General features: G+C 71.6%; 202 protein-coding genes, 2 pseudogenes and 1 riboswitch (2 of these 205 cut by a window edge). Of the genes and pseudogenes, 110 read left to right on the top strand and 94 right to left on the bottom strand.

The window, feature by feature from the left end:
- Both ACSDR0_RS08110 and ACSDR0_RS08105 read left to right on the top strand, forming a co-directional pair.
- Positions 1-599 carry the 3' portion of a hypothetical protein gene (locus ACSDR0_RS08110; RefSeq protein WP_435288118.1) on the top strand. 331 nt of this gene lie to the left of the window's left edge, so the window shows 599 of its 930 coding nt (coding positions 332-930); its start codon lies beyond the left edge, outside the window; it ends in the stop codon at positions 597-599.
- A gap of 246 nt (positions 600-845) precedes the next feature.
- A complete protein-coding gene (locus ACSDR0_RS08105) occupies positions 846-3518 on the top strand; it encodes an Hsp70 family protein (protein WP_435288117.1) in 2673 nt (890 codons plus the stop codon).
- Between the two features lie 63 nt (positions 3519-3581).
- On the opposite strand, the gene ACSDR0_RS08100 is transcribed toward ACSDR0_RS08105, so the two are convergent.
- The gene (locus ACSDR0_RS08100) at positions 3582-5510 is read right to left on the bottom strand and encodes a dynamin family protein (RefSeq protein ID WP_435288116.1); all 1929 of its coding nucleotides are present in this window, start codon (positions 5508-5510) and stop codon (positions 3582-3584) included.
- Between the two features lie 51 nt (positions 5511-5561).
- Positions 5562-7451, bottom strand: coding sequence for a dynamin family protein (locus ACSDR0_RS08095; protein ID WP_435288115.1), 1890 nt, complete (start codon positions 7449-7451; stop codon positions 5562-5564).
- A gap of 440 nt (positions 7452-7891) precedes the next feature.
- Between ACSDR0_RS08095 and ACSDR0_RS08090 the strand changes: the two genes are divergently transcribed.
- Positions 7892-8533 carry an RNA polymerase sigma factor gene (locus ACSDR0_RS08090; protein WP_435288114.1) on the top strand — a complete coding sequence of 214 codons (642 nt, stop codon included), beginning with the start codon at positions 7892-7894 and terminating at the stop codon, positions 8531-8533.
- 182 nt (positions 8534-8715) lie between these two features.
- Here ACSDR0_RS08090 and grpE read toward each other — a convergent pair whose 3' ends face one another.
- The 4 genes from grpE to ACSDR0_RS08070 form a co-directional block, all read right to left on the bottom strand.
- Positions 8716-9582 (bottom strand): nucleotide exchange factor GrpE, encoded by an 867-nt coding sequence (gene grpE, locus ACSDR0_RS08085; protein ID WP_435288113.1) that lies wholly within the window; start codon positions 9580-9582, stop codon positions 8716-8718.
- A gap of 87 nt (positions 9583-9669) precedes the next feature.
- Positions 9670-9924: a hypothetical protein gene (locus ACSDR0_RS08080; protein ID WP_435288112.1), complete on the bottom strand. Its 255-nt coding sequence runs from the start codon at positions 9922-9924 to the stop codon at positions 9670-9672.
- Between the two features lie 170 nt (positions 9925-10094).
- The gene (locus ACSDR0_RS08075; protein ID WP_435288111.1) at positions 10095-11855 is read right to left on the bottom strand and encodes a glycoside hydrolase family 15 protein; all 1761 of its coding nucleotides are present in this window, start codon (positions 11853-11855) and stop codon (positions 10095-10097) included.
- 9 nt (positions 11856-11864) lie between these two features.
- Positions 11865-12509: a YczE/YyaS/YitT family protein gene (locus tag ACSDR0_RS08070; protein ID WP_435288110.1), complete on the bottom strand. Its 645-nt coding sequence runs from the start codon at positions 12507-12509 to the stop codon at positions 11865-11867.
- 75 nt (positions 12510-12584) lie between these two features.
- On the opposite strand from ACSDR0_RS08070, the gene ACSDR0_RS08065 reads away from it, so the two are divergent.
- Positions 12585-14021, top strand: a complete 1437-nt coding sequence (locus tag ACSDR0_RS08065) for a PLP-dependent aminotransferase family protein (RefSeq protein ID WP_435288109.1) — start codon at positions 12585-12587, stop codon at positions 14019-14021.
- A 25-nt stretch (positions 14022-14046) separates the two neighbouring features.
- Here the strand turns inward: ACSDR0_RS08065 and ACSDR0_RS08060 are convergent, their stop codons facing one another.
- Positions 14047-14658 (bottom strand): trimeric intracellular cation channel family protein, encoded by a 612-nt coding sequence (locus ACSDR0_RS08060; RefSeq protein ID WP_435288108.1) that lies wholly within the window; start codon positions 14656-14658, stop codon positions 14047-14049.
- Positions 14659-14727: 69 nt separating this feature from the next.
- Positions 14728-16227: a peptide MFS transporter gene (locus ACSDR0_RS08055; protein ID WP_435288107.1), complete on the bottom strand. Its 1500-nt coding sequence runs from the start codon at positions 16225-16227 to the stop codon at positions 14728-14730.
- A gap of 179 nt (positions 16228-16406) precedes the next feature.
- Between ACSDR0_RS08055 and ACSDR0_RS08050 the strand changes: the two genes are divergently transcribed.
- The 8 genes and pseudogenes from ACSDR0_RS08050 (at position 16407) to ACSDR0_RS08015 (ending at position 26871) form a co-directional block, all read left to right on the top strand.
- The gene (locus ACSDR0_RS08050; protein ID WP_435288106.1) at positions 16407-18242 is read left to right on the top strand and encodes an AMP-dependent synthetase/ligase; all 1836 of its coding nucleotides are present in this window, start codon (positions 16407-16409) and stop codon (positions 18240-18242) included.
- A 943-nt stretch (positions 18243-19185) separates the two neighbouring features.
- Positions 19186-20178: an ABC transporter permease gene (locus ACSDR0_RS08045; RefSeq protein ID WP_435288105.1), complete on the top strand. Its 993-nt coding sequence runs from the start codon at positions 19186-19188 to the stop codon at positions 20176-20178.
- Positions 20175-21041, top strand: a complete 867-nt coding sequence (locus ACSDR0_RS08040; RefSeq protein ID WP_435288104.1) for a carbohydrate ABC transporter permease — start codon at positions 20175-20177, stop codon at positions 21039-21041. Before ACSDR0_RS08045 ends, ACSDR0_RS08040 begins: the two co-directional genes overlap by 4 nt.
- Positions 21042-21104: 63 nt before the next feature.
- A complete protein-coding gene (locus ACSDR0_RS08035) occupies positions 21105-22742 on the top strand; it encodes an ABC transporter substrate-binding protein (protein ID WP_435288103.1) in 1638 nt (545 codons plus the stop codon).
- 260 nt (positions 22743-23002) lie between these two features.
- A complete protein-coding gene (locus tag ACSDR0_RS08030) occupies positions 23003-23689 on the top strand; it encodes a hypothetical protein (protein WP_435288102.1) in 687 nt (228 codons plus the stop codon).
- Between the two features lie 242 nt (positions 23690-23931).
- Positions 23932-24908, top strand: a pseudogene (locus ACSDR0_RS08025) (beta-galactosidase); the annotation flags it as partial.
- A complete protein-coding gene (locus ACSDR0_RS08020; RefSeq protein ID WP_435288141.1) occupies positions 24906-25841 on the top strand; it encodes a beta-galactosidase in 936 nt (311 codons plus the stop codon). The pseudogene ACSDR0_RS08025 and the gene ACSDR0_RS08020, both read left to right, overlap by 3 nt.
- A 184-nt stretch (positions 25842-26025) precedes the next feature.
- Entirely contained in the window at positions 26026-26871 is an 846-nt protein-coding gene (locus ACSDR0_RS08015; RefSeq protein WP_435288101.1) for a hypothetical protein, read from the top strand.
- Between the two features lie 21 nt (positions 26872-26892).
- Here the strand turns inward: ACSDR0_RS08015 and ACSDR0_RS08010 are convergent, their stop codons facing one another.
- From ACSDR0_RS08010 to ACSDR0_RS08000, 3 genes are read right to left on the bottom strand one after another with little or no spacing between them, the layout of a single operon-like run.
- The gene (locus ACSDR0_RS08010) at positions 26893-27906 is read right to left on the bottom strand and encodes an NAD(P)/FAD-dependent oxidoreductase (RefSeq protein WP_435288100.1); all 1014 of its coding nucleotides are present in this window, start codon (positions 27904-27906) and stop codon (positions 26893-26895) included.
- Positions 27903-28493 carry an isoprenylcysteine carboxyl methyltransferase family protein gene (locus ACSDR0_RS08005; protein ID WP_435288099.1) on the bottom strand — a complete coding sequence of 197 codons (591 nt, stop codon included), beginning with the start codon at positions 28491-28493 and terminating at the stop codon, positions 27903-27905. The genes ACSDR0_RS08010 and ACSDR0_RS08005 overlap by 4 nt, the downstream gene beginning before the upstream one ends.
- Positions 28494-28500: 7 nt before the next feature.
- Complete coding sequence (locus ACSDR0_RS08000) at positions 28501-29835, bottom strand: 3-oxoacyl-[acyl-carrier-protein] synthase III C-terminal domain-containing protein (RefSeq protein ID WP_435288098.1); 1335 nt, start codon at positions 29833-29835, stop codon at positions 28501-28503.
- A gap of 152 nt (positions 29836-29987) precedes the next feature.
- Here ACSDR0_RS08000 and ACSDR0_RS07995 point away from each other — a divergent pair, with 152 nt between their 5' ends.
- Positions 29988-30857 (top strand): UbiA family prenyltransferase, encoded by an 870-nt coding sequence (locus ACSDR0_RS07995; protein WP_435288097.1) that lies wholly within the window; start codon positions 29988-29990, stop codon positions 30855-30857.
- A gap of 182 nt (positions 30858-31039) precedes the next feature.
- Here the strand turns inward: ACSDR0_RS07995 and ACSDR0_RS07990 are convergent, their stop codons facing one another.
- Positions 31040-32221, bottom strand: coding sequence for an FAD-dependent oxidoreductase (locus ACSDR0_RS07990; protein WP_435288096.1), 1182 nt, complete (start codon positions 32219-32221; stop codon positions 31040-31042).
- 53 nt (positions 32222-32274) lie between these two features.
- Between ACSDR0_RS07990 and ACSDR0_RS07985 the strand changes: the two genes are divergently transcribed.
- The 3 genes from ACSDR0_RS07985 (at position 32275) to ACSDR0_RS07975 (ending at position 34960) form a co-directional block, all read left to right on the top strand.
- A complete protein-coding gene (locus tag ACSDR0_RS07985) occupies positions 32275-32844 on the top strand; it encodes a helix-turn-helix transcriptional regulator (protein ID WP_435288095.1) in 570 nt (189 codons plus the stop codon).
- Between the two features lie 399 nt (positions 32845-33243).
- Entirely contained in the window at positions 33244-33846 is a 603-nt protein-coding gene (locus ACSDR0_RS07980) for a hypothetical protein (protein ID WP_435288094.1), read from the top strand.
- A 274-nt stretch (positions 33847-34120) separates the two neighbouring features.
- The gene (locus tag ACSDR0_RS07975) at positions 34121-34960 is read left to right on the top strand and encodes a hypothetical protein (RefSeq protein ID WP_435288093.1); all 840 of its coding nucleotides are present in this window, start codon (positions 34121-34123) and stop codon (positions 34958-34960) included.
- Positions 34961-35821: 861 nt separating this feature from the next.
- Here ACSDR0_RS07975 and ACSDR0_RS07970 read toward each other — a convergent pair.
- A complete protein-coding gene (locus tag ACSDR0_RS07970) occupies positions 35822-36565 on the bottom strand; it encodes a TetR/AcrR family transcriptional regulator (protein ID WP_435288092.1) in 744 nt (247 codons plus the stop codon).
- A 65-nt stretch (positions 36566-36630) separates the two neighbouring features.
- Between ACSDR0_RS07970 and ACSDR0_RS07965 the strand changes: the two genes are divergently transcribed.
- Complete coding sequence (locus ACSDR0_RS07965; RefSeq protein ID WP_435288091.1) at positions 36631-37833, top strand: FAD-dependent oxidoreductase; 1203 nt, start codon at positions 36631-36633, stop codon at positions 37831-37833.
- Positions 37834-38001: 168 nt separating this feature from the next.
- Here ACSDR0_RS07965 and ACSDR0_RS07960 read toward each other — a convergent pair whose 3' ends face one another.
- Complete coding sequence (locus ACSDR0_RS07960; protein WP_435288090.1) at positions 38002-39192, bottom strand: RtcB family protein; 1191 nt, start codon at positions 39190-39192, stop codon at positions 38002-38004.
- 333 nt (positions 39193-39525) lie between these two features.
- Between ACSDR0_RS07960 and moaA the strand changes: the two genes are divergently transcribed.
- Genes moaA through ACSDR0_RS07945 form a run of 3 tightly spaced genes read left to right on the top strand, consistent with a single transcriptional unit; the run spans position 39526 to position 41514 of the window.
- Positions 39526-40515 carry a GTP 3',8-cyclase MoaA gene (gene moaA, locus ACSDR0_RS07955; protein ID WP_435288089.1) on the top strand — a complete coding sequence of 330 codons (990 nt, stop codon included), beginning with the start codon at positions 39526-39528 and terminating at the stop codon, positions 40513-40515.
- Between the two features lie 22 nt (positions 40516-40537).
- On the top strand, positions 40538-41260 hold the full coding sequence (mobA, locus tag ACSDR0_RS07950) for a molybdenum cofactor guanylyltransferase (RefSeq protein ID WP_435288088.1): 723 nt from the start codon (positions 40538-40540) through the stop codon (positions 41258-41260).
- A 2-nt stretch (positions 41261-41262) separates the two neighbouring features.
- A complete protein-coding gene (locus ACSDR0_RS07945; protein WP_435288140.1) occupies positions 41263-41514 on the top strand; it encodes a DUF6457 domain-containing protein in 252 nt (83 codons plus the stop codon).
- A gap of 195 nt (positions 41515-41709) precedes the next feature.
- On the opposite strand, the gene ACSDR0_RS07940 is transcribed toward ACSDR0_RS07945, so the two are convergent.
- Positions 41710-42021, bottom strand: a complete 312-nt coding sequence (locus ACSDR0_RS07940) for a DUF3099 domain-containing protein (RefSeq protein ID WP_435288087.1) — start codon at positions 42019-42021, stop codon at positions 41710-41712.
- Positions 42022-42096: 75 nt separating this feature from the next.
- Between ACSDR0_RS07940 and ACSDR0_RS07935 the strand changes: the two genes are divergently transcribed.
- Together ACSDR0_RS07935 and ACSDR0_RS07930 are read left to right on the top strand one after the other, a co-directional pair.
- A complete protein-coding gene (locus tag ACSDR0_RS07935) occupies positions 42097-42309 on the top strand; it encodes a dodecin (protein WP_362685977.1) in 213 nt (70 codons plus the stop codon).
- Positions 42310-42347: 38 nt separating this feature from the next.
- Positions 42348-43448 (top strand): carcinine hydrolase/isopenicillin-N N-acyltransferase family protein, encoded by a 1101-nt coding sequence (locus ACSDR0_RS07930; RefSeq protein ID WP_435288086.1) that lies wholly within the window; start codon positions 42348-42350, stop codon positions 43446-43448.
- 39 nt (positions 43449-43487) lie between these two features.
- On the opposite strand, the gene ACSDR0_RS07925 is transcribed toward ACSDR0_RS07930, so the two are convergent.
- Both ACSDR0_RS07925 and ACSDR0_RS07920 read right to left on the bottom strand, forming a co-directional pair.
- The gene (locus ACSDR0_RS07925) at positions 43488-44855 is read right to left on the bottom strand and encodes a metallopeptidase TldD-related protein (protein WP_435288085.1); all 1368 of its coding nucleotides are present in this window, start codon (positions 44853-44855) and stop codon (positions 43488-43490) included.
- Between the two features lie 62 nt (positions 44856-44917).
- Complete coding sequence (locus ACSDR0_RS07920) at positions 44918-46417, bottom strand: TldD/PmbA family protein (RefSeq protein ID WP_435288084.1); 1500 nt, start codon at positions 46415-46417, stop codon at positions 44918-44920.
- Positions 46418-46493: 76 nt separating this feature from the next.
- Here ACSDR0_RS07920 and ACSDR0_RS07915 point away from each other — a divergent pair, with 76 nt between their 5' ends.
- Positions 46494-47198 carry a beta-ketoacyl-ACP reductase gene (locus ACSDR0_RS07915; RefSeq protein WP_435288083.1) on the top strand — a complete coding sequence of 235 codons (705 nt, stop codon included), beginning with the start codon at positions 46494-46496 and terminating at the stop codon, positions 47196-47198.
- Between the two features lies 1 nt (position 47199).
- Positions 47200-47964, top strand: a complete 765-nt coding sequence (gene fabI, locus ACSDR0_RS07910) for an enoyl-ACP reductase FabI (protein ID WP_329079237.1) — start codon at positions 47200-47202, stop codon at positions 47962-47964.
- Positions 47965-48212: 248 nt separating this feature from the next.
- Here the strand turns inward: fabI and ACSDR0_RS07905 are convergent, their stop codons facing one another.
- Positions 48213-49190: a hypothetical protein gene (locus tag ACSDR0_RS07905; protein WP_435288082.1), complete on the bottom strand. Its 978-nt coding sequence runs from the start codon at positions 49188-49190 to the stop codon at positions 48213-48215.
- Positions 49191-49454: 264 nt separating this feature from the next.
- Positions 49455-50399, bottom strand: a complete 945-nt coding sequence (locus ACSDR0_RS07900; protein ID WP_362685995.1) for an aldo/keto reductase — start codon at positions 50397-50399, stop codon at positions 49455-49457.
- Between the two features lie 65 nt (positions 50400-50464).
- Here ACSDR0_RS07900 and ACSDR0_RS07895 point away from each other — a divergent pair, with 65 nt between their 5' ends.
- The 5 genes from ACSDR0_RS07895 (at position 50465) to mshC (ending at position 54712) form a co-directional block, all read left to right on the top strand.
- Positions 50465-51163 carry a histidine phosphatase family protein gene (locus tag ACSDR0_RS07895; protein WP_435288081.1) on the top strand — a complete coding sequence of 233 codons (699 nt, stop codon included), beginning with the start codon at positions 50465-50467 and terminating at the stop codon, positions 51161-51163.
- 9 nt (positions 51164-51172) lie between these two features.
- The gene (locus ACSDR0_RS07890) at positions 51173-51748 is read left to right on the top strand and encodes a DUF3090 domain-containing protein (protein ID WP_435288080.1); all 576 of its coding nucleotides are present in this window, start codon (positions 51173-51175) and stop codon (positions 51746-51748) included.
- Positions 51745-52506: an SCO1664 family protein gene (locus ACSDR0_RS07885; RefSeq protein ID WP_435288079.1), complete on the top strand. Its 762-nt coding sequence runs from the start codon at positions 51745-51747 to the stop codon at positions 52504-52506. Before ACSDR0_RS07890 ends, ACSDR0_RS07885 begins: the two co-directional genes overlap by 4 nt.
- A 162-nt stretch (positions 52507-52668) precedes the next feature.
- A complete protein-coding gene (locus ACSDR0_RS07880) occupies positions 52669-53397 on the top strand; it encodes an NRDE family protein (RefSeq protein WP_435288078.1) in 729 nt (242 codons plus the stop codon).
- Positions 53398-53488: 91 nt separating this feature from the next.
- A complete protein-coding gene (gene mshC, locus ACSDR0_RS07875; RefSeq protein WP_435288077.1) occupies positions 53489-54712 on the top strand; it encodes a cysteine--1-D-myo-inosityl 2-amino-2-deoxy-alpha-D-glucopyranoside ligase in 1224 nt (407 codons plus the stop codon).
- A 335-nt stretch (positions 54713-55047) separates the two neighbouring features.
- On the opposite strand, the gene ACSDR0_RS07870 is transcribed toward mshC, so the two are convergent.
- Complete coding sequence (locus tag ACSDR0_RS07870) at positions 55048-55251, bottom strand: cold-shock protein (protein ID WP_344903117.1); 204 nt, start codon at positions 55249-55251, stop codon at positions 55048-55050.
- A gap of 215 nt (positions 55252-55466) precedes the next feature.
- Positions 55467-55943: a peptide deformylase gene (gene def / locus ACSDR0_RS07865; RefSeq protein WP_435288076.1), complete on the bottom strand. Its 477-nt coding sequence runs from the start codon at positions 55941-55943 to the stop codon at positions 55467-55469.
- 236 nt (positions 55944-56179) lie between these two features.
- Here def and ACSDR0_RS07860 point away from each other — a divergent pair, with 236 nt between their 5' ends.
- The 5 genes from ACSDR0_RS07860 to ACSDR0_RS07840 all read left to right on the top strand — a co-directional run bounded on the left by ACSDR0_RS07860 (position 56180) and on the right by ACSDR0_RS07840 (position 63276).
- Positions 56180-57502, top strand: coding sequence for an MFS transporter (locus tag ACSDR0_RS07860; RefSeq protein WP_435288075.1), 1323 nt, complete (start codon positions 56180-56182; stop codon positions 57500-57502).
- A gap of 753 nt (positions 57503-58255) precedes the next feature.
- A complete protein-coding gene (gene nirB, locus ACSDR0_RS07855) occupies positions 58256-60703 on the top strand; it encodes a nitrite reductase large subunit NirB (protein ID WP_435288074.1) in 2448 nt (815 codons plus the stop codon).
- Between the two features lie 86 nt (positions 60704-60789).
- Positions 60790-61143 carry a nitrite reductase small subunit NirD gene (gene nirD, locus ACSDR0_RS07850; RefSeq protein WP_435288073.1) on the top strand — a complete coding sequence of 118 codons (354 nt, stop codon included), beginning with the start codon at positions 60790-60792 and terminating at the stop codon, positions 61141-61143.
- A 70-nt stretch (positions 61144-61213) separates the two neighbouring features.
- Positions 61214-62383, top strand: coding sequence for a uroporphyrinogen-III synthase (locus ACSDR0_RS07845; RefSeq protein WP_435288072.1), 1170 nt, complete (start codon positions 61214-61216; stop codon positions 62381-62383).
- On the top strand, positions 62380-63276 hold the full coding sequence (locus tag ACSDR0_RS07840; protein ID WP_435288071.1) for a sirohydrochlorin chelatase: 897 nt from the start codon (positions 62380-62382) through the stop codon (positions 63274-63276). The genes ACSDR0_RS07845 and ACSDR0_RS07840 overlap by 4 nt, the downstream gene beginning before the upstream one ends.
- Here ACSDR0_RS07840 and ACSDR0_RS07835 read toward each other — a convergent pair.
- Together ACSDR0_RS07835 and ACSDR0_RS07830 are read right to left on the bottom strand one after the other, a co-directional pair.
- Positions 63180-63794: a hypothetical protein gene (locus tag ACSDR0_RS07835; RefSeq protein ID WP_435288070.1), complete on the bottom strand. Its 615-nt coding sequence runs from the start codon at positions 63792-63794 to the stop codon at positions 63180-63182. The genes ACSDR0_RS07840 and ACSDR0_RS07835 overlap by 97 nt on opposite strands.
- A 243-nt stretch (positions 63795-64037) precedes the next feature.
- Positions 64038-64892 carry a PAC2 family protein gene (locus ACSDR0_RS07830; protein ID WP_329079264.1) on the bottom strand — a complete coding sequence of 285 codons (855 nt, stop codon included), beginning with the start codon at positions 64890-64892 and terminating at the stop codon, positions 64038-64040.
- A gap of 323 nt (positions 64893-65215) precedes the next feature.
- On the opposite strand from ACSDR0_RS07830, the gene metH reads away from it, so the two are divergent.
- From metH to ACSDR0_RS07790, 8 genes are all read left to right on the top strand, one after another.
- Positions 65216-68680, top strand: a complete 3465-nt coding sequence (gene metH / locus ACSDR0_RS07825) for a methionine synthase (RefSeq protein ID WP_435288069.1) — start codon at positions 65216-65218, stop codon at positions 68678-68680.
- Between the two features lie 34 nt (positions 68681-68714).
- On the top strand, positions 68715-69389 hold the full coding sequence (locus tag ACSDR0_RS07820; protein ID WP_435288068.1) for an HAD family hydrolase: 675 nt from the start codon (positions 68715-68717) through the stop codon (positions 69387-69389).
- Between the two features lie 282 nt (positions 69390-69671).
- The gene (locus ACSDR0_RS07815) at positions 69672-70217 is read left to right on the top strand and encodes a cellulose synthase (RefSeq protein ID WP_435288067.1); all 546 of its coding nucleotides are present in this window, start codon (positions 69672-69674) and stop codon (positions 70215-70217) included.
- Positions 70218-70482: 265 nt separating this feature from the next.
- A complete protein-coding gene (locus tag ACSDR0_RS07810) occupies positions 70483-71493 on the top strand; it encodes an ABC transporter permease (RefSeq protein ID WP_435288066.1) in 1011 nt (336 codons plus the stop codon).
- A 58-nt stretch (positions 71494-71551) separates the two neighbouring features.
- Positions 71552-73330 (top strand): ABC transporter substrate-binding protein, encoded by a 1779-nt coding sequence (locus ACSDR0_RS07805; RefSeq protein WP_435288065.1) that lies wholly within the window; start codon positions 71552-71554, stop codon positions 73328-73330.
- A gap of 81 nt (positions 73331-73411) precedes the next feature.
- A complete protein-coding gene (locus ACSDR0_RS07800) occupies positions 73412-74425 on the top strand; it encodes an ABC transporter permease (RefSeq protein WP_435288064.1) in 1014 nt (337 codons plus the stop codon).
- Positions 74422-75465 carry an ABC transporter ATP-binding protein gene (locus tag ACSDR0_RS07795; RefSeq protein WP_435288063.1) on the top strand — a complete coding sequence of 348 codons (1044 nt, stop codon included), beginning with the start codon at positions 74422-74424 and terminating at the stop codon, positions 75463-75465. Before ACSDR0_RS07800 ends, ACSDR0_RS07795 begins: the two co-directional genes overlap by 4 nt.
- Before the next feature lie 49 nt (positions 75466-75514).
- Positions 75515-76579 carry an ABC transporter ATP-binding protein gene (locus ACSDR0_RS07790; RefSeq protein ID WP_435288062.1) on the top strand — a complete coding sequence of 355 codons (1065 nt, stop codon included), beginning with the start codon at positions 75515-75517 and terminating at the stop codon, positions 76577-76579.
- A 46-nt stretch (positions 76580-76625) separates the two neighbouring features.
- Here the strand turns inward: ACSDR0_RS07790 and ACSDR0_RS07785 are convergent, their stop codons facing one another.
- The 3 genes from ACSDR0_RS07785 to ACSDR0_RS07775 all read right to left on the bottom strand — a co-directional run bounded on the left by ACSDR0_RS07785 (position 76626) and on the right by ACSDR0_RS07775 (position 79875).
- The gene (locus ACSDR0_RS07785; RefSeq protein ID WP_435288061.1) at positions 76626-77309 is read right to left on the bottom strand and encodes a response regulator; all 684 of its coding nucleotides are present in this window, start codon (positions 77307-77309) and stop codon (positions 76626-76628) included.
- Positions 77309-78619 (bottom strand): sensor histidine kinase, encoded by a 1311-nt coding sequence (locus ACSDR0_RS07780; RefSeq protein WP_435288060.1) that lies wholly within the window; start codon positions 78617-78619, stop codon positions 77309-77311. Before ACSDR0_RS07780 ends, ACSDR0_RS07785 begins: the two co-directional genes overlap by 1 nt.
- A gap of 377 nt (positions 78620-78996) precedes the next feature.
- Positions 78997-79875, bottom strand: coding sequence for a RecB family exonuclease (locus ACSDR0_RS07775; RefSeq protein ID WP_435288059.1), 879 nt, complete (start codon positions 79873-79875; stop codon positions 78997-78999).
- A gap of 167 nt (positions 79876-80042) precedes the next feature.
- Between ACSDR0_RS07775 and ACSDR0_RS07770 the strand changes: the two genes are divergently transcribed.
- From ACSDR0_RS07770 to ACSDR0_RS07755, 4 genes are all read left to right on the top strand, one after another.
- A complete protein-coding gene (locus tag ACSDR0_RS07770; RefSeq protein WP_435288139.1) occupies positions 80043-81131 on the top strand; it encodes a site-2 protease family protein in 1089 nt (362 codons plus the stop codon).
- 159 nt (positions 81132-81290) lie between these two features.
- Entirely contained in the window at positions 81291-82826 is a 1536-nt protein-coding gene (locus ACSDR0_RS07765) for a hypothetical protein (protein ID WP_435288058.1), read from the top strand.
- Positions 82827-82839: 13 nt separating this feature from the next.
- Positions 82840-83277, top strand: coding sequence for a hypothetical protein (locus tag ACSDR0_RS07760; RefSeq protein ID WP_435288057.1), 438 nt, complete (start codon positions 82840-82842; stop codon positions 83275-83277).
- Positions 83274-84740 carry an FHA domain-containing protein gene (locus ACSDR0_RS07755; RefSeq protein WP_435288056.1) on the top strand — a complete coding sequence of 489 codons (1467 nt, stop codon included), beginning with the start codon at positions 83274-83276 and terminating at the stop codon, positions 84738-84740. Before ACSDR0_RS07760 ends, ACSDR0_RS07755 begins: the two co-directional genes overlap by 4 nt.
- Positions 84741-84833: 93 nt before the next feature.
- On the opposite strand, the gene ACSDR0_RS07750 is transcribed toward ACSDR0_RS07755, so the two are convergent.
- Positions 84834-86861, bottom strand: coding sequence for a cation:proton antiporter (locus tag ACSDR0_RS07750; RefSeq protein ID WP_435288055.1), 2028 nt, complete (start codon positions 86859-86861; stop codon positions 84834-84836).
- A gap of 120 nt (positions 86862-86981) precedes the next feature.
- Between ACSDR0_RS07750 and ACSDR0_RS07745 the strand changes: the two genes are divergently transcribed.
- Positions 86982-87770 (top strand): serine/threonine-protein kinase, encoded by a 789-nt coding sequence (locus tag ACSDR0_RS07745; RefSeq protein ID WP_435288054.1) that lies wholly within the window; start codon positions 86982-86984, stop codon positions 87768-87770.
- Between the two features lie 181 nt (positions 87771-87951).
- On the opposite strand, the gene ACSDR0_RS07740 is transcribed toward ACSDR0_RS07745, so the two are convergent.
- The gene (locus ACSDR0_RS07740) at positions 87952-88566 is read right to left on the bottom strand and encodes a TetR/AcrR family transcriptional regulator (protein ID WP_435288053.1); all 615 of its coding nucleotides are present in this window, start codon (positions 88564-88566) and stop codon (positions 87952-87954) included.
- An 81-nt stretch (positions 88567-88647) separates the two neighbouring features.
- On the opposite strand from ACSDR0_RS07740, the gene ACSDR0_RS07735 reads away from it, so the two are divergent.
- Both ACSDR0_RS07735 and ACSDR0_RS07730 read left to right on the top strand, forming a co-directional pair.
- On the top strand, positions 88648-89562 hold the full coding sequence (locus tag ACSDR0_RS07735; RefSeq protein WP_435288052.1) for a carbohydrate kinase family protein: 915 nt from the start codon (positions 88648-88650) through the stop codon (positions 89560-89562).
- A gap of 103 nt (positions 89563-89665) precedes the next feature.
- Entirely contained in the window at positions 89666-90889 is a 1224-nt protein-coding gene (locus ACSDR0_RS07730) for an aminotransferase class III-fold pyridoxal phosphate-dependent enzyme (protein ID WP_435288051.1), read from the top strand.
- A 40-nt stretch (positions 90890-90929) separates the two neighbouring features.
- Here the strand turns inward: ACSDR0_RS07730 and ACSDR0_RS07725 are convergent, their stop codons facing one another.
- On the bottom strand, positions 90930-92048 hold the full coding sequence (locus ACSDR0_RS07725) for a GNAT family N-acetyltransferase (RefSeq protein ID WP_435288050.1): 1119 nt from the start codon (positions 92046-92048) through the stop codon (positions 90930-90932).
- Between the two features lie 244 nt (positions 92049-92292).
- Between ACSDR0_RS07725 and ACSDR0_RS07720 the strand changes: the two genes are divergently transcribed.
- The 10 genes from ACSDR0_RS07720 to ACSDR0_RS07675 all read left to right on the top strand — a co-directional run bounded on the left by ACSDR0_RS07720 (position 92293) and on the right by ACSDR0_RS07675 (position 104290).
- Positions 92293-93171: a tRNA (adenine-N1)-methyltransferase gene (locus ACSDR0_RS07720; protein ID WP_435288049.1), complete on the top strand. Its 879-nt coding sequence runs from the start codon at positions 92293-92295 to the stop codon at positions 93169-93171.
- A 205-nt stretch (positions 93172-93376) separates the two neighbouring features.
- Positions 93377-95140, top strand: a complete 1764-nt coding sequence (gene arc / locus ACSDR0_RS07715) for a proteasome ATPase (RefSeq protein ID WP_435288048.1) — start codon at positions 93377-93379, stop codon at positions 95138-95140.
- Between the two features lie 246 nt (positions 95141-95386).
- Positions 95387-96547: an acyltransferase family protein gene (locus ACSDR0_RS07710; RefSeq protein ID WP_435288047.1), complete on the top strand. Its 1161-nt coding sequence runs from the start codon at positions 95387-95389 to the stop codon at positions 96545-96547.
- Positions 96548-96634: 87 nt separating this feature from the next.
- The gene (gene dop, locus ACSDR0_RS07705; protein WP_435288046.1) at positions 96635-98152 is read left to right on the top strand and encodes a depupylase/deamidase Dop; all 1518 of its coding nucleotides are present in this window, start codon (positions 96635-96637) and stop codon (positions 98150-98152) included.
- Positions 98153-98289: 137 nt separating this feature from the next.
- Positions 98290-98423, top strand: a riboswitch (adenosylcobalamin (AdoCbl) riboswitch).
- Positions 98424-98440: 17 nt separating this feature from the next.
- Complete coding sequence (locus tag ACSDR0_RS07700) at positions 98441-98635, top strand: CbtB domain-containing protein (protein ID WP_362686101.1); 195 nt, start codon at positions 98441-98443, stop codon at positions 98633-98635.
- Between the two features lie 7 nt (positions 98636-98642).
- Positions 98643-99386, top strand: coding sequence for a CbtA family protein (locus ACSDR0_RS07695; protein ID WP_435288045.1), 744 nt, complete (start codon positions 98643-98645; stop codon positions 99384-99386).
- On the top strand, positions 99383-99946 hold the full coding sequence (locus tag ACSDR0_RS07690; protein WP_435288044.1) for a histidine phosphatase family protein: 564 nt from the start codon (positions 99383-99385) through the stop codon (positions 99944-99946). Before ACSDR0_RS07695 ends, ACSDR0_RS07690 begins: the two co-directional genes overlap by 4 nt.
- Positions 99947-100064: 118 nt before the next feature.
- Positions 100065-102266 (top strand): VWA domain-containing protein, encoded by a 2202-nt coding sequence (locus ACSDR0_RS07685; RefSeq protein WP_435288138.1) that lies wholly within the window; start codon positions 100065-100067, stop codon positions 102264-102266.
- Between the two features lie 105 nt (positions 102267-102371).
- The gene (gene cobO / locus ACSDR0_RS07680; protein ID WP_435288043.1) at positions 102372-102974 is read left to right on the top strand and encodes a cob(I)yrinic acid a,c-diamide adenosyltransferase; all 603 of its coding nucleotides are present in this window, start codon (positions 102372-102374) and stop codon (positions 102972-102974) included.
- The gene (locus ACSDR0_RS07675; protein WP_435288042.1) at positions 102968-104290 is read left to right on the top strand and encodes a cobyrinate a,c-diamide synthase; all 1323 of its coding nucleotides are present in this window, start codon (positions 102968-102970) and stop codon (positions 104288-104290) included. The genes cobO and ACSDR0_RS07675 overlap by 7 nt, the downstream gene beginning before the upstream one ends.
- A 324-nt stretch (positions 104291-104614) precedes the next feature.
- On the opposite strand, the gene ACSDR0_RS07670 is transcribed toward ACSDR0_RS07675, so the two are convergent.
- The 3 genes from ACSDR0_RS07670 to ACSDR0_RS07660 form a co-directional block, all read right to left on the bottom strand.
- Positions 104615-105454: a serine/threonine-protein kinase gene (locus tag ACSDR0_RS07670; RefSeq protein WP_435288041.1), complete on the bottom strand. Its 840-nt coding sequence runs from the start codon at positions 105452-105454 to the stop codon at positions 104615-104617.
- Between the two features lie 261 nt (positions 105455-105715).
- Complete coding sequence (locus ACSDR0_RS07665; protein ID WP_435288040.1) at positions 105716-106510, bottom strand: serine/threonine-protein kinase; 795 nt, start codon at positions 106508-106510, stop codon at positions 105716-105718.
- 199 nt (positions 106511-106709) lie between these two features.
- On the bottom strand, positions 106710-107114 hold the full coding sequence (locus ACSDR0_RS07660; RefSeq protein WP_435288039.1) for a hypothetical protein: 405 nt from the start codon (positions 107112-107114) through the stop codon (positions 106710-106712).
- 230 nt (positions 107115-107344) lie between these two features.
- Here ACSDR0_RS07660 and ACSDR0_RS07655 point away from each other — a divergent pair, with 230 nt between their 5' ends.
- The 6 genes from ACSDR0_RS07655 (at position 107345) to ACSDR0_RS07630 (ending at position 113591) form a co-directional block, all read left to right on the top strand.
- Positions 107345-107554 carry a ubiquitin-like protein Pup gene (locus ACSDR0_RS07655; RefSeq protein ID WP_435288038.1) on the top strand — a complete coding sequence of 70 codons (210 nt, stop codon included), beginning with the start codon at positions 107345-107347 and terminating at the stop codon, positions 107552-107554.
- An 875-nt stretch (positions 107555-108429) separates the two neighbouring features.
- Complete coding sequence (prcB, locus tag ACSDR0_RS07650; RefSeq protein WP_435288137.1) at positions 108430-109248, top strand: proteasome subunit beta; 819 nt, start codon at positions 108430-108432, stop codon at positions 109246-109248.
- A 25-nt stretch (positions 109249-109273) separates the two neighbouring features.
- The gene (gene prcA / locus ACSDR0_RS07645; protein WP_435288037.1) at positions 109274-110077 is read left to right on the top strand and encodes a proteasome subunit alpha; all 804 of its coding nucleotides are present in this window, start codon (positions 109274-109276) and stop codon (positions 110075-110077) included.
- Positions 110078-110326: 249 nt separating this feature from the next.
- Positions 110327-111022 carry a hypothetical protein gene (locus tag ACSDR0_RS07640; RefSeq protein WP_435288036.1) on the top strand — a complete coding sequence of 232 codons (696 nt, stop codon included), beginning with the start codon at positions 110327-110329 and terminating at the stop codon, positions 111020-111022.
- A 161-nt stretch (positions 111023-111183) separates the two neighbouring features.
- Complete coding sequence (gene pafA, locus ACSDR0_RS07635) at positions 111184-112542, top strand: Pup--protein ligase (protein ID WP_030904553.1); 1359 nt, start codon at positions 111184-111186, stop codon at positions 112540-112542.
- 95 nt (positions 112543-112637) lie between these two features.
- Positions 112638-113591, top strand: a complete 954-nt coding sequence (locus tag ACSDR0_RS07630; RefSeq protein WP_435288035.1) for an FKBP-type peptidyl-prolyl cis-trans isomerase — start codon at positions 112638-112640, stop codon at positions 113589-113591.
- Positions 113592-113859: 268 nt separating this feature from the next.
- On the opposite strand, the gene ACSDR0_RS07625 is transcribed toward ACSDR0_RS07630, so the two are convergent.
- Positions 113860-114975: a DUF3866 family protein gene (locus tag ACSDR0_RS07625; RefSeq protein ID WP_435288034.1), complete on the bottom strand. Its 1116-nt coding sequence runs from the start codon at positions 114973-114975 to the stop codon at positions 113860-113862.
- A gap of 39 nt (positions 114976-115014) precedes the next feature.
- Between ACSDR0_RS07625 and ACSDR0_RS07620 the strand changes: the two genes are divergently transcribed.
- Genes ACSDR0_RS07620 through ACSDR0_RS07595 form a run of 6 tightly spaced genes read left to right on the top strand, consistent with a single transcriptional unit; the run spans position 115015 to position 119446 of the window.
- The gene (locus tag ACSDR0_RS07620; RefSeq protein ID WP_435288033.1) at positions 115015-115971 is read left to right on the top strand and encodes a helix-turn-helix transcriptional regulator; all 957 of its coding nucleotides are present in this window, start codon (positions 115015-115017) and stop codon (positions 115969-115971) included.
- Complete coding sequence (locus tag ACSDR0_RS07615) at positions 115968-116924, top strand: helix-turn-helix transcriptional regulator (protein WP_435288032.1); 957 nt, start codon at positions 115968-115970, stop codon at positions 116922-116924. The genes ACSDR0_RS07620 and ACSDR0_RS07615 overlap by 4 nt, the downstream gene beginning before the upstream one ends.
- Before the next feature lie 24 nt (positions 116925-116948).
- The gene (locus ACSDR0_RS07610) at positions 116949-117203 is read left to right on the top strand and encodes a hypothetical protein (RefSeq protein ID WP_435288031.1); all 255 of its coding nucleotides are present in this window, start codon (positions 116949-116951) and stop codon (positions 117201-117203) included.
- On the top strand, positions 117203-117538 hold the full coding sequence (gene tatA / locus ACSDR0_RS07605) for a Sec-independent protein translocase subunit TatA (protein ID WP_435288030.1): 336 nt from the start codon (positions 117203-117205) through the stop codon (positions 117536-117538). The genes ACSDR0_RS07610 and tatA overlap by 1 nt, the downstream gene beginning before the upstream one ends.
- A 58-nt stretch (positions 117539-117596) precedes the next feature.
- On the top strand, positions 117597-118553 hold the full coding sequence (tatC, locus tag ACSDR0_RS07600; protein ID WP_435288029.1) for a twin-arginine translocase subunit TatC: 957 nt from the start codon (positions 117597-117599) through the stop codon (positions 118551-118553).
- Between the two features lie 17 nt (positions 118554-118570).
- Positions 118571-119446: a diacylglycerol/lipid kinase family protein gene (locus tag ACSDR0_RS07595; protein ID WP_435288028.1), complete on the top strand. Its 876-nt coding sequence runs from the start codon at positions 118571-118573 to the stop codon at positions 119444-119446.
- A gap of 96 nt (positions 119447-119542) precedes the next feature.
- Here ACSDR0_RS07595 and ACSDR0_RS07590 read toward each other — a convergent pair whose 3' ends face one another.
- Positions 119543-120130 (bottom strand): TetR/AcrR family transcriptional regulator, encoded by a 588-nt coding sequence (locus ACSDR0_RS07590; protein ID WP_435288136.1) that lies wholly within the window; start codon positions 120128-120130, stop codon positions 119543-119545.
- Between the two features lie 186 nt (positions 120131-120316).
- On the opposite strand from ACSDR0_RS07590, the gene ACSDR0_RS07585 reads away from it, so the two are divergent.
- Both ACSDR0_RS07585 and ACSDR0_RS07580 read left to right on the top strand, forming a co-directional pair.
- Positions 120317-120889, top strand: a complete 573-nt coding sequence (locus ACSDR0_RS07585; RefSeq protein ID WP_435288027.1) for a dihydrofolate reductase family protein — start codon at positions 120317-120319, stop codon at positions 120887-120889.
- A gap of 134 nt (positions 120890-121023) precedes the next feature.
- A complete protein-coding gene (locus ACSDR0_RS07580; protein ID WP_435288026.1) occupies positions 121024-123753 on the top strand; it encodes a DEAD/DEAH box helicase in 2730 nt (909 codons plus the stop codon).
- A 107-nt stretch (positions 123754-123860) separates the two neighbouring features.
- On the opposite strand, the gene ACSDR0_RS07575 is transcribed toward ACSDR0_RS07580, so the two are convergent.
- The 3 genes from ACSDR0_RS07575 to ACSDR0_RS07565 all read right to left on the bottom strand — a co-directional run bounded on the left by ACSDR0_RS07575 (position 123861) and on the right by ACSDR0_RS07565 (position 127569).
- Positions 123861-125288 (bottom strand): RNB domain-containing ribonuclease, encoded by a 1428-nt coding sequence (locus ACSDR0_RS07575; RefSeq protein ID WP_435288025.1) that lies wholly within the window; start codon positions 125286-125288, stop codon positions 123861-123863.
- 143 nt (positions 125289-125431) lie between these two features.
- Complete coding sequence (locus ACSDR0_RS07570) at positions 125432-126334, bottom strand: 5'-3' exonuclease (protein WP_435288024.1); 903 nt, start codon at positions 126332-126334, stop codon at positions 125432-125434.
- Between the two features lie 17 nt (positions 126335-126351).
- On the bottom strand, positions 126352-127569 hold the full coding sequence (locus tag ACSDR0_RS07565; RefSeq protein ID WP_435288023.1) for a PP2C family protein-serine/threonine phosphatase: 1218 nt from the start codon (positions 127567-127569) through the stop codon (positions 126352-126354).
- Between the two features lie 225 nt (positions 127570-127794).
- On the opposite strand from ACSDR0_RS07565, the gene ACSDR0_RS07560 reads away from it, so the two are divergent.
- Positions 127795-128910 carry a M24 family metallopeptidase gene (locus ACSDR0_RS07560; RefSeq protein WP_435288022.1) on the top strand — a complete coding sequence of 372 codons (1116 nt, stop codon included), beginning with the start codon at positions 127795-127797 and terminating at the stop codon, positions 128908-128910.
- A 358-nt stretch (positions 128911-129268) separates the two neighbouring features.
- A complete protein-coding gene (locus tag ACSDR0_RS07555) occupies positions 129269-130441 on the top strand; it encodes an acyl-CoA dehydrogenase family protein (RefSeq protein ID WP_435288021.1) in 1173 nt (390 codons plus the stop codon).
- A 148-nt stretch (positions 130442-130589) separates the two neighbouring features.
- On the opposite strand, the gene ACSDR0_RS07550 is transcribed toward ACSDR0_RS07555, so the two are convergent.
- From ACSDR0_RS07550 to ACSDR0_RS07510, 9 genes are all read right to left on the bottom strand, one after another.
- Entirely contained in the window at positions 130590-131999 is a 1410-nt protein-coding gene (locus ACSDR0_RS07550; protein ID WP_435288020.1) for a dihydrolipoyl dehydrogenase family protein, read from the bottom strand.
- Between the two features lie 176 nt (positions 132000-132175).
- Positions 132176-132946, bottom strand: coding sequence for a DUF427 domain-containing protein (locus ACSDR0_RS07545; RefSeq protein WP_435288019.1), 771 nt, complete (start codon positions 132944-132946; stop codon positions 132176-132178).
- 3 nt (positions 132947-132949) lie between these two features.
- On the bottom strand, positions 132950-133981 hold the full coding sequence (locus tag ACSDR0_RS07540; RefSeq protein ID WP_435288018.1) for a 2-oxoglutarate and iron-dependent oxygenase domain-containing protein: 1032 nt from the start codon (positions 133979-133981) through the stop codon (positions 132950-132952).
- Positions 133978-134862 carry an alpha/beta fold hydrolase gene (locus ACSDR0_RS07535; protein WP_435288017.1) on the bottom strand — a complete coding sequence of 295 codons (885 nt, stop codon included), beginning with the start codon at positions 134860-134862 and terminating at the stop codon, positions 133978-133980. The genes ACSDR0_RS07540 and ACSDR0_RS07535 overlap by 4 nt, the downstream gene beginning before the upstream one ends.
- Before the next feature lie 43 nt (positions 134863-134905).
- Positions 134906-137308: a dipeptide ABC transporter ATP-binding protein gene (locus ACSDR0_RS07530; protein WP_435288016.1), complete on the bottom strand. Its 2403-nt coding sequence runs from the start codon at positions 137306-137308 to the stop codon at positions 134906-134908.
- Positions 137305-138150, bottom strand: coding sequence for an ABC transporter permease (locus tag ACSDR0_RS07525; protein ID WP_435288015.1), 846 nt, complete (start codon positions 138148-138150; stop codon positions 137305-137307). Before ACSDR0_RS07525 ends, ACSDR0_RS07530 begins: the two co-directional genes overlap by 4 nt.
- A gap of 70 nt (positions 138151-138220) precedes the next feature.
- Positions 138221-139177 carry an ABC transporter permease gene (locus ACSDR0_RS07520; protein WP_435288014.1) on the bottom strand — a complete coding sequence of 319 codons (957 nt, stop codon included), beginning with the start codon at positions 139175-139177 and terminating at the stop codon, positions 138221-138223.
- A 6-nt stretch (positions 139178-139183) separates the two neighbouring features.
- A complete protein-coding gene (locus ACSDR0_RS07515; RefSeq protein WP_435288013.1) occupies positions 139184-140860 on the bottom strand; it encodes an ABC transporter substrate-binding protein in 1677 nt (558 codons plus the stop codon).
- A 378-nt stretch (positions 140861-141238) separates the two neighbouring features.
- Complete coding sequence (locus tag ACSDR0_RS07510; protein ID WP_435288012.1) at positions 141239-142192, bottom strand: pirin family protein; 954 nt, start codon at positions 142190-142192, stop codon at positions 141239-141241.
- A 168-nt stretch (positions 142193-142360) separates the two neighbouring features.
- Here ACSDR0_RS07510 and ACSDR0_RS07505 point away from each other — a divergent pair, with 168 nt between their 5' ends.
- The 3 genes from ACSDR0_RS07505 to ACSDR0_RS07495 all read left to right on the top strand — a co-directional run bounded on the left by ACSDR0_RS07505 (position 142361) and on the right by ACSDR0_RS07495 (position 145549).
- On the top strand, positions 142361-143971 hold the full coding sequence (locus tag ACSDR0_RS07505) for a sensor histidine kinase (protein ID WP_435288011.1): 1611 nt from the start codon (positions 142361-142363) through the stop codon (positions 143969-143971).
- Between the two features lie 47 nt (positions 143972-144018).
- Positions 144019-144495, top strand: a complete 477-nt coding sequence (locus ACSDR0_RS07500; protein ID WP_435288010.1) for an Lrp/AsnC family transcriptional regulator — start codon at positions 144019-144021, stop codon at positions 144493-144495.
- Positions 144496-144613: 118 nt separating this feature from the next.
- Positions 144614-145549: a nucleoside hydrolase gene (locus ACSDR0_RS07495; protein WP_435288009.1), complete on the top strand. Its 936-nt coding sequence runs from the start codon at positions 144614-144616 to the stop codon at positions 145547-145549.
- Positions 145550-145573: 24 nt separating this feature from the next.
- On the opposite strand, the gene ACSDR0_RS07490 is transcribed toward ACSDR0_RS07495, so the two are convergent.
- Positions 145574-146632: an SDR family oxidoreductase gene (locus ACSDR0_RS07490; RefSeq protein ID WP_435288008.1), complete on the bottom strand. Its 1059-nt coding sequence runs from the start codon at positions 146630-146632 to the stop codon at positions 145574-145576.
- A 211-nt stretch (positions 146633-146843) separates the two neighbouring features.
- Between ACSDR0_RS07490 and ACSDR0_RS07485 the strand changes: the two genes are divergently transcribed.
- Entirely contained in the window at positions 146844-147758 is a 915-nt protein-coding gene (locus ACSDR0_RS07485; RefSeq protein WP_435288007.1) for a LysR family transcriptional regulator, read from the top strand.
- A gap of 124 nt (positions 147759-147882) precedes the next feature.
- Here ACSDR0_RS07485 and ACSDR0_RS07480 read toward each other — a convergent pair whose 3' ends face one another.
- The 6 genes from ACSDR0_RS07480 to ACSDR0_RS07455 all read right to left on the bottom strand — a co-directional run bounded on the left by ACSDR0_RS07480 (position 147883) and on the right by ACSDR0_RS07455 (position 154641).
- Positions 147883-148854 (bottom strand): N-acetylglucosamine kinase, encoded by a 972-nt coding sequence (locus ACSDR0_RS07480; protein WP_435288006.1) that lies wholly within the window; start codon positions 148852-148854, stop codon positions 147883-147885.
- Positions 148851-150110 carry a 6-phospho-beta-glucosidase gene (locus tag ACSDR0_RS07475; protein WP_435288005.1) on the bottom strand — a complete coding sequence of 420 codons (1260 nt, stop codon included), beginning with the start codon at positions 150108-150110 and terminating at the stop codon, positions 148851-148853. The genes ACSDR0_RS07480 and ACSDR0_RS07475 overlap by 4 nt, the downstream gene beginning before the upstream one ends.
- On the bottom strand, positions 150107-151018 hold the full coding sequence (locus ACSDR0_RS07470) for a carbohydrate ABC transporter permease (protein ID WP_435288004.1): 912 nt from the start codon (positions 151016-151018) through the stop codon (positions 150107-150109). Before ACSDR0_RS07470 ends, ACSDR0_RS07475 begins: the two co-directional genes overlap by 4 nt.
- Complete coding sequence (locus ACSDR0_RS07465) at positions 151015-151956, bottom strand: carbohydrate ABC transporter permease (protein WP_435288003.1); 942 nt, start codon at positions 151954-151956, stop codon at positions 151015-151017. Before ACSDR0_RS07465 ends, ACSDR0_RS07470 begins: the two co-directional genes overlap by 4 nt.
- Positions 151957-151962: 6 nt before the next feature.
- Positions 151963-153306 carry an ABC transporter substrate-binding protein gene (locus tag ACSDR0_RS07460; protein ID WP_435288002.1) on the bottom strand — a complete coding sequence of 448 codons (1344 nt, stop codon included), beginning with the start codon at positions 153304-153306 and terminating at the stop codon, positions 151963-151965.
- A gap of 138 nt (positions 153307-153444) precedes the next feature.
- Positions 153445-154641: an ROK family transcriptional regulator gene (locus tag ACSDR0_RS07455; protein ID WP_435288001.1), complete on the bottom strand. Its 1197-nt coding sequence runs from the start codon at positions 154639-154641 to the stop codon at positions 153445-153447.
- Between the two features lie 172 nt (positions 154642-154813).
- On the opposite strand from ACSDR0_RS07455, the gene ACSDR0_RS07450 reads away from it, so the two are divergent.
- The 4 genes from ACSDR0_RS07450 (at position 154814) to ACSDR0_RS07435 (ending at position 161134) form a co-directional block, all read left to right on the top strand.
- Complete coding sequence (locus tag ACSDR0_RS07450; RefSeq protein WP_435288135.1) at positions 154814-157162, top strand: HelD family protein; 2349 nt, start codon at positions 154814-154816, stop codon at positions 157160-157162.
- A 595-nt stretch (positions 157163-157757) separates the two neighbouring features.
- Positions 157758-159587, top strand: coding sequence for an apolipoprotein N-acyltransferase (gene lnt, locus ACSDR0_RS07445; RefSeq protein ID WP_435288000.1), 1830 nt, complete (start codon positions 157758-157760; stop codon positions 159585-159587).
- On the top strand, positions 159587-160339 hold the full coding sequence (locus tag ACSDR0_RS07440; protein ID WP_435287999.1) for a polyprenol monophosphomannose synthase: 753 nt from the start codon (positions 159587-159589) through the stop codon (positions 160337-160339). Before lnt ends, ACSDR0_RS07440 begins: the two co-directional genes overlap by 1 nt.
- A 219-nt stretch (positions 160340-160558) precedes the next feature.
- Positions 160559-161134: an FxsA family protein gene (locus tag ACSDR0_RS07435; RefSeq protein ID WP_435287998.1), complete on the top strand. Its 576-nt coding sequence runs from the start codon at positions 160559-160561 to the stop codon at positions 161132-161134.
- Here ACSDR0_RS07435 and ACSDR0_RS07430 read toward each other — a convergent pair.
- Complete coding sequence (locus ACSDR0_RS07430; protein ID WP_435287997.1) at positions 161121-161564, bottom strand: SRPBCC family protein; 444 nt, start codon at positions 161562-161564, stop codon at positions 161121-161123. The two genes, ACSDR0_RS07435 and ACSDR0_RS07430, sit on opposite strands and share 14 nt — an antisense overlap.
- Positions 161565-161780: 216 nt before the next feature.
- Between ACSDR0_RS07430 and ACSDR0_RS07425 the strand changes: the two genes are divergently transcribed.
- Positions 161781-162272: a GNAT family N-acetyltransferase gene (locus tag ACSDR0_RS07425; RefSeq protein ID WP_435287996.1), complete on the top strand. Its 492-nt coding sequence runs from the start codon at positions 161781-161783 to the stop codon at positions 162270-162272.
- A gap of 104 nt (positions 162273-162376) precedes the next feature.
- On the opposite strand, the gene ACSDR0_RS07420 is transcribed toward ACSDR0_RS07425, so the two are convergent.
- Both ACSDR0_RS07420 and ACSDR0_RS07415 read right to left on the bottom strand, forming a co-directional pair.
- Positions 162377-162943, bottom strand: a complete 567-nt coding sequence (locus ACSDR0_RS07420; RefSeq protein ID WP_435287995.1) for a snapalysin family zinc-dependent metalloprotease — start codon at positions 162941-162943, stop codon at positions 162377-162379.
- A gap of 64 nt (positions 162944-163007) precedes the next feature.
- Positions 163008-164129 (bottom strand): S1 family peptidase, encoded by a 1122-nt coding sequence (locus tag ACSDR0_RS07415; protein WP_435287994.1) that lies wholly within the window; start codon positions 164127-164129, stop codon positions 163008-163010.
- 523 nt (positions 164130-164652) lie between these two features.
- Here ACSDR0_RS07415 and ACSDR0_RS07410 point away from each other — a divergent pair.
- On the top strand, positions 164653-164838 hold the full coding sequence (locus ACSDR0_RS07410; RefSeq protein WP_435287993.1) for a hypothetical protein: 186 nt from the start codon (positions 164653-164655) through the stop codon (positions 164836-164838).
- A 161-nt stretch (positions 164839-164999) separates the two neighbouring features.
- On the opposite strand, the gene ACSDR0_RS07405 is transcribed toward ACSDR0_RS07410, so the two are convergent.
- Positions 165000-166292 (bottom strand): phosphotransferase family protein, encoded by a 1293-nt coding sequence (locus ACSDR0_RS07405; protein WP_435287992.1) that lies wholly within the window; start codon positions 166290-166292, stop codon positions 165000-165002.
- Between the two features lie 92 nt (positions 166293-166384).
- On the bottom strand, positions 166385-167257 hold the full coding sequence (locus ACSDR0_RS07400; RefSeq protein ID WP_435287991.1) for an MHYT domain-containing protein: 873 nt from the start codon (positions 167255-167257) through the stop codon (positions 166385-166387).
- 251 nt (positions 167258-167508) lie between these two features.
- On the opposite strand from ACSDR0_RS07400, the gene ACSDR0_RS07395 reads away from it, so the two are divergent.
- Complete coding sequence (locus tag ACSDR0_RS07395) at positions 167509-167766, top strand: hypothetical protein (protein ID WP_435287990.1); 258 nt, start codon at positions 167509-167511, stop codon at positions 167764-167766.
- A gap of 230 nt (positions 167767-167996) precedes the next feature.
- Positions 167997-169199 carry a PP2C family protein-serine/threonine phosphatase gene (locus ACSDR0_RS07390; protein ID WP_435287989.1) on the top strand — a complete coding sequence of 401 codons (1203 nt, stop codon included), beginning with the start codon at positions 167997-167999 and terminating at the stop codon, positions 169197-169199.
- Between the two features lie 57 nt (positions 169200-169256).
- Here ACSDR0_RS07390 and ACSDR0_RS07385 read toward each other — a convergent pair whose 3' ends face one another.
- From ACSDR0_RS07385 to ACSDR0_RS07370, 4 genes and pseudogenes are all read right to left on the bottom strand, one after another.
- Positions 169257-170084, bottom strand: a complete 828-nt coding sequence (locus ACSDR0_RS07385; RefSeq protein ID WP_435287988.1) for an isocitrate lyase/PEP mutase family protein — start codon at positions 170082-170084, stop codon at positions 169257-169259.
- Positions 170085-170323: 239 nt separating this feature from the next.
- The gene (locus ACSDR0_RS07380; RefSeq protein ID WP_089205581.1) at positions 170324-170668 is read right to left on the bottom strand and encodes an RNA polymerase-binding protein RbpA; all 345 of its coding nucleotides are present in this window, start codon (positions 170666-170668) and stop codon (positions 170324-170326) included.
- A 148-nt stretch (positions 170669-170816) separates the two neighbouring features.
- Positions 170817-172193 (bottom strand): annotated as a pseudogene (locus ACSDR0_RS07375) (MFS transporter); the annotation flags it as partial.
- A gap of 206 nt (positions 172194-172399) precedes the next feature.
- The gene (locus ACSDR0_RS07370; RefSeq protein WP_435287987.1) at positions 172400-173197 is read right to left on the bottom strand and encodes a glycerophosphodiester phosphodiesterase; all 798 of its coding nucleotides are present in this window, start codon (positions 173195-173197) and stop codon (positions 172400-172402) included.
- A 367-nt stretch (positions 173198-173564) separates the two neighbouring features.
- Here ACSDR0_RS07370 and qcrB point away from each other — a divergent pair, with 367 nt between their 5' ends.
- Positions 173565-175256, top strand: coding sequence for a cytochrome bc1 complex cytochrome b subunit (gene qcrB / locus ACSDR0_RS07365; protein ID WP_435287986.1), 1692 nt, complete (start codon positions 173565-173567; stop codon positions 175254-175256).
- A gap of 58 nt (positions 175257-175314) precedes the next feature.
- Here the strand turns inward: qcrB and ACSDR0_RS07360 are convergent, their stop codons facing one another.
- From ACSDR0_RS07360 to ACSDR0_RS07340, 5 genes are all read right to left on the bottom strand, one after another.
- Positions 175315-175872 carry a TrmH family RNA methyltransferase gene (locus tag ACSDR0_RS07360; RefSeq protein ID WP_435287985.1) on the bottom strand — a complete coding sequence of 186 codons (558 nt, stop codon included), beginning with the start codon at positions 175870-175872 and terminating at the stop codon, positions 175315-175317.
- 132 nt (positions 175873-176004) lie between these two features.
- Positions 176005-176619: a class I SAM-dependent methyltransferase gene (locus tag ACSDR0_RS07355; protein WP_435287984.1), complete on the bottom strand. Its 615-nt coding sequence runs from the start codon at positions 176617-176619 to the stop codon at positions 176005-176007.
- A 219-nt stretch (positions 176620-176838) separates the two neighbouring features.
- Positions 176839-177786: a VWA domain-containing protein gene (locus ACSDR0_RS07350; protein WP_435287983.1), complete on the bottom strand. Its 948-nt coding sequence runs from the start codon at positions 177784-177786 to the stop codon at positions 176839-176841.
- Complete coding sequence (locus ACSDR0_RS07345) at positions 177783-178763, bottom strand: DUF58 domain-containing protein (RefSeq protein ID WP_435287982.1); 981 nt, start codon at positions 178761-178763, stop codon at positions 177783-177785. Before ACSDR0_RS07345 ends, ACSDR0_RS07350 begins: the two co-directional genes overlap by 4 nt.
- A complete protein-coding gene (locus ACSDR0_RS07340) occupies positions 178760-179764 on the bottom strand; it encodes an AAA family ATPase (protein WP_435287981.1) in 1005 nt (334 codons plus the stop codon). Before ACSDR0_RS07340 ends, ACSDR0_RS07345 begins: the two co-directional genes overlap by 4 nt.
- Before the next feature lie 353 nt (positions 179765-180117).
- On the opposite strand from ACSDR0_RS07340, the gene ACSDR0_RS07335 reads away from it, so the two are divergent.
- The 5 genes from ACSDR0_RS07335 (at position 180118) to ACSDR0_RS07315 (ending at position 185045) form a co-directional block, all read left to right on the top strand.
- A complete protein-coding gene (locus ACSDR0_RS07335) occupies positions 180118-180882 on the top strand; it encodes a hypothetical protein (protein WP_435287980.1) in 765 nt (254 codons plus the stop codon).
- Between the two features lie 130 nt (positions 180883-181012).
- The gene (locus ACSDR0_RS07330) at positions 181013-181972 is read left to right on the top strand and encodes a DUF2268 domain-containing protein (protein ID WP_435287979.1); all 960 of its coding nucleotides are present in this window, start codon (positions 181013-181015) and stop codon (positions 181970-181972) included.
- Positions 181973-182118: 146 nt separating this feature from the next.
- Positions 182119-182511, top strand: a complete 393-nt coding sequence (locus ACSDR0_RS07325; protein WP_435287978.1) for a ChaB family protein — start codon at positions 182119-182121, stop codon at positions 182509-182511.
- Positions 182512-182837: 326 nt separating this feature from the next.
- The gene (locus ACSDR0_RS07320) at positions 182838-184496 is read left to right on the top strand and encodes a catalase (RefSeq protein WP_435287977.1); all 1659 of its coding nucleotides are present in this window, start codon (positions 182838-182840) and stop codon (positions 184494-184496) included.
- Between the two features lie 276 nt (positions 184497-184772).
- Complete coding sequence (locus ACSDR0_RS07315) at positions 184773-185045, top strand: WhiB family transcriptional regulator (protein ID WP_435287976.1); 273 nt, start codon at positions 184773-184775, stop codon at positions 185043-185045.
- 12 nt (positions 185046-185057) lie between these two features.
- Here the strand turns inward: ACSDR0_RS07315 and ACSDR0_RS07310 are convergent, their stop codons facing one another.
- Together ACSDR0_RS07310 and ACSDR0_RS07305 are read right to left on the bottom strand one after the other, a co-directional pair.
- The gene (locus ACSDR0_RS07310; RefSeq protein WP_435287975.1) at positions 185058-186053 is read right to left on the bottom strand and encodes a DUF72 domain-containing protein; all 996 of its coding nucleotides are present in this window, start codon (positions 186051-186053) and stop codon (positions 185058-185060) included.
- Between the two features lie 84 nt (positions 186054-186137).
- Positions 186138-187187 carry an NAD-dependent epimerase/dehydratase family protein gene (locus ACSDR0_RS07305; protein ID WP_435287974.1) on the bottom strand — a complete coding sequence of 350 codons (1050 nt, stop codon included), beginning with the start codon at positions 187185-187187 and terminating at the stop codon, positions 186138-186140.
- A 226-nt stretch (positions 187188-187413) separates the two neighbouring features.
- Between ACSDR0_RS07305 and ACSDR0_RS07300 the strand changes: the two genes are divergently transcribed.
- Entirely contained in the window at positions 187414-187833 is a 420-nt protein-coding gene (locus ACSDR0_RS07300; protein WP_435287973.1) for an SgcJ/EcaC family oxidoreductase, read from the top strand.
- Positions 187834-187938: 105 nt separating this feature from the next.
- Here ACSDR0_RS07300 and ACSDR0_RS07295 read toward each other — a convergent pair whose 3' ends face one another.
- From ACSDR0_RS07295 to ACSDR0_RS07225, 15 genes are all read right to left on the bottom strand, one after another.
- Positions 187939-188754 carry a DUF3152 domain-containing protein gene (locus ACSDR0_RS07295; RefSeq protein WP_435287972.1) on the bottom strand — a complete coding sequence of 272 codons (816 nt, stop codon included), beginning with the start codon at positions 188752-188754 and terminating at the stop codon, positions 187939-187941.
- Between the two features lie 233 nt (positions 188755-188987).
- Entirely contained in the window at positions 188988-189965 is a 978-nt protein-coding gene (bdeA, locus tag ACSDR0_RS07290) for a bis(hydroxyethyl) terephthalate hydrolase (RefSeq protein WP_435287971.1), read from the bottom strand.
- Positions 189966-190173: 208 nt separating this feature from the next.
- Positions 190174-192975 (bottom strand): AAA family ATPase, encoded by a 2802-nt coding sequence (locus tag ACSDR0_RS07285; RefSeq protein WP_435287970.1) that lies wholly within the window; start codon positions 192973-192975, stop codon positions 190174-190176.
- Positions 192976-193308: 333 nt separating this feature from the next.
- Entirely contained in the window at positions 193309-194988 is a 1680-nt protein-coding gene (gene ptsP, locus ACSDR0_RS07280; RefSeq protein WP_435287969.1) for a phosphoenolpyruvate--protein phosphotransferase, read from the bottom strand.
- Positions 194981-195265: an HPr family phosphocarrier protein gene (locus ACSDR0_RS07275; protein ID WP_435287968.1), complete on the bottom strand. Its 285-nt coding sequence runs from the start codon at positions 195263-195265 to the stop codon at positions 194981-194983. The genes ptsP and ACSDR0_RS07275 overlap by 8 nt, the downstream gene beginning before the upstream one ends.
- Positions 195266-195553: 288 nt before the next feature.
- A complete protein-coding gene (locus ACSDR0_RS07270; protein ID WP_435287967.1) occupies positions 195554-196585 on the bottom strand; it encodes a zinc-dependent dehydrogenase in 1032 nt (343 codons plus the stop codon).
- A complete protein-coding gene (locus tag ACSDR0_RS07265) occupies positions 196585-197040 on the bottom strand; it encodes a PTS sugar transporter subunit IIA (RefSeq protein WP_435287966.1) in 456 nt (151 codons plus the stop codon). The genes ACSDR0_RS07270 and ACSDR0_RS07265 overlap by 1 nt, the downstream gene beginning before the upstream one ends.
- Positions 197033-197341: a PTS lactose transporter subunit IIB gene (locus ACSDR0_RS07260; RefSeq protein ID WP_435287965.1), complete on the bottom strand. Its 309-nt coding sequence runs from the start codon at positions 197339-197341 to the stop codon at positions 197033-197035. Before ACSDR0_RS07260 ends, ACSDR0_RS07265 begins: the two co-directional genes overlap by 8 nt.
- A 3-nt stretch (positions 197342-197344) precedes the next feature.
- The gene (gene mtlA / locus ACSDR0_RS07255) at positions 197345-198460 is read right to left on the bottom strand and encodes a mannitol-specific PTS transporter subunit IIC (protein WP_435287964.1); all 1116 of its coding nucleotides are present in this window, start codon (positions 198458-198460) and stop codon (positions 197345-197347) included.
- Between the two features lie 65 nt (positions 198461-198525).
- Positions 198526-199467, bottom strand: coding sequence for a 1-phosphofructokinase (gene pfkB / locus ACSDR0_RS07250; RefSeq protein WP_435287963.1), 942 nt, complete (start codon positions 199465-199467; stop codon positions 198526-198528).
- A 118-nt stretch (positions 199468-199585) separates the two neighbouring features.
- On the bottom strand, positions 199586-200347 hold the full coding sequence (locus ACSDR0_RS07245; protein ID WP_435287962.1) for a DeoR/GlpR family DNA-binding transcription regulator: 762 nt from the start codon (positions 200345-200347) through the stop codon (positions 199586-199588).
- Between the two features lie 405 nt (positions 200348-200752).
- Positions 200753-201295 (bottom strand): RNA 2'-phosphotransferase, encoded by a 543-nt coding sequence (locus ACSDR0_RS07240; protein ID WP_435287961.1) that lies wholly within the window; start codon positions 201293-201295, stop codon positions 200753-200755.
- A gap of 128 nt (positions 201296-201423) precedes the next feature.
- Positions 201424-201867: a type II toxin-antitoxin system PemK/MazF family toxin gene (locus ACSDR0_RS07235; protein ID WP_435287960.1), complete on the bottom strand. Its 444-nt coding sequence runs from the start codon at positions 201865-201867 to the stop codon at positions 201424-201426.
- 157 nt (positions 201868-202024) lie between these two features.
- A complete protein-coding gene (locus ACSDR0_RS07230; protein ID WP_329079480.1) occupies positions 202025-202228 on the bottom strand; it encodes a DUF5302 domain-containing protein in 204 nt (67 codons plus the stop codon).
- Between the two features lie 186 nt (positions 202229-202414).
- Positions 202415-202597, bottom strand: coding sequence for a hypothetical protein (locus tag ACSDR0_RS07225; RefSeq protein WP_435287959.1), 183 nt, complete (start codon positions 202595-202597; stop codon positions 202415-202417).
- A gap of 79 nt (positions 202598-202676) precedes the next feature.
- Between ACSDR0_RS07225 and ACSDR0_RS07220 the strand changes: the two genes are divergently transcribed.
- Both ACSDR0_RS07220 and ACSDR0_RS07215 read left to right on the top strand, forming a co-directional pair.
- Complete coding sequence (locus ACSDR0_RS07220) at positions 202677-203123, top strand: MarR family winged helix-turn-helix transcriptional regulator (protein WP_435287958.1); 447 nt, start codon at positions 202677-202679, stop codon at positions 203121-203123.
- 37 nt (positions 203124-203160) lie between these two features.
- Positions 203161-203388 carry an HGxxPAAW family protein gene (locus tag ACSDR0_RS07215; protein ID WP_435287957.1) on the top strand — a complete coding sequence of 76 codons (228 nt, stop codon included), beginning with the start codon at positions 203161-203163 and terminating at the stop codon, positions 203386-203388.
- Here the strand turns inward: ACSDR0_RS07215 and ACSDR0_RS07210 are convergent, their stop codons facing one another.
- From ACSDR0_RS07210 to ACSDR0_RS07200, 3 genes are all read right to left on the bottom strand, one after another.
- Positions 203389-203733: an anti-sigma factor antagonist gene (locus tag ACSDR0_RS07210; RefSeq protein WP_435287956.1), complete on the bottom strand. Its 345-nt coding sequence runs from the start codon at positions 203731-203733 to the stop codon at positions 203389-203391.
- 80 nt (positions 203734-203813) lie between these two features.
- Positions 203814-204485 (bottom strand): response regulator, encoded by a 672-nt coding sequence (locus ACSDR0_RS07205; RefSeq protein WP_435287955.1) that lies wholly within the window; start codon positions 204483-204485, stop codon positions 203814-203816.
- The gene (locus ACSDR0_RS07200; RefSeq protein WP_435287954.1) at positions 204482-206236 is read right to left on the bottom strand and encodes an ATP-binding protein; all 1755 of its coding nucleotides are present in this window, start codon (positions 206234-206236) and stop codon (positions 204482-204484) included. The genes ACSDR0_RS07205 and ACSDR0_RS07200 overlap by 4 nt, the downstream gene beginning before the upstream one ends.
- Before the next feature lie 88 nt (positions 206237-206324).
- Here ACSDR0_RS07200 and ACSDR0_RS07195 point away from each other — a divergent pair, with 88 nt between their 5' ends.
- Positions 206325-207680, top strand: coding sequence for a cation:dicarboxylate symporter family transporter (locus tag ACSDR0_RS07195; RefSeq protein ID WP_435287953.1), 1356 nt, complete (start codon positions 206325-206327; stop codon positions 207678-207680).
- 328 nt (positions 207681-208008) lie between these two features.
- Positions 208009-208851: an amidohydrolase family protein gene (locus tag ACSDR0_RS07190; protein WP_435287952.1), complete on the top strand. Its 843-nt coding sequence runs from the start codon at positions 208009-208011 to the stop codon at positions 208849-208851.
- A 188-nt stretch (positions 208852-209039) separates the two neighbouring features.
- Here the strand turns inward: ACSDR0_RS07190 and ACSDR0_RS07185 are convergent, their stop codons facing one another.
- Together ACSDR0_RS07185 and ACSDR0_RS07180 are read right to left on the bottom strand one after the other, a co-directional pair.
- Positions 209040-209591 carry a hypothetical protein gene (locus ACSDR0_RS07185; protein WP_435287951.1) on the bottom strand — a complete coding sequence of 184 codons (552 nt, stop codon included), beginning with the start codon at positions 209589-209591 and terminating at the stop codon, positions 209040-209042.
- A gap of 2 nt (positions 209592-209593) precedes the next feature.
- Positions 209594-209821 (bottom strand): hypothetical protein, encoded by a 228-nt coding sequence (locus tag ACSDR0_RS07180; protein WP_435287950.1) that lies wholly within the window; start codon positions 209819-209821, stop codon positions 209594-209596.
- A 99-nt stretch (positions 209822-209920) separates the two neighbouring features.
- On the opposite strand from ACSDR0_RS07180, the gene ACSDR0_RS07175 reads away from it, so the two are divergent.
- Complete coding sequence (locus ACSDR0_RS07175; RefSeq protein WP_435287949.1) at positions 209921-210283, top strand: DUF2203 domain-containing protein; 363 nt, start codon at positions 209921-209923, stop codon at positions 210281-210283.
- A 21-nt stretch (positions 210284-210304) separates the two neighbouring features.
- On the opposite strand, the gene ACSDR0_RS07170 is transcribed toward ACSDR0_RS07175, so the two are convergent.
- The gene (locus ACSDR0_RS07170) at positions 210305-210715 is read right to left on the bottom strand and encodes an organic hydroperoxide resistance protein (protein WP_435287948.1); all 411 of its coding nucleotides are present in this window, start codon (positions 210713-210715) and stop codon (positions 210305-210307) included.
- Positions 210716-210795: 80 nt separating this feature from the next.
- Here ACSDR0_RS07170 and ACSDR0_RS07165 point away from each other — a divergent pair, with 80 nt between their 5' ends.
- Both ACSDR0_RS07165 and ACSDR0_RS07160 read left to right on the top strand, forming a co-directional pair.
- Positions 210796-211227: a MarR family winged helix-turn-helix transcriptional regulator gene (locus ACSDR0_RS07165; protein WP_435287947.1), complete on the top strand. Its 432-nt coding sequence runs from the start codon at positions 210796-210798 to the stop codon at positions 211225-211227.
- Complete coding sequence (locus ACSDR0_RS07160; protein WP_435287946.1) at positions 211224-211586, top strand: MmcQ/YjbR family DNA-binding protein; 363 nt, start codon at positions 211224-211226, stop codon at positions 211584-211586. The genes ACSDR0_RS07165 and ACSDR0_RS07160 overlap by 4 nt, the downstream gene beginning before the upstream one ends.
- Here ACSDR0_RS07160 and ACSDR0_RS07155 read toward each other — a convergent pair.
- Positions 211570-212499 carry a hypothetical protein gene (locus tag ACSDR0_RS07155; protein ID WP_435287945.1) on the bottom strand — a complete coding sequence of 310 codons (930 nt, stop codon included), beginning with the start codon at positions 212497-212499 and terminating at the stop codon, positions 211570-211572. The genes ACSDR0_RS07160 and ACSDR0_RS07155 overlap by 17 nt on opposite strands.
- A 354-nt stretch (positions 212500-212853) precedes the next feature.
- On the opposite strand from ACSDR0_RS07155, the gene ACSDR0_RS07150 reads away from it, so the two are divergent.
- From ACSDR0_RS07150 to ACSDR0_RS07130, 5 genes are all read left to right on the top strand, one after another.
- Positions 212854-214062 (top strand): LLM class flavin-dependent oxidoreductase, encoded by a 1209-nt coding sequence (locus ACSDR0_RS07150; protein WP_435287944.1) that lies wholly within the window; start codon positions 212854-212856, stop codon positions 214060-214062.
- On the top strand, positions 214059-215384 hold the full coding sequence (locus ACSDR0_RS07145; RefSeq protein ID WP_435287943.1) for an NtaA/DmoA family FMN-dependent monooxygenase: 1326 nt from the start codon (positions 214059-214061) through the stop codon (positions 215382-215384). Before ACSDR0_RS07150 ends, ACSDR0_RS07145 begins: the two co-directional genes overlap by 4 nt.
- The gene (locus ACSDR0_RS07140) at positions 215381-216541 is read left to right on the top strand and encodes an LLM class flavin-dependent oxidoreductase (protein ID WP_435287942.1); all 1161 of its coding nucleotides are present in this window, start codon (positions 215381-215383) and stop codon (positions 216539-216541) included. The genes ACSDR0_RS07145 and ACSDR0_RS07140 overlap by 4 nt, the downstream gene beginning before the upstream one ends.
- Positions 216538-217668 carry an MsnO8 family LLM class oxidoreductase gene (locus ACSDR0_RS07135; protein ID WP_435287941.1) on the top strand — a complete coding sequence of 377 codons (1131 nt, stop codon included), beginning with the start codon at positions 216538-216540 and terminating at the stop codon, positions 217666-217668. The genes ACSDR0_RS07140 and ACSDR0_RS07135 overlap by 4 nt, the downstream gene beginning before the upstream one ends.
- Before the next feature lie 320 nt (positions 217669-217988).
- Positions 217989-218336, top strand: a complete 348-nt coding sequence (locus ACSDR0_RS07130; protein ID WP_435287940.1) for a hypothetical protein — start codon at positions 217989-217991, stop codon at positions 218334-218336.
- 113 nt (positions 218337-218449) lie between these two features.
- Here ACSDR0_RS07130 and ACSDR0_RS07125 read toward each other — a convergent pair whose 3' ends face one another.
- Both ACSDR0_RS07125 and ACSDR0_RS07120 read right to left on the bottom strand, forming a co-directional pair.
- Entirely contained in the window at positions 218450-219529 is a 1080-nt protein-coding gene (locus tag ACSDR0_RS07125; RefSeq protein WP_435287939.1) for a cation:proton antiporter, read from the bottom strand.
- Positions 219530-219613: 84 nt separating this feature from the next.
- A complete protein-coding gene (locus ACSDR0_RS07120) occupies positions 219614-220096 on the bottom strand; it encodes a cation:proton antiporter regulatory subunit (RefSeq protein ID WP_435287938.1) in 483 nt (160 codons plus the stop codon).
- Positions 220097-220290: 194 nt separating this feature from the next.
- On the opposite strand from ACSDR0_RS07120, the gene ACSDR0_RS07115 reads away from it, so the two are divergent.
- Together ACSDR0_RS07115 and ACSDR0_RS07110 are read left to right on the top strand one after the other, a co-directional pair.
- Positions 220291-221400, top strand: coding sequence for an LLM class flavin-dependent oxidoreductase (locus ACSDR0_RS07115; RefSeq protein ID WP_435287937.1), 1110 nt, complete (start codon positions 220291-220293; stop codon positions 221398-221400).
- A 159-nt stretch (positions 221401-221559) separates the two neighbouring features.
- The gene (locus tag ACSDR0_RS07110) at positions 221560-222966 is read left to right on the top strand and encodes a saccharopine dehydrogenase family protein (RefSeq protein ID WP_435287936.1); all 1407 of its coding nucleotides are present in this window, start codon (positions 221560-221562) and stop codon (positions 222964-222966) included.
- A 79-nt stretch (positions 222967-223045) separates the two neighbouring features.
- Here ACSDR0_RS07110 and ACSDR0_RS07105 read toward each other — a convergent pair whose 3' ends face one another.
- Positions 223046-224041 carry a TetR/AcrR family transcriptional regulator gene (locus tag ACSDR0_RS07105; RefSeq protein ID WP_435287935.1) on the bottom strand — a complete coding sequence of 332 codons (996 nt, stop codon included), beginning with the start codon at positions 224039-224041 and terminating at the stop codon, positions 223046-223048.
- Positions 224042-224123: 82 nt separating this feature from the next.
- Between ACSDR0_RS07105 and ACSDR0_RS07100 the strand changes: the two genes are divergently transcribed.
- Together ACSDR0_RS07100 and ACSDR0_RS07095 are read left to right on the top strand one after the other, a co-directional pair.
- Positions 224124-225839 (top strand): right-handed parallel beta-helix repeat-containing protein, encoded by a 1716-nt coding sequence (locus tag ACSDR0_RS07100; protein WP_435287934.1) that lies wholly within the window; start codon positions 224124-224126, stop codon positions 225837-225839.
- 140 nt (positions 225840-225979) lie between these two features.
- On the top strand, positions 225980-226544 hold the 5' portion of the coding sequence (locus ACSDR0_RS07095; RefSeq protein ID WP_435287933.1) for a lysoplasmalogenase. It continues 140 nt past the right edge of the window; the window shows 565 of its 705 coding nt (coding positions 1-565); the start codon lies at positions 225980-225982; its stop codon lies beyond the right edge, outside the window.

Genomic DNA, 226544 nt, shown 5'->3' with positions numbered 1-226544 from the left:
AGCTCGACGACGACCTCGACGCGGCCCGCGTGGTCGGGCGCCACCTCACCGCCGACCTGGTCGAGGTGCTCACCATCGGAGACGGCGCCGCCGGGCGCCAGGTCCGTCCCGAGGAGGTCGGCTGCTGGCCGATCACCGCGGCCCAGGCGCTCGACCTGGCCCTGGACAACGCCCGCAGGGACGAGCGGCTCTCGGTCACGGAGGGAGACCTCGGAGGCGTGGCGGTCCGCAGGCTGACCGGCCGCACCGAGGGCGCCGCCGCCCACCTGCGCAGGCTGAGCGACTACCTGCCGGTCCCCTCCGACGGTGTCCTCGTCGCCCTGCCCGACCCGGCGACACTGATCGTCCACCCGGTCGAGAGCATCAGCGTGGTCCGCGCGATCGAGCGGCTGCGGCTGTTCGCCCAGCGGGAGTTCGACATGCGCGCCGGGGCCCTCAGCCCGCAGGTCTACTGGTGGCACGGCGGCCGCCTCTCCCTGATCAGGGCCGACCTGGTCAGCCAGGACGGGCAGACCCGCCTGGTGGTCGCGCCCCCGCCCGACTTCGCCCGCGTCATCGCCGCCCTGGCCGTCCGCCCCGACGGCGCCACCGGCGGCTGACCCGCCACCCCTCGGGGACGCCCGCCCGCGCGCACGGGGCCGGTTCCCGGGCGCCTCGCCGCCGTACGGCGGAATCGTGAGCGGTGGAGACGGCACCGGCGCGGGCACGAGATGATGAGGAAACTCCCGCGCCCATCCCGGCGATCGCCGGCGTTCAGTGACCCGGACCGGTCCCGGTGCTCCGGCCCGCGCCCCGGCGGTGGTCGCCGGATGCGGGATGATGGGTCCTGATCTTTAGGAGTGGACATGGCGCAGTGGTGCCTCGGTGTCGATCTGGGGACGAGCTTCTCCGCCGGGGTGATGGCGGCGGACGGGCGCTTCGACGTCCTGGAGGTCGAGGGAGAGCGGCGCATCCCCTCCGCCGTCATGCTGGACGAGCGGGGAACGCTCGTCGCGGGCAGGATCGCCCAGCGGGGCATCGCGATCAGCCCCGAGCGCGTCGAGCGCAACCCCAAGCGCTACGTCGGCCGGGGCCGGATGCTGCTCGGCGGTGTCCCGGTGGACGTGGCCGACGCCCTGGCGGCGCTGCTGGAGCTGTTCGTCAGCGAGGGGCGGCGGCGGTTCGACGGCGCCGAGCCCGACTGCATCGCGCTGACCCACCCGGTGGCCTGGGGCGCCGACCGCAAGGCGGTGCTGCTGGCGGCGGCGAAGAAGGTCGTCAGCGGCGTGCGCATCGCGCTCATCGACGAGCCCGTGGCCTCGGCCCGCTACTTCGCGTCCGCGGGGCGGGCGACCGGCGGATCGCGGCTAGCCGTCTACGACCTCGGCGGCGGCACGTTCGACGCGGCCGTGCTCACCGTGGACGGCGGTGACTTCGCGGTCGTCGGCGAGCCGGGAGGCAGCGACGAGATCGGCGGCGAGGGGTTCGACGAGCAGGTCTTCGCGTTCCTGGGCGCCCAGATCGAGCGGCTCGACGCCGACTGGTGGCAGCAGGTGACCACCAACCCCGAGCGCCGCTACGTCAGCTACGCCGCCGACCTGCTCAAGATGGCCAGGGAGGCCAAGGAGACGCTGTCGAAGTTCGACACCTCCTCCCACTACGTGGTGGGCATCAACGAGGACGTGCACATCACCAGGGCCGACCTGGAGGACCTCATCGGCGAGGAGATCGTCAGGACGGTCGACATCCTCGACGAGACGATCCGCGGCGCGGGGGTCGGGTCGGACGAGCTGGCCGCGGTGTTCATGACCGGCGGGCCCAGCAGGATGCCGCTGGTCCAGAAGGCCGTACGCGAGCGCTTCGGCGAGCGGGTCAGGACCTACGACGACCCGAAGATCGTGGTCGCGTACGGCGCCGCGCAGCTGGCCTGGAAGCTCAAGGTCGAGCACCGCGAGCCCGGCCGGGGACCCGCTCCCGCCACCGGCGGCCACCCGGTGCCCACCGGCGCCCCCGGCACCGGGCAGGTCTCCGGTACGGAACAGCGGGCCTTCACCGGCCCGGCGACGGACTCCCCGGCGGGCGGCCCCGCCGGGGGCCACCGGCCGCCCGGCGCGCCGGGCGCGGGCCCGGTCGCCGGTCCGGTCGCGGGCTCGCGGGCCTTCACCGGCCCGGCGGGCGGCGCCACCGGAGACCATCGGGTGCTCACCGGTCCCGGGGACGGCGCCACCGGCGGCCACCGGGCCCCGGCCGGCCCGGTCGTGGGCGACGGGGGCCACGCGGGCGCCGGAGGAGCGGCGGGCGGGCCCACGGTCCAGGGGATCGAGAAGGTCATGGACGCCGTGCTGGAGGCGCGGGCCGAGGCGGGCCGGGTCTTCGTCCACCAGGCCTTCGACAACGGGCATCTCCTGCGCAGGCTCGACGGGGTCGGGGGCCGCCACGACCGGGAGTTCCGCTTCGGCAGGCTCGTGGAGTGGGCCGCGTCCGGAGAGGGCGTCGTGGCCGTGGAGCAGGTGGGGCCCGCGCAGGTGCTGGTCCGCACCCTCACCTCCGACCTGGCCATCCGCGCCACCCACCCGATGCAGATGTGGGGCAACCCGACCGTGATCGCCCACGGCCGTACGGCGTGGGTCTTCTTCCACTCCCGGCAGGCCGTCCCGGTCGACACCGCGATGGGCCTGCCCTGGGGGGAGACCGGCCAACTGGCCATGGTCGAGCTGGACCTGGGCGGGACCTTCGCCTTCCAGGCCCCCCAGCCGCGCGAGCTGGGCCCGTACGCCCAGTGGTTCCTCAACGAGGACAACAGGCTGCGCCGGCTGCTCGACCAGGAGGCGCCCAGCGGCACCGAGCCGTCGTCCTCGGTGGGCGCGCCGGGCTGCACCGTGGTGCTCGGGCAGTTCAGCAGCAACAAGCCGATGTTCCAGAACCGGCACCAGGACTTCCGGCCGTGGCAGGTGTTGTGCCTGGTCGACCCCGGCGGCGTCGTGCGCCCGACGGTGCGCGAGCCGGGGCGGAGCTGGCTGCACCAGGTGGTCCTGCACCAGGGCCGGTGGTTCACCTCAGGTTCGGCGGGGCTGGAGGCCGACACCGCCGACGGCAGGACAAGGCTGGTCATGCCGCGTCCCCGGGGCGGCGCGCTGCGCTGGTTCCCCGCGGGCAACCAGATCTACGCGGTCGGCACCGACCAGGTGAGCCCCGCCAGGGGCTGGTCGGTCGGAATCTTCGACCAGCGTTCCCAGACGCTGGAGTTCCTGATGGGCAAGCAGTCGGCGACCCTGGCGGGCCACCTCACCTCGCGGCACCGCTGGGAGCGCCCCAGGTTCGTCGCCGACGGCGACTCGATGTGGATGACGATGCAGGACGCGGGCCGCAGCAGGCTGCTGCACGTCACCCCCGGCGGGGCGCGGGAGGTGCACCGCACACCGGGGATGTTCGAGCCGGTCGCCCGGGTCGCCACGGGCCTGCTCTGCCTGCACCGCCCCGCCGACGCTCTCGGCACCGCCCGCGACCAGCCCGCCACCCTGGTGCACCTGCCCCTCTGATCGTTCACGCGCCCCCGCCCGGGGGCGCGTCTCGCGACCCGTCGTGGCGAGGGAGGTATCCGGTCAGGTCGTCGTGGCGGGCACCGGCCGTTCGGCGCCCAGGGCGGCCACCGCGGTGGCCAGCTCCCCGCGGAGCTCCTGGCCGCGCGTGGTGAGGGTGGCGATCGCGGCGATGCGGTCCTCGCCCGACTTACGAGCCTTGAGGCGGTCGGCGGCCGAGCGGGCGGAGGCGGACTTCAGCTCGGCCCGCCTGGTCTCCAGCTCCCTGCGGCGCCGTGCCAGGCTCTCGTCGGCGGTCTGCTCGACGCCCACCCGCCAGGTCGCCACCATCCGTTCCAGGTCGAGCGTCATCTCCCTGGCGACCACCGAGAACTGGTCGCGCAGCGCCCCCCTGATCGCCGCCTGGCTGCGCTGCACCTTCTCCATCGAGCGCCGTCCCATGAAGATGGCCGCCCCGATGGCCGGGGCGACCAGGATGAAGCCCACCGGGCCGAGCAGGGCCGTGGCGAAGCCGCCCAGGGACAGCCCGATCGAGGCCGAGGGCAGCACGTCCCGGATCAGGTCCACGCTGCCGGGGTCGTCCGCCGCTATGTCGCCCTTGACCTGGACCTGCGTCAGGTTGGGCATCGCGCGCCCGTCGGTGGCCAGGTCCACCGGGTCGAGGCCGAGGTCGCGGGCGAAGGCGTCCAGCGTGGTCCTGGCCAGCTTCTCCACGTCGTACACGATCTGCGACCACGCCGCCTCCAGGGAGCGCTGCACGCTCTCCGGCAGCTCCGCCATGTACTGGTCGATCTGGGCCTGCTTCTTCAGCGTGGCGATCGTGTTCTCGTACGGCTGGCGGATCTCGGACACCCGCGCCGCCACGATGCCCGCCACCTCGCGGCCCAGGAAGGTGTTGGCCACCGCGCCCGCCCTGCGGCGTCCCGCCAGCTCGGTGAGCTCCGCCAGACCGGCGTCCACCTCGGCGAGCCGGGCGGTGACGTCGCCCTCGTCGTCGGAGCCCACGGCGACGTCGTCCTTGGCGCCGGTCGCCAGCGAGCCCAGCACCGACAGCGCGGCGGCGACCACGGTGGCGCCCCGCGCGGAGTCCCTGCCCTCGGCGAAGCCGCGCAGGTGCCGCTCCAGCACGTCCATGCCGCTGCGCGCCCGCAGCGTGTCGGCGCGCTCGGTGCGTCCCTCGCGCCGCTTGACCGCGGCGGCCTCGGCGAGCTTGGCGCTCACCGGGATCCACGGCGCCTCCAGGAGCGGGGCCAGCGTCGCCGCCCGGCCGGGACTCGCCGCGATCGCCTCGGTGACGAAGGTCCTCAGGCGGGCCTTGTTCTCCTCCTGGAGGGCGCGCCAGTTGGCCGAGTCCTCCACCTTCGTCAGGACGAACGCGATCGCCTGGACCCGCTCGGCGGCCTCCGCGAGGAACTCCAGCTCGTGCCTGAGCACCGGCTGGTCCTGCGCGCTGAGCGTGAACAGCAGCGCGTCGGCCCGTTGCAGCATGGCCACCGTCACCTGCCGGTGGCCCACCGTCAGGCTGTCCACGCCGGGGGTGTCGAGCAGTCGCAGGCCGTCGAGCAGGGGGTTGTCGAGGGTGATGTCCACGCTGACGACGTCGCGGCGCTTGCCCGCGTCGCCGCGCATCGAGGCGTAGTCGGGGATCGACTCGACGGTGATCGGCGTCTGCACGGGTCCCGCGTCGGTGCTGCGGTGCACGACGGCGGCCAGCCGGGGGCCGCGCCGCAGCGACAGGAAGCAGTTGGTGGCGACGTCGGCGTCGACGGGGAGCAGGTCGGGGTGGGCCACCAGCGTGTTGAGCAGCCGGCTCTTGCCGCGCTTCTGCGCCCCGGCGACCACGATGTCGGTGCACTCGTCCTTCCAGCGGCCCGCGCACGCGGCCAGCACCTCGGCGAGGTCCTTCCTGCCGCACTGCCCGGCCAGCGCGTGGACCTCGTTGGCGTAGCGCAGCAGCCTGGTCACGGGGCCGGTCGGGTCGGGGGTCGTCATGAGCTTTTTCTCCTGTCGGGGATGGTTCGGGGGGTGGGGGCCGGTGCCGTCTCAGGAACCGTCGCCGTAGTGCGACCAGATGGTCTCGTACGCCTCGCACAGGGTCTCGGCCGCCCGCCGCTGCCGCAGGGAGAGCGGCCGGTGGGTGAGGGTGCGGAACCGGGCGCCCAGGGCGGCGGCGTAGCCCGCGACCTCGGCGCGCGGCGCCCCGGGCGGCGCTCCGAGCTGGGTGGCCAGCTCGGCCCCCGCGAGCAGGAGCTCCAGCGCTCGCCGGTCGTCGGCGGGGACCATGGGGGAGGCCCGCAGCGCCTCGATCGCGGCGGGGTCCACGCGGACCCGGGGGAGCGGTTCGCCGCCCCCCGAGCCCGCGGAGGGCGCCCGCCCGTCCCGTGCGCTCCCGTCCGATCCCGCCTCGTCCGGTGCCGCCTTCTCCAGCGCCACCTCGTCCAGTGCCGCCGAGACGAGGTCCTCCAGGACGGTCAGCACGTCCCTGGCCCGGTGCCCGCCGCTCCTGCCCTCGCTCATCATCGCGAGGGTGCGCCAGCGCATCGACGCCGCCGTGGCCGCGGCGGCGATCTTCGCGGGTGGGGTCCCCGCGGGCAGGCCGAGCTGCTCGGCGGGCTCGTCGTGGCGGGCCAGGCGCAGGAGCTCCGCGGTCATCTCCTCGTTCAGCACGAGCGTGCCGCGCCCGAGCGCCTCGGCGGCGGTGAAGATCCGCAGACCGCCCAGGGAGGTGGCGATCGGCCGGTTCTCGTCGAGCTGGGCGGCCAGCGCGTCCAGGGTGGCGCGGTCGGCCCCCATCGCGGGCGTGCGGGCGATCGCGCGGAGCCGGGTCAGCGCGTCGAGCGCCTTGAGCTGGTCGGCGCGGCGGGCGAAGTGGGCGATGCCCGCGGCCACCGAGCCGGTCGCGGCCCGCCCCGCGGAGGAGTAGCCCGAGCGCTCCAGCAGGTGGGCGGCGAGTGCCTCGGGGTCGGCGGTCCCGGTCGCGCGCACCGCGTCCACCGCGCTGGTGATGCCGTAGCGGTGCAGCCGCTCCACCAGCCGGTGCCGCACCTCGGCCGGTACGGGCAGCTCGGGCGCCGAACGGAAGTCGTCCAGGTCCAGGAGGTAGTCCTCCAGGTCGTCCTCGTCGAGCCCGGCCAGCGCCGCGAGGGCCGCCGCCTCCTCGGTGCCCAGCGGGCGGGCCCGCGCGGTCTCGGCCAGCAGGCCGATCACCGGGACCACGTCGAAGACGGAGGTGCGCAGGTCCGCGTACCCCTTGGCGGCCAGCCGCCTGGCGGTCGGCCACGGGTCGCCCTCGTCGCCGCGCCGGTCGACCTGGCCGAGCACGGCGAGGGTGTTGACGCAGCTCATGCCACAGGCGTCGGTCAGCCCGCGGAACTCGGCGAGGGTGGTGTCGTCGAACTTCTGGACGTAGCGCAGCACGTAGATCATCGCCTGCGCGCGGTCGTCCTCGTCGCCCGAGCCGAACAGCATGCTCCTGGCCGCCCGCTCGTTGGCGACCGTCACCGTGTTCATGCCGGGGGTGTCGACGATGGTGATCGTGCGCAACGACGGCAGGTCCAGCGTGACCCGCAGGCGCCGGATCCTGGCCACGTCGACGCCGAACTCCGAGGGGAGGCGGTGTCCCGGCAGCAGCCGGGAGTGGGCCACCCCGCCGTCGGTGAGCTCGACCGTGATGTGGCCGTCGTCCTCGCCGTACTCGTACTGGGTGACCACGAAGGTGCACTCGCCCGCGTCCACCGGGGCGACGGGCAGCCCGAGCAGCGCGTTCACCAGTGTCGACTTGCCGCTGCTCACCGCGCCCGCCACCGCGACCCGCAGCGGCGCGTCGAGGCCGGCGCGCACCTGCCTCACCCGCTCGCGCAGCTCCGCGCCGGAGAGCCTGGCCGAGGTGGTGTCGCACAGGCGGCGCAGCAGGTCCGCGGGCCCGGCGTTCACGCGTCACCGTCCCGGCCGCCCGATGTGTTCCCGCGGGCGGGTACGCGGGCCGGGCCGTCCGGCGGAGGCGTCTGAGCGAGCATGTCCGGGATCTCCTCCTCGGTGGATACGGGAACTCGGGGGGTGGGAGGGCTGGGCGTGCGAGAGGGCGGTGCGTCGTGCGGCGGGAGGTGAGGACGCCCGGGAAGGAATGGGCATGATCAGGAAGGTTTGTCTGGTTTATCTATATTTTTCGTATTTAGCCTGAAGCTGGGATTGTTACGGTCCAATATCATGACGTGGTGCTTCATGACGGATATTTATGATGCGTGGTGTCATTGGCTGATTTTCCGCCCGGGGAGGATGGACGGCCGATGACGACCGGGTCGCCGAGCACCACCGTCGCGGAAGAGGATCCCTCCGTCGTGGGGACGCGAGCGGACGGGGGAGGTCCGCCGCCCGTGAAGGCGCGAGCGGACGGGGAGGACCCGCCGCTCGCGGAGACGCGGGCGGGCGGAGGGAACCCGCTGTTCGCGGAGACGCGGGAAGGCGAGGACGACCTGCTGCTCGCCGAGGCGCGGGCGGGCGGGGATGACCTGCTGCTCGCCGGGGCTCGGGCGGGCGACGAGACCGCTTTCCGCGCGCTCTGGGCCACCGTGCACCGCCAGGCGTTCGGCGTCTGCCACCGGCTGACGGGGAACAGGGCCGACGCGCTCGACGCCCTCCAGGAGACGCAGATCGCGGCCTGGCGCGGCCTGGCCGCCTTCGAAGGAAGGGCGTCCTTTCGCGCCTGGGTCCTCGTCATCGCGCGCAACGCCGCGCACACCGTGGTGCGGCGCCGTTCCCCCGGCGGGATGCTTTTCGCCGAGGTGGACGAGCACTCGGCCGTCGTCGAGTCCTTCGAGGACTCCGTCGCCGGCCTGGCCGACCTGCGCCGCGCGCTGGCCGCGCTGCCGTCCTCCCAGCGGGAGGCGCTGCTGCTGTGGGCGGGCGGCCTCACCTACGAGCAGGTGGCGGTCTCGCTCGGGGTGCCGCTCAACACGGTGAGGGTGTGGATCCACCGGGGCAGGGGGCGGCTGAGGGCCGGGCTCGCCGAGGGCTGACCGCCTCGCCGTCCTGCCTCCCGCGTGCGACGGGGACGTCGCGCCGGGCGATCTCGGAGCGGGGGACGTCGCACCGGGCGGTCCCGGAGCGGGGGGCAGCGCGCCGGGCGACCCCGGGGCCGGGTGCCGCGTCCGTCCGTGCCCGCCTCGCGCCGTGCCCGCCGCGGCGGGGGCCGGGCGTCTCATCGCCCCGCCTCGGGGTCCGGCGGTTCGTGACGGTAGACGACGACCTGCGGCACGCGGATCACGCGCTCGCCGTCAGCGTACCCCCGCCTGACGGTCTCGGCCACGATGTCGTGCAGTTCCGGGCGTCCGGCCGTCTCGGTGCCGGCCGCCTCGTGCAGGCGCGGGTCGAAGCGCTGCCCGTCCGCGACGATCTCCCTGACCCCCGCGCGGTTCAGCGCCTCCAGCAGCGTCCCGGCCAGCCGGGGGTGCCGCTCGGCGAGCTGGTCACGGTAGCCGACGCAGGCCGTCACCAGGGCCTCGCGCCCCGGACGGCCCCCGGCGAGGAGCCGTTCCACCTGCTGGGTGAGCGCGGCGCTGATCCCGCTTCCCGCGACCTCGGCCAGCGCCCCGGCCAGCGGGTCCGCCGTCGAATCCGCCGCCGGATCCGCCGGGGCGGACGGCTGAACGGGCGGCCGGGCGGACGGCGGAACGACGAGGTCCGCGCTGGGCCGCCCCGGCGCGGGTGGTCCCGCCTCGCCCGTGGGGAACGGCGGCGTCCCGGACGGTACGGGGGCCGCCCGCCAGGTGCCGGGAAGGGGCGCTCGCGGGGTGGGGCGGCGGTTGCGGTGCCACAGGTACAGGCCCGCGGCCACCAGGGCCAGGATGCCCGCCGCCGCCGCGAGCACCAGGGGCGGCGGGAGGAATCCGAACGGCGTCCCCGTGACGGATCCCGCCTCCCCGGGACGCAGGGAGCGCACGCCGCCGTCCCGCAGCGGTGCCGTCGGCGCGCCGACCGCATCTCCTCCGATCCCCGCCACCGCGCCGCAGCCGGTCAGTGCCGGCCAGGCCAGGAGCAGGGGAAGGAACGCGCGTCGGTCCCTCATCGCAAGCCTTCCTCGTCGGCCGCCCGTGTGACCCGGATCCGGGTGCCCCCCTGGTGAGATCACACGGGCTCGTGCCGGTTTTTCTGGTCAGACGGTCGGGAAGGGGCCCGCGGTCTCGGTGTAGTCGGAGACCCCGTCGCCGTTCAGGTCGACTCGCGTCTCGTCGATGTAGCCGTCGCCGTCGTGGTCGAGGTAGACGACGTCGGTGACGCCGTCGCCGTCGGTGTCGTAGCGCTCCTCGTCGGCGAGACCGTCACCGTCGACGTCGATCAGCTGGGCGTCGGTGCTTCCGTCGCCGTCGTAGTCGACCAGGTCGGTGCTGCTCACATCGAAATCGCTCATTGGTCCGTTCCTTTCCGGTGGTGTTACATCGGATGAGAGTCACGATCGCACCGGATTGTTGCAGCCGAATCCCAGATTTCTTAGGGAATTTCCGAGAAGTCGGCCGCTTCCAATGACTTATCCGGACCAAAGGGGATAAAACGGGCTCGATGTGCCCGGGTGTCGTCGTCTCAGCCGAGCGCGCGGGCCGCGTGGATCAGCGGAACGTGGCTGAACGCCTGCGGGAAGTTGCCGACCATCCGCCCGTAGCGGGGGTCGTACTCCTCGGCGAGCAGGCCGACGTCGTTGCGGAGCGACAGCAGGCGCTCGAACAGCTCGACGGCCTCGTCCTTGCGGCCGATCATCGTCAGGGCCTCGGCCAGCCAGAAGCTGCACGCCAGGAACGCCCCCTCGCCGCCGGGCAGGCCGTCCACGTCGTTGTCGTGGGAGACCGGGTAGCGCAGCACGAAGCCGTCGACCATCAGCTCGCGCTGGATCGCCTCCACCGTCCCGACCACGCGGGGGTCCTCCGGCGGCAGGAAGCCGACGATCGGGATCAGCAGCAGGGCCGCGTCCAGCTCCTGCGAGCCGTACGACTGGGTGAAGGTGCCGCGCACCGGGTCGAAGCCCTTGTCGCAGATCTCGGCGTGGATGCGGTCGCGCAGTTCCCTCCAGCGCGCCAGGGGTGCGGGCTTGCCGAAGGCCTCCACCTGCTTGACGGCCCTGTCGACGGCGACCCAGCACATGACCTTGGAGTGGACGAAGTGCCGGCGCGGGCCGCGGACCTCCCACAGGCCCTCGTCCGCCTCGTCCCAGTGCTCCTCGACGTAGGAGATCAGCTCGAACTGCAGGGTCCACGCCCGCTGGTCCGCCTCCAGGCCCGAGACGCGGGACAGGTGCAGGGAGTTCATGACCTCGCCGTAGACGTCCAGCTGGAGCTGGTCGACCGCGCCGTTGCCGATCCTGACCGGCCGGGAGCCCTCGTAGCCGGGCAGCCAGTCGAGCTCCAGCTCCGTCAGCCTGCGCTCCCCGGCGACGCCGTACATGATCTGCAGGTCCTGGGCGCGGCCCGCGATGGCCCGCAGCAGCCAGGACCGCCACGCGCCCGCCTCCTCCAGGTACCCGGCGCCGAGCAGGGCGTCCAGGGTCATGGTGGCGTCGCGCAGCCAGCAGTAGCGGTAGTCCCAGTTGCGGACGCCGCCGATGTCCTCGGGCAGCGAGGTGGTCGGGGCGGCGACGATGCCGCCGGTGGGGGCGTACGTGAGCGCCTTGAGCGTGATGAGCGAGCGGACCACGGCCTCGCGCCACGGACCCTGGTAGGTGCACTGCTCGACCCATTCGGCCCACAGCGAATCGGTCTCGGCCAGCTGCTCGTACGGGTCGATCTCGACGGGTTTGGGCTCGTGCGAGGGGTGCCAGGTGAAGACGAACGCCAGGCTGTCGCCCTCGGACACCTCGAACTTCGCCCGGTGGGCGTAGTCACCGCCCTCCAGTGCGACGGGGGAGTGCAGCCACACGGAGTCGGGCCCGCCGACGGCCTGCAGGAGGCCGTCGCTGCGGCGCACCCAGGGCACGATGCGGCCGTAGTCGAAGCGGATGCGGATCTCGGTGGCCATCTCCACCGTCCCGGACACCCCCTCCACGATCCTCACCAGGTCGGGATTGGTGTGCCGGGTGGGCATGAAGTCGGTCACCCTGACCGTGCCGGTCGGGGTGTCCCACTCGCTCTCCAGGATGAGGGTCTCGCCCCGGTAGCGGCGCCGGGTGGCGTGTGGACGCTCGGCGTGCGCGGGGCCGATCCACCACTGGCCGTTCTTCTTGTCGCCGAGCAGCGCTCCGAAGCAGGAGGGCGAGTCGAAACGCGGCAGGCAGAGCCAGTCGATGGAGCCGTTCCGGCCGACCAGGGCCGCCGACTGCATGTCGCCGATGAGAGCGTAGTCCTCGATCCACATGCCTTGAAGCTAACGCCTTCGCGCGATCCACGGCGGTCTCCCGAGGAACTGGGCGCCCGGCCGCGTTCTGGGCATGAAGAACTGGCTCAGCGGACCGATGGCGAGGGCGAAGACCAGCGTTCCCACCCCCACGGTCCCGCCGAGCAGCCAGCCCGCGGCCAGCACGGTGACCTCGATGACGGTGCGCGCCGAGCGGATGGACAGGCCGAGGCGGTTCAGCCCGGTCATCAGGCCGTCGCGCGGCCCGGGGCCGAGCCCGGCGCCGATGTACAGGCCGGTCGCCGCGCCGGTGACCACGACGCCGAGCAGCAGGTACGCCCAGCGCGCGGCGAGCGCGTCCGGGGCAGGGAGCAGCCACATGGCCCCGTCGGCGAACAGGCCCAGGAAGACGACGTTGCTGAGGGTGCCCACCCCCGGTCTCTGCCGCAGCGGGATCCACAGCAGCATGACCAGGGCGCCCACGATGATGATCCAGGTGCCGATCGACAGTCCCATGTGGATGGAGAGCCCCTGGTGGAACACGTCCCAGGGGCTGCCGCCCAGCCGCGACTCGATCTGCAGGCCGACGCCGACGCCGTAGAGGGCCAGGCCCGCGTACAGACGGGTGAGCCGGTTGGGAAGGGAGACGAGGGTGGGCAGGGAGAGTTCGCTCATAATGGCCCTAATCGTCCAGGCCATAGTGTCGGACCAAAAGGGCCAATTCGGAGAAGTGGCCTTATAGTGGTCGGCATGGACCGGTATCTCAGCGGCCCCCAGCTCGCCCGCCTCCTGGCGATCGACCCCGCCGCCAGGCCGTACTACCGGGTCCTGGCCCAGACCGTGCGGTCACTGGTCCTCGACGGGCGGCTGCCCGTCCGGGTGCGCATGCCCGCCGAGCGGCACCTCGCCGAGGCCCTGGGCGTCAGCCGCACCACCGTGACCTCGGCCTACGACCTGCTCCGCGAGCAGGGATACCTGGAGAGCAGGCAGGGCGCGGGAAGCTGGACCGCGCTGCCCGACGCGAGCTCGCTGGGCGCCGACAACCCATGGCTCGCCGGCGAGGACGACGGGCTGCTGCCGCTGCACAGCGCCGCCCCGAGCGCGATCTCGGCGCTGCCCGAGGCGATCGCCGCCGCCACCGGCCAGTACCCCCGCTACGCGCTCGGCATGGGCTACGACCCGGTCGGGATCGCCCCGCTGCGCCGGGCGATCGCGGCCCGCTACACCGCGCGCGGGGTGGCCACCCGTCCCGAGCAGATCCTCGTCACCACCGGAGCCCAGCAGGCCATCCACCTGGTGACCACCATGCTGCTCTCCCGGGGCGACCCGATGCTGGTGGAGTCGCCCACCTACCCGCACGTCCTCGGCGTGGCCAGGATCCGCGGCGCCAGGATCGTCCCGGTCGGCGTCCCCGACGAGGGCTGGCGTGACCTGGACCTGCTGACCTGCGCGATGCGCCAGTCGGCCGCCCGTCTCGCGTACGTCATCCCCGACTTCCAGAACCCGACCGGGCACCTGATGGACGACACGGCGCGGGCGGTCCTGGCCGCCGCGGCGAGGCGGTACGGCACCACCCTGGTGGCCGACGAGAGCTGGTGCGAGCTGGCGATCGACGAGGGGGCCCGGGCCACGCCGCTGGCCGCGTTCGACACCGACGGCAGGGTGATCACCATCGGCTCGGCGTCCAAGCTGTGGTGGGGCGGGCTGCGCATCGGCTGGATCCGCACCACCGCCGCGACGGTCCGCCGCCTGGCCATGCTCCGCGCCTCCGTGGACATCGCCAGCCCGCTCTTCGAGCAACTGGTGGTGGCCGAGCTTTTCGAGGACATCGAGCGGGCCAGGGCCGAGCGGGCCCGCCTCCTCGGTGCCTCCAGGGACGTCCTGGCGGCCGAGCTGGCGGCGCGCATGCCCGACTGGAGCTTCCTGACGCCCAAGGGGGGCGGCTCGCTCTGGGTGCGGCTGTCCGGTCCCTCGGCCGTCGCGCTGGTCGACGCGGCGGCCTGCCAGGGGGTCCGCCTGGCCCCCGGGCAGTGGTTCGGCGTGGACGGCACCCTGGAGGGGCGGCTCCGCCTCCCCTTCACCCAGCCGCCCCAGGTCCTCGTCGAGGCCGTGCGGCGCATCGCCGAGGCCAGGCTCAGGGGCGCGTACGGCATCCGCCCCGCCGAGCCCCTGACCCCGACCCTGTGAACCGGTCGGGTGAGCCGGGCGCGGTTCAGTCCGAGGCGAGGCCCCTGGCCAGCGGGGCCCGCAGTTTCAGCCGCATGGCCGCGATCCGCAGCCCGAAGGCGAGGAGCGCGGCGGCCAGCGTGGCCGGCCAGCCGTGCAGGGCGAGGGTGTAGAGCAGCGCCATCAGCGCCGAGCCGAGCATGGCGGGCACCGCGTACAGCTGGCGGTCGTACAGCAGGGTGGGGATCTGCCCGGCGAGGACGTCGCGCAGGATGCCGCCGCCGACCGCGGTGGTGACCCCGAGCAGGGTCGCGTGCAGCGGGGTGAGGCCGAAGTACATCGCCTTCTCGGTGCCGACCGCGCAGAACAGGCCGAGACCCGCGGCGTCGAACACGTTCACCGCGGGCATCACCCGCTCGACCTGCGGATGCCAGAAGAACACGATCGCCGTGGCCACTATCGGCACGACCACGTAGCCGACGCTGGAGAAGGCCGCGGGCTGCACGTTCAGGATCAGGTCGCGCGCGATCCCGCCGCCCAGCGCGGTCATCTCGGCCAGCACGGCCATGCCCACCACGTCGAGCCGCCTGCGTACACCGACGAGGGCGCCCGAGAGGGCGAAGACGAAGATCCCGACGAGATCGAGCACGTTATTCACGGATAAATCATCCCATGACCGGACATATGAGTTTTCCGTTGGGTCAGCGCGGCCGGGCCGGAGCGGCGGCTAGGACGCCGGGGCGGCGTCCGGCGCCCGGTGCTCGCGCATCATCGCATGCAGCCTGCCGGAGAACGCGAGCAGCACCAGCGACGCCACGACGGAGATCGAGGCGAGGGTGAGGAAGTACGCGGGCTCCGACATGTGGTTCTTCAGCCGCCCCGTCTGCCCGCCCACCGCGTCGCCCACGGAGAAGGAGAGGAACCACAACCCGAGCATCTGGCTCTTGAACGCCTCGGGGGCCAGCTTGGTGGTGACCGACAGCCCCACCGGGCTCAGTGCCAGCTCCCCGAAGACCTGGACGAGATAGACCAGCACCAGCCACCACACCGAGATCTTCCCGGCCCTGGCCATCTCGGCGGCGAGCGCCATGAGCATGAAGCTCAGGCCGTTGACGAACAGTCCCACGGAGAACTTGTGGGGAGCGGTCACCCGGTTGCCCAGCCGGACCCAGAGCGCCGCGAAGACCGGCACGAAGATCATGATGAACAGCGGGTTGAACGCCTGCGTGGTCGCCGGGGTGATCGGCAGGCCGAACAGCGACAGGTCCGTTTTGTGCTGGGCGAAGAACAGCAGCACGGTCGGCGCCAGGTCGTAGATCATCCAGAAGATGGCGGCGGCGATGAACAGCCAGACGTAGGCCTTCATCCGGGAGTGCTCGTCGTCGGTCAGGTTGTGGCTGCCCAGCAGGATGTAGCCGAAGTAGAGCACCGGCACGGCCACGATGAGCAGCGTCATCACCAGGGCGAAGGTGTCGAGGCTGAAGGTGCCCGAGGCCACCCACGCGGCCAGGGCGCCGCCCGCCACGACGACGGCCACGACGAGGGCGAGGGTGAAGTGCCGGCGCTCGCGCGGGGTCAGCCGGTGGCCCGGCCTCTCGCCCACGCCCGTCAGGAGGCGCCCGCCCAGCACGTACTGGGTCAGGCCCAGGGCCATGCCGACCGCCGCCGCGCCGAAGCCCAGGTGCCAGCGGTCGTCCTGGGCGAGCCAGCCGACGACGACGGGGGCGATGAAGGCGCCGATGTTGATGCCGAGGTAGAAGATCGAGAAGCCCGCGTCCCTGCGCGCGTCGTCGTCCTGCGGGTAGAGCTTGCCGACCATCGTGGAGATGTTGGGCTTCAGCAGCCCGGTCCCGACGATGATGAGGAGCAGCCCGAGCGCGACGAAGACACCGGTCCTGACGGGGATGGCCATGCTGATGTGACCGCACATGATGACGACGCCGCCCCACAGCACCGCCCTGCGGGCACCGAGTATCCGGTCGGCGATCCAGCCGCCGGGCAGGGCGACGAGATAGATGAGGGCGCCGTAGATGCCGATGATCGCCTGGGCGGTCTGCTCGGTCAGCCCGAGGCCGCCCGTGGCGGGGGAGGCGGCCATGAAGGTGGCGAGGATGGCCCGCAGGCCGTACCAGCTGAAGCGCTCCCACATCTCGGTGGCGAACAGCGTGGCGAGGCCGCGTGGGTGCCCGAAGAAGGTCCTCTCGCGAGCTTGTCTCCCCGATGGCATGCGTCCCCCCGAACGTCATTGCGTGATCAGACGCTAACTCTACGTACGTCGCCCGCCCCGAGGGGAAGGCGGTTGTGCAATGTGGCGTTTCTTCTCCCTTTCAGGGGCTTGTCCAAGGGGAACGGCGTGTGGTGCGATGCATGCCACTCGTGCAAGTGAACACTTTCTGGAGGCGCGTCATGGCCGGTGTCCTTGAGGAGCGGGCGGCTATCGAGAGGGAGATCGCGGGCCGCACGGTCTGCGGTCAGCTGAAGGAGGCGGCCGAGAGCAACCCCGACGCGCCGGCGTACTCCGACCCGGTCGAGGGGGGCTGGTCCACCCTGACGTACTCCCAGGCCAGGCAGCGGGTCCTGGAGATCGCCGCGGGTTTCGCCGCCCTCGGGCTGGAGCCCGGCGAGGCGGTCGCGCTCATGATGGTCAACCGCAGCGAGCACGTGCTGGCGGACCTGGGCGCGGTACACGCCGGAGGGGTGTCCTGCTCGGTCTACTCGACGTTCGCCCCCGACCAGGTGGCCTTCGTGGCCGGTGACGTCGCGGCGAGGATCGCGGTGCTCGGCGGGCCGGCCGACCTGGCCAGGTGGGAACCGGTCCTGGACGAACTCCCCGAGCTCCGCAAGGTCATCGTGCTGGAGGGTGCCCCGGTCGGCGACCGGTTCGTCTCCTGGGACGACTTCCTGACCCTCGGCCGCGAGACGCTCGCCGCCGACCCCGCCGCCGTCGACGCCCGCTGGCAGGCGGTGACCGCCGACGACGTCCTCACCGTCCTGTACACCTCCGGCACCACCGGCAACCCCAAGGGCGTGCCGCTGACCCACTCCAACGTGTTCTTCGAGGTCGTGGCCACCAACCGGATGGCCGAGCTGCCCAGCAACGGCACCCAGATCTCCTACCTCACCTACGCGCACATCGCCGAGCGGGTGCTCAGCCTCTACCTGCCGCTCTTCAAGTTCTCCCACACCCACTTCTGCACCGACCTCGCCCAGCTCGGCGCCACCCTCGGCCAGGTCAAGCCGGTGCTGTTCTTCGGCGTGCCGCGCGTGTGGGAGAAGATGATGGCCCGCCTGCAGGCGCTGCTGGCCACCCAGCCGGAGGAGCAGCAGGAGGGCGTGCGCGCGGCCATGGCCGCCGGGCTCGCCTACGTCGAGGCCAACCAGTTCGGGCGCAGCCCCTCGCCCGAGGTGCTGGCCGCCTACGAGCAGGCCGACGCCGCCCTGCTGTCGATCATCCGGTCGATGATCGGCTTCGACAACGCGGGCTGGCTCGCCACCGCCGCCGCGCCCATGCCGCTGGAGGTCCAGCGCTTCTTCGCCGGCCTCGGCCTGCGGGTCCTCGACGTGTACGGCATGACCGAGACGACCGGCGCGTTCACCGCCAACGCCCCCGACCGCTACAAGCTCGGCACGGTCGGCCAGGCGGGTCCCGGCGTCGAGGTCAGGATCGCCGAGGACGGCGAGATCATCACCCGCAGCCCGGCCAACACCCGCGGCTACCTCGGGCGGCCGGAGGCCACCGCCGAGCTGCTCGACGAGGACGGCTGGCTGCACACCGGTGACGTGGGCTCCATCGACGAGGACGGCTTCGTCAGCATTGTCGACCGCAAGAAGGAGATCATCATCACCTCCGGGGGCGAGAACATCTCCCCGGCCAACATCGAGAACTACCTCAAGGAGCACCCGCTCATCGGACAGGCGCTCGCCTACGGCGACGGCAGGCCGTACCCGGTGGCGATCCTCACCCTCGACGGCGAGGTGGCCCCCGGCTGGGCGCAGGCCAACGGCGTCTCGTTCACCACGCTGGCCGACCTCGCCGAGCACCCCGACGTCCTCAAGACCGTCGAGGGCGCGATCGCCGTCGCCAACGAGAAGCTGGCCCGCGTCCAGCAGATCAAGCGCTGGCGCCTGCTGCCGGTGGAGTGGACGGCCGAGACCGCTGAGCTCACCCCGAGCCTGAAGCTCAAGCGCCGCGTCATCCACGCCAGGTACGCGGAGATCATCGCCGGCATGTACGAGGGCTGATCACGCGGCTCGTGGGCCGTTCACGAGCCGCGGGTCGACCGTCCGCGGGCCGCCCGGCGTCCGCGGGCCGTTCACGAGCCGCGGGTCGACCGTCCGCGGGTCGCACAGCGTCCGTGGGTCGCTCACGAGCCGCGCGTCGACGGGCGGCGGGCCGCACAGCGTCCGCGGGCCGTTCACGAGCCGCGCCTCGACGGGCGGCGGGCCGTCCGGCGCCCGCGGGCCGTCCACGAAGCGCCCGGCGCCCGCCATCGCCGGGCGCCGGGCCGCCCTTTCCCGGTGGGTGTTTCCCGGGAGAGCGTCGGCGAAAGGGTCCCCGATGACGCCGGCGCGGCCGGTCTCGACTGTCTGATCGTCGGGGAGGGCGCCGCGCACCCCGCCCCCGCGTCGCGCGGCATGAAACGTTCATCGGCGACAGGGCTTCTGGAAGCGTTGATCGTTCGGACGACGCGCGGGTGCCGACGCGGGATTCGGCGGGCCGGGACAGGTCCGCCGCGGCCAGCGGATCTCCCCGCCCGCCCCGCCGGGCCGCGACGAGCGGGCCGCCGGACCGGCGCGGGCGAGGGACGCCGTCCCGGCACCGCGACGCCGAGGTCCTTCACCGCCAGGAGACAGGATATCGGCCATTCACCGGTTCCGAAATATTTCGGAAGCCGAAGGTGCGGCTGTTTCCCGCAAATCTGAGCCACGAGTAAGGGTGAGAAAGACCTTTCTCGCCACATGGGTGTTGACAGCTCTCTTGACTCACCTTTATCAACTGCTTATATTTCCGCAATATTAACAATTCAGATTGAAAGTTTCAGCCTCACGGCTCCGATGCTTTCTGGCCGACAGCGTCAGACGGCGCCGTCGCCGGCCGAAAGGATGGCATGAGCGAACAGGCGGTTCACCGGCGGCGCCCGCGGCCGCCGGCGCGCGTTCACCGGCCGGCACCGGAGACGCGGGGATGAGCACGACCAGGACGATCGACGCGCCATCCGGCACCCGAGACGTCCATGGGGCGCGACCCGGTCCCGCCCGCGGGAAGCGCCCTTCCGGCCGCACCTGGCGCCAGGCGCTGCGCCGCGACTGGCAGCTGTACTCGCTGGCGATCCTCCCGCTGCTGTTCTTCGCGATGTTCCGGTACCTGCCGATGATCGGCAACGTGATCGCCTTCCGGAGGTTCGAGCCCGGTGGCAGCGTGCTGGGCGAGGAGTGGGTGGGCCTGCGCTACGTGCGGATGTTCCTGAACGACCCGACGTTCTGGCAGGTGTTCACCAACACGCTGGTCCTCGGCGCGCTGACCCTGCTGTTCTGCTTCCCCATGCCGATCGTGCTCGCCCTGCTGATCAACGAGGTCCGGCACCGGCGCCTCAAGCGGTTCGTCCAGTCGGTGTCCTACCTGCCGCACTTCCTCTCGATCGTGGTCGTGGCCGGTCTCGTCATAGAGCTGCTCTCGGCCGACGGGCCGGTGAACCAGATCCTGCGGGTGGCGGGCGGCGCCCCCGTCTCGTTCCTGCAGGAGCCGGGGTGGTTCCGTACGATCTACGTCTCCTCGGAGATGTGGCAGACCGTCGGGTGGGGGACGATCCTCTATCTCGCCGCGCTCACCACCATCGACGACCAGCTGTACGAGGCGGCCAGGATCGACGGCGCGGGCCGGTGGCGGCAGACCTGGCACGTGACCCTCCCCGGCATCCGGCCGACCGCGGTCACCCTGCTGATCCTGAACATCGGCGCGTTCATGGCGGTCGGGTTCGAGAAGGTCCTCCTGCTCTACAACCCGCTGACGTACCCGACCGCGGACGTGATCTCCACGTACCTGTACCGGATGGGCGTGGTCTCCAACAACTTCAGCTACGCCACGGCGATCGGCCTGTTCGAGGCCCTGATCGGGCTGACCCTGGTCCTGTCGGCGAACCTGATCTCCCGCCGCACCGTGGGGACGAGCCTGTGGTGACCAGGACCAGGGGCTACCGCGTGTTCCAGGCGGTCAACGCCGTCGTCCTCACCGGCGTCGTGATCGTGACCCTGTACCCCTTCGTCAACGTCGTCGCCCGCTCGCTGAGCGACGAGAACGCCATCCGGTCGGGCCAGGTCAGCCTCATCCCGCGAGGGTTCACCCTCACGACGTACGAATATGTGATCTCCGACCCGACGTTCTGGACGAACTACCGCAACACGGTGGTGTACACGGTCGTCGCCACGTTGATCGCGATGTTCGTGACCACCTGCTACGCCTACGTCCTGTCCAAGAGGGATCTCAAGGGCCGCACGTTCCTGATCGGGGTCGCCGTCTTCACCATGTTCTTCTCCGGCGGCATCATCCCCAACTACGTCCTGATCACCAGCCTCGGGCTGAAGGACGGCATCTGGGCCATCGTCCTGCCGAACGCCGTCAGCGTCTTCAACCTCCTGATCATGAAGGCGTTCTTCGAGGGACTGCCGGTCGAGCTGGAGGAGGCCGCCGCGATCGACGGCATGAGCACCTACGGCATCCTGCTCCGGATCGTGCTGCCGCTGTCGAAGGCGGTGATCGCCACGATGGTGCTCTTCTACGCTGTCGCGTTCTGGAACTCGTGGTTCGCCGCGTTCCTCTACATGAGCCAGTCCGATCTCTTCCCGGTGACCGTCTTCCTGCGCAACCTGATCGCCGGCGCCACCGGCGCGTCGTCCGTCGGCGCCGACGCGATGAACCTGACGGTGGCCGCCAACATCAAGGCGGTGACGATGGTGCTCACCATCCTCCCCATCCTGGGGATCTACCCCTTCGTCCAGCGGTACTTCGTCACCGGTGTCACGCTCGGCGCGGTCAAGGGATAGTCCCGCCGGCCCGGCCGCCCCCCACCCGCCACGTTTCCGAGGAAGAGGACTTCCATGTACCAGATGAACCGGCGTCAGGCGCTGGTCGCGATGGGCACCTTCGCCGTACTCGCCGGCTGCGGCAGCGACGACTCCAAGAAGCCGGCCGACAACCTCTCGGCGAACCGGAAGGGCGCGATGCCCGGCTACGGCACCGGCGGCCAGTTCAAGGCCGCCGTGCCGGTCTCGTTCACCGTCCTCTACAACAACCACCCCTTCTACCCGATCAAGAACGACTGGCTGTTCTGGTCAGAGCTCACCAAGCGGACCAACGTGACGCTCCAGCCGAGCGTGGTGCCGCTCAGCGACTACGAGAACAAGCGCAGCCTGGTGATCGGCGCCGGTGACGCCCCGTTCATCATCCCGAAGACGTATCCCGCCCAGGAGACCCCTTTCGTCGCCTCCGGCGCCATCCTCCCGGTCAGCGACTATCTCGACCTGATGCCGAACTTCAAGGAGAAGGTCGCCAAGTGGAACCTCCAGGCCGACCTGGACACGCTCCGGCAGTCGGACGGCCGTTTCTACCTGCTCCCCGGGCTTCACCAGGACCACTGGGTGGACTACTCCCTGGCGGTCCGAGTGGACATCCTCGAGGAGCTCGGGCTCGAGATCCCGGGGACCTGGGAGGAACTGCGCACCGTACTGAAGGCGATGAAGGCGGAGTATCCCGACTCCTACCCCTTCTCCGACCGCTGGGGGACCCTCACGCCCGGCGCCAACCTGCTGAACATCATCGGTATCTCCTACGGCGCCCCCGGCGGCTGGGGCTACGGGGAAGGGGTGATGTGGGACCCCAACGTCCAGAAGTTCGCCTTCACCGGCGCGATGGAGCAGTACAAGCAGATGCTGGAGTATCTCCACACACTGGTGGAGGAGAAGCTGCTCGACCCGGAGAGCTTCACCCAGACCGACGACCTGGCGATCCAGAAACTGGTGTCCGGCAAGTCCTTCGTGATCGGTTCGAACGCGCAGACGCTGGTCAACGAGTACCGGCCGCCGCTGGAGAAGGCGAATCCGAAGGCCAGGCTCGTCAAGATCCCCCTGCCCGTCGGCCCGCTCGGACCCGTCAAGTACGGCGCGGGCAACACCCGCCTGGAGAACGGCGTCATGATCTCCAAGAAGGCCCGCGACAGCGAGAACTTCGTCGCCATGATGCAGTTCGTCGACTGGCTCTGGTACTCCGACGCGGGCCAGGCGTTCGCCAAGTGGGGCGTCGAGGGGGTCACCCACACCAAGGACGCGTCCGGGAAGTACAAGCCGGCCTCCGACGTCGACTTCGTCGGGCTCAACCCCAAGGCGCCGAAGCACCTGCAGAAGGACTTCGGCTTCTCCAACGGCGTCTTCGCCTACGGCGGGGCCACCGAACTCCTCCAGTCGACCTTCTCCGAGGAGGAGGTGGCCTTCCAGAAGGAGATGAACGCGAGGAAGCCCCTGCCGGTGCCGCCTCCGCACCCGCTCACCGACGAGGAGCGCGAGCAGGTGACGCTGTGGCAGACACCGCTGAAGGACCACGTCACCCAGAACACGCTCAAGTTCATCCTCGGCAAGCGCGGCTTCGGCGAGTGGGACGCCTACGTCAAGGAACTCGAGGCGAACAACATGCTCTCCTACGTCAACATGGTGAACGGCGCCTACGAGCGTTTCAAGCAGCAGCACGGATGACCCCCGCGCTCCGGTGGCGCTCCGGCCTTTCGGCGGCCCGGCCGTCATGGGGTGACCTCCCCGAGGTCACCCCCGCGGACGACGGGACCCGTCACGGTGGGATGACCGGCGGGTGCCCGGCCCTTCCGTCCGACGGTGCGATCGGCGCGATCGGCGCGGAGTCCTCCTGAAGACCGACACGATCGGTGCGGAGTCCCCTTGAAGGAGTCCCCCTGAAGGAGTCCCCTTGAAGACCGACACGATCGACGTGGAGTTCCCTGATGACCGACACGACGGCCGGGCACCGGTTCGGCGAAGGCCCCCTCGCACGTGCCTGCGCGCTCGTCTACACCCTGCTGGTGGTCGAGTCGCTGTTCCTGCTCACCACCGTGCCCGGTCTGGCCGGTCTCGTGCTGCTCGGCCGTGACGCGGCCAACGTCCCGCTGGCCGCGTGCTGCCTGATCCCGGTCGGCCCGGCGCTCTCGGCCGCGCTGTACGCGCTGCACCACCGCCGCCTGGATCTCACCGACCTTCGTCCCGGGGCGGCGTTCTGGCGCGGCTACCGGGTCAACCTCCGCGGGGTCGTGAAGCTCTGGATCCCGTGGCTGCTGTGGCTGACCGTCATCGGGTCGAACCTGGCGAACCTCACCGGCGCCGGCGTCCCGGGATGGTGGGCCGTGCTGTCGGTCCTGATCGCCGTGGCGGCGACCCTCTGGGTCGCCAACGCAGTGGTGATCACCTCCCTTTTCACGTTCCGCGCACGGGACGTCGCCCGCCTGGCCGTGTACTTCCTCACCCGTTCCCCCCGGGCCTCACTGGGCAACACCTGCCTTCTGGTCCTGGCGGCAGGTCTCACGCTGATCGCCTCCGAGGCGCTGCCGGTGCTGCTGGCCTCGGTACTCGCGTCGGCGCTCCTGCTGAACAGCCGCCCGATGATCGCCGAGGTGAGGGAGAGATTCACGGCCTGAGACCCGCGGACGCCCGTCGCCGAGGACCACCTGCTCGGATCGGCCACTTCGACGGCCCCGCACGCCGGCCGAAGGAGCCTCGTGACCAGGCTCGGGCCGGCCGGCGCGGCGGCATCAACACGGGAGCGCTCACATGAGGAACACTCGGATGGACGGCTTCAGGAAGCGCCTTGGCGGCCTGGCGTTCGGCGGACAACCCGGAGCAGTGGGATCCCGGCGTCTGGCGGGAGGACGTGCGGCTCATGCGGCGGGCCGGCGTCAATCTCGTCACGCTCGGCGTCTTCGCCTGGGCCTCGCTCGAACCGGAGCCGGGAAAGTACGAGTTCGGCTGGATGGACGAGGTCATGGGCCTCCTCCACGACGGCGGGATCGGTGTCAACCTGGCCACCCCCACGGCGGCGCCGCCCGTGTGGCTCGGGCAAAGGCACCCCGAGGTCTTCCCGATCATGGCGGACGGCGAGGCGTTCGGCTTCGGGAACCGCCTGCACTACGACCCCTCCTCCCCGATCTACCGCAGGTACGCGGCCGGCATCACCGCCAGGCTCGCCGAGCGTTACTCCTTCCACCCGGCGCTGGCGATGTGGCACATCGGCAACGAGTACGGGCCCACGGCGTACAACGAGGCGAGCTCGGCCGGCTTCCGGCGGTGGCTGGAGCGCAGGTACGGCGACCTCGACACCCTCAACGAGGCGTGGACGACCCGGTTCTGGGGGCAGGTCTACACCGGCTGGGACCAGATCGAGGTGCCGAACGTGCCGCGTACCTGGATGAACCCCGGCCGCATCCTGGACTTCAAACGCTTCACCTCCGACGCCCTCCTGGAGTGCTACGTCGCCGAACGGGACATCGTCCGCTCCTTCCGCGACGACCTTCCGGTGATGACCAACTTCATGCGCTTCTACCGCCACGCCGACTACTGGAGGTGGGCCCCCGAGGAGGACGCCGCGGCCCTGGACATCTACCCCGACCCGGCCCAGCCCGACTCGCACGTGTCGGCGGCCTTCCAGTTCGACCTGTTCCGCTCGCTCAAGGGCGGGCAGCCGTGGCTGCTCATGGAACAGGCGGCCGGCGCGGTCAGCCAGTGGAGGCTCAACGTCGTCAGGAGCCGGGGCGGATGCGGCTCGGCTCGCTCCAGGCGGTGGCCCGCGGCGCCGACTCGGTCATGTTCTTCCAGTGGCGCGCCTCCCGCGGCGGGCAGGAACGCTTCCACTCCGCGATGCTGCCGCACTCGGGATCCGGCTCGCGGACCTTCCGCGAGGTCGCCGACCTCGGCCGCGAGACCGGGCTGCTGTCGCCCGTCGCGGGCACGACCGCGCGCGCCGAGATCGCCGTCCTGTTCGACTGGAACGGCTGGTGGGGACTGGAGGAGGTCGCCGGGCTGCCCCGCAACGACTTCAGCTACACCGACACCGTCATGCGCCACTACAGGCCGCTGTGGGAGCACCACCACGCCGTCGACGTCGTGTCCCCGCACGGCGACCTCGCGCCCTACAAGGTGCTGATCGTCCCCAACGCCTACCTCATCGACGACCGGGGGGTGGAGGCCGTCACCGAGTTCGCCCGCTCCGGCGGGACCGTCGTCGTCTCCTTCTTCTCCGGCGTGGTGGACGAGTGCAACCGCGTCCGTCCTGACGGCTACCCCGGCGCCTTCCGCCACCTCATCGGCGCCAGGATCGACGAGTACTGGCCGGCGCGCCCGGAGGAGCGGTTCACCGTCCGGTTCGCCGGCGGCCACACCGCGACCGCGGACTGGTGGCGCGAGGACATCCACCTGGAGACCGGCACCGCCCTGGCGACCTACGCCGACGGCCTGCTCGAGGGACGCGCCGCGATCGTCGTCAACGACTACGGCTCCGGCCGGGTCGTCTACTTCTCCACCCTCCTGGAAGAGGCCGCCTTCGGCGCCGTGCTGCTCGGCCAGGTCGAGGAGGCGGGGGTGCGGAGCCGCTTCGGCGACGTCCCCGCCCACGTCGAGTGCTCGGTGCGCGAGGACACGGGGCACGAGTACTTCTTCTTGCTCAACCACGACGCCGAGCGCACCGCCGCCGTCCGCCTCCCGGGCGGGGGACGGGACCTGCTCACCGGTACGCCGGTCGGCGAAGAGGTCACCCTCCCCCCTCTCGGCGCGGCCGTCGTCCAGCGGGAGCTGTAGCGGCCGGGCGCCCGAGCGGCCGGGCGGCGACGGCGCTCCCCGCGGGCATGCCGCTCTCGCGGCCGGGATGCGGCCGGGATGCGGCCGGGCCCCGGGGCCTTCCCCGGCAGACGGCCCTCGCTTTGCCCAACGGGGCGTGTGTCCTCTACCTCCTTGTTACCGGCGGCCTCCTAGCGTCCTGATCATGACGATGAGAGTCCTTCTCGCATCCCTGGCGGCCGGGGCAGTGACCCTGCCGGTACCGGTCGGAGCCCCGGCCGCGGCCGTCGAGGACCTGACGATCCGCTCGGTGACCCTGCGCCCCGCGAACCCCGTGGTCGGGCCCGCCGACTCCGTACGCATGGTGATAGAGGTGGTGGCGCGGGGCGTCGCCGGCCCCGGGGGGGTGAGGATCAAGGTCGAGCCCGGCGCGCCCCCCGCCTCGGCGAACACGTCCTTCCCCGTCACCTCGTCCAGACCCGGGGAGCCCGCCCGGCCGGGGCCGGGGCGGGGACCCGCCCTCGCGCCCGGTCCCGTGCCCGCCCCGATCGTGTCCGCCCGCCTCGCTCCCGGCACGGCCGAAAGGATCGTGTCCCGCCCGGGGGAGGGGTGGGAGACCTGGAGGTTCGCCCCGGAGAAGAGCCTGAGCCGCTGGTACCCGGCGGGCCCCTGGACGGTCTCCGTGACCGCCAAGGGCGCGAACGGCGCCGAGGCCACCGGGCACACGCGCTTCCTGCTGAAGCGCCTGACCAGGTTCGGCGGGGTCGAGGCGGTCAGGGAGGGTTCGGGCGTGCGGGTGACGGGCGTGCTGAACAGGGTCGACCCGCAGGGAGACCTCGACTACGCGCCCTTCCCCGGCCAGCCCGTCGAGATCCTGCACCGGCCGGGGGAGAAGGCCGACTGGACGAAGGTGGCCGGCGCCACGACCGACTCCCAGGGGCGTTTCGCCCGGACCGTGGGCGATCGCACGGGCGGTGAGTGGCGGATCCGCTTCCAGGGCACGAACCACTACGCCCCCAGGCTGGGCATCGTCCACCAGGTCTCGCGCTAGGCGTGTCCGCGGGCCTCCGGGTCAGGCCAGGGCGTGCACCGCCGCGCCGAACAGGGAGGGCAACCGCCGGGCGGCCGGGACGATCAGCCGCCCCGCAGCCCGGTAGCGGCGGGTGCCCACCAGCGCCCCGGTGAGCAGCCGGTGCCGCCGGGACAGCCGCAGCCAGGCGGCCTCGTACGACCCGGGGGTGCCGGCTCTCAGGCAGTCCACCAGCAACCGCGCGGACGTCAGCGCGAGCGACACCCCCTCCCCGGTGAGCGCGTCGACGTAGCCGGCCGCGTCACCGACCAGCAGCACCCGCCCGGCCACCCGGGCGCGCACCCGCTGGCGCAGCGGCCCCGCCCCGCGCACCGGGGTCGCCGCCGGTCCCTCCAGCCGTTCCAGGAGCGCGGGAAAGTCCGCGAGGTGCTCCGGGTAGCCGCGCCGCCGCGAGCTCAGCACGGCGACGCCCACCAGATTCTCGCCCACCGGCGTCACGTACGCCTCGCCGTCCGCCGCCCAGTGGACCTCGACGAAGTCCGTCCACGGCGCGACCGGGTAGTGCCGCCGCAGCCCGTACCTGCGCGGCCCGCGCCCCGGCAGTTCCAGCCCGAGCAGGGCGCGCAGCGGGGAGTGCAGGCCGTCCGCGGCCACCAGCCAGCGGGCACGCAGACCCGCGGCCTCGACCCCGCCGCCGTCCTGCCGCACGCCGTCCACCTTGCCGGGCACGACCTCCACGCCCAGCTCCCGCGCCCGCCGGGCCAGCGCGGCGTGCAGCGCGGTCCGGCGCACGCCCAGGCCCGAACCGTCGCGGAACGCCGCCTCCACCGCGTACCGGCGGTCCAGGTAGCGGATGCCGCGCAGCGGCCTGCCCTCGACCCGCACCCCCAGCGACCCCAGGGCCGCGGTCCCGCTGGGCATCAGCCCCTCGCCGCACGCCTTGTCGACCGGCACGGCCCTGGGCTCCACGACGACCGCCTCCATCCCGGCCATGGCGGCGTGGATGGCGGTGGCCAGCCCCGCCGGCCCCCCGCCCGCGATCAGGACGTCGATCACGCCGTCGCCCCGCCGGTGGCCGGTGAGCCCCCCGGCGGCGCGGCCCCCGCCTTCGCGGTGGAGAGCGAGGCCAGGGCGTCCTCCTCGCAGCGGATCCGCACCACCATCAGCGCGGCGTTGAGCACGGTGAACACCAGCGCGGTGACCCACGCGGTGTGCACCAGCGGCAGCGCCGCCCCCTCGACGGCCACCGCGACGTAGTTGGGGTGGCGCAGCCACCGCAGCCGGTAGGGGCCGCGCTCCACCAGCGGCAGGCCGGGCACGACGATGACCTGGGTGTTCCACTGCGGGCCCAGCGCGATGATGCACCACCAGCGCAGACCCTGCGCGGCGACCACCAGCGCGAGCATCGGCCAGCCGAGCGCGGGCACGAAGGGCCGGTCGGCGAGGGCCACCTCGAACAGGCACCCGGCGAGCAGGCCGGTGTGCAGGGCGACCATCCACGGGTAGTGTCCCTGCCCGGACATCACCCCGCCGCGCGCCGTGCTCCAGCGCGCGTTGCGGCGGGCGACGACCAGCTCGGCGACACGCTCCAGGCCGACGAGCAGCACGAGCAGCAGATACCAGGACGACAGATGCCAGGACATCGGGCTCCTACCAGCGCAGCAGTACGAGTTCGGAGCAGAAGCCGGGCCCCATCGCGAGGAGGAGCCCCGGCGTGCCCGGCGGTGGTGGCCGCAGGGCGAGCGTATCCCGCAGGACGTGCAGGACGGAGGAGGAGGACAGATTGCCGATCGCGGCGAGCGAGCGCCAGGTGAGGTCCAGCGCGCCCTCGGGAAGCCGCAGCGTCTCCGCCACCGCCTCCAGGACCTTCGGGCCACCCGGGTGGCAGACCCACGCCGTCACGTCCTCGACCCTCAGGCCGTGGTCGCCGAGGAAACCGTGCACGTCGTCCGCCAGGTAGGTGCGCACCACCTCGGGGACGCTCGCGTCGAGCACCACGCGGAAGCCGGAGTCGCCGACGTCCCAGCCCATCACGTGCTCGGATCCGGGGTACAGGTGGCTGCGCGAGGCCACCACCGTCGGCCCCGCCATCGCGGCCGGCGGCTCCGGGACGGTGTGCGCTCCCACCGGTTCGGGAAGCGACCGGCGCGTCACGGACGTCCCGGCCGCGGGGGAGGGCCACGCGGATCCGAAGGACGCCGGGGACCCCGGGGACACCGAGAGCACGGAGGGTCCGGGCAGGGGGAGCCGGTGGTGCGTCGCGGGCGCGCCGTTCGCCGGAGAGGACCCGGCGGGGCCCGAGGGTCGCGTCGTCACGGACGCGCCGTTCGCCCCGGCGGCACGGGAGGCCGCCGAGGGGCCGGTACGTCGTGGCCGCCACTCGTCGCCGCAGGCCACCACGGCCGTCGCCCCGTCGCCGAACAGGGCGCTCGCGACCATGTTGGCGACGGAGGCGTCGCCGCGCTGCAGGGTGAGGGAGCACAGCTCGACCGAGAGCAACACCGCCAGATGGTCCGGCCAGCCGCGCAGGTAGTCGTGGAGGCGGGCGATCCCGGCCGCTCCCGCGACGCAGCCCAGGCCGAAGACCGGTATCCGCTTGACGTCCGGGCGCAGCCCGAGCCGTCCGGCCAGCCTGGCGTCCACCGAGGGCGCCGCGACGCCGGTCACCGAGGTGAAGAGAATCATGTCCACGTCCTCGGGGACGACGCCCGCGTCCTCCAGCGCCCCGCCCACCGCCTCGACGCCCAGCTCCACGGCCGCCTCCACGAAGGCGTCGTTGGCCGCGCCGAAGCCGTCCAGCTTGGCGTACCGTTCGAGCGGCAGCGTCAGGTGCCGCGACTCCACCCGTGCGGAGGAGTGCAGCCTGTCGAGCAACCGGCGGCTGGCACCCTCGGGAAGGCACGCTCGCGCGAACGCGTCGGTGATCTCTGCCTGGGAGTGGTGGTTCGGCGGGAGCGCGCCGCGGACGGCGACGATTCGCGTCATCTAGTAACCCCCGGCTCGCGAACAGCGGACATCTCCCTTTTGCCCAACTGGTCGGTGCGGCATGCGTCGCGGAGTTCTCCGTGCCTGCTTTCCAAGGCGTTCCGGTCCGCGAGGGGCCAGCGCTCCGTGAGGTTCCCGCCTACGATCGACACGTGACGACGAGCCGGCCATCGCGCCCGGGGTCGGGGACGTCGCCCCGGGCCGTGCGGGGGTTGCTGCTGGCCTGTCACCCGGGACCGACCGCGGCGGTCACCGTCCTGGTGACCGCGCTGGCCGTCGCGAGCGGGCGCGACGCGGCCGGGTGCGTCCTGGTGGCCGCGGCCGTGCTGACGGGGCAGCTCTCGATCGGCTGGTGCAACGACGCGGTGGACGCCGCGCGGGACGTCACCGCGGGACGCACCGGCAAGCCCGTCGCCTCCGGCGCGGTGAGCGTCCGTACGGCGTGGGCCGCCGCGATCGCGGCCCTGGCGCTCTGCGTGCCGCTCTCGCTGGCCTCGGGTCCCGCCGCCGGTGCCGTCCACCTGGCCGGCGTCGCCGCGGCGTGGGCCTACGACCTCGGGCTCAAGGCGACCGCGCTGTCCTGGCTGCCGTACGCGGTGGGGTTCGGCTCGCTGCCGGGGTTCGTGACCCTGGGCCTGCCGGGACACCCGTGGCCCGCCTGGTGGGCGGTGACGGCCTCGGCGCTGCTCGGTTGCGGGGCGCACCTGGCCAACGTGCTTCCCGACATCCCCGCGGACCTCGCGGGCGGGGTGCGGGGCTGGCCGCAGCGGCTCGGCACCGCCCGCGTCCGCGTCCTGATACCAGTGCCCCTGCTGGCCGCGACGGCCCTGCTCGTCTTCGGCCCCCCGGAGCCGCCGGGCGCGGGAAGCTGGGCCGCCCTGGCGGCGGCGGGGGCCTTCACCGCCGGAGGGCTGGCACTGGGCCGGGGCTCCTCGCGCGTCCCCTTCGCCGCGGCGATCGCCGTCGCCGCGGTCGACGTCGTCCTGCTCCTCGCGCGAGGCACCGCCATCACCGCCCCCTGACGGGCCCGCACTCTGACCGGCTCGTCCTCTGAGCGGCCCATATGCCGACGGGCCCGCACTCTTACAGGCCCGCACCCGGCCGGAGTGCCCGGGGTGGGGACCACCCCCCCACCCCCGTCCCCACCCCGCCCCGGCCCCGACCGGCCTCCGGCCGGCTCCAGGCCGGTGCGACCGCCCGCGTTTCAGCGAGATGCCGCGGACACCGGTTCGTCCCAGGAAATCCGGTAGTCGTGTATCCAGGCCAGCGCGTTCCTCCTGTCCATCTGCCGCATGATCGCGGGCAGCATGAGGTCGCGGAGGAGGGCGCCGACGGCCCCGGGGGCCTTGCCGCTTCCGTTGCGCCTGCCGTGCGCCACGATCCGCTCCACCCGGTCTCGCCGCAGCCTCTCGAAGGCGGCGAACGCGTCGAGGGTGCCGGGCAGGTCGCGCAGGCACCTGGCCAGCACCACCGCGTCCTCGATCGCCATCGACGCCCCCTGGCCCGATGAGGGCGAGGCCGCGTGCGCGGCGTCGCCCAGGATCACCATGCGCTCGTTGAACCACTTCGGCACGCTCGGGAGGTCATAGGTGTTCCACCCGGCCGGAATGTCGCCGGTCGCGCCGATGATGTCGAGCATCGGCCCGGTGTCGCCCCTGAACAGCTCCATCAGCGTGGCGCGCCACTGCTCCGGGGTGACCGCCGCGAGCTCCTCCGGGGTCGGCTCCCTGGGGCTCGGCGGGTTGGCGAACCACCACACCTGCCCGTCCGGATGGACCAGATAGCCGAAGAAGGCCCGCTTCCCGAAGATGAAGTGGTTCGTTCCCGGCTCACCCGGCACTTCGACACCGTCCGCGAAACCGCCCGTGTTCAGCAGCCCGACGTGCCGGGCGCGAGGCGCGCCAGGGTCGATGACGGTGCGCGTACGCGAGCGGAGCCCGTCGGCGCCGACCAGCAGATCCCCCTCCGCCGTGCTGCCGTCGGCGAAGACCGCCCGTACCCCGTCCGCGGTGATCGTGGCGTCGGTGAGGCGCTTGCCGTAGTGGATCCGCACGCCGCGCCGTACGGCCTCGTCGCGCAGCGCCAGGTAGAGGTCGGCGCGCTTCAGTGTCCGGCTGGGCTGCCGGGTGGAGGCGAGCGGCCTGCCCCGGCCGTTGAGCATGAGCATCCGCGAGGAGTCCATGCCCAGGTCGCGGACGAGATGGTGCAGGTCGAGGAGGCGCAGGGCCTCGATCCCGTTGACCGCGAGCGTGAGGAAGACGCCCACCCCTTCCGAGCCGTGGTCGTACGCCTCGAAAACCTCGCAGTCCGTGCCTGCGCGCCGCAGGGCCATGGCCGTCACCGGGCCCGCGATGCCCCCGCCGATGATCAACGCTTTTTTAGTCATAACATGACTATACATAGAATAACTATTTTGGGGCGAGGCCTACGATGTTCGCCATGTCTACGAGGCGATCTCCCCTGGCCATGGCGTTGCTCTCCCTGGTCGGTGAGGCGCCGATGCACGCGTACCAGATGCAGCGGCTGATCAAGGAGCGGCACAAGGACGACGTGGTCAACGTCGCGCAGCGCAACAGCGTGTACCAGACCATCGATCGGCTGCTCCGTGACGGGCTCATCGCGGTCCGCGAGACCTCACGCGAGGAGAACCGCCCGGAAAGGACCGTCTACGAGCTCACCGGCGCGGGCCGCGAGACCCTGCGGCAGTGGATGCGGACGATGCTTTCCGCGCGGGCCCGCGAGTTCCCGGAGTTCCCCGCCGCGCTCGCCTTCATGCTCGTACTGCCGCCCGACGAGGTCCGTGCCGCTCTTGAGGAGCGACTGGTCTCCCTGGAGGCGCGGCTGGCGGAGCTGGACACCGACCTGACCGAGAGCGGGAGATTCCTGCCCCGCGTCTTCCTGGTGGAGTCCGAGTACCAGCGGGCCGTGCTCAAGGCCGAGCTCGACCATGTCCGCGGCCTCGCCGGCGACCTGCGCGCGGGCCTGCTCGACTGGGACTACCGCCTTTGACGCCCGCCGGCCACCATAGTCTCGCCGGCGCCGGCGGCCTCGATCGGGATCGGCGGGATTTCGTCGGTCTCGCGGGACACGGTCGGCGGACGGAGAAACCGAAGATCGTTTCCGCCGGGGAGTGGCAGCGGGCGCGCGACGAGCTACTCGTACACCCTGGCGAACTCCTTCGTCAGGGTGTACGAGCTGCCGGCGATGGTGAAGCGGGACCTGAACATGCTCAATTCGATCAGCTTCGAGGTCGCCGAGCCGCCTGCGCGGCTGGACTGATCTATCCGGTTCGGCGGTCGTCCAACAAGATTTCGCTCATCGCGCCGGCTTGACCTGGGACGATTTGATCACGGCTGGCGTTCCCAAACTTCCCTCTACATGGAGTTGGAAGGATGACATCATTAATATGTGAGTCGTTCCGATCGCCGTCCCACCTTCAATCCGGACTTCATCTCCTATTCGGATACGCCTGATGATGTGCAGGTTAGGCACCTGCGCCAAGAGGTCTCTCGTGTTGCGAGTGAAGCGAACTGGTATTCCGGTAGGGCGCTCAGGCGGACGCGGATCTGGAACGCCACCTACATCATGTTGGGACTTCCTGCTGCCGTGCTGGCAGGTATATCCGGTGCGACGGGCCTTGCATCCGTAGAAGGCCGTATTCCTGCGGCGTTCCTTGCGTTGGTCGCCGCAGGTCTTGTCGCGGCAGCAGGCTTCCTGCAGAGCGAGTCCAGGGCTGTCGCCAATGATCGCTGCAAGAGCGCATGGCGAGTACTGGAGGATCATGCTCGCCTGGTAGCAGCTCGACAGGGCTACGGGGACCGAACAGAACTCCATGCCGCGCTCGAAAGGCTGTACGAGCAGCGGAAAGCCATAATCAGGGGTGATTTTGACGAAGTGATCGGAATATCTTCGCAGGCTACCCAATACACCATAGTTGGTCAGCCGAGATCGATTGGCGTTGAGCGCAGCAGCATCATCGTCGGCAGCGATGGGGATCAGCCCGAACGGTAGAAATGGGGGGTCCAGTAGGAACGGAACGGTAAGCCCGGCTTGGTGTGAGGTGCCTAGTACGGCAGCCGCCATTCGTCAGCTGAGCTGGGTTTATGCCGTGGTCAGGCGGGCGCGGCAGTGGAACCAGCGGGCGCGTGCTTGGTGTCGTCGCCAGGCTGATCAGTGGGCGGTGCCCGCCTCAGACTGATCTCCAGTACAAATCCCCGTAGATATGGGAGGACCCGGTGGTGCCGGCGGCCTATCTCGGGTGAGCGAAAGCTGGTATGCAGGGCCAATGGTGTTACCGAGATCGAGGGGTCTGGCCGCCGGACTGCTCGGCCTGTCGGTCGCCGTCGGCCTGATCCTCTTTGTGCTGCAGGTCATCTCGTTCCCGTGGGACACCCGGGTCACCGTCAACTACATCATCCGCAGCGAGGGATGGTTCTTACTCCTGGTGTTCGGCCCGGCGGTGGCCATGCCGTTGCTCGTTCGGCGGGGTTCACCTCCGGGACGGATCCTGGCGATCGCAATGGCTCCGCCGTACCTGTTGGGGCTCTGGCAGATCGTGGATCCGCACGGATACGGCTGGAGCGGCCACGAAGCCGAGTGGATGGGCGTCGTCCGGCCCGTGCTGGCACTGGTCGCCTTCTGCCTGTACGTCGCGGGGTTGTGCATCCTCCCGAAGGACGGACGCGACGGCTATGCCATCTGGGCGGGGCCGCTGCTGGTCGGGCTGGGGTGGCTGGCCATCGAGCACGGGATGCTGATCGGTGTGGGGAGGGACGAATCGGATCCGTTGTGGGCAGGTGTCCAGATAACGGCGGCCAACATGGAGACTGTCGCGGACACGCTGTACGCGTATTCCGTCGCCCTCGCGGTGATCACGTTTGGTCTGGCGCTTGTGCGCGGTCAACCTGCCCCGACAATCGCGCTGGCCCTACCGTACCTCCTGGTGCTTATCTTCACCTCGGTGAACACGCCTTTCGACCTGGGGCAATACGGCGCTACCCTGGTCGGGCCAGAAGAGCCGCCCTGGTACGCCCCCGTTTACTGGGCCTCGTGCGCGATGATGTTCATCGCGCTGTTGATTCCTCAACCAAATAGGTCTGTCGTTCGCCTGGAGGAGAAGAGGTGATGCGGCATGACCATATGGAAGCCATCTCCACTACCACAGCCGCATTTGCTGCGCGAGCTGGGATGATACGCATCTGATCGATGCGATCTTGTGACGGAATTCCAGCACAACAAGAGTAGCCGCTCATTTGAGGCGGTCTTGCGGCACACCGTGCTGGTCACGGCGGCCCTGGCGATCTGCGCCGTTGCCGCCGCAGCCGCCCGGCGTCGGACCGACACCCAGGCGCCACGGGCGATCACCTCCGATCAGCCACCACCTGCCGACCCCGGGATGATTCCCCTGACCGTCGCCGAGATCAAACGCCTGTTCAACGCCGCCACCACGACTACCCGGTCGCTCCCGCCCGCCGCCCACTGGTCGACCTGGCGACGCCGACACCAAGCCCGAGCTCGCTGGCTCCATCAACGAGCCCGGTTGGCCACCGCATATTCCCAGCTCAACCAATGAATGGCGGCTGCCGTACCAGCGGATTCCGGATAGTCAGCTACATAAGCTGACAGAAGTCTTGTTCGATGTGGCGCTCGCGGCGATGTGGGGCCGGTTGCCGTGGCGATTCGCCGCGTTTTGCCGATGGGTGTGCGCGGTGGGCCTGCTGCGAGTGGCTGGGGCCGGCTATCAGTTCCGTCACCGGGAACCACAGGAATGGCTGATCACTAACCGGTGAATCCTTTCCCCGACGAGTTCGGCCGTCACTGACGCATCCTGAAAGACCTGCAGGTCAAAGACGACTCCCTCGGCACGGTCGAGTTGACCGTCAGCATCGACTCGACCATCACCCGCGCTCACCAGCCGCTACCTCGCAGGCGTCACCCTGGCATCCGTCATGCTCTGGCTCCGCCACTCTGAATTGTCAGACAGGCCTTAGGGGGCCGATGTGCGGGTGTGGATCAGGGCGTCGACGCCGTCCAGGATTCGGGCCAGGCCGAACGTGTAATCCAGCCGCCGGTCCTCCTGGGGGGTGTCCTGCGGATAGTCGTAGGCGCCCGCGTCGATCGCCGCGCGCAGGGCCGGGAGGCGCCGCGCGTCCACCAGGCCGCCGAGCAGTGCGTTGTAGGCGGCGATCGACTCTCCCTGGGCGGCCTGGCCCAGGTCGGCCGTCAGGCGCGCGGTGGCGTGCATGTAGTTGGCGATCAGCAGCACGACGCCGACCTTGTCGGCCTCGGTGAGCCCGGTGCCGCCCAGTGCGGCCAGGGCGCGGTCGGTCCACGCGAGCTGGTTGGGTGTGATCGGCGGCCCAGTGACGGGTAGATGCACGATCCAGGTATGGGCTCGCAGCATCTCCCACTGGGCCCGGCACCAGCGCTCAAGAGCGATCCGCCAGCCGTCGCAGGGCTCGTCGAGCTCGGCCGGCACCGTCGCGACCGCGTCCAGCATCATCAACAGCAGCTCGTTCTTGCTCTTGATGTGGCGGTACAGCGACATCGGCGTGAAGCCGAGGCGCTCGGCGATCTTGGCCATTGACACGGCGTCGAGGCCCTCGGCGTCGGCCGCCTCCACCGCCGTCTGCACGATGCGAGACAGGCTCAAGCCCGGTTTGGGCCGCGGTTCCGGCCTGTCCAGCCGGTCCCAGAGGATCCGGAGCCCGGGCGGCAGCTTGCCGTTCATCGTTTTCCCTCGACGTTCGATCGGTGGCTTGCGGTCACCACAAGTATATGCCATAGACTCTGTATATGGCATATACAGCAATGGTCGCCGGCGGCGGCATCTCGGGGATGTCGAGCGCGCTCGCCCTGCACAGGGCGGGGATCGAGGCGGTGGTCTACGAGGCCTACGACCGCCCGGCCGACAACGTGGGCGCGTTCCTCACACTGGCGGTGAACGCCTTGGGCGCCCTGCGCGCGCTCGATTTCGACGTCAGCCGGCTCGGCTTCGAAACGTCGCGCATCACGCTCACCAGCGGTTCCGGCAGGCGGATCGGCGAGCTGCCGCACGGGCCGGTCCTGCCGGACGGCACGGTCAGCCGCACCGTCAAGCGAGCCGAGCTCTACCGCGCACTCCGTGAACAGGTCGCCCGGCGTGGGGTGCGCATCGAGTACGGCAAGCGGCTGGCCCACGCCCAGAGCGCCGGTGGGGGCGTTCTGGCGACGTTCGCCGATGGCGGCACCGCCGAGGGGGACCTGCTGATCGGCGCCGACGGGCTGCGCTCGCGCGTGCGCGAGATCATCGACCCGGGCGCGCCCGGCGCGCGCTACGGCGGGCTGGTCAACGTGGGCGGCTACGCACGGGGCGTCTCGGCCGGCGGCCGGCCGGGCACGATGAACGCGATCTTCGGCAGGCGCGCGTTCTTCGCCTGCGCCGTGCACCCGGACGGTGAGGTGTGGTGGGCGGCGAACCTGATGCGGGCCACCGAGCCCACCCCCGCCGAACTGGCGTCGATCGGCGAACACCAGTGGCGGGCCGAGCTCGTCGACGTGTTCCGGCGTGACCACGGCCCGGCCGTGGCCCTCATCGAGGCGACGGATCGGATCTCCACCGGTTGGGTCACCTACGACGTCCCCTCCGTGCCGAGATGGCACCGCGACCGCATGATCATTATCGGTGACGCGGCGCACGCCACCGTCCCGTCCGTCGGCCAGGGCGCGGCCATGGCCATCGAGGACGCCGTGGTGCTGGCCAAATGCCTGCGCGACGGCCCGGACATCGCCTCCGCCTTCGCCGCGTACGAACGGCTGCGCCGCGACCGGGTCGAACGCGTCGTGGCGCAGGGCAGGCGCACCGACGGCTGGAAAACGCTCGGCCCCATCGCCCGCATCCCGCGCGACCTCATCATGACTCTCGCCATGAAGCACATGGCCCGCACCGGCAACGACCCCAACCAGTGGATCTACGAGCACCACCTCGATTGGGACGAACCGGCCGGGTCCTCCCGCTGAGCACCTGCGCCATCACCTGGAATCGGGCCGGCGGCGCGTACCCCGGGACGGATGACGATCCGGCCGGGCAGCGGCGTCGCCCATACCGCGGTCGAGAGCCGCCGGTCCTCCCAGCCGGGCCGGGCGTGCGCGCCCCGCCGCCGGTGACCGGCGGCGGGGGCGGCGGGGTCAGCCCTTGTAGTTGAACACCTGACGCAGCGTGTGCTGGATCGCGACCAGGTCCTTCTGGTCCGCCATCACCTGGTCGATCGGCTTGTACGCCTGCGGGTGCTCGTCCACCAGGGCGGCGGCGCGGTCCGCGTTCCAGGTGCGGCCGCGCATCGCCTCGGTGAGGGACGCGGCGGTCAGCTCCCGCTTCGCCCGGGAGCGCGACATCCTGCGGCCCGCCCCGTGGGAGCAGGAGTTGTACGACATCGGGTTACCGAGCCCGCGCACGATGTACGAGCGCGTCCCCATCGAGCCGGGGATCACGCCCTCGTCGCCCGTGTCGGCCTTGATGGCTCCCTTGCGGGTGATCCACAGGTCCTTGCCGTCGTGCGTCTCCTGCTGCGTGAAGTTGTGGTGGCAGTTGATCGTCCGGAGCCGCCCGCCCTTGCCGACGATCCGGAACAGGGCGTTGCTCAGCACCTTGTCCATCCGGGCGCGCGAGGCCATGGCGTAGGCCTGCGACCACAGCATGTCCTCGATGTACGCGGTGAACTCCGGCGTGTTCTGCACCAGGTAGGCCAGGTCCGGGTCCTCCAGGCCGATCGTCTGCTTCTTCATCATCTTCTTGGCGTCGACGATGTGCTTGGTCGCGAGCAGGTTGCCGATGCCGCGCGAGCCCGAGTGCAGCACCGTCCAGACCCGGTCACGCTCGTCGAGGCAGACCTCGACGAAGTGGTTGCCGGAGCCGAGGGTGCCGAACTGCAGGGACACCTTCCTCTCCTGCTGGGGGGTCAGGTCGGTGTGCGGGCGGCCGAGGTCGTCGAGCGCGCGGTCCATGGACGGGTCGTCGTGGCCCTTGCCGACGCCGGCCGGAATCCGCTTCTCCACCAGCGGCATCAGGGCGGCGAGGGTGTCCGGGAGGTCGGCGGCGGTGAGCGTCGTCTCGGTCGCGACCATGCCGCAGCCGATGTCGACGCCGACGGCGGCCGGGATGATCGCCCCTTCGGTAGGGATCACCGATCCGACCGTCGCGCCGATGCCGATGTGCGCGTCGGGCATGAGGGCGACGTGTCCGGAGACGAATGGCAGGCGGGCGGCGCGCGCGGCCTGCATGATCGTACCCTCGTCGATCTCGCTGGCCCACGACACCAGGTTCGGTGCGGGCTGGTTCGGCATCATGATCTCCTTCGTTGCGAGATCCAGTTTGCCCACGTTCCGCATTAGATCCCACCCATTTTATCGAGGACCGTAAGGCATGGCCGCCCGTCGTGCCCCGCGCGTATCAGGGGGCATCCGGTGGTCGCGGTGGCGCGGGCCGGCCCGGTCAAGGTCGTGGCCCACCTGCGGCGACCGGCCGGCGTCAGGGGCCGGGGGTCGCGACGCGCCGGTTCCGACGACCGGGGTGGGGCGTACGAAGTCAGTACGCCAGGAATCAACCATCTCGTGGTGATGTTGAAACAGGGAGGCCTGTTTAGGGCCGGACGGGGGGCTGGCCGTAGGCTGGGCCCCTGTTCCAACAGGTGACCAACTGAGAGGTGGCGTCCCGTGTTGCAGGATTCGTTCGGTCGCGTGGCGACTGATCTGCGGGTGTCCCTCACGGATCGCTGCAACCTGCGTTGCTCCTACTGCATGCCGCCCGAGGGCCTCGAATGGCTGCCGAAGCCCGAGCTGCTGACCGCCGACGAGATCGTCCGGCTGGTCACCATCGGGGTGGAGCGGCTCGGTATCACCGAGGTCCGCTACACCGGCGGCGAACCCCTGCTCCGCCGCGAGCTGGTCGACATCGTGACCCGCACCACCGCGCTCGGCCCCGCCCCGCAGGTCTCGCTGACCACCAACGGGATCGGACTGAGCCGGATGGCCGCCTCCCTGGCCGCCGCCGGTCTGCACCGGGTCAACGTCTCCCTCGACACCCTCGACCGCGAGACCTTCAAAAGGCTCGCCCACCGCGACCGCCTGACCGACGTCCTCGAAGGGCTGGAGGCGGCCGACGCCGCCGGGCTGCGCCCCGTCAAGGTCAACGCGGTGCTGATGCGCGGGATCAACGACCACGAGGCCGTGCCGCTGCTCCGCTACTGCCTGGAGCGGGGCTACGAGCTCCGGTTCATCGAGCAGATGCCGCTGGACGCCCAGCACGGCTGGCGCAGGGAGAACATGATCACGGCTGACGAGATCCTCGCCACGCTCAAGGCGGACGTCGACCTGACCGACGCCGACTCGGCGGAGCGCGGCAGCGCCCCGGCCGAGCTGTTCCTTGTCGAGGGCGGTCCGGCCAGGGTGGGGGTGATCGGCTCGGTCACCCGCCCGTTCTGCGGCGCGTGCGACCGGGTACGGCTCACCGCCGACGGCCAGATCCGCAACTGCCTGTTCGCCACCGACGAGTCCGACCTGAGGGCCGCGATGCGCGCGGGCGCCGATGACGACGAGATCGCCGAGCGCTGGCGGTCCGCGGTCCGGATCAAGAAGGCCGGGCACGGCATCGACGACCCGACCTTCCTGCAGCCGTCCCGCCCGATGTCCGCCATCGGCGGTTGACGTCCTCACCCGGAGGTGCCCGATGACCGCCCGCCACGACGCCTGCATCCTGGCGGGCGGTCTCGCGCGAAGGCTCGGGGGGCGCGACAAGCCCGGCCTGCACGTCTCCGGCCGCCCGCTGGTCGAGTCGGTGGCCGCCGCGGTGCCGGGCGCGGCGCGACTGATCGTCGTCGGGCCGCCCCGCCCCGGGCTGCCGCGCGCGATCTTCCGGCGTGAGGACCCGCCCGGCGGCGGCCCGGTCCCGGCGCTGCGGGCGGGTCTGGCCGAGGTGACCGCGCCGTGGGTCGCGCTGCTCGCCGCCGATCTCCCGTTCCTGACCGCCGAGCACGTGGACGCGCTGCTGGACGCCGCCGGGGCGGGGGACGGGCCCGGCACGGCGCAGGAGGGGACGGCGCCGTACGCCCCGGGGGCGGGGACGACGCCGGGCGGGCCCGGGGCGGGGGCGGTGCTCCTCGACGACGGCGGGCGCGAGCAGTGGCTCGCCGGGGTGTGGCACACGCGGAGCCTGGCGCGGGCGCTCGCCCGCTACGAGGGACGGTCGCTGCACGGGCTGCTGGCACCGCTCGCCCCGGTCACCCTTCATCTCACCGGGCAGCCGTGGTTCGATTGCGACACCATGGACGATCTACAGCGGGCCCGGACGGTGGAGCCGGGCCCCGACGGCGGAGGCGCGGATTCCGGCGAGCGTCGCGAGAGCGGCGACGGCGCGGGACGAACGCGACCGCGGACAAGGAGCGAGAGTTGAACGTGCTGACGGAGTGGACCGCGCTGGTCTGCCGGGAGCTGGGTATCGATCCCGCGGTGATGGACCGCGACGAGGTGCTGGACCTGACCAAGGAGGTCGCGCACGGGGTGGCCCGGCCGGCCGCGCCGCTGACGGCCTATCTGCTCGGGCTGGCCCAGGGGGCGGGCACGGCGCCACCGGATGTCGTGGAGAGGCTGACCACGCTGGCGCGCAACTGGGAGCAGGCGACGACCGAGACACTGGGCGACAAATAGTGCCGAAGAAAAGGCGCTTTGTCGTTAAAGTCTGAGAAAAGGGCGACGCCGGGTGGTTACGGGGGCAAACCACCCGGCGTCGCTTCATCGGCGTTCCGACGGGGGCCCGGAACGCCGGCAACAGTGCCCCGACGGGGGACCAGGGCACTTGGCTAAAGCGTACACCTACTACCCTTGGGGTGCGTCAAGACTTAGTCACGACCCGATCTCGCGTCGGTGGCGCGGAATCTCGTTTTGTCCGAAATCTTCCACGTCAGGGGCACGCGGAACCCCGCGCGGCGGCGCGTTGGCACCGATCACGGCAACGTATGGTAAAAAGATCGCGCCGGCGAAGAGTAGCAGCCGGACGGGCATCGGGGCGGGCACCGTGAAGGCGAGGACCAGGCAGATCAGCCGGATCCCCATCTTGATGAAGTAGCTCTTCTCGCGCTTGCCGATGTCGGCGCTGAGCGAGGGCTGGGCATCCGTCACCTGATGAACCACTGGACGCTTGCGCCATCCCTTCACGATTCCCAATCTAGGCCTCATATCGGCTGGGTGCGAACGGTCATGTAATCGTGGCTTTCCGGGAAGAAGCAGGGGATGACAGATCGAACGTACCGGGTGACCGAGATAGTCGGCACTTCGGGGGAGAGCATCGAGGCCGCCGTCCGCAACGGGATCCGCCGCGCTTCCCGGACCCTGCGCCACCTCGACTGGTTCGAGGTGACCGAGATCAGGGGGCACATCGAGGAGGGGGAGATCGGCCACTTCCAGGTCGGCATGAAGATCGGGTTCCGCCTGGAGGACGACTGAGCCTGTACGGCGGGCGCCCGGTGACGCAGACTGCGGGGATGGAGGAGACCCGGGCCGCGAGGGCGGGAAGGCTTCGCGGCGCGCCCGCGAGGGCGATGGCACGTGCCGCGCTGGCCGCGGTGGTGATCCTCCCGACCGGCTGCGCCACCCCCGGCGGCGCGCCGGCCGCCGCGCCCGCCGCGCCACAGACCTCGCCCGCCACCGCCGACGCCGGGCCGGGAGCCGGGACGGAGGAGGAACCACTGCTGCGCCAGAGCGCCACCGACGTCGCGCGGACGATAGGCAGCCTCCGCAGGATCGACGACCTGCCGCTGTACGAGATGACCTTCCACGGCTCCTACGACCGCGAGGCGCCCCTCGGGGAGGAGGAACTGGCGGGACGCGCCGACGGCTGGGCCTGCTCCCTGTTCGCCCTCGGCGGCGGCCGGCCGCTGTTCGGCCGCAACTTCGACTGGGACCCCAACCCGGCGCTGATCGTGCACGCCGACCCGCCCGACGGCTACGCCTCGGTCTCCGTCGTCGACCTGTTCCACCTGATCGGAGGCTCCGCCCCGCCGGACCTGTCCGCCGCCTCCGCCCGCCGCAGGATGGCCCACGCGGTGCTCGCCCCCTTCGACGGGGTCAACGAGAAGGGCCTGGCGATCGGCATGGCCACCTCACCCGAGGGCGGGCTGCCCGACCGCTCTCCCGACCGCCCCGACATCGGCAGCGTGCGCGTCATCAGGATGATGCTCGACAAGGCGGCGACCGTGGACGAGGCGGTGGCGATCATGCGCCGTTACGACGTCGATTTCACGATCGGGCCGCAGGTCCACTACCTCATCGCCGACGCGGCGGGCAGGTCGGCCGTCGTGGAGTACGCCGGGGGCAGGCTCAACGTCATCGACGACCGCATGCTCACCAACTTCGGCATGACCGGCACCTCCGCCGCCCAGCGCCGGGCCGACCCCCGCTACCGCACGCTCGCCGAGGGACTGCCCGCCACCGAGGACTGGCGCGACGCGATGGGCCTGCTCCGGAGGGTGGCCCAGACGCACACTCGCTGGTCGGTCGTCTACGACCTCACCGACGCCACCGCCCGCGTGGTGGCGGGCCAGCGCTGGGACACGGTGCACACCATCCCCCTCGTCCAGCGCTGATCGGCCGATGCCGGACGAGGGGCCCCTGGCGGGGGAGACTCAACTGGCCTGGCTGACCGTCGACATGTTGAAATCGGGCACCCGGATCGGGGGCATGATCGCGCGGTTGAAATAGTCGCTCCACTCGCGCGGCAGGGTCTGCTCCGAGGCGCCGATCTCGGTGAGGCGCCGGAGCAGGTCCACCGGGCTCTCGTTGAAGCGGAAGTTGTTCACCTCGCCCACGACCTCGCCGTTCTCCACCAGATAGACGCCGTCGCGGGTCAGGCCGGTCAGCAGCAGCGTCTGCGGATCGACCTCGCGGATGTACCACAGGCAGGTGAGCAGCAGGCCGCGCTCGGTGGAGGCGATCATCTCCTCCAGCGACCGCCCGCCCTCGGGCCCTCGCATGATCAGGTTGTCGACGGCAGGGGTCACCGGCAGGCCGGTCAGCTCGGCCGAGTGCCGGGTCTGCAGCAGGTTGGTCAGCCTGCCGCCGGAGATCCAGTCGGTGGCCTCGAGCGGCAGCCCGTTGTCGAACACCGAGTTCTCCCGGCTCGAGGCGTGCGCCACCACGAAGGGCGGGCACTCGATACCCGGCGCCGAGGGGTCGCCGTACAGGCGGATCGGCGACTCGGAGAGGACGTCGCCGACGCGGGTGCCGCCACCGGGCCTGGAGAAGACCGTGCGCCCCTCCAGGGCGTCGCGCGCTCCGGTCGTCCAGTACAGATAGATCATCAGGTCGGCCACGGCCGTCGGCGGCAGCAACGTCTCGTACCGGCCCGCGGGCAGATCGACGCGGTTCTTCGCCCACTCCAGGCGCTGGGCCAGCGAGGCGTCCAGGGCCGCCACGTCGACGTCCGAGAAGTCGCGGGTGGACACGCCGGTCCACGCCGAACGCCGCATGTCGGGGGACTTGGCGTTGAGCTCCAGGCGGCCGGTGGGCTGGGTGTGCCGCAGCCGGGCGCCGGTCGAGGTGCCCACGAAGGTCGTGGTGACGGTGTGCTCGGCGAACCCGTACAGTCTGCGCCCGCCCGCCTCGGCCGTGGCGAAGGCCTCGCCCAGGGCGGGGGCGAAGGCGCCGAACACCCCGATCGAGGTCAGCTCGGCGGGGGCGTCCCAGTCGTCGGAGCGGGTGCCCTCCAGCAGCGGCCGGGCGTCCTCGGACGGCCGCGCGTCCTCCGCGGCGTGGTCGGCGGCGGCCACGACGTCGTCGAGCTGGTCGGGGCGGACCGCCGCCCGCGACACCACGCCCACACCGCGGCCCACGATGGAGATCACGGTCAGCTGCGAGGAACGGGACACGCCGTTGGTGGTGAGGGTGTTGCCCGCGAAGCGCAGGTTGGCGCTCGACCCCTCGTCCACGATCACGACGTTGTCATCGGCCGTGGAGAGCTCAAGAACCCTCTCGATCATCTCCTGGGGGGTCATCCCGCTCCTCTCCTGCCGGACCGGCCGGCCGGCGCCTTCTTCCACCCGCTCGCCCCGCGTGCTCAACTGCCACTCTCCTGGACGGTGTTGAGGACGCGCACGCCGCGGAAGAGCGCCGACGGGCAGCCGTGGCTGACCGGGGCGACCTGGCCGGGCTGCCCCTTGCCGCAGTTGAACGCCCCGCCCAGCACGTACGTCTGCGGCCCGCCGACCGCCGCCATCGAGCGCCAGAAGTCGGTCGTCGTGGCCTGGTAGGCGACGTCGCGCAGCTGCCCGGTGAGCCTGCCGTTCTCGATCGAGTAGAACCGCTCGCCGGTGAACTGGAAATTGTAACGTTGCATGTCGATCGACCAGCTCTTGTCCCCCACCACGTAGATGCCCCGGTCGACGCCGGAGATCAGCTCCTCGGTGGTGGGACCGTCGGCCGCCGGCCGCAGCGAAACGTTGGCCATCCGCTGGATCGGGGTGTGGCCGGGGGAGTCGGCGAAGGCGCAGCCGTTGGAGGCGCCCAGGCCCTTCAGCAGCGCCATCCGCCGGTCGAGCTGGTAGCCGACCAGGACGCCGTCGGAGACGATGTCGAACTCCCTGGTCGCCACCCCCTCGTCGTCGTAGCCGATCGTGGACAGGCCGTGCTCGACGGTGCGGTCACCGGTCACGTTCATCGTCTGCGAGCCGTACACCAGCTTGCCGAGCTGGTCGAAGGTGGCGAAGCTCGTCCCGGCGTACGCCGCCTCGTAGCCGAGGGCGCGGTCGAGTTCGGTGGCGTGCCCGATCGACTCGTGGATCGTCAGCCACAGGTTCGACGGGTCGATCACCAGGTCGTACGGCCCCGCCTCGACGGAGGGTGCCCTGAGCTTCTCCTCCAGCAACTCGGGGATGCGCGCCAGCTCCTTGGGGAAGTCCCAGCCGGTGCCGGTGAGGTATTCGTACCCCCGGCCGACGGGCGGGGCGAGCGTCCGCATCGAGTCGAAGCGGCCGTCCAGCACCCTCGTCGCCTTCAGCTGGGGATGGACGCGCACCCGCTGCTGCGTGGTGGAGGTCCCGGCCGTGTCGGCGTAGAACTTCTGCTCCTTGACCTGCATCAGCGACGCCTGGACGTGGTCCACCCCGGGGTCTCTCAGCAGGGCGCCCGACCAGTCGGCGAGCAGCGCCGCCTTGTCGCGCATCGGCACCTCGAACGGGTCGATCTCGTAGGAGGAGATCCAGGTGACGTCGGAGTGGACCGCCTCGGGCGCCAGCTCGACGGGCTCGCGGTTGACCGCCGCGGAGACGACCGCCACCTCCACCGCCTGCTCGGCGACCCTGACGGCCGCCTCGGGGGTGAGCTCGATGCCTCCGGCGAAGCCCCAGGTGCCGTTCTTGACGACCCGTACGGCGTAACCGAGGGTGTCGGCGTCGATGGAACCTTCCAGCGCGGCGTCGGAGAGGCGCAGGGTCTCCCCGCGGATGCGCTCCAGCCGGAAGTCGGCGTGCTCGGCGCCCAGGTCCCGGGCGCGCTGCAGGGCCGCGTCCGCCAGCCGGCGCAGAGGCAGGGCGAGGAAGTCGGAGTCGATCTGGCGCATGTCAACGATCCTAGCCGTGCGATCTTGTCCTTCCCGGACAAGGGGGTTACCCCCGGGTAGCCGATACCGTCTGACCATGGCTCGATCTGTTCTCGTAACCGGCGGCAATCGCGGCATCGGCCTCGCGATCGCCCGCGAACTCGCTCAGGCAGGCGACAACGTCGCCGTGACCTACCGTTCCGGACAGCCCCCGGAGGGGCTGTTCGGCGTGCGCTGCGACGTGACCAGCACGGCCGACGTGGACGCCGCCTTCGCGAAGGTCGAGGCCGAGTACGGCCCGGTCGAGGTGCTCGTCGCCAACGCCGGCATCGCCAAGGACACGCTGCTGCCGATGATGAAGGAGGAGACCTTCACCGACGTCATCGACGCCAACCTGACCGGCGCCTACCGGGTCGCCAAGCGCGCCACCCGCGGCATGCTGCGGCTCAAGCGCGGGCGCATCGTGCTGATCTCCTCGGTGGTCGCCATGCTCGGCTCCGCGGGGCAGAGCAACTACGCCGCCTCCAAGGCCGGGATGATCGGCTTCGCCCGGTCGGCCGCCAGGGAGCTGGGCTCGCGCAACATCACCGTCAACGTGGTCGCCCCCGGCTTCGTGGAGACCGACATGACGGCCGAGTTGGACCAGGCGTACCAGGAGCAGATCCGGAAGAACATCCCCCTGGGCCGCTACGCCGCCCCGGAGGAGATCGCGCGCGTGGTCAGGTTCCTGGCCGGCGAGGACGCCGCCTACATCACCGGGGCTGTCATCCCCGTTGACGGCGGCCTTGGAATGGGGCACTGACGTGGGAATTCTCGAAGGCAAGCGGCTTCTCGTCACCGGGGTGCTCACCGACGCCTCCATCGCCTTCTCGGTGGCCAAGCTGGCCCAGGAGGAGGGCGCGCAGATCGTGCTCACCGGGTTCGGCCGGCTCAGCCTGGTCGAGCGCATCGCCAAGCGCCTGCCGGAGCCGCCGCCCGTGCTGGAGCTCGACGTCACCAACACCGAGCACCTCGACTCCCTGGCCGACCGGGTCGGCGAGCACCTCGGCGGCCTGGACGGGGTGGTGCACGCCATCGGCTTCGCGCCGCAGACCGCCCTGGGCGGCAACTTCCTGAACACCTCCTGGGAGGACGTGGCGACCGCCGTCCAGGTCTCCACGTACTCGTTCAAGTCGCTCGCGGTGGCGGCGCTCCCGCTCATGAAGGAGGGCGGCGCGATCGTCGGCCTCGACTTCGACGCCACGAAGGCCTGGCCGGTGTACGACTGGATGGGCGTGGCCAAGGCCGGCCTGGAGTCCTGCTCCCGTTACCTGGCCCGCGACCTCGGCAAGCAGGGCATCCGGGTCAACCTGGTCGCCGCGGGCCCGATCAGGACCATGGCCGCCAGGAGCATCCCCGGCTTCGTCGAGTTCGAGGAGAGCTGGCCCGCCAAGGCCCCGATCGGCTGGGACATCAACGACCCGATCCCGGCGGCCAAGGCGTGCGTCGCCCTGCTGTCCGACTGGTTCCCCGCCACGACCGGTGAGATCGTCCACGTCGACGGCGGCGTCCACGCCATCGGAGGCTGAGCGGGTCCCGCCCCGGCGGGCACGTGAGCGGCCGGGGTGGTGTCGTCACCGGGGCGGCGAGGAGTCGTGGCCCCACCGCGAAGCGGCGACGTCATGGGACGTGTCTTCGTGAGGCGGACGTGCCTTCGCGGGGTGACGGCGTGAGCCCACTCGTGGGACGTGCCTTCGCGGGGTGACGGCACAAGCCGAGTCGTGGGACATGTCTTCGCGGGGTGACGGCGTGAGCCGAGGAGTGCGGGGCGTGGCGGCTAGGCCACCCGGTGATGTCCCGGTGGCGCCGGATCGAATGGTATCGACTCCCTGACCGTCCGCCTGCTGTACAGCAGGCGGACCGCGAGAATGGCCGAGACGAGCACCACCGTGCTGAGCACGGTGCTCGCGGTGTCGGATGACCGGCTGGGCGTCACCGGCCGCTCGCTCGGCATCTGCCGCTGGAGCTCCTGCATCACCGGGGCGGGCCACAGCAACTCCACCCTGGGCGCCTCGGCGTCGACCACGGGCGACGGACTGGGGGAGGACGCCGGCTCGCCCACGTCGGTCGTGAGCATCCCGGTGTCCGGGGGCGACGTCTCCAGAGGCGGCAGCCGGTCGGTCGGCACCGGAACCGGGCTCTTGCGCGCGGGGGCGACGTCCTCGCGCCGCGAGGGGCTCGCCGAGGGGGTCGCCGACGGGCTGGGGGTAGGCGACGGCGACGCCTCGGGCCGGGCCGTCTCCTCGGTCATCTCCGGCTCCTCGACGAGGGGGGCCACCGACGAGTCCGCGCACGCGGAGGAGGTCGCCGCGGACCCGCAGGCATCGGTGGAGCCCGCGGGCCGGGGTGTCTGCGGGTCGTCGGAGGACTTCCCCCTCCCGTTCCCGTGCGTGGCGGGTGGCCTCTTCCCCGACGGGTGCTTGGAGGCCGAGGCGGCCGGTGCCGGTGTCTCCGCCTCGGCGGGCGTCTCCTGGACGTCGGTGGACGTCTCGGCGGTCTCGGTGTTCTCGGCGCGTTCGCCGGAGCGCGGGGGCGCGGGGGAGGACGGGGAGACGCCGTTCCCGAGACCGTGCACGACGTCGTCCACGACGCGGCAGACCCCACCGGTCACGGTGCCCAGCAGTCCTCCGTGGTCGCAGTCGTCCATCAGCGTGACGGCGCTCGCCCGGGCGGCGCTCACGGGCACGATCGCGATCGCCGGGATTCCGCCCCCCAGCGCCAGCGCCAGAACGCCTGCCGCCATCGCAGTTCGCACTCGTCTCCTTCACCCCGGGTCGGACATCGGCCATGGCATCTCGCCGACATCCGGGTGCCCCCGCCACCTGTTTGACAGTTTTGTAGGGAGGCCCGCTTTTTCCACGGAAAGTTGCCATTCGGTATCGACTAGTGATACGCGAGACGAATTCTCGTTCGGTTCTCGGGGAAGGCCGTCCGTGCCGGAGCCTCCGCCCACGCCGCGCCTCCGTCCCCTGGTCCCCGTGTCTCCGCCCCGCCGTTCCCTTGTGCTTTCGCCCGTTCCTCAGTCCGCGGACACGTCGTCGAGCGCCTCCCTGATCTCCACGGGCAGCGTCAGGTCCTCGGCCTGGAGCACTCCGGACAGCTGCGCGTGGGTGCGGGCGCCGACGATGGCGGAGGACACCCCCGGCTGGTCGCGTACCCATGACAGGGCCACCGACAGGGGTGAGACGCCGAGCCCCTCGGCGGCGGTCGTCACCGACTCCACGACCCGGCGGCACCGCTCGTCGAGGTAGGGGGTGACGAAGTCGGCGAAGTGCGGGGTCGCGGCCCGGGAGTCCGCGGGGATGCCCGTGCGGTACTTCCCGGTGAGCACTCCGCGCCCGAGCGGCGACCAGGCGAGCACCCCCGCGCCGACGTGCTCGGCGGCGGGGATCAGCTCGCGCTCGGCCTCCCTGGCCAGGAGCGAGTACTCGACCTGGGCCGCGACGATCGGCACCCTGCCGGGGACCGCCCGCTGCCCCACGGCGGCGGTCGCCAGCTGCCAGCCCGCGTAGTCGCACACCCCGGCGTACGCGGCCCGCCCCGAGGACACGATGGCGTCCACGGCGGCCAGGGTCTCCTCCAGCGGGACGTCGGGATCGAAGGCGTGCAGCTGCCACAGGTCGACCTCGTTGACGCCCAGGCGGGTCAGGGAGGCGTCGATCGCGGCGACCAGGTGCTTCCTGGAGGCGTCGCGGGGCCTGCGCCCGGCGGGGGTGAGCACGGCCTTGGTGGAGAGCACCAGCTCCGAGCGCGGGACGGAGTCGCGCAGCAGCCGCCCGAGCAGCCGTTCGGCGTCGCCGCCCGTGTAGACGTCGGCGGTGTCGATGAGCGTGCCGCCGGCCTCGGCGAACGTGCGGAGCTGCGCCGCGGCCTCCTCGGCGCCGGTGTCACGTCCCCACGTCATCGTCCCGAGTCCCAGGCGGGACACCGACAAGCCGCTCCGGCCCACATAGCGCTGCTCCATGATCCGGCCAGGTTACCGCCCGGCCACTTAAAAGTAGTGGAGCGAAGGCTGCAAGACTTGCCCGCGTGACGACCTTGTTGCTGGCCAGACACGGCCTTACCCACCTCACCGGTCCGGTCCTCGCGGGCTGGACCCCGGATGTTCACCTCAGCGACGCGGGACGGGCCCAGGCGGAGGCGCTCGCCGCGCGTCTGACCACCCTGGAACTCGACGCGATCGTCTCCAGCCCGCTGGAGCGCTGCCAGGAGACCGCGCAGGCGGTCGCCGAGGGGCGGGAGGCGGAGGTGCTGACCGACGAGCGCTTCGGCGAGTGCCGCTACGGCGACTGGACGGGCCGCCCGATCGCCGAGCTCGTCAAGGACCCCCTCTGGCCGGTCGTCCAGGCGCACCCGAGCGCGGTGACGTTTCCCGGGGGAGAGTCCCTGGCCGCCGTCCAGCACCGCGCCGTGACGGCCGTCAGGGAGTGGAACGAGCGCCTCGGCCCGAAGGCGGTCTACCTCGTCTGCAGCCACGGAGATGTGATCAAGGCCATCGTGGCCGACGCCATGGGGCTTCATCTGGACCAGTTCCAGCGGATAACCGCCGATCCCGCCTCGCTCACCGCCATTCGCTACACCCCCTTGCGTCCCTTCGTGCTCAGGCTCAACGACCTGGGCGGAGATGTGGCCGGATTGCGCCTTCGGGAGGGTTCGGACGGCGAGGAAGGGGGAGAAAATCCCACCGGGAGCGATGCCGCAGTCGGCGGCGGATCCGGAACCACGTAAGGTCGGGCTATGCCGGTCTTCGACTACGATCCACCCGAGAGGTTCGTGGCCGGTGCCGTGGGGCAACCGGGATCACGAACCTTCTTCCTGCAGGCGCGGGGCCAGGGCAGACTGACCACCGTGGCGCTGGAGAAGTTCCAGGTCGCGGCACTGGCCGATCGCCTCGACGAGCTGCTCGACGAGGTGTTACGACGCGGTGAGGGCAGTGTCTCCGTTCCGGCCGTCGCCCCGGCCGCGCTGACGGACAACGCCCCCCTCGACGTGCCGATCAGCGAGGACTTCCGCGTCGGCGTCATGGCCCTGGCCTGGGACTCCGAAGCCGCTCAGGTGGTGATCGAGGCCAAGGAGGCCGTCGCCGAGGACGAGGAGTTCGAGCCGTCCCCGCTCGTCGAGCCCACGGTGCTGCGCGTCCACATCAGTCCCGGCGCCGCCAGGGCCTTCACCAAGCGGGCCATGGCACTCGTCGCCGCCGGCCGCCCGCCCTGCCCGCTCTGCGCCCAGCCTCTCGACGCCGAGGGGCATATTTGTGTGCGGCTCAACGGTTACCGGGGTAGTAGCGCTTCATCTGCTGGAGGAGGCGAATGAGTGCTGAGAGCGAGCCGGCGCTGAGCGCGGCGCCGGCCGCGGGGCTGGACGACGAGACCGCGACGCGTCTGCTCCGTGACGGCCAACTGGATGTGGCGGGCCGCCTGGTCGAGGCGACCAACATGACGCTCTACTGCTCGGTCCGGCTCGGCGGGCTCGCGGCGGCCTGCGTGTACAAGCCGGTACGGGGCGAACGCCCCCTCTGGGACTTTCCCGACGGCACCCTGGCCGCCCGCGAGGTCGCCGCCTACGAGGTCTCCGCGGCGATCGGCTGGCGGATCGTGCCGCCCACCGTTTACCGCGACGGTCCCTTCGGCCCCGGAATGTGCCAGCTCTGGATCGACACCGACCCCGACACCGACCTGATGGTGCTGATCCGCAGCCGCCAGCCCTCGCTGCGGCGGATGGCCGTCTTCGACGCCGTCGTCAACAACGCCGACCGCAAGGGCGGCCACCTGCTGCCGCTCGCCGACGGCCACGTCTACGGCGTCGACCACGGGGTCTCCTTCTCCGCCGAGGACAAGCTCCGCACCGTGCTCTGGCAGTGGCGCGGCAAGCCCCTGTCCCGCGAGGCCATGAACGTCCTGACCCGCCTCGAGGCCGACCTGGAGCAGGGCCGCCTCGGCCGCCGCCTTCGCGAGCTCCTCACCCTCCACGAGGTGGAGGCCACCTGGTCGCGGGTCCGCAGGCTCCTCGACACCGGCCTGCACCCCCTTCCGTCCAAGGACTGGCCCGCCATCCCCTGGCCGCCGATCTGAGGTCCTCGCGCGCCGACGTCTCGCCGCCGGCGCCGGGCACCCCGCCGGGAGGCGGAGGCGGCGATCCGGCGTTCCCGCGCGGCGGCGCCCGTGACCTCGGCCTCCCGCCCGACGCGGGGCCCCGGTCCGAGCCCGCTTCCCGCGGGGGCGTACCCTCCGGGCATGTGCACGGTTGTCGTCAGCATCGATCCGAGCGCCGAGATACCCCTGATCGTGGTCGGGGTGCGCGACGAGTTCATCGACCGCCCCTGGGTCCCCCCGGCCCGGCACTGGCCGGAGAGCCGGCCCGGCCTGATCGGCGGGCGTGATCTCAAGGGAGGCGGCACCTGGCTGGCCGTCGACCCCGAGGCCGGGAGGGTCGGAGCCCTCCTCAACGGGCAGGGCGTGCTCGCTCCCGAGGAGACCCGCCGCTCGCGGGGCGACCTGCCGCTCCTGGCGGCGGCCGGAGGCGGGCCGGTGGAGGGTGATCTCGGTCACTACGACCCCTTCCACCTGCTGAGGGCCGATCACACCGGGGCCCGCCTGTGGCACTGGGACGGCATCACGCTGGAGCGGGACGATCTTCCCCCGGGAACCCACATGATCGTCAACAGCGGATGGGAGCGCGGTGAGGAGAACGAGCGCGTGGCGTTCTTCCGCCCCCTGTTCGCCAAGGCGGGCCGTCCCTCGGAGCTCGACGGCCCCTGGGAGGAGTGGCGGGAACTCGCCACCGGGGCGGGGATTCCCGCGGAGGACCCCCGCACGATGATCGTCCACCACGAACTGCCCGACGGGCGGACCTACGGCTCAGGGTCCGTCACCCTGCTGGCCCTGGCGCCAGGCGGCGTCCGCTACGACTTCACCGCCGACCCTCGCGATCCGGGCGCCTTCCGCAGGGTCCTCCCGGAATGATCCGGTCGGTTCCCGGAGTTGAGCTGAGTGCCCATATATCAACCATCCCGCGCCAACCGGGGTGGTCTGTCTGCTGGATAGGCTTCATTTTATGAGATCGTGGTCTGAGCCGAAGGTTCCTCGGCTTCCCGGTGCCGGTGTCCCGCTGTGGTTGTTCGACACCGCCGCGCGAGAGGTCGGCCCCACAAAGCCGGGCCCCACGGCACGGATGTACGTCTGCGGCATCACGCCCTACGACGCCACCCATCTGGGCCACGCCAACACCTATCTCGCCTTCGACCTGGTCAACCGGGCCTGGCGCGACGCCGGTCACGAGGTGCACTACACCCAGAACGCCACGGACGTCGACGATCCCCTCCTGGAACGTGCCGGGCAGACCGGCATCGACTGGCGTGACCTGGCCGAGCGTGAGATCGAGCTGTTCCGGACCGACATGGAGGCGCTGCGCATCCTCCCGCCGCGCGACTACGTCGCCGTGACCGAGGTGATCGACCAGGTCGCCGACCTGATCGTGTCGCTGCGTGACAAGGGTGCCACCTACGACCTCGACGGCGACGTCTACTTCGACGTGGCCGCGGCCCCCAAGTTCGGGGCCGTCTCCGGCTACGCGGAGGATCACATGCTCGCCCTGTTCGGCGAGCGCGGGGGAGATCCGGACCGGCCGGGCAAGAAGCACCCGCTCGACTGGGTGCTCTGGCGCGCCGAGCGCCCGGGGGAGCCGTCCTGGCCCTCGCCGTTCGGCCTGGGCAGGCCCGGCTGGCACATCGAGTGCACCGCGATCGCCCTGGCGAACCTGTCCAGTGGTTTCGACGTCGCCGGCGGCGGTTCCGACCTGATCTTCCCCCACCACGAGTGCGGCGCCCACGAGGGTCACGTGGCGTGCGGGGAGTGGCCCTTCGCCAGGGCGTACGTGCACGCGGGCATGGTCGCCCTCGACGGCGAGAAGATGTCCAAGTCGAAGGGCAACCTGGTCTTCGTCTCCCGCCTGCGCCGGGAGACCGACCCGATGGCCATCCGGCTGGCCCTGCTGGCCCGCCACTACCGCTCCGACTGGGAGTGGACCTCCGAGCAGCTGGCCTCGGCGGAGGTGCGGCTGGCGCGCTGGCGCTCGGCCGCGGGCCTGCAGACCGGCCCCGACGCCGGTGTCGTGCTGGAAAGGGTACGCGCCCGGATGGCCGACGACCTGGACGCCCCCGGGGCCCTCGCGGTCGTCGACGACTGGGCCGAGCGGGCCCTGTCGGAGGGGGGCAGCGACCCGGACGCGCCCGTCCTCGTCAGGGAGACCGTGGACGCGCTGCTCGGGGTCGCGCTCTAGTCTTCGGCGGGCGGCCGTACCGGCCCCGGGATCCGCGGCTGTGGCGTCGCTCGGCGGCGCCCGGACGAGACCCGGGGCCTTCCAGGGGCAGGACCGTTCGGGATGGCGCCCGGACGGCTCTCGGCCGCTTCGGGGCCGATCCCGCCGGCTGGGAGACAAGCGCCGGCCGGGATGACCGTCGACCGGAGCGAGCGCCGGTCGAGAAACGACCACCGGCTGAAACGACCGTTGACCGGAACGACCGTTGACCGGAACGAGCGTCGGCCGAGAAACGACTGAGCCCGCACCGCTTGCGCGGTGCGGGCTCAGTCTGAAGCTTTTGAGGTCAAACCAGATCAGATGACCTGAACCTGGTCGGCCTGCGGGCCCTTCTGGCCCTGCGTGGTGACGAAGCTGACACGCTGGTTCTCCTCCAGGCTGCGGTAGCCGCCGGAGTTGATAGCCGAGTAGTGCACGAAGACATCGGCGGTGCCGTCATCCGGTGCGATGAATCCGAAGCCCTTTTCGGCGTTGAACCACTTAACGGTGCCCTCAGACAAAACTACTTCTCCTCATTGGGAGCCTCACCGAACCACCAGGTCGGCGGCACGGGGCTGCGTTGCGGACCCTACCATGCACCCGCGGAAACCATCCGGAGAAACTGTGTAACGTCCGCTGTCGGCGGACTTCTCATAAGCACTTGAGATGATAAGGCTAAACTGAGAACTACGACTGCAACCATACGACCCTATCCAACGTTTCCGCGATGTGCAAGTCACGGGATCGAGGCGAGAAAGCGCCTCCGATCCTCCTCGGGAAGGTGGTCGACGAAGAGCGTGCCGTCGAGATGGTCGGCCTCGTGTTGCAGGACGCGGGCGAGCATGCCCAGGGCGCGGACGGTGACCGGTTTGCCGAACATGTCGCGGCCACGGGCGGTGACCATGTAGGAGCGTTCCAGTGGCCACCAGCGGTCGGGCGCGGACAGGCAGGCCTCGTCGGCCACGATCTTCCGCTCGGACAGCTCCAGACGCGGGTTGACCAGGTGGCCGGACCTGCCGTCCAGTTCGTAGACGACGACCCTGAGGGGGACGCCGATCTGCGGGGCGGCCAGCCCGGCGCGGCCCGTTCCGGCGCGCATCGTGGCCTGGAGTGACTTGACCAGAACGCGCAGCGCGCGGTCGAAGGTGGTCACCGGCTCCGACACCGTGCGGAGCACGGGATCGGTGAACAATCGGATCGGCTGGACAGCCACGCACACTCCCCGAAGCGAACGAACTGGCACCGAAGACGGTTCCCACCGCCGCGCTGACTCAATCGTTGCCCCGTGACCCTTTGCGTTTCCGGGACGTTGCGAGTGTGCGACGTGTGCATTGCGTATTTCCATGGTTAGTCACACGTAACCGGCGCACCATCACAGATAGTAAATGTGCGTAATGGCGCCCTCTTAGGTTTCGGGATCGTAGCCCTCGAAACCGCAGGAGGAGAAAGATGGCCAAGCCCTGGATCAGCGACTGGCGGCCCGACGACCCCGACTTCTGGCAAGGGCACGGCAGGAAGGTGGCCCGCAGGAACCTGGTCTTCTCCATCTTCGCCGAGCACCTCGGGTTCACGCTGTGGACCGTGTGGAGCATCGTGGCCGTGCAACTCGGCTCCTACGACTTCTCCACCGACCAGCTCTTCTGGATCGTCGCCCTGCCCAACCTGATCGGCTCGGCACTGCGCATCCCGTACACCTTCGCCCCGGCCAGGTTCGGCGGGCGGAACTTCACCGTGGTCAGCGCCCTGCTCCTGCTCGTGCCCGCGGTGCTGCTGGCCATCGCGGTCGGCGACCCCGGCACCCCCTACTGGATGTTCCTGGTCATCGCGGCCACGGCGGGCCTGGGCGGCGGCAACTTCGCCTCCAGCATGGCCAACATCACCTACTTCTACCCCCAGGACAGGCAGGGGTCGGCGCTCGGGCTCAACGCGGCGGGCGGCAACATCGGGGTCAGCTCCGTACAGCTCGTGATGCCGCTGGTGATCGGGGCGTTCGGCCTGGCCGCCGCGGGGCTGTTCTGGATCCCGTTCATCCTGGCCGCCGCGGTCGGCGCCTACTTCTTCATGGACAACCTGACCTCCGCCAAGGCCAGCCCCGCCGACCAGCTGAAGGTCGCGGGCCGGGCCCAGACCTGGATCATGTCGGTCCTGTACATCGGCACCTTCGGCTCCTTCATCGGCTACGCCACCGCGTTCCCGCTGCTCATCAAGAGCCAGTTCCCCGAGCAGGCCTCCCTGGTGGGGCTGGCCTTCCTCGGCCCGCTGCTCGGCTCCCTGATCCGCCCGATCGGGGGCTGGCTGTCGGACCGGCTCGGCGGGGCGCGGGTGACGTTCGTCAACTTCGCCGCGATGGCGGGCGCGGCGGCGCTGGTCTGGCAGGGCCTGTCCCAGCAGGCCTTCACGCTGTTCTTCTGCGCCTACATGCTTCTGGTCGCCACCACCGGCATCGGCAACGGCTCCACCTACCGGATGATCCCGGCGATCTTCCGGGCCAAGGCCGTGGCGGGCATCGCCCCGGGTACGGACGCCCACCAGGCCGCCCTGGCCATCGGGAAGCGGGACGCCTCCGCCGCGATCGGGATCATCTCCGCGATCGGCGCCTTCGGCGGCTTCTTCATCAACCGCGGGTTCGGCAGCTCCATCGCCGCGACCGGGGGAGCGGGCGCCGCACTGGCCTCCTTCGCCGCCTTCTACGTGGTGTGCGCGGTCATCACCTGGGCCTGCTACCTGCGTACCGCGGGATCCGTGCCGAGCCTGGCGGCGGCCCGAGTGTGATCACCGGCCTGCCGGGCGCCCGTTCTGCTCACATCCGGCACCGGTCCGGCCGACGGACAACTCACATCGGCCTCATCGCGAATGTGAACGCGGTTAGCGGCTTGTAGCACATCGGTAACAGGGGAGACCTCGCGGTGAAACCGCCTGAAAGCACCATCGGATCCATGCCGGTCTCACTTCACCCCCAGACGCCTGTGAAGGCGGAGGCGGCGGCGCGCCACCCCCGCCGCGCTCCGCGGCACGGTGTGAACGTCGCGGCGGGCGAGATGGTCACCACCACTTCGCGTCATGGCGCCCGAGCCTCCCGGGAGACGGTCACGATGACCGGCGTCCCATGGCCCGCCGCCCGGTACGGGAGGAGCGGAACCATGACAGATCCGGGGCGGGTGCCGCTCCGCAGCCAAGCGGTCGCTCCGCCGTCAGGGGGGCGGAGCGGCCCCGAGACCCTTCGGCGGCCCGCCGCGCGGCCACGCGAGACAGAGGGAGAGGGTGCGCCGGATTCCGGTGACAGGGGTCATGAGGCCGTCACCGGCCGGCTCCGCGAGCGGGAAGGCGGGCGATGTGATCGGCGCGAGCGGTGAGGGACCCGGCGGGTGCCGGACGGACGCCGACCGGGCGGACGACGAGGTCCGGACGAGCACGGCCCGGACGAACACGGCCCGGGTGGACGCGGTTCCGGCGCGGCCGGTGAACGGAGCGCCCCCCGAGGGGCGGGCGGAAGAGAGCGGAGCGGACGGGAAAGGGAGCGCGACCATGTCACGGCTCGTCGTGGTAGGACACGGACCGACATCGCACCGGCTGGTCGAGGCACTGGTCGCCAAGGGCTTCGCGGGCAGCATCACGGTGCTGGGAGAGGAGCCCCGGCCGGCGTACGACCGGGTGGCGCTGACCTCCTACCTGGCGGGCAGGAGTATCGAGGACCTCACCTATCCGACGCCGGACGGGGTCGTGCTGCGGCTGTCGTCCAAAGTCGTGGACATCGACAGGCGGGCGCGCGAGGTCACCACCGCGGACGGGCACCGCGAACCGTACGACGTGCTGGTGCTGGCCACCGGCTCCAGCCCGTTCGTGCCGCCGGTGCCGGGCAGGGAGCTGGACGGCTGCTTCGTCTACCGCACGATCGACGACCTCGACGCGATCAGGGAGGCCGCCTCGGAGGCCACGAGCGGCGTCGTGATCGGCGGCGGGCTGCTGGGGCTGGAGGCCGCCGACGCGCTGCGCGGCCTGGGCCTGGCGACGCACGTCGTGGAGATGGGCGGCTGGCTCATGCCCCGGCAGGTCGACGAGGGCGGCGGCGCCGTCCTGCGCGGCCACGTGGAGGCGCTCGGCCTGAGCGTGCACACCGAGGCGGGGGCCAAGGAGATCGTCGCGGGGCCGGACGGGCGGGTGGCGGGCCTGGTCAAGCCGGACGGCGAGACCGTCGAGGCGCAGATCGTGGTCTTCTCCGCGGGTGTCAGGCCGCGCGACGAGCTGGCCAGGCAGGCGGGCCTGGAGGTCGGCGGGCGCGGCGGGATCGCCGTCGACGACGGGATGCGCACCGACGACCCGGCGATCTACGCGATCGGCGAGTGCGCCCTGCACGAGGGCATGGTCTACGGGCTGGTCGGACCGTGCTTCACGATGGCCGAGGTCGCCGCCGACCGCATCCTCGGCGGTGAGGCGGTCTTCACCCGCGCCGACCTGTCGACCAAGCTCAAGCTGCTCGGGGTGGAGGTCGCCCAGTTCGGCGCCATGGAGGGCGCGCTGGACGTGACCTTCATGGACCCGGTGGGCGGGATCTACCAGAAGCTGTTCGTCAGCGACGACGCCCGCACCCTGCTCGGCGGGATCTGCGTCGGCGACGCCGGCCCGTACAACACCCTCAAGCCCTTCGTCGGCCGCGACCTGCCGGGCTCGCCGAGCGAGCTGCTGTTCACCGGCGGCCCGGCGAACATGGAGCTCCCCGACGACGCGCAGGTCTGCTCCTGCAACAACGTCACCAAGGGCCAGGTGTGCGGGGCCATCGCCGACCACGGCCTCACCGACGTGCCCGGCATCAAGGCGTGCACCCGCGCGGGCACCACCTGCGGCAGCTGCGTCCCGACGCTCAAGCAGCTCCTCATCTCCTCGGGCGTCGAGGTCTCCAAGGCCCTGTGCGAGCACTTCTCGTACAACAGGGCGGAGCTGTTCGACATCGTCCGGGTGCGCGGCATCACGACGTTCTCGCACCTCATCGCCGAGCACGGCACCGGGCGCGGCTGCGACGTGTGCAAGCCCGTCGTCGCCTCGATCCTCGCCTCGCTCGGCAACGGCCACATCCTCGACGGCGAGCAGGCCGCCCTGCAGGACACCAACGACCACTTCCTGGCCAACATCCAGCGCAACGGCACCTACTCGGTGGTGCCGCGCATCCCCGGCGGGGAGATCACCCCGGACAGCCTCATCGTGATCGGCGAGGTGGCCCGCGACTTCGGCCTCTACACCAAGATCACCGGCGGGCAGCGGATCGACCTGTTCGGGGCCCGCGTGGAGCAGCTCCCGCTGATCTGGAAGCGCCTGGTGGACGCGGGCTTCGAGTCCGGGCACGCGTACGGCAAGGCGCTGCGCACGGTGAAGTCCTGCGTGGGCTCGACCTGGTGCCGGTACGGGGTGCAGGACGCCGTCGGCCTGGCCATCGCGCTGGAGCTGCGCTACCGGGGCCTGCGCTCGCCGCACAAGCTGAAGTCGGCCGTCTCCGGCTGCGCCCGCGAGTGCGCCGAGGCCCGCGGCAAGGACTTCGGCGTCATCGCCACCGAGAAGGGCTGGAACCTCTACGTGGGCGGCAACGGCGGCTTCACCCCGCGCCACGCCGACCTGTTCGCCTCCGACCTGAGCACCGAGGAGCTGGTCCGCGTCATCGACCGGTTCCTGATGTTCTACGTCCGCACCGCCGACCGCCTGCAGCGCACCTCCGCCTGGCTGGAGGTCCAGGGCCTGGACTACGTCAAGGAGGTCGTCCTGGACGACTCCCTCGGCATCTGCGCCGACCTGGAGGCCCAGATGGAGCGGCACGTGGCCGGTTACGCCGACGAGTGGCGCGCCGCGATCGAGGACCCGGAGAAGCTGCGGCGGTTCGTCTCCTTCGTCAACGCCCCCGGGACCCCGGACCCGTCGATCGCCTTCGAGACCGAGCGCGACCAGGTGAAACCGGTCCTGATCCCGCTGGAGGCGGTCCGTTCTTGATTCGTCCTGATCTGTCCTGACCCGCGTCCCGCACCGGCCGTACCGGATCGCCATCGTCACACCCCGAGGAGAGGAGCCCTTCACCGATGACAGCCCTGAGAGAGGATCTGGAGACGACCGTCTGGATCCCGGTCTGCTCCTACAGCGACCTGCTGCCCGAGCGCGGAGCGTGCGCGCTCGTCGGCGGCAGGCAGGTCGCGCTGTTCCGCGCCTTCGACGGCTCCCTGTTCGCGATCGGCAACCGCGATCCGTTCAGCGGCGCCCACGTCCTGTCCCGCGGGATCGTGGGCACCAGGGCCGGCGAGCCCGTGGTGGCGTCTCCCATGCACAAGCAGGTGTTCTCCCTCGCGACGGGGGTGTGCCTGGACGACCCCGCGGTGGCCGTGCCGATCTACCCGATCCGCGTCACCGGCGGAACCGTGGAGGTGGGTTCTCCGTGAGCGGGCGCGGTGTGGGGCCGCGGGCGCCCGGATACCGAGGAAACATCAAGCGAGGAGTGGTGAACGACAGATGAGCATCGCCGTTCTGGACGATCCCGTCGGCTCTCCCGAGACCGCGCCCGACGCGCTGGCCGGCTTCACGATCGGGGTCACCGCCACCCGGCGGCGCGAGGAGTTCTGCGCGCTGCTGGAACGCCGGGGCGCCAGGGTGGTGCGCGCCCCGGCGATCCGGCTGGTGCCCCTGGCGGAGGACGCCGACCTGCTGGCCGCGACCCGCGCCAGCCTGTCCGCCCCGATCGACGACGTGGTGGTCACCACCGGCGTCGGCTTCCGCGGCTGGATGGCCGCGGCCGAGGGCTGGGGGCTCTCCGGCGACCTCTCCGAGCACCTGACCTCGGCCCGACTGCTCACCCGCGGGCCCAAGGCGCGCGGCGCGGTCAGGGCGGCGGGCCTCGTCGACCACTGGACCCCGCCCACGGAGTCGTGCGAGGAGGTCAAGCAGCATCTGCTCGCCCAGGACCTGCGCGGGCGCCGCATCGCCGTGCAGCTGCACGGGGAGCCGCTGACCGGTTTCGTGGCCGCGCTGCGCGAGGCGGGCGCGGAGGTCATCGAGGTGCCGGTCTACCGGTGGCTGCCCTACCGCGACGTGTCGCCGCTGCGGCGCCTGGTCAGCCAGGCGATCTCCGGCGGGGTGGACGCGGTGGCCTTCACCAGCGCCCCGGCCGTGCTGGCCATGCTCAACTCCGCCCGCGCGGACGGCCTGGAGGACGCGCTGGTCGCGGCCTTCGCCGGGCCGGTCGTCGCGGCCTGCGTGGGCCCGGTCACCGCCGGGCCGCTGGAGGCGCGCGGGGTGCCCACCGTGCAGCCCGAGCGCGCCCGCCTGGGCACGCTGGCCCGCACCCTCGCCAGGCACCTGCCGGAGCACAGCGTCACCCGCCTGGTCGCGGGCGGCCACCGGCTGGAGATCCGCGGCCACGCCGTCGCGGTGGACGGCGAGCTGAAGCCGCTGCCGCCGGCGCCGATGGCGGTCCTGAAGCGTCTGGCCGACAAGCCGGGACACGTGGTGGCCCGCTCCGACCTGCGGACCGTGCTTCCCGGCGGCCCGTCGCGCGACTCGGCCGAGCATGCGGTCGAGATGGCCATCACCCGCCTGCGCCGCGCCCTCGGTCCCGCGGGGATCGTCGAGACGGTCGTCAAACGCGGTTACCGCCTGGCCTGCGACCGGGGCGAAGGCCTGTGACGACGCTGGTCCTGGCCGGGCACGGGACGCGCAGCGACAAGGGGCTGGAGACCCTGGCCGGGCTGCGGGACCTGGTGCGCGAGGGCCGCCGGGGAACGCGCGTGGAACAGGCGTTCCTGGAGATCAGCTCACCTCTGCTGGCCGACGTGCTCCCCGGCCTGCCGGGCCCCGTCGTGGTGGTCCCGCTGCTGCTGGCTGGCGGCTACCACGTTCACATCGACCTGCCCTCCGTGGTGGCCGCGACCAGGCCGGACGCCGTGGTGGCGCCCCCGCTGGGACCGCACGCGCTGCTCACCTCCGTCCTCGCCAGGCGGCTGTTCGCCGCGGGGCTGAGGGCGGCCGACTCGGTGATCCTGGGAGCGGCGGGGTCGTCCGATCCCGCCGCGCTGGCCGACGTGCGGGCGGCGGCCCGGCTGCTGTCGGTCCGGCTCTCCCGCCCGGTCACCGCCGCCTTCGCCGCGACGGGCGCCCCGCCGGTCGCCGAGGCCCTGGAGCGGCTGCGCTCGGGGCCCGCGCCGCGGATCGCGCTGGCGTCCTATCTCCTGGCACCCGGCTTCTTTCAGGACCGCCTGGAGGCGTCCGGCGCCGACCTGGTCGCCGCTCCCCTGGGGGTGGACGCCGACCTGGCGGCGCTGGTGTGGGCCCGGTTCGACCAGGCCCGCCTGGCCTCGACGGCATCGGGGGGCGACCGGGCCCGTCTGGCGTCCGTGGCGGCGGGTGCCGGGCAGGCGCGCCCGGCCTCCGAGCGTCCGGGCCCCGGCGGGGGCCGCCTGGCGCCGGTGGTGCCGGGTGGCGATCAGGCCCGCTGGGGCTCCAGCCTCAGCTCCCGGACGATCTCCTCGGCGGCCTCGTCCCGCGACGGCAGGAATTCGGTGCCGAGAAGCGTCTCGTAGTAGGCGTGGCGGAAGCAGCCGGCGAGCAGCAGCCGGGCGCTGGCGACCGGGACGACCTCGGGGGAGAGCCGCTCCACCCGCTGCTCGGCCGCCAGATACGCGGTGAGCGGGACGATCTCCGACATCGGCCCGATGTCGCTGTCACGCATCGCCTCGCGGAAGCGGACGGTGACCGAGGGGGAGGTGAAGGCGGGCAGCGCCGCCGCCTGGACCTCGCAGTAGTAGTCGATGCCGGCTCGCGCGATGGGCAGCAGGTTCTCGCTCACCCTGCCCTTGCCGACCAGGTGCATCAGGTCGTCGAGGATGTGCCGCCAGACCGGGAGCCGGTCCTGCAGCAGGGCCATGAACAGGTCGACGGCGTGCCCGGACGCCGTGCCGCGAAAGCGCGGGTGTGAGGCGTCGTCGGCCTCCTCGCGTTTCATGAACGCGGCCAGCTCGAGGACGCGGCGTCGCGCCTCCTGCGCGTTGCGGTGTGGGTCGGCGGTCTTCTGGTACGGGTCGATATAGGGAGTCGCCATGCTCGCCCTAACGTGCGCAGTCACATGGACAGATGGTCGTAACAGTGATGCGTCGTTCACCGGTGTCCACGGAGCCGAGTCCTTTTCGGCCGTGGAGCCGCCGACGTCCGGTTTTCCGCCCGGCGCGCCCCCGGCGCTCCGGGACGTGCCCGATCGGTGCCTGCCGGCCGGGCCCGGCCCCGGCTCAACCTGGGTTCAACCTAGGCGAAAAAGAGCGCCCGGTGGTAACCGTACGCCGTGAGTTCAGCCGTCGGAGTCACGGTCGCGGCGGCGCAGATAGCGCTCGAACTCGGCGGCGATGGCGTCGCCGCTCGCCTCGGGCAGCTCGGCGGCGTCCTTGCGCTCCTCGAGCTCCTTGACGTACTCGGCGACCTCGCTGTCCTGGGAGGCCAGCTCGTCGACGCCGTGCTCCCAGGCGCGGGACTCCTCGGCCAGCTCGCCCAGCGGCATCGGGATGTCGAGCAGATCCTCCATCCGGCTGAGCAGCGCCATGGTGGCCTTCGGGTTGGGCGGCTGGGCCACGTAGTGGGGCACCGAGGCCCACAGCGACACGGCGTGCAGCCCGGCGGCGCCCAGGGAGTGCTGGAGGACCCCGACGATTCCCGTCGGCCCTTCGTAGCGGCTCAGCTCCAGGTTGATCGCCCTGGCCAGGCCCTCGTCGGTCGCCGACCCCACGATCGGCACCGGGCGGGTGTGCGGCGAGTCGTTGAGCAGCGCGCCGAGCAGGACCGCGAGTTCGACCCCCAGCTCGCGGCAGACCAGCACGATCTCCTCGCAGAACGCGCGCCAGCGCATGTTGGGCTCGATGCCGCGCAGCAGCACCACGTCACGGTCGACGCCCGGGGGCCTGGCCACCGACAGCTTGGTGGTCGGCCAGGTGATGGACCGCGTCAGCCCCTCGCCCATCTCGACGATCGGGCGGGTCACCTGGAAGTCGTAGTATTCCTCCGGGTCCAGGGAGACCAGCGGGGTCGCCTTCCACTCGTCCTCCAGGTGCGCGATCACTCCGCTCGAGGCCTCGCCCGCGTCGTTCCACCCCTCGAACGCGGCGATCATCACCGGGTCGACGAGCTCGGGCAGGCCTTCGATCTCGATCACGCGCCCCCTCCTTCTCACCTCACGCCTATCCGGCTAAGCCTATGCGGTGAGGGGGCCTTCACGTCACCTTCCCGGCGGGGTGTGGACGATCAGGACGTCGCGGCCCTCGCGCCGCCGTGCGCGGGAGGCCCGCCGAGCCCCGTGGCCGCCCCGGCGGGCCGCCGGGCTCCCGGTCGCCCGCCCAGGAGGAAACGCCCGCGCTGACATGGATGGCGCGTTCGGCAGCCATTGGTACTTCAGTGAAGCGGCAGAATTAATTGGACAAAAGGCTCAATTGACACCAAGAACAATGGCGCCCGGATAGATCCCAGTACTCTTGTCCCATGACAAGCACTCCGTCTTTCCGTGAAGTCCTGACCGAGCGCGTGATGGTCGCCGACGGGGCCATGGGGACGATGCTTCAGGCCCACGACGTCACCATGGATGACTTCCAGGACCATGAGGGCTGCAATGAAGTGCTCAACGTCACCCGTCCCGACATCGTCCGCGCCGTGCACGAGGCCTACTTCGAGGTTGGTGTCGACTGCGTCGAGACCAACACCTTCGGGGCCAACCTTTCAGCTCTTGGCGAATACGACATCTCCGAGCGCGTCTTCGAGTACTCCGAGGCCGGCGCCCGCGTCGCCCGCGAGGCCGCCGACGCCTACTCCACCCCCGACCGGCCGCGCTTCGTGCTCGGCTCCATCGGTCCCGGCACCAAGCTCCCCACCCTCGGGCACAAGCCGTACGCCGTGCTGCGCGACGCCTACTACGACAACGCCGCCGGCCTGGTCGGCGGTGGCGCCGACGCGCTGATCATCGAGACCTCCCAGGACCTGCTCCAGGTCAAGGCCGCGGTGATCGGCGCCCGCAGGGCCATCGCCGACTCCGGTCGCGACGTGCCGGTCATCGCCCAGGTGACCATCGAGACCAACGGCGCGATGCTGCTGGGCTCGGAGATCGGCGCGGCGCTGACCGCGATCGAGCCGCTCGGCGTCGACGTGATCGGCCTCAACTGCGCGACCGGCCCCGCCGAGATGAGCGAGCACCTGCGCTATTTGGCCCGCCACGCCCGCGTCCGCCTGTCGTGCATGCCCAACGCCGGGCTGCCCGTGCTGACCTCCGACGGCGCCTACTACCCGCTGAGCCCCGAGGAGCTCGCCTCGGCGCACGAGAACTTCACCCGCGACTACGGGCTGTCCCTGGTCGGCGGCTGCTGCGGCACCACCCCCGAGCACCTGCGCCAGGTCGTCGAGCGGGTCCGGGGGCGGGAGACCACCCCGCGCCGTCCCCGCCCCGAGGCCGGCGCCTCCTCCCTTTACCAGAGCGTCCCCTTCCGCCAGGACATCTCGTACATGGCCATCGGCGAGCGCACCAACGCCGTCGGCTCCAAGGTCTTCCGCGAGGCGATGCTCGCCCAGGACTGGGAGGAGTGCGTGGAGATCGCGCGGGGGCAGGCCCGCGACGGCGCGCACATGCTCGACCTGTGCGTCGACTACGTGGGCCGCGACGGCGTGGCCGACATGAAGGAGCTGGCGTTCCGCTTCGCCACCGCCTCCACGCTGCCGGTCGTCCTCGACTCCACCGAGCCCGCCGTCCTCGAGGCCGGGCTGCAGATGCTCGGCGGGCGCGCGGTCGTCAACTCGGTCAACTACGAGGAGGGCGACGGCCCCGAGACGCGCTTCCACCGGAACATGACCCTGGTCCGCGAGTACGGCGCCGCCGTGGTGGCCCTGACCATCGACGAGCAGGGCCAGGCCCGCACCGCCGACCTGAAGGTCCAGATCGCGGTCCGCCTCATCGAGGACCTGACGAGCAACTGGGGCATGAACGTCGAGGACATCCTCGTCGACATGCTCACCTTCCCCATCGCCACCGGCCAGGAGGAGACCCGGCGCGACGCGCTGGAGACGATCGAGGCGATCAAGGAGATCAAGCGGCTCCACCCCGGCGTGCAGACGGTCCTGGGCCTGTCGAACGTGTCGTTCGGCCTCAACCCGGCGGCCCGCATCGTGCTCAACTCGGTCTTCCTCAACGAGTGCGTCAACGCCGGCCTGGACTCGGCGATCGTGCACGCCTCCAAGATCCTGCCGATGGCGCGCATCCCCGACGAGCAGCGCCAGGTCGCCCTCGACATGGTCTACGACCGGCGCAGGGAGGGCTACGACCCGCTGCAGCGGTTCATGGAGCTGTTCGACGGCGTCGACGCCGCCGCGCTCAAGGAGAGCAAGGCCGAGGAGCTCGCCGCGCTGCCGCTGTGGGAACGGCTCAAGCGCCGCATCGTCGACGGCGAGCGCAAGGGCCTGGAGGCCGACCTCGACGAGGGCCTCGCCCAGCGTCCCGCCCTGGAGATCGTCAACGACGTGCTGCTCGACGGCATGAAGACCGTCGGCGAGCTGTTCGGCTCCGGCCAGATGCAGCTGCCGTTCGTGCTCCAGTCGGCCGAGGTGATGAAGACGTCGGTCGCCTACCTGGAGCCGCACATGGAGCGGGTCGAGGGCGAGATCAAGGGGCGCATCGTGCTCGCCACCGTCAAGGGCGACGTGCACGACATCGGCAAGAACCTGGTCGACATCATCCTCTCCAACAACGGCTACGAGGTCGTCAACCTCGGCATCAAGCAGCCGGTGTCGGTCATCCTGGAGGCCGCCGAGGAGAAGAGGGCCGACGTCATCGGCATGTCCGGGCTGCTGGTGAAGTCCACGGTCATCATGAAGGAGAACCTGGAGGAGATGAACTCCCGGGGCATCTCCGACAGGTTCCCCGTGCTGCTCGGCGGGGCCGCGCTGACCCGCGCCTACGTCGAGCAGGACCTCGCGGAGCTCTTCCAGGGCCAGGTCCGCTACGCCCGCGACGCCTTCGAGGGACTGCGCCTGATGGACGCCTTCATGGCGGTCAAGCGCGGGGAGAAGGGCGCGAGCCTGCCGCCGCTGCGCGAGCGCCGGGTCAAGGGCGGCGCCACGCTGGTCAGGACCCCGGTGGAGGAGTTGCCCTCCCGCTCCGACGTGGCCGCGGACAACCCGCTGCCGACGGCGCCCTTTCTCGGCGAGCGCGTCATCAAGGGCGTGCCGCTCGCCGAGTACTCCGCGTTCCTGGACGAGCGGGCGACGTTCATGGGCCAGTGGGGCCTCAAGGCCGCGCGCGGCGGCGACGGGCCCTCGTACGAGGAGCTGGTCGAGACCGAGGGGCGTCCGCGCCTGCGGATGTGGCTGGAGCGGATGCAGACCGACGGGCTGCTGGAGGCGGCGGTCGTCTACGGCTACTTCCCGTGCGTCAGCGACGGCGACTCGCTGATCATCCTGGACGAGAGGGGCGACGAGCGCACCCGCTTCACCTTCCCGCGCCAGCGCCGCGACCGGCACCTGTGCCTGTCCGACTTCTTCCGCTCCAAGGACTCCGGCGAGGTCGACGTCGTCGCCCTCCAGGTCGCGACGATGGGCAACAAGGTCTCCGAGGCGGCGGCCGAGCTGTTCGCCAAGGACGCCTACCGCGACTATCTGGAGCTGCACGGTCTGTCGGTGCAGCTGACCGAGGCCCTGGCCGAATACTGGCACGCGCGCGTGCGCTCCGAGCTCGGCATCGGCGGCGACGAGTCCCTGGAGGACATGCTCAAGGTGAACGTCGCCGGTTGCCGTTATTCCTTCGGGTACCCGGCCTGCCCTAACCTGGAGGACCAGGTTCAGCTGATGGAGCTGCTCGATCCGGCCAGAATCGGCGTCGAACTGTCGGAGGAGTTCCAGCTCCACCCCGAGCAGTCGACGTCCGCGCTGATCGTTCATCACCCCGAGGCCAACTACTTCAACGTATGACCGGTTTGTGATCGGCCAAGGGGGTTCACGGGGGATGGAAGCTGTTCTCTTCGACATGGACGGTCTTCTCGTCGACAGCGAGAAGATCTGGTTTCAGGTCGAGACCGAGGTGATGGAACGGCTCGGCGGCGAGTGGGGGGAGGCCCACCAGGAGAATCTGGTGGGCGGCTCCATGCCGGCCACCGTCGCCTACATGCTCCGTATCTCCGGCGGGGGCGCCACCCCCGCCGAGGTGGAGGCCTGGATGCTGGAGGGCATGACCGCCAGGCTCGCGGGCGGGGTGGAGATGATGCCCGGCGCCGCCGAGCTGCTGGCGGAGGTACGCGGGGCGGGCCTGGCCACCGCCCTGGTCACCTCGTCGGTCCGGTCGATCGCCGAGGCGTGCCTGAGGAGCATCGGCGAGCACAACTTCGACCACGTGGTGACCGGCGACGACGTCACGAGGACCAAGCCCGACCCCGAGCCCTATCTGACGGCCGCCCGGCTGCTGGGCGTCGATCCGGCCCTCTGTGTCGCCCTGGAGGACTCCCCGAACGGGGTGACGTCGGCCACCGCCGCGGGCTGCCGGGTGGTGGCGGTGCCGAGCGTGCTGCCGATCCCCGCCGCGCCCGGACGCCTCGTCGTCGGCTCGCTGCTGGAGGTCGACGTGGTGATCCTGCGCTCGCTGTCCTCGGGCGAGCCTCCCACCGGCGAGCCGTCCGCCGGCTAGTTCTCCACCGCCTGGTTCTACCCGCCTGGCTCTACGCCGCTTGGTTCTCCACCGCCCGGCTCTCCACCGGCCGCCCTCCGCGGCCGGTTCCTCCGCCGGCGGGTTCCCGGCGGTGGCGGGTGGTCCTCCGGGAAGGGGGCCGGGCTCGGGGATCGTCCCTGATCTTTCTCGCGTACCGGGCCGTATCCCTTAGGGGGTGATCCCTCCTCAGGAAGGAGGACCCGTCCCGATTCGACGTGCCAGGATGGATATCGGGTAAGCCGATACGAGGGGCGGTCCGCTATGTCGTACGAACAGATCGCGTGGTTGCCGCTCTGCGCCGGGGTCACCGGCGTGGGGCTGGTGCTGAGTTTCCTGCTGATGCGGCGCCGGGGCGCCGCGGCGGGGTTGCGCGCCGCGGCCTGGTCGCTGCTGCCCGTCGCCGCGTTCCTGACCGGGGCGCTGCCGACCGTGTGGCAGATCGGCACGGCGATCACCGGCTTCGTCGCCGGCCTGGTGTTCAACCCCATGGTGTGGGCCGGGGTGGGGGTGACGGGCCTCGCCGTGCTGCTCTTCCTGGTCTCCGGCTTCCTGCGCGGCCGCCGCCTCAAGGCCGCCGCGTCCCCGGCGTCCCCTGCATCCAGGGCCACGGCGCCCGCCGCGAGCGCCCCGGCGCAGAGCAGGGCCGTGACGCCGGGCGCGACGGCCGTCACGCAGCCGCTGCCCAAGCGCACGCCCGCGCCCTCGCCCGTCTCCAAGGCCGCCGGATCCAGGCCCGCGTCGAAGCCGGCCGCCGATGACGACTTCTCCGATATCGAGGACATTCTCAAGCGCCGGGGGATCGGGTGACGCTACGTCACCGCCTCGTTTCAATGTCACGAATCCGAGACAGAAGCGGAACGGCTTCCGGACATTACCTTCAAGATCAAAACGAATGAATTTCACGTGAATCACAGTTGAGCCACATAGCGCCTCAGGGGACTGGTCAGCGCAGTTCAGCCCATAGATTCTGCGCACGGGACCACTAATAGCGGCCCGTAGACTTACGGCGCGCTACCCCGACCCGGGGGACGCGTTGACGGACAACGTCGTCTGGGATCCAGGGGGCCACTGTATGACCGCACCGCTCGACGTCCCCGGCACGGCCCTGGAGGCCCAGCCGGAGGCTGTTCTCGAAGGGGTGGGCGGAAAAGCCATCGAAGGCCGGTCTCTCGGCCAGATCGCTTGGCTGCGCCTGAAGCGCGATAAGGCAGCAATTATCGGTGCTTTCGTCGTGGTCTTCCTGACGCTGATCGCGATCTTCGCGGAGCGTCCGTTCGGCGGGATCATCGCGCTGTTCGGCGACTCCCCGAACATTCCCAACAACGACCTCATCGACCCCATGACGAGCGCCCCGCTGGGCGCCTGGGGCGGGATCAGCCTTGAGCACCCGCTCGGGCTGGAGCCGGTCAACGGCCGTGACATCTTCGCCCGGATCATCTCCGGCGCCCAGATCTCGCTGCTGGTCGCCTTCCTGGCCACGCTGGTCTCGGTGGTGCTCGGCTCGCTGCTGGGCGTGCTCGCGGGCTTCTTCGGCGGCTGGGTCGACACCCTCATCAGCCGGGCGATGGACGTCTTCCTCGCCTTCCCGCTGCTGCTGTTCGCGATCGCCATCGTCGGCGCCGTCCCCGACCAGGCCCTCGGGCTGAAGGGCAACGGCCTGCGGATCGCGGTGATCGTGTTCATCATCGGCTTCTTCAACTGGCCCTACATCGCGCGCATCGTGCGCGGCCAGACCCTGTCGCTGCGCGAGCGCGAGTTCGTCGACGCCGCCCGCTCCCTGGGTGCCGGCAACAGCTACATCATCTTCCGTGAGATGTTCCCCAACCTCGTGGCGCCGATCCTCGTCTACGCCACGCTGCTCATCCCCACGAACATCCTGTTCGAGGCGGCTCTGTCGTTCCTCGGTGTCGGCGTGAACGAGCCCCAGGCCTCCTGGGGAGGCATGCTCACCAGGGCGGTCGACTACTACCAGACCGCCCCGCACTTCATGATTGTCCCGGGCCTAGCGATCTTCATCACCGTTATGGCGTTCAACCTGCTGGGCGACGGGCTCCGGGACGCCCTCGACCCGCGAGCCCGGTAGCGAACAAGCGACCGTCCTCTATATCACCGTCACTCATGACAAGGGGTATACCACCACGATGAGGAAGATCAACGTACTGGCGCTCGCCGCGCTGGGTACCGCGCTGTCCATGGGACTGGCCGCCTGTGGCGGAACAGCCGGTGGCGGTGGCAACACGTCCTCAGGAAGTCAGGGGACCGGTGCCGCGGCCTCCGCGGCCAAGCACAACGACGCCTACACCAAGGTCGTCAACGCCGCGGACACCAAGGGTGGCACTCTCAAGTTCGCCTACTCCGACGAGCCCGACTCGATGGACCCGGGCAACACGTACTACGCGTTCAACTGGAACTTCACCCGGCTGTACGCCCGCCCGCTGATGACCTACGCCGCCGAGCCCGGCGACGCGGGCCTGAAGCTGGTCCCGGACCTGGCCGAGGGCCCCGGCGAGATGGCCGCGGACGGCCTCTCCTGGACGTACAAGATCAAGAAGGGCATCAAGTACGACGACGGCACCGAGGTCAAGGCCACGGACGTCAAGTACGCCATCGCCCGCAGCAACTTCACCGAAGAGCTCACCGACGGTCCGAAGTACTTCGCCCAGTACCTCGACGCCGGTGACTACAAGGGTCCCTACAAGGACAAGAACCTCGACAACTTCAAGGGCATCGAGACCCCCGACGACTACACCGTCGTCTTCAAGCTGAAGGCGCCGTTCGCGGAGTTCGACTTCCTGGTCGCCAACCCGCAGTCCGCCCCGGTGCCGCAGGCCAAGGACACCGGCGTCGACTACGAGAAGACCGTCGCCTCGACCGGCCCCTACAAGATCGAGAGCTACGAGGTCGGCAAGCAGTTCAACCTCGTCAAGAACGAGAACTGGGACCCGGCCACCGACACCACCCGCAAGCAGCTGCCCGACCGCATCGAGGTCCAGCTGAAGCAGAACGCCGAGGACATCGACAAGCGCCTCATCAGCGGCCAGGTCCACGTCGACCTCGGTGGCACCGGCGTGCAGCCGGCGGCCCGCGCCCAGATCGTCGCGGACGCCAAGCTGAAGGACTCCACGGACAACCCCTTCACGCCGTTCAACCGCTACGCGATGCTGTCGACCGCGGTGAAGCCGTTCGACAACATCGACTGCCGCAAGGCCGTGCAGTACGCCACCGACAAGACCGCCACCCAGGCTCCCTGGGGCGGCCCGCTCGGCGGCGAGATCGGCACCACCGCGATGACCCCGACCACGGTCGGCTACAAGCAGTTCGACCTGTACCCCAACGGTGCCGACCACAAGGGTGACCTCGACAAGGCCAAGGAGCACCTGGCGGCCTGCGGCCAGCCGAACGGCTTCGAGACCAACATCGCGGTCCGCGGTGACCGCACCAAGGAAGTCCAGGTCGCCGAGGCCCTCCAGGCCTCCCTCGACCGGGTCGGCATCAAGGCCACCATCAAGAAGTACCCCTCGGGTGACTGGAGCGCGCAGTACGCCGGCAAGCCGGAGTTCGTGCACGCCAACAAGCTGGGCATCATGATCGCGGGTTGGGGTTCCGACTGGCCGTCCGGCTTCGGTTTCCTGTCGCAGATCGTCGACGGTCGCTTCATCAAGGACTCCGGCAACTACAACATGATGGAGCTCAACGACAAGTCGGTGAACGAGCTGCTCGACAAGGGCATCCAGACCACCGACGCCGCCGCCCGTAACGAGATCTGGGCCCAGGTCGACCAGAAGGTCATGGAGTCTGCCGCCTTCATGTCCTTCGTCTACGAGAAGACCCTGATCTTCCGCCCGTCGACCCTGACCAACGTGTACGTGCACCCGGCCTACGGCATGTACGACTACACGTGGCTCGGCGTCCAGCAGTAGCCCTTCCCTAGTTAGCCAAAGGCAGGTGAAGGCCTGACGGTGCCCGGGAGCGACCCTCCCGGGCACTTCGGCCGAACGATCGTGGTCGCTTTCATCGTCCGCCGCGTGATCGCCGCCGTGCTGATGCTCGCCATCGTCAGCATGGCCACCTTCGCGATCTTCTTCCTCATCCCGCGTGCTCTGGGACAGACCCCCGAGGGCATGGCGTCGCGTTACGTCGGGCGAGACGCCACCCCTGAGGCGATCCAGGGCGCCGTCAAGCGACTGCACCTGGACGATCCGCTCCTGGTGCAGTACGGCCGGTTCGCGCAGGGCATCGTCGCCGGTCAGGACTACTCGCTCGGCCCGCGCAAGGCCGAGTGCCCGGCACCGTGCTTTGGCTTCTCGTTCAACAACAACCAGCCGGTCTGGCCGACGCTGCTCGACCGGCTTCCCGCGACGATCTCCCTCGCCCTGGGCGCCGCGGTCACCTGGGTCGTCGTCGGCGTCAGCGTGGGCGTCATCTCCGCGCTGAAACGTGGCACCGCCATGGACAGGTCGGCCATGACGATCGCCCTGGCCGGAGTGTCGCTCCCCATTTACTTCACCGGCCTGGTGTCGCTGTCGGTGTTCGCGTACACGCTGGGGATCTTCCCCGGCGGCGGCAGCTACACGGCGTTCACCGAGAATCCGATCATGTGGTTCCAGGCGCTCGTCCTGCCGTGGATCACCCTGGCGTTCCTGTACGCCGCCCTGTACGCCCGGCTCACCCGGGCGGGCATGCTGGAGACCATGGGCGAGGACTACATCCGCACGGCCCGCGCCAAGGGTCTCAAGGAGCGGACGGTCGTGACCAAGCACGCCCTGCGCGCCACGCTGACCCCGATCCTCACCATCTTCGGCCTGGACCTCGGCCTGCTGCTGGGCGGCGCGGTGCTCACCGAGAGCACCTTCTCCATCCCCGGCATCGGCAAGCTGGTCATCGACGCGATCCGGAGCAACGACCTGCCCGTCGTCCTGGGCGTGACCCTGTTCGCGGCGATCTTCATCGTCCTGGCCAACTTCATCGTGGACGTGCTGTACGCGGTGGTCGACCCGAGGGTGAGGCTCTCATGACGACTCCCGCACCGGAGTCCTTCCTGGAACTGCGCGACCTGCGCATCCACTTCCCGACCGAGGACGGCCTGGTCAAGTCCGTCGACGGCCTGTCGTTCAAGCTCGACCGGGGCAAGACCCTGGGCATCGTGGGCGAGTCGGGTTCGGGCAAGAGCGTGACCAGCCTCGGCATCCTGGGCCTGCACAAGGGCGGACGCGCCAAGATCTCCGGTGAGATCTGGCTGGACGGCGAGGAGCTCGTCGGCGCGAGCCCCGACCACGTGCGGACCCTGCGCGGCAAGAAGATGGCGATGATCTTCCAGGATCCGCTGTCCGCCATGCACCCGTACTACACGGTGGGCGCCCAGATCATCGAGGCGTACCGGATCCACCACAAGGTCAGCAAGGCCGTCGCCCGCAAGCACGCGATCGACATGCTCGGCCGGGTGGGGATCCCGCAGCCCGACAAGCGGGTCGACGACTACCCCCACCACTTCTCCGGCGGCATGCGCCAGCGCGCGATGATCGCCATGGCGCTCTCCTGCGACCCCGAGCTCCTGATCGCCGACGAGCCCACCACGGCCCTCGACGTGACCGTCCAGGCGCAGATCCTCGACCTGATGCGCGACCTGCAGAGCGAGTTCAACTCCGCGCTGATCGTCATCACCCACGACCTCGGCGTGGTCGCCGAGCTGTCGGACGACATCCTGGTGATGTACGGCGGCAAGTGTGTCGAGTACGGCACGGCCGAAGACACCTTCTACCGGCCCGAGCATCCCTACACATGGGGTTTGCTGGGGTCGATGCCCCGCCTGGACCGTGAGCCCACCGAGCGGCTGCTCCCGATCAAGGGCTCCCCGCCCTCCCTGATCAACGTGCCGTCCGGCTGCGCCTTCAACCCCCGCTGCGCCTTCGCGGGCCGCACCGAGGGCAAGGCCACCTCGGAGGTGCCGCAGCTGCTGGAGACCGACGGCGGCCACCTTGTCCGCTGCCACATGCCCCGCGCGGAACGGCGGTCCATCTGGGAGAACGAGATCAAGCCGATGATGGAGAGCACGTGAGCGAGCGAGCCGGTCAGCACAGCACGACGCTCAGGGTTAGGGAGGACGCGTGACCTCGGTCGACGTCGTTGACGACAAGGGCGGCACGGCCGAGAGGTCCGCCTCCGAAGCGCTGCTGTCCGTGCAGGGCCTGCAGAAGCACTTCCCGGTGACCAAGGGCCTGCTGCGCAGGCAGGTCGGCGCGGTCAAGGCGGTCGACGGGATCAGCTTCGACGTCCGCAAGGGCGAGACGCTCGGCCTGGTCGGCGAGTCGGGCTGCGGCAAGAGCACCACAGGACGGCTGATCACCCGCCTGCTGGAGCCCACCGACGGCAAGATCGTCTTTGAGGGCCACGACATCACCCACATGTCCCAGGCCAAGATCCGCCCGCTCCGCCGCGACATGCAGATGATCTTCCAGGACCCCTACTCGTCGCTCAACCCCCGGCACACGGTCGGCGCCATCGTCGGCGCCTCGTACCGCATCCAGGGGATCCAGACCGAGCAGGGCACCAAGAAGGCGGTCCAGGAGATCCTGGAGATGGTCGGGCTCAACCCCGAGCACTACAACCGCTACCCGCACGAGTTCTCCGGCGGCCAGCGCCAGCGCATCGGCATCGCCCGCACGCTCGCCCTCAAGCCCAAGCTCATCATCGCCGACGAGCCGGTCTCCGCGCTGGACGTGTCGATCCAGGCCCAGGTGGTCAACCTCCTGGAGGACCTGCAGAACGAGCTCGACCTGACCTATGTCATCGTCGCGCACGACCTGTCGGTCATCCGGCACATCAGCGACCGGGTCGCGGTCATGTATCTCGGCAAGATCGTCGAGCTGGCCGACCGCAAGGGCCTGTACGAGTCGCCCATGCACCCGTACACCACCGCGCTGATGTCCGCGGTGCCCGTCCCCGACCCGGCCCGGCGCAAGGACCGCGAGCGCATTCGCCTCCAGGGCGACGTGCCCAGCCCGCTCAACCCGCCGTCCGCCTGCCGGTTCCACACCCGGTGCTGGAAGGCCCAGGAGATCTGCAAGACGGTGGAGCCGCCGCTGGAGACGCTCGCCCCGGGACACCAGGTCGCCTGCCACTTCCCGGAGAACGCCCCCAAGGAGCAGCCCCTGCAGGTCGTCTCCGGCTGACCGCTCCCGCCCGTACGGAGACCTCCGTACGGGCGGGCGGGACGGGTCAGGGAAGCGCGCCCGGCGTGATCAGACCGGTCTCGTACGCCAGGACGACGGCCTGGACGCGGTCGCGCAGGCCCAGCTTGGTGAGCACGTTGCCGACGTGGGTCTTGACCGTCGTCTCGCTCACCACCAGCTCGGCGGCGATCTCCGCGTTGGACATGCCCTTGGCGATCAGCCGGAGCACCTCCAGCTCCCGCTCGGTCAGCCGGTCCAGGCGCGCGGGGGTCGACTGCTGGTGCACCGAGGGCAGGTGCGCGCCGAACTTGTCCAGCAGCCGCCTAGTGACGCTCGGCGCGACGATGGCGTCGCCCGCGGCCACCACCCGGATGGCCTGCACCAGCTCCTCGGGCGGTACGTCCTTCAGCAGGAACCCGCTGGCCCCGGCGCGCAGCGCCTCCACGATGTACTCGTCGAGGTCGAAGGTCGTCAGCACCAGCACCCGCGGCACGTGCGCGCCCACGGTGGCCTCCCGCACGATCCTGCGGGTCGCCTCGATGCCGTCGACACCCGGCATCCGGATGTCCATCAGGACCACGTCGGGCAGCAGCGCCCGCGACTGGTCCTGCGCGGCCTTGCCGTCTCCCGCCTCGCCGACCACGGTGAGATCGGGCTCGGCCTCCAGAATCAGGCGGAAGCCGGTGCGCAGCAGTGGCTGGTCGTCCACCAGCAGCACTCTGATCGTCATCACGTGTCCTTGAGGGGGAATCGGGCATTGACCTCGAATCCGCCCCCGGGACGCGGGCCGATCCTCAGAAGTCCACCATAGAGGGCGACGCGCTCGCGGATGCCCGCCAATCCGTGCCCGGTCACCTCCTCGCCGTCCCTGTCCCTGTCGTCCCCGTCGTCCCTGTCGTTCCCATCGTCCCCGTCATTCCTGTCGCCCCTTTCGTGCGCCTTCGGGCCCAGACCGTCGTCCTCGACGTGGACGGCGAGCCCGCCCGGTTCGTGCCGCACCGTCACCCAGGCCCGCGCCTGCGGCCCCGCGTGCCGCAGGCTGTTGGTCAGGGCCTCCTGGACCAGCCTGTACGCGGCCAGGTCGACGCCGGGAGGCAGTGACCCCGCCGCGTCCGGCGCCTCCGCCGTCCCCGGGGCTCCTCGCTCGTCCTCGATCCACAGCTGCGTCCGCAGCCCCGCCTCACGCATCTGGTCGACCAGGGCCGGGATCTCCCGCACCCCCGGCTGCGGGCTGCGCTCGGCGGGCGTCCCCTCGGTCCTGAGCACGCCCACCATGCTGCGCATCTCCGCCATCGCGGTCCGGCCGAGCTCCTCGATCGCCGACAGGGCCTCGCGCGCCCCGTCGGGGTTGCTGGCGAGCACCCGGCGCGCCGCGGCGGCCTGGACGGTCATCACGCTCACGTGGTGGGCGACCACGTCGTGCAGCTCGCGGGCGATGCGGGAGCGCTCCTCGGCCCTGGCGGCCCGGGTGTCGGCCTCCCGGGCGCGTTCCATGCGCCGCGCCCGGTCGCGCAGCTCCGCCTGGTAGGCCCGGCGCAGCCGCACGCTCCGGCCGGCGATCCACAGGGAGGTGGTGAGGACGGCCATCAGCAGGTGGCCGCTCCACCCGCTCCACCCGCCGAGCCCGCCGAGCCCGCCGCCCGCCGCCGACGACAGGACGTGACCGGTGAGGGCCAGCGCCGGAGCGCACAGGCTCAGCGCCAGGCCGCGCCGGGCGGCGATCGTGTAGACCATCACGAGGGTGACGAGCCAGAGCAGGGAGGGATTCCGCCCCGCCGAGGTCAGCGCGACCTCGGCCAGGCAGACCAGGAAGAGCATCAGGAACGGCTGCCGGCGGCGCAGCGCCACCGACAGGCAGCCCGCCACGATCAGGCCGAGGCTCATCGCGTCGGGCGCCCTCAGGCGGCCGGGGTCGCCGAAGACGTGGGCCATGTGGGCGAAGGGGACCGAGGCGGCGGCCAGCGCTCCACCGAAGATCACGTCGGGAATCAGCGGGTGCCCGTGGAACCACGTCCGCAGGCTGCCGATGGTGTTGCGCACACAATCAATTTAGGCGCCCTCACCCCGTCGCCACCCTGCCAGAGGTGGATATCCCCCTCATCCCCACGAAGGATCCCCCGGAGAACACCGTGTGGACGCGCCCGGGACCGGCCTCCTCGCGCCCGGGACCGGCCTCCTCGCGCCCGGGACCGGCCTCCTCGCGCCCGGGACCGGCCTCCTCGCGCCCGGGACCGGCCTCCTCGCGCCCGGGACCGGCCTCCTCGCGCCCGGGACCGGCCTCCTCGCGCCCGGGACCGGCCTCCTCGCGCCCGGCACCGGACCGGTAGGGGCGGGGCCGGGAGGGGCGGGGGCCGGGGGAGCCGGGGTTGAGCGGCCTCGCCGTCGACGCGGCGGCACCGGCACCGGCGCCGCGATCCCTACAGCTCGTCGGTGGCCGCCCGCGAGGTCTTGGCGGGGCGCCGGTTGCTGCGGACGGTGTCGCCGGGCTGCCGCTCGGGGACGGGCGGGGGAGTGCCGCCGAACTCCGGGCACAGGTCCTTGTAACTGCACCAGCCGCACAGCCTGCTGGGCCTGGAGCGCCACTCGCCCGTCTCCAGTGCCCGCTCGATGGCCTGCCACAGGGCCTGGACCTTGCGCTCGGTGGCCAGGAGGTCGGCCTCGTCGGGGGTGTAGCGCAGGACCTCGCCGCCGCCCCCGAGATACATCAGCTGGAGCATGCGGGGCACCGAGCCGCGCAACCGCCACAGGACCAGCGCGTAGAACTTCATCTGGAACAGCGCCTTGGCCTCGAAGGCGGGGCCGGGGGCACTGCCGGTCTTGTAGTCGACGACGCGGACCTCCCCGGTGGGCGCCACGTCCAGCCGGTCGATGTAACCCCGCAGCATCAGGCCGCTGCCGAGCACCGCCTCCACGTAGAGCTCCCGCTCGGCGGGCTCCAGGCAGGTGGGGTCCTCGAGGGTGAAGTAACGCTCCAGCATGGCGCGGGCCTGGGCCAGCCACTCGTCGCGGTCGCCGTCGCCGGTGAACATGCCCGCGTACGAGGGATCCTCCTCCTGGAGCCTGCGCCACTGGGGCTCCAGGAGGTCCTGGGCCGCGGAGGCCGTGCGCTCGGGGGCGGGCAGGTCGTACAGGCGCTCCAGCACCGAGTGGACCATCGTGCCGCGCACCGCGGCGGGCGACGGCGGCTCGGGAAGCCTGTCGATCACCCGGAAGCGGTAGAGCAGCGGGCACGTCATGAAGTCCCCCGCGCGCGACGGCGACAGGGCTCCGACGATCGTGGGCTCGGTCAGCGACATGACCGCACTGTAGGTCACGGTGACGACAGTTTGTGCCCGAGGCGCCCCGTGGCGTCTGCCGGAGGCCCGGCGGCGCGTACCATCGAGGCCTGAGGGTGGACTGGACGAGGAATGGTGAGCCAGCGGTGAGCAGCGACAGCCCACGCCGGGACAATCCAGGGTTGCGGATGGGCCGCCCGTTCGGCATCCCGATCTACGTCTCGCCGACCTGGTTCATCGTGGCGGCGTTCATCACCTACTCGTTCCAGAGCGTGGTGGCCTACAGGCTGCCCGACCTGAACATCCCGCTCACGTACGTCGTCGCGTTCGTCTTCGCGGTGCTGCTGTACGCCTCGGTGCTCCTGCACGAGCTGGCGCACTGCGTGGTGGCCAGGATGTACGGCCTGCCGGTACGGCGCATCACCCTTTACCTGCTCGGCGGCGTCTCGGAGATCGAACGCGAGCCGGAGACCCCCGGCAGGGAGTTCATGGTGGCCTTCGCCGGGCCGCTGCTCTCGCTCGGGCTGGCCGGGCTCGGCTTCGCCGCCTCCTACGTCATCGACCCCGGCACGGTCGCCGGCGTCCTGGTCTTCCAGCTCTGGCTCGCCAACCTGATGGTCGGGGTCTTCAACCTGCTGCCGGGACTGCCGCTCGACGGCGGGCGCATGCTGCGGGCGGGCGTCTGGAAGATCACCCGCAAGCCCCTCTCCGGCACGATCGCGGCGGCGTGGGCGGGCCGCGTGCTGGCCGTCATTTTGGTGGCGGTCCCCCTCGGGCTGGCACTGGTGACCGGCCAGTCCCCGGACCTGATGATCATCTGGTCGGTGCTGCTGGCCGCCTTCATCTGGTTCGGCGCGACCCAGGCGTTGCGCGGCGCCCGCGTACGGGCCCGCATCCCCGGCGTCAACGCCCGCGCCCTGGCCAGGCGGGCCATCGCGGTGACCGGCGACGTGCCGCTGGCCGAGGCCCTGCGCCGGGCCGCCGAGGCGCAGGCGGGGGCGATGGTGGTGGTCGACCACGAGGGACACCCCACGGGCATCGTCAACGAGGTCGCGGTGGAGGCCACCCCGGAGAGCCGCCGCCCCTGGGTGACGGCGGGTTCGCTGTCGCGCAGCCTGGAGCCGTCGCTGGTGCTGGCCGCGGACCTGGAGGGGGAGTCGCTGATCGACGCCATGCGCGAATCCCCCGCGGGGGAGTATCTCCTGGTGGAGCGCGGCGGTGAGATCTTCGGGGTGCTCGCGACCTCGGACGTCAACCGCGTGTTCAGTGGGGTTTAAGCGAACCACATGTGGTTCACAGGCGTCTCACTGGATACTCGCCGGTGACAGGGGCGGCAGGAGAGGATCATGCCTGTTTGTCCCACTCGTCTTCGGCACTTACCAGGACTAGGGTTTTGGCCAGCGAACGGGCTGGCCATGTAGCTTAAGGGACGTCAATTGGCACCCCCCCAAACACCGGCTCCGGCCGGCGATCTCACGCCGGAGCTTCTCGGCGCCCCCGAATGGACCGACCAGATGGTCGCGGCCGCGGGCATTCCCATGTACGACATCCCGTTCCTCACGGTCGGTGGCGGCATGGGATCCTTCGTGACGCTCGACTACCTGAGGGTCTACGGCGTTCCCACCTCACAGATGCGGGTGGTGTCCAACATCGACCACCCGTGGCAGACCTACGAGTTCCTCACCAGGTGCTCGCAGATCCCCCGGGGGGAGCGGATCCGCTCCGACTCCTCCTCCCGGCCGGACAACCTGTGGGGATTCCCCTCCTACGCCCTGGAAGAGGCGTGGAAGGAGAAGAAGCCGTCATACCTGTGGCAGATCCTCACCGAGCCGCTCCTGAACGACTACTGGACCCCGCGCGCCGGCACCGTCTTCGAGAACCTCGAACGCGAGGCCAAGCGCATCAACTACTGGGACATGCTGGTCAAGGGGCAGGTGCGGATGGTCCGCCGCAGGGCGGGCGGCGGATACTTCACCGTGGTCACCCCGCCCGACGGCGCGGCGCCGACCAAGCGCATCATCTTCCGCTCGCGCTTCGTGCACATCGCGATCGGCTACCCGGGCCTGAAGTTCCTGCCCGACCTGCAGGAGTTCCGCACCAAGCACGGCGACTACCAGCACGTCGTCAACGCCTACGAGCCGCACGAGCAGGTCTACGAGTTCCTGAAGACCCGGCCGGGCACCGTGGTCATCCGCGGCGGCGGCATCGTCGCCTCCCGGGTGCTCCAGCGGCTGTTCGACGACCGGGAGCGGCACAACCTGCAGACCCAGATCGTCCACATCTTCCGCACGTTCGTCAGCGGCTCCCACGGCCCGCACGTCTGGTCGCGCCGCAAGGGCGGGGACGGCTGGGCCTACCAGGGCTTCAACTACCCCAAGTCGGTGTGGGGTGGCCAGCTCAAGGCGGAGATGCGCAAGCTGGAGGGCGTCGACCGGGCGAAGAAGTACAAGGAGATGGGCGGCACCAACACCCCCTTCAGGCGGCGCTGGCAGGAGCAGATGCGGGCGGGCCGCAGCGGCGGCTACTACCACGCCGTGCAGGGCACCGTCGACCGCGTGGAGCAGGGCCCCGACGGCCGGCTCGTCAGTTACGTGCGCAGCGGCGACGGCATCGTCCGGGAGCCGGTGTCCGACTACATCATCGACTGCACGGGTCTCGAGGCCGACATCGCCGAGCACCGGATCTTCGCGGACCTGCTCCAGCACGGCGGGGCGGGCCGCAACCCGGTGGGCAGGCTGGACGTGGAGCGTCACTTCGAGGTGAAGGGGACGGCCAGCGGCGACGGTGCCCTCTACGCCTCGGGGTCGGCCACGCTCGGCGGCTACTTCCCCGGCGTCGACACCTTCCTCGGCCTGCAGATCGCGGCCCAGGAGATAGCGGACGACCTGGCGAATCGGGGATTCGTCAAGAAGATGGGGCCGCTGCGGTCGACCTCGCAGTGGTTCAAGTGGGCCCTCAACTCGCCGGTGTAAGGAGTAATTCCCCGTGGTTCCGACCCTGTGGGGCCGTATTCAGACGCGCCTTTTCATGCTCGCCACCGTCGGCGTGGTCATCACCCTGCTGATCGTGCCGCTGCTTCCCGGTTCCTCCGGGCCGCTCTCCGGCCGCTACGTCAACGGTCTCCTGGTCATCGCCGCGGTGGCCGTGCTGGGGGTCGTCTGGGAGCTGATATACCACTTCCTGATGCAGTTCAGATGGGAGAAGGACTGGCCGACCCTCTTCGGCCTGCTGACGCTCGTGCCCGAAGGTCTTGTGCTGTACTTTTTGCTACGGTCCGGTGCAGTTGATTTCATCGATCCGGTTCCGCCGGCCGCCTTCTGGACGCACTTCACCGTCGTCTGGGTATGCATCTGGTTGGTGACGAACGGCCCCATGAGGGTGCCGTTCATCCGGTGGCGTTTCCGGGGAGGGAGAGTTCTGTGACCGACCAGGGCTTCGGGGTGGTGCGTCCGCTTCCGGGCAACGGGCTGGTGGCCCATGAGGACGGCCTGCTGCTGGTGTGCGACGCGGCCGAGGCCGTCGTTGGGGATCTGCTGGGGGCGCTGCGGGAGACCGCGGCCTCCGGCGGCGACGGCCGGGCGCTGGCCCGCCGGGTCGCCCAGATCCTCGCCGTCATGATGGGTGAGCCGGTGGCGTGCGCCGTCGCCGGGCCCGTCGGCGGGGGAGTGGCCGTTCTGGTCAGCGGTCCGGCGTTCGCGTCGGTGACCGGTGCGAACGGCGAGATCCAGCTGGCCGGGCGTGACGCGCTCACCTGGTCCGACCGGCTGGTTCCCGGCCCGGTGACCCGGGTGGAGCTGCGCCTGCCCGACGCGGGGGCCGCGCACCCGCTGTCGCGGCTGGACGCCGGAGTGATCGTCGCGGGCGGGGTCTGGTGCGACCTGACCGAGGCGGGCGCCGCCCCGCGGGCCGTGTCGCGGGTGGAGCCCGCCGCGCCCCAGGGGCAGCACGTCCAGCATCCCGCGCCCCGGATGGAGCCCGTGGCCCCCGCGCCCACTCCGATGCCCGCGCCGCCCGAGCGGGCGGCGCCCCCCGAGTGGTCGGCCCCGCCGGAGGCCGCCCCGCCGGCGCCCTACCCGATGGGCCCGGCCGAGCCCTACCCGCCGATCGCCCCGCCGGTGGAGCCGCGGCGCGAGCCGCAGCCGCAGGGGTGGCACTCCGAGCCGATGCCCGCGGTCCCCCCGCAGGGCCCGCTCTCCTCTCCCGGTCACCCGGGTGCCCATGCCGGCGGCCCCTCCACCGGGCCCGCCCCCGCGGTCGTCCACCACGAGGACATCGACACCGCCATGGCGAGCGGGATGGGCGGAGACCCCATCGACGTGCGCGACCAGCCGTTCGAGTACGAGCTGCTGACGCCCGGCAACGAGCCCCCGGCGGGGCCCGCGCCGGGCCCCGAGGCCGAGCCCGAGGCGCGGCCGCTGGTCTACGGGGTCGACTGCAAGAACGACCACTTCAACGACCCGCGCGTTCCCTACTGCGCGGTCTGCGGCATCGCGCTGGTCCAGCGCACCCTCGTTCCGTACAAGGGGCCGCGCCCGCCGCTGGGGGTGCTGCTCCTGGACGACGGCCTGACGCTGCGGCTCGACACCGACTATCTGGTGGGCCGCGACCCCGAGCGGGCTCCCGAGGTGGCCGACGGCTCGGTGCGCCCGGCCAAGGTCACCAGCCCCGACGGCTCGGTCTCCCGCCGCCACCTGCGGGTGGCGCTGGACGGCTGGGACGTCAACCTGGTCGATCTGGGGTCGGTCAACGGTACCCAGATCCAGCCGCCCGGCGACCCCAACTTCTACGACATCCCGCCGAACGAGCCGGTCGCGATCCTGCCCGGCACCACCGTGCGGATCGGCGTCTCGCGCACCATGCGTTACGAGTCGCACCGCAACCGCTGAGAGCGTCCTTCGCCTTCCGGGCGGCACGGCCACGGCCGTGCCGCCCGGCGTGTTCTCCGGGGCGGCACGGCCGGACGGTCAGAGGGGGAGGGGTCAGGGCTGCGGGACCGGGGCGCGCAGGGCGGAGACGGCCTCGGCCCAGTCGACGGGGTCGGGGTCCTGCTCGGCGCGGACCAGCAGGTGCGCGCCCTCGGGAGCGTTCGCGGTGTCGGAGGCCACCACCAGCGCGCCCTCGGGGACCGGGCCGGAGGTGGCCTCCACTCCGAGCCTGGCCAGCCGCTGGGCCAGTGCCGAGGCCCGGCTCCCTCCGGTGACGACCAGGGGGCGGCCCCACAGCGTCGCGAGGGTGAGCGCCACGTGGGCGGCCGCGTCGCCCCCCGAACCGTGGTGCACCGCCACCGGCCCCGCCTCGGAGCCGGGCCCGGCCTGCTCGAACACGAACGCGGACGCGGACGCGGACGGCGACGGTGACCCGGGCACGGCCACGGTCACCACGCGGCAGGTGGCGCCGTCGCGCACACCGGCGTAGCCGGGGACACCCGCGGGCAGCACCAGCAGGTCCGGACGGGCGCCGGAGGCCAGCCCCGGCAGCTCGCCCGCCACGTCCGCGCTGAACCGGCTCACCACCCTGCTGTCCGAGCCGCGCTCGCGTGCCGTGGCGGCCAGGGTCTCCAGCTCGTGAAGGGTCTCGGCCAGCTCGGCCAGCTCCGAGGAGAGGCCGCTGCCGACCTCCAGCCGACCCGCCGGGTAGGGGCGCAGGTGGCCCAGGACCACCTCGGACGGGGATGCTGCCAGGGCCAGGGTGGTGGCCAGGCCGACCAGCGGGGCCTGCTCGGCGGGAGGCTCGGGCACGACCACCAGCACCCGGTGGGCGGCGGTCACCCCAAGGGCGGCGCGCTCGGCGTCGGCGATGTCGCGGGCCACCCGCCTGTCGGGGTAGAGCCTGCGCACCAGCGGGCCGGTCATCGCGGTCGTGACGAGGGCCATGACCACCATCAGCGAGTACAGCTCGTCGTCGAGCACGCCCTTCTGCAGGCCGACGGTGAGGATGACGATCTCGGTGAGCCCCCGCGTGTTGAGCAGGGTGGCGAGCGTCCAGGACTGCCGGTTGGGCAGCCGCTGCGTCCGGGCGGCGGCGTAGGAGCCGAGCATCTTGCCGCCGATCGCGACGGCCAGGATCGCGGCGAGCGTGCCGAGGCTGGACAGGTCGAGCTCGCGCAGGTTGACGTTGAGACCCGCCACCACGAAGAACATCGGCAACAGCAACAGCACGGCGAGCTGCTCCAGCCGCTCCAGGATCTCGTGGTTGAGCCGCTCGGCCCCCTCGCGGGGCATCACGGTGCCGAACACGAACGCCCCGAAGATGAAGTGGACGTGCATCCACTCGGTGGCCCAGGCCGACCCGATCAGGCCGATGAGCACCAGCGAGAGCAGCCCGGGCGTCAGCCGCCCGGCCTTCTCGTACGCGGGCACCAGGCGGGCCAGCAGTGGCTTGACAACCAGGAACATCACCAGCGCGTACGGCAGGGCGAGCAGGACCTTCCACTGCCCCTCGGCCTCTCCCGCCCCGGCGATGCCCACCACCACCGCCAGAACGGTCCAGGCGAGCACGTCGATGACGGCCGCCGAGGCCAGGGCGAGACCGCCGAGCGTGATGCGCTGCATCCCCCGGTCGGTGAGGATCCTGGCCAGCACCGGGAACGCGGTGGCGGCCATCGCCGCGCCCATGAACAGCACGAACGGCAGGGTCCTGTCGCCGCCCACGTGCTCGCCCGCGATGGCCAGCGCGAGCACGCACCCCAGGACGAACGGCACCACCGTCGAGCCGAGCGCCACGGTCACCGCGATGCGGCCCTTGCCCTTGACCAGCTTCTGGTCCAGCTCCAGGCCGACGACGAACATGAACAGCACGAGACCGACGTTGGCCAGGGCCTGCAGGGGCGGACGCATCTCGGGTCCGAACAGCTTGTCGCCGATCAGGGGGCCCAGCAGCGTGGGGCCCAGCAGGATGCCCGCCACGATCTCGCCGATGACCGGTGGCTGGCCGAGCCGTCTGGCGAGCGCCCCGAACAGGCGCGCCGCCGCGAGGACGATGACAAGATCGAGCAGGAGCAGATCCATATGGAGCACTTGCGAGCACGCTTTCCGTATGCAAAGAAAAGCCCCGAGAATGTCGAGGGCGACGTTACCGTGTGCGGGATGTCGTCGCGAACGTTGCGCAGGCATGGAGGGAGACCGTTGGTGGAAGGCATCGCCGATTACGAGTTCGTCCGGTCACTGGGGGCGGGCAATCACGGCGAGTTCTACTTGGCGAAGAAGCCGGAACGGTTGCCCGTCGAGGCGGACCTGGTCGCGGTGAAGGTGGTGGGCGGCACCGGGAACGACGCGTTCCGCCGCGCCACGCGGGAACTGAAGGCGTTCGCCGCGGTGCGATCCCCGTACCTGGTGCGGCTCTACGACGCGGGCCAGCAGGGCGGGGTGTTCTACTACTCGATGGAATACCTGCCGGGCGGCTCGCTGGCGCATCCCGCGGAGCGTCCCTCGCGCGAGCGGGTGCTGCGCTCGATCGCCTGCGTGTCCCACGCGGCGCAGGCGCTGCACGAGGAGGGCATCGTCCACCGTGACATCCGTCCCGGCAACGTGCTGCTCACCGACGACGGCGGCAAGCTCTCGGATCTGGGCCTGTCGCAGGTGCTGATGCCGGGCGCGACGGTGACCGGGATGGGCGACATCGGCTCGGTGGAGTTCACCGACCCCACGCTGCTGCAGGGGGAGACGCCCACCCCCGCCGGAGACGTGTGGTCGCTGGGCGCGACGCTGCACTGGGCGGTGAGCGGCAACGGCCTCTACGGGGAGCTGCCCACCCACGACCCGCTGCTGACCCTGCGCAAGGTGTACAGCGCGACGCCGTCGATCGACCCTGGGCTGGAGCCCGAGCTGTCGGACCTGGTCCAGGCGTGCCTCGGCGACGCGGCCAAGCGGCCCACCGCCAGGGGGGTGGCCGACCGGCTCTACGCGCTGCTGGCCTGAGAGACCCTGCCGGTCTGAGAGGTTCCGCCGGTCGGAGGTCCGACGGGGCCTCTCGGGTCCGGGAGGGGAGCCCGGCCGGTGGGGCGGCCGGGCGCCGCGGTGTCCGGCCCCGGGGTGTCGGGCCGGTGTCTCGTCCGGGCCGTCGCCTTGTCCGGGCCGGTGTCTCGCGTGAGGAGCCGGCCTACGCGTCCCGGGGCCGCGTGCCGGTGGGGCGCAGGCGGTCCAGCTCGGTGTCGAGCATCCGTTCCAGGCGCGCGGCGCCGAGCCTGTCCGGATAGAGCAGGTGGTGTGCGCTCAGCCCGTCGACGAGGGCGAGCAGCCGCTCGGTGACGTCGTCGAGGTCGTCGCCGGTGACGACCTCCCCGCCGGCGGCCGCCGCGCCGAGCAGGCTGCGTACCAGGTAGCGCAGCTCCTCGGCCTCGGCGCGCTGCGCCTCCAGCATCGCCGGGCTGGTCATGCTGCGGCTCCAGAAGCCGATCTCCAGCCCGCTCTCCCGGGCGCGCTCGTCGTCCAGCGGAAGGTTGTCGAGGAGGAGCTCGCGCAGCGCGGCCAGCCCGGTGAGACCGGCCAGCTTGCCGCGCAGGCGCTCCACGATGCGCCGGTGCGAGGAGCGCAGCGCCGACAGCATGATGTCGTCCTTGTCGGCGAAGTAGTGGGTCAGCACGCCGTTGGAGTAACCGGCCTCCCTGGCGATGGCCCGGGTCGTGGCGGCCTCGATGCCCTCGCGCAGGATGATGCGGCGCGCGGCCTCGACGACCTCCTCGCGGCGCTCGCTGTGATTGACGATCTTCGGCACCTCACTCCTTCCCGAACGGATTCGTTGACATTTTAGTCGGTCGCCCGTCTATTATCCGCTAAGACATGAGGAGGACTCGTTATGACCGTCGTCACCCTCGGCGTGCACATCGTGGACGTGCTCGCCAGGCCGGTGGAGTCGATCCCCGCCGGGCAGGACACCCACCTGCTGGAGCAGATCCGCGTCACCGCCGCGGGCGCCGCCGCCGCGACCGCCGTCGATCTGGCCGCGCTCGGCCTCCCGGTGGCCTCGGTGGGAGCGATCGGCGACGACGAGCTCGGAGACCTGCTCGTCATGATCATGGAGCGGCGCGGGGTCGACGTGACCGGGATCGTGCGCAAACCGGGGGAGCAGACCGCCGCCTCGATCCTGCCGATCCGTCCCGACGGCGGGCGCCCGTCCTTCCACGTCCCCGGCGCCAACCTGGGCCTGTCCACCGCCGACGTCGCCCGCGAGACCGTCCTCGGCGCGCGCGTCGTGCACCTGGGCGGCATGGACGTCACCTGGGGCCTGTACGACCCCGCGTTCTTCGCGCTGCTGGACGAGGCGCGAGCCGCGGGCACGATCGTCACCATGGACCTGCTGTCCAACATGCCGGACCTCATGCAGGGGGCCCGCGGCTTCCTCCCGCACGTCGACTACCTCCTGCCCAACGAGGAGCAGGCGCTGCTGATGAGCGGCGCCGCCGGGGTGGAGGAGGCCGCGCTGTCCCTGCTGGCCGATGGCCCCTCGGCCGTCCTGGTCACGCTCGGCGCGGACGGGAGCCTGATCGCCGACGCGGAAGGCCTCACCCGCGTTCCCGCCCTCGACGTCCCGGTGGTCGACACCACCGGGTGCGGCGACGCCTACTGCGCCGGGTTCATCGCCGGTCTGGTCGACGGCCGCGACGTGGCCGGCGCCGCGCGGCTCGGCACCGCGCTGGCCGCCCGCGTCGCCGGGGGCCTCGGCTCGGACGCGGGCCTGGACGGGGCGCGGGAGCTCCGCGACGAGAAGTGACCCGGCCGCCCGCGACCCCGGTCCGGGGTCCTGCGGGCGGCGGGAGCGGCCGTGAACCGCCCGAACCCAGCCAGACGTGAATCCAGACCCGAAAGGACGACGCATGTCCATCGACGCCAAACTCAGGGAGCGGGCCGCCAAGGTCGTCCCCGGCGGCATGTACGGCCATCTCAACGCGGCCCTGCACGGTCCCGCCTACCCGCAGTTCTTCGTCGGGGGAGAGGGCTGCCGCCAGCGTGACGCCGACGGGCGCGAGTACGTCGACCTCATGTGTTCCTGGGGGCCCGTCGTGCTCGGCCACCGTCACCCCGCCGTCGAGAGCGCCGTCGCGGCCCAGCTCGCCGCGGGCGACTGCCTCAACGGTCCCGGCCCCGTCTACGTGGAGCTCGCCGAGTTGCTGGTGGAGACCGTCCCGCAGGCCGACTGGGTGATGTTCTCCAAGAACGGCACCGACGCCACCACCCAGGCGCTGATGGTCGCCCGCGCGGCCACCGGCAGGACCAAGGTCCTCATGGCGCACGGCGCCTACCACGGGGCCGACCCGTGGTGCACGCCCAGCCCGGCGGGGACCACCCCCAACGAGCGCGCGGACCTGGTCGAGTTCACCTACAACGACCTCGCCAGCGTCGAGGCCGCCGCGGCCGGGGCGGAGGGCGACGTCGCCGCGATCATCGTGACGCCGTTCAAGCACGACTCGTTCGAGGACCAGGAGCTCGTCGCCGCGGAGTTCGCCAGGGGGGTCCGGGCGCTGGCCGACCGCATCGGGGCCGCGCTGGTGATCGACGACGTGCGCGGGGGCTGGCGGATCGACCTGGGCGGCTCCTGGGAGCCCCTGGGGGTGCGCCCCGACCTGTACGCCTTCAGCAAGGCCATGGCCAACGGCCACCCGATCGCCGCCGTCACCGGCGTGGACTCCCTGCGCGGGCCCGCCCAGACGCTCTACTCCACCGGCTCCTTCTGGTTCAACGCCGCCCCGATGGCCGCGGCCAAGGCCACGATCGAGACGCTGCGCGCCGTCGACGGCATCGCCCTGATGGAGCGCGCCGGCACCCGCCTGCGCGAGGGCCTCGCCGCCCAGGCCGCCTCCCACGGGTTCACGGTCAACCAGACGGGGCCGGTGCAGATCCCGTGGCTCTCCTTCGAGGGCGACGCGACCCTGGACAAGGGCATGTTCTGGGCCGCGGCCTGCCTGGAGGAGGGGGTCTACCTCCACCCGTGGCACAACTGGTTCCTGTCGGCGGCCCACACCGATGCCGACATCGACCGGGCGCTCCAGGGCACCGACGCCGCCTACGCCAAGCTCAGGGCCCGCTTCGGCGCCGACTGACCCCCGGGCTCAGGGGTCCGCTTCGGTGCCGGCCGGACGTTCATGGGGCGCCTGCGGCGGCGTACGGCTGGCGCCGGACGTCGTCCCGCAGGCGGGCCCACTGCAGGTCGTCCAGACGCGTGCCGCCGGGGCCGGGCAGCATCCCGCGCAGCAGGGCCTCGCGGGTGAAGCCCGCGCGCTCCAGCACGCGCTGCGAGGCGAGGTTGTCCGGGGAGGTGCCCGCGATGATCCGGGCCAGGGAGGTGTGCTCGAAGGCCCAGCCGACCAGCAGGTCCACCGCCCTGGCGGCGAAGCCCCTGCCGCGAAACTCCGGCAGCACGCTGTAGCCCGTCATGGCCTGCCCCAGCGGGGGGATCACACCGCTGAGCTGGATGTCCCCGGCGAACGCGCCCGTCTCGGCGTCCAGGATCGCGATCTCGGCCCCCGTACCGGCCAGCCAGCTCGCACCCGCGGTGCGGCACCGCTCCTCGGCCTGCTCGAAGGTGGAGGGCTCGGAGGGGACGCTGTGCCTCATGACGTCGGGCAGGTTCCGCAGCGCCAGGTAGTCGGCGGTGTCGGCGACGGTGAGCCGCCTGAGCCGCACGACCCCGTCGGTCAGCGATCCACCGGGGAACTCCGGCAGGAAGGGCGTCACGCGCTCGCCGGAGTCGCCGCGCAGGCGCGCGAAGGCGACCAGGTCGCCCCGGGTGCCGTCGCGCTGCTCCTCGGCCCCGCGCCGCACGCCCTCGCGATGGAAACCCGCGGCCAGGGCGACCCGCTGGCTGGCCAAGTTCTCCACGTTGGCGAACAGTTCGACGCGCTCGGCCCCGTGGCCGAACCCCCACGCGGTCAGCGCGGCGGTGGCGGCCGTGGCCACCCCGCGGCCCCGCGCCCACGGCGCGACCAGGTAGCCGATCTCGACGCCCCCCCGGGGACGGGCCATGAGGCCGATGTTGCCCACCCACTCGCCCGTCGCCGCGTCCGCGATCGCGAACGGCGCCCCGCCCGTCTGCCATTCCTCCTGGCACCGCTCCATGTACTGGAGCGCGTCGTCCCGGGTGTACGGCACGGGTATGAGGGGGAGGAAGTGGACGATCTCGGGGTCGGCGCAGGCGCGGGCGATCGCCTCGGCGTCGGCCGGGGCCAGCGGCCTCAGGACGACGGGGCCGGCCGGAATCACATCGTGGGGAAACACACCACAACAGCTACCAGGTGCTGTCTTACGGGGCGAATCATTTTGTGGATCATCCCTGTTCATCCGCTTCGGCTTCCGTCCTCCGGCTCCCGTTTCCCCTCCTCGTCCCCGGCGCCAGGGGATTCCGCTCCCGCCCCGCGCGACCGTGTTCCCCCGGCGTCCCCCGAGCGTCCCCCTGGCGTCCCCCGGGCGTCCGAGGGCACCGCCGCGCGCCGATAACCTTGCGTTCATGGGTTTTCGCAGGCATGGGCCGTTTCAGGCCGGGGATCAGGTTCAGCTCACCGACCCCAAGAACAAGCGTCACACGGTGACGCTGAAGGAAGACGGCGTCTTTCACACGCACAAGGGCGGGATCCCGCACAGTGAGCTGATCGGCCAGCCCGAGGGCTCGGTGGTGCGTTCGTCCGGCGGCACCCAGTATCTGGCGTTCAGGCACCTTCTCGAGGACTACACGCTGTCCATGCCTCGCGGCGCGGCGGTCATCTATCCCAAGGACTCGGCCCAGATCGTGGGCATGGCCGACATCTTCCCCGGCGCCCGGGTGGTGGAGGCGGGCGTCGGCTCCGGCGCGCTCACCTGTTTCCTGCTGCGCGCCATCGGCTCCGAGGGCAGCCTCACCTCGTACGAGCGGCGCCAGGACTTCGCCGAGATCGCCACCAAGAACGTGGAGAAGTTCTACGGCGGCCCGATGAAGCAGTGGCGCCTGGTGGTCGGCGACTTCGTCACCGATCTCGACGAGGGCGACGTCGACCGGATCATCCTGGACATGCTCGCCCCGTGGGAATGTGTGGACGCCGCGGCCGGAGCTCTCACCCCAGGGGGTGTGATCTGCTGTTATGTCGCAACCACAACCCAGCTGTCGCGTACGGTCGAAACTCTCCGGGAGCACGGGAGTTTCACCGAGCCCCATGCGTGGGAGACCCTGGTTCGTGACTGGCATGTCGAGGGGCTGGCCGTGCGACCCGACCACAGGATGGTCGGCCACACCGGGTTCCTGGTCACGGCCCGTCGCATGGCCGACGGGGTGACGCCACCACCTCGACGTAGACGTCCGGCGAAGGGGGCACATGGCGAGGAGTCCGCGACTTCCACGTCTTCCGCCACATGATGACGATTCGGCCACGACGGCCCGTGAGAGAGTGACACGGGGGCAGACCTTCGTGTTCTTATGCTTCTAGTGCTAAATGCACCAAAAGGGATTAATCGCCGCGCACTTAATGTAGTCATATGAACACTGCTCAGCCAGGTAAGGGACAGCCCTTAGATGGGTAGGGTTTTGAGTAGTCGGTCTCGACTGGGAAGGAGGTGACGCCGTGGCAGCTCGCGACGACGCTGAGGCTCGTGCCGCGCAGCGCGAACGGGAGGTCGCCGACCTCACAACACAGGTCTCCTTCCTGCAGGAGGAGATCACCGCGTTGCGTCGGAAGCTGACGGAGTCTCCCCGGCAGGCCAGGATTCTCGAAGAGCGTCTCCATGACGTGCAGGCGAACCTCGCGGCCGTAACCGGCCAGAACGAGCGTCTGGTGGCCACCCTCAAGGAGGCCAGGGACCAGATCGTCGCCTTGAAGGAGGAGGTAGACCGGCTGGCGCAACCGCCGTCCGGGTTCGGCGTGTTCCTCGAAACCAGAGAAGACGGCACGGTGGAGGTCTTCACCGGTGGCCGCAAACTGAGGGTGAACGTCAGCCCCGCGGTGGACGTCGAGTCGCTGAAGCGTGGCCAGGAGGTCATGCTCAACGAGGCGCTCAACGTGGTCGAGGCCCTTGGCTTCGAGGAGCTCGGCGAGATCGTGATGCTCAAGGAGCTCCTTGAGGACGGCCAGCGCGCGCTGGTGATCTCGCACGCCGACGAGGAGCGGGTGGTGAAGCTCGCCGAGTCGCTGATGGACCAGCCGATCCGGGCGGGCGACTCCCTGCTGCTCGAACCGCGCTCCGGCTACGTCTACGAGCGCATCCCCAAGTCCGAGGTCGAGGAGCTCGTCCTGGAGGAGGTGCCCGACATCTCCTACGAGGAGATCGGCGGGCTCATGCGGCAGATCGAGCAGATCCGGGACGCCATCGAGCTCCCGTACCTGCACGCCGACCTCTTTCGCGAGCACAAGCTCCGCCCGCCCAAGGGCGTCCTGCTCTACGGGCCGCCCGGCTGCGGCAAGACGCTCATCGCCAAGGCCGTCGCCAACTCCCTGGCCAAGCAGGTCGCGGAGAAGACCGGGCAGTCCGGCAAGAGCTTCTTCCTCAACATCAAGGGTCCCGAGCTTCTCAACAAGTACGTCGGCGAGACCGAGCGGCACATCCGCCTGGTCTTCCAGCGGGCTCGCGAGAAGGCCTCCGAGGGCACCCCGGTGATCGTGTTCTTCGACGAGATGGACTCGATCTTCCGGACCCGAGGCTCGGGCGTCTCCTCCGACGTCGAGAACACCATCGTTCCCCAGCTCCTGTCGGAGATCGACGGCGTCGAGGGCCTGGAGAACGTCATCGTGATCGGCGCCTCCAACCGCGAGGACATGATCGACCCGGCGATCCTGCGGCCCGGCCGCCTGGACGTCAAGATCAAGATCGAGCGGCCGGACGCCGAGGCGGCCAAGGACATCTTCTCCAAGTACCTCATCCCGGAGCTCCCGCTCCACGCCGAGGACCTCTCTGAGCACGGCTCCAACCGCCAGGAGACCATCTCCGGCATGATCCAGCGGGTCGTCGAGCGGATGTACACCGAGAGCGAGGAGAACCGCTTCCTCGAGGTGACCTACGCCAACGGCGACAAGGAGGTCCTGTACTTCAAGGACTTCAACTCCGGCGCGATGATCCAGAACATCGTCGACCGCGGCAAGAAGATGGCGATCAAGCAGTTCCTGGAGACCGGGCAGAAGGGCCTGAGGATCCAGCACCTCCTGGCGGCCTGCGTGGACGAGTTCTCCGAGAACGAGGACCTGCCCAACACCACCAACCCCGACGACTGGGCCCGCATCTCCGGCAAGAAGGGCGAGCGGATCGTCTACATCCGCACCCTCGTGACGGGCAAGCAGGGCACCGAGGCCGGACGTTCCATCGACACGGTGGCCAACACCGGTCAATACCTGTAACCACTAACCACGCGTGACCGGCGGCGCGGTCCCCCTCGCGGGGGCCGCGCCGCCGGCGTCTGGTCCGCGCCTTTCGAGCTCCTCGTTTTTCGCCGACCGATAAACCTTGTCCTGTTTTATCCCTTTTTGTCGTTGTAGGTCCGTATCTCCTTTCACATCGGTCCCGGAAATAGACGGCCGTCACAGGGAACCCGAATGATCGAGGCGCCGTCCAAGTGGCGTGCGTGAACATTCCGGCCCGGCCGCGTGGTGAACGGCACGGGGTCTCGCGAGGCGTCTCGGGGAAGCGGCCGCCTCGCCGAACTCGACCTCCTGCGCTTCTTCGCCGCCATGGCGGTGCTCGCCTTTCACTACTTCATCGCCTTCGCCTCGGTGTGGGGCGACCGCCCGGCCGAGCTGTTCCCGGCGATCTCCACCCTCTCCGGGCTCGGCATCCTCGGTGTCGAGCTGTTCTTCATGATCAGCGGCTTCGTGATCCTGATGAGCATCTGGGGCCGGGGCCTGGGAGCCTTCGCCCTCTCCCGGCTGGTGCGGCTCTTTCCCGCCTACTGGGTCAGCGTGGCCGTCACCGCCGCGGTCTACGGGCTGACCGCCGCCACGGCCCTGGACCCCAAGCTCAGCCTCGGTGAGTACGGGATCAACCTCACGATGCTCCAGCGGGCCTTCGGCGTCTACGACGCCAACGGCGTCTACTGGTCGCTCTGGGTGGAGCTCCGCTTCTACGTGCTGATCTCGATCTTGGTGATCATCGGGGTCACGCTCAACCGCTGCCTGGTCTTCATGGGCGTCTGGCTGCTGGCGGCCGGGTTCTTCGCCGGGAGCGAGGAGGCCTGGGTCGACCTGGTGGTCATGCCCAAGTACGCGGCGTACTTCGTCGGGGGCATGGCGTTCTTCCTGATGACGAGGTTCGGCCCCAGGCTCGTCCTGTGGTGCCTGGCCGGGATCAGCGGTGGCCTGGCCGTCAACGCGGCGCTCGACCGGGTGGCCGGGCGCGTCGAGAACGTCGGCTACGCCGCGATGCCCGTGCCCGGCTGGGCCGTGGTCGCCACCGTGATCGGTTTCTACGTGCTCATGGCGATGGTGGCGCTCGGCTGGCTGCGGTGGCTGCGCTGGCGCGGCCTGGTCGTCCTGGGCGCGCTCACCTACCCGCTCTACCTGTTCCACACCCCGGCCGCGGTCCTGATCGTCCCCGCCCTGCGGGACGTGCTGCCGCCCCCGCTGACCGCCCTGGTCACCCTGCTGGCCGCGATGGTGTTCTCCTACCTGGTGTACCGGGTGGCCGAGCGCCCGCTTCAGGAGTTCGTCAAATCCAGGCGGCGGAGGAGGGCCGCATCGCCGTCCACGTCACAGCTCCCCGCGCTCTCCTCGATTCCCCTCGCAACGGGCGAAAAGGCTTCGGTGCCATAACTGTCCGACCACCGGGCATAGTGAAGGGTCTAGGGTCGGGAATAGATACCACGGAGAGAAACAGTCCCTGACGAACAGAGGGTGCGCATGACGGTACGGCGGGTGATGGGCATCGAGACCGAATACGGCATCTCCGTGCCCGGACAGCCGGGGGCCAACGCGATGGTGACCTCCTCTCAGGTCGTGAACGCCTATCTGGCGGCCTCGGCCGCCAGGGCCCGGCGCGCGCGATGGGACTTCGAGGAGGAGAACCCGCTGCGGGACGCCCGGGGGTTCGACCTCGCGCGGGAGGTGGCCGACCAGAGCCAGCTGACCGACGAGGACCTCGGCCTGGCGAACGTGATCCTCACCAACGGGGCCCGGCTGTACGTGGACCACGCCCATCCCGAATACTCCACGCCCGAGTGCACCAATCCTCGGGCGGCGGTGATCTGGGACAAGGCGGGCGAGCGGGTGATGCACGACGCGGCGGTCCGCGCCTCGGCGATGCCGGCCAACGCCCCGATCCAGCTCTACAAGAACAACACCGACAACAAGGGCGCCTCCTACGGCTGCCACGAGAACTACCTCATGCGCCGGGCCACCTCGTTCGCCGACATCGTCAGGCACCTGACGCCGTTCTTCGTCTCCCGGCAGGTCGTCACCGGGGCGGGCAAGGTCGGCATCGGCCAGGACTCCCGGGGCGAGGGCTTCCAGATCAGCCAGCGGGCCGACTTCTTCGAGGTCGAGGTGGGCCTGGAGACGACGCTCAAGCGGCCGATCATCAACACCCGGGACGAGCCCCACGCCGACCCGGAGAAATACCGCCGGCTGCACGTCATCATCGGCGACGCCAACATGTCGGAGATCTCGACCTACCTGAAGCTGGGATCGACCGCGCTGGTCCTGGCCATGATCGAGGACAACTACTTCACCCGCGACCTGGCCGTGGACAACCCCGTCCAGGCCCTGCGCGCGGTCTCGCACGACCCCACGCTCAAGTACGAGATCGCCATGCGCGACGGCCGCAGGCTGACGGCCGTGCAGCTCCAGATGGAATACCTGGAGCTCGCGCGCAAGTACGCCGAGGAGCGCAGCGCCAACGGCCTGGACGAGCCCACCAAGGACATCCTGGAGCGCTGGGAGTCGGTCCTCACCCGCCTGGCGGAAGACCCGATGCAGCTGTCCGGGGAGCTCGACTGGGTGGCCAAGCTGGAGCTCCTGGAGGGCTACCGCACCCGTGACGGCCTTTCCTGGTCGCACCCGCGCCTGCAGCTCGTCGATCTCCAGTACTCCGACATCCGTCCCGACCGGGGGCTCTACAACCGGCTGGTCGCCCGGGGCCGCATGCAGCGCCTGGTCACCGAGGAAGAGGTCCAGAGGGCCATCGAGGTGCCGCCCAACGACACCCGGGCCTACTTCCGCGGCCGATGCCTGAGCCAGTACAGCGAGTCGGTGGCCGCGGCCTCCTGGGACTCGGTCATCTTCGACATCCCCGGCCGCGAGTCGTTGCAGCGCGTCCCCACCCTTGAGCCGCTGCGCGGCACCAAGGCCCATGTGGGCGAGCTGTTCGACCGCTGCCGTACCGCCGCGGAGCTGGTGACGGCGCTGACCGGCGAGCAGTGACTCTCGCGAGGGGGGAGGCGGCCCGGCCGGGCCGCCTCCCCCCTCGGCGTACCCGAGGGCCCATCAGGGGGCTTCGTTACATCAGATCCCGTCAAAGCGGACATCCGGATTGACGGGGGACGGAGAACCGGGATACGTTCCGGGTGTTTTGTGGCGGTGCGAGGGAAATCCGGTGAGATTCCGGTGCGGTCGCGCCACTGTGACCGGCTCCCCGGAGCCGGAAGTCAGGTCAGACTCGGCCGCCACCGACCTACGAAAAGGGACGCGTCAATCCCGGAGGAGGTGGCCGTGAGCCAGATCTCGGCACCGCACACCCAGCCCATCCCATGGCCCTCGCTCACCCGCTGGCTGCTCGCCGTACCGGTGCTGCTGCTCCTCGCCTACCTGGTCACCTTCGACCAGGGCGCGATCTCACAGGCGGGAAACTACCTGCACGAACTCATGCACGACGGGCGTCACCTGCTCGGCGTGCCGTGCCACTGAGCCACAGGTGATCACCAAACTCATCGTCCGGGGCCTCGTCGTCGGACTGCTCGCAGGGCTGCTCGCGGCAGTCTTCGCCTACACCGTCGGCGAACCGCGCATCGACCAGGCCATCGCGCTGGAGGAGGCGGCCGCCGCGGCCGCCGCCCCGGCCGAATCGCACGACGACACCGAGGCCGCGGCCCACTCCCACGACGGGGAGGAGGCCCTGGTCAGCAGGGACGGGCAGCGCTTCGGGCTCTTCCTCGCCCTCGGCCTGTACGGCCTCGCGGTCGGGGGCCTGTTCTCCCTCGTCTACGCGGCCGTACGCGGCCGGGCGGGACCCCGCTCGGAACCGGTGCTCGCGGTGAGCCTCGCCGCCGCCGCGTTCACCTCCGTCGTCCTCATCCCCTTCGTGAAATATCCCGCCAATCCACCGGCCGTCGGTGACCCGGAGACCATCAACCAGCGCACCGTGCTCTACCTGGTCGCCGTGGTCATCGGAATCCTCGCCGTCGCCGCGGGCATCGCCGCCTACCGCTACGCCTCGCGGAGCGAACCGTGGGTGCGCTGGCTGTCGGCGGGCGCCGCGGTGCTGATCCCCGTCGTCGCGGCCTGGATCCTCCTGCCGGAGATCTCGGAGGTGCCCCAGGGCTTCCCCGCCGACCTCCTGTGGGACTTCCGGGTCGCCTCCATAGGAACCCAGGTGGTCTTCTGGGCCGGCGTCGGCGCGCTGTTCGCCTTCGCCGCTCGCAGGCGCGGCCCGGTGTGACGACCCCCTCGGGGGTCACCCGCCTGCTCCTGGTCTGCCACGCCTCCACCTCGGCGACGGTACGGGCCGCGTTCCCGGGCGACGAGTCGCTCGACGAACGCGGCCTGCGCCGGGCCGAGAAGATGGCAGGGGACTTCGGCGCCGGTCCCGCGGCCTGCCCCGCCGAGCTGCGCTGCGTCCAGACGGCGGCGGCGCTCGGTCTGCGGGCCGAGCACGACCCGTTGCTGGCCGACTGTGATTACGGCCGCTGGAGCGGCATGACGCTCGGCGAGGTCGAGGCCGCCGAACCCGAGGCGCTCGCCTCCTGGCTCGGCGACCCCGGCGCGGCGCCCCACGGCGGGGAACCGGTCACCGCGCTCCTCGCCAGGGTGTCCGGCTGGCTCGCCGTCCGCGCCCCCGGCAGGGCCGTCGCGGTCACCCACCCGGCGATCATCCGGGCCGCGGTCGTCCACGCCCTCGGCGCCCCCGCCCAGTCCTTCTGGCGGGTCGACGTCGCGCCACTGGCCCGCGTGACGCTCACCGGCCGCGGCGGGCGCTGGCGGCTCGGCTACTTCCCCTGACGGCTCGACCGCTCGACGACGTGAACACCCGAAGACCCGGCGACCCGGCGACCCGGCGACGGAAAAGGAGATCCCGAAGGTGCGCGACTCCCGTTATCCCTTCACCGCGATCGTGGGGATGGAGGACCTGAAACTCGCGCTGATCCTCAACGCGGTCTCCCCCCGTGTCGGGGGAGTACTGGTCAGGGGGGAGAAGGGCACCGCCAAGTCCACGATCGTGCGGGCGCTGGCGGCGCTCCTGCCGCCCGTCGAGGTGGTGACCGGCTGCCGCTTCTCCTGCGACCCCGCCGCCCCCGATCCCGGCTGTCCCGACGGGCCGCACGAGGCCCGTACGGAGGCGGCGACCGGGCCCACCGCCGTCGTTCGGCCCGGTGCGGCCCGGTCCGCCGCCGTTCGGCCCGGCGCGGCCCGGTCCGAGGTGACCGGGGCCGACCCGGCCCGGCCGGACGCGACACACTCCGGCGTGACCCGGCCCGGTGGCGACCGGGGCGGCGCCGTGCGGCCCGCCCGCCTGGTCGAGCTGCCCGTCGGCGCCTCCGAGGACCGCCTTGTCGGCTCCCTCGACATCGAGCGCGCCCTCACCGAGGGCGTGAAATCCTTCGAACCCGGCCTCCTGGCGGGCGCCCACCGGGGTGTCCTGTACGTCGACGAGGTCAACCTCCTCCACGACCACCTGGTGGACCTGCTGCTCGACGCCGCCGCCCTCGGCACCTGCTACGTCGAGCGCGAGGGGGTGTCGGTACAGCACGCCGCCCGGTTCCTGCTGGTCGGGACGATGAATCCCGAGGAGGGGGAGCTGCGCCCGCAACTGCTCGACCGCTTCGGGCTGACCGTTGAGGTCCGGGCCTCGCGGGAACCGTCCCAGCGGGTGGACGTGGTCCGGCGCCGCCTGGCCTTCGAGGCCGACCCCGACGCCTTCGCCGCCGCCTGGTCGGACGAGGAGCGGGCGCTGGCCGCGCGCATCGCCGAGGCGCGTGCCAGGGTCGCCCAGGTCGTCCTGCCGGACGCGGCACTGCTCAGGATCGCCACCGTCTGCGCGGGGTTCGAGGTGGACGGGCTCCGGGCCGACCTGGTCACCGCCGGCGCGGCGATCGCGCACGCCGCCTGGCAGGGCCGCACCTCCGTCACCGCCGACGACGTGCGGGAGGCGGCCAGGCTCGCGCTCCCGCACCGCCGCCGCCGCGACCCCTTCGACGCGCCAGGCCTGGACGAGTCCAAGCTCCAGGACCTCCTGGACCAGATCCCCGACGACCCCGAGGGGCCGGACGACTCCGGCGGCCCCGGGGGCGGCGATCCCGACGAAGGCCCGGAAGGACCCGCGCCCGACGGCGGACCCGAGACCGGGGACACCACCTCGGACGATCCGGGCACCGACGGGCACGACGCTCGTAACGCCGCCCCGCCCGCGGTCCCGGACGTCCCCGACGCCCCCGGCCCCGGGACGCGGGAGACCCCCGCCTCCACCGCGGATCCCCGTGAACCGCCGGAGACGACCGGGGGAGCGCCGGCCCGCGAGCAGACCTTCGACGCCGAGCCCGGGGGCAGGACCAGGCTGTTCACCGTCCCGGGCATCGGCGCCGGAGCCCCCGGGCGCCGGTCGCGCGCCAGGACGCCCCTGGGTCGCACCACGGGGGCCCGGGTCCCCGAGGGCCGCACCGGCTCCCTGCACCTGCAGGCCACCGTCGGCGCCGCCGCCCCGTACCAGGTCGCGCGGGGCAGGAGCGGGCCGGGACTGCTGCTGCGGCGCGGCGACCTCAGGGAGGCGGTCCGCGAGGGCCGCGAGGGCAACCTGGTGCTGTTCGTCGTGGACGCCAGCGGTTCCATGGCCGCCAGGCAGCGCATGCGCGCGGTCAAGACCGCGGTGCTGGGGCTGCTCCTCGACGCCTACCAGCGCCGCGACAAGGTCGGGCTCGTCACCTTCCGCGGCGCCCGCGCCGACCTGGTCCTGCCGCCCACCTCCTCCGTCGAGGCCGGCGCGGCCCGGCTGCGCGAGCTTCCCACCGGGGGCAGGACCCCGCTGGCCGCCGGTCTGCTGCGGGCCGCCGAGGTGCTGCGGGTCGAGCGCCTGCGCGACCCGTCCAGGCGCCCGCTGGTGGTCCTGGTCACCGACGGGCGGGCCACCTCGGGAACCGTCGAGGAGTCCCACCGCGCGGCGGGACTGCTGGCGGGGGTGACGGGCGTGGTGGTCGACTGCGAGGGCGGCCACGTGCGCCTCGGCCTCGCCGCCTCCCTGGCGGCGCGGATGGGCGCGGAGACCGTACGCCTCGACGATCTCACCGACCTGGCCGGGATGGTCCGTGAGCGGCGTGGCGCCGCGTGACCGCGACAGGCCGGCGAGGACGCCGCGCCGCGCCGTAAGACAGCGAGCGCTAAGACAGTGAAGCGCTAAGACAGCGAGTCCTAAGACAGCGAAGGGATGGCGACGATGCCGCAGGGCAAACCCGTCAGCGTGCCCGAGGACGGCCTGACCACCAGGCAGCGCCGCACCCGGCCGCTGCTGATCGTCCACACGGGGCCGGGCAAGGGCAAGTCCACCGCGGCCTTCGGCCTGGCCCTGCGCGCCTGGAACCAGGGCTGGCCGATCGGGGTCTTCCAGTTCGTCAAGTCCGCCAAGTGGCGCATCGGCGAGGAGCGGGCACTGCGGGTGCTCGGCGACTCCGGTGAGGGCGGGCCGGTCTCCTGGCACAAGATGGGCGAGGGCTGGTCCTGGATCCAGCGCCCCGGCAGCGAGGAGGACCACGCCGCCGACGCCCGCGAGGGCTGGGAGCAGATCAAGCGCGACCTCGCCGCCGAGACGTTCCGCCTGTACGTGCTCGACGAGTTCACGTACCCGATGAAGTGGGGCTGGATCGACGTCGACGAGGTGGTCGAGACCCTGAACGGGCGCCCCGGCGGCCAGCACGTCGTCGTCACCGGCCGCGACGCCGACCCCCGGCTGCTCGACGCCGCGGACCTGGTCACGGAGATGGGCAAGATCAAGCACCCCATGGACGCCGGGCAGAAGGGTCAGAAGGGCATCGAATGGTAGCCCGGCTGGTCATCGCGGCCCCTGCCTCCAGAGCGGGCAAGACGACCGTGGCGACCGGCCTGATGGCCGCCCTCGCCCGCCGGGGCATGGCGGTCTCCCCGCACAAGGTGGGGCCCGACTACATCGACCCCAGCTACCACGCCATGGCCACCGGCCGTCCCGGGCGCAACCTCGATCCCTGGCTGGTGGGGGAGGATCTCGTCGCCCCGCTGTTCCTGCACGGCGCCGCCGGGGCGGACATCGCGGTCGTGGAGGGAGTGATGGGCCTGTACGACGGCGCGGGCTCCACCGAGTTCGCCTCCACCGCGCACGTCGCCAGGCTGCTCGGCGCCCCGGTGGTCCTGGTCGTGGACGCGGCCAAGCAGAGCCGCTCCGTGGCGGCGCTGGTGCACGGGTTCGCCTCCTACGACACCCGGATCAGGCTCGGCGGGGTGATCCTCAACCGGATCGGCTCCGAGCGGCACGAGGCCATCTGCCGCGAGGCGCTCGCCGAGAGCGGGGTCCCCGTGCTCGGCGCGATCCGCCGCAGCGACGCCGTCGCCACCCCCTCCAGGCACCTGGGCCTGGTTCCCGCCGCCGAGCGCCGCACCCAGGCCGTGCGGGCCATGGACGCCGTCGCGGACCTGGTCGCCGCCTCCTGCGACCTGGAGGAACTCCTGCGCCTGGCCCGTACCGCGCCGCCGCTGCCCGCCGTCCCGTGGAGCCCGGGGCCGCCCGCCGCTCCCGTCACGAGGATCGCGGTCGCCGGGGGGCAGGCGTTCACCTTCGGCTACACCGAGCAGGCCGAGCTGCTGGCGGCGGCGGGCGCCGAGGTCGTCCCCTTCGACCCGCTCGTCGACGAGGCCCTCCCCGAGGGGGTTCGCGGGATCGTCATCGGGGGCGGTTTCCCCGAGGTCTACGCGGCCGAGCTGTCGGCCAACGAGCCGCTGCGCGACCAGGTCGCCGCGTTCGACGGGCCGATCTCGGCCGAGTGCGCGGGCCTGCTGTACCTCGCCAGGAGGCTGGACGGCAGGCCGATGTGCGGGGTCCTCGACATCGAGGCCAGGATGACCGGCACCCTCACCCTGGGCTACCGGGACGCGGTGGCCGTCCGCGACTCGCCGCTGACCAGGGACGGGGAACGCTACCGGGGCCACGAGTTCCACCGCACCGCGGTCGAGCCCGTCCCCGACCGGCCGCTGTTCCGCTGGCGTGGCGGCGCCGACGGTTTCGCCGACGGCCGGATCACCGCCTCCTACCTGCACCTGCACTGGGCCGGTAGTCCCCGGCTGGCCTCCAGGTTCGTCGAGGCCTGCCGCCGGGTCCCGGCCATCTGACGTCCTCATGGTTCGGGATGATTCGAAGGGTTCTGTGCCTATTAGAGGCGATTGGAGCCCATTCAAGATGCTCTAAGGCTGTTCAGTTGATTCTGAGGCCGTTCAGGCTGGTTTGAGGTCGATCAGAGGTCGGGGAGTACACCGCCCGATTTCACTGATCCTGGTAACTCTATCCGTCCTGTTTGTCCATTTGTTTGGAGAAACGTGCCTCGCTTGTCCGTCGTGGAACATCTCCGGCTCGCGGGACCCGGACTCGCGCGGCGGGAGCAGGGATGAAAGGCGCCTCACCTCCGCTGGACGTGCGGTGAAGGGCCGCGCGAGGCCCTAGGTGAACGAGTCGGGGGGCAGCCGGGCGGCGGGCAGTCGTGGCGGGGCCAGGGCCACCCCCTCCGTGTGGAGGATCGCCGACAGCATGCGGCCCGCCTGCCCCATGCTGATGCGGGCCGCCGGGGCACGGTGAAGCAGTCCCTCCAGGACGGGCCGCAGCACTCCCGCCCGCGTCGCCGGCTCCCGGTGGCGGCCCCCGCCGGGGTCACGCGGCGCCGGCGCGTCGGAAAGGGGGCGCGGCGGCCGGCCCTCCACCGCGAAGTACAGGCTCGCCCCGAACGACCACAGGTCGCTCGCCGGGGTCGGCGGCCCGCCGCGCAGCCGCTCCGGCGCGACGAAGGCGGGAGCGTGGGGGAGCGGCACGGTCGTGGAGGTGTCCGGGTCGCCGTGCAGCGCCGCGATGCCGAAGTCGGCCAGCACCACCCGGTCGCCGGTCAGCAGGATGTTGCGCGGGTTGATGTCCCGGTGCAGGACGCCCGCCCCGTGCGCGTGGCGCAGCCCGCTCAGCAGCTGGAAACCGATCCACGCCGCCCAGTGAATCGGCAGGTGGCCCAGGTGTCGTACGGTCTCCTTGAGCGTGAGGGCCTCCAGCAGTTCCATGACGATCCAGAGCCGCCCGCCCTCCTCGAGCAGGTCGTGCACGGAGATCACCGCCGGGTGGTTCAGCCTCCCGGCCGAGCGCGCCTCGCGCAGGGCCCGCCGCCGCGCGTCGGGCATGTCCGCCCCGCCCTCGCCGAACCGGGGCTGAATCTCCTTGATCGCCACATTCCGCCTGAGCAGGGAGTCGTGGGCCCGCCACACCGTGCCCACACCGTCCCGCCCGATCGGCGAGGTCAAGTGATAACGATCGCCTAGCAGGCGTGCCTTCCCCGCGTTTGTTCCCACGAATCACCTGCTGCACATAGAAGCCGGGCCCCTCAGCTGGTTCATATTTCCACCTGAAAGAGCACACTATGCGATTACCTACGGTGATTCTCTGTAACAATTTAGACGCATGGGCATGATGGAATGTTGTTTCATGTCCGTAATACCTGATTGTGAAATCAGGAAAATCGCCCGGGGCGGGCGAACGCGTTTCGGAAACACCCGTGAACGGCCTCAGGCGGCGCTGAAGCAGCGCACGTCATCCAGCATCTTCGAGGTCCGCTCGGCGCTCAGCCGCGCCCGCGGGTCCTTGCGCAGCAGTCCCCGCAGCACCGGCTCCAGGGCGCCCGCCCGCTTCGGCGCGCGCGGGGGCTCGCGCAGCGCCGCCACCAGCGCCGCCATCGAGTTGACCGTACGGAACGGAGTCCTGCCCTCCACCGCCATGTACAGCGTCGCGCCGAACGACCACATGTCCGCCTCGCGGGTGCCGCCCCTGCCCTGCAGCGCCTCCGGCGCGATGAACGCCGGGGTGCCCCGCGTCGAGGTCGTCGCCGCGCCCTCCGGGGCGGCGAAGCCGAAGTCGGCCAGCACCACCCGGTCGCCGGTCAGCATGATGTTGGCGGGCTTGATGTCGCGGTGGATCACCCCGCCGTCGTGCGCGTGCCGCAACGCCTCCAGCAGGCGGCACCCCATCGCCGCCACGAGGTCCACCGGGAGCGGGCCGGCCTGCACGAGAGTGTCGTGCAGCGTCAGCGCCTCCAGGAACTCCATGACGATCCAGAGGCGCTCGGCCTCCTCGGTGAGGTTGTGCACCGTCACGATGCCCCGGTGGCTCAGCCGCGCCGCCATGCGCGCCTCCCTGACCACCCGCCGCCGCTGTTCGGCCGCGGCGGCTCCGGGTGGCAGGGGTATCTCCTTGAGGGCCACCTCGCGCTCCAGAAGCAGGTCGTATGCGCGCCAGACGACGCCGGTCGCCCCCTGGCCGACGCGTGAGACGAGCTTGTATCTGCGCGCGATGATGGTACTCACTCCCCAATGATCGCAGTTTCCAGCCGCGAAGGCCTACCTGGAACGTTCCTTATCTCCTTGGAGGCGTGGGATTCGTCCGGATTTCGCGGGTGACGATGCTCACACGAAGCTCACACGAAGCCGATCCGGTGCCCGAGGGCTCGTGCGCGGCCCGTGCCGGCCCATGTGACCCGCACGGGCCGCACGGGCCGTGTGAGGGTCACACGAGCCCGACGCCGAGCAGCAGCGTGCCCGCGCCCAGCGAGACCCCGCCCGCCGGAACCAGCCAGATGAGCCTGTTCGGCTTCGTGTCGGAGGGGCGCACCACGGACAGGAAGAAGCCCAGTGGCATCAGGATCGGCGCCGCCACGATCAGGACCCGGGCCAGGTCCCTCAGGCCGCCGGACAGGTCCGCCTGGTCGATGTAGAGCATCGCGACGAGCGCGAAGAGCACCAGGACGCCCGCGTGCGCGTGCCCGGCCCGCCACAGGCCGCGCCGCACCGGATTGTCCATGTATCCGGGGACGCCGCGCATGATGTGGCCCAGCAGGGAGACCCCGCCGAAGGCCACGGCGGGCACGGTGATGAGGAGGATTCCCGCTGTGCTCAGCGACGACGGTGACATGAGAGACCCTCTCGTTGGATAGTAAAGCTAGCCAATTATTGGATAGGGCGGCTATCCAGTCAAGGGTGCGCGAATTTGCCTCAAGGCCGTCGGGGGAGGTTCTCTGGCGGACAGGACCTCGGCACGACCCGTGCGGGCTCCCGTAAAGATCGCGGGACGATCCGCGCGCAATGTCGCCCGGTTCGGGGAAGATATGAATCAGATCCGTCCCCCAGGTGGAGGTGCCACACATGGCAAGCAAGGACACCGGCGGCCAGAAGCAGACCGGCCGGACCGACAAGGAGGTCGAGGAGACCGCCGCGGCGGAAACCTCCGACGTCCAGGAACGTCACGAGAAGCTCTCCGATGACGTCGACGCGATCCTCGACGAGATCGACGAGGTCCTTGAGGAGAACGCCGAGGAGTTTGTGAGGAGTTACGTGCAAAAGGGCGGACAGTAGGTTCGCCTGGTGCGATTCAGGGTCAGGGGTGCGGGCGGACCCGGCGGGGAGCCGGGAAACCCGTCCTGACCACGGGCCCGGCTCGGCTCGCGCCGAGTCCGGCGGGCGGGTGACGTACGGCCGTCCCCCGCCGGGAGCGCCGTTCCCGGTGCTCCGCCTCCGGCCGCCGTGGCAACGCCGAGTCGATCAGGGGAGACCCCTCCGGGAACGGTTCCCGGAGGGAATGAGAACCGTCCGGGGCGCGAAGCGGGAAGGCGCGGGCCGAATCCGGCCGTGACCGTTCCCGGCCCGGCGGCCCCGCCGTGCCCATCGGTCCCGTCACCTCCGTCACCTCCGCCACCTCCGTGTCGAGGGCCGGCGCGGTGGAGAGGCGCGGGCACCGGCCCCCGCGCCGTCCTCGCCCGCGACGTCCTTTCCGCGAGCATCGCCCCACGAGCACCACCCCGCGAGCCCGCCCCGCGTCCTTCGCGGACACCCCGAGCCTTTCCGCGGGCATCGTCCCCCTGTCCTTCGGACACCCCGGACTCTCCGTGAGTCCGTCCCCGCGTCCTTCGCGGGCGTCCCGAGTCCCTCCGTGAGCCCGTCCCCGCCTTCTGTGCGGGCATCGTCCCGTGTCCTTCGCGGTCCGGGCGGGCCGTCGCCACCTTCGCCGTATCCGCCGCATTTGTCGCGTTTGTCGCATTCGGGGGGATCTGTGATGGATCCGGAGGTCGGGGATGATCACCCGTAAAGATTCAAAAGCCCGGCGCAGGTGGTTCGCGCTGAGCTGATCCAGGGAAGTGCAAGCAGCACGGCAAGATGAGTAAGGTCGGGCCTTAAAGGACTGCACCTTTGGAGGGAGTCGCGTGGGATCTCACAGGGACCTGCCCGCCGGCATGGTGAATCACATCTTTACCGACACCGGGAGCTCCTCGTTCACCGAGTTCGTCAGGTCCCATTCGCCGGACTTGCTGCCTGGCCGTAACGAGGTCCTGGCAACCCCGGTGGGCGATCAGATCCCGCACGCCACCACGATCGTCGCGGCGATGTGCGCCGGTGGCGTGGTGATCGCGGGCGACCGCCGGGCGACCTCCGGCAACATCATCTCCCAGCGTGACATGGAGAAGGTGTTCCGCACCGACGACCACTCGGGCATGGGCATCGCCGGGGCGGCGAGCACCGGCATCGAGATGGCCCGCCTCTACCGGGTGGAGCTCGAACACTACGAGAAGCGCGAGGGCCGCACGCTCTCGGTGACGGGCAAGGCCAACCGGCTCGCCACGATGATCCGCGGCAACCTGCCGATGGCCATGCAGGGGCTCGTGGTCGTCCCGCTCTTCGCCGCCTACGACCCCGACGTCGACGGTGGCCGCATCTTCAGCTACGACGTGGGCGGCGGCCCCTACGAGCAGAGCCAGTACCACTCGATCGGGTCCGGCTCGATCTTCGCGCGGGGCGCTCTGAAGAAGCTCTACCGCGAGGGCGCCTCACCCGAGGACACCGTGCTGACGCTGATCCACGCCCTCTACGACGCGGCCGACGACGACTCGGCGACCGGCGGCCCCGACGTGATCCGCAAGATCTGGCCCGTCGTCGCGGTGATCACCGCCGACGGATACCGCAGGCTTTCCGACGAGGAGGTCGGAGAGCTCGTCCAGGTCGTGATCGAATCCCGGGCGAACCGTCCCGACGGCCCCACCGCCCCGCTGCGCTAACACGAGAGGATCACCCCAGGTGTCCATGCCTTTTGGATATGTCTCGCCCGAGCAGCAGATGCGGGACAAGGCGGACTACGCGCGCAAGGGGATCGCGCGGGGCCGTAGCGTCGTCGTCCTGCAGTACGAGGACGGCATCCTGTTCGTCGCGCCCAACCCGTCCCGGGCCCTGCACAAGATCAGTGAGATCTACGACAAGATCGGGTTCGCCGCGGTCGGCCGCTACAACGAGTTCGAGGCCCTGCGCCTCGGTGGCATCCGATACGCCGACATCAACGGCTACACCTACGCCCGCGACGACGTCACCGCCCGTGGCCTGGCCAACCTCTACGCGCAGAACCTCGGCCAGATCTTCACCGAGTCGCTGAAGCCGTTCGAGGTGGAGATCGTGGTCGCCGAGGTCGGCGACTCCTCCGACGAGGACCACATCTACCGGCTGACCTTTGACGGCTCGGTCTTCGACGAGGCGGGCCTGGTGGCCATGGGCGGCCAGGCCGAGGCGGTGGCGAGCCGTCTCAAGGAGCGCTACCGCGACGGCCTGCCGCTGGGCGAGGCGCTGGAGGCGGCGCTGTTCGCGCTGACCGAGCCGGGAGGTGAGCGCTTCCCCGCGAGTCAGCTGGAGGTGGCGGTGCTCGACCGCAACCGGCCGCACCGCAAGTTCCTGCGGCTCAACGGTCCCAGGCTGGAGCGGCTGCTGGCCGAAGGGGCCCCCGCGGCCGAGTCGGCCGCCCAGGCGGCCAGGGACGAGAGCCCCCTCTCCGCGCCCGAGACGCCCGGCGCCCCGCCGACCGCGCCCGACGGCGACATCGACACCGGATCCAGCGGCTGACCGCGCCCACCGGCGCCGCCGGTGCCGCGCCGGACGGCTGACCCGTACGGCGCGGGAGGTCCCGCGCCGGAAGGCCACCCCCGTCGGCACGGCATGAGACACGACACGCACGGCCTCCGGGGGCACTCCCGCGCCCGGTGGCCGGTCGGTGACGAGGGAGTGCCGCCCTGCCCGGGGCGGCGCTCCGCTGTGACCTGGATCACACCTGTTCCAGACAACCGATCCCATCCCCGGGCGGTCACAGTCTGTGTGAAAAACACCACCCTCCGGGCCTGGACCAGGTTCACTCCTCCCCGGACCGCCCCCGCCGCCTCGCGACGGCCCGGCGCGGCGCTCGCCCTGCTCGCGGCCGTGGCACTGGCGTCCGGCTGCGCCGCGGAGCCCACCCCGGCCCCGGCCGCGGCCTCCTCCGCCCCCGCTCCGGCCTCCTCCGCCTCCTCGACGGGCGCGCCGGACGTCGCGGAGTCCACCCCCGCCGCCAAGCCCGCGGCCACCCCCGAGCTCTTCGGCACCGAGTTCCAGGCCGCTCCCGAGCACGACTGGAGCAAGGGGCAGCCGCCGCCCTTCGAGGGCGTCCTGCGCGGCTGGCTCACCGACGTGGACGACGACGGGGTGGCCGAGTACAGGCCGATCCGCTTCGCCCAGAAAGGCGGCGAGGACGGCCACTTCGACGGCCCCGAGGAGGGCGACGTGGTCCGCTACAGGGCGCCCATCGCCGAGGACGTGAGGTTTCTCGCCGACAGCGGCTGCGACGGCACGACGCAGACCTACGACAAGGCCACCAACCTCGGCACCGAGAGCTGCACCCGCGAGACGCTGATCGGCAACGTCAAGGAGGCGGCCTCCCTGGCCGGGGTGGAGGGCCTGTACCGGCCGGCCCTGATCACCACCGAGAACGGCAGGATCACCAAGGTTGTCGAGATCTTCTGGCAGGGCGGAGGCTGATCGGGGCCGCCGATCCCGGCGCCCGCGCACCCCTCGCGCCCGGTGACGACCGGGCGCGGGCCGCGTCCGCGCTTAGCCGCTCACAGCCTGGGGCATAAGCCGTACGACCGAAAACCCCATGATCCCTCCCGCGAGAGGGGTTCGGCGAATAGTGTGAGGCAATGGATCGTCGCATCTTCGGGCTTGAGAACGAGTACGGCGTCACCTGCACGTTCAGGGGGCAGCGGCGGCTGTCACCCGACGAGGTAGCGCGTTATCTATTCCGCCGTGTCGTCTCCTGGGGCCGATCGAGCAACGTCTTCCTGCGCAACGGGGCACGCCTGTATCTCGACGTGGGAAGCCACCCGGAGTACGCGACCCCCGAGTGTGACAACGTCGTGGAGCTCGTCACCCACGACAAGGCGGGCGAGCGCATCCTGGAGGGCCTCCTCGTCGACGCTGAGAAGCGCCTTCGCGAGGAGGGCATCGCCGGCGACATCTACCTGTTCAAGAACAACACCGACTCCGCGGGCAACTCCTACGGCTGCCACGAGAACTACCTGGTCGGCCGGCACGGCGAGTTCGGCCGCCTGGCCGACGTGCTGATCCCGTTCCTGGTCACCCGGCAGATCATCTGCGGGGCGGGCAAGGTGCTGCAGACCCCGCGTGGAGCGGTCTACTGCGTCTCCCAGCGGGCCGAGCACATCTGGGAGGGCGTCTCCAGCGCCACCACCCGGTCGCGCCCGATCATCAACACCCGCGACGAGCCGCACGCCGACGCCGAGCGCTTCCGTCGCCTGCACGTCATCGTCGGCGACTCCAACATGAGCGAGACGACCATGCTGCTCAAGGTCGGCGCGACCGACCTGGTGCTTCGCATGATCGAGGCCGGCACCGTGATGCGCGACCTGTCCCTGGAAAACCCGATCCGGGCCATCAGGGAGGTCTCCCACGACATGACCGGGCGGCGGCGGGTCCGGCTGGCCAACGGCCGGGAGGCGTCCTCGCTGGAGATCCAGGAGGAATACCTCTCCAAGGCCCGCGACTTCGTCGACCGCCGCGGCGGCGACGAGATCAGCCACCGGGTGCTGGAGCTGTGGGAGCGCACGCTCAACGCGGTCGAGACCGGCAACCTCGACAAGGTCGCCCGCGAGATCGACTGGGTGACCAAATACCAGCTCATCGAGCGCTACCGCAAGAAGTACGACCTGCCGCTGTCGAGCCCCAGGGTCGCCCAGCTCGACCTCGCCTACCACGACGTGCACCGCCGCCGAGGCCTGTTCTACCTGCTGCAGAAGCGCGGCGCGGTGGAGCGGGTGGCCTCCGATCTGAAGATCTTCGAGGCCAAGTCGGTGCCGCCGCAGACCACCCGGGCCCGGCTGCGCGGCGAGTTCATCCGCAAGGCGCAGGAGAAGCGCCGCGACTTCACCGTCGACTGGGTGCACCTGAAGCTCAACGACCAGGCGCAGCGCACCGTGCTGTGCAAGGACCCCTTCCGCAGCGTCGACGAGAGGGTCGACAAGCTCATCGCCGGAATGTGACGGTCATACTTCGGCAAGCTCGTCCCGGCCTTACCTCCTACGTACGCCGGGACGGGTAGTGTGGCGCGAACCTGACGTCTGCTTGAGGGATACCTATGCGCCGCCGCAGCATGGCCGTACTGGCCGCAGTGCCTCTGATGTTCGCCGCAGCATGCGGCTCCGGCGGGGGCGTGGCCACCGGCGCCTCCAGTCCTGCAAGCAGCAGCGGGGTCACCGAGCTGCAGGTGACTGGGCAGGCCGGTGCCAAGCCGACCGTCGCCTTCCCGCCGAAGGTCGTCGAGACCTCCTCCTTCAAGGTGCTCACCCCCGGCACCACGGGGGAGGCCGCCAAGCTCGGCACCAGCGTCATCGCCAACTTCACCGTCTTCACCTGGGACGGCAAGGAGAACAAGCTCGCGGGTTCGACCTACGACGAGGGCGGGCCGCAGGTCATCACGCTCAACGAGCAGGTCCCGGAGATCCTCCGTAAGGGCTTCGCCGAGACCAAGGGCGGCGGCAGGTTCATGTCGGTCGTCGCCAAGGACGCGCTGCCCGCCGAGCAGCAGGCGCAGGCCCCTCCGGGCCAGTCGCAGGTCTTCGTGGTCGACGTCGTGGGCGTCCCTCAGGAGAAGGCCGCCAAGGGCACCGCGACCGACGCCGATCTCGACGGCGTCAAGGTGGAGAACCCGGCCGGCGACGCCGCGCCGAAGCTCACCACCAAGACCAAGGAGAAGGCTCCCAAGGAGCTCGTCGCCAAGACCGTGATCAAGGGCACGGGCCCCGAGGTCAAGAGCGGCCAGTCGATCCTGGTCCAGTACGCCGGGAAGATCTGGGGATCGGACGTCGAGTTCGACAGCAGCTGGTCCCGCGGCGCCCAGCCGATCATGTTCCAGATCGGTACCGGCAAGGTCATCAAGGGCTGGGACCAGGGTCTGGTCGGCGTCCCGATCGGCAGCCGGGTGCTGCTGAGCATCCCGCCGGACCTCGGTTACGGCAAGGCGGGCTCCGGCGACAAGATCAAGGGCACCGATACCCTGGTCTTCCTGGTCGACGTGCTGGGCGCCTACTGAGCCCGCTGCTCTGATCCTCTGATCTGACGTTCCGCCTCGGCGAGGCCCACCGGGCCGCCGCCGGGGCGACCCGCCCCACCCCGGAGCCCGGCCGTGCGCGCACGGCCGGGCTCCGGGCTTTCCCGGACCGGGTCCGGGTCCGGGAAGGCGCGGGCCGGGCTCGCCCGCCGGGCCTCATGCGTCCTGGCCGCCCCCACCTCGGCGGCGCGGTGGATCCCCGGCAGGCACGGGCCGGCGCCGGCCGAGGGGACGGAACCCCCAAGGACCTCTACGACAGCAGCGAGGCCGCGTGGCGCCCGGCGGCGGCCGAGGCCAGGAAGTAGGCCAGGTCCTCGTCCAGGCCCCGGCCCATCGTCGACAGCCGTACCGGAGACCCCAGCAGCGCCTCGTACAGCCCGTCCACCGGCACCTCGACGAGCTCGTGCCGCGCGGCGAGCGGGCGCGACTGCTCGGCCACCCGCCTGCCGAAGTCGCCGGGCAGCACGGGGACGGCGATCTGGGCCGGGGCCAGCGCCACCCGGCCGTAGGCGGTCAGCGAGTGGTGCGAGACCCCGATGTGGCGCTCGCGCAGGTCGCCCTCGCTGACCCGCAGCGCCGCGACCGGGCGGCCTCCCAGGACGGCGGCGGCGTTGACCGCCTCGCCGGCCGAGACGCCGGAGAAACCCCAGCGGGTGCCGCCGCCCAGGTTGCCCGGCCCCTGGGTGACGATCGCGACGTCGGCCTCCAGGACGTGCCTGGCCGCCAGCAGGCCCGTGTGCGGGGTCACCACCTCCACGTCGCCGCCGAAGGACTGCCCGGCGGTGACGACGCCGCACAGCCAGCCGGTCTCCCGCAGGCGCGCGCACGACATGGAGAACCAGGCGGGCAGCGCGCCCCCGTCGAGCATCACGTAGGCGACCCTGACGGGCCTCGCGCGCTCCTCGCCGGGTTCCTCCGCGGTTTTCCCGGGGCCCGGGGGATTGGGGCCGTACAGGCCGCAGAGAATCGCGGGCAGGGCCGAGTGCAGGTCAGCGACGATCACCGGCATGCCGTCCACGGAGTCGGCGTCACGCAGGACCTCGTGAAAGGGCGAACCCTGCTCGTCCGCGCCGAGGACGGTGGCCTGCAACGGGGTGTAGCGTGCCTTCACCAGGTGTCCGGGGCCTTGAGGATCTTGTGGCAATCGGTCGGGAACAGCCACCACCATGGCGTAGCCTCCCGTACCGAGACCCATCGCGAGCGCGGTCGTGTTGAGCAGCACCACATCACCGGGCTCGGGGCGTCCCACCAGGGCGGGATAGGCGAGCGCGCGCGCCTCACCGTCCTCGGTGGTCACGTCGAGTTCCACCGCCCCCGGCCATTCGCGCCGGATCCGTACGACCTCGCCCCTGCGCCATCTGATCACGGGGGAAGGGTAGCGTCACTCGAACAGGGAGGAGGCCGGATGTCGCGCCGGAAGACCGAGCGGCTGCTCAATCTCGTGATCTGCCTGCTGGCCACGCGGCGGCCGCTCAGTGCCGAGCACATCCGCCAGGCGGTGCCGGGCTACGACGCCGACAACGACGAGGCCTTCCAGCGGATGTTCGAACGGGACAAGAACGAGCTGCGGGAGATCGGCATCCCGATCGAGGTCCACAAGGACCCGTGGGAGGAGGATCCGGGCTACCGGATCGTCCGCTCGGCGTACGAGCTGCCGGAGATCACCCTGGAGCCGGACGAGGCCGCCGTGGTGGGCCTGGCGGCCCAGGTGTGGCAGCGGGCCAGCCTGGCCGAGGCGGCCAGCGGGGCCCTGCTGAAGCTGCGCGCCGGGGGCGTGCAGACCGACGAGGCCCACGGGGTGCTCGGCGGGGCGCTGGAGCTGCGCGTCGACACCCAGGACCCGTCCTTTCCCGCGCTGTGGGAGGCCGTGCGCGACCGGCGCGCGGTCCGCTTCGCCTACCGGGCGGCGGCCAGCCAGAACGTGCTGACCCGCACCGTGGAGCCGTGGGGCGTCGTCAGCCGCCGGGGCCGCTGGTACATGGTCGGCCACGACCGCGACCGGGACGCGCCGAGGGTCTTCCGGCTCAGCCGGATCAGCGGCACGGTCACCACCGTCGGCCGCCCCGGCGCCGTGGTGGTGCCCGAGGGCGTCGACATCAAGTCCATGGTCGGGTTCAGCGACGCCGCCGTCCGCGAGCGCACCGCCCTCATCCGGGTCAGGCGGGACACCTGCCAGGGGCTGCGCCAGGTGGCGAAGGCGGTGCGGCCCGCCGGCGACGGCTGGGACGAGCTGGACGTCGACTTCACCGACCCCGGCCGGCTGGCCGGGTGGATCGTGGGCTTCGCCGCGGACGCCGAGGTGGTCGGCCCGCCGGACGCCCGTGACGCGGTCATCTGCCGCCTGAAGGGAGCACTCGCGTGAGCACGGCCGATCGCCTGCCCAGGCTGCTGGCACTGGTTCCCTACCTGATGTCGCACCCCGGGGCCCAGGTGCCCGAGGTCGCGAAGATCTTCGGGCTGAGCGAGAAGCAGCTCATCGACGACCTGCAGCTGGTGTGGATGTGCGGGCTGCCCGGCCACACCCCCGGCGACCTGATCGACGTGTCGTGGGACGGCGGGGAGATCGTCATCGACAACGCCGAGACCATCGCCCGCCCGCTGAGGCTGGGCGTGGACGAGGCGAGCGCCCTGCTGGTGGCGCTGCGCCTGCTCGCCGAGATGCCGGAGTTCGGGGAGCGCGACGCGCTGGCCCGGGTCATCGCCAAGTTCGAGCAGGCCTCGGGCGAGGGCGCGGCGGCGGTCAGCAGCCAGGTCGCGGTGGAGGTCGACGCCGCGCCCGACGCGCTGCCCGTCGTCAACGAGGCGCTGCGCAGCCGCAGGCGGCTGTCGCTGCGCTACTACGTGCCGGGACGCGACGAGATCACCCCGCGCGAGGTCGACCCGATGCGCCTGGTCGTCGTGGACGGCCGCCCCTACCTGTCGGGCTGGTGCTACCGGGCCGAGGCGGTCCGGCTGTTCCGGGTGGACCGGATGCTCTCCGTCGACGTGCTCGACGTGCCCGCCGACCCGCCCGCGGACGCCGTGGCCGACGAGGTGACGCCCGGGGTGTTCCGGCCCTCGCCGACCGACGAGCTGGTGGAGCTGGAGCTCACCGCCGCGGGCCGCTGGGTCGCCGAGTACTACCCGTGCGAGCGGGTCGAGGAGCTGGGCGAGGGCCGGGTGCGGGTGGCCCTGCGGGCCAGGGACCAGGGCTGGCTGGTACGCCTGGCGCTGCGCCTCGGCGACACCGGCAGGGTGGTCTCGCCCGCCTCGCTGGACGCGAGCGTCCGGGCCGCGGCCACCGCCGCGCTGAATCGTTACGAGTCGGTTTCCTGACGTACGGGGCTGGAGTCTCCCGACATGAGCTGGATCATCGCCGCGATCTCGCTGGCCTTCGCCGGGCTGGCCGTCCTGGCCTTCCTGGCCGTCCGCGTGCTGCGTGCGGCCGCCGAACTGGGCCGCGAGGTCGATCGTACGGAGGGAAGGCTGGAGCCGGTTCGGGTCCTGTTCGGCGAGCGTACGGCGACTGTACGGGGCCAAAGGGATGAGTCTGTCTCCAGGGGAGCGTACGATCGGGGGCAGAGACTGCACGTCGCCCGGCGTAAGGATGTGTAATGCCCAACCTCGGACCCACTGAGCTGATCATCATCGGCCTGATCCTGGTGCTGCTCTTCGGCGCCAAGAAGCTGCCGGAAGCCGCCCGCGGGCTCGGCCGGTCGCTGCGCATCTTCAAGTCGGAGACCGCCAAGCTCCGCGACGAGGATGAGCCGCAGAGCGCGACCGCCACGGTCGTCCAGGCGCAGCCCCAGCCTCCCGCCCCGGCCCCGCAGCCGATCCCGGCGGCGACCCAGGCCCCGGCCCCCGCGCCGAGCGCCGAGGAGGAGGCCCGCCGGCTTGAGGAGCAGGCCGCCCGGTTGCGCGCCCAGGCCGGAGCGCCCAAGTCGCAGTGATCGGCGGTAGCCTGAAGATCTACCCTGATCACTCGACTCGTCACCCCAGGATTCGCGAATGGCGCTGCTGAAGTGGCCCAAACCGGGCCGGAACGGGGCGGCACCACCGCCCGCCGAGGCGGGCGACGGTCGCATGCCGCTCATGGAGCACCTGCGCGAGCTGCGTAACCGGCTGGTCATCGCCCTGCTCGGTCTGATCGCCGGCATCATCGTCGGTTTCATTTTCTTCGACCCGATCTGGCAGTTCGTGTCGGCTCCCTACTGCGGGCTTCCCCAGGCGCAGGAGCTGCGGCCGGGTCAGTGCACGATGCTGATCCTCGGCGTCTTCGACTCCTTCTTCGTGAACCTCAAGGTCGCGGCGATGTTCGGCCTCGTGGTCTCCTCGCCGGTCTGGCTCTGGCAGATCTGGGGCTTCGTCACCCCGGGCCTGTACCGCAACGAGAAGCGCTACTCGATCCTGTTCATCCTGCTGGCCGTCCCGCTGTTCCTCGCGGGCGCGGCCCTGGCCTACTTCGTGATGGACACGGGCCTGTCGATCCTGCTGGGCTTCGCCCCTCCGGGAACGCTGACCGGCATCACGATCGACGAGTACCTCGGCTACGCGCTGATCATGCTCATCGTGTTCGGCATCTCCTTCGAGCTGCCGCTGCTCATGGTGTTCCTGAACATCATCGGGGTGCTGCCGCACGCGCTGGTGGCCAAGCACCGCCGCATGGTCATCTTCATCATGTTCGTCTTCGGCGCGGTCGCCACCCCCGGCGGCGACCCGTTCACGATGGTCGCGCTCGCCCTGCCGATGGTGCTGCTGTTCGCCCTGGCCGAGGGGTTCATGTACCTCAGGGAGAGAAGGCAGTCCAAGCGCGAGGACTTCTCCCACCTCTCCGACGACGAGGCCTCCTCGCTCGACGACGACCCATCCTCGCTCGACGACGCCTCGCCCCTGGGCGACGTGACCCCCGTCGGCGATCCGGCTCCTATCGATTCGAGAACGACCGACACCGATCCCAGCAGATAGGGGATAAGTTCCGGTCTGTGCCCGCAGAGATCGCAGTCCTCGTCAACCCCGCCGCCCGCGGCGGCCGTTCCCGGGGGCTGCTCTCCCCGGTGCTCGACCGCCTGAGGCAGGGCGGGCGCGAGGTCTCGGTGATCCTCGGAGACTCCGCCTCCGACGCCCTGGAGCGCGCCTGCACGGCCGTCGCGGAGGAGCCGGAGGCACTGGTGGCCTTCGGCGGCGACGGCCTGGTCCATCTGGCCCTCCAGGCGGTCGCGGGCAGCGGCGTGCCGCTGGGCGTCATCCCCGTGGGCACCGGCAACGACATCGCCGCCGCGCTCGGCATCCCCCTGAAGGCGCCGCTGGCCGCCGCCGACACCGTGCTGCGCGGGCGGGTGCGCACGGTCGACGCCGCGAAGGTGGGCCGGGACGAGTGGTTCGCCGGGGTGCTGGCCTGCGGCTTCGACTCCCGGGTCAACGAGCGGGCCAACGCGAAGACCTGGCCGCCCGGCATGGCCAGATACCTGGTCGCCCTCGCCGAGGAGCTGCGCTCCTTCCGGCCCATCCCGTTCAGGATCGACCTGGACGGCGAGATCGTCGAGCGTGAGGCGATGCTGGTCGCGGTCGGCAACACCTCCTCCTACGGCGCGGGCATGCGCGTGTGCCCCGGCGCCGTCCCCGACGACGGCCTGCTGGACGTGACGATCCTCGGCGCCATCCCCAAGGGGGAGTTCCTGCGCACCTTCCCCCGCGTCTACCGGGGCTCCCACGGCACCCACCCCGCCATCACCATGCACCGCGCCCGCCGGGTGACCCTGGAGGCTCAGGGAGTGATCGCCTACGCGGACGGCGAGCGGGTCGGTCCCACCCCGCTGACGTGCGAGATCGTCCCCGGGGCGCTGGAGGTCCTCGTCTAGGCCGGCCGCGCGGTCGCCGTCGTTCCGGCGGCCGCCCGCGGTCCCGCCGCGGCCGGCTCCGCCCCGGGAGGGCCGCCCGTCACGCGGGCCCGGGTGTCAGGCCGAGCGGCCGGGGCCGGGCAGGACGCGTTCGACCATGCCGGTCACCAGGTCGTGGACCTGGCTTTCCGGAAAGATGTCGGGCAGCGTGAGCCGTTCCATGATCAGCCAGTTCAGCGCCAGATAGAGCAGGACCACGGTGGTCGCGTCGCCGGGCAGGCCGGACCGCGTGTGGTAGCCGATGTTGGCGTCGATGTCGGCGCGGATGCGTTCGGTGAGCAGGTCGCGCAGCTCCGGGCGGCGGGTGGCCTCCAGGCGCAGTTCCAGCAGTGCCAGGTATCCGGAGCGGAAGGTGCTGACGCGGTCCACCAGGTCGTGCATGAGCTCGGTGACCCTGTCGCGGTCGCGCGGCCCCTCCAGCGCGGCGGCCATCACGCCCGGGTCGGGCTCCAGCCGCTCGTAGAAGCGGTGGCCGACCTGGATGAGCAGGTCGTCGCGGTTGCCGAAGTAGTTGGAGGCCGTGCCGGTGGGCACCCCCGCCTCGACGTCGACGGCGCGGAAGGTCAGTCCGCGCGCCCCCTCACGGGCCAGGACCTCGATGGCCGCGTCGAGGAGCGCCGCCCGCCGTGCCGGGTTCTGCCGCATCGCGTTCTCTCCCTGATTCGACGTTGACACCACTTCAAGCGTAGTACTACATTCAAACCACTCCAGACAGAGTACTACGCCGATCACCCCAGGCAGGGCCGGACCGCCGGTGGACCCCGGGACCGCACCCGGTGCCGCGGGACGTCGGTGGTCCGCACCACCTGAAGATCATGAAGAGGACAGCGTATGCGAAAGCTCGTTTACTACATCGGCATGACCATCGACGGCTTCATCGCCGCCCCCGACGGGAGCGCCGACTTCTTCCCGGTGACGCAGGACGTCCTCGACTTCATCGTCGAGGACTTTCCCGACACCCTGCCGACGCACGTGCGCGAGCAGCTGGGCGCGCACGTCGTCCCCAACCCGAACTTCGACGCCGGCGTGCAGGGGCTCGCCACCTACGAGCCCGCCCTGCGGGCCGGGATCACCAGCCCCTACGCCCACCTGCGCCAGTACGTGGTCTCCACGAGCACCGGGGAGAGCCCCGACCCCGCCGTCGAGATCATCTCCACCGACGTGGCCGGCAGGATCCGCAAGCTCAAGGCCGAGGACGGCAAGGACATCTACCTGGTGGGCGGCGGCCGCCTGGCGGGCAGCCTGCTCCCGGAGATCGACGCGCTCGTCATCAAGCTCTACCCGGTGGTCGCCGGCGCCGGGATTCCCCTGTTCACCACTGATTTCTCCCCCACGCCCTTCACGCTCACGGGCACCCGCCCGCTCCAGAACGGCACGGTCATCCTCACCTACGACAGGAAGTGACCACCGTGGCGGCCCGCGGCCCCGGTACGCGTCCGTACCGGGGCGGTTTTCCCGCCGCCGCGGCCGCGAACGCGTCCCCGGATCCCGGGAGAAGGCGGGACGGACCGGAATCCCGATATCGGTAGGCTGGAGGCATGACGACCCCAGCGGAACGCTACGCTGCCTTCCGTCAGAGCCAGGCTGAGAGTGGGCCAGCGCTGACCTCGTTCCGCGGTCTGTACGACTTCGAGCTGGACGACTTCCAGCTCGACGCCTGCCGGGCGCTGGAGGCGGGCGACGGGGTCCTCGTGGCGGCCCCCACCGGCTCGGGCAAGACCGTCGTGGGCGAGTTCGCGGTGCACGTGGCCCTGCAGGAGGGCCGCAAGTGCTTCTACACCACCCCCATCAAGGCGCTGTCCAACCAGAAGTACAACGACCTGGTCAAGCGATACGGCACCGACAAGGTGGGCCTGCTCACCGGTGACAACAGCGTCAACGGCGAGGCCCCCATCGTCGTCATGACGACCGAGGTGCTGCGCAACATGCTCTACGCCGGGTCCTCCACCCTGGCGGGGCTCGGCTTCGTCGTCATGGACGAGGTCCACTACCTCGCCGACCGGTTCCGCGGCGCGGTCTGGGAAGAGGTGATCATCCACCTTCCCGAGTCGGTGCGCCTGGTCGCCCTGTCGGCCACGGTCAGCAACGCCGAGGAGTTCGGCGAGTGGATGGGCGAGGTCCGCGGCGACACCAGCGTCATCGTCGACGAGCACCGCCCGGTCCCGCTCTGGCAGCACATGCTCGTCGGCAGCCGCATCTACGACCTGTTCGTCACCGGGGACGAGGACCGGCGCCCGCAGATCAACCCCAACCTCCTGCGCATCGCCAAGGACGAGGAGCGCCAGGCGTACGGCAGGGGGCGCCGCGGCTACTCGCGGCCCCGCAGGAACGGCCCGCCGGACCGGGCCGCGGCCATCGAGCGACTGGACGCCGACGGCCTGCTGCCCGCGATCACGTTCATCTTCTCCAGGGCCGGCTGCGACGCCGCCGTCATGCAGTGCCTGCACGACGGCATCCGGCTCACCACCGACGCCGAACGCCACGAGATCCGGCAGATCGTCGACGAGCGCACCGCGCACCTGCCCGACGAGGACCTGGGCGTTCTCGGCTACCTGGAGTGGCGCGACGCCCTGGAGCGCGGCCTGGCCGCCCACCACGCGGGCATGCTCCCGGCCTTCAAGGAGGTCGTCGAGGAGCTGTTCACCCGGGGCCTGGTCAAGGCCGTGTTCGCCACCGAGACCCTCGCGCTGGGCATCAACATGCCCGCCCGCTCCGTGGTGATCGAGAAACTCGACAAGTGGAACGGCGAGACCCACGCCGACCTCACGCCCGGCGAGTACACCCAGCTCACCGGGCGGGCCGGGCGCCGCGGCATCGACGTGGAGGGCCACGCGGTCGTCCAGTGGCAGCCGGGCACCGACCCGCTCCAGGTCGCCGGCCTGGCCAGCACCCGCACCTACCCGCTGCGCTCCAGCTTCCGCCCCTCGTACAACATGGCGGTCAACCTGGTCGGCCAGGTGGGCAGGGAGCGGGCCAGGACCCTCCTGGAGTCCTCGTTCGCGCAGTTCCAGGCCGACCGGGCCGTGGTGGGCATCGCCAAGCAGGTGCGCCGCGCGGAGGAGGCCCTGGAGGGCTACCGCCAGGCGATGACCTGCCACCTGGGCGACTTCGAGGAGTACGCCGCGATGCGCAGGGCCCTGTCCGACAGGGAGGCCGAGCTGTCGCGCCAGCGCGGCGCGGCCCGCAGGACGCAGGCGCTGCGCTCGCTGGAGGCGCTCAAGCCCGGCGACATCATCAGGGTGCCCGGCGGGCGCCGCGCGGGTCTGGCCGTCGTCCTCGACCCCGGCCTCAACTCCCGGGGCGAGGGGCCCTCCCCGCTGGTGCTGACCATCGGCAAGCAGGTCAAGAAGCTGTCACCGGCCGACTTCCCCGTCCCGGTGGAGCCGGTCGAGCACCTGCGCATCCCGAAGAACTTCAACGCCCGCTCGCCCAAGGAGCGGGCCAACCTGGTCTCCTCCGTGCACGCCAAGATCGGCGACCGCGACTTCGGCAAGCCCGTCAGGGCGCGAGACCACGCCGCCGAGGACGACGAGATCAACCGCCTGCGCCGGGAGATCCGTCAGCACCCCTGCCACGGGTGCGACGAGCGCGAGGACCACGCCCGCTGGGCCGAGCGCTACTACAAGCTGCTCCGCGAGACCGAGGGCCTGCGCCGCCGGGTCGAGGGCCGCTCCCACGTCATCGCCCGTACCTTCGACAAGGTCTGCGGGGTGCTCGACCAGCTCGGCTACCTCGACGGCGAGAGCGTCACCGCCGAGGGCCGCCGCCTGGCCCAGCTCTACACCGAGCTGGACCTGCTGACCGCCGAGTGCCTGCGCTCGGGGCTCTGGAACGACCTGGACGCGGCCGAGCTGGCCGCGTGCGTGTCGTCACTGGTCTTCGAGTCGCGGCAGGCCGACGACGCCCGCCAGCCCAGGATCCCCGCGGGAGCGGCTCAGAAGACGCTGGCGGACATGGTGCGCCTCTGGGGGGAGCTGGAGTCGATCGAGGGCGACCACGGCCTGTCGTTCATCAGGGAGCCCGACTTCGGCTTCGCCTGGGCGGCCTTCCGCTGGGCCAAGGGCCACACCCTGGACGCCGTGCTCCGCGACGGTGCCGCGGGCGCGGAGCTGGCCGCCGGAGACTTCGTCCGCTGGACCAAGCAGCTGCTCGACCTCCTCGGCCAGATCTCCGACGCCGCCCCGGCGGGGAGCAAGGTCAAGCAGACCGCGGGCAAGTCGATGGACGCCCTGCGGCGCGGGGTGGTGGCCTACTCGTCCCTGACCTGAGTCCCGCTCCCCGGTGGGCCGCCGTCCGGACGGCGGCCCACCGGCGGGCCTCAAGGGTCCGGCGGGGCCGGGCGGGTTTCGCGAGGGCTCGGGCCGGTGCGGGGGCCTCAGGCCAGGCTGAAGCGGACCTCGCGGGTGGCCGGGTCGGCGCGCGTCAGCCGCACGCGTACGGTCTCGCCCAGCGGGAGCCCCTCGCCGTCGCAGCGGGCCACCACCGCCGGGTCGGTGACCTGCACCTGGCCCCACGGCCGGTCCTCGGCCACGTCGATCACCACGGCGTCGAACGTCTGGCCCACCCGCTCGCGGAGGACGAAGGCCTCCACGAGGTCCACGCACGCCCGCTCGACACCGCCGGCGCGACGCCCGGTGGCGTGCATGATCTCGGGCAGCTCGCCCATGGCCCGCTGAATGTCCTGCGGCACCGGCTCGCCCGCCGCGATGGCCAGGCAGATCTCCGTGGCGTAGCGGTCGATGAGGCGGCGCAGCGGGGCGGTCACGTGCGCGTACGGCGCCCCCACGGCGGCGTGCTCCGCCTGCGCGGGCGGCTCGCCGTTGAAGGCGACGTATCCGGCGCCGCGCAGCAGCACCGTCGACTCCTGCAGGAACGCGGCCTGCTCGGGGATCTTCGGGTCGAGGGAGTGCACGACGTCGCCGTACCCGGCGCCCTCGGGCCAGGGCACGCCCAGAGCGGCGGCCACCCGGCGGACCTGGGCGATCCTCTCCGCGGGGGCGGGCGGCAGCACCCGCAGCAGGCCGATCTCGGCGTCCAGCATCATGGAGGCGGCGGCCATGCCCGTCAGCAGCGAGATCTGCGCGTTCCACGCCTCGGCGTCCAGCGGGGCGCGCAGTTCCACCCGGTAGCCGTCGCCGTCGGGGACGACCTCCTGGTCGGGGGTGGGCAGCGTCACGCCGCCCCTGGCCCGCTCCTGGGCGAGCCTGAGCCGGCCGATCTCGGCCAGCAGCCGCAGCGTGCCGTCGGCGGTGCCGGTGTCGATCGCGGCCTGCGCGTAGTCGTAGTCGAGCCGCTCGCGGCTGCGTACCAGCGCCCTGGTCACGTCCGCGCCCACGATCCGGCCCTCGGCGTCCAGGTCGACGCACCACAGCGCGGCGGGCCGCGTCACGCCGGGCAGCAGGCTGGCGGCGCCCTCGGACAGGACGGGCGGGTGCAGCGGCACGCGCCCGTCGGGCATGTAGACCGTCTCGCCGCGGGTACGGGCCTCGGCGTCGATCGCGCCGCCGGGCCTGACGAACGCCCCGACGTCGGCGATGGCGTACCAGACGCGGTAGCCGCCGGGCTGCTCCTCCAGGTGCACGGCCTGGTCGAGGTCCATCGCTCCCGGAGGGTCGATGGTGATCAGAGGCAGGTCGGTCCGGTCGAGCCGGGGCAGGGCGGGCACCTCGGCGACCCACTCGGCCTCGTCGACCACCGCCCGGGGGAATCCCTCGGGCAGTTTCATCTCACGGCGGATCCGCTCGAAACCGTCGTCGAGCCGCGGATGGGACTCTCCGGGCACCCGGATGCTCTTGTGAGGCACAGGGAGCAACCTACCGGCTCGCGGCGGGCCACCTCACCGGCCGTTCGGGGTGACGGTGACCGACGCGGCCGGGGACCAGGTCAGGGCCCGGACAAGGAGGGCGGGAGCGGGAAGACCGGACCGGATGGTGGTGCGGGCGGAGGTCAGAGCGCGGAGGTCAGGCGCTCCAGCGGCCCGGACAGGCCGTAGCGCTCGCTCAGCGCCGCCAGGGCCTCCGGGTCGCGGGGCTTGGAGGGAAGCGCGACGTCGACCTCGGGAAGGGGGGCGTCGCGGGCGACCTGGACCACCCCGGGGGCCACCCGCAGATAGTCGCGGGCCGCCGACAGCCTGGCGCGCTGCCCCGCGGTCAGGTCACCGCCTCCCTCGCCCCCGTCGACGGCCCGCAGAAGCGCCTCCAGCGAGCCGAACCGGGTGATCAGGGTCGCCGCGGTCTTGTCGCCCACCCCCGGAACGCCCGGCAGCCCGTCGCTGGGGTCGCCGCGCAGGGTGGCGAAGTCGGCGTAGGAGCGGCCGGGGACGCCGTACTTCTCGGTGACGGCGGCCTCGTCGACCAGCTGGAGGTTCTTGACCCCCCTGGCGGTGTAGAGGATCCGGACCGGCCTGGAGTCGTCGACCAGCTGGAACAGGTCGCGGTCGCCGGTGACGACGTCGACCTGGCCGCTCGCCCGCGCGGTGAACGTGCCCATCACGTCGTCGGCCTCGTAGCCGGGAACGCCGACGCGGGCGATGCCCACCGCGTCGAGCACCCGCTCGATCACCGGCACCTGCGGAACGAGAGTGTCGGGGGTCTCCTCGGCGCCGCCCTCGGCGACCCGGTGGGTCTTGTACGTCGGAATGGCCGCCACCCGGAAGTCCGGGCGCCAGTCGGCGTCCATGCAGGCGACGAGTTCGGCGGGGGAGTGCCGCCGGACCAGCATGGCGATCATGTCGATGACGCCGCGCACCGCGTTGACGGGCATTCCGTCGGGTGCGGTCATCGACTCGGGGATGCCGTAGAAGGCGCGGTAGTAGAGGGAGGGGGTGTCGAGAAGCATCAGGCCGGGCATGGCGACCATTTAATCAATCAGCCGAGCACGCCGATCGCCAGAACGCAGGTGTCGTCCTCGGGGTTGGGGCCGCCGATCACCTCGATGAGCCGGTCGAGCCCCTCGTCCAGGTCGCCGCTCAGCAGGGCCGCGGCCTCCATGACCAGCGCCAGCCCCTCGTCGATGTCGCGGTTACGCCGCTCCACCAGCCCGTCGGTGAACAGCAGCAGGAGATCGTTCTCCCGCAGCTCGACCCCGGCCATCTCGTACGGCTCGTCGGGGGTGGCGCCCAGCAGGACCCCGGCGGGCGGGGCGAGCTGAGTGGCCGTTCCCTCGCGGACCAGGATCGGCGCCAGGTGTCCCGCCCGCCCCCAGGTGAACATCCTCGTGGCCGGGTCGAGGTGGCCGACGACCGCGGTCGCCGTCGTCTCGGGCATCCGGTGCAGCACGAGGTCGTTGAGCCAGGCCAGCAGCCTGTCGGGGGAGTGGCCGGTCATCGCGAGGCCGATCAGGGCGTGGCGCAGCTGGGCCATCTGGGAGATCGCGGGCATCCCGTGCCCGGACACGTCGCCGATGGCCAGCAGCACCTTGCCGTCGGACAGGGGAACGGCGTCGTACCAGTCGCCGCCCAGGCCCGGCCTGGCCCCGGCCGCCACGTAGCGGACCGCGATGTGCGCGTGCGGCAGGTCGATGGTGTCCCCCAGTCCCGGCATGATGGCCTCACGCAGCGCCATGCTCATGTCGTGCTCCTCCGCGACCTGCTCGCGGACCCGCAGCAGCGTGCTGCGCGACTCCGACATGATCCGCTCGGCGCGGCGGCGGCAGGTGATGTCCTGGACGACGCCGTGCACGATGGGACGCCCGCCGGTCACGACGGGGTCGAGCACGACGCGCAGGTGGCGCAGCTCGCCGTGGCGGCGGATGCGGAACTCGGTCTCCCCGCCCCCGGCCCGGTGCACGACGGACCACAGCAGCCGGTCGAGGTCGGGCCGGTCGGCCGCCTCGACGTGACCGGCCAGGTCGCGCAGGTGGATCGGGCCGTCGCCGGGAGCGCGGCCGAATATGGTGTACGCCTGGTCGGACCAGCTGGCCTCTCCGGTCTGGAGATCCCACTCGGTCCAGCCCATCTCGCCCATGCGCTCCGCGTGCGCCAGGCGTGCGGTTAAGAGTTGTCGCTCCACGGCCATGTGCTCGTCCGGCTCGCCGCGCGACCGCTGCGCCATCTCAGCGGCGGTCGACGAGGTCGGACCGGTCACCTGGTCGTTTCGTGGGTGGAGGGGTGGCTGGTGGCCGCCCACTACGCCGACCATGTAGCTCGCTCTCGAAATGTGTGGCTTTACGGATATTTTGCCAACAAAATGTGATCGTACTTCAACAGATTGTAGTGGTGGGGGCGTCCTCGTGCCTTCCTTTCCCTGACTTTCGGTTCCCGGGCGGGGCCCGGATGCGTCGTCGTTCCGGCCGGGATTAGATTGGTCGGCGTGACGACGGAGTCCTTTGATCTCTATCCCGTGGCCCGCCTGGCCGCCGCCCGCGAGGCGGCCGCCGCCGCCGGGCTCGACGCGCTGCTGCTCACGCCCGGCCCCGACCTTCGCTACGTGACCGGTTACGAGGCGTTGCCGCTGGAGCGGCTCACCTGCCTGGTGCTCCCGGCCAGGGGCGAGGCGTTCCTGATGGTGCCCCGACTGGAGCTGCCGGCGGCCGAGCGCTCCCCGGCGTCGCGGCTCGGCGTCGAGTTCGTCCCCTGGGACGAGACCGACGATCCGTACGCCGTCGTCGGCGGGCGCCTGGGCCGGGTCCGCAAGGTCGGCCTCGCCGACCGGATGTGGGCGATGCAGTCGCTGCGCCTGCGCGACGCGATCCCAGGCGCGGAGCAGGTGCTCGCCGGGACCGTCCTGCGCGGGCTGCGGATGCGCAAGAGCGCGGCCGAGGTGGCGGCGCTGCGCGCGGCGGGCGCCGCGATCGACGCCGTCCACGCCCAGGTGCCCGGCTTCCTGCGGGCCGGCAGGACCGAGCGCGAGATCGGCAGGGACATCGCCGAGGCGATCACCGCGGCCGGCCACTCCACCGTCGACTTCGTCATCGTCGCCTCCGGGCCCAACGGCGCCAGCCCGCACCACGAGCTGTCGGACCGCGTCGTCCAGGAGCGCGAGCCGATCGTGGTCGACATCGGGGGCCAGATGCCCGACGGCTACTGCTCCGACTCCACGCGCGTCTACGCCATCGGCGAGCCTCCGGCGGGCTTCCTGAAGTACTACGAGGTGCTGAGGCGCGCCCAGCAGGCCGCCTGTGACGCGGTGGCCCCCGGGGTGTCGTGCGAGGCGGTCGACGCCGCCGCGCGGGACGTGATCGCGGCCGAGGGCTACGGCGACTACTTCATCCACCGCACCGGCCACGGCATCGGCCTGGAGACCCACGAGGAGCCCTACATCGTCGCGGGCAACACCGAGCCGCTGGCGCCCGGTTTCGCCTTCTCCGTCGAGCCGGGCATCTACCTGCCCGGGGCCCACGGCGCCCGCATCGAGGACATCCTCGTCTGCACCGACGAGGGCGGCGAGCGGGTCAACCACCGCCCCCGCGAGCTGCTGGTCGTCTAGCGGCTCCCAAAGGGCCGCGCACGGTCGTGGGTCCTCCCGGCCGCGAGGCGGCTCGTACGGACAACTCGTGCGGGCAGGTCCTTGCGCGGTCGCGGCCGGATCGTGCGGTCTCGCATGGGCGGGTCCCCGCGCGAGCACGGTCGCGGTCCCACGGGGGCGGCCCTGTGGGCGCGGACGCGGATACGGGCGCGGGCCGCGTGGCCGCGCCCGGGCGGCGGGTGCCAGAATCGGGATGGCCGGTGACCCCGGCCGCCCTTTCGTCGTCCGCGCCGGGGCTCCGCGCCGGGACCTGGAGCACGCGGACGCGACCCCCTCCCCGCGAACCCTGGGGCGGGGTCTCCACGCTGGAAGGACTCAGATGACCGTTGAGCGCGTTCTGCCGACCGGCGACGCCTATGACCTGCTGGACCTGGTCCGCGACCTGATCGGCAAGGAGGTCGCGCCCCGGGCCGCGGCCGACGAGTCCGCCGGGCGCTTCCCCAGGGAGGTGTTCACCACCCTCGGCCGCGCCGGGCTGCTCGGCCTGCCCTACCCCGAGGAGCACGGCGGGGCGGCGCAGCCGTACGAGGTCTACCTGCAGGTGATCGAGGAGCTCTCGGCCAGCTGGCTGGCCGTCGGTCTCGGCCTGTCGGTCCACACGCTGTCGTGCTTCCCGGTGGCCGCCTACGGCACCGCCGAGCAGCGCGCCGCGCTGCTTCCCGAGATGCTGGGCGGCGAGTGGCTGGGCGCGTACTGCCTGTCGGAGCCGCAGTCGGGGTCCGACGCCGCCGCGCTGACGACCAGGGCGGTTCCCGGTGACGGCGGATCCACCGGCTACACCGTCGACGGGGTGAAGGCCTGGATCACCCACGGCGGCGTCGCCGACTTCTACACGCTGATGGCCCGGACCTCGGCCGACGGGGCGCGCGGCATCTCCTGCTTCCACGTGCCCGCCGGGACGGAGGGGCTGTCGTTCGGCGCGCCCGAGCGGAAGATGGGGATGAAGGCCTCGCCGACCGCCCAGGTCCGCTTCGACGGGGTGCGGCTGGCGCCCGAGGCCCTGCTGGGCTCCGAGGGGGAGGGCTTCCGGATCGCCATGGCCGCCCTGGACGGCGGCAGGCTCGGCATCGCCGCCTGCGCCGTGGGCGTGGCCCAGGCCGCCTTCGAGACCGCCACCGCGTACGCCGCCGAGCGCCGCCAGTTCGGCTCGCGGATCATCGACTTCCAGGGCATCGGTTTCATGCTCGCCGACATGGCCACCCAGATCGCCGCCGCCCGCGCCCTCTACCTGGACGCCGCCCGGCTGCGCGACGCGGGCCGGCCGTACGGCACGCGGGCCGCGATGGCGAAGCTCTTCGCCACCGACATGTGCATGAAGGTCACCACCGACGCCGTCCAGGTCCTCGGCGGCTACGGGTACGTGGAGGACTTCCCGGTCGAGCGCCACATGCGGGAGGCCAAGGTCCTGCAGATCGTCGAGGGCACCAACCAGGTCCAGCGCCTGGTCATCGGCCGCGCCCTCGCCAAGGACGCGGAGAACGCCGCACGGTGACGTCCACGCGCCGGTGACCCGCCGCGTGGTCCCCGGCGGGCGGTCCGGGCCGCGGGAGCGCGTGGTCCCGGCGTCCGGGCCGTGGGAGCGTGGTCCCGGCGGCGGTCCGGGCCGCGGGAGCGCGCCGTCTCCCGGCCCGGACGCCGTGTCAGAGCCCGTACGCCTCCAGCAGCCGCAGCCAGATCTCGCTGACCGTGGGGTAGGACGGCACGGCGTGCCAGAGCCGGTCGAGGGGCACCTCGGCGACGACGGCGATCGTCGCGGAGTGCAGCATCTCGCCCACGGCGGGGCCGGCGAAGGTCACCCCGAGCAGGACGCGGCGCCGCTCGTCCACGACGGCCTTGGCCCTGCCCCGGTAGCCGTCGCCCTGGAGATAGGCCCCCGACACCCTGCCCAGGTCGTACTCGACCGTGCGGACGTCGAACCCCTCGGCGCGGGCCTCCGCCTCGCTCCGGCCGACCGAGCACACCTGCGGGTCGGTGAAGACCACCTGCGGCGCGCCGTACGTGTCCGCCAGGTCGCGCAGGCCCGGCAGGTCGTCGGGCTCGCCCTTGGCCCGCGCCGCGATGACGTCGCCGCACACCCGCGCCTGGTACTTGCCCATGTGGGTGAGCAGGGCGCGGCCGTTGACGTCGCCCACCGCGTACAGCCAGCCGCCGGAGACGCCGGTCGCGCGCATGCTGTCGTCGACCTCCACCACGTGCCCGGCCTCCAGGCCGACGGTCTCCAGTCCGAGGTCGCCGGTCGCGGGACGCCTGCCGGTGGCCACCAGCAGCTCGTCGGCCTCGACGGGCGGGCCCTCGGACAGGTGGACCGTCACCGGGCCCCCGGGCGTGGGCCGCTCGACCTTCGTCACCTGGACGCCCGTGCGCACCGTGATGCCCGCCTCGGCGAACGACGCGGCCACCAGCTCCCCGGCGAACGGCTCCATCCTGCCGAGCAGCCCGCCGCGCGCCAGCACCGTCGTCTCCCTGGCGCCGAGCCCGTGCATGGCCTGGGCCATCTCGCAGGCCACCACGCCGCCGCCCAGCACGGCCAGCCGGCCGGGCACGCTTTTCGCCGCCGTCACCTCGTGGCTCGTCCACGGCGACGCCTCCACCAGGCCGGGGATCGGCGGGACGGCCGCGCCGCTGCCGGTGGCCAGCACGACCGCCCGCCGGGCGGTCAGCGTGCGGACCGAGCCGTCCTTCGCGGTCACCACGACCCGTCTGGGGCCGTCCAGCCGCCCGTGCCCGCGGACGAACTCCGCCGGCACGCTCCTGATCCACTCGACCTGGCCGGTGTCGTCGAGGTGGGACACCGCCTCGTCGCGCCGGGCGAGCACGGCGTCGGTGTCGATCGGGCCCAGCGTCAGGCCGGGCACCCGGGCGACCTCGGCGGCCAGCTCCACCGGGCGCAGCAGCGCCTTGCTGGGGATGCACGCCCAGTAGGAACACTCGCCGCCCGCCAGGTGCCTCTCGACGATCGCGGCGCTCAGCCCTCCCCGGACCGCGCGGTCGGCGACGTTCTCACCCGCGGGGCCCGCGCCCACAACCACCACGTCGAACTCGTCCGCCACGACTTACCTCCCAGAGAGAACCTGCCCGTCGACCGCACGCCGCCCCCGGCGACGTGGGTCGTACCAGCTTCGCATCCTCCGGCCGAGGCCGAGGACACGCCCCGGGACACCGGCGGGTCCCGGCCGGAGCCGCCCGTGGGCCGCGTGCGCGGGGTACGGGCGGCTCCGGCCCCGCCTCACGCCTCCGACAGGCGTTCGGTGAAGAGCGTCACGGGCCTTTCGAGCTTCACGCCGTCCACGACGATGTCGACGACCTCGTTGTAGAAGGCGACGTGGTCCCTGATCCTCTCGGCGGCCGGGATCGGGTCGGGGTAGGCCCACGCCACTTCGGCGGGGACGGACCCGCCCTCGCGCAGGGACCAGTAGGACGCCACTCCCTTGTACGGGCAGCGGGTGCCGGTCGCCGTCGGCTCGAACAGCTCGAAGTTCACGTCCTCCGGAGGAATGTAGTAGCGAGTGGGCAGGCCCGTCTCGAACAGCAGCACCGGGCGCCGGGTCTCCGCGACGACCCTGCCGCCGATCTCGACCCTGACGTGCCGCGAGCTCGGTACCGGATCGACCCGCTTGTACGGGTCACGGGGATGGACGAAGATCTCCTCCTCCTCTTCGTACCAGTGTTCGAGCACCTCGCCGTCGTGCTGGAACCACTCGAAGGCGATGTGACCGGGCAGCGCCGGATAGCTCCACGCGGTGTTCGCGACGGTCTCGCCGCCGATCACCAGGTCGTAGAAAACCGTGGATCCCTCGTGGGTGCCGGTCGCCGGGTCGGCGGCGGGGCGCAGCAGGTCGGAGCGGACCTCGGCCTCGGGGAACGCGTAGCGGGGCACGGGGTGCGACGATTCCCAGACCAGGACCGGGTTGCGGCTGTCGACGACGGTGACGTCGCCCCTGATCCCGCGGACCCAGCGCTCGCTGGGCTCCCAGTTGAACGTTCCTGACGCGGGCACGGCCTACGCCTCCGCGAGTTCCGCGAGTTCCGCGACGTACGGCCTGCGCTCGCGCCAGGCCGCGATCTGGTCGGGCCGCCCGAAGACCCGCAAATACTCCTCGACCTGCCCGCCGGCCTGGTCCCACAGCAGCTCCGGCTCGAAGTCGGTGCCCTCAGGGCCGACGAACGGCTCCAGCGGCTCGATCACCGTGTCGAGGCTGGGGTGCCAGAAGACGCCCGTGGAGCGCCGGGTGACCGTGCCGCCCGCCACGACGCGGTGCCGTCCGGGGCGGAGCCGCCCGTTCGTCCACTTGGTGAGGATGTGGCCGGAAAAGACCTGCAGGGCTCCGGGCACGATCGGCACCGGGATCCAGCTCCCGTCGGGCGCCTGCCCCTGCAGCCCCGCGTAGTCGCCGCGCTGGTGCAGCACGGTCAGCGCCGAGCCGTCGGCGTGCTCCAGCAGGAGCAGCTTGTCGTCGTCCGTCCCGGTGTCGCCGTGCGTCCAGGTCGGGTAGTCGTTGACGACGAAGCTCGTGTAGTACGGGCGCCCGGAGATCGGGAACGTCGACAGGGGCACGTCGAGCACCCTGCTGTAGAGGTCGAGCACCCGCTCGGCCACGCCGACCGAGGCGTCGTGGTAGAGCCTGGTCACCGCGGCCAGGCCGGGCTCCTGCGGCGGCCAGACGTTGGGGTGGGCGTACAGCTGCGCGTACTCCTCCGACAGCCCCGCGGCCTTCGCCTCCTCGACGGTGTCGAACTGGCCGATGTTGAAGCGCTCCAGCTCCAGCCGCCCGAAGTCGTCGGGCCACTGCCGCCAGCCCCGGTAGGGGTGCCCGGTCGGGCTGGCCAGCTTGGCCTTCTCCTCCCTGGGCAGGGCGAGGACGCGGCCGATCCGGTCGTGGAAGTCGTCGATCAGCTCGGCGGGGACGCCGTGGTTGACGACCTGGATGATGCCGACCTGCTCGGCCGCCGCGCGCACCGAGGCGATCAGCTCCTCGGGGGCCTCGTCGCTCAGGGCCAGTTCGAGGTCGATGACGGGGATCTGGGCGGTCATGCGTTTCTCCCTTGGATCGTGTCGAGCACTTCGCGCAGCAGCCCGGCCAGCTCGGCCGGGTTCTCCGCCGTGACGAGCCGGGCCGACGGCACCCGGCGCAGGAGTTCGCCGGCGGACGCCTCGCTCAGGCGGCCGCCGGTGGCGGGGCGTGCGAGCAGGATGGGCACCTCGTACCCGGCGAGGACCTCCAGCTGCTCCCAGAGGGTCTCGTCGTCGAGGTGCGCCGCCGCCTCGGCGGGCAGGTTTCCCAGGTGGTGGCGCCAGGTCCAGGTTCCGTCGGACTCCTCGACGGTCTCGTAGCGGACGTCGGCGACCAGGTCCTCCTCGGCGGCGTCCGGCCTGGCCCGCCTGAGCCAATCGAGCGCCTCCTCCCGGGAGGTGTGACGGCCGGGCGCGGTGCCCGGTTCTCCCGGAGCGCCGGGGAGGGTGTCCACCAGCACCAGGGCCCGCACCAGGTCGGGCGAGCGGGCGGTCAGCGCGATCGCGGTCAGCGCGCCGAGACCGGCGCCGGCCACGACCTTCGAGGCGGGGGCGAAGGACCGGATGGCCTCGCTCACCGCGGGGGCGAGCCTGCGCGGGGAGTAGACGCCGTTCCCCCGCCAGCCCGACCGGCCGTGGCCCGGCAGGTCCAGCGCCAGGGCCGGGCGGCCGAGCGCCAGCAGCAACCGGTCCCAGGAGCGGGCGCTGCGGCGCGCCTCGTGCAGCAGGACGATCTCGGCCGGGCCGGTGTCCCAGGTGACGCCGCTGACGTGGCCGCCGCTGACCACGGTGACCCAGCGGCGCTGGATGCGGTGGGGGTCGGGTCCGGGCAGGCCGAGGCTCTCGGCGAGCTCGGGCAGCAGGGCGAATTCCTGTTCGGGTACCGCGAGTTTCGATGACATTGGGGCCTCCATGAGGGCTAGCGGGAAAACCAGGGGCGTGTTCCTAGACCGATCCGTTCTCCTTTCTCTCCGGGACGTACCGGAGGTCGCGGGCGTCCCGTACGCCCGGGGGGCCGGGAGCCGCCACCGGGAAGGCGGCCCGCGGAAGGTCGCCCGCGTCGAGATGGCAGCGGACGGAGTGGCCGTCGCCGGTCTCCACCACCGGCGGGTCCGCCGAATCGCAGAGGCCCTCGATCCGCAGCGGGCAGCGGGCCGCGAACCCGCATCCGGCCGCGCCCGCGCGCCCGGTCCGGCTCGCGCGCCCGGTCCCGTCCGCCCGCGTGGTTCCGTCCGCCCGCGTGGTTCCGTCCGCCTGCCCGGTTCCGTCCGCCCGCGCGGTCCCGTTCGTCTGTCCGGTTCCGTCTGCCTGCCCGGACCCGTCCATCCACGCGGTTCCGTCCGCCTGCCCGGACCCGTTCGCCCGCGCGGTCGCCGTCGTTTCTCCCGCCGGGCGGGCGCTCTCCGGTCCGTCCAGCCGGGCCCGCGACGCGGCGACCAGCGAGGCGGTGTACGGATGGTGAGGACCGGAGAACACCCGCCCGGCGGGTCCTTCCTCGACGATCCGGCCGCGGTACATGACCGCGATCCGGTCGGCCAGGTAGCCGACGACCGCGAGGTCGTGCGAGATGAACAGGTACGACGTCCCGGTCAGCCGCTGCTGCTCCGACAGCAGCCGCAGCACGCCCGCCTGCACGCTCACGTCGAGCGCCGAGACCGGCTCGTCGCACACCACCAGCTCGGGATCCCCGGCGAAGGCGCGGGCGATCGCGGCCCGCTGCTTCTGGCCCCCGGAGAGCCGGTCGGGACGGGCGTCCAGCAGGTGGTCGTCCAGGTTGGCCCGCGCGGCCAGCTCGGCGACGGTGAGGGAGCCGCCCAGCCCGTGAACCGCCCTGGTCAGGATCGTGCGGATCGTGTGGCTGGGGTTCAGCGAGGTCTCGGGGTTCTGGAAGACCATCTGGACGCGGCGGCGGTCGCGGGCGTCGCGCCGCCCCACGTTCGCGGCCAGCTTTCGCCCGTGGAGCGCGACGGTCCCCGTCCCCCGGGGGCCGAGCCCGGCGACGGCGCGGGCCACCGTCGTCTTGCCGCTGCCCGACTCGCCGACCAGGCCGAGGACCTCGGCGCGGCCGATGGTCAGGTCGACCCCGTCGACGACGGTGGTCCGGCCGTACTTCCTGGTCAGGCCGCGGACCTCCAGCAGCGGCACCCCGCGAGGGGCGTCCGTCCCGCAGGCCGGGCCGGGCGGCGGGACGGCGGCCTCGCCGGTCGTGCCCGGCGAGATCGCGAGCAGCCGGTCGGTGTGGTGGCAGCGGGCCCGCCGGGCGCCGCCGGGGGCGGCCTCCAGCGCGGGCGGCTCCTTGTGGCAGAGGTCGTCGGCGAGGGCGCAGCGGGGCGCGAACGCGCACCCGCGGACCTCCTCGCCGGGGACCGGGGGCCGGCCGGGGATGGCCGCGAGTTCCCGCTCGTGGCGGGAGACGCCCAGCGGGGGGACGCTCGCCAGCAGCGCCGAGGTGTAGGGATGCCGCGCGCTCGCCAGCACCTCCGCGGCGGGGCCCTCCTCGACCACGCGCCCCGCGTACAGGACGCCGACGCGCTCGCACAGGCGCCCGACCAGCGCCAGGTCGTGGCTGATCAGCACCACGGCCGCGTCCGTCTCCGCGCGCAGCGTCCAGACGAGGTCCAGGATCTCGTGCTGCACCGTCGCGTCCAGGCCGGTCGTCGGCTCGTCGAGGACGAGCAGCCGGGGGCGGGCGGCCAGCGCGGCGGCGATCACGACGCGCTGCTGCTGGCCGCCGGAGAGCTGGTGCGGGTAGCGCCGCGCGATCGCGGCCGGGTCGGGCAGCCGCACCCTGGCCAGCAGCGAGACCGTCTCCCGCCGCGCCTCGGCCCGGCCGCGTCCCCTCAGCCTGAGGACCTCCGCGAGCTGCGCGCCGATTCGCATCGTCGGGTCGAGCGAGCTGCCCGCCTCCTGGTGCACGACGGCGAGCGAGGTGGTCCGCCAGCGCCGCAGGTCCGCGGGGGAGAGGTCCAGCACCTCGACGCCGTCCACGGTCACCCCACCGCCGGTGATCGAACCGCCCGGCGGCAGGTGGCGGCCCAGCGCGCGGCTCAGCGTGGTCTTGCCGCACCCCGACTCGCCCACGATCCCGTACGTCTCGCCCGGGGCGACGTCGAAGGAGACGTCCGTCACCGCCGGGGTCTCGCCGCGCGCCGTGCGATAGGAGACCGACAGTCCCGCCACCCGCAGCCCCCGGCCCGCCGGTTCGCCTCCACCGGATCGCGGTCCGGGGTCGTGCGGGTCCTCCTCGCGCGATCGCGCGAGGCCGGCGCCCTCGGCCACGGGCTCCCGCGGGCCCGGGGGGCGGGGTTCGCCGGTGCCCGCGGCCCCGATGTGCCCTGTTCCGGTCACGACGCCTCCCATCTGCCGCGCAGCGAGTCGGCGACGAGCGCGATCCCCACCACCAGCGAGGCGATGGCCAGCGCGGGGGCGAGCACGGTCCAGGGCGCGAGCTGGAGCCAGACGCGGTTGTCCGAGACCGACGCGCCCCAGTCGGGGGAGCCCGGCGGCTGGCCGAGCCCCAGGAACGACAGCGTGGCGGCGGCGAAGATCGCGTCACCGAACCGGGAGGTCGCCTCCACCAGCACGGTCGTGCCGACATTGGGGAAGATCTCCCGCCGCATCAGCGACCAGGGGCGTTCCCCGCGCAACCTGGCCGCCTCGACGTACGCCTTCTCCCGCTCGACCAGCGTCGCCGCGCGGACGCTGCGGGCCACGATGGGCACGAACGACCCCGCCACGACCAGCACCATGACGGTCACCGAACGGCCCGCCAGCGCCACGAACAGCACCGCGGCGATGATCGCGGGGAAGACCACGACCGCGTCGAGCAGCCGCATGACGATCTCGTCCACGAGGCCGCCGAACGTCCCCGCCACCAGGCCGACCGCGGTGCCCGCCACGACGGCGAGCGCGGTCGCGAGCGGCGCCACCTGCAGGACCGGGCGGGCTCCCGCGAGCATCCTGGAGAAGGTGTCGCGGCCGAACTGGTCGGTGCCCAGCCAGTGCTCGGGCCCCGGGGGCAGGAAGCGGCTCAGGGGGTCGTGCTGCTGTGGATCGTAGGGGACCAGCTGCGGCCAGAACGCGGCGACGACCGCCCAGGCCAGCACCAGGGCGCCGCCCGCGACGAGGGCCACGCGAAAGTCGCGCCCGGCCGTCCGCCGCCGCACCCCGCCCGCCGTGACGGCGCTCATGTGAACTCCCTCCCGTGCCCGGCACCCGGTGTTCCCCCGCGCTCGCCGCCCGGACGTCTCGCGCGCCCGTTCACGCGGCGGCCCCCCCGAGCCGGACCCGGGGGTCGAGCAGGCGGTAGGCCAGATCGGCCGCCAGGATGATCAGCATGTAGAGGATCCCGAGCACCATCGCGGTGGCCTGCAGGGTCGGCAGGTCCTTGTCGATCGCCGACTGCAGGAGCAGGGCGCCGATGCCCGGGTAGTTGAACAGCAGCTCCACGGCGACCAGCCCGCCGAGCAGGAACTGCAGCTGCACGCCGAGCGCGCTGGTGGCCGGCACCGTGGAGTTGCGCAGCACGTGCCGCCGCACCACCTGGACCCGGCCGAGACCGCGCAGCTCCGCGGCCCTGACGTACGGGCTCTCCACGGCCGCCACGGTGCCGGCGCGCACGTGGCGGGAGACGTAGCCGGTGCACAGCAGGACGAGGGAGATCACCGGCAGCGCCAGGTGGCCGAGCCGGGTCAGGATCGTCGCGTCCTCCGGCGCCTGGGCCGAGGCGGGGAACCAGCGCAGCCGCACCGCGAAGACGACCAGCAGCACCACCCCCGTCACGAACTCCGGGATGGCGCCCAGGGCCAGCCCGGTGACGCTGATGACCCGGTCGGTGGCGCGGTCGTGGTTGACCCCCGCGACCAGCCCGAGCGTCACGGCGACCGGGACCAGCAGGGCGAACGCCAGCCCGCCCAGCACCAGCGAGTCGGCGAGGCGTCCGACCACGAGATCGCGGACCGGTACCCCGAGGGTGTGGGAGTCGCCCCACCCGCCGGTGAGGAACCCCCACAGCCAGTCGGCGTAGCGGTCGGCGAGCGGCCGGTCGAGCCCCAGCTGCTCGCGCAGCCGCGATACGGCGTCCTCACCCGCCTCGCGGCCCAGGATCGTGCGGGCCACGTCGCCGGGGACCAGTTCGGTGGCGGCGAAGACCATCAGGGACACCGCGAGCAGGGTGAGCGGGATCGCCGCCAGCCGCCGGAGCAGGAATCGCCTCATGCCGCCCTACAGCCGCGAGACCGAGCTGAAGTCGACATAGCTCGATGGATGGGCCGACACGCCGCCGAAGCGCTTGCCGTCGTAGGCCCGGACGGCGCCGCTCCAGACCGCGATGATCACCGGGACGTCCTCGTGGAGCGCCCTGGCGATGATCGCGGCCTGGGCCTCGCGCTCCTCGTCGGTCGTGGCCGAGTCGTAGGCGTCCGTGGCGGCGTCCAGAGCGGGATTGGCGTACTTCGAGCCGTTCCACACGCCGCCGCTCTTGACCATCGGGATGATGAACTGGCTGGGCACCGCGCGCCCGGCCCAGCCCACCAGGTTGGCCGGGGTGAACAGCCAGGGGGTGTCCTTCTCCTGGTCGCCGCCGTAGAAGTCCCCGGACGTGCGCTGGTCGAGCTCCACCTCGATGCCGACCTGCTTGAGCTGGTCCTGCACGGTGAGCGCGTAGTCCTTGCTGGGCGGGTCGTACGTCAGGGCGAAGGAGAGCTTGTCCACGCCGGCCGCGGCGAGCAGGGACGCGACCTTCGCCGGGTCCTTGGCCCGCTGCGGCACGTCCGGCGGCGCGGCGGGGAACAGGGCGGCGAACAGGTGGTCGTTGCCCAGCGCGCCGATGCCGTCGTAGACGCCCGCGTTCACCCGCGGCCGGTCCAGGGCGTACGCGATCGCCTGGCGCACCTCCTTCCTGTTGAAGGGCGGCTGGTCCACGCGCAGGGTGAAGGCGGTCAGGCCGGTGCCCTGGACCTGGTCGACGGTGATGTCGCCGAGCCCCTTGAGCGGCCCGACCAGCGCGGGGCGGCTGAGGATCTGGGCGTCGATCTCGCCGCTCTGCAGTGCCAGGAGGTCCGCCTGGTCGTCGGCGTAGAACGTGATCCGCACGCCGTCCAGGTACGGCTTGCCCGGCTCCCAGTACTTCGGGTTGCGCTTGAACACCGCACCGCTGGAGGCGTCGTACGACTCCAGCAGGAACGGGCCGGTGCCGATCGGCTTGCCGGTGAAGTCACCCGCGTAGTCCTCCTTGAGGATCACCGCGTTGTAGTTTCCGGCCGACACCAGGTACGGGAAGTCGGAGAAGGCCCGCTCCAGGGTGAAGACGACCGTCGAGTCCCCCCGGACGCCGATGCCGCCCTCGGCCAGAACCGAGTCGAACGCCGCCGCGGCGGCGGACTTGCTCTTCGGGTCGAGCAGCCGGTCGAAGGTGGCCTTGACCGCCTTCGCGTCCAGCGGCGTGCCGTCGGAGAAGGTGACGCCCTCGCGAAGGGAGAAGACCCAGCGCTTGCCGCCCTCCTCGGACTCCCACTTCTCGGCCAGGCGGGGCACCGGCTTGAAGTCCCTGTCCAGCCAGATCAGGTAGTCGGCCACCAGCTGGACGATCGCGATCGCGGAGCCGTCGTACATGGTGACGGGATCGACCGCGGTCGGCGGCGGGGGAGAGCCGGCGCGCAGGGTGCCGCCGGTCTTCGGCGTGCCAGGCGCGGAGGCGGGAACCGTCCGGGAGCCGCCGCCCGCGCCCGCCGTGTCGCTCGCGCCGCCCGCGCAGGCGGCGAGCAGCCCGGTCAGCGCGGCGCCCCCGGCCGCGCCGAGAAAGAGGCGTCGTGACAGGCCGGGGAGGCGGGACAGCACCTCGTCGCCCGGACCGCTGGGGGTGGGGGCGCTCCGGGGGGCACGGTGGGGGGATTCCTGCATCGGAGGGTCTCCTCGCGGTCGCGGCTGGTGAGGATCCGCGCAGCCCGGCGACGTCCTGCGGCGGCTCGAATATATCCATACTATTCAGGTAGGAATACTGGGCTGTCAAGGGTGGGCGGCCCATCGGCACCAGATGGCGCAGCCCTTCCCGGCCTTCCACTGCGTTCCCGGCGTTCCCGGCGTTCCCGGCTTTCCCGGGCTTCCGCTCCGTTCCGGCCCCTTACCGGAACTCCGGCCCCTTACCGGTCACCGGGGGAAAACAACGCAGGGCGCCCTCCCTGTCACGGGGAGGGCGCCCTGCGTACGCGAGGACCGCTCCGGTCCGCGCGGAGACGGCCCGTGCCGGCGGTGGCGGACCCGCGGGCCTTCGAGACCCCGCTAGCGGCGGCGCCCGCGCGCCTTGAGGGGGGTCAGGGGCAGCTCGGGCGCGGGCAGCGGGGCGGCCTCCGCGCCGGGCACCGTGCCGAACGCCTCGCCCTCCATCCACTCCCGCCGGAACTCGGCGATCTCCTCGTGGCTGCGGCCGACGAAGTTCCACCACATGAGGATCCGCTCCTCGAACGGCTCGCCGCCGAGGAGCAGCAGCCGCCCGGCACCCTCGGCGCTCAGGGCCAGCTCCGAGCGCCCGCTGCCCAGGTAGAGCAGCGGCCCGGGGGACAGGTCCGTCTCGCCGACCCGCACGGTGCCGGACAGGGCCAGCGCGGCGTACTCGAAGCCGGGACGGAGCGGGACCGAGGTCGCGGCGCCCGCCTCCAGCGTCACCTCGGCCCCGACCAGCGGGGTGTGGATCGTCGCGGGGGAGGTGACACCGCCCAGCTCGCCCATGATGACGACCACGGTGACGCCCGGGGAGGTCAGCACGGGCAGCGCCGGGTGGTGCTCGAAGGCCGGGGCGGTGTCGCGGGCGGAGGAGGGAAGCGCCACCCACAGCTGGACCCCGTGCAGCACGGCCTCGGCGGGCGACCTCTCCGCGTGCGCGATGGCCCGCCCGGCGGTCATCAGGCTGAGCTGGCCCGGCCTGATCAGCTGCTCGCTGCCGACGCTGTCGCGGTGCAGGATCTCGCCCTCCACGAGCCAGCTGACGGTCTGGAGGCCGGTGTGCGGGTGCGGGGGGACGTGCATCGCCGTCCGCTCGGGGCCGTAGTGGTCGACGAAGCACCACGCGCCGACCATCCTGACGTCCCGGTTCGGCAGGGTCCTGGTGACCCTCATCGCCCGGGGGCCGCCCAGCACCACGTCCCGGCCGGTCAGCAGCTCGTTCACCGGCTCCGCCGCCACGTCCGCGAGGCCGCCGCACGCCGACTCCCGCGGATCCGTTTCCAGGTTGCTCATCACGCGACTCTACGGCGAGATCCAGGCATTTTGGACACCGGGAGCCGGGGTGCCGCCGGCCTCTGGGGATCACGTGCGTGGCCGGCGGCTCGTTCCGGTATCTTTCGTCCACCCCGCCGGGCACCCACGGCCATGACGGGACGGACACCGCGTGAAGTGAGAGGCCGAATGACCACCGAGACACCTTCCCGCGGATCTCGGAAGAGCAGCTGGAGCGCGCAGACGTGGTTCAACGTCGTGCTGCTCGCCATGGCCCTCCTGCTGGGGGTGTCGGCGATCGTCGGCGCCACGGTCCTGCAGAACGCCGCGTCCGCGTCCGACAGGCTCATCGACCACATCTCGGTGGGCAGGATCCAGGCGGAGCGCCTGCAGGCGACCCTGCTGGACCAGGAGACCGGGGTGCGGGGCTTCGTCATCACCGGCAAGGAGGAGTTCCTGCAGCCGTACGTGGAGGGGCGGCGCGAGCAGCTCGCCGTGTCGTCACAGATCGCGGGGCTGGCGCCGGGCACGGAACCGCGGCTGGCGCTCGAACAGGTGGAACGGGCGGCCGCCGACTGGCGGGCCCGCTACGCGGAGCCGATGATCGCCAGTGTCAGGGACGCGGGACCGGAGAGCGTGAGCGCCGGGCAGGCCGAGGAGAGCAGGCGCTCCTTCGACGCGGTCAGGAAGGCGCTCGACACCCAGAACGCCGCCTGGGCCCACGCGAGGGGGCTGGCCCGCGCCGACCTGGAGGCCGCCCGCACGGTCAGGGACGCCACCTTCTTCGGCATCATGGCCGCCTTCCTGATCACCATCGTCACGGTGGCGGTGCTGCTGAGAATCGCGGTGTTCGGCCCCCTGGCCCGCCTCCGCGAGGCCTCCCGGCGGGTCACCATGGGAGACTTCACGCACCACGTCGACACCGGTGGCCCCGCCGACCTGGCGGAGCTGGCCGACGACATGGAGGCGATGCGCAGGCGCATCGTCACCGAGCTGGAGGAGGCGCGCGGCGCCCGGCTGCGGATCGCCGCCCAGGCCGAGGAGCTGAAGCGCTCCAACGCGGAGCTGGAGCAGTTCGCCTACGTGGCCTCGCACGACCTGCAGGAGCCGCTGCGGAAGATCGCCTCCTTCTGTCAGATGCTCCAGCAGCGGTACGCCTCCCAGCTCGACGAGAGGGCCAACACCTACATCGACTTCGCCGTGGACGGCGCCAAGCGGATGCAGGTGCTCATCAACGAGCTGCTGACCTTCTCCCGGGTGGGCCGGGTCAGCAGGGAGCCCGTCGAGATGGACCTGAACGACGTGGTCGACAGGGCCGTGGCCAACCTCTCCGCGGCGGTGGAGGAGTCCGGGGCCGAGATCGAGGTCGACGACCTGCCCGCCGTCGTCGGGGACCGGACCCAGTTCGTGATGCTCTGGCAGAACCTGATCGGCAACTCCCTGAAGTTCCGCGACCCCGGCCGCGCGCCCAGGATCAGGATCGAGTCCGAGCGGCTCGACGGGGAGGTGCGGATGACCGTGACCGACAACGGCATCGGCATCCCGCCCAACTTCGCCGACAAGATCTTCATCATCTTCCAGCGGCTGCACCAGCGGGACGCCTACGAGGGCACCGGGATCGGCCTGGCGCTCTGCAGAAAGATCGTGGAGCAGCACGGCGGCACGATCCGGCTGGACACCGAGTACGCCGAGGGGGCTCGTTTCGTCATCACGCTGCCCGCCGAGGCCGTCGCGTCGGAGCGGGACGACGAGGCCGGACGGGAGGAGCCCCCGGAGAGCGCGGTTGGGACCGTGCCGTGACACGCGGACGGTACGTGCGGGATCCGAATGCCGTTACCGTTTACCGGATGGAGGAGATCGACCGCCGTATCGTCACATTGCTGGCCAGGGATGGCCGGATGAGCTTCACCGATCTCGCCAGGGAGACCGGGCTTTCGGTGTCGGCGGTGCACCAGCGGGTGCGCCGGCTGGAGAAGCGCGGGGTGCTGCGGGGATATGCCGCGCTGGTCGACTACGACGCCATCGGGCTCTCGCTCACCGCGTTCGTCTCCATCAAGCCGATAGACCCGGCCGCCGCCGACGACGCCCCGGAGCGGCTGGCCCACCTGAGCGCCGTCGAGGCCTGTCACAGCGTGGCCGGGGACGAGAGCTACATCCTCAAGGTCCGGGTGGCCTCGCCGATCGCGCTCGAGGAGCTGCTCAACCAGATCCGCACCGCCGCCAACGTCTCCACCCGCACGACGGTCGTGCTCAGCACGCCGTACGAGCACCGCACCCCGGAGCCGGCGGGCCAGGACGGCGGGAAGCCCGAGGAACGCGCCTGATCGTCCCGGGGGACGCTCCCGGGAGCGTGAGGGAGGGGCCGCCTGCGGTGACCGTCCGCCCTCCCGGAAGGTTATGCCCGACTTGCCGGGTGTGAGGTGGTTGATCCAAGCTGGACGAATGCCTCCCAGAAAGATCATCATCGACTGCGACCCGGGGATCGACGACGCGCTGGCGCTCGTCCTCGCCCACGGGAGCCCCGAGCTGGAGATCCTGGGGATCACCACGGTCGGCGGCAACGTCGAGCTGGCCAGGACCACCGACAACGCGCTGCGGCTCCGCGAGTTCCTGGGGTTCGGCGGCGTGCCGGTCACCGCGGGCAGCGAGGGTGCCCTCCTGCGCCCCCGGGTGGACGCGGCCGGGGTGCACGGCGGTTCGGGCCTCGGGGACGCGCTGCTGCCCCCGGCGTCGCTCCCGCCGGCCGCCGGGCACGCCGCCGACTTCATCATCGAGACGCTTCGGGCCGACCCGGGCGAGGTGACCCTGGTCGCCATCGGCCCGCTGACCAACGTGGCGCTCGCCGTGCTCAGGGAACCGGCCGTCGTCGGCTGGGCGCGGGGGCTCACGATCCTCGGCGGCTCCTACACGCGGGGCAACTTCTCTCCCGCGGCCGAGTTCAACATCGCCGCCGATCCGGAGGCCGCCGCGATCGTCTTCGGCGCGGGCTGGACGGTGACCATGATCGGTCTCGACGTGAGCCGCGGCGCCGTGGCCACGCAGGCGGTGGCGGAACGCATGGCGACCATGGGCAGGCTCGGCGCCGACCTGCTCCTGCCGTGCGTGCGCTTCTACGGCAGGATCACCGCCGAGGGCGGGCCCGCGATCCACGACGCCTGCGCGATCGCCCACCTGATCGACCCGTCGCTGATCACCCTCGAACCCGCCGTCGTGGACGTCGAGACGGCGGGCCGCTTCACCGCCGGGATGACCGTGACCGACTTCGCCCTCCAAGGCCGCGTCCCCAACGCCCTGGTCGGCACCTCCCTCGACGTGGGCCGCTTCTGGGACCTCCTGCTGACCGTCTACGCCCGGGTCGCGGAGTCGATCGAGCCCTGAGGCCGTTCCCCGTGGGACGGCTCCTCAGGGGATGATCCTGCGGCGGCGGAGGTCGCCGAGGATGCCCAGGAACATCGCCTCGGTGTCGACGTACTCGTGGAAGCCGAAGCGCCGGGCCTTGGAACCGTCGGCGAAGAAGTCGTAGTCCCAGGAGAACACGGCGTCGCCGAAGGCCCAGGAGGACACGTCCTCGTACGGGTGCGGCTCCAGCCCGTACCTCTCGGTCATGGCGTCCCAGAGCGGCCCCTTGTCGGCCATGACGACGTCGAGCGACATCGGCAGGGGAGGGGCCACCTCCAGGTCGAAGAACCCGGCGATCCTCGGCCACATGTCGTTCCAGCGGAAGAGGTCGCCGTTGTTGACGTTGAACGCCTGGTTGGCGCAGCGCTCGTCGGTCGCCGCCCAGACGGTCGCCCTGGCCAGCAGTCCCGCGTCGGTCATCTCCAGCAGCGTGTCGTAGGCCCCCGGCCTGCCGGGGAAGCGCAGCGGCAGGCCCAGCTCCTTGGAGATCGCGCCGTACACCGCGATCACCATGGCCAGGTTCATCGGGTTGCCGAGGGCGAAGCCGCACACCACGGACGGGCGGATCGCCGTCCACGTCCACCCCGAGCCCTTCTGACGCTCCTCCAGGAAGTTCTGCTGGTCGACGTTGAACTCCGGCGGCATGTGGTGCGGGTCGCTCTCGCGGGCCGGGGTCTTGAAGGGGCCCAGGTGCGCGCCGTAGACCTTGTATCCCTGCATGAGGCTGACGTGCCGCAGGCCCGGCGCCACCGGCTCGACCGCGTCGACGACGTTGACGAGCATGGCGAGGTTGGGCGGAACGAGCTCGGCCCAGGTCGGCCGGTCCTGGTAGGCGGCGTAGAAGACGTGGGTCACGTCGGTGAGCTCGCCGAGTCTCTTGGCGCAGTCGTCCCGGTCGAGCAGGTCGACCCGTACGTGGCGGACCCGCCCGGCGCTCTCCCCGCCGCGGCGCGACAGGCCGATCACGTCCCAGTCGCCGAGCGCGGCGAGGTGGTCGACCAGGTTGCGGCCGATCACCCCCTGGGCGCCGACGACGAGGGCGACCTTGGGCTGGGTGCTCATCGTTCTTCTCCCGATCGGTGCGGATGGGCCGGCGCGCGGTCACGCTCCCGTGCCGGTGCCGCGCGATCCGATTCTGCGCGACTCCCTTCCCATGAGTCCAAGGCTTGTTTCTTGTCGCGGCCATGAGCATCGTTTATGGCGGACGTCCCGGGTGCGCGCGGCTTTGCATGACCCAAAATCATGATTTATGGGGCTCTGATAATTTTTGTGCATGCTGAGCCTGCGACAGCTCGAATACCTGGTGACCATCGTCGACCAGGGCTCCTTCACACGGGCCGCCGAGATCCTCCACGTCACGCAACCGGCCCTGTCGCACCAGATCCGGGCGCTGGAGCGGTCGGTCGGCGCCTCCCTGCTCGAACGGCTGCCCAGGGCCGTCCACCTCACGGCGGCCGGGCGCGCGATGCTGCCCCACGCGCGGGCCGCCCTGGCCGACGCGGCCCGCGCCCTGTCGGCCGTACGCCGGACGACCGGGCTGGCCGGGGGAGAGCTGCGGCTGGCGACGGTCTACTCGGTCAGCCTGGGCGTGCTGCCCGCCGCGCTGCGCGCCTGGAGCGGTCTCCATCCCGGGGTCGACGTCAGGCTCTTCGAGCACCGCCACGCCGACGAGCTGGCGGAGGCGATGGCGAGCGGGCAGGCCGACCTCGCCGTCGGTCCCCGGCCCGCGTCCTGGGCGGGGCCGGTGCGCACGCTCGGTACCGAGGAGTTCGTGGTGGCCGTCTCCTCCGGCGATCCCCTCGCGTCCGGCGGGGCGTCCTCGGTGGACCTGGGCGACCTGCGCGAGCGCCGCTGGGTCCACTACGCCCCCGGCAACGGCCTGGCCGACATCCTGGACCGTGCCTGCGCGGAGGCCGGGTTCCAGCCCAGGATCGCGGTGCGCACCGAGCAGACGGCGTCGGCCCCGACCCTCGCGGCCGCCGGTCTCGGGCCCGCCCTCATCCCCGCCAACATCGTGCCCGGGGGGTACGAGGGCCACATCCTCCGGCCGAGGCCCGCCGTGACCCGCGTCCTCACCGCCTACGCGCGCACCGGGTTCGACGCCCTCGGCGGGGCCTTCCTCGCCCTGCTCACCGAGAGCGCGGCGGCCACGCTCCTTCCCACGCCGGAGACCCGCCCGGCCTCCTGAGCGTCCGGGCTCTCCGCACGCCGCGGCCCGCGCCGTGAGACGCGGGCCGTGCGGCGCGACGTCACCCCGTCATGCCATGCCAGGTCAGGTCGTGTCCTGTCGAGGAGTGTCCCGCAGGGGAGTGTCACGTCAGGGCGTGGAAGTGGGCCCGGAGCCGGGCCCTGGCCCCCTCGGTGGCGCCGAGGGCGTCCAGGCCCAGGAGGGCGGCGCCCATGATGGGCGCGACGTCGGCGACGATGAGCTTGGCCTGCGGGGCGCTCTCGGCGAAGCCCCGCTCCAGCAGCTCGCTCATCAGCGGGTCGCGGGCGGTGAGCACGCCTCCGCCCAGGACCACCTCCATCGGGACGGAGAGCAGGTCCAGGCGGCGCATCGCGACCACCGCGAGCACGACGACCTCCTCGGCCATCCGCGTCACCAGCGAGCGGGCCACCCCGTCCCCTCCGGACGCCACCGCCATCAGCGCCGGCACCAGCTCGTTCAGCCTGCCGTAGGACAGCTCGCCGAAGTGGATGGCCAGGGACACCTCCTCGACGGTGCGGGTGCCGAAGTGCTCGCGGACCGCGGGGGCCAGCTCGCTGGCCGGACCCCGGCCGTCCTCGGCGCGCACGGCGTGCCAGAGCGTCTCCTCGCCGAGGCCGAGGCCGCCGCCCCAGTCGCCGGTGAGCCGTCCCAGCGCGGGGTATCTCGCGACCTCCCCGGACGGGGAGACCGCCACCGCGTTGATCCCCGCGCCGCACACCACGGCCACCCCCGCGGGCCCGGAGGCCCCGGCGCGCAGCAGCGCGAAGGTGTCGTTGCCGACGGTCACCTGCCTGCCGTACCTCCGGGAGAGGATCTCCTCGCGGAGCGCCTCCTCCTCCGCGGGCAGGTCCGCGCCCGCCACGTAGGCGGCCACGTGGTCGGCGTACGGCGTGGCCGCGCCGGTGCCGAGCGCGGAGCGCACGGTGTCGCCGATCGTGTCGATCGCGACGCCCACCCCCGTGGTCTGCGGCTGGAAGGCGCCGCCGCGGCCGGTGGCGAGGACCGAGCCGTCCTCGGCGACCAGCGCGACGTCGGTCTTGCTGTTGCCGCCGTCGACCGCCAGGACCGTTCTCACGCGGTCGCCCAGGACAGGTGCCCGCGGTTGGCCTCGATCAGGCGCCTGGCCAGGTCGCCGGAGAGCGAGGCCTGGCCGACCAGCGGGTGGGCCAGCAGCGCGTCGGCGACGCGGTCCTCACCGCCGTGCAGCGCCGCCTCGATCGCCAGTGTCTCGTACGCCGTGACGTGGGCGATGAGTCCGGCGAAGAGCGGCTCCACCGGGTCGACGGGCAGCGCGGTCGCGCCCGCGGAGGTGATGGTGGCCGGGACCTCGATGACCGCCTCGTCGGGCAGGAACGGCAGCGTGCCGTCGTTGCGCAGGTTGACCACCTGGGTGTCGCCGCGGTCGCCGACCAGCGAGGCGATCAGCGCCACCGCGGCCTCCGAGTAGAAGGCCCCGCCGCGCTTGCCCAGCAGCTCGGGCTTGGTGTCCACCGCGGGGTCGGCGTACAGCTCGAGCAGCGCCGTCTCCATCGCAGCGACCTCGGCCGCGCGCGACGGCTTGGTCCGCTGCTCCCGCACCACCAGGTCGTGCTCGTAGAAGTAGCGCAGGTAGTAGGAGGGCACCACGCCCAGGTGGCGGATCAGCGCGGCGGGCAGGCCGACGTCCTGGCCGATCTCCTCGGCGTGGCTCTCCAGCAGCTTCGGCAATACGTCCACCCCGTCCAGGTGGACGGCCCGCTCCCAGGTGAGATGGTTCAGGCCGACGTGGCCCAGCGAGATCCTCTCGGGGGCGACGCCCAGGTTCGCGGCGAAGCGGCGCTGGAAGCCGATGGCCACGTTGCACAGGCCGATGGCCCGGTGCCCCGCCTCCAGCAGCGCCCTGGTGACGATGCCGACCGGGTTGGTGAAGTCGACGATCCAGGCGCCCGGCGCGTGCTTCCTGACCTTCTCCGCGATGTCCAGCACCACCGGCACCGTGCGCAGCGCCTTGGCCAGCCCGCCCGCGCCGGTCGTCTCCTGCCCGACGCAGCCGCACTCCAGCGGCAGCGTCTCGTCCACGTTGCGCGCCGCCTGGCCGCCGACGCGCAGCTGCAGCAGGACCGCGTGCGCCCCGGCGACGCCCTCCTCGACCGAGGTGGTCGCGACGACCGTGGCCGGGTGCCCGGCTCGCGCCAGCATCCGGCGCGCCATTCCCGCCACCAGCTCCAGCCGGTTGGTGTCCGGATCGACCAGCGCGATCTCGGTCAGCGGCAGCTCGTCGCGCAGCCGCGCGAACCCGTCGATCAGCTCCGGCGTGTACGTCGAGCCGCCCCCGACAACGGCGAGTTTCACCCTTTTACTCCTGTCAGCGTGACGCCCTCGATGAAAACCTTCTGGGCGAAGAAGAACACGACGATCACCGGGGCCATGACGAGCAGGGTCGCCGCCATGGTGAGGTTCCACTGCACGCTGTGCAGTGCCCGGAAGGACGCCAGCCCGAGGGAGAGCGTCCAGTTTGCCTCGTTCGTATGGGCGTAGAGCAGCGGACCATAGTAATCGTTCCAGCAGTAGAAGAACTGGAACAGGCCCACCGCCGCGATCGCCGGACGCGACATCGGCAGGATCACCTTGACGAGCGTCCGGAAGTCCGAGCAGCCGTCCACCTTGGCGGCCTCGGTGTACTCCCTGGGAATGCTGACCAGGAACTGCCTGAGCAGGAAGATGGAGAAGGCGTCGCCGAACAGCATCGGCAGGATCAGCGGCCACAGCGTGCCGGTGAGGTCCAGCCGGGCCCAGATGAGATAGACGGGCACCGCGACGACCTGGGGCGGCAGCATCATCATCGTGATGACCGCGAGGAAGGCCAGCTTGCGTCCCCGGAAGCGGAAGCGGGCCATCGCGTACGCCACCGGGATCGACGACAGCAGCATGAACGCGGTGCCGAGCCCGGCGTACAGGAACGTGTTGCCCAGCCAGGACAGCAGCTGCGACCTGGCGAACACGTCGGTGAAGTTGCCCCAGTTCCAGGTGCGGGGCCACAGGTCGCCGGTGAGCGCCTGGTCGTTGCTCATGACGGCCGTCAGCGCCACGAACACCAGCGGCCCGGCGAACATCAGCGACAGCGCGATGGCGAGGGCGTGGGTGGCGATCCAGTACAGGACCGCGCGGCCGCGCGGGCCGCGCGCGGCGGGGCGCGGCCCGCGGGAGGCGGCCTTCGCGGGCCGGGTGGCCAGGGTGACCGGGGTGGTCTGGGCGGTCACCGGTCTCCTCCTTCGTCGAACGCGCGGAACCGGCGGAGCAGGATGAGGGTGAAGATCGTGGAGAACGCGAACAGCAGCAGCGCCAGCACGCAGGCGTACCCCATGCTGAAGTCGCGGAAGCCCACGTGGAACAGCCACTGGGCCAGCGTCAGCGTCGACAGCTCGGGGTATCCGGGCACGAAGGTGCTGCCGGGGGAGTCGGTGACCCCCGCCGCCACCCGGGAGGCGATCATCGCCTGGGTGAAGTACTGCAGGGCGTAGATGACGCCGGTGACCGTCGAGAACATCAGCACCGGCGAGATCGTCGGCAGCGTGATGCTCCTGAACTGCCGCCACGCGCCCGCCCCGTCGATGGCCGCGGCCTCGTACAGGTGCTTGGGCACGTCCAGCAGGGCGGCCAGGAAGATCATCATGGTGTTGCCGATGCCCCACATGGCCAGCATGGTCAGGCCGGGCTTGGACCAGTCCTTGTCGCCGAACCAGTCGGGCGCGGCGATCCCGAAGAACTCGATGAACTGGTTGAGCGGTCCCGAGGGGTTCAGCAGGAACACGAAGGAGACCGTGCCGGCCACCACCGGGATCAGCGACGGCAGGTAGAACACCGTGCGGAAGAAGCCGACGCCCGACTTGAGCCGGGTGAGTAGCCACGCCACGCCCAGCCCGAAGAGCACCTGGGCGGGGACCATGAGGACCACCAGCCACAGCGTGTTCTTGATGGAGGCCCAGGCCCGGTCATCCACCAGGAAGTAGCGGTAGTTGTCCAGGCCGATGAACTCCAGCGTGAACAGGTCGTAGCGGAAGAAGGAGAAGTAGACCGTCGCCGCGAGGGGGTAGGCGAAGAAGACCGCGAACCCCACCAGCCAGGGCGACATCCAAAGGAGGGCCTTGAGGCCCTCGCCGCGCCACCGGCGGGGTGGCGCGGCGTGGACGATGCTCATCGAGGATCAGCCCCCGGAGAGCTTCATCTTGTCGTCGAGGCGCTTGTCGACCGCGGCGAGCCCGGCGTCGAGGTCGGTGGCCGAGCCGTTCTCCCACTTGACCATGAACTCCTGCAGCGAGTCCTGGTTGAAGGTGCTGTTGACGTTGGCCGGGACCGTGCTCGTCTTCGGGTGGGCGAAGATGTCGAGGAAGGTCTGGAAGTTCGCGTCCTTGACCAGGTCGGGCGACTCCAGCGACGCCTTGGTGGTCGGCACGTTGCGCAGCGCGTTGGAGAGCGTGACCAGCGCCGAGGTGTCGGTGGTCAGATACTTGACCAGCTCCCAGGCGGCCTGCGGGTTCTTGGCGCCCTTGGGCACGCCGATCACGGTGCCCGCGGTGAAGCCGCTGCCGTACAGGTCGGGCTTGGCGTCGGCGACCGGGAGCGGCGCGGTGCCGTAGTCGATGTCCTTGGCCTCGTTGGCGAGCATGGCGTTGCGCCACTCGCCGTCCAGGACCATGGCGATCTTGCCCTTGTAGAACGGGTGGTCGGCCGACCACTCCTGGCCCAGGCTCTTGCGGAACTTCTCGAGCTTGTCGTAGCCGTACCAGTCGACGAGCTCCTTCTGCCAGCGCAGCAGCTCCTTCCACGCCGGGTCGGAGCCGACCGCCGAGGTGCCGTCGGGTTTGTACCAGGTCGCGCCGACCATCGGGGCCATGTGCGAGGCGGAGTTCTCGTAGTACTGGAAGCTCGGGACGAACCCGGCGACCTTGATGTTCCCGTCGGCGTCGCGGACGGTGAGCTTCTTGGTCAGCTCGGTCAGCTCAGAGAGCGTCTTGGGCGGCTCGGAGCCCTTCATCAGGGCCTTGTTGTAGTAGAGCCCGTACGCGTCGGCGAGCAGGGGCATCACGCACCGCTTGCCCTCGTACTCGGTGTAGGAGCGCGAGACCTCGGGCAGCACGGACAGGTCGATGCCGTCCTGCTTGATCACCGCGGTGAGGTCCTGGAACGTTCCGCTGCGGCACCACTGGGCGACGTTGTCGGTGGTGAACGAGGAGGCGACGTCCGGCGCCTTCCCGCCGCGCACCGCCTGGGTGATCTGGTCGTCCTGCACACCCTTGACCAGCTTGACGGTGATCTGGGGGAACTTCGTGCGGAAGCCCGCGATGGCGTCCTCGAACGCCTTGACCTCGGCGGGCGCGGAGAAGCCGTGCCACAGCTCGATGGTGGAGGCCGGCAGCGCGGCGGAGGCGGAGCCCGAGGGTTTGGGCTGGGAGCCCAGCGCGGGCGCGCTCTCCGTGCCCGCGGTGCAGGCGGTCAGGGTGGTGGCCGTCAGGGTGGCCAGGGCGATGGTGAGAAAGCGTCGGTGCACGACGGCTGCCTCCTGGGGGCGGTGGATCAGGCGGAGTTCCGGGCGGGGGTCCAGCGGGTTCGGGCGAGGTCCGTGGGATCCGCGCGAGGGCTCGCGCGGGGGGTCGGGGGGTACGGGAGATCGCGGGGCGGCCAGGGGTCAGGAGGGGACGGTTGAACTGAAGACCTCGTCGCGGGCGGTCGCGAGGGCGAGGTCGAGCGCGCCGGCGAGGACGGGGTTGCCCTCGACGGTTGACAGCAGCAGCGGGGGCCGGGGGATGGTCAGCGCGTGGAGCTCGTGCTCGACGAGCTCACGCAGGGTGTCGCCGCCGGCGAGGAGGGTCCCGCCGGTCAGCACGATGATCTCGGGGTCGACGACGGAGGTGATCGCGGCCAGCCCGACGGCCAGCCGGGCGGCGATGTCGCGCAGCCCGGCGCGGGCGTCGTCGGCGCGCCTGCCGGTGGAGGCGGAGGCCTGCACGGCGTTCAGCACCGCCTGCGCGGGCGCGGTGCCGCGCACGCCGTACGACCTGAGGATCTTGAGTACCGCCGGGCCGCCGGTGAGGGCCTGGTAGCCGTGGTTGGCGTAGCGGCCGGTGTCCCTGGCGGTCGGCGCGCCGGGGGTGGGCATGTAGCCGACCTCCCCGGCGCCGCCGGTGGCGCCCCGGTGCAGCCGGCCGCCGAGGACCAGCGCGGCGCCGAGGCCCTCGTCGGCCCAGAGCAGCACGAAGTCGCGGTGGCCGCGGCCCACGCCGTGCGCCTGCTCGGCCTGGGCGACGAGGTTGACGTTGTTCTCTATGTCGACCGGCACGCCCAGGCCGTCACCGAGGGTGCGGACCAGGTCGGGGATGTGCCAGCCGGGCATGTCCTTGCTGGTGGCGTACGCCATCTTCCCGGTGCCGGGGTCGATCGTGCCCTGCACGCCGATGACCACGCGCCGCAGCGCGGCTGGGGCGCCCGCGCCCTCCAGTGCGGCCCGGACCCGTTCCAGCGCGTCGCCGCCCGAGCGGCCGGGGCTGGGCAGGTGGTGCTCGCCGACCACGGCGCCGGTGATGTCGGCGACCCTGACGTCGATGCCCGCGCGCGTGACGTCCAGCGCGGCGACGTGCGCGGAGGCGGGGTTGAGCCGGTAGACCTCGGCGGTGCGGCCGGGCAGTCCCTCGCGGATGCCGTCGAGCACGACCAGGCCCGCCTCCTGGAGGCGGATGAGCAGCTGCGAGGCGGTGGGCTTGGACAGACCGGTGAGGGCGCCGATCTCCGGCCGGGTCAGCGGGCCGCGTTCCAGCAGCGCCTGCAGGGCGGCGCGATCGTTGATCGCGCGCAGCAGGCTGGGGGTGCCGGGCGTCGGCTGGCTCACTGATCCTCCGCGTGCGTCCTTGCGTCCACCGATGAAGCAGAGTTAGGAAACTTTCCTAACTCCGAGTGAATGTAAGGAACCCGGCGGATTCTCGTCAAGCAGGCAGGGAGGGCCGCAATCAAGCTGTGATGACGGGGGGGCGGGTAAACTTCTCGACGGACCTGCTAGGGTGATGGTTTGTCATAACAACCAGCGCAATGGCCCGGAGTATCCCATTACTAGCAACGATAATGGAGCGACGGCAACCCGTCAAATCGAGCTGGCCAAGGAGCAGGAGTATGTTTCCTGCCTTTACGCCCGGCTCGATCTGCTGCGCGAGCGCACCCAGCGACAGCTGGACGGCGTCCTCGCGCAGGGCGGAAGTGGCGGCACGCATCAGAACCGCTCCGAGCGCGACACCTTCGCGGGGATGTACGCCGAACGCCTGGGCCGCCTGTGGGCGGTCGAGAACGGTCTGTGCTTCGGCCGGCTCGACAACGCCGACGACACCTCACTCTACATAGGCCGGATCGGCATGGCCGACGACGACCAGCGCAGGATGCTGATCGACTGGCGGGCGCCGGTGGCACAGCCCTTCTACGGCGCCACCCCCGCGGCCTCGATGGGCGTCACCCGGCGCCGGCACCTGCAGACCAAGGGCCGCAAGGTGATCGGGGTCGACGACGACCTCCTGGATCTCGACAGCCTCACCGACGAGGACGTCGCCACCCTCAACGGGGAGGCCGCGCTGCTGGCGTCCCTGGGCGCCAAGCGCACCGGCCGGATGCGCGACATCGTGGCCACCATCCAGTCGGAGCAGGACCGCATCATCCGCTCCGACCTCAACGGGGTGCTGGTCGTGCAGGGCGGTCCCGGCACCGGGAAGACCGTGGTCGCGCTGCACCGCGCCGCCTACCTCCTCTACACCCACCGGGAGAAACTGGCCCGCAGGGGCGTGCTCATCCTCGGGCCGAACCTGACCTTCCTGCGCTACATCGAGCAGGTGCTGCCCTCCCTGGGCGAGACCGACGTGCTGCTGTCGACCGTCTCCGAGCTGTACCCGGGGGTCGTCCCCGGGCACAGGGAGCGTTCCGAGGTGGCCGCGATCAAGGGCGACGTCCGGATGGCCCAGGTCGTCGCGCGGGCCGTGCGCGAGCGGCAGCGGGTGCCGCGCAAGCCGATCGAGATCAAGCTCGACCGCTACACCCTCCGGCTGGAGGGCAACGTCCTGGAGGCCGCGCGCAGCCGGGCGGCCCGTTCCAAGAGGGCGCACAACGAGGCGCGTTCGATCTTCGTCCGCCACCTGCTCAACGCGCTCGCCCGGCAGGCCGCCAGGCAGCTCGGCAAGGGGATGATCGACGACGACGAGCTGGCCGACATCCGCGAGGACCTCCGCACCGAGCGGCCCGTCAAGGCGGCCCTGAACCGGCTCTGGCCCTACGTCACCCCGCAGCAGCTCCTGATCGGGCTGTTCACCTCCCGCGAGCGCCTCGACCACGCCGCCGCCGAGTTCGGCCAGGCCGAGCGCGAGCTGATGCTGCGCGAGCCGCCCCGCAAGGGGGAGAACTGGTGGGCCGAGTCCGACGTGCCGCTCCTGGACGAGGCCGCCGAGCTGCTCGGCGACATCGACCCCGCGGTGCTGCGGGCCGGAGCGTGGATGGCCGAGGAGGAGCAGGCGGCGCAGCGCGCCGCCGCGCTCGACGAGCGGCAGCACCAGCTCGCCTACGCCAAGGAGGTCCTGGAACTGACCGGCCTGTCCGACATCATGGACGCCGAGAGGTTCGCCGCCCGCCACCTCGGCGACGACGTCTTCCTGACCACCGCCGAGCGCGCGGCGGCCGACCGCACCTGGGCCTTCGGCCACGTCATCGTCGACGAGGCGCAGGAGCTGTCGCCGATGGACTGGCGGATGCTGATGCGCCGCTGCCCGACGCGGTCGATGACGATCGTCGGCGACCTGGCCCAGACCGGTTCGTCGGCCGGGGCGCGCTCCTGGGGCCGCGTCCTCGACCCGTACGTGGCGGGGCGCTGGCGTGAGGAGACCCTCAGCGTCAACTACCGCACCCCGGCCGAGCTGATGGCCGTGGCCGCCGACGTGCTCACCCTGGTCGACCCGGCGCTGACCGCCCCGGCCTCGGTCAGGGAGACGGGGGCGCACCCGTGGGCGGCCTCCCCGACGTCCTCCCTCGGCGAGATCGTCAAGGCCGAGGTCGTCGAGGGCGGGCGGCTCGTCGTGATCGTGCCAGAGTCGCGCGCCGAGGAGTTCGGGGAGATCGTGGTCCACTCCGTCGACGGCGCGGTGGCCGGGCCGGGAGCGGCGGCCCTGGACGCGCAGGTGGCGGTGCTGACCGTCGCCGAGGCCAAGGGGCTGGAGTTCGACGCGGTCGTCGTGGTCGAGCCGGCGCTGATCCTGGACGAGTCCCCGCGCGGGGCGAGCGATCTTTACGTGGCGTTGACCCGCGCCACCCGGCGACTTGGCGTCGTGCACGACGGCCCGCTTCCCGACGCGCTCGCTCGACTTGAGGGACATCGGATCACATGAGACCATTGACGGCTCTCGTCGATCATGTCCCAGCTGCGAAAACTTGATGTTTCCGCAGTTAGTGACACGGTTGACATCTGCGCTGGGCTCGGTAGTTTGCTGCCCAGTCCAGCACGGGACTGGCCGGTCGGCCGCCTTTCGACATCGCCGTCTCCTGCGCCCGTGACGGGGGGTAACCCCGTCCGTACAGCCAGGCGCAGGACCGGCAGTCCGTCGAGGCGGGGCACTCCTTCCGGGCGGGGGGTTGGACCCAGGAGGGGTCCGGGCACCCAGTAGACAACGGCAATCCGCGCTCGCCGCCGACGGGACGGAACCGGTCCGAAGGGTCGTCCGGGCCCTCTTCCCGCTCCCGTGCGAGCGCCGCAAGCGCCGGGGCGGTCCGGGGTGTCCTTCGACACCCCGGACCGCCCCGTTGCCGCGTCTAGGGGCGTTTGCGGTGGTTTTTGTCTGGTTTGAAGTGCTTTGGCGTTGCTTCTAGTTAATGTGTGATGGAGCTTTGGGGGCGTGCCCGCTGGGCGGTAGCGTTCCGGCTAGGAAGACCGGTCTGGAAGACCAGGCGTCACCCGCCCGCACGACATCGCAAGGAGCCCCGCCCGTGGTGCAGGACAGGACGGCCGCCCCGGTACCGGGGGGGTCCGCGACGGGCGATCCCACGGACGGCTCGGCGACCGGTTCCGTGGACGGTCCGGCGATCGCACCGCCGGCCGGTTCGGCGGACGGCTCGCCCGGTGGTCCCGCGGGTGGTTCGCCCGGTGCGAAGACCCCGTTCCCTCTCGCGCGCCTGGCGTCGCCCGCCCGCGTCGCGGGCGCGGTGGCCGGCGGCCTGCTGATGTTCCTCGCCTTCCCGCCGATCGGGCTCTGGTTCCTCGCGCCGCTCGGCATGGCCTCGGCGATCCTGGCGGTGCGCGGCACCCGCCCGCGCCGGGGCACGTGGCTCGGCCTCCTCACCGGCCTCGCCCTGCTGCTGCCCGGCCTGCACTGGGTGAGCCCGATCGGCACCGACGCCTGGCTGGGCCTGGTCGCCATGGAGAGCGCCTTCTACGCCCTCTGGGGGACGGCGGTCGCCACGGTGACCCGGTTGCGCCTGTGGTCGTTGTGGAGCGCCGCGCTCTGGGTGGCGGCCGAGTGGGCGCGAGGGCAGTTCCCCTTCGGCGGATTCCCCTGGGCGCGGGTGGCCTTCAGCCAGGGCGAGTCGATCTTCACTCCGTACGCGGCGCTCGGCGGGGCGCCGCTGGTGAGCTTCGCGGTGGCCCTGTGCGGCGGCCTGCTCGCCCTGGCGGTCCTGCGTGCGTTCCCGGCTCCGGCGCCCGCCTCGCCCCCGGCCGGGGTTTCGGCTTCGGCGGGCTCTCCGGCCGGGCCTGCGGTTCCGCCCGCGTCCGCTGGTCCCCGCCTCGCTCCGGGCTCGCGCTGGGGGCGGGCGCTGGCCCTGCCGCTCGCCGGGGCGCTGGTCGTGCCGGTCGCGGCCCTCGCCGTTCCCCGGTACGGCGACGAGGGCAGGAACGTGACCGTCGGTGTCATCCAGGGCAACGTCCCCGGCCGGGGCATGCACCCGCTGGGCGACGAGCCCGCCGTGGTCCTCGGCAACCACACCCGGATGCTCCACCAGATGGCGCGGGACGTCAGGGAGGGCAGGACGCCCCGCCCCGACCTGGTCGTGCTGCCGGAGAACTCCACCGACATCGACCCGCTGCGCAACGAGTTCGCCCGGAACGAGATCGACGCGGCGGTCAAGGACGTCGGGGTGCCCGTCCTGGTCGGCGCCGTGGTCGGGATCGGGGAGAACAACCGGGCGACCCGCAGCATCGTCTGGGACCCGGTCACCGGCCCCGGCGCCCACTACGACAAGCAGCAGCTGGTGCCCTTCGGGGAGTTCACCCCGCTCCAGGGTCTCGTGCTGGCCCTGTTCGAGCGGGCCTCCCTGGTCGGCAAGCAGTCGGTGCCGGGCACCCGCGACGGCGATCTCAGGCTGGGCCCGGTGACCGTCGGCGCCATCAACTGCTACGAGGTGGCCTTCGACGGCATCGTGGGCGACACCGCCAGGACGGGTGCCACGCCGCTGGTGGTGCAGACCAACAACGCCACCTACGCCCTGACCAACCTGCCGCCGCAGCAGCTCGCCATGTCCCAGTTGCGGGCCGTGGAGCACAATCGAGCGGTGATCACTTCCGCGATTACGGGTATATCGGCATATGTGACCCCGAGCGGCTCGATCGCTTGGCGTACCGGTGAGCTGGTGCCCGCCATGAACGTCCTGACCGTTCCGGTCAGGACGGCGCAAACCATCGCCACACGCGTGGGCGCGCTGCCCGAGTGGGCCTTGATACTTGTGGGTGCGGGTGCGGTGGCAGCCGCCTGGCGGCGCCGGACGCCCGTCGCGGGGCACTCCGCGAACCGGGAGGACGATCAGCAGGTGGGAGACGCGTGATGGAGCGGATGCTTGGTCGGGTGCTCGTCATCGTCCCGACGTACGACGAGCGGGAGAACCTGCCGCTGATCACCCGGCGGCTGCGTGAGGCCGTGCCCGACGCCCACCTCCTGATCGCGGACGACGACAGCCCCGACGGCACGGGGGCGGTCGCGGACAAGCTGGCGGCCGACGACGACCACGTCCACGTGCTGCACCGGCCGGGAGGCAAGCAGGGCCTGGGCGCCGCCTACATCGCGGGCTTCCGCTGGGGTCTGGAGGAGGGCTTCGAGGTCCTCGTGGAGATAGACGCCGACGGTTCCCACCAGCCCGAGGAGCTGCCCAAGCTGCTGGACGCGCTGGCCGAGGGGGCCGACCTGGCGATCGGCTCCCGGTGGGTGCCCGGCGGCAAGGTTGTCAACTGGCCGGCCTCGCGGGAGTTCCTGTCGCGCGGCGCCAACGTCTACACCCGGCTCGTGCTCGGCCTCCCGGTCCGCGACGCCACGGCGGGCTTTCGCGCCTACCGGGCCTCCGCCCTGGAGAAGGTCAGCCTGGACGACGTCGAGTCGCGGGGCTACTGCTTCCAGGTGGACCTGACCCTGCGCACCGCCCGCGGCGGGATGCGCGTCACCGAGGTGCCCATCACCTTCGTGGAGCGCACCGTCGGGGCCAGCAAGATGAGCCGCGGCATCGTGGCCGAGGCCCTGTGGCGGGTCACCGTCTGGGGCGTCACCGGCCTGCCCGCGCGCCTGCGCCGCCGCCGAGGCCGCTGAGCCCCACAGAACCACACAGAACCGTACAGAACCGCACAGGGCCCCACGGCCTCGCGGTCGCGCCGTCCGGCTTCCGCGAGACCGGCGCCCCGAAACCCCCCGGAAGGCGTCATCCTGAGAGTCCGCTGAGAACGCCGTCCACGCTGAGCGAACGCGGAACGCGCCGCCGCTCCGGGACGTTGTCCATGTCGTACGGCTGTCGCGTGAGTTGAGGCGAAAATGCGCATTCTGCTGTTCCTGACCTTCCTCGTGGTGCCGGTCCTCGAGATATGGGTGCTCATCCAGGTCGGTCAGGTCATCGGCGGGTGGCCGACGGTGGCCATCCTGCTCGCCGACAGCCTGCTCGGCGCCTGGATCGTGCGCCGCGAGGGCCGCCGGGCCTGGCGCAACCTCCAGGGCGCGCTGCAGAGCGGCCGGATGCCCGACCGCGAGCTCGCCGACGGAGCGCTGATCCTCGTGGGCGGCACGCTGCTGCTCACCCCGGGCTTCCTCACGGACATCCTGGGCTTCGTGTGCCTGCTGCCGTTCACCCGGCCGATGGTCCGCAGGCTCGGATCCTGGTTCTTCGCCCGCCGCGTCCGCACCCTCGTCGCCAGGAACGCGGCGGGAGCCGGGCTCGGCTCGCCGTTCGGCGGCGCGGGCTCGCCCTTCGACGTGCTGCGCGACGCCGGGAGGCCCCCGGGCTCCGGGCCGGTCGTCCACGGCGAGGTCGTCCGTGACGAGCCGGGCGGCGCGGGAGCGCCGGGTGGCGCGGGAGGTGCCGGGGGCTCCGGCCGGGGCCTCACCGATCGCTGAGCGCGGCCAGGCGGCGCAGCGAGAGCCGGAACAGGGCGGCGTTCAGCGGCTTGATCACCCGCCAGCCGAGCCGCCCGGCCGCGCCGAACGGCACGTCGAGCTCCTCCTCCCAGACGATCGTGCTGCCGCCGCCCTCGCGGGGCAGCACGCGGAAGACCCCGGTGCCGCGCACCAGCCGCCCGGTGTGCCGGACCCCCACGCTCCTCGGCGGGTCCCAGTCGGTGATCTCCATGGTGTCGAGGAACCCGGCCGGTCCCACGCCGGTGAAGGCCGCCAGGCGGCTCCCGGCGCTGTGGCCGTCCCCGGCGGTGACGCGCGCCCGGGTCAGCACCATCCACTCGTCGTGCCTGGGCCAGTCGGTCAGCACGGAGAACACCTGTTCCGGCCGGGCGTGCGCGTCCACCGAGACGCTGATGTGGGAACGGGTCATTCCCGGATCCTTCCCCCGTGACCGGTGACCGACCCCCGGGCCTCGCGGCGCCCGTGAGATCCTGCCGTGGACGTTGACAGAAAAATCCTATTTTCCTACCTTTTTGGTTGGATATAGTGTGACCCGGAACCACGAGGGTGCGACGGCGTGACACGCGCCGCGGGAAGCCCCGGACGGTCCGTGATCGCGAGGACGGGGAGAGGGGCGGGTTCACAGATGACCGCGTTCGCGCAGGGATCCGGGCTGATCGAGGTCAGGCCGGTCGGCTGGGACGACACGGCGGCCGTGGCGCTCCGGGGGGCCATGACGGAGGAGATGGACGCCCGCTACGCCGACCTGCTCGCCGTCGTCGGCCTCGTGCCCAGCGGCATGAACGTCGAGGCGGAGACCGTCGCCTACACCGGGGTCGCCTACGCGGCGGAGGGCGTCGCGGTCGGGCACGTGGCGCTGCGCAGGCTCGGCGAGGACGTGGAGCTCAAGCGGATGTTCGTGAGCCCGTCCCACCGGGGCACCCGCGTGGCGCGGGCCCTGCTGGCCGCGGCCGAGGACGCGGCCCGCGCGCTGGGCGCGCCCCGGGTCGTCCTGCAGACCGGCCCCCGCCAGCCGGACGCGGTGAGGCTGTACGAGCGGGAGGGCTACACCCCCATCCCCGTCTTCCCTCCCTACGACCGGCTCCCGGGCTCCCTCTGCTTCGAGAAGCGCCTCTGACCGGAGATCTCCGGTCGCCGGGGGTCTGACCTCACCGGTCCCCGAACACGGGTTCGCCGGCCCGGCCGAGGAGACGGCCGGACCGGCGAGGTGCTCGCGGGCGTCTAGGACGCCGCGTGCTCCGGGCTGTCGACGTAGATCCGACCGAAGTCGATCGCCGGGGTGAATCCGGCGAAGTTACGCTGGACCTCGGCCCTCTCCGCCGCGTTCGGGTTCGGGTTGGTGCAGCTCGTGCCCGCGCTCGCGCCGGACATCAGGTCCGTGCACCGGCCGGTACGCCGGTCGGGCAGGCCCAGGATGTGGCCGATCTCGTGGGCGGCGATTCGCAGAGGGTTGTGACCCTCGGCGGTCGCCTGCCGCCCCATCCACACGGTTCCGCGACCCAGGCTGGTGGGCTGCGCACGGGGCCAGCCGTTGTCGGCGAGCACCACGAAGTCCGCGGGGCTGCCGGCCACCAGTCGTACGTTCGAGACGCTGGAGTTCCAGATCTGGGCCGCCTGGTCCACGGCGGATCGGAACTCGGCGGCCCTGCTCGCGTCGTACCTGAGCACGCGAACCGCTGCCGTACGGGCGTCCGCCGCGTGGGCGGGCGCTGCCTGGGCGGGGGTGACCGTCACCAGGAAGGCCAGCCCCAGGATGAGGGCGACGCCGAAGCGAATGATTCTTGACATTTCTAGCGGGCCTCCTCGGCCATCGGGGGGTTGCTCACGGGGAGCAGCTGGTGAGGAGGTGAGATCAGCCGGTGACGAGCGTCAGCCCGTACGCCGAGAGGATCTCGTTGACCGGCTGGTGGTAGGTGGTGCCGCCGACGCTGCAGTTGCCGGAACCGCCGGAGGTGACACCCTGGGCCTGGCTGCCGGAGATGAACGAGCCGCCGGAGTCGCCGGGCTGGGCGCACGCGCTGGTGCGGGTCAGGCCGCTCACCGTGCCCTGCGGGTAGGTCACGCTGGCGTTGTGCTGCTGGATGGTGCCGCAGCGCCAGCCGGTGGTGGAGCCGGAGCGGCAGATCGAGGAGCCGACCGAGGCCTGGGTGGAGCCGCGGACGGTGACGTTGGCGCCGCCGGAGCCACGGACGTAGGGGGTCATGGTGTGGCCGGGGGTGGAGACCCAGGCGTAGTCGTTGCCGGGGAACGACGAGCCGTAGAAGGAGCCGGAGGGGCTGCTGGTGGTGGCGCCGGCCCTGCCGCAGTGACCGGCGGTCACGAAGCCCGGGGCGGTGCCCCGGCGCGCGGAGAAGCCGATGCTGCAGCGGCTGCTGCCGATGTAGAAGGCGTTGCCGCCGATGATGTTGATGAAGGCCTGGGGCTTCTCGGTGGAGAGCACCACCTTCACGACGCTCTTGTCGGCGCCCGCGGCGGCGGCGAGGGCCTCGCCCGCGGCCTGGTCGCCGGTGAGGATCACGACGCTGTTGGTCGTGACGTCGACGTACCAGAGGGACGCGCCGGCCTTCGCCTCCGCCGACGCCCCGTCGAGCTTGGCCTTGACGGCCTCGAGGTTGGCGAGGGAACGGCCGACGATCACGGGCTGCGCGCCCTTGGCCCTGATGGCGCTCGCGTCGGCGGCGTCGGTGGTCGCCACGGAGAGCTGGGAGGCGTCTGCGTTGAGCCAGGCGCCGGCGTACTCGGCGCCGAGCTCCTGGGTCAGGGCGGCCTCGGAGGCGGCCGCGCGGTGCTCGTTGGCCAGGCGCTGGACGGCCTGCTCGGCGGTGAGGCCGAGGTCGCGCTGGAGGGCGTCCAGCATGGCTGCCGGAGGCTGGGGGGCAGGGGGGGCGGATGCTGCGACGGCGGGCGCCACGGTGGCGACCAGGTACAGAGCCACGGTAGCGGCTCCGGCCAGGAGGGTACCTCGACGTAACATAAACACTCCTTGTGAGGGGTGCTGTCAAGGTATTGGTGCGAAGCCTGTGTAGGGATCTCCCAAAGAATCCCTATCGCGATGTTATGGGGACTTGATTGCTTTTTCGGACCTTCGGTGGAGCGGGGCGCGACGGCCGTGCGAGGAGCGTGGAGGCCCTCCCCCCGGGGCATCGATGTGACCGAAACGGCCAAGAAGCGTAGCCGAAACGATGGGCGGGCGATCAACGATCGCGTGCTTCCGCTACTCGCGCGGTCGGGGGGAACTCTGGAAGACTGGTCGCAGCACCTTCGGCGCGCGGATGCCGATTCCTGACAGCGATCAAACGGAGCAGTGTCGATGACTTGTTCTGGATATCCGGAACTCGCGGAGACGGGTCGCTGCGCCACACGTACGGCCGACCGGCGGGGAGGCGCCCTCGCGGCGTTCGCTCCGCGATCTCCCCGGACGCACTTCGCGCGGGCCGTCGTCCAGGCCGCTCACCGTCCGGCCGTCACGACCTCGATGTCACAGAAGGACACGCACCATGACTGACGAAGCCGCCGTCGCCGACGACATGAGCGAGGAGACGGCGACGCTGCCGCGTCGCAGTGACGCGCTCCGGTGCCCGCACACCGAGCACGACGAGCGCCGCTGCGTCCTGCCGCCCGACCACGAGCTGGACCACGTCTACCCCCACCAGAAGACCCCCGCCCTGTGCGCGGGGGAGTGACGGGCGGGTAACGGATCGTCGCAGGGCCGGCCGATACGGAACCGGCCCGCGTGTGCGGGTGGGCCTCCTTTTGAGCGCGGCCTCCGGAGGACAGGTCTCTCAGAGGGCGGGCCCTAAAAGGACGGGCCTTAAAAGACAGGCCCCCGAAAGGACGACAGGCCTTACAGAACGCCGATCGCCTCGGCGGCGGCCACGGCCGCGCGGACGGCCTGCGCCGGGTCGCCCTCGTGATAGCGCCGCTCGCTGGACTCGATGTTGTCGAGGAACTCCTGGTAGCGGAGGGCGTACGTGAGATGCTGCAGCGGTTCGGCCAGGATCAGCGCTCGGGCCGGGGCGCAGCCGGGGACGGCCGCCGCCCACGTCTCGCACCAGGCCTCCGCGGCCGCCTCCCAGCGGTCGGCGGGCAGGAAGTCGCGGGGCCGCAGCCCGTCGAGGGCGGGGTGACCGTAATGGCTGTCGGCGAGGTCCAGCACGACCGCGCCGCGCGGCCCCGACACCCAGTTGCCCGGGTGGAAGTCACCGTGCACCAGCGTGCACGGCAGGCCGCAGGACTCCAGCGCGGTGATCAGCGACGGCAGGCGACCGGACAGCCGGCGGGCCAGGCGCAGCTCCCCGGCGTCCAGGTCGGTGCCCGCCTCGCCGTCGAGCAGGCCGTCCACCAGGGCGGCCAGGGCCGGGGGCGTGCGGTCGACCAGCCCGTCGGGCCGCCCGCCGCCCCCGCGCCCGGCGAGGGCCGCCTGTGCCCTCGCCAGGCGGCTCACCGCCTCGGTGACGATCTCCCGCGGCGCCTCGCGGCAGTCGCCGCCGGGCACGTGCTCCAGCAGCACCCGCCGGTTCGGGGTGTCGGCCGCCACGACCGCGGGCACCAGGCCGGGATCCTCCGCCGCGAGCATCCCGATCGCGCGGGCCTCGTCGGCGGCGAAACCGGGAGTGATCTTCAGCCAGACCGGGCCCGAGCGCGTGGGGATGCGGAACAACCCCGCCAGGTTCCAGGTCCTCACCTGTCGCGCGGGCCCCGCGGCGGGCCTGCCCGCCTCGCGCAGCGCGGTCCGGGCCCAGCTCAGCGCCTCGCGCACCCCCGAGGACTTCGCCCACTCCGCCCGGTGCGCGACGGGGCCCGCCAGGTCTCCCGGGCCTGTGGGGCCTCCGGGGGCGGACGGTTGCCCGGCCGCGTCCGGATCGCCGGGCCGGAGGGAGGTCAGGCCGGTCGCGGGCCGGTCCAGGGCCTCGACGTGATAGGTCGTGTGGCCGTCACGGGGGCCGTGGCCGCCGTCCTCGGCGTCGACCAGGCGCAGCACCACCACGGGCGTGCCGAGCACACCCTCCAGGTGGGCCACGACCGATCCGACCTCGGCCCACCAGGGGTCGGCCACCGGGAACGGCCCGACCGTTCCGAGCCACTCGGTGCCCGCCGTCACGAGGGCGCTCACCGTGCGGCCCGATGCTTCGCTCACGGAGGCAGTGTGCCGTCGGGGAAGCCGCCGGTGCCACCCGTTTTCCGGCGGGGACCGGGACGGGCGAGGGCGAGATGGCGGAGGACGCCCGGTCAGTGCCCGCGGTCGTGGTCGTCGAACAGGGAGGGCTCGCGCCGCCGGACCGGCTGCGCGTGGGCCTCCATCGGCCCGGCGGGCTGGGGGGCCTCACCCGCGCGGTTGCGCTGCAGCTGGGACAGGAGATGCGCGTCCTCGCGCATCTCCTGCTCCGAGGGGGACAGGAAGATCGCCAGGAGCAGTCCGAGGGTGAGCAGGCTGATCCCGACCAGCAGGGGCAGCATGAAATCCATCCCCTGCGCCCCGCCCGTCGGCGCGGAGGCGTCGTGGGCGCCGACCTCGATGGCGAACATGCCGGTGTAGTGCATCCCGTTGACCGCGAGTCCCATCAGCAGGGCGGCGCCGGTGGTGGCGAGCGCCCCGCGCACGCGCGTGCTGAACCAGAGCGCCACCGTCGCCGCGACCACGGCGATGAGCAGCGACAACCCGACCAGAAGCGGGTCGTAGCTCACGTGCGCGGTCATGTTCATGGCCGCCATGCCCAGATAGTGCATCCCGGCCACGCCCAGGCCGGTCAGCAGCCCGCCGCCGACGAGCGCGCCGGTGTTGTTCTCCCTGCGCGAGACCAGGAAGAGGCCGGCGCCGACGACGGCGATCGCGAGCAGCGCGGACGCGACGGTCAGCGGGACGTTGTAGCGGATCGACGTCCCCGAGACGCCGAAGCCCATCATCGCGATGAAGTGCATCACCCAGATGCCGGTCCCGCCGATGGACAGGGCCGCGCCGCCGAGCCAGAGCGTGCGCGAGCCGCCCTCCGCCCCACGCGCCCGCGCGGTGAGGAGCAGCCCCAGCAGGGAGCCGATGCTCGACATGAGGTACGAGGCCGCCGGTGTGACGAGCCCGTAGGCGAAATGGTCGATGGTGGGCATGACGGGCTCCTGGCAGGTGGGCGGGAGATGGAACGTGCCAGGACGGGGTCAGGCCGGGCTGGCGGGCGGGGTCGGCGCTGGGGTGGCCCGTGTCGCGATCGGCCGGCCAGGCCAATCACTCCGAGGGGTGCTCACCTTACAGTTCTCCAGTTCGGAATGGCCATAATGGGATGATTAAGAATGCCTAAAACGATCACGCGGTGACTGTTCCGCTCACGTGACGTGAACATTCCAGGAGAGGAGGCGGGCCGATGATCAGGCTCGCCGGTCAAGAACGGAAGACGCCGCCTCCGGTATGGCCGGAGGATCACTACGAGGTCGTCTGCGAGCGTGATGAGCCGAACGGGAGCACCCGCGACCGCTACCACTTCCCGCAGTACGCGGTGCACTCGGCGCGTAATTTGGAGACGGCCGGGCTCGCCAGAAGGGTGCGCGTGGTCAGGCTGTCCGACGGGGTGGTGATCTACGACCGCGTCAACGGCGTCGACCTGCCCGCCGACGAGTGGTGATCCCGATCCCCGGGAGAGAGGGGAGGGGGCCGGGTCAACACCTCGGGCGAGGGTAGGGGTTCTGGAGGGCACCGGACGCGCCGCTCGTGTGCGCCGTCCGGTGAAGCCCGAGCTGTCGAGGAGTGGCCGTGGACGGATCCATGCCATCTGTACCGCGAACGGGTGGAAACCGTGAGAACGGCAGGAACGCCGGGGGCGCCACGGCGGGACCTTGCGAGGGACGCGCGAGAATGCTCGCGGGACTGGCCGAGGCCAGCCACATCAGCGCGGTGGAGCAGCTTCCGGCCCTCGCCGAGGAGCACGCCGCCCACGTCGGCATGTACGACGTGCTGATCTATTTGGCCGACCTGCAGCAGGAGGTGCTGCGCCCGCTGACCGGCCGTGGCGCCGGAGAGGAGACGGAGCGGGAGAAGGGCGAGCTGCGGATCGACGGGACGCTGGCGGGACGGGCCTTCCAGGAGGTGCGCGTCCTGTCCAGGCTCCCCTCGGGAGACGAGCCGGGCCGCTGGTGGGTGCCGCTGCTCGACGGCACCGAACGTCTCGGGGTGCTGCGCGTCAGCGTCGGGCCGGAGACGGACGAGGAACGGGCCCAGGAGGACATGAGGCATCTCGCGTCCATGATGGCGCTGCTGCTGGTGAGCAAGCGCTCCCAGAGCGACTCCTACGCCCGGCTGGTGCGGACCAGGCCGATGAACGTCGCCGCCGAGATGCAGTGGAACCTGCTGCCGTCACTCACCTTCGCCAACGAGGAGGTGGTGATCGGCGCCGCGCTCGAACCGGCCTACGAACTCGGCGGCGACGCCTTCGACTACGCGATGGCCGGAGAGTGCGTCCACCTGGCGGTCTTCGACGCGATGGGCCACGACGCGTCCGCGGGCCTGACCGCGAACCTCGCGGTGGCCGCCTGCCGCAACCACCGCCGCCAGGGGGCCGACCTCGTCGAGGTCAGCGAGGGGGTCGAGAGGGTGCTGATCAAGGAGTTCGGCCTGGGCAACCGCTTCGCCACGGCCGTCCTGGCCAACCTGGACACGCGCACCGGTGTGTTCACCTGGGTCAACCGCGGCCACCACCCCCCGGTGGTGATCAGGGGAGGGCGCTGGGTCGCCACCCTCCAGTGCCCGCCCGCGCACCCGATGGGTCTCGGTCTCGGGCTGCCCGTGCTTGAGTGCAGGGAGCAGCTGGAGCCCGGCGACCGGGTGCTCCTCTACACCGACGGCATGACCGAGGCCCGTAACCGGACGGGCCAGGAGTTCGGCCTGGAGCGCTTCGTCGACTTCATCATCCGCCGCAACGCCGACGGCCTTCCCGTGCCGGAGACCCTGCGCCGCCTGGTCCGCAGCGTGCTGGCGTATCACGACGGGAGCCTCCAGGACGACGCGACCGTCCTGCTGGTGGAGTGGCGCGGCGGCGCCCAGGGCCGGCTGCGCCTCTGAGCCGGAAGAAGCCGGAAGAAGCCGGAAGAAGCAGGAAGAAGCAGGAAGAAGCCGGGCTCAGGGGGCGAGGAGCCCGGGAGAGTAGGGGCTCTCGCCGTCCCGGATCGCCGAGAGCATCCGGGCCCCGTACGCCCGCACGGCCTCGTGCAGGCCGTGGCCGAAACTCACGCGGGCCACCCCGAGGGCCGCCAGCTCGGCGAGCGACGGCGTGCCGGGGTGGAACAGGATGTTGATCGGCCCGTCGACACCCTCGGCCAGCGCGCGGACGGCCTCCGCCTCGGACGCGAGGATCGGGTAGACGCAGTCGGCACCCGCCTCCAGATAACGGCGGCCCCGCCGTACCGCTTCGGCCAGCCGCTCCTCGGCGGTCCCCGTCCCGTGGATGTAGGTGTCGACCCGGGCGTTGATCACCAGGTCCACGCCCGCGCCGGTCGCGGCGGCCCTGACGGCGCCGAGGAAGGCGGCCTGCTCGTCGATGCCGGCCATCGCGCCGGTACGGGGGTCGGAGTCCTCCAGGTTGCAGCCGGACGCCCCGGCGGCGACGAGCCGCTCGACCAGCTCCGCGGCCTCCAGCCCGTAGCCGCGCTCCATGTCGGCGGTGACGGGCAGGGCGACCGAGCGGCTGATCCTGGCGATCGCGGCCAGCATCTCCTCGACGGGCGTGTCCTCGCCGTCGTCGTACCCGAGCACGGAGGCGATCGCGGCGCTGCCGGTGGCGATCACCGGGAAACCCGCCGCCTCGACGGCGCGGGCCGAGGCGGCGTCCCAGACGTTGGGCACCACCAGCGGACGGCCGGGTACGTGCAGCGCCCGCAGTGCCGAGGCCTTCCCCTGAGCCGTCGCCGACGCGGTCCTGCCGCTTTCCTCGCTGGTCGAAGTGGTCATGAGAGCACCCTAGAGGGAAAGCGGATCGACCTTAAGGACCAATTCCACGCCAATCAATTGAGCCACTTCTCCCTCGCTCGCGGCCGGGACGACCTCGCTGGGCCGAAGGAGGGGAGACCGCAGGCGGGAAGGCGGGGAAAGGGGGATCTTGGAGGCGGGGGCGGAAAGTCCCGGAAGAGGGAAGGCGGAGACCCCCGGCCCTTGTGTGGGGCCGGGGGTCTCCGAACTCTCCGAATCGGTCAGGCGCTCTTGCGGCGCTGGGCGCGTAGAATCGCCAGGCGCTCGTTGAGCACCTCCTCCAGGTCCTCGATCGTGCGGCGCTCCAGCAGCATGTCCCAGTGCGTTCGCGGGGGCTTGGCCTTCTTGGCCTCCGGCAGCTCGCCGTCCACCCGGAGGGCGGTCGCGCCGCACATGCGGCACTCCCAGGTCGCCGGGATCTCGGCTTCAGCGGCAAGCGGAACGTCGAATCGATGGCCCTTCGGGCAGGTGTAGGACACCTCCTGGCGCGGGGCCAGATCGGTGTTGCGGTCGTTCTCGTAGCTGGTCGCCCCGAGTCTGGTGCCGCGTAGCGCACGCTCGCCCATGTCTGAATGCCTCCTGAGGGCCCCGTCGTGAGGGGTTCGTCTCCCACGGCGTACAACGCTTGGTACCGTGTGTGGATTCCCACAGACAGGGTGATCCAATCGCACGTTCTTGACCCGGTCTGCGAAGGGCCCTTTTTTCGGGGGTTTCTCAGATGCGTTCCGGCACCTGATTCCCGGCCGCTCTGATGGCCTTGGGCAGGTCGATGAGGGCGAGCAGCACGAAACCGAGCACGAAGAAGATCACCAAAGAGATGATTCCCAGACGATAGCTGTCGGTCAGCTGGAGCGCCAGGCCGAGGGTGAACGAGCCGAGGAACGTCGAGCCCTTGTCGCTGATCTCGTACAGGCTGTAGTACTCCGCCTCCTTGCCCTTCGGGATCACGTGGGAGAACAGCGACCGCGACAGGGCCTGCGTCCCGCCCATCACGATCGCGATGGCGAACGCCAGCGCGAAGAAGGGCAGGGCCGCGCCCTTGGGCAAAAAGTAGGCCACGGCCACCACGGCGATCCAGGCGATCAGCGCGACCATCACGACCCGCTTGGCCCCGTACGAGGCGGCGAGCCGGCCGAGCAGCAGGGCCCCGAAGAAGGCCACGAACTGCACCATCAGGATCGCCTGGATCCGTACGTCCTGGGTCAGCCCGAGCTCCTTGTCGGCGTAGGTGGCCGAGAAGGAGATGACGGTCTGCACGCCGTCGTTGTAGATGAGATAGGCGACCAGGAAGCCCAGGGTCAGCGGGTAGCGCCGCAGCTCCCTGATCGTGCGGCCCAGCTGGCGGAAGCTGCCGGTCACGGCCTGGGCGGTCGTCTCGGCGCCGGGGGTGAGCGCCCGCCGGTTGCGCAGCCGCAGCAGCGGGATGATCGTGAACCCGCCCCACCACAGGCCCGCGGACGCCAGTGCGATGCGCACGGCCTCGCCCTCGGTGACGCCGAAGGACTCGTGGTAGAGGAAGAGCACCAAGTGGAGGGCGAGCAGCAGGCCGCCGCCGAGATAGCCGAAGCCCCATCCCCTGGCGGAGACCTTGTCGCGCTCGTCCGCCGTGGAGATCTCCGGCAGGAACGAGTTGTAGATCACGAACGCGGCGGCGAAGGCGACGCTGGACACCAGGAACAGCACGCCGCCCAGCAGGTAGCGCCCGTCGGCGACGAACCAGAAGCAGACGGTGGCACCCGCGCCGATGTAGGCGAAGAGGCCGAGAAGCTCCTTCTTGCGGCCGGTGTGGTCGGCCAGCGCGCCCACCAGGGGCATCAGGACGATCTGCAGGATGGCCGCGAAGCCCACCACGAAGGAGTAGTAGGCGCTGGGCCGCACGTCGAACCCGAGCACGTCCACGTACGGGCGTCCCTGGGCGGCGGTCTCCGCGATCGTCGTCAGGTACGGGCCGAGGAAGACCGTCAGGATGGTGGTCGGGAAGGCGGAGTTCGCCCAGTCGTAGAAGTACCAGCCGCGCTGCTCGCGGCGTCGGGACTGGGGGGAGTCCTCGACGACCTGTTCGGAGGTCATGGGCGGTCCTCGGTTCGTGGGGGCGGGGGGTGGAGGGGGCGGAGTTCGCGCGCGGGCGGTTCAGGTGGCGGGCGCGGGGCGTCGCGGGGACATGGTTCGTGCGGTGGGCACGGCGGGCCCCGCGGTCCCGCCGAACACGGTTCCGGTCCCGGTGGGTACGGTTCCGGGCATGGGCCGTCGCGGGGGCTCGGTTCGCGGGCGGGTGCGGCCGGTGTGGCGGGTGCGGTTCATGCGGCGAGACGACCCGGGTACCACTGGCCGCGGGATTCCAGCACGTCGCGCAGCCCCGAGATGTTGTCGGTCATCAGGCCGTCCACGCCGAGGTCGAGCAGGCGTTCCATCACCTCGGTGTTGTTGACGGTCCACACGTGGATCTGCATGCCGAGCGCGTGCGCCGTGCGGATCAGCGCGGGCGTGGTGATCCGCAGGCCGCGGAAGCCGACCGGCACCTGCGCGCACGGCACCCCGGCGCGGGCCAGGCGGGCGAGCAGGCGGCCGTACCCGGAGGTGGTGGCGGCGGCGCGCAGGGTCGCCACGCCGCGCGGCCCGAGCGAGGAGCACACCTCGTGGCCGACCGCGGCGCGGGCCCTGGCGAGCCGCTCCTCGGAGAAGGAGGTCAGGCAGATCCGGTCGTGGGCGGCGGTCCGGCCGATCGCCCGGGCGAGCGGCGCGATGGCCGCCGACTCCTTGACGTCGATGTTGAAGCGCGCCTCGGGCCACGAGCCCAGCAGGTCCTCCATCAGCGGGATCTCGTCCACCCCGCCGATCCGTGCCTCGCGCACCAGCCGGTACGGCAGCTCGGCGATCCGGCCCCGGCGGTCGGTCACCCGGTCCAGGGTGTGGTCGTGGAAGGCCAGCAGCACCCCGTCGGCGGTGGCGTGCGCGTCGGTCTCCAGGTAGGTGTAACCGAGCTCGACGGCCCGCTCGAAGGCGGAGAAGGTGTTCTCCCTGCCCTCGGCGGCACCACCCCTGTGGGCGAAGGGCAGGGGGCCGGGGTGGTCGAGGAAGGCGTAACGGCGTCGCACGTGCAGGAGTATGCCCCCTGCGGGCGGGGCGCGTCATCGCGGGCAGGTGAACGTTTGGATCACAAGCCACCGGACGGGGGTGAGGCGGCGGTGGCACGCGCGAGGTCACTGTGACTCATATCACCTCGCCCGTCACCCGTCGCCACTCCCGTCCGGTTCGCCGGTGTCCGCGGAGCCGGGGTCGCCGGAGGCTCCGGTGACGGCCCGGCACCGCCGGACCTGGGGCAGGGCTTTGCCCTGACCTGCCCATCGACGTGGATGATGGGAAATACCTGGTTGTCCACGGCGGACCTCGCCGTTCCACCCGGTTGCGGTTTCCGGGCGCGCGGCGACGTCACGGCCGAGGTCCGTGAGAACGGAGGCCCGCATGAGCACGGGGAGCATTCCCGGACGCCTGGCGCACACGAGCGGTTTCCTCGACGAACGCCTCGGCGCGGCGAAATTCCTCAAACGGAACATGCGGAAGATCTTTCCCGACCACTGGACGTTCCTGCTGGGCGAGGTCGCGCTCTACTCGTTCGTCATCCTGCTGCTGACCGGCACGTTCCTGACCTTCTTCTTCAATCCCAGCATGGAGGAGGTCCCCTACGGCGGTCCCTATTCGCCTCTCAAGGGCGTCATGATGTCCCAGGCGTACGCCTCGTCGCTGGACATCAACTTCGACGTGCGCGGCGGCCTGCTGATGCGGCAGATGCACCACTGGGCCGCCCTGCTGTTCATCGGCGGCATGATGATCCACATGCTCCGGGTGTTCTTCAACGGCGCGTACCGCAAGCCGCGCGAGCTCAACTGGGTGATCGGCGTGCTGCTGCTCATGCTGGCGCTGGCCGAGGGCCTGACCGGCTACTCCCTGCCCGACGACCTGCTCTCCGGCGCGGGTCTGCGGATCACCGCGAGCGTGTTGCTCTCGCTGCCGCTGGTCGGCACCTGGCTCTCCTTCCTCCTGGTGGGCGGCGAGTATCCGGGCGAGGACATCATCCCGAGGTTCTACTCGATGCACATCCTGCTCATCCCGGGCATCCTGCTGGCGCTCATCACCGCCCACCTGATCCTGACGTGGGTGCTGAAGCACACGCAGATGCCGGGCAAGGGGCGCACCAACGACAACGTGGTGGGCGCGCCGACCTATCCCTCCTTCATGTTCAAGTCGGGCGCCTACTTCATGTTCACCTTCGGCGTCGTCGCGCTGCTGGGCACCTTCGCCCAGATCAACCCGATCTGGCTGTACGGTCCCTACACCCCGGCCGACATCTCGGCGGGCACCCAGCCCGACTTCTACCTGGCGTTCCTGGACGGCGCGCTGCGCCTGATGCCCTCCTGGGAGATCAATTTCCTGGGTTACACGCTGCCGATGAGCGTGCTGGTCCCGGCGCTGGCCCCGATGGGGATCATCCTGACGGGCCTGCTCCTGTATCCGTTCGCCGAGCGGTGGGTCACCGGCGACCGCCGCGAGCACAACATCGTGGACCGTCCCCGCAACAACCCGCACCGCACCGCGATCGGCCTGGCGGCGATCACGTTCTACGGCATCCTGTGGCTGATGGCCTCCAACGACGTGCTCGCCGCGTTCTTCCACCTCTCGCTGAACGCGATGACCTACACCGGCCGAGTCCTGATCTTCGTCGGCCCGGTCCTGGCGTACTTCATCACCTACCGGATCTGCCTGGGCCTGCAGCGCCGCGACGCCGCCGCCCTCGGCCACGGCGTGGAGACCGGTGTGATCAAGCGCAGGCCCACCGGGGAGTACATCGAGGTCCACGTCCCGCCCCTGGAGTCCATCGAGGCCCAGGTGCGGGGCAAGGAGCCGGTCCCGGTCCTTGAGGGGGCGGCGGGGGACGGCGGCGGGGAGGGCGCCTCGCCGCACGACGGCAAGCACCACCCGCTCCGCGCGCTCCGCGCCAAGATGAGCAGGGCGTACGGCGGCGAGAAGGTCCCGCTCGGCGGCGACCAGGACCACGACGGCCACGGCGCCCACGACGGTCACGAAGACCGCGAGGGGCGCGACCGCGCGGCCGTCGGCCCGGGAACGAGCGAGAACAGGCCGCGACGAGGGACGTGACCGCGCGGCCGTCGGCCGGGGAAGGGGCGAGAACGGGCCGCGGTGACCGGCCGGGCCGTCACTCCTCGGACGGCGCCTTGCCCGACCACTCCTGGCGGCGGGCCTCCGCCACCGCGATGGCCGCCGCCACCGCGACGTTGAACGAGCCGACCCGGCCGACCTGCGGGATGTAGCAGACGCCGTCGGCGGCCTCCAGCAGCGCGGGGGAGCACCCGTGGTCCTCGCCGCCCACCACCAGGCACACGTCCCCGCCCAGCTTGGCCTCGAACAGGGGCACCGCGTCGCCGGTCAGCTCCACCGCGATCACCGCGAACCCGTCCTCCTTGGCCGCCCTCACGGCCTCCAGGACGGGGACCGGCTCCTCCCAGGCCACCAGCCTGTCGGTGCCCAGCGCGGTCTTCTGCGCCTTGGGGTTGGTCGGCGGGGTGGCGTTGCCCGCCAGCCAGATCCGCTCCACGCCGAAGGCGGCGGCCGTGCGGAAGATGGAACCGATGTTGAACGGGCCGGTCACCGACTCCAGGATCAGAGCCAGCCGCCCCTCGGTGTTCCTCCGCCAGGTGCGGTTGAGGCGCTTGACATCGGTCGGACGCAGCTGCCTGCGCGGGTTCGCCGTCATCGGTCGTTCACCGTTCCTCGTCGTCCTTCGTTCGTTCCGCGGTCGTCCCGCGTGTCTCGCGGTGGCCCATGTCCGGCCCGCCACCGTGCCGCCGATCATGCCCGCCCGCCCGTGCCCGCCGCGCCGGGGTGCTCACCGCGAGGAGCCGGCCTCCGGGCGCGCCTCCACCCGGAGGACCCGGTACGAGGAACGGGAGGCCACGCGCTCGGTGGGCCAGCCCCGCTCGTTCAGCCAGCGTTGCAGGGAGTCGGAGCCCAGGTGCTTCTGGACCACCAGGTGGGCGACGCCGTCCGGGGTGAGGCGCGACAGCCAGCGGGTCAGCATCTCGTGCATCGCGGCCTTGCCGATGCGGATCGCCGGGTTGGACCAGATGGCGGAGAAGCGCACCTCCGCCGGGACCTCGTCGACATGCATCGACCTTACTTTGTCAAGGGAGGCGGCCCTGGCGTTTCTCGCGCACAGCTCGACCGACCTGCGGTTGACGTCCACCGCCCAGACCGTCGCCTCCGGGGCACGCGAGGCCATCGTCAGCGCGATCGGCCCGTAGCCGCAGCCCAGGTCGAGCAGGTCGCCGTCCGGTGGCGGAGGGGGAACGCTCTCCAGCAGGATCCGGGTGCCCTGGTCGACGCGCTCGGCGGAGAACACCCCGCTGTCGGTCTCCAGCTTCAGATGGAGGTCGGGGAGCACGAGCGTGACCGAGCCGGGACGGCCCGCGGTCTCGGGGCGCTCCTCGAAGTAATGTGCCACGTCGTAGAACGTTACCAACGGCCGGGACCGGCTCAGGGCAGCCGCGACGCCGGCGGCGGGACCGCCCGCGCGCCCCGTCCCGTCTCCGGAGGGCGGGAGCGGTGGCGGACCCCCGCTCGCGTGCCCTCTCGCCTCCGGAGGGTGAGCGCATCTGCGCCTGTCTCGCCTCCGGAGGGTGAGCGTCGTCCGCACGCCCGTCCCGCCCCCGCCGGGTGGGCGTCAGGGGATCCGCGACCCCAGCAGCAGGGCCGCCCCGGCGGTCACCAGCCCGGCCAGGATCGCCGCCACCACGAACCACTGGGTGATCTCCTGGTTGACCGTCCGGTAGCCCAGCGAGGTGCCGATCTGCTCGTACACCTCCCGCAGCTGGCTGCCCGACTCCGCCTCGTAGGCCCGGCCGCCCGTGCCGTCCGACAGGGTCTGCAGGGTGGCCTTGTTCACCGGCACGTTCACGTCGCGGCCGTCGATCGAGACCGTCCCCTCCTGGGTGCCGTAGGCGATCGTGGAGACCGGCACGCGCGAGTTCATCGCCGTCTCGATCGCCTCCGCCACCGAGCGGCCCGAGGTGTTGTCACCGTCGGACAGCAGCACGATCGCGGCCGGGGGCGGGTCGGTCACCGCCTGCTGGTCGAAGGAGCGCAGCGACTCCAGGGAGCTGAACACCGCCTCGCCGATCGCGGTGCCCGCCCGGGTGCTGAGGTTGCCGAGGGAGGTGCCGACCGCCTGGTGGTCGGTGGTGGGCGAGACCACGACCGAGGCGGAACGGGCGAAGGCGACCAGCCCCACGTTGAAACGTTCCGGCAGGTCCGCGACGAACTTCTGGGCGGCCTCCTTGGCCGCGGTGATCCGGTTCGGCTGGACGTCGTCGGCCTCCATCGACAGCGAGACGTCCAGCGCGATGATGATCGTCGCGCGGTCGCGGGGAATGCGGACCGAGTCGGCGGGACGGGCCGCGCCCACGATCAGCAGGCTCATCATGACGAGGAACAGCAGCGGGGCCACGTGCCGCCGCCAGCCGGGCCCCGCGGGGGCCACCAGCGCCAGCAGGGGCAGGTTGGTGAAGCGCAGCGCGTAGCGGCGCCGGGCGAACTGGGCGGCCACGTAGCCCGCCACGAGCAGCGCCAGCGCGGCGAACAGCCACAGCCAGCCCGGAGAGAGGAAGGTCACCGTGTCGCTCCCGACCTCGGGGTCCGATGGGTCAGGTGTGCCATGCGCCGCTGCCGCAGCACGAACTGGGCGATGTCGAACACCCAGTCGCGGTCGGTACGCAGCACCAGGTGGGCCACCCCGCAGCGGCGCAACGCCACCTGGTTGGCCATCCGCTGCGCGGCGGCGGCCTCCGCGTACGCCTGGCGGACCCTGGGCGTGAGCTGGATCTCGCGGTTTCGTCCCGTCTCCGGGTCGGTCATGCTGACCAGCCCCACCGGCGGCAGCTCCAGCTCGCGGGGGTCGATCACCTCGACGGCCAGCACCTGGTGGTGGGCGGCCAGCCGCCGGATCGGCCGCTCCCAGGGCAGCTCCAGACTGGGATCGAGGGTGGGCTCGGAGTCGAGGAAGTCGGAGACGATCACTCGCAGGCCGCGCCGCCGCCGGGCCGAGGCCAGGATCTCGATCGCCTCCGCCAGGTCGGGGGCACCGGCGACGGGACGGCCCCTGGGGGCGTCCATCAGCGAGTGCAGCAGGCCGTACAGCGCCGGGCGGCCGCTTCTGGCGGGCATCCGGTGGACGTACTCGTCGTGCAGGACGTACGTGCCGAAGCGGTTGCCGATCCGGCCCGACAGGAAGCCGATCGCCCCGATGGCGGCCACGACCAGATCCCGCTTCTCCATGTTGACGGTGCCGAAGTCCATGCTGGGCGACAGGTCCGCCAGAGCCCAGGTCTCCAGCTCCCGGTCGGAGATCAGGTCGCGCACGTGCGGGACGGTCGTGCGGGCGGTCACCGCCCAGTCCATCCGCCGGATGTCGTCCTCGCCGGGCACGTAGACCCGGCTGTCGCCGAACTCGCTCCCCGGGCCGGGAAGGAGCCCCTGGTACGCGCCCTGCAGCAGCCCGTCCAGGCGCCGGACGATCGTGAGCTCCAGCCGCCGCAACGCCTGCTCGGCCGTGCTCAGGTCAAGATCGCCGCTGCCTTCGAGGCCGGTCACCGGGGGCCCTGGTTCCAGACGACCAGCGGGGGCGGTACCGCCGCGAGGATCTGGCGGACCACGTCCTCGGGGTCGATCCCGTCGGCCAGGGCGTCGAAGGTGAGCATCAGCCGGTGGGACATCACGTCCACCGCCACGTCGCGCACGTCGTCGGGGAGCAGGTAGTCGCGGCCGCGCAGCAGCGCCAGGCCGCGTCCCGCGGCGACCAGGCCGAGGGTGGCCCGGGGGCTGACGCCGATCTCGATGTTCTCCTGCAGCTCGGCCAGACCGTAGTCGGCGGGGGAGCGGGTGGCCATCACGAGCCTGACCACGTAGTCGGCGACGAGCTGGTGGACCGAGACCTGGTCGGCAATGGACTGCAGCGCGGCCAGCCGCGCGGGGTCGAGCACCCGCCTGGGGGTCGGCGGGGTCACGCTCATCCGGTGCAGGATCTCCAGCTCCTCGTGGGCGCTGGGATGGGTGACGCGGACCTTGAACAGGAACCGGTCGCGCTGGACCTCGGGGAGGGGATAGACGCCCTCCGACTCGATCGGGTTCTGGGTGGCCAGCACGATGAACGGTTTCGGCAGCGGGTGGGTCTCCCCGGCCAGGGTCACCTGCCGCTCGGCCATGACCTCCAGCAGCGCCGACTGCACCTTGGCCGGGGCCCGGTTGATCTCGTCGGCGAGCAGGAAGTTGACGAACACCGGGCCGAGCTCGACGTCGAAGGCCTCACGCGAGGGGTGGTAGACCCGGGTGCCCACGATGTCGCTCGGGACCAGGTCGGGGGTGAACTGGATGCGGGCGAACTCCCCGCCGACCACCGTGGCCAGGGTCGAGGCGGCCAGGGTCTTGGCCACCCCCGGCACGCCCTCCAGCAGGCAGTGGCCCCGGGCGAGGAGTGCCACGAGCAACCGCTCCACCATGTGCTCCTGCCCGACGATGACCCGCCGGACCTCGGCCAGGGCGTCGCGCAGCAATCCGGTGTCGGTCTCGCTCGGCAGTTCTTCGGCGACGGTCATGTCGGTATTCCATCAAATGAAGTGGCGGCTCGCACGACGGGCCCGCTCCGTATTTCCTGACAGTGCCCACCTGGGCCCACCGCAGGCCTGTCGCAGGCCCGCCGGGGCCCCACCTCTGGCCCACCTCGGGTCCGTCGCACGCCCTTCGCAGGCCCGCCTCGGGTCCGCCGCAGGCCGGTCTTGGGCCCGCCGGGGCCCACCGCGGGGCCCACGGCCGGCCTGCCGCGGGCCTGCCGCGGGCCTGCCGCGGTCCGCCGGAGGGCCGCCGGTCCGCCGCGTGCCGGGCGCGGGCCCGCCGGGTACCCGACCCCGGTCACCCGCGGGGCGCGGTGTGATCGGCCCGGTGTGCTTTCATGTCAGACGTGGCCACTCCACTCCAGTACGGTGACCCGCCCCAGCTGGGGCCCTTCGTCGTGCAGGCCCGCCTGCGCGTGGGACCCGCCGGGCTGGTCTACCTCGGGCTGGCGCCCGACGGGCGGGCCGTCTCGGTGGCGGTGCTGACCAGGGGGGCGGCGCTCGACCCCGCGGCCCGCGACCGCTTCGTCACCGGGGTCCGCGACGCGACGGCCAGCCGCTCCGGCGTACGGGGCTGGATGGCCTGGGCGACGCGTGCGCGCACCGCCGTGGCCGATACGGTCCCGCAGGTGCTGGCCATGGACGGCGGGAGCGCCCCGTGGGTGGCCACCCCGTACGAGCCCGACAGGGCCGGGGCGGAGCGGTTCCTCGAACCGGTGCTGGTCAGCGGCACGCTGATCGGCGAGCAGCACGGCCCCGACTTCGCGCCGCACTGGGTGGGCGACCGCTCGCCCGCGCTGCCCGCGCCGCCCAAGGGCGCGCCGCCGCCGACCGAGACCCGCCGGTCCGTGATCATCGCCGGGGTCGTGCTGACCGTGCTGCTCGTGCTGCTGGCCGTGATGGTCTGGCTCCTGCTGCGCAAGGAGGACGATTTCGAGCCGTCGCCGAGGCCGCTGCCGCCCACGGTGTTCGTCCCGACCCCGCCGCCGGTCCCGGCGACACCCGAGCCGGGCCAGCCCACCCCGTCGCCGTCGCCGAGCCAGAGCGGGACCGGCACGCCGGGCCCGGAGGAGGGCGACGAGAACGAGGGCGAGCCCATCTAAGGGCGCCCGCGACAAGCACCGACGGCACCGACGGCACCGACGGCGCGAGGCCGGGGCCCTCGCGTTCCCCGGATTTCTCGCCGTTGATCCGCTTGAGCCTCACGTAGCGTGAGCTTCTACGGTCGTGGTCATGGAAATCATCGTTCACGACACCCCGCGGGCCATGCTGGATCTGGCGGGTCTCCCGCTGGAGCGGCGCCCGCAGGCCCTGCGCGAGATGCTGGCGCCCATGCGCGAGGCCATTCCCGTGCCCGGCGACCTCGTCGACATCCACCACGCGGGTGGCGGGTTCCGCGTGGACCGTGACGACGACCGCCATCTTCCCGCGCTGCGGCGGATGGTCGAGCAGGACGTACGCGGCCAGATCGAGGACGCCCTGCGGTCCGCCTGGAAGCGTCTCGGCGACGCCGTGCCGGGCATCAGGGGGCCGGAAAGCCTGCGGGTCATGCTGGTCCTCGGCGACCCCGACGACGCGTACCTCATGGACACCGTCGGCGGCTACTACGGCATGGGCGGCTCGCCGGGCTGGCTCTACCTGCTGGCCTGGCCCGCCGACGACGTCATCGGCAGGATCGCTCACTGCGCGGTGCACGAGTTCCACCACCAGGTGCGCTACAGCAACGTGGAGTGGAACCCCGTGACGGTCACGGTCGGCGAGCACGTCGTGTCCGAGGGGCTGGCCGAGGCGTTCGTCAGGGAACTGTCCGGCCCCGAGGCCATGGGCCCGTGGTCGGGGATGGTGACCGGCGCGGAGTTCGACCGCGCGTACGACACGATCACCGCGGCCGCCGGTCTGGAGGGCATGCGGAACACCCCGGCCTACGTGCTGGGCGACAGGGCCATGAGCAGGTTCGGCCAGGAACCGGTCGGTGTCCCCGACATGGCCGGCTACGGGGTTGGCCTGCGTATCGTCGACGCGCATCTGGCCGCGTCCGGCCTGACGGCCGCGAAGAGCACGGTGCTGCCCGGGGAGGAGATCCTGCGCAACGCCGGTGTGACCCTCCAGCCGTCTCAGGGGTCTCAGTCGTCTCAGTCGTCTCGGGGGTCTCAGGTGGTCTCCGGGGCGTCGGCGAGCGGAGACGAGGCCTGACCCGTGGGCGGTGACGACGGCCTGGGGGCCGCCCACCGCCGTTGACCCCAAAGGGTTACGGGCGGGGAGTGACGGCATGATCGGCGACCGGGCGGGCATGTCCGCGGTTGAGGTTGTGACCTGCGAAGAGGAGAGGTGACCACGCCATGCCGGAACGCGAGGAGATCCCGACCACCCTGCGGCGTTCGCCGAAGAAGGCGCGGGAGACGTGGATCAAGGCACATGACTCCGCGGTGGAGACCTACGGGGAGGGGGAGCGGGCACACCGCACGGCGTTCGCCGCGCTGAAGCACTCCTTCGAGAAGGTCGGCGACCACTGGGAGCCGAAGGGCCGCAAGGGGCCGTCCGACGCCCGCGCCGCCCAGACCAGGCCCAAGACGGGCAGGACCGCCGAGGGGGTGGACGCCAACGCCTCCAAGCAGCACCTCTACGACGTGGCCAGACGCCTGGACGTCAAGGGGCGGTCCACGATGTCGAAGGAGGAGCTGGTCTCGGCCATCCAGAAGGCGAACCGGCGGGCCACGGCGAAGGCCCGCTGAGGTCCGCGCTGAGGTCCGCTGAGGTCCCCGAGGCGCGCGCCGGGCGTCCGGGGGCCGGGACGAGGATCCGGCCGAGGCCGGCGCAGGCCCCGGCGCCGGCGCCGGATCGCGGCGAGGGCCCGCCGGGTCTCTGAACGCGGTGTGTCCCGCCCGGGGTGCGCAGCCGCCCCTGGGCGGGCATCGCCATGCTTAAAACGCCACCCCTTTTTACGAAGATTCTTTCTCTTATCGCCATAAAGCGCCTTATGCCGGATAAGTGGCACCGTGTATCGATATGTACGTAAGTACGTCTGAAGCGTCCGCGGGCAGGGAAGGGAAGAGCCGTCATGACGGATGTGTCGAGCATGGGACCACAGCCGGGCGATGACCGCCCGGTCCTGACCAATCGTCAGGGGCACCAGGTCTACGACAACCAGAACCAGCGCACGATCGGCGCGAGAGGCCCGGCCACGCTGGAGAACTACCAGTTCCTGGAGAAGATCAGCCACTTCGACCGCGAACGCATCCCCGAGCGGGTGGTCCACGCCCGAGGGGTGACCACCTACGGCTACTTCGAGGCCTACGGCAAGCTCGGTGACGAGCCGATCAGCCGCTACACGCGGGCGAAACTCTTCCAGGAGGCCGGGAAGCGGACCGACGTGGCCGTACGGTTCTCCACGGTGATCGGCGGCAGGGACTCCTCGGAGGCCGCCCGTGACCCGCGCGGGTTCGCGGTGAAGTTCTACACCGAGGACGGCAACTGGGACCTCGTCGGCAACAACCTGGCGGTCTTCTTCATCAGGGACGCCATCAAGTTCCCCGACGTGATCCACTCGCTCAAGCCGGACCCGGTGACGTTCAGGCAGGAGCCCGGCCGGATCTTCGACTTCATGTCGCAGACGCCGGAGAGCATGCACATGATCGTCAACCTGTTCAGCCCGCGCGGCATCCCCGCCGACTACCGGCACATGCAGGGATTCGGGGTCAACGCCTACCGGTGGGTGAACGAGCGGGGCGAGACCCATCTGGTCAAGTACCACTGGATGCCCAAGCAGGGCGTGCGCAGCATGACCGCCGAGGACGCCGCCGCCGTACAGGGGCGGGAGCTCGGGCACGCCACCAAGGACCTGCACGAGGCGATCGACCGGGGCGAGTTCCCCGAGTGGGAGCTGCTCGTGCAGATCATGAGCGACGACGAGCACCCCGAGCTGGACTTCGACCCGCTGGACGACACCAAGGTGTGGCCGGAGGACCGGTTCCCGCCCATGCCGGTCGGCAGGATGGTCCTGGACCGCAACGTGGCCAACAACTTCGCCGAGAACGAGCAGATCTCCTTCGGTACCGGCGTCCTGGTCGACGGTCTCGACTTCTCCGACGACAAGATGCTGGTGGGCCGTACGTTCTCCTACAGCGACACCCAGCGCCACCGGGTGGGCCCGAACTACCTGCAGCTGCCGGTCAACCAGGCCAAGCACGCCGAGGTGCGCACCAACCAGCGTGACGGCATGATGACCTACCACGTCGATGGGCAGGGCGAGAACCCGCACGTCAACTACGAGCCGTCCATCACCGGGGGGCTCCGGGAGGGGCGATACCCCACCCACGGCGAGCAGGGCCCTGTCGTCTCGGGGCGGCTGACCCGCAAGCGCATCCCGCGTACCGACGACTACACGCAGGCGGGCCAGCGCTACCTGCTGATGGAGGAGTGGGAGCGCGACGACCTCGTGCGCAACTTCGTCGACATGCTGTCCCAGGCCTCGCGCCCGGTCCAGGAGCGCATGGTCTGGCACTTCCTCATGGTCGAGGACGATCTCGGCCTCAGGGTCGGGGAGGGACTCGGGATCGGCCCCGACGACGTCTCCCACCTGGGGCCGCTGGCCGGACAGGACCTGAGCGACCAGGACCGCGAGCGGATGTCCAACCTGGGCAAGAACGGGCCCCGCGACGTGACGGGCCTGAAGATGACCCACTGCGTGCCCGACGAGCGGGCGCGGGCGAAGTGGTAGGAGCCGCCGCCGGGCCGGAGCGGGCCGTGCCCCGGCCCGGCGAGGCGGGTCGCGTGGGCGGGGGACCGGCGCGCCGGGACGGCGTCCCGGCGGCGTGGACAGATGATCCACTCGCTCGGGCCCTCTCTGACCGTGATCTTCGGAGGAGGCAGAGATCCTCGGTCAAGGCCGCCCGATTTTTCCGCTTAAAAGGTATGAATGCCATTACAGCGGGCACGCGATTCTCAACCTGAAGCCGCCAGCACCTGAGCCGTTCCCACTCCCAATTGGATCGCCATGCCTGTTAAGAGCAACGTCATTCCGATCATCCACTGGTCTCGCCGCTCGTCGTGTCTCAGTGAGGACCCCGAGCTGTTCTTTCCTGTGTCCTACGAGGGGCCGGGCCGTGAGCAGTACGAGCGCGCCAGGGCGGTGTGCCGCCGGTGCCCGGTGCGCGGACGCTGCCTGGAGTACGCGTTGAGCACCCAGCAGATGTACGGCGTCTGGGGAGGCACCACCCCGGAGGAGCGCAGGGCCACCATGGCCAGGGCGAGACAGCAGGTCAGGTAGCGGCTTTCCGCGTCAACCGGCCATCCGGTCCTCGCCCGGCGTGCCCGCCTCGTCTCGCACGCCCGGCGCGCGGCCCGGCACGTCCGGCTCTCCGGGGCCGCCGTGCTCACCCGATTCGCCTGATTCGCCGGATTCGCCGAGGAGGGCGCGGAAGCGGGTGGCGTTGCGCTGTGAGTTGTCCGCGCAGCAGTTGTTGAAGAGTACGTGGGTGACCTCGGTGCCCTCCGCGAGCTCCCGGACCCTGGCCGCCCAGCGCGCGAGCTCCGCCTCCGAGTACATGTACGCGAAGCGCTCGTCGACGTTCTTGCTGGTCCACTTGTCGGAGTGCCCGTGCAGCCGTACCACGGCCAGGTCGGAGGTCGCGGCCAGGATCGGCGGGATCGACGAGGTGTGCCCCTGGGGCATGTCGACCCCCACGTACGTGAGGCCGTGCCCGGCGAGAAAGGCCAGGGTGTCCTCGCGGTTCTCCTCGCTCATCCAGGTGTGGTTGCGGAACTCGACGCTGACGCGCATCGGCGCGCAGCGCCGGGCGCACTCCAGGATGGAGCGCCTGTTGTCCTCCCCGATCGGGAACCACGGCGGGAACTGGAAGAGCACCGCCCCCAGCTTGCCCGCCTCGTGCAGCGGCTCCAGCGCGTCGAGGAACCGCCGCCAGACCTCGTCGGCGATTTCCGGTGGCACGTGCTTGGGGTAGAGGTTGCGCTCCGGCGGCGCGCCGAGTTCCTCCCGCAGGTCCTTGTGGAGGGCGGCGGGACGGGTGGGGTGCCCGGTCAGCAGGGAGAACGCCTTGACGTCGAAGGTGAAGTCCGCGGGGGTACGGTCGCGCCACGCCTCCGCCGTGCTCCGTGACGGCGGGTGGTAGTAGGTGGAGTCCACCTCGGCGATGGGGAACCTCGTCGCGTAGTAGGCCAGGCGTTTCGCCGGGGTGGAGGCGTCGCCGGGATACCAGCCCGACTCCACCAGGGACCGGTGGGTCCACGAGGCCGTGCCCACAAGGATCCTGCCCATGTTCGCGTCCTCCCTGACACATCCGATGCTCTTGCGCTCCCACCACCCGGCGGGAAGGCGGCGGGGGTCCTCGCGCCGGGTTTCCTACGGCCTTCCGCCGACACCACCGGCCAGCTCGCCCAGGCGCGCGGGGCCCCCGGTGCGCGGTGACAGCGGCGGGGTGTCCATGCCCTCGGCGCTGCGCAGCCCCTCGAACAGCTCCCTCATCGCGTCCACCGCCGTGTGGCGTGGCTGCCAGCCCAGCTCGGCGTGGGCGCGGCCGATGTCCATGATCGGCATCCTGAGCACCAGGTCGACCAGGCCGGGCGGGGCGGGGACCAGCCTCATGTGCCAGGCGGCGGCGACGGTGCTCCTGAGCGTCCAGCCGGAGACGGGCACCAGCCGGGCACCGAGCAGCCCGGCCAGTACCGAGGGCTCGATCACCGGGTCGGCGGCGATGTTGAAGGCGCCCGACACCGGCCGGATGACCGCCAGCCGGTAGGCCTCGCCGACGTCGTCGCTGTGGACCGTCTGGAAGCGGAGTCCGGGGGTGTCGGGCACGAACGGGATCAGGCCCGGCCGTACCAGCCGCTGCGGGACGAACGGCCCGCCGAACAGGCGCCGCTGCCCGACCGCGGCCCCCCGCTTGAAGATGAGGCCCGGCCGCAACCGCACGACCCTGATGTCCCGATGGTCGCGCTCGAACAGGTCGAGCACCCGCTCCACGTAGGCCTTCTCCCGGCCGTAGGCGGCGCCGGGCCAGCCGTGGGCCGGCCAGTCCTCGGTGACCGTCCGGTCCTTGGGCGCGGAGGAGTAGGCGCCCACCGAGGAGGCGTGCACGAGCGCGGAGACACCCGCCCGCGCGGCGGCCTCGAAGACCCTGATGCTGCCCAGGACGTTGTTCCGCCAGGTCGTCACCGGGTCGCGGGTGGGCTGGAACAGCCACGCCAGGTGGACGACCGCGTCGGCCCCCTCCAGGTGTGGCGCCAGGTCGTCACCGGTGACGTCCACGGTCCGCCAGGTGGTCTTGGGCGGGCGCCGGTCCGGCCGCCTGCGGGCCAGGCCCACGATGGATGTGACATCCCGATCGGCCGCGAGGGCGGACACCACGCTCGTGCCCACGTTTCCCGTCGCGCCGACGACCACTACTCGCATGCCTACCGGGTGCCCTGACAAGGCCCGGCGAATCCCTCTCCGCGACTGCTTTGCCGTATGGGGAGGAGATCCGGCCGTATGCGGTCACCGCCTCCGGCCGGTCGGGAACCGGCGTCCGCGCCGCGGCGCCGACTTGCGGAGCGATTCGCTCCGGGCATACCATCCGAACCAATCGGAGCAAATCGCTCCGGTTTCGTTCGCGCGGAGCACCGAGGAGCCGATCGGCATGGAAAGAGAAGTTCACGAGCCTGAGGCCGCCGTCCGGCGGGTCGTCGAGGACGCCCAGAGGTACCAGAACGATCCCGGCCGGTTCATCTCCCTGCACGCGGCCGACACGAGCGTCGTCAACTTCGTGGGACGCCGGGTGCTCGGAAGGGAGGTCCTCCAGCGGGCCATGGAGGCGGCTCTGGAGACGCCGCTGGCGAACGTGATTACGACGGTCGAGGTCGAGGACATCCGCTTCGTCCGTCCCGACGTCGCGATCGTGGCCGGGATCAAGCACGTGTCCGACGAGCGGGAGGCGCCGGTGGGAGACGCCCCCGGCGCGGCCCTGCCCTCGTCGTCGGGACGGATCACCTACGTCGTGGCGAAGGAGCGGGACGCCTGGCGCATCGTCTCCGCCCAGACCACCCCGATCACGGGCTGAGCCCCCGGTCTCTCGCGTTCACGCGGCGCCGGACGCGCGGGACGGGAGATCGCGCCCGCCGCACGCCCGCCGGTCCGGCCGGTTCCCCGGGTCTGCCGCGAGGGGTCAGCGCCGGGGGGACGGCCAGGGGTTGGGGCGGCAGCCGTGCAGGGACTTGGTCTGCTGGAGCATCACCGGCGCCCGCCGGCCGCGTCCCGGGCAGGACACGTGGCCGTGGCCGAGACCGTGGCCGACCTCGTGGCTGATGACGTACTCGCGGTAGGAGGCCACGTCGCGGCCGTAGCCCTCCGCCCCGCTGTTCCAGCGGACCGCGTTGATGACCGCGCGCTCGCCGTTCCAGCAGGAGAGTATGCCGTTGGTCCGCATCGGCAGGCATCGCTTGTTGGCCGTCTCGGGGCTGGTCAGCGAGACCCTGATCTTCACCGGGCCGCGGGCCACCCGCTTGAACCGGTACCCCCAGCCGCGCGGGTCGTTGAGAATCCGGTGCACCTCGGCGGCGAACTCCTCCGCCTCGAACGGCAGGCCCCGCTCGACCTCCACCGCGTACCGGATCACCTTGCCCTTCTTCCCCTTGGGGGGTCCGGCCTCGCCGGGGGCGACGGTGTAGCGGCCCTTGGCCGACCGGGGCACCTTCACCTTCAGCGGCTGCTGCCGGCCGTTGGCGAGCAGGAGGGGCTCCTTGGCCGGTGAAGGGGTCACGGGACCCGAGGAGTTCGCCGGCGCGGCCGTGTCCTGCGGCTGCGGCGGCGGGGTCGGTGTCTCGGGTACCGCCGGTATGCCGGGCGGGGCGGCGTCGGGGGGCGTGGGCCCGTCGGGAACGGGGTCGAGGCGACCGCTCAGCACCGTGGCCCCACCGGCCGTGAACGTGACCGCGATGCTCAGCGCGAGAAGCCACAGAACGGTCTTAGGTTCACGTCTCATTTCGTTCCTGGACATAGACCGTAAACCATATTGCCCCCCGGCGGTAACTGATCAAACCAGGAGAAAATCCATCATAAGACGGCATCGTAGGGGGACTTCGGGGGAGTACGCCAACGGCGGCCGCATGCTGCGGCCGCCGTCGGATCAAGGGGTTCGCGGGCTTGGCTGTGGTGTGCGGTCATATGCCGCGGGGAACCGTGACCGGTGTCGTGGCCCGGCGACGGTCGCGTGGCCTACGAGTGCGGGCAGGTGTCCTGGTACTCGGAGATGTTCAGGTCGACCCGGGGTGCCGGGCACAGGAACTGCTCGTACCGGGTGTCGTCGTCGATGAACCGCTTCATCCACGAGACGCTGTACTTGGCGATCGTCGTGTTGGACACGTTGGGCGCCGTGTGACCGGCGTTGTTGAGCTCCAGGTAGGCCTTCTCGGAGGAGGCCGGGATGCTGTTGTAGAACGGCTTGGCGTGCGAGCTCACCGAGGCGATCGCGTCGTTCTCCGCACCGATGATCAGGGTCGGGACGCGCACGCCCGACCAGCTCTTGGTCGTGTGCCACGGGGTCAGCGGGATGGCCGCCTGCAGCTGCGGCCGGCTGTTGGAGGCCGCCAGCGTGCCGCCGCCGCCCATCGAGTGCCCGGCGACGCCGAGCCTGCTCGCATCGACCCGGTTCGCGACCGAGCTCTCCTGCGTGAGGTAGTCGAGCGCGGCGAGCAGCTGCCGTCCCCGGCTGGCGGGCTGGTCGGAGCGGGTGAGGGTGTCGATGTTGAAGACCACGAAGCCGTGGGAGGCCAGCCGCGAGGCGAGCCAGGCCATGGTGGACCTGCTCGCGGTGTAGCCGGGGGCGATGGCGACCCCGCCGAACGTCCCCTCCGCGGTGGACGTCGGGTAGTAGATCGTCCCTCCGCCGAAGCCGGTAACCCGGAGCGAGGAGACGGTGGTCTCCGAGATCGCGAACGGTCCCCTGGACGCCTCGATGAGGGAGACGGTCGGGTCGGGGCCGCGGTCGTAGGGGCCCGCGGAGGTGGCCTGCGCGGCGGGCGCCGCGACGGCCTGCGCGGCGGGCGCGAGGGTCCCGCCGGTGCCGAGCAGAGCGAGTGCGAGGGTCAGCGCGGCGACCGTCGTCGCCCGGCGAGAACGCCTGGACGCGGGGGTCTGGGGGGTGGTGCCGTACGGCTGCACGTTGCTGTACTCCGTTCCTGTGGGGGGAACCACGGCGATACGGCGGTCGGCGTTGACGGCCGTTCGTCGCGCATCGGCCCGCCACCGGGAACGGCGGCGGTACGGTCAGCGTCACCGGGGTGACCCCTCGGGTTTCTGACAGTCGACACTTTCTCGTTGTCAGCCTCGGAGTGCATCGGTGAAATCACCCGTACTCCACCGCACTGGTGAACGCCGGTGAATAGGGGCATCAACCGGCGGATCAGGACATCAACCGCACCAGTTCCACCCGCGAGCGGATGTCGAGTTTGGCGAAGATGTTCCTGAGGTGGTGCTCGACGGTCCTCGGGCTCAGGAAGAGCCGGGCCGCCACCTCCCGGTTGGTGGCGCCGTCCGCGACGATGCGCGCGATCTGGTACTGCTGCGCGGTGAGCTTCTCCGTGGCCTTCGGGCGGTGCGACCGGACGGCCTCTCCCGCCCCGCGCAGCTCGGTGCGGGCCTGCTCGGCCCAGAGCCGCGCGCCGGAGCGCTCGAATGTCTCCAGCGCGCTGTGCAGGTGCTCCCTGGCCGCGCCGGGACGCCGGTTCCTGCGCAGCGCGCTGCCGAAGAGCAGCTGGGTGCGGGCCGTCTCGAACTCGGAGAAACCCTGGTGGTGCAGGTCGAGCGCGGCCCTGAAGTACTCCTCGGCGTCACCGGGGGCGGCCAGCAGCGCGTGGCAGCGCGTGGCCAGCGCGCGCCGGTCGGGACTGCGGGTGCTGCCCACCCAGCGGTCGAGCACCCGCAGCGCCTCCCCGGCCCGTTCCCGGTCACCCGTGCGCGCGACGGCCTCGACGAACAGGGGGGTCGACATGACCCGCACAACGAGGTGGCCGCTGGGCCCGTCCGCCCTGGCCGTGGCCTGCAGCCGCTTGGCGGCGTCGGCATGGCGGCCCGCCGCGAGGTCGAGGTGGGCCAGCGCCCAGTTGCCGAGCGCGCCCGCCACGCACACGCCGTGGGCGTCCGCCAGCTCGATGGCGCTCGCCGCCCTGATCGCGCACGTCTCCTCGTCCCCCTCGACGGCCGCGGTGAGGGCCAGCCACCCCAGGTGCTGGCCCGCGCTGTTGGGCCGCCCGCGATCCTGGGCCAGCCTGAGCCCCTCGATGGCGCTGGCGGTGATGGAGGCGTACCGGCCCATCCAGAGCTCGGCATGGATCATGAACTCCAGGACCTGCGGCACCGTGGAGACCGCCCCGAGGGCCCGCGCCGTCTCCACCGCCCGGCCGCACAGCCTCATCGCCTGCGCGTCGTCGCCGAGCAGCAGGCTGGCCACGCCCGCCCACACCAGCACCGAGGGGGTGCGCACCGAGGGGGCGAGCTCCAGCACCCGGCGGAGCGGATCGGCCGCCTCGCGGTGACGGCCGTCGAAGGTGGCCGCCGTACCGGCCAGATACTCGAACATCAGCTGGGTGGCCGCCGGGTCGTCCGGGCGGCGCAGCGTGGCGGCCCACCGCGCGATGTCCAGATAGCGAAGGTTGTCGCCGGCCAGGTAGCTCGCCTCGCCCGCGCGGATGAGCACCCGCACGGCCTGTCCCCGGTCCCTGTCCAGCAGCGACTCGGCCGCCGCCATCAGGTCGTCCCCGGCACTGCCGGTCTTGCCGCTGCGCAACGCCAGGCTGCCGCGGATGAGCTCGGCCTGGCTCCGTACCTCCTCGGAGATCGTCAGCGACTGCAGGCGGGTGAGCAGCGACCGGGCGCGCCGGGGCAGGCCCGCGCGCCACGCGCGGTTGGCGGCGGCGGCCAGGCGCGCGGCCTTGAGGTCGCCGTGCTCGGTCAGCTCGGCCGCCCGCTCGAAGGCCAGGAAGGTCGCGGGGTGGCCGCCGTGGAAGCTCTCGGCCGCCGAGGCGGCCGAGGCCAGCTCGTCGGCCAGGGACTCGGCGGGGCCGTCCATCGCGGCGGCCCGGTGCCAGGCCCGCCGCAGTCGCTGGTGGTCGTGGCGCAGCACGCCCGCGAGCAGGCGGTGCGCGGCGCGGCGGCGGGCGAGAGAGGCGCCGGCGTAGACCACCGTCCGCATCGCCGGCTCGCGGAAGTCGTAGCGGTCACCGTCTCCGTCACCGTCGGCGCCGGGGACATGGACGATCACCCCCGCCCGCTCCGCCGGTTCCAGCGCGGTCAGCGCGCACTCCGGCTCCACGGCGCCGACCAGGTTGACCGTCTCCAGATCCGGATCCGCCGCGAGCAGCAGGAGCATGTCCGCGGTATCGCGAGGCAGCCGCGCCAGCCGGTCGGCGTACGCGCGCCAGAGCCGCCCGCTCCTCGGCAGGGTCGCCGGCGGGGCGGCGGCGCCGGAGATCTGCTCGGGGCTCAGCGACCCGGCGAGCTCTTCGAGCGCCAGCGGGTTGCCGCGGGCGATCTCCAGCAGTGACGCCCGTACGTCGTCGGCCATCCCCGGCACCAGGTCGTCGGCCAGCCGCCTGGCCGGCTCCTCGCCCAAGGCTCCCAGCTCGAGCACCGGTATGTCGTCGGGGGCGAAGGTGTCGTCGTCGGCCCCGAACAGCAGCACGACCGGTTCCCCCGCCAGTCGTCTGGCCGCGAAGAAGAGCGCCTCGCGGCTGGGCGCATCGAGGTGGTGGACGTCGTCGACGCAGGCCAGGACCGGGCCACCGGCGGCCAGCAGGAGGTTGAGCACCGCCGCGGGAAGCGCCAGCCCGCCGTCCGCCGTGCCCAGTTCCAGTGCCCGCCTCAGCGCCTCGGCCTGTGCCGGGGGGAGCGCGGGCAGCCGGTCGGCGACCGGCCGGAGCAGTCCGTGCAGCCCGGCGTACGGCAGGTGCGACTCGGCCTCGGTGCCACGCGCCCTGAGCACGACGAAGCCCCGGACGTTCCCGGTGTCGCCGATGCCGCCGGTGTCGCTCGCGTGGTCCGCCGCCAGGTCGAGCATCGCGGTCTTTCCTGTTCCCCGTGCCCCCCGCAGGATCGCCGCGCCCCCGCGGCCGCCGCGGGCGGCGTCGAGTAATCGCAGCAGCGCGTCCCGCTCCGTGTCGCGGCCGTGCAGCGCCGGTGACCGGGTGGCGGCGGAGGGGGAGGGCATGCCCCAGTGTTACGCGCGTGTGTCGTGCCTGGAAAGAGCGGGTGGCGGGGTTCTCCGCCGACCTCCGCTGGCCTGCGCCGGTGTACCGGCGGCCTCGGGAAGACCGGTGATTTCACCGATGCGCGCCGAGGGGGAGCGCGGTCGGACATCGAGCGGTCGGAGGGGGAGCGCGGTCGGACATCGAGCGGTCGAAGGGGGCGGAGACAGGGATACGGGGCGCAAGCGCCCGGGGTTGAGGGAGCCGGGGGAGAGGGCGGAGGTGGAGGGCGGGTGAGAAGGAGGGCTGGGCCGGAGAGGGAGGTTCCGGCCCGGCCGTAGGGGGGACCGGGGTGCTCACCGGCCCGAAATGATCACCTTTCTGGCCTCTCCCGGATCGTCGGCGGCCAGCGCGAGCCGGGCGTTGTCATGGCACCGCTCCAGGGAATGGGCGGCGAGACTCTCCCGTACCGCGGGAATTCCGGGCGCGGACATCGACAGGCTGGTGACGCCCAGCCCGACCAGGACGGTCGCCAGGAGCGGGTCGGCCGCCGCCTCGCCGCACACTCCGACGGGTTTGCCCGCCGCCCGCCCGGCCGCCGCGCAGTCGGCGATCAGCTGGAGCAGCGCGGCCTGCCAGGGGTCGAGCAGGTCGGCCAGTTCCCCGTGCTGCCGGTCGGAGGCGAAGGTGTACTGGCTCAGGTCGTTGGTGCCGATGCTCAGGAAGTCGAGCTCCTTCAGCAGGCGCCCGGCGCGCAGCGCGGCGGCGGGCACCTCCACCATCGCCCCGACGCGCGCGATCCCCCGGGCGCGGGCCCGTCCGGCGAAGTCGGCCGCCTCGCCCGCCGTCGTCACCATGGGCGCCATCACCCACGGCTCGGCCCCGCTCGCGCGAGCCGCCTCGGCGATGGCGTCGAGCTGGGTGTCGAGCACCTCGGGCCTGACCCGGGAGACCCGCAGTCCCCGTACGCCCAGCGCGGGGTTGGTCTCCTCGGCCAGCCCGAGGAACGGCAGCGGCTTGTCCGTGCCCGCGTCGAGGGTACGGACCACGACGTGCCCGCCGGGGGCGGCGCGGAAGACCGCGGCGTAGGCGGCCACCTGCTCCTCGTAGCCCGGCTCCTCGCGCCGGTCCAGGAAGAGGAACTCGGTGCGGAACAGCCCCACCCCCTCGGCGTCCACTCCCTCGGCCCCCTCCGCCGAGGGAACGCGACCCGAAGGGGTGAGGTCGGCCGCGGAACCGATGTTGAGCAGCAGTTTGACCGGATGGCCGTCGGAGGTCCGGCCGGGGCCACGGCTGGTGCCCGTCCGGCGGCGGTCGTCCTCGGCCCGGCGCTGGATCTCGGTGGCGGCCTCCTCGCCGATGCCGACCTCCACCTCGCCCCGCAGGCCGTCGACCGACACCCACGTCCCCTCGCCGATGTCGTCCGCTCCCCGGCAGGCGACCACGGCGGGCAGGCCGCGGGCACGGGCCAGGATGGCGGTGTGGCTGGTCGGGCCGCCCTTCTCGGTGACGAGGGCGAGGACGGATCCGGGATCGAGGTTCACCGTGTCGGCGGGGGACAGGTCCCCGGCGACCAGGACGAACGGGTGGCCGGGGTCGGGCACCCCCGGGACGGGCAGGCCCAGCACCGCCGCCACGGCCCGGTTGCGGATGTCGTCGAGGTCCGCGGCGCGCTCGGCGAAGTAGCCGCCCGCCGCCAGCAGCGCGCGCCGGTGGTGGGCGCAGGCCTCGTCGATGGCGTGCGCCGCGTTCTTGCCCGACCTGACGCTCGTCTCCACGGACTCGTGCAGGCTGGGGTCGTCGGCGATGAAGGACTGCGCCTCCAGGATCGCCTTGGCGTCGGCGCCGGACGCCTTCTCCGCCCGTGCCGCCAGCTCGGAGACCGTGGCCCGCAGCGCGTCCATCGCCCGGCTGAGCTCGGCGCCGGCGTCTTCGACGGGGGTGGGGGCCGGCAGCTCCGGCGGGCCCGCCATCCGGCAGACCCGTCCGGCGGCCCGGCCCGAGCTCACGCCCAGGCCCCTGAGCGTCTCAGCCACGGGTGGTCTCTTCGGCGTCGAGGTCGCGGGCGAGCAGTTCGGCGAGGGAGTCGAGCGCCTCGTCGGCCCCCGGCCCCTCCGCCTCGATCGTGACCTCCGTGCCGTGGGTGGCGCCCAGGGCCAGCACGGCGAGCATGCTGTTGGCCGGTACGGGCTTGCCGTCCCCGACGCGGATGCGGACGGGCATCCCCTGCTTGGCCGCGGCCTGCACGAAGATCTTCGCGGGCCGGGCGTGAAGGCCCGTGCTTGAGGCGACGACCACTGTCCTCTCCGGCATCTCCGGTTCTCCTTCTGCGCGTTCTGCACGTTTTTGTGAGCGGTGGTGAGCCTGGCGGTCCTCGGTGGGCCGCGCGGGCCCTGCGGGGGTCTGCGCGGTCTTGTGCTGGTCCTGCGGGGGCCTGCGCGGAGCGGCGGTCGCATGGTCGGTCCTGTACCGGGCCTGCGTGGTCCTTGCGTGGTCCTGCGTGGCCTTGTGCGGGCCCGCGTGGTTCTGCGCGGGCCTGTGCCGGGCACTCCCGGGACCCTTCCGCCGGGCCCAGCGGAAGGGGGCGGGGACCGGGGCCGGTCAGGGTTCGATGGTCACCTTGATGGCCTCGCCCCTGCTGACGATGTCGATCCCTTCCAGGACCTCCGCGAGCGGCAGCCGGTGCGTGATCAGGTCGGCGACCGGTACCGAGCCGTCGGCGATCAACCGCAGGGCGCGGGCGTTGTGCGCCGGGCTGGACCCGTTGGCGCCGACGATGGTCAGCTCCCGGTAGTGGACCAGGTTGGAGTCGCACCGGATGATCGGGTTGTCCTTGGGCAGGCCGCCGAAGAAACTGATCCGTCCCTGGCGGGCCGCCATCCGCAGCGCCTGCTCCTGGGCGGCACCGGAGGCCGCGGCGGTGATGACGACGTCGGCCCCCCTGCCGTCGGTCAGCTTGAGCACCTGCTCGACGACGTCCTCGCCGTGGACGACCGCGTCCGGGTGGACCAGCCTGGCGGCCATCTCCAGCCGCGCGGCGTTGATGTCGACGAGGAAGACCCGCGCCGCGCCCCGCGCCCGTGCCAGCCGCACGTGCAGGCAGCCGATCGGGCCCGAGCCCATGATCACCACGTCGTCGCCCTCGCCCACGCGGGCCAGCTCCTGGCCGTTGAGCACGCAGGCCAGCGGCTCGGCCACCGACGCCTCGGCGAAACCGATCTCGTCCGGGACGCGGTTGACGCCGTCGACCGCGAGCACCTTCGCCGGGATGATCATGTACTCGGCGAAGCCGCCGTCGTAGTGGTAGCCCATCGACTCCTGGTTCGGGCAGACGGTCATCCGGCCCCTGCGGCACTCCTCGCACGTCCCGCAGGGAATCGCGGCGATCACCTGCACCCGGTCGCCCGGGGCCCACCCGCCCGCGTCGACGGCCTCGACCACCTCACCGGCGATCTCGTGCCCCATGACCCTGGGCGGCCTGATGTGGTGGTGGCCGTGCTTGAGGATCTTCGCGTCGGTGCCGCAGGTCGAGCAGTTGCGTACGCGTATCTTGATCTCGCCTGGCCCGGTGACGGGTTCCGGCGCCTCCTCGACGCGGATGTCGCCAGGGGCGTAGAAACGGGCGACCTTCACTATGTCTCGTCCTCTTCGTTCGGTTGCAACAGCCGGACCACCTCGGCGACCTCCGTCGCCTCGCGAAGGGCCCTGGCCTGGTCGGGATCCATCAGGATCTGGGCGAGTTCGGCGAGCAGCCGTACGTGGCCGTCGCCCTTGGCGGCGATGCCGATGCACACCGTCACCTGGTCGCCGTCCCAGTCGACGCCGCCGGGAAAGCGCACGACGCTGATGGCGTCGTACCGGACGGCGTCCTTGGCGGCCAGGGTGCCGTGCGGGATGGCGACCCCCTCGCCGACGTAGGTGGAGATCGAGCGCTCCCGTTCGAGCATGGTGTCGATGTAGGCGCTCTCCACCGCCCCGACGGCGAGCAGGGCCTCCCCGCACTGCCGGATCGCGTCGTCGCGGTCGGCGGCCGAGGCCGCCAGCCGGATGGCGCGCGGGTCCAGCGGCAGCGGCGCCGTCTCAGGCATTGACGGTGCCGCCGTTCTTGATCGTGCTGACCAGCTTGGTCACCGCCGGGTCCCCGATGAAGACCTGGAACGAGACCAGCACCTTGTCCGGGGCCCCGGCCTTGGCCCGGTTCGCCAGGCCGGCGTGGCAGACCACCACGTCGGCGTCGGCGGGGATCGAGTTGACCGGGGTGTGCTCCACCTGAACGTTGTGGGCCTTCAGCTGCTTGCGGAGCTGGCTGGCGAGCATGACGCTGCTGCCCATGCCCGCGTCGCAGGCGACGACGATCTTGTGGATGTCCTTGCTCTCAATGCTGGGCATCGGTCAGGCCTCCTTGACGGTGGGTGTGGTCGGCGATTCCTCGGTGGTCTCCTCAGGGGTCTCCTCGGTCTCGTCCTTACCCCTGCCGAAGCCGAGGAGCGCCGCCGCGACGGCGAAGGAGACGAGGGTCGCGGCGAGGACGCCGGCGAGGGTGCCGAACCATCCGCCCCTGGGCGTCACCGCGAGGAAGGCGAAGATGCTGCCGGGCGACGGTGTGGCCACCAGCCCGGCCCCGGTCACGATGAAGACCAGGACGCCCGTGGCTCCACCGGCGATGACCGCGAGGATCAGGCGGGGCTTCATGAGCACGTACGGGAAGTAGATCTCGTGGATGCCGCCGAAGAACTGGATGATGATCGCGGCGGGGGTGCTGGGGCGCAGCGCGCGGGGGCCGAAGAACATGAAGGCCAGGAGCAGGCCGAGCCCGGGGCCGGGGTTCGACTCCAGCATGAACAGGATCGACTTGCCCTGCTCGGCCGCCTGCGCCACGCCCAGCGGGCCCATCACGCCGTGGTTGATGGCGTTGTTGAGGAAGAGCACCTTGGCGGGCTCGATGACGACCGAGGCCAGCGGCAGCAGGTTGTTGCCGATCAGCCAGGCGACCGCGTCGCTCGCGACGTCGGTGACCGCGGCGACGATGGGGCCGACGGCCTTGAGTCCCACCAGGGCCATGGCGCCGCCGATGATGCCGGCGCTGAAGTTGTCCACCAGCATCTCGAAGCCGGACTTGACGCGGTCGGCGACGAGCCCGTCGAACAGCTTCAGGAGGTACGCGGTCAGCGGCCCTATGACCATCGCGCCGAGGAACATCGGGCTGTCGGCGCCGGCGACGACGCCCATCGTGGCGACGGCGCCGACCACGGCGCCGCGCTGGCCGTGGACCATCCGCCCGCCGGTGTAGCCGATCAGGATGGGCAGCAGCACCTTGACGATCGGATCCACCAGGACGGCGAATTCCTTGTTGGGCAGCCAGCCGGTGGGGATGAACAGAGCGGTGATCAGGCCCCAGGCGATGAACGCGCCGATGTTCGGCATGATCATCCCGGCGAGATATCCGCCGAAACGCTGGATGTTCGCTCTCGCCCCGGTTCCTGTGACAGTTGGGGTGTACTCGCTCATATGATTCTGCTCCTTCCGGGGTGACCGGCGGCTGAGCCGGCCTGGGGGGTGGATCCGTTCCGCTGTCAGCCCCCGGACCGCAGCGGCAGGGAAGGATCGGCTCCGGTGACGCGGACGTCGTCGCGCCGGATGTGGTGGGGGGAGGGCATCCGGCTTCCCGGCAGCCCGACCGCGGCGGTGGCCCAGGCCAGCGCCTCGACCAGCGCGCTCTCGCCTCGCGCCCCACCGGCGAGAAACCCGGCGAGCATGGCGTCGCCGGCGCCGACGGTGCTGCGCGGTTCGGCCACCGGGCACTGGCCGTGCCAGATCCGGTCGTCCTGCAGGAGGATCGCGCCGTCGGGGCCCAGGCTGGCCAGGACGGTGCCCGCGCCTCGAGCCCGCAGCTTCTCCGCGGCCTTGATGGCGTCTCCCAGTGACGAGATGACGATTCCGGTGGCCTCGCCCAGCTCCTCCCGGTTGGGCTTGACCAGGGCGGGGGCCTCGGCGAGCGTCGCGACGAGCGCGAGGCCGCTGGTGTCGACCGCGACGTTGATGCCCGCCTCGCTGAACCGCTCGCACAGGCGGGCGTAGACGTCGGCGGGCACCTCGGGCGGGAGGCTGCCCGAGGCGACCACCCAGTCCGCGGAGCTGGCCGCGCTGAGCACCGCCTCGGCGATGGTGTCGAGCTCGGCCGGCGACAGGGCCGTTCCCGGCTCATTGATCTTGGTGACCGTGCCGTCGGGCTCGGCCAGCGCGACGTTGGACCGGGTGGTCCCGGAGACGGGAACAGTGATCATCTCGATGCCCTCGGCCGAGAGCAGGCTCACCAGCTGCCGTCCCTCGTCGCCGCCGAAGGGGACGACCGCGCACGAGCGGACCTGGTTGGCCAGCAGCGCCCGGGAGACGTTGACGCCCTTGCCGCCGGGGTCGAGGTGGGCGGCGGCGGCGCGGATGACGGCCCCGCGGGTCAGCGACCCGATCTCGATCGTACGGTCCAGGCTGGGGTTGAGGGTCAGGGTGACGATCATGCCGGGACCGCCTCGGTCGTACGGTCACGGCGAGGTCCGAGGCGCGCGGGGGCGGTCATCCGGACCGCCTCGCTCGTGCGGTCCGCGGGGGCCGAGGGGGTCGAGGGGGAGGGGAGGATCACGCCCGGACCACCTCCGGGCCGGCGGCGGCCAGCTCGGCCGCGACGCCGGTGTCGAGCCCGGTGTCACTGATCACCACGTCGATCTCCTGGATCGAGGCGAAGCGCGCCAGGTAGGTGTTGGCGAACTTGGTGTGGTCGGCGAGCAGCACGCACCGCTGCGCAGCGCCGATCATCGCCCGCTTGATGGCGGCCTCGGCCGGGTCGGGCGTCGTCAGCCCCTTGGCCACCGAGCACCCGTTGGTCGCCATGAACGCCACGTCCACGTGCAGGTCGGCGAGGGGGCGCAGCGCCCAGTCGTCGACGGTGGCCAGGGTCCGCCCGCGCACCCGCCCGCCCAGCATGATCACCGTCAGGTTGAGGCGGGTGGCCATCGCCGTCGCCAGCGGCGGGGAGTTCACGATCACGGTCAGCTCCCGGTCGACCGGCAGCGCCTGTACCAGCCTGCTGGTCGTCGAGCCGGCGTCGATGATGATCGCGCCGTCCTCGGGGAGCTCGGCGAGCGCGGCCTTGGCGATGCGCTCCTTCTCCGCGATCATCACCTCGTCGCGGGCGGCCAGCTCGGGTTCGAACCCCAGCCGCTCGACCGGGATCGCGCCGCCGTGCACGCGCCGCAGCATCCCGGAGCGCTCCAGCGCGGTCAGGTCGCGGCGGATGGTCTCCGTGGTGACGGCGAACTCCTCCGCCAGCGTCACCACATCCACCCGTCCGACGCTCCGCGCCCGGCGCAGGATCTCCTGTTGCCGTTCCTCGGCGTACATGCTGTTGATTCACCACCGTTTCAGTGTTGTTTCACCTTTATTTACACCCGAATCTGTTGGAAGGTCAATGGGTTGACTTCCCTTCAAACCAGCATGAACATGAAAAACCCCCAGGTACTTGCCTGGGGGCGCGAGGGAGGGCGGGGGGAGACCCGCGGTTGGCCTGAATTTTGGAATGCGTGGGAATTCCTGTGACACCGGGCACGGGGATCCGGAGTTCCTCCGGCACGGAGGGGCGCGAGGTCCCCCGGTGAAGAACGGCGGGGAGTCCGGGGCTCTCCCCGGAGGGGGTTCCGGGGTTCGTCGCGGGGGGTCTCAGCCCGGGAACGGAGGGCGTTTCGGGGTTCGTCGCGGGGGGCCTCAGCCGGGGAACGAAGGGGGTTCCGGGGTTCGTCGCGCGGGGTCTCAGCCGGGGAACGAGATGTGGGCGGGCGGGACGTGGGCGGCCAGCCAGACGCCGTTGGCGCTGACCCGGAACTCGTGACCCGCCCGGTACATCTCCCCCGAGCGGACGACCAGCACGACCGGCCTGCCCCGGCGCGCGCCCACGCGGGTCGCGGTCTCCCTGTCGGGGGACAGGTGCACGGCGTGCCGGCTCATCGGCCGCAGACCCTCCTCCCGGATGGCGTCCACGGACGAGCCCACCGTCCCGTGGAACAGGGTCTCGGGCGGCTCGACCGGGGGAAGGCCCAGGTCGACCTCGATCGTGTGGCCCTGGCTGGCGCGGATCCGGTCGCCCTCGACGGCGAAGCGCCGCTTGTCGTTGCCCGCGACCACCTGCGCGAGCTCGTCACGGGTGATCGCGAAGCCGTGCCGCGCGGCGGCGGCCAGCAGGGCGTCGATGTCCGTCCAGCCCTGCGGGCCGAGGACCAGCCCGATGCGCTCGGGCTGGTGCCTGAGGTGTTTGGAGAGATATTTGGAGACTCGAACGAGCCGTTTGTCGTCCATGGGACACCAGGATCCTGACTCGCGCCGCCGTTTTCCACCGGATTCGCGCCCGGCGCTCCGGCCGGGCCGCGTGTCCGGAGCCTTCGCGTCCTTCGCGGGACAGCCTCCGGGGCCGGTAAGGAACGGGCTCAGCCGTCGGCGGCCCAGCCGTGGGTGCGTTTGAGTACGGCGGCCACCCGGGCGAAGTTCGCGCCGTCGAGGACGGCCCCCTCGCGCCGGATGTCGTCCTCGTCGAGGGCGAAGATCCGGTCCAGGCGCAGGTAGGAGACCCGGTTCTCCCGGTCCCACGGGCCGGGGCCGATCTCCAGCCAGTCACCGGGGTCGCCGCCGCCACCCCGGCTGGACAGCATCAGCGCGAGCAGCCTGCGCCCGTGGCGGCCCACGACCAGCAGTGGTCTGTCCTTGCCGCGGTCCGGATCCTCCTCGTAGGGGACCCAGGCCCAGACGATCTCGCCGGGGTCGGCGAGCCCGTCGAGATCGGGGGAGTAGTTAAGGGTCGCGGCTCGGTCGACGCGGTAGACCTCGCTGACCGCGCCTCGAGCCGGTCGGGGGTCCTCGCCAAGATCACGCACGCGCACAGCCTATTGCAGGCCCCCGGTGCCGACCAAGGGGGCGGCGGAAGGGAGGCGGCGGAAAGGAGGCGCACCGCCCGCTGGCCGGAGGGCCAGCAGGGCGGCCGAGGTTCGGGCGGGCAGGTGCCCCGGATCCGGAACCTGGTTCGGAGACGGCTCAGCCGCCGCTCTTGCGGCGGAAGGAACGCTTGGCCGCAGCCGGGCCGTGAGCACCGTGGATCTTCGAGGAGTTCTTCCCCTTGCCCCCGGCACCCGCGTCCGCCTGAGCGAGCTTCTTGCGCTCCAGGGCCTCGCGGAACTTGCGCTTCAGCTCGTCGTCGGAGCTTTCGGAACCTTCGGGCTCCGGTGTGACGTCAGACATTACAGACCTCCTGATCTATCGGGCGGTCCAACCCCGACCAACAGGATCATCATCCTCTCATCTGGACCCTTCCGGCGTGCAGGCCCCCCGCTTCGGCTCTGAGAGGAAGGGCCTCGGCTCCGAGGGGAGAGGGGGCGGACACGGCGCGTAGCGCGGTGTGCGCCGACGCTCCGGCCGACGTACGCGTCAGTGCATGCCCAGGGCCATCATCAGCAGCAGGCCGGCCAGGTGGCCGACGACCACGAAGACGATCACGAAGACGAAGACGAACTTCGCCGGGCCGTGCTCGAAGTGCCGGCCCTCCTTGAGGGTGGGGCGCCTGGCCTGGCGCTCGGCGATCCGCTCCTCGATCGGCTTGCTGTGAAACATAGGCATCCTTTGCTCGCCGACAATTGGGGCGATAATGGTTTGTGTACTAATTATCGTACTATGTCGGTTGGAGGCATGCGTGAGTGACATGGCTGATCCCCTGAGCCTGGACCGGCAGGTGTGCTTCGCCCTGGCGATCGCCTCGCGCAACGTCATCGGGCTCTACCGGCCACTGCTGGAGCCGATGGGGCTCACCCACCCCCAGTATCTGGTCATGCTCGCCCTCTGGGACCGGGCACCGCTGTCGGTCAAGGAGCTGAGCAAGCTACTGCGACTCGACCCCGGTACGCTGTCCCCGCTGCTGAAGCGTCTTGAGGCCGTCGGTTACATCCGGAGGCGGCGTGACAGCCAGGACCAGCGTGTCCTGGCCGTCTCGCTCACACCGGAGGGCCGCGGGCTGCGGGACGAGGCGGAGAAGGTTCCGCCGGCGATCGTCAAGCGCCTGGGTATGAACCTGGAGGAGCTCCAGGAGCTCCACCGGTCGCTGACACGGGTGATCGCCGCGGCGGACGGCGCGCATCACTGATTCGCGGAGAATCAGAGGACAGGGAGAGGAAAGTCTCATGGCTGGAAGTCACGGGGGAAGCCCCAAGTCTTGGCTCGCGGTGATCGTCATCCTGCTGGGGTTCACCGTGGGGGGCGTCGCCCTGTGCCTCGGCCCCAACTGGACGTTCTTCTGGGTGGGGGCCGGGATCGTCGCGATCGGCGGCGTGATCGCCCTGATGGTCGACATCTTCTCGGACGTCATCATCGACGCCCCCCGCGTGCCGATGGACCAGGGCAACAGCTGATCACGCCTCCTGCAGCGCCTCTTCGACGGAGCCGAAGACCTCGAAGGAGGGGCGCAGGCCGGTGATGGCGAGGATCCGCTCCAGGGTGCCGTGCACGCCGACGAGGGCCAGCCGGATGCCCAGGGTGCGGCTCTGCCGGAGCGCCAGGATCAGCTCGGCGACCCCGGTGGAGTCGCAGAAGGTGAGGCCCGTGACGTCGGCCACGACCGCGGAGGGCGGGCCGGTGGCCCACGCCTTGTCCATCTCCACGCGCAGGGCGGGGGAGTGCCGGTAGTCGAGCTCTCCGAGCGCCCGGACGACGAACACCGTCCCGATCAGGCTCGACGAGACCGTGAAGAAGGCCATGCTGTACTCCTTTGCCCGCGGGTGACAGGGCGGGCTGCCTTTTTCCTACCAGTTCCGGGTCCACCGTGCCCAGGCGAGGCTCAAATGATCCGGTAGAGCAGTTCGGGCCGTCCGAGTCCACCGTACTGGGGCACCCGATGTGTGATCCCGCTCTCCGTCAAATGCTCAAGGTAGCGGCGGGCGGTCACCCGGGAGACGCCGATCGCCGACCCGGCGGTCTGGGCCGACAGGCCGCCGGGGGCCCTGCGCAGCTCCGCCAGTACGGCGTCGAGGGTGGCCTGCGTCATCCCCTTCGGCAGGGAACTGTGCGCCGGCCCCCGCAGCGCCGCCAGCGCGCGGTCCACCTCGCCCTGGCCGCTCGCCTCCCCCACGCCCTCCACCGACGACCGGAACTCGGCGTAGCGGGTGAGCTTCTCGTTCAGCGAGGCGAAGGTGAACGGTTTGAGCAGATACTGGGCCACGCCGACGGAGACCGCCGACCTGACCACCGACAGGTCCCGCGCCGAGGTGACCGCGATGACGTCCGACATCACGCCCGCCGCCCGCAGCGCCCGGCACACCTCCAGCCCGTGCATGTCCGGCAGGTAGAGGTCGAGCAGGATCAGATCGACGGGGTGCCGCCGCAGGAAGCGCAGCGCGTCGCCGCCGGACCTGACCACCCCCTCCACCCGGAAGCCGGGCACCCGCTCCACGAAGACCCGGTTCGCCTCGGCGGTGATCTCCTCGTCCTCGACGACCAGTACCGAGATCATAAGGTGCCCTTCCCCCGCAGCGGCAGCCGTACGGTGAACATCGCGCCCGTCCCGCTCTCCGCCGGACGTCCGGCACGCTCCTCGCCCGCGACCGCGCGAGCGGCGCCTGCGGCCGGGCCCGGCTCGAACGCCCGCGCCACCTCACCCCGGCCGACCTCCACGCCCCGGCCCGCTTCCATGGTGACACCCTCCTCGGCCACCTGATCCGGCCCGACCGCCCCGCCCACCTCGATCGTCCCGCCCATGCGGCGGACCGCCTGGCCGACCATCGCCAGGCCGAGGCCGCGGCCGTCGCCCTTGGTGGTCCATCCCCGCCGGAAGGCCTCGGCCGCCGTCGCCGGGTCGAGGCCCGGTCCGTTGTCCGCCACGCTGATCACGAAGGTCGTCTCGTCGGCGCGCAGCCGCACCTCCACCCGTGCGGGCCGGGGACCCGACATGGCCGCGTCCGCCGCGTTGTCTATCAGGTTGCCGACGATCGTGACCAGGTCGCGGGTGTCCAGGCCGAGGTCGTCGAGCTCGCTGTCCGGGGTGATCGCCAGCTCCACCCCTCGCTCCCCGGCCTCGGCGCTCTTGCCCAGCAGCAGCGCGGCGAGCACGGGTTCGCGTACGGCGCCCACCACCCGGTCGGTGAGCTGCTGCGCGGCCTTGATCTCCTCGGTCGCGAACGCCACCGCCTGCTCGGCGCGGCCCAGCTCGACGAGGGTGATGACCGTGTGCAGCCGGTTGGCCGACTCGTGCGCGGCGGCCCGCAGGGAGTCGGCGAAGCCGCGTTCGGCGCTGAGCTGCCCGGTCAGGGACTGCAGCTCCGTGTGGTCGCGGAGGGTGACCACGGTGCCGAGCGAGCGGTTGCCGGAGCGGACCACCGCCACGTTCACCACCAGCGTCCGCTCCCCGGTCATGTGGATCTCGTCGGTACGGTTCTCGCCCGCCGAGAGCCGCTCGCTCAGGGAGGAGGGGAGGCCCAGGCGGCTGACGTGCCTGCCGTTCACCTCGCCCGCCAGGCCCAGGAATTCCCTGGCGCCGTCGTTGCAGAGCGTCACCGTGCCCGCGTTGTCGACGAGCAACAGCCCCTCCCGTACGGCGTGCAGGATCGCGTCGTGGTACTCGTACATCCGGCTCAGCTCGGCGGGGCCCATCCCGTGCGTCTGACGGCGCAGCCGGGCCCCGACCAGATAGGTGCCCACCCCGCCGACGGACAGGCCGAGCAGGCCGATCAGCACGGCGCCGGTGATCTGCCCGCGGAGCCTGACGCTGATCTTGCTGATGGTGATGCCCGCACTGACCAGGGCCTTCACCTCGCCGCGGGAGTCGCGGACCGGGGCGACGGCACGAACCGAGGGGCCGAGCGTGCCGGTGTAGGTCTCGGTGAAGATCTGCCCCGCCAGGGCGGGCGCGGTGTTGCCGAGGAACCGGTGGCCGATCTGGGCGGGGTTGGGGTGCGTGTAGCGCACGCCGTCAAGGCTCATGATCGTGACGAAGTCGACCCCCGTCTCCCGCCTCACCCGCTCCGCGTACGGCTGCAGGGTCTTGGAGTCGCCCAGGGAGGCGAGGACCGAGGGGGAGTCGGCCACGCTGACGGTCACCGCCCTGGCGGTGCCGACGGCCTCCTCGACGAGCAGGTCACGCATCTGCAGGAAGGCCAGCAGGGCACCACCGGTCACGGTGACGCCCACGACGACGATCTGGAGCGCCAGCATCTGTCTGGCCAGGCTCCAGTCGCGTATACGTCTGGGAAGTTTCCGCAAGTTCACGAACGAAATGTACGCAATGGTGACTTAGATCACAGGGCCGGAGCATAGTCGCTCGACCGGATTTTCCTTCTAGCGCGGTGGAGCACGCATGAGCGCGGCCCGAGATAAAACACACTACCTGTACATAGCCGTCATCATCGCCGTGACCATGGGCATCGCGATCGGCTTCGCGGCCCCCGACGTCGGCGTGGCGCTGAAGCCGCTCGGTACCGCCTTCGTCGCCCTGATCAAGATGATGATCAGCCCGATCATCTTCTGCACCATCGTGCTCGGCGTCGGATCGGTCACCAAGGCCGCCAAGGTCGGCAAGGTCGGCGGCCTCGCGCTCGGCTACTTCATCGTCATGTCGACCGTCGCGCTGGGCATCGGCCTGCTCGTGGGCAACCTGGTCGACCCCGGGCAGGGCCTCCAGCTCACCGACGAGCTGCGCAAGGCCGCCGAGGCCGAGGCGGCCAAGGGCGGCGAGAGCGACACGGTGACGTTCCTGCTCGGGATCATCCCCACCACCCTGGTCTCGGCGTTCACCGAGGGCCAGGTGCTGCAGACCCTCCTCGTCGCGCTGCTCACCGGGTTCGCGCTGCAGGCGATGGGCGAGCGCGCCAAGCCCGTCCTGAACGGCATCACGCACATCCAGCGGCTCGTCTTCCGGATCCTCGCCATGATCATGTGGGCCGCCCCGGTCGGTGCCTTCGGCGCGATCGCCGCGGTCGTCGGGGCCACCGGGGTGGACGCGCTCAGAAGCCTCGGCGTCATCATGCTCGCCTTCTATCTGACCTGCGTGCTCTTCGTGTTCGTCATCCTCGGCCCGATGCTCTGGGTGGTGGCGCGGGTCGGCCTGTTCTCGCTGCTCCGCTATCTCGGCCGGGAGTTCCTGCTGATCCTGTCGACCTCGTCGTCGGAGTCGGCACTGCCCCGCCTGATCGCCAAGATGGAGCACCTCGGCGTGAGCAAGCCCGTCGTCGGCATCACCGTGCCGACCGGCTACTCCTTCAACCTGGACGGCACCGCCATCTACCTCACCATGGCCACGCTGTTCGTCGCGAGCGCCACCGGCGCCCCGCTCGCCTTCGGCGAGCAGATCTCCCTGCTGGTCTTCATGATGATCGCCTCCAAGGGTGCCGCCGGTGTCACCGGCGCGGGCCTGGCCACCCTCGCGGGCGGTCTGCAGTCCCACCGCCCCGACCTGGTCGACGGCGTCGGCCTCATCGTCGGCATCGACCGCTTCATGTCCGAGGCGCGCGCGCTGACCAACTTCGCCGGCAACGCGGTCGCCACCGTCCTGATCGGCACCTGGACGGGCGAGTTCGACCGGGAGCGCGCGACCGAGGTCCTGGCGGGCAGGGCGCCGTTCGACGAGACAACCCTCCTCGACGACGACGAGGACGGCGACGACACCCCGCCGCCCGCCTCGCGGTCGGACGACCCGGCGCTGTCGCCGGTGTAGCGGCGGCGGCCCCGCGGCGGGCGTACGGGCCGGTGGCGGGCGCACCCCTGAGTGGAGCGCCCGCCACCGGCCCGTACGAGCACGCCGGCCCGTGTGAGCGCACCCGCCCGCACGGGCGGAAGCGGGCGCACCCGCCGTACCCGCCGTACCCGCGAGAGCGTCCTCGGAGGGCTTGCGCGCGGGCCGCGCGCCCCGAGGATCCCGCGGTCCGCACGGCCACCGGCTCATCGGCCGGTTCCCGCAGGCCGACGGCGTTGACACCCCTGTCGCGGCGCCCTAGTTTGTGCAGGCTCAGACGATTGATCGAGGAATCGAAGGGGAGCGGTGGATGGCCGTCATCGATGCCCACCAGCACTTCTGGAACCTGGAGACGGGCTCCTACTCCTGGCTGACGCCGGAGGCGGGGCCGCTCTACCGCACCTTCGCCCCCGAGGAGCTCATCCCGCAGCTCGCCGCCGCCGGTGTGGAGCGGACCGTGCTGGTCCAAGCCGCCGACACCTACGCCGACACCGACGCGATGCTGGCGCAGGCGGACGCCCACGACCTCATCGCCGCCGTGGTGGGATGGGTGCCGCTGCACCGGCCCGACGAGGCGGCCGGGGCGCTGGAGCGCTACGGCAGGCATCCGAGGTTCGCCGGGGTCAGGCATCTCATCCACGACGATCCCGACCCCGACTGGGTCGTCCAGGACACGGTGGTCGAGAGCCTGGGCCTGCTCGCCGCGGCGGGGCTGCCGTTCGACGTGGTCGCGGTGCTGCCCAGGCACCTGGAGCACGTGCCGTTCCTCGCCGAGCGCGTCCCAGGGCTGCGGCTGGTCATCGACCACCTGGCCAAGCCGCCGATCAGGGAGAAGGGGTGGGAGCCGTGGGCGTCGCTGATCGCCCGCGCCGCCGAGCACCCCAACGTGTACGGCAAGGTGTCCGGCCTCAACACCGCCGCCGACCCCGAGACCTGGACCGCCGAGGACCTCCGCCCCTACGTCGACCACGCGCTCGAGGTGTTCGGCCCCGAGCGGCTGATGTTCGGCAGCGACTGGCCCGTGGCGGTTCTCGCGGGCGACTACGCCAAGGTCTGGGAGGAGACCGGCGTGCTGCTGTCGGGTCTCGACGCGGCCGGCAGGGACGCCGTCCTCGGCGGCACCGCCGCGCGCTTCTACGGCATCGAGGCCTGACCCCGCGCACTTCCGGGCTCCCGGGCTTCCGGGTTGCCGGGTTGCCGCGCGCCCGGCCCCGGCGGGCCCGGGGCCGCGGCCCCCGGGCCGATCGCGCGGCAAGCCGATGCCGCCGTTCTCAGGCCGAGGCGCGCGGGGCCGATGCCGCGGCCCCCGGGCCGATCGCGCGGGGCCGGTGCCCGCCGTCCTCAGGCCGACGCGCGCAGGAAGTCGATGCTCGCCGCGAGGCCGCGGATGTCGACGTCCAGGCGGCGCAGGATGGAGACCGAGGCGTTCGAGGCGTCGGCCAGCAGGCCCTTCAGCAACTCCTCGCCGGTCACCCCGGAGCCGGGGCGGCGGGTGTGCGAGGCGACCTCGACGACCTTCCTCGCCCTGGCGGTGAGGAGCAGGTCACCGGCCGGGCCGCTGAGCGTCACGTTCAGCGGGCGGAGCCGGGAGCGCGTCAGCCGCCACGCCAGAGGGTCTTCCCGCCGGGCGGGGAGGCGTCTCCTGATCTCGTCCAGGTCGACGCCGATGGCGGCCAGCAGCTCGCGGTCGCCCGCCCTGCCCTTCGCGGCCTCGCGGTTCCGGATCTCCGTGCCGACCGCCTCCGGGGTGACCGCGAACCCCGCCACCGGCCACGACTCGGCCAGGGCGAGCAGGAACATGTCCTCGTCGAGCGTGGTGCGGCCGTGGTCGAGCGCCAGCAGTCCGGCGCGGACCGTGGTCCGCCGGGCTTCGGGGGTGAATCTCGCGAACATCGTCAGCTCCCGCCCTCGGTGACTCTGTGTGCGTGCTTGCGGTGGGCTGTCTGCCGCCTGACGCCGAGCGCCGCGGCGATGACCTCCCAGGACGAACCCCGGTTCCTGGCCTCGATGACGTGCGCGGCCTCGAGCTCCTCCAGGAGCCTGCGCAGCGCCGCCACGGCCGCCAGCGCCACCACCGGGTCCTCGCCGTCGACGGCCTCGGTGAACTCGCTCAGCGATCCCATGCTGTCAGCATAAGCTGACAGGTCCATTTCTGTCAGCACTTGCTGACAACATTCCGGTGGCTCGCCGCGTTCCGGGCGGGGACACGCTAGCGTGCAGGGGTGGACAGGACCTTCACCGTCGAGGAGGCGCGGGCGCTCATGCCCGCGCTGCTGGAGCGGGCCGCCGCGTTCGTGGCGATGCGGGGTGAGCTGGCCGAGCTCGCGTACGAGCTCCGCAGCACCGGGACCTCCGAGGCCGGCGGGCTGGCGGAGGCGAAGGCCTACGAGGCCAGGCTGGAGGAGATCCTCGGCTGGTTCGAGGAGCGGGGCATCGAGGTCAAGGGCGTCGCGCCCCTGCTGGTCGACTTCCCCTCGATGCTCGACGGCGTGCGGGTGCGATTGTGCTGGCTCGAAGGGGACCGCGAGCTGGTGTGGTATCACCGGGACGAGCTCGGCTTCGCCGGTCGCAGGCCCCTTCCCTGACCGCGGTCCCCGGGAGCCCGACTACTCGACCACGAGGTTGACCGGGATGTTGCCCCGGGTGGCGTGGGAGTAGGGGCAGACCTGGTGGGCGGCCTCCACGAGGGCGGTGCCGGTCTCCCCGTGCAACTCGTCGGGGAGCTCGACGCGCAGCGTCACGGCGAGGCTGAAGCCCTTGCCCTCGGAGACGAGACCCACCTCGGCGGTCACCGATGCCTCGGAGACGTCGACCTTCTGCTTCCGGCCGATCAGCTGGAGCGCGCTGGCGAAACAGGCGGCGTATCCGGCCGCGAACAGCTGCTCGGGATTGGTGCCCTCGCCGGAGCCGCCCATCTCCTTCGGCGTGCTGAGAGCCACGTCGAGGCGCTGGTCGGACGAGGCCGCCCGTCCTTCCCTGCCGTTGGCGGTGGCGATGGCCGTGTAGAGCGTACTCATCGTTATCCCCTTTGGGTTGCGGACAACTTAATTGTGCACAATTCAGTTGATAGCAGTCAAGCATCGGTACAATTCAAAACGTGAAGATTTCCGTCGAGAATCTGGTGTGCTTCGACGTGCACGCGGCATCCCGCGCGTTGGACGCCGTCTACCGCAGGGTGCTGGGCGAGCTCGGCCTGACCTACCCGCAGTATCTGGTCATGATGGTGCTCTGGGAGGGCGAGCCGGTGACGGTCAAGGAGCTCGGCGTCAGGCTGCGGCTCGACTCGGGCACCCTGTCCCCGCTGCTGAAGCGGCTGGAGGCGGCGAGCCTGGTGCGCCGCGAGCGCAGCGCCGACGACGAGCGATCCGTGCTGGTGCGGCTCACGTCCAAGGGCGCCCAGCTGGGGGAGCGGGCGTGCGACGTCCCCGCCCAGATCTTCGAGGCGGCCGGTCTGACCCCCTCCGAGGTCCTCGACCTGCAGCACACCCTGCGCCGCGTCATCGCCTCCCTCGACGGGTCGGCGCGGTGACCACGGCCGACGACGTACGCCACGTCGCCATGGCGCTGCCCAGGACCGAGGAGAGGATCGTCAGGGACCGGGTGACGTTCCGGGTGGGCCGGATCGTCTACGCCGCGATCTCACCGGACGAGACCTCGATGGGCTTCGCCTTTCCCAAGGAGGAGCGGGCCGCGCTGGTCGCGGCCGAGCCGGAGAAGTTCCACATGCCCCGCCCCTCCGACGAGCGCTACCACTGGGTGCGGGTGTGGCTCGCGGCGATCGACGACGCCGAGGCGCGCGAGCTCGTCGAGGAGGCCTGGCGGATGGTCGCGCCCAAGAGGCTCGCGGCCGCCCACCTCGGAGAGCCGGTGATCAGGAGGTTCCGCTGAGATGGACCTCCCGGGCCAGCTTGGTCGTCTGGTCGGTGGAGCGCCGCCAGGTGGTCCCCGCCGGGTGGGCGGTCAGCAGGACCACGATCCAGCGCTCCCCGGGGCCGACGAGCCCGGTGGTGTGCAGAACCGGACGCCCCAGGTCGGGCACCGGTCCGGCCTGGGCGCCTGCGGTCTGTGCGGTGAGCGTGGAGCCGGTGGCGGACGCGGGGCTCGCGGTGAGCGGGGCGTCGCCGCCGGACGCGGTCCCGGCGGCGGGCCCAGGGGGGGACGTGGGGGTGGACGCGGGGGTGGACGCGGACGCGGGGGAGGCCGCGGGGCGGCAGCGGACCGGGGGCGTGGAGCCGTATCCCGACCAGCCCTGCTTGACCGCCCACGGCCCGCGCACCGCGCGGGGGATGCCGAAGTGCTGGTCGAAGCCGTCGGAGCCGCACTGCCCCGACCTGCGCAGGTGGCCCAGGATCAGGCCGCTGACCTTGGGGTCGGCCTGGTCGAGCAGGTAGCGGTAGGTCTTGACGACGTCCATCGCGCTGAGCGAGGTGTAGCCCCAGAAGCCCGGCTTGTCGGCCGGTGGGGGAGCGGTGTCGGTGAGCCGCAGCTTGCGCGCCATCCGCTGGACGATCCTTCCCTGGCCGCCCCGGGTCCAGAAGGACGTCGCGGCGGCGTCGTCGCTGACCCGCAGCATGACCTTGAGCAGCGCCAGGTCTCCCTTGGGAACGCTCCTGCGCGACTCCAGATAGTCGATCGCGATGAGGATCTTCACCACCGACGCCGACCGGAACCTCCGGTGCGCGTTGCGGTACTCGGTCACCTTCCCCGCCTGCCGGTCGAAGACCACGTACCCGGCGGTCACCCCCGCCGGGACGTGCGGCTTGCCGGGGGCGGCGGCCGAGGCCGGAGTGGTGGCCGCCATCAAGGGGAGAACTGTCGCGAGAGCTACCAGAAAACGCATCACGGGATGAATGCCTATCAGATCCCGGCGTCGACGTCAGGGAGACGTCCTTCCCGAAGGCCCGCTCCGGTGCGCTCCATCCCTCGAAGAGTCGTTCCGGGAGGTCCCGTCGCCCGGTGGCCGGTCCCCGCGCGCGCCGCCCCCGGAGCCCGTTCCGGGAAGACCTGTCGTCCGCGGTCCCGCTCCCCGAAGCCCGTTCCGGCAAGGCCCGTCACCCGGAACCCGTTCCGGACGCGCTCTGTCCGCCGGGCGAACTCCCGCACCATAACCAACTAAACATGTAGAGATTAAGGGTTTTGGTGTTATTGTCGTCATATGTCGGCAGTTCCTTTGCATCTCGCCGTTGCGTTCGACGGCGCCGGATGGCATCCCGCGGCCTGGCGTGACCCCGCCGCCTCTCCGAAAGCCCTGTTCACCGCCGCCTACTGGGCCGCCCTGGTGGCCGAGGCCGAGCATGGTCTCCTCGACTTCGTCACCATCGAGGACTCCCTCGCCCTGCAGACCACGCGCCTGGACGGCCACGACGGACGCACCGACCAGGTGCGCGGGCGTCTCGACGCCGTCCTCGTGGCCTCCAGGATCGCGCCGCTGACGGGCAGGATCGGGCTGGTGCCCACGGCGACCACCACGCACACCGAGCCCTTCCACGTCGCCAGCTCCATCGCCACCCTCGACTACGTCAGTTCCGGGCGGGCCGGATGGCGCGCCCAGATCTCCGGGCGCCACACCGAGGCCGCCCACTTCGGCCGCCGGGAGGTTCCCGAGCTGACGCCGGAGAGCCTCGGCGACATCGACGGATCCCCCCTGGTACGGGATCTGTTCGGCGACGCCGCCGACGCCGTCGAGGCGGTCCGGCGCCTCTGGGACAGCTGGGAGGACGACGCGGTCATCCGCGACGTGGCCACCGGCCGGTTCGTCGACCGCGACAAACTCCACTACATCGACTTCGAGGGCGCGCGCTTCACCGTCAAGGGGCCCTCCATCGTGCCGCGACCGCCCCAGGGGCAGCCGCTGGTCACCGCGCTGGCACACGCCCGGCTGCCGTACGAGTTCGCCGCGCGCGGCGCCGACGTCGTCTACGTCACGCCGCACGACACCGAGCAGGTACGGGCCATCGTGGGCGAGGTGCGCGAGATCGCGGGAGAGGTCCGCGACCCGGGTGCCGACGAGCTGAAGATCTTCGCGGACCTCGTCGTGTTCCTGGGAGAGGACGGGAACGACGCCCGCGAGCGCAGGGCCCGGCTCGACGAGCTCGACGGCGCCGCGTACACCTCCGACGCCGCGATCTTCACGGGCACCCCCGGCGAGCTCGCCGACCTGCTCCTGGAGTGGCGCGCGGCCGGCCTGGAGGGCTTCAGGCTCCGGCCCGCCGTGCTGCCGACCGACCTGAACGCCATCACGCGCGGCCTGGTGCCGGAGCTCCAGGCGCGCGGTGCCTTCCGCCGCGCGTACGAGGCCGACACGCTGCGCGGTCACCTCCACCTGCCCCGACCCGCCAGCCGTTACGCAGGGAGCCGACGATGAAGCAGATCATCCTCGCCGCCCACTTCCCGGGCGTGAACAACCACACGGTCTGGAGCGATCCCGCCTCGGGCAGCCAGATCGACTTCGCCTCGTTCGCCCACCTGGCGCGGACCGCCGAGCGCGGGAAGTTCGACTTCTTCTTCCTCGCGGACGGGCAGCGGCTGCGCGAGCAGCGCGGGAAGATCCACGACCTCGACGTGGTCGGCCGCCCCGACTCGCTCACCGTGCTCTCCGGCCTGGCGGCGGTCACCGAACGCCTGGGCCTGGCCGGGACGATCAACGCCACCTTCAACGAGCCGTACGAGCTCGCCCGCAAGCTCGCCACCCTCGACCACCTGTCCGGCGGCCGGGCCGGGTGGAACGTCGTCACCTCCTCCGACGCGTTCACCGGGGAGAACTTCCGGCGGGGCGGTTTCCTGGAGCATTCGCAGCGCTACGAGCGGGCCGAGGAGTTCGTGCGGACCGTCAACGAGCTCTGGGACTCGTGGGCCGCCGAGGACCTCGTCGCGGATTCGGCGGCGGGCACGTTCGCCAGGCCGGAGGCGGGGGAGTTCGCCCACCGGGGCACCCACTTCGACATCGGCGGCCACTTCACCGTGCCGCGCAGCCCGCAGGGCCGGCCGCTGACCATCCAGGCCGGAGACTCCGAGGGCGGCAGGGCCTTCGCGGCGGCCACCGCCGACGCCATCTTCTCCCGGCACAGCAGGCTCCAGGACGGGCAGGCCTTCTACCGCGACGTCAAGTCGAGGCTGGCCGCGCACGGCCGGTCGCCCGACTCCCTGAAGATCCTGCCCGGTGCCACGTTCGCGCTCGGCGACACCGACGCCGAGGCCCAGGAGAACGCCGACCACATCCGCCGCCAGCAGGTCAGCCCGCAGACCGCGATCCTGCTGCTGGAACAGCTGTGGAACCGCGACCTGTCGGCCTACGACCCCGAGGGCCCGCTGCCCGAGATCGACCCCGACGTCTCGGAGGACTCGATCATCAAGGGCCGGACCCGGATGTCCCGCGACCCGCTCAAGACGGCGGCGGAGTGGCGGGCCCTGGCCGAGTCCAAGAAGCTCGGCATCCGCGACCTGATCATCGAGGTGACCGGCAGGCAGTCCTTCATCGGCTCGCCCTCGCGCGTCGCCGAGGAGATCAACGAGTTCGTGCAGGGCGACGCCTCCGACGGCTTCATCCTGGTGCCGCACCTCACCCCCGGCGGCCTGGACGGCTTCGTCGACAAGGTCGTGCCGCTGCTGCAGGAGCGCGGGGTCTTCCGCGCCGAGTACGAGACCACCACGCTGCGCGGCCACCTGGGCCTGGAGAACGAGCAATGAAATTTCTCGCCATCACCCTGATCGTCCACGGTCCCGACCCCATCACCGGCGAGCTCAAGTCGACCAACGCGCGCCTGCGCGAGGTCGTCGAGAACGCCGTACTGGCCGAGGAGCTCGGCTTCGACGGCTTCGGCGTCGGGGAGCGGCACGAGCGCCCGTTCATCTCCTCGTCCCCGCCGGTCGTGCTCAGCCACATCGCGGCCAGGACGTCGACGATCAGGTTGTTCACCGCGGTCACCACGCTGAGCCTGCTGGACCCCGTACGGGCCTACGAGGACTACGCCACCCTTGACCACCTCTCCGGTGGCCGCCTGGAACTCATCATCGGCAAGGGCAACGGCGCCGCGCAGGCCCAGCTGTTCCATGTGACCGGCGAGGACCAGTGGGAGCGCAACCGGGAGGGCTACGAGCTGTTCCGCCGCCTGTGGCGCGAGGACAAGGTGACCTGGTCGGGGAAGTTCCGGCCGTCCCTGACCGACGCGGAGACCTGGCCGCGCCCGCTGCAGAGGCCCATCCGCGTCTGGCACGGCAGCGCCACCAGCGAGGAGTCGGTGGAGCTCGCCGCCCTGTACGGCGACCCGCTCTTCTCCGCCAACGTCAGCAACCCGGTCGAACCGTACGCCGAGCTGGTCCGCCACTACCGGGAACGCTGGGAGTTCCACGGCCACGACCCCGCCGACGCCCTGGTGGGCGCGGGCACAGCGGGCTACTACGCGACGAAGAACTCCCAGGACGCGATCGAGACCTACCGGCCGATCTTCAACGCCAGGCTGGAGCTGTTCAAGAAGGTCGGGGTGGACCCGGTCTTCCACACCCTGGAGGACGCGATCGAGCGCAGCTCGATCCTGGTCGGCAGCCCGCAGCAGATCATCGACAAGGTCCACCGCTACCACGAGCGGCTCGGGCACGAGGTCATGCACCTGCACGCCGACGCGGACGGCCTCACCGACAAGCAGCACCGGACGGCCCTGGAACTCTTCCAGAGCGACATCGCCCCCGTGCTGCGCGCGGAGATCCCCAGCAGGCCGTTCCTCCGCTACGAGGGCTCCGGGCACGGGAGACCTGGCGCGACATCTCAGAGTGCGGAGCAGGGGAGCCCGAGCCCGGGCTCCCAGGGCGCGGAGCGCGGGGACGCGCGGGGCGAGAGGCAGTCATGACCTCCCTGTCGATTCTCGACCTGGCCCCCATCCCCTCCGGCGGCACCCCTGGTGACGCGCTGCGCAACACCCTGGACCTGGCCCGGCGGGCCGAGGGGTTCGGCTACCGCCGTTACTGGGTGGCCGAGCACCACCTCGCGCCCGGCGTCGCCAGCGCCGCCCCCGCCGTGCTCATCGCCCTGCTGGCCGCCGCGACCAGCACGATCAGGGTCGGTTCGGGAGCCGTCCAGATCGGCCACCAGACCGCGCTGTCCGTGGTCGAGCAGTTCGGCCTCGTCGACGCGCTCTACCCGGGCCGCGTCGACCTGGGCCTGGGCCGGTCGGGCCAGCACAAGGCCGAGTTCGCCGAGTTGGCGAAGACGGCCCCGCCCCCGCCGAAGCCCGCCAGGGTCGTGGACGGGCTGCTCGTCCCGGAGGCCTTCTCCTTCGCGGCGCTCGCGAAGTCGCCGCTGTTCTCCCTGTACGGAGCGCTGCTGCAGCAGCCGGGCGCGGAGAGCCCCGACTTCGCCGACCAGGTCGACGAGATCGCGGCGCTGCTGGCCGGGACCTACCGTTCCCCCGAGGGGGTGGCCGCGCACGCCACGCCGGGCGAGGGCGCGGATCTGCGGCTGTGGATCCTGGGCAGCAGCGGCGGGCAGAGCGCGCAGGTGGCGGGGGAGCGGGGACTGCCGTTCGCGGCGAACTACCACGTCAGCCCGTCCGGGGTGCTGGACGCCGCGGAGGCGTACCGGGAGGCGTTCAAGCCCTCGGAGATCCTCGCCGAGCCCTACCTGGTCGTCTCGGCCGACGTCGTCGTGGCGGAGGACGACGAGACGGCCAGGGAGCTCGCCTCCCCGTACGGGCTCTGGGTCCGCAGCATCCGCACCGGCGCCGGGGCGATCCCGTTCCCGACACCGGCCGAGGCCGCGGCCCACGAGTGGACGGAGGAGGACCGCGCGCTGGTCGCCGACCGGCTGGCCACCCAGTTCGTCGGCTCCCCGCGGACCGTCGCGGAGAGGTTGCGCGTGCTGCGCGACGTCACCGGTGCCGACGAGCTGCTCGTCACGACCATCACCCACGACCACGCCGACCGGGTCCGCTCCTACGAGCTGCTCGCCGCGGAATGGGAGGGCCCGGCCGGAGAATGAGCCCGCGCGGGACCCGCGCCTGGTCGTCGAGCCGACAGGCCCCCTTCCGGACGGTCCGGAAGGGGGCCTGTCGGCATGCGCGGACGGTCCGCCGCGCGGAACCGGGCCGCCAGGGATTGCATAGGAAACTTTCCTATTGAATACTGCGATGAGCAGGCCAGTCCCCCTCGAACTCACCCCTCGCGCCCCGGCACACCGCCCGGTGAGCCGCCGCGCCGGACCGGTCGCCCCCGGTGACCTCCCGTCCCGGCCGGACCGCCGCGAGGAAGGCTTTCGCATCGAGACATGCCACAGCCATTCCCCGCTCCAAGGAGGTCCCCATGCTCCGACGCGTCCTCGCGACGGCCGCCTGCGCCGTGCTGGCCGGTGCCGCCGTGCTCACGCTCGGCTCCCCGGCACAGGCCACGGCCGGTCCCGCCCGCGGCGCCGCGGCGCTCGTCACGGTCGATCTGGTCTTCAGCCCGCTGTACGTCGGCGACTACTGCAGGGCCAAGGTCAACCCGGCGGCCTACATCGGCTTCTACCGGAACAACGGCATCAGCTGCCACGGGTCGGGGTTCCTCGGTCAGGGAGACCCGTACCTGGCGTGCAAGTATCTGACCACCGACGTGGTGATGAGCGCCCTGCCCGGCCCGTACGAGGCGCTGCTCTGCCGCGTGATCCGCTGAGCCCCCGCCCCTTCCCGCGCCCTGCGCCCGGCGGCGTCCTGCCCGTGCTCCAGGACAGGTGACCGGGATCCCGTCCGGCCCGTCTGGCCCGTCCGGGACGGGCCGGACGGGACTCAGGCCCGCTTGGCGATGGCGGTGATGAAGGGCTGGACGAGCCGCGCGGCCAGCGGGCCGAACGCGGCGAGGATGAGGACGTACGCGGCGGCCAGCGGACCCAGGTCGGGATGGACCCCGGCGGCCACCGCGAGTCCGGCGATCACGATGTTGAACTCGCCCCTGGGGATGAGCGCGATACCGGCCCGCGCCTGCCCGGCCTTGGCGATACCCGCCCGGCGGGCGGCGTAGGCGCCGGTGAGCAGCTTCGTGATCATGCTGATCAGGGCGAGCAGCGCGGCCAGCCCGGCGACCGGCAGGATCTTGGTCGGGTCGGTCTGCAGGCCGAAGAAGACGAAGAACACCGCGGCGAACAGGTCGCGGATCGGGGTGAGCAGCGCCTGGGCGTCCTCGGCCAGCTCACCGGAGAGCGCGATGCCGACCAGGAAGGCGCCGACCGCGGCCGAGACCTGCAGCTGCTGGGCCACCCCGGCGACCAGCAGCGCCAGCCCGATGACCTTCAGCAGCAGCACCTCGGAGTTGGGGCTGGAGACGAACGCCTCGATGGCCTTGCCGTAGCGGAGCGCGACCAGCAGCACGACGCTGACCGCGGCCAGCGCGATCGCCACGGTGACCGCGCCACTGGCGAGGCTCAGCCCGGCCAGCACCGCGGTGAGGACCGGCAGGTAGATCGCCATCGTGAGGTCCTCGAAGACCAGCAGCGACAGCACCACCGGTGTCTCGCGGTTACCGATCCACCCCAGGTCGGACAGGACCTTCGCGGTGATGCCCGAGGAGGTCGCGTACGTGACGCCGGCCATGGCGATGGCGGCCACCGGACCCCAGCCCAGCAGCAGCGCGGCGATCGCGCCCGGCGCGGCGTTGAGCACCAGGTCGACGACGCCCGCGCGCGCGTTGCCCTTGAGGCTCGTCACGAGCTCGTCGGCGTTGTACTCCAGGCCGAGGGTGAGCAAGAGCAGGATGACGCCGAGCTCGGCGCCGACCGAGATGAACTCCTCACTGGTGGCCAGGGGCAGGATGCCGCCGGTGCCGAAGGCCAGGCCGGCGATGAGGTAGAGGGGGATGGGTGAAATGCCCACCTTTAGGGCGAGTGCTCCTAGTATGCCGAGCCCGAGAAGGACAGCACCGAGCTCAAGGAAAAGAATCGCAGTGTGCACCCGGCCCTACCCGCCGGAAAGGATGTCGGAGACGGCGGATGTGCTCTCCGGGCTGCCCACCACGACCACCACGTCACTCTCGGTCAGTCCGAAGTCGGGGGCGGGGCTGGCGAAGACCTGGCCCTCGCGCACCACGGCCACGATGGAGGCGCCGGTGCGGGTGCGGACGCGCGCGTCACCCATCGGCCGGCCGGCGTACGGAGAGCCGGGCAGGATCGGCAGCTGCAGGCTGACCAGGCCCTCGACCTCGCGGTGCAGGGCGTTGAGGCGCTGCACGATGCGCGGGGCGCCGAGCAGCTCGGCGAGCGCGTCGGCCTCCTCGTCGTTCATCTTGATGGTCTCGCACGCGCGGTCGGGATCGTCGGGGTCGTATATCACCAGGTCACGGCGGCCGGTTCGGTGAGAGACGATCCCGATACGCCTACCCGACCGCGTCGTGAACTCGTGCCGCAGTCCTATGCCGGGTAGCGCCGTCTGCTCGACCTCCACCGTGCCAGCTCCTCAGTGTGTGTGTATGGCTTTACGGAAAACCTACCAATCGGGGTGCAACGGTGCGCCGCCCGCAATAACCTCTATTACCGATTGACTTTGTGGGTTATTTGTCGGACGATGGGCGGGATCCCAGCCTCCAGCCGTGAATGAGGCCTTCCGCGGTCCGGGGGATCCACTTCCGGAGGCACCCGATGAAGTTCCACTGGTTCCTGCCCACCGCCGGCGACAGCCGGGTCCTCACCGGGGGTGGTCACGGCCTCGCCAGAGGGCACGGCCGCTCCGAGGCGGCGGCGTTCCGCCCGCCGGACATCGAATACCTGGCGCAGGTCGCCCGCTCCGCCGAGCAGCTCGGTTTCGAGGCCGTCCTCACCCCGACCGGCACCTGGTGCGAGGACGCCTGGCTGGTCACCGCCGCGCTGACCCGCGAGACCGAGCGGCTGAAGTTTCTCGTCGCGTTCCGGCCGGGCTTCATGTCCCCGACGCTGGCCGCGCAGATGGCCGCCACCTACCAGCGGCTCTCGCGCGGCAGGCTCCTGCTCAACGTGGTGACCGGCGGGGAGACCGTCGAGCAGGCCAGGTTCGGCGATCACCTGTCCAAGGACGAACGCTACGAGCGCACCGACGAGTTCCTGTCGATCGTGCGCGGCGCGTGGAGCGGCACCCCGTACGACTTCGAGGGCACGCACTACCGCGTCGACGGCGCGATGGTCTCCGAGACGCCCGACCCCGTTCCGGAGATCTACTTCGGCGGTTCCTCACAGGCGGCGGGACCGGTCGCGGCCAGGCACGTGGACGTCTACCTCACCTGGGGCGAGCCTCCCGATCAGGTGGCGAGGAAGATCGAGTGGGTCCGCGAGCTGGCCGAGGAGCGAGGCCGCAAGCTCCGCTTCGGCATCCGGCTGCACGTGATCACCCGCGACACCGAGCGCGACGCCTGGGCGGAGGCGGAGCGGCTGCTGGCCGCCATCGACCCGGCCGACATCGTCTCGGCCAGGAAACTGCTCGGCCGCAGCGAGTCGGTCGGCCAGAAGCGCATGCTGGAGCTGCACGAGGGCTTCGCCGGCGGCGCCGCCCGCGACCTGGAGATCCACCCCAACCTCTGGGCCGGGGTCGGCCTCGTTCGGGGCGGCGCGGGGACCGCGCTGGTCGGCAGCCACTCCCAGGTCGCCGAGCGGATCGAGGAGTACGCCTCGCTCGGCATCGAGGAGTTCGTCCTGTCCGGCTACCCGCACCTGGAGGAGTCGTACTGGTTCGGCGAGAACGTGCTTCCCCGGCTCGCCGCCGCGCCCGCCCCGAGGTGACCGCGGGGGGACGGTCGCGGGCCGAGGGCGGGCACGGCGGCGTCCGCCGTGCCCGCCCCGAGGTGACCGTGGTCACGGACGCCGTGCTCGCTCCCGGTGACCGCGACACGTACGGCGGTACGTCTTGCGTGCGGACCCGGCGGGGAGGAGTCTCAGCCCATGCATGACGACCGCCCGTACGACATCGTGCTGTTCGGCGCCACCGGGTTCACCGGGGCGCTCACAGCGGACTACCTCGCGCGCAACGCCGGCCCCTCCGTGCGCTGGGCCCTGGCCGGGCGCAACCGGGCCAGGCTCGAAGCGGTCAGGGAGCGGATCGGCCTGCCCGGCCTGCCGCTGCTGCACGCCGACGTGACCGATCCCGCCTCCCTGGTGGAGATCGCGAGGCAGGCCAGGGTCGTCGCGACCACCGTGGGCCCCTTCCTCTCCTACGGCGAGCCGCTCGTGGCCGCCTGCGCCGACGCGGGCACCCACTACGCCGACATCACCGGCGAGTCCGAGTTCGTCGACCGCATGTTCATCCGCCACCACGAGCGGGCCAGGCGGACCGGGGCCAAGATCGTGCACTCGTGCGGTTTCGACTCGATCCCGCACGACCTCGGCGCCTACTTCACCGTCAAGCACCTGCCCCAGGGGGTGCCCCTGGAGGTCAGCGGGTTCGTCAGGGCCTCCGCCGCCGCGTCGAGCGGCACGATGCACTCCGCCGTCATGGCGCTGTCCCGCTTCCGGCGGTCGGCCGAGGCCGCGCGCCTCCGGCGCGAACTCGAAGGGAACCCCTGGAGGCGTTCCGCGACCGGACCCACGACCGGTTCCGCGACTACGGCGGATTCCGCGACCGGGGTCACGGCGAGTCCCGCGGCCGGGAGCGCGGCCGGTTCCGCGACGGAGACCACAGCCGGGAGCACGACTGTTTCCGCGACAGGGACCACGGCCGGGAGCACGACCGGGACCACAGCCGGTTCCGCGACCGCGAGCGGGACCACGGCGGGGTCCGCGACCCCGATCGGGGCCGTACCGGCTTCCGGGAGCAGGAAGGCGCGCGGCGGGCCCGGGTCGCTCCGCTACGTCGGGGGCTGGGCCCTGCCACTGCCCACGATCGACCCGCAGATCGTCGCCCGCTCGGCCCGTGCGCTGGAGTGCTACGGCCCCGACTTCACCTACCGTCACCACCTCGCGGTCAAGCAGCTGCCCGCCGCGCTGGGCCTCGCCGCGGGGGCGGGGGCGCTCGCCCTGCTCGCCCGGATCCCCCCGGCGCGCTCCCTGCTGCTGCGACGCTTCGCGCTCGGCGACGGCCCCGGCGTCGAGCAGCGGGCCAGGAGCTGGTTCAAAGTCACCTTCCTCGGCCAGGGCGGCGGGGCGCGAGTCGTCACCGAGGTCGCGGGCGGAGACCCCGGCTACGGCGAGACCGCCAAGATGCTCGGCGAGTCGGCGCTCTGCCTGGCGACCGACGACCTGCCCGACGTCTCGGGCCAGGTCACCACCGCCGTGGCCATGGGCGACGCGCTGATCGGCCGGCTCCGGCGGGCGGGCATCACGTTCACGGTGCTGAGCGACTCGCGGAAGTAGGCGTCCGGAAGGGGGCGTCTCTCGGGCCGGAGCCCACCCGACCGGCCGGAACCCGCCGGCCGGAACCCGTTCGAGCGGGTCACGCCCGGCCCGGAGGGTCACCCGGTCGCGGTGCGGAGCGGTGGCGCCTGCGGTAGGCGCGCTGCTGGCAGGCCCGCGAGCAGTAGGCGCGGGGACGGCCTGTCTCGGCCTGGTCCATGCTCGTTCCGCACATCGCACACCAGGTACTTTCATCACGGCTTACATCACGCTCCCGGACCAGTACCTCCACGCCGTCCAGTACGCGCCGCAGGCCGAACTCGAAGGAGTCCTCGGGCTCGTCGTAGCCGCCCGCCTCCCAGATGTGGGTGAGCGTGGGGTAGAGGTGGAGCTTCTCGTACAGGGAGTCCCTGGCACCCCACCACTCCTCCTCGGAGACTCCCGTGTGCCGCTCGACCGTGGTGATCTCCGCGGCCCTGGCCGCCTCGCTGTCCACGAACCGGCCGACGAGGCCGACCACGGCGATCATCTCGGCGGGTTTCAGGCCGATTCCCGCCACGGTGCTGAGCGCGTACTCGAAGTGGGCGAGGGAGTTCGGGCCGGGGACGTGCCGGGTGCCGCGCACCCCGGCCAGCCAGGGATGGCGACGGCACAGGGCCCAGCCGCGCCGCGCCCACCCCTCGAGCGCCTCGCGCCACCCGTGCGACGCGTCCGCCGATGTTCCGGCGGACGTTCCGGCCGGAATCCCGGCCGGGGCCCTCGCCGCGACACCATCGCCCGCCGTGCCCGCCGTGCCCGCCGTGGTGCTCGTCACCGCGTTCGTCGCAGTGTCCGTCGCGACGTCGCCCATCACCGCGTCGCACATCAGGTCGACGAGCTGCGCCTTGCCCGGTACGTGCCGGTAGAGCGACATGCTGGTGAAGCCGAGCCGCTCGCCGACCCGGCGCATGGACAGCGCCTCGATCCCGTCGGCGTCGGCGATCTCGACGGCGGCGCGCACGATCGCGCCGACGCTCAGTCCCTGCCTGGGCGCGGCGTCCCGCGACTCACGCCACAGCAGTTCGACCGTCCGGTCCGGATCCTCCTCGGCGGCCACTTGTTCTCCTTCGGCTTGACGCTCGACCACAATATCTGTTTATTCTGTATAGCGATGTTTACATTATAAACGAGGAGCGTTCTTGAACGAGCTCTACGTCTCTCCCTCCGGCGAGGACGCCTGGCCCGGCACCCGGGAACGACCCCTGGCCACCCTCACCCGCGCCCGTGACCTGGTTCGCGGCGCGGGCACCGTGGTCAACCTGCTGGCGGGCACCCACCGGCTCACCGAAACCCTCCGGCTCACCGAGGCCGACTCCGGCGTGACCTACCGGGCCGTGGGCGAGGTCGTCGTCAGCGGCGGCCGGAGGATCACCGGCTGGCGCGAGCGGGACGGCGTCTGGCTGGCCGAGGTCGGCGACCTCGACACCCGCCAGCTCTACGTCGACGGCCGCAGGGCCGAGCGGGCCTCGATCGACACCGTTCCCGGGAACGCCACCAGAACCGACACGGGTTACGTCACCGACAGCACCGCCCCGCAGAGCTGGGGCAACCCCGGCGACGTCGAGTTCGTCCTGCGCGGCGTCTACCCGTGGACGGAGGCACGCCTCGGCGTCGCCGCCGTCGAGGGCGACGAGCACTCGACCACCATCACCATGGCCCAGCCCGCCTTCGGCTGGGCGATCGAGCTCTACAACTCGGTCGTCCCGTGGGAGGGCGGCGGCGAGTCCTACGGCCCCGGCCTGCCGACCCGGGTGGAGAACGGCGCGGGCTTCCTGACCGAGCCGGGCACCTTCGTCCTCGACAGGTCCCGCCCCGGCCACCACGTCCTGCGCTACCGGCCGCGCCCCGGCGAGGATCCCGCGCGGACGGAGGTCGTCGCCCCCGTGCTGGAGGAACTGGTCACGGTCACCGGCGCCCGCGACATCGCGTTCCTGGGCATCACCTTCGCCGACGCCACCTGGACGCGGCCGAGCAGCCCCGAGGGCTTCCTGCACTACCACGGCGCCGGCTACTACGACGGCGGCCCCATCGAGAAGGTGTCGTTCGCCGAGGGGGCGTGGGTGACGGTGCCCGGGGAGTCGCTGACGATCCCCGCGAACGTCGTGTTCGAAGGCGTCGAGCGTGTCACGATCGAACGCTGCCGCTTCGCCAGGCTGGGGGCCACGGCCCTGTGCTTCTCCGGCGGCAGCGCCGAAGTCCTGGTGCGGGGCAACGTGTTCGAGGACGTCTGCGGCGGCGGAATCTCGATCGGCGAGGGCCGCGCCGTCACGGTCGAGAACAACTGGATCCACGACATCGGCCTGGAGTATTCCGGCTCGCCCGGCATCGCGGTGACCGTGAGCGAGGACTCCACGGTCGCGCACAACCAGGTGAACGACGTCCCGCACTGCGGCATCGTGCTCGGCGTCGGCAAGAGCACCCGGGTCCTGCGCAACCTCACCTTCAACACGCTGAAGGTGCTCGCCGACGGCGGCGGCATCTACCTGTCCGGTCCGCAGGGAGACTCCCACGACAACGGCGCGGTGATCCTCGGCAACGTCGTACGCGACACGCTCACGCCGTACAACTTCGCGCTCTACACCGACTACGGCGCCGCCTGGGTCACCGTCGAGGGCAACGCCGTCCAGCGCGCCGACAACACCGCCGTCCTGCAGGTCTGGCCGCCGCTGGAGAACGTCGTCTTCCGCGGCAACGTCTGGGACGCCGACCCCGTGGGCTGGGACGACCCGCCGGAGGGCGTCACCCTGGAGGACAACGTGACGGTGACCGGCGAGAAGGACTTCGAGGCCCGTACGGCGGACGTCGCCGCGCGGGCGGGACTGGAGCCCGGCTACGCCCACCTGCTCGGCCGATGAGCGCAGGGCCCCTCGTCGCCGGGGTGTGTCCGTGACCGGGTCTCCTGCTCGGCCGGTGACCGCGGGGCCCTCCGCCACCGGGGCGTGCCCGTGACCGGGGTCTCCTGGATGGCGGTGGCGGCACGCCCTACCATTCAGCTGTGCAGAATGATGTTCTAAGGGCAGGGGCACTCTCCCGCGCCGTGCTGGCCGCCTTCTGGGTCTGTTGCGCGGTGCACCTGGCGCTGGTGGCCGCCGGCGCCGCCCCGCTGGACTCCGTGACCAAGGCGCTGCTCATGCCATTGCTCGCGGCCTGGGTGCTGGCACGGCGCGGGCCGCGCCCGCTGGTGGCGGCGCTCCTGCTGTCCTGGGGCGGTGACGTGGCCCTGGAGGTCGACGGCCTCTTCCTCCCGGGCATGGCCCTGTTCGCCGCGGCGCACGTCAGCTACGTGACCTACTTCGTCCGGGAGGGAGCCCTCGACGCGTTGCGGCGCCGCCCGGTGGTCCCGGTGGTCTACGCCGCCCTCTGGGTGGTCCTGATCCTTGTCCTCTGGCCCGGTCTCGGCGACCTGCGCCTGCCGGTGGCCGCCTACTCACTGCTGCTGACCGCCACCGCGGTGACCGCCGCGGGTCACGGCCGGTGGATCGGGGCGGGCGGCGCCCTGTTCCTGCTGTCCGACACGCTGATCGCGTTCGAGCTGGCGGACCTTCCCCGCCTCCCGGCGC

The sequence above is a fragment of the Streptosporangium sp. G11 genome, from assembly GCF_051192615.1.
Classification (GTDB): Bacteria; Actinomycetota; Actinomycetes; order Streptosporangiales; family Streptosporangiaceae; genus Streptosporangium.
Note: the sequence above shows the minus strand (reverse complement) of the source record. Positions and strands in the feature narration are given on the sequence as shown.

Excerpts from the sequence above, each read along its gene's own strand:
- ACSDR0_RS08105 (WP_435288117.1), top strand. The coding sequence starts at position 846 with ATGGCGCAGTGGTGCCTCGGTGTCGATCTGGGGACGAGCTTCTCCGCC.
- ACSDR0_RS08100 (WP_435288116.1), bottom strand. The coding sequence starts at position 5,510 with ATGACGACCCCCGACCCGACCGGCCCCGTGACCAGGCTGCTGCGCTAC.
- grpE (WP_435288113.1), bottom strand. The coding sequence starts at position 9,582 with ATGAGGGACCGACGCGCGTTCCTTCCCCTGCTCCTGGCCTGGCCGGCA.
- ACSDR0_RS08080 (WP_435288112.1), bottom strand. The coding sequence starts at position 9,924 with ATGAGCGATTTCGATGTGAGCAGCACCGACCTGGTCGACTACGACGGC.
- ACSDR0_RS08075 (WP_435288111.1), bottom strand. The coding sequence starts at position 11,855 with ATGTGGATCGAGGACTACGCTCTCATCGGCGACATGCAGTCGGCGGCC.
- ACSDR0_RS08070 (WP_435288110.1), bottom strand. The coding sequence starts at position 12,509 with ATGAGCGAACTCTCCCTGCCCACCCTCGTCTCCCTTCCCAACCGGCTC.
- ACSDR0_RS08065 (WP_435288109.1), top strand. The coding sequence starts at position 12,585 with ATGGACCGGTATCTCAGCGGCCCCCAGCTCGCCCGCCTCCTGGCGATC.
- ACSDR0_RS08055 (WP_435288107.1), bottom strand. The coding sequence starts at position 16,227 with ATGCCATCGGGGAGACAAGCTCGCGAGAGGACCTTCTTCGGGCACCCA.
- ACSDR0_RS08050 (WP_435288106.1), top strand. The coding sequence starts at position 16,407 with ATGGCCGGTGTCCTTGAGGAGCGGGCGGCTATCGAGAGGGAGATCGCG.
- ACSDR0_RS08045 (WP_435288105.1), top strand. The coding sequence starts at position 19,186 with ATGAGCACGACCAGGACGATCGACGCGCCATCCGGCACCCGAGACGTC.
- ACSDR0_RS08035 (WP_435288103.1), top strand. The coding sequence starts at position 21,105 with ATGAACCGGCGTCAGGCGCTGGTCGCGATGGGCACCTTCGCCGTACTC.
- ACSDR0_RS08030 (WP_435288102.1), top strand. The coding sequence starts at position 23,003 with ATGACCGACACGACGGCCGGGCACCGGTTCGGCGAAGGCCCCCTCGCA.
- ACSDR0_RS08020 (WP_435288141.1), top strand. The coding sequence starts at position 24,906 with ATGCTGCCGCACTCGGGATCCGGCTCGCGGACCTTCCGCGAGGTCGCC.
- ACSDR0_RS08015 (WP_435288101.1), top strand. The coding sequence starts at position 26,026 with ATGACGATGAGAGTCCTTCTCGCATCCCTGGCGGCCGGGGCAGTGACC.
- ACSDR0_RS08005 (WP_435288099.1), bottom strand. The coding sequence starts at position 28,493 with ATGTCCTGGCATCTGTCGTCCTGGTATCTGCTGCTCGTGCTGCTCGTC.
- ACSDR0_RS08000 (WP_435288098.1), bottom strand. The coding sequence starts at position 29,835 with ATGACGCGAATCGTCGCCGTCCGCGGCGCGCTCCCGCCGAACCACCAC.
- ACSDR0_RS07990 (WP_435288096.1), bottom strand. The coding sequence starts at position 32,221 with ATGACTAAAAAAGCGTTGATCATCGGCGGGGGCATCGCGGGCCCGGTG.
- ACSDR0_RS07985 (WP_435288095.1), top strand. The coding sequence starts at position 32,275 with ATGTCTACGAGGCGATCTCCCCTGGCCATGGCGTTGCTCTCCCTGGTC.
- ACSDR0_RS07975 (WP_435288093.1), top strand. The coding sequence starts at position 34,121 with ATGGTGTTACCGAGATCGAGGGGTCTGGCCGCCGGACTGCTCGGCCTG.
- ACSDR0_RS07970 (WP_435288092.1), bottom strand. The coding sequence starts at position 36,565 with ATGAACGGCAAGCTGCCGCCCGGGCTCCGGATCCTCTGGGACCGGCTG.
- ACSDR0_RS07965 (WP_435288091.1), top strand. The coding sequence starts at position 36,631 with ATGGCATATACAGCAATGGTCGCCGGCGGCGGCATCTCGGGGATGTCG.
- mobA (WP_435288088.1), top strand. The coding sequence starts at position 40,538 with ATGACCGCCCGCCACGACGCCTGCATCCTGGCGGGCGGTCTCGCGCGA.
- ACSDR0_RS07935 (WP_362685977.1), top strand. The coding sequence starts at position 42,097 with ATGACAGATCGAACGTACCGGGTGACCGAGATAGTCGGCACTTCGGGG.
- ACSDR0_RS07930 (WP_435288086.1), top strand. The coding sequence starts at position 42,348 with ATGGAGGAGACCCGGGCCGCGAGGGCGGGAAGGCTTCGCGGCGCGCCC.
- ACSDR0_RS07925 (WP_435288085.1), bottom strand. The coding sequence starts at position 44,855 with ATGACCCCCCAGGAGATGATCGAGAGGGTTCTTGAGCTCTCCACGGCC.
- ACSDR0_RS07920 (WP_435288084.1), bottom strand. The coding sequence starts at position 46,417 with ATGCGCCAGATCGACTCCGACTTCCTCGCCCTGCCTCTGCGCCGGCTG.
- ACSDR0_RS07915 (WP_435288083.1), top strand. The coding sequence starts at position 46,494 with ATGGCTCGATCTGTTCTCGTAACCGGCGGCAATCGCGGCATCGGCCTC.
- ACSDR0_RS07900 (WP_362685995.1), bottom strand. The coding sequence starts at position 50,399 with ATGGAGCAGCGCTATGTGGGCCGGAGCGGCTTGTCGGTGTCCCGCCTG.
- ACSDR0_RS07890 (WP_435288080.1), top strand. The coding sequence starts at position 51,173 with ATGCCGGTCTTCGACTACGATCCACCCGAGAGGTTCGTGGCCGGTGCC.
- ACSDR0_RS07885 (WP_435288079.1), top strand. The coding sequence starts at position 51,745 with ATGAGTGCTGAGAGCGAGCCGGCGCTGAGCGCGGCGCCGGCCGCGGGG.
- ACSDR0_RS07880 (WP_435288078.1), top strand. The coding sequence starts at position 52,669 with ATGTGCACGGTTGTCGTCAGCATCGATCCGAGCGCCGAGATACCCCTG.
- mshC (WP_435288077.1), top strand. The coding sequence starts at position 53,489 with ATGAGATCGTGGTCTGAGCCGAAGGTTCCTCGGCTTCCCGGTGCCGGT.
- ACSDR0_RS07860 (WP_435288075.1), top strand. The coding sequence starts at position 56,180 with ATGGCCAAGCCCTGGATCAGCGACTGGCGGCCCGACGACCCCGACTTC.
- nirB (WP_435288074.1), top strand. The coding sequence starts at position 58,256 with ATGTCACGGCTCGTCGTGGTAGGACACGGACCGACATCGCACCGGCTG.
- nirD (WP_435288073.1), top strand. The coding sequence starts at position 60,790 with ATGACAGCCCTGAGAGAGGATCTGGAGACGACCGTCTGGATCCCGGTC.
- ACSDR0_RS07845 (WP_435288072.1), top strand. The coding sequence starts at position 61,214 with ATGAGCATCGCCGTTCTGGACGATCCCGTCGGCTCTCCCGAGACCGCG.
- ACSDR0_RS07835 (WP_435288070.1), bottom strand. The coding sequence starts at position 63,794 with ATGGCGACTCCCTATATCGACCCGTACCAGAAGACCGCCGACCCACAC.
- metH (WP_435288069.1), top strand. The coding sequence starts at position 65,216 with ATGACAAGCACTCCGTCTTTCCGTGAAGTCCTGACCGAGCGCGTGATG.
- ACSDR0_RS07820 (WP_435288068.1), top strand. The coding sequence starts at position 68,715 with ATGGAAGCTGTTCTCTTCGACATGGACGGTCTTCTCGTCGACAGCGAG.
- ACSDR0_RS07815 (WP_435288067.1), top strand. The coding sequence starts at position 69,672 with ATGTCGTACGAACAGATCGCGTGGTTGCCGCTCTGCGCCGGGGTCACC.
- ACSDR0_RS07810 (WP_435288066.1), top strand. The coding sequence starts at position 70,483 with ATGACCGCACCGCTCGACGTCCCCGGCACGGCCCTGGAGGCCCAGCCG.
- ACSDR0_RS07805 (WP_435288065.1), top strand. The coding sequence starts at position 71,552 with ATGAGGAAGATCAACGTACTGGCGCTCGCCGCGCTGGGTACCGCGCTG.
- ACSDR0_RS07795 (WP_435288063.1), top strand. The coding sequence starts at position 74,422 with ATGACGACTCCCGCACCGGAGTCCTTCCTGGAACTGCGCGACCTGCGC.
- ACSDR0_RS07785 (WP_435288061.1), bottom strand. The coding sequence starts at position 77,309 with ATGACGATCAGAGTGCTGCTGGTGGACGACCAGCCACTGCTGCGCACC.
- ACSDR0_RS07775 (WP_435288059.1), bottom strand. The coding sequence starts at position 79,875 with ATGTCGCTGACCGAGCCCACGATCGTCGGAGCCCTGTCGCCGTCGCGC.
- ACSDR0_RS07770 (WP_435288139.1), top strand. The coding sequence starts at position 80,043 with ATGGGCCGCCCGTTCGGCATCCCGATCTACGTCTCGCCGACCTGGTTC.
- ACSDR0_RS07750 (WP_435288055.1), bottom strand. The coding sequence starts at position 86,861 with ATGGATCTGCTCCTGCTCGATCTTGTCATCGTCCTCGCGGCGGCGCGC.
- ACSDR0_RS07735 (WP_435288052.1), top strand. The coding sequence starts at position 88,648 with ATGACCGTCGTCACCCTCGGCGTGCACATCGTGGACGTGCTCGCCAGG.
- ACSDR0_RS07730 (WP_435288051.1), top strand. The coding sequence starts at position 89,666 with ATGTCCATCGACGCCAAACTCAGGGAGCGGGCCGCCAAGGTCGTCCCC.
- ACSDR0_RS07720 (WP_435288049.1), top strand. The coding sequence starts at position 92,293 with ATGGGTTTTCGCAGGCATGGGCCGTTTCAGGCCGGGGATCAGGTTCAG.
- dop (WP_435288046.1), top strand. The coding sequence starts at position 96,635 with ATGACGGTACGGCGGGTGATGGGCATCGAGACCGAATACGGCATCTCC.
- ACSDR0_RS07685 (WP_435288138.1), top strand. The coding sequence starts at position 100,065 with ATGGAGGACCTGAAACTCGCGCTGATCCTCAACGCGGTCTCCCCCCGT.
- cobO (WP_435288043.1), top strand. The coding sequence starts at position 102,372 with ATGCCGCAGGGCAAACCCGTCAGCGTGCCCGAGGACGGCCTGACCACC.
- ACSDR0_RS07675 (WP_435288042.1), top strand. The coding sequence starts at position 102,968 with ATGGTAGCCCGGCTGGTCATCGCGGCCCCTGCCTCCAGAGCGGGCAAG.
- ACSDR0_RS07660 (WP_435288039.1), bottom strand. The coding sequence starts at position 107,114 with ATGTCACCGTCGTCGCTGAGCACAGCGGGAATCCTCCTCATCACCGTG.
- ACSDR0_RS07655 (WP_435288038.1), top strand. The coding sequence starts at position 107,345 with ATGGCAAGCAAGGACACCGGCGGCCAGAAGCAGACCGGCCGGACCGAC.
- prcB (WP_435288137.1), top strand. The coding sequence starts at position 108,430 with ATGGTGAATCACATCTTTACCGACACCGGGAGCTCCTCGTTCACCGAG.
- prcA (WP_435288037.1), top strand. The coding sequence starts at position 109,274 with ATGCCTTTTGGATATGTCTCGCCCGAGCAGCAGATGCGGGACAAGGCG.
- pafA (WP_030904553.1), top strand. The coding sequence starts at position 111,184 with ATGGATCGTCGCATCTTCGGGCTTGAGAACGAGTACGGCGTCACCTGC.
- ACSDR0_RS07630 (WP_435288035.1), top strand. The coding sequence starts at position 112,638 with ATGCGCCGCCGCAGCATGGCCGTACTGGCCGCAGTGCCTCTGATGTTC.
- ACSDR0_RS07620 (WP_435288033.1), top strand. The coding sequence starts at position 115,015 with ATGTCGCGCCGGAAGACCGAGCGGCTGCTCAATCTCGTGATCTGCCTG.
- ACSDR0_RS07610 (WP_435288031.1), top strand. The coding sequence starts at position 116,949 with ATGAGCTGGATCATCGCCGCGATCTCGCTGGCCTTCGCCGGGCTGGCC.
- tatA (WP_435288030.1), top strand. The coding sequence starts at position 117,203 with ATGCCCAACCTCGGACCCACTGAGCTGATCATCATCGGCCTGATCCTG.
- tatC (WP_435288029.1), top strand. The coding sequence starts at position 117,597 with ATGGCGCTGCTGAAGTGGCCCAAACCGGGCCGGAACGGGGCGGCACCA.
- ACSDR0_RS07590 (WP_435288136.1), bottom strand. The coding sequence starts at position 120,130 with ATGCGGCAGAACCCGGCACGGCGGGCGGCGCTCCTCGACGCGGCCATC.
- ACSDR0_RS07585 (WP_435288027.1), top strand. The coding sequence starts at position 120,317 with ATGCGAAAGCTCGTTTACTACATCGGCATGACCATCGACGGCTTCATC.
- ACSDR0_RS07580 (WP_435288026.1), top strand. The coding sequence starts at position 121,024 with ATGACGACCCCAGCGGAACGCTACGCTGCCTTCCGTCAGAGCCAGGCT.
- ACSDR0_RS07570 (WP_435288024.1), bottom strand. The coding sequence starts at position 126,334 with ATGCCCGGCCTGATGCTTCTCGACACCCCCTCCCTCTACTACCGCGCC.
- ACSDR0_RS07555 (WP_435288021.1), top strand. The coding sequence starts at position 129,269 with ATGACCGTTGAGCGCGTTCTGCCGACCGGCGACGCCTATGACCTGCTG.
- ACSDR0_RS07540 (WP_435288018.1), bottom strand. The coding sequence starts at position 133,981 with ATGACCGCCCAGATCCCCGTCATCGACCTCGAACTGGCCCTGAGCGAC.
- ACSDR0_RS07535 (WP_435288017.1), bottom strand. The coding sequence starts at position 134,862 with ATGTCATCGAAACTCGCGGTACCCGAACAGGAATTCGCCCTGCTGCCC.
- ACSDR0_RS07525 (WP_435288015.1), bottom strand. The coding sequence starts at position 138,150 with ATGAGCGCCGTCACGGCGGGCGGGGTGCGGCGGCGGACGGCCGGGCGC.
- ACSDR0_RS07520 (WP_435288014.1), bottom strand. The coding sequence starts at position 139,177 with ATGAGGCGATTCCTGCTCCGGCGGCTGGCGGCGATCCCGCTCACCCTG.
- ACSDR0_RS07515 (WP_435288013.1), bottom strand. The coding sequence starts at position 140,860 with ATGCAGGAATCCCCCCACCGTGCCCCCCGGAGCGCCCCCACCCCCAGC.
- ACSDR0_RS07510 (WP_435288012.1), bottom strand. The coding sequence starts at position 142,192 with ATGAGCAACCTGGAAACGGATCCGCGGGAGTCGGCGTGCGGCGGCCTC.
- ACSDR0_RS07505 (WP_435288011.1), top strand. The coding sequence starts at position 142,361 with ATGACCACCGAGACACCTTCCCGCGGATCTCGGAAGAGCAGCTGGAGC.
- ACSDR0_RS07500 (WP_435288010.1), top strand. The coding sequence starts at position 144,019 with ATGGAGGAGATCGACCGCCGTATCGTCACATTGCTGGCCAGGGATGGC.
- ACSDR0_RS07495 (WP_435288009.1), top strand. The coding sequence starts at position 144,614 with ATGCCTCCCAGAAAGATCATCATCGACTGCGACCCGGGGATCGACGAC.
- ACSDR0_RS07490 (WP_435288008.1), bottom strand. The coding sequence starts at position 146,632 with ATGAGCACCCAGCCCAAGGTCGCCCTCGTCGTCGGCGCCCAGGGGGTG.
- ACSDR0_RS07485 (WP_435288007.1), top strand. The coding sequence starts at position 146,844 with ATGCTGAGCCTGCGACAGCTCGAATACCTGGTGACCATCGTCGACCAG.
- ACSDR0_RS07465 (WP_435288003.1), bottom strand. The coding sequence starts at position 151,956 with ATGAGCATCGTCCACGCCGCGCCACCCCGCCGGTGGCGCGGCGAGGGC.
- ACSDR0_RS07450 (WP_435288135.1), top strand. The coding sequence starts at position 154,814 with ATGGTTTGTCATAACAACCAGCGCAATGGCCCGGAGTATCCCATTACT.
- ACSDR0_RS07440 (WP_435287999.1), top strand. The coding sequence starts at position 159,587 with ATGGAGCGGATGCTTGGTCGGGTGCTCGTCATCGTCCCGACGTACGAC.
- ACSDR0_RS07435 (WP_435287998.1), top strand. The coding sequence starts at position 160,559 with ATGCGCATTCTGCTGTTCCTGACCTTCCTCGTGGTGCCGGTCCTCGAG.
- ACSDR0_RS07430 (WP_435287997.1), bottom strand. The coding sequence starts at position 161,564 with ATGACCCGTTCCCACATCAGCGTCTCGGTGGACGCGCACGCCCGGCCG.
- ACSDR0_RS07425 (WP_435287996.1), top strand. The coding sequence starts at position 161,781 with ATGACCGCGTTCGCGCAGGGATCCGGGCTGATCGAGGTCAGGCCGGTC.
- ACSDR0_RS07420 (WP_435287995.1), bottom strand. The coding sequence starts at position 162,943 with ATGTCAAGAATCATTCGCTTCGGCGTCGCCCTCATCCTGGGGCTGGCC.
- ACSDR0_RS07415 (WP_435287994.1), bottom strand. The coding sequence starts at position 164,129 with ATGTTACGTCGAGGTACCCTCCTGGCCGGAGCCGCTACCGTGGCTCTG.
- ACSDR0_RS07410 (WP_435287993.1), top strand. The coding sequence starts at position 164,653 with ATGACTGACGAAGCCGCCGTCGCCGACGACATGAGCGAGGAGACGGCG.
- ACSDR0_RS07400 (WP_435287991.1), bottom strand. The coding sequence starts at position 167,257 with ATGCCCACCATCGACCATTTCGCCTACGGGCTCGTCACACCGGCGGCC.
- ACSDR0_RS07395 (WP_435287990.1), top strand. The coding sequence starts at position 167,509 with ATGATCAGGCTCGCCGGTCAAGAACGGAAGACGCCGCCTCCGGTATGG.
- ACSDR0_RS07390 (WP_435287989.1), top strand. The coding sequence starts at position 167,997 with ATGCTCGCGGGACTGGCCGAGGCCAGCCACATCAGCGCGGTGGAGCAG.
- ACSDR0_RS07385 (WP_435287988.1), bottom strand. The coding sequence starts at position 170,084 with ATGACCACTTCGACCAGCGAGGAAAGCGGCAGGACCGCGTCGGCGACG.
- ACSDR0_RS07380 (WP_089205581.1), bottom strand. The coding sequence starts at position 170,668 with ATGGGCGAGCGTGCGCTACGCGGCACCAGACTCGGGGCGACCAGCTAC.
- qcrB (WP_435287986.1), top strand. The coding sequence starts at position 173,565 with ATGAGCACGGGGAGCATTCCCGGACGCCTGGCGCACACGAGCGGTTTC.
- ACSDR0_RS07360 (WP_435287985.1), bottom strand. The coding sequence starts at position 175,872 with ATGACGGCGAACCCGCGCAGGCAGCTGCGTCCGACCGATGTCAAGCGC.
- ACSDR0_RS07340 (WP_435287981.1), bottom strand. The coding sequence starts at position 179,764 with ATGACCGTCGCCGAAGAACTGCCGAGCGAGACCGACACCGGATTGCTG.
- ACSDR0_RS07335 (WP_435287980.1), top strand. The coding sequence starts at position 180,118 with ATGTCAGACGTGGCCACTCCACTCCAGTACGGTGACCCGCCCCAGCTG.
- ACSDR0_RS07330 (WP_435287979.1), top strand. The coding sequence starts at position 181,013 with ATGGAAATCATCGTTCACGACACCCCGCGGGCCATGCTGGATCTGGCG.
- ACSDR0_RS07325 (WP_435287978.1), top strand. The coding sequence starts at position 182,119 with ATGCCGGAACGCGAGGAGATCCCGACCACCCTGCGGCGTTCGCCGAAG.
- ACSDR0_RS07320 (WP_435287977.1), top strand. The coding sequence starts at position 182,838 with ATGACGGATGTGTCGAGCATGGGACCACAGCCGGGCGATGACCGCCCG.
- ACSDR0_RS07315 (WP_435287976.1), top strand. The coding sequence starts at position 184,773 with ATGCCTGTTAAGAGCAACGTCATTCCGATCATCCACTGGTCTCGCCGC.
- ACSDR0_RS07310 (WP_435287975.1), bottom strand. The coding sequence starts at position 186,053 with ATGGGCAGGATCCTTGTGGGCACGGCCTCGTGGACCCACCGGTCCCTG.
- ACSDR0_RS07305 (WP_435287974.1), bottom strand. The coding sequence starts at position 187,187 with ATGCGAGTAGTGGTCGTCGGCGCGACGGGAAACGTGGGCACGAGCGTG.
- ACSDR0_RS07300 (WP_435287973.1), top strand. The coding sequence starts at position 187,414 with ATGGAAAGAGAAGTTCACGAGCCTGAGGCCGCCGTCCGGCGGGTCGTC.
- ACSDR0_RS07295 (WP_435287972.1), bottom strand. The coding sequence starts at position 188,754 with ATGAGACGTGAACCTAAGACCGTTCTGTGGCTTCTCGCGCTGAGCATC.
- ACSDR0_RS07285 (WP_435287970.1), bottom strand. The coding sequence starts at position 192,975 with ATGCCCTCCCCCTCCGCCGCCACCCGGTCACCGGCGCTGCACGGCCGC.
- ACSDR0_RS07275 (WP_435287968.1), bottom strand. The coding sequence starts at position 195,265 with ATGCCGGAGAGGACAGTGGTCGTCGCCTCAAGCACGGGCCTTCACGCC.
- ACSDR0_RS07265 (WP_435287966.1), bottom strand. The coding sequence starts at position 197,040 with ATGCCTGAGACGGCGCCGCTGCCGCTGGACCCGCGCGCCATCCGGCTG.
- ACSDR0_RS07260 (WP_435287965.1), bottom strand. The coding sequence starts at position 197,341 with ATGCCCAGCATTGAGAGCAAGGACATCCACAAGATCGTCGTCGCCTGC.
- mtlA (WP_435287964.1), bottom strand. The coding sequence starts at position 198,460 with ATGAGCGAGTACACCCCAACTGTCACAGGAACCGGGGCGAGAGCGAAC.
- pfkB (WP_435287963.1), bottom strand. The coding sequence starts at position 199,467 with ATGATCGTCACCCTGACCCTCAACCCCAGCCTGGACCGTACGATCGAG.
- ACSDR0_RS07245 (WP_435287962.1), bottom strand. The coding sequence starts at position 200,347 with ATGTACGCCGAGGAACGGCAACAGGAGATCCTGCGCCGGGCGCGGAGC.
- ACSDR0_RS07240 (WP_435287961.1), bottom strand. The coding sequence starts at position 201,295 with ATGGACGACAAACGGCTCGTTCGAGTCTCCAAATATCTCTCCAAACAC.
- ACSDR0_RS07230 (WP_329079480.1), bottom strand. The coding sequence starts at position 202,228 with ATGTCTGACGTCACACCGGAGCCCGAAGGTTCCGAAAGCTCCGACGAC.
- ACSDR0_RS07225 (WP_435287959.1), bottom strand. The coding sequence starts at position 202,597 with ATGTTTCACAGCAAGCCGATCGAGGAGCGGATCGCCGAGCGCCAGGCC.
- ACSDR0_RS07215 (WP_435287957.1), top strand. The coding sequence starts at position 203,161 with ATGGCTGGAAGTCACGGGGGAAGCCCCAAGTCTTGGCTCGCGGTGATC.
- ACSDR0_RS07210 (WP_435287956.1), bottom strand. The coding sequence starts at position 203,733 with ATGGCCTTCTTCACGGTCTCGTCGAGCCTGATCGGGACGGTGTTCGTC.
- ACSDR0_RS07205 (WP_435287955.1), bottom strand. The coding sequence starts at position 204,485 with ATGATCTCGGTACTGGTCGTCGAGGACGAGGAGATCACCGCCGAGGCG.
- ACSDR0_RS07195 (WP_435287953.1), top strand. The coding sequence starts at position 206,325 with ATGAGCGCGGCCCGAGATAAAACACACTACCTGTACATAGCCGTCATC.
- ACSDR0_RS07190 (WP_435287952.1), top strand. The coding sequence starts at position 208,009 with ATGGCCGTCATCGATGCCCACCAGCACTTCTGGAACCTGGAGACGGGC.
- ACSDR0_RS07185 (WP_435287951.1), bottom strand. The coding sequence starts at position 209,591 with ATGTTCGCGAGATTCACCCCCGAAGCCCGGCGGACCACGGTCCGCGCC.
- ACSDR0_RS07180 (WP_435287950.1), bottom strand. The coding sequence starts at position 209,821 with ATGGGATCGCTGAGCGAGTTCACCGAGGCCGTCGACGGCGAGGACCCG.
- ACSDR0_RS07170 (WP_435287948.1), bottom strand. The coding sequence starts at position 210,715 with ATGAGTACGCTCTACACGGCCATCGCCACCGCCAACGGCAGGGAAGGA.
- ACSDR0_RS07155 (WP_435287945.1), bottom strand. The coding sequence starts at position 212,499 with ATGGCGGCCACCACTCCGGCCTCGGCCGCCGCCCCCGGCAAGCCGCAC.
- ACSDR0_RS07150 (WP_435287944.1), top strand. The coding sequence starts at position 212,854 with ATGTCGGCAGTTCCTTTGCATCTCGCCGTTGCGTTCGACGGCGCCGGA.
- ACSDR0_RS07145 (WP_435287943.1), top strand. The coding sequence starts at position 214,059 with ATGAAGCAGATCATCCTCGCCGCCCACTTCCCGGGCGTGAACAACCAC.
- ACSDR0_RS07140 (WP_435287942.1), top strand. The coding sequence starts at position 215,381 with ATGAAATTTCTCGCCATCACCCTGATCGTCCACGGTCCCGACCCCATC.
- ACSDR0_RS07135 (WP_435287941.1), top strand. The coding sequence starts at position 216,538 with ATGACCTCCCTGTCGATTCTCGACCTGGCCCCCATCCCCTCCGGCGGC.
- ACSDR0_RS07130 (WP_435287940.1), top strand. The coding sequence starts at position 217,989 with ATGCTCCGACGCGTCCTCGCGACGGCCGCCTGCGCCGTGCTGGCCGGT.
- ACSDR0_RS07115 (WP_435287937.1), top strand. The coding sequence starts at position 220,291 with ATGAAGTTCCACTGGTTCCTGCCCACCGCCGGCGACAGCCGGGTCCTC.
- ACSDR0_RS07110 (WP_435287936.1), top strand. The coding sequence starts at position 221,560 with ATGCATGACGACCGCCCGTACGACATCGTGCTGTTCGGCGCCACCGGG.